General features: G+C 28.0%; 227 protein-coding genes, 2 tRNA genes, 1 other RNA gene, 2 pseudogenes and 3 riboswitches (1 of these 235 running past the window's edge). Of the genes and pseudogenes, 39 read left to right on the top strand and 193 right to left on the bottom strand.

The genetic code is table 11. From position 1 onward, the window contains the following. Nucleotides 1-175: 175 nt before the first annotated feature. From CNEONATNEC86_RS08570 to CNEONATNEC86_RS08495, 16 genes are all read right to left on the bottom strand, one after another. Nucleotides 176-472 (bottom strand): hypothetical protein, encoded by a 297-nt coding sequence (locus CNEONATNEC86_RS08570; protein ID WP_125148452.1) that lies wholly within the window; start codon nt 470-472, stop codon nt 176-178. A gap of 29 nt (nt 473-501) precedes the next feature. Continuing rightward, nucleotides 502-846, bottom strand: coding sequence for a hypothetical protein (locus CNEONATNEC86_RS08565; RefSeq protein WP_198157490.1), 345 nt, complete (start codon nt 844-846; stop codon nt 502-504). A 67-nt stretch (nt 847-913) separates the two neighbouring features. Continuing rightward, nucleotides 914-1,369: a GNAT family N-acetyltransferase gene (locus CNEONATNEC86_RS08560; protein ID WP_125148453.1), complete on the bottom strand. Its 456-nt coding sequence runs from the start codon at nt 1,367-1,369 to the stop codon at nt 914-916. A gap of 28 nt (nt 1,370-1,397) precedes the next feature. Beyond that, nucleotides 1,398-2,207: a pseudouridine synthase gene (locus CNEONATNEC86_RS08555; protein WP_125148454.1), complete on the bottom strand. Its 810-nt coding sequence runs from the start codon at nt 2,205-2,207 to the stop codon at nt 1,398-1,400. A gap of 197 nt (nt 2,208-2,404) precedes the next feature. After that, nucleotides 2,405-4,063: an alpha-amylase gene (locus CNEONATNEC86_RS08550; RefSeq protein ID WP_230132126.1), complete on the bottom strand. Its 1,659-nt coding sequence runs from the start codon at nt 4,061-4,063 to the stop codon at nt 2,405-2,407. A 464-nt stretch (nt 4,064-4,527) separates the two neighbouring features. Next, nucleotides 4,528-4,752, bottom strand: a complete 225-nt coding sequence (locus tag CNEONATNEC86_RS08545; RefSeq protein ID WP_058294822.1) for a hypothetical protein — start codon at nt 4,750-4,752, stop codon at nt 4,528-4,530. Between the two features lie 122 nt (nt 4,753-4,874). Next, nucleotides 4,875-6,227 (bottom strand): MATE family efflux transporter, encoded by a 1,353-nt coding sequence (locus CNEONATNEC86_RS08540; protein ID WP_159135837.1) that lies wholly within the window; start codon nt 6,225-6,227, stop codon nt 4,875-4,877. Between the two features lie 276 nt (nt 6,228-6,503). Next, complete coding sequence (locus CNEONATNEC86_RS08535) at nt 6,504-6,704, bottom strand: hypothetical protein (RefSeq protein ID WP_125148930.1); 201 nt, start codon at nt 6,702-6,704, stop codon at nt 6,504-6,506. Nucleotides 6,705-6,777: 73 nt separating this feature from the next. Further along, nucleotides 6,778-7,155, bottom strand: coding sequence for a zinc-ribbon domain-containing protein (locus CNEONATNEC86_RS08530; protein WP_058294818.1), 378 nt, complete (start codon nt 7,153-7,155; stop codon nt 6,778-6,780). A gap of 227 nt (nt 7,156-7,382) precedes the next feature. Continuing rightward, on the bottom strand, nt 7,383-7,844 hold the full coding sequence (locus CNEONATNEC86_RS08525; RefSeq protein WP_125148929.1) for a FecR family protein: 462 nt from the start codon (nt 7,842-7,844) through the stop codon (nt 7,383-7,385). 20 nt (nt 7,845-7,864) lie between these two features. After that, complete coding sequence (locus tag CNEONATNEC86_RS08520) at nt 7,865-8,485, bottom strand: alpha/beta family hydrolase (protein WP_125148928.1); 621 nt, start codon at nt 8,483-8,485, stop codon at nt 7,865-7,867. A 429-nt stretch (nt 8,486-8,914) separates the two neighbouring features. Then, the gene (locus CNEONATNEC86_RS08515) at nt 8,915-9,826 is read right to left on the bottom strand and encodes a DUF2935 domain-containing protein (RefSeq protein WP_058294815.1); all 912 of its coding nucleotides are present in this window, start codon (nt 9,824-9,826) and stop codon (nt 8,915-8,917) included. Between the two features lie 218 nt (nt 9,827-10,044). Continuing rightward, entirely contained in the window at nt 10,045-10,212 is a 168-nt protein-coding gene (locus CNEONATNEC86_RS08510; protein ID WP_125148927.1) for a Spo0E family sporulation regulatory protein-aspartic acid phosphatase, read from the bottom strand. A gap of 141 nt (nt 10,213-10,353) precedes the next feature. Continuing rightward, entirely contained in the window at nt 10,354-10,713 is a 360-nt protein-coding gene (locus tag CNEONATNEC86_RS08505; protein WP_058294814.1) for a phage holin family protein, read from the bottom strand. A gap of 293 nt (nt 10,714-11,006) precedes the next feature. Continuing rightward, complete coding sequence (locus CNEONATNEC86_RS08500) at nt 11,007-11,210, bottom strand: hypothetical protein (RefSeq protein ID WP_125148926.1); 204 nt, start codon at nt 11,208-11,210, stop codon at nt 11,007-11,009. A gap of 958 nt (nt 11,211-12,168) precedes the next feature. Then, nucleotides 12,169-13,725 (bottom strand): ABC-F family ATP-binding cassette domain-containing protein, encoded by a 1,557-nt coding sequence (locus CNEONATNEC86_RS08495; RefSeq protein WP_125148925.1) that lies wholly within the window; start codon nt 13,723-13,725, stop codon nt 12,169-12,171. Nucleotides 13,726-13,997: 272 nt separating this feature from the next. Between CNEONATNEC86_RS08495 and CNEONATNEC86_RS08490 the strand changes: the two genes are divergently transcribed. Further along, nucleotides 13,998-14,957 (top strand): calcium/sodium antiporter, encoded by a 960-nt coding sequence (locus CNEONATNEC86_RS08490; protein ID WP_125148924.1) that lies wholly within the window; start codon nt 13,998-14,000, stop codon nt 14,955-14,957. A 282-nt stretch (nt 14,958-15,239) separates the two neighbouring features. Continuing rightward, nucleotides 15,240-16,460, top strand: coding sequence for a threonine ammonia-lyase (ilvA, locus tag CNEONATNEC86_RS08485; RefSeq protein ID WP_159135836.1), 1,221 nt, complete (start codon nt 15,240-15,242; stop codon nt 16,458-16,460). 141 nt (nt 16,461-16,601) lie between these two features. On the opposite strand, the gene CNEONATNEC86_RS08480 is transcribed toward ilvA, so the two are convergent. The 4 genes from CNEONATNEC86_RS08480 to CNEONATNEC86_RS08465 form a co-directional block, all read right to left on the bottom strand. Continuing rightward, entirely contained in the window at nt 16,602-17,258 is a 657-nt protein-coding gene (locus CNEONATNEC86_RS08480) for an HAD family hydrolase (RefSeq protein WP_058294810.1), read from the bottom strand. A gap of 109 nt (nt 17,259-17,367) precedes the next feature. Further along, nucleotides 17,368-18,540 carry an AI-2E family transporter gene (locus CNEONATNEC86_RS08475; RefSeq protein ID WP_058294809.1) on the bottom strand — a complete coding sequence of 391 codons (1,173 nt, stop codon included), beginning with the start codon at nt 18,538-18,540 and terminating at the stop codon, nt 17,368-17,370. Nucleotides 18,541-18,730: 190 nt separating this feature from the next. Further along, nucleotides 18,731-19,351 carry a uridine kinase gene (gene udk, locus CNEONATNEC86_RS08470; protein WP_058294808.1) on the bottom strand — a complete coding sequence of 207 codons (621 nt, stop codon included), beginning with the start codon at nt 19,349-19,351 and terminating at the stop codon, nt 18,731-18,733. 194 nt (nt 19,352-19,545) lie between these two features. Then, nucleotides 19,546-20,388, bottom strand: a complete 843-nt coding sequence (locus CNEONATNEC86_RS08465) for a hypothetical protein (protein WP_058294807.1) — start codon at nt 20,386-20,388, stop codon at nt 19,546-19,548. Nucleotides 20,389-20,636: 248 nt separating this feature from the next. Here CNEONATNEC86_RS08465 and CNEONATNEC86_RS21240 point away from each other — a divergent pair, with 248 nt between their 5' ends. Next, nucleotides 20,637-20,789 (top strand): hypothetical protein, encoded by a 153-nt coding sequence (locus CNEONATNEC86_RS21240; RefSeq protein WP_172437796.1) that lies wholly within the window; start codon nt 20,637-20,639, stop codon nt 20,787-20,789. Between the two features lie 134 nt (nt 20,790-20,923). Here the strand turns inward: CNEONATNEC86_RS21240 and CNEONATNEC86_RS08460 are convergent, their stop codons facing one another. The 3 genes from CNEONATNEC86_RS08460 to CNEONATNEC86_RS08450 all read right to left on the bottom strand — a co-directional run bounded on the left by CNEONATNEC86_RS08460 (nt 20,924) and on the right by CNEONATNEC86_RS08450 (nt 23,977). After that, the gene (locus tag CNEONATNEC86_RS08460; protein ID WP_058294806.1) at nt 20,924-21,079 is read right to left on the bottom strand and encodes a zinc-ribbon domain-containing protein; all 156 of its coding nucleotides are present in this window, start codon (nt 21,077-21,079) and stop codon (nt 20,924-20,926) included. A 763-nt stretch (nt 21,080-21,842) separates the two neighbouring features. After that, nucleotides 21,843-23,138 (bottom strand): homoserine dehydrogenase, encoded by a 1,296-nt coding sequence (locus CNEONATNEC86_RS08455; RefSeq protein WP_125148923.1) that lies wholly within the window; start codon nt 23,136-23,138, stop codon nt 21,843-21,845. 149 nt (nt 23,139-23,287) lie between these two features. Beyond that, the gene (locus tag CNEONATNEC86_RS08450) at nt 23,288-23,977 is read right to left on the bottom strand and encodes a DUF554 domain-containing protein (RefSeq protein ID WP_058294804.1); all 690 of its coding nucleotides are present in this window, start codon (nt 23,975-23,977) and stop codon (nt 23,288-23,290) included. A 212-nt stretch (nt 23,978-24,189) separates the two neighbouring features. Here CNEONATNEC86_RS08450 and rpsD point away from each other — a divergent pair, with 212 nt between their 5' ends. From rpsD to CNEONATNEC86_RS08435, 3 genes are all read left to right on the top strand, one after another. Continuing rightward, nucleotides 24,190-24,780 (top strand): 30S ribosomal protein S4, encoded by a 591-nt coding sequence (rpsD, locus tag CNEONATNEC86_RS08445; RefSeq protein WP_125148922.1) that lies wholly within the window; start codon nt 24,190-24,192, stop codon nt 24,778-24,780. Between the two features lie 66 nt (nt 24,781-24,846). After that, entirely contained in the window at nt 24,847-25,545 is a 699-nt protein-coding gene (locus CNEONATNEC86_RS08440; protein WP_125148921.1) for a hypothetical protein, read from the top strand. A 125-nt stretch (nt 25,546-25,670) separates the two neighbouring features. Beyond that, nucleotides 25,671-26,606: a fused DSP-PTPase phosphatase/NAD kinase-like protein gene (locus CNEONATNEC86_RS08435; protein WP_125148920.1), complete on the top strand. Its 936-nt coding sequence runs from the start codon at nt 25,671-25,673 to the stop codon at nt 26,604-26,606. Nucleotides 26,607-26,727: 121 nt separating this feature from the next. On the opposite strand, the gene aspS is transcribed toward CNEONATNEC86_RS08435, so the two are convergent. The 19 genes and pseudogenes from aspS to CNEONATNEC86_RS08345 form a co-directional block, all read right to left on the bottom strand. Next, on the bottom strand, nt 26,728-28,527 hold the full coding sequence (gene aspS, locus CNEONATNEC86_RS08430) for an aspartate--tRNA ligase (RefSeq protein ID WP_125148919.1): 1,800 nt from the start codon (nt 28,525-28,527) through the stop codon (nt 26,728-26,730). Nucleotides 28,528-28,660: 133 nt separating this feature from the next. Beyond that, nucleotides 28,661-29,914, bottom strand: coding sequence for a histidine--tRNA ligase (gene hisS, locus CNEONATNEC86_RS08425; RefSeq protein ID WP_125148918.1), 1,254 nt, complete (start codon nt 29,912-29,914; stop codon nt 28,661-28,663). Nucleotides 29,915-30,110: 196 nt separating this feature from the next. Next, the gene (locus tag CNEONATNEC86_RS08420) at nt 30,111-31,538 is read right to left on the bottom strand and encodes a coproporphyrinogen III oxidase (protein ID WP_125148917.1); all 1,428 of its coding nucleotides are present in this window, start codon (nt 31,536-31,538) and stop codon (nt 30,111-30,113) included. A 77-nt stretch (nt 31,539-31,615) separates the two neighbouring features. Next, on the bottom strand, nt 31,616-32,215 hold the full coding sequence (locus CNEONATNEC86_RS08415; protein ID WP_125148916.1) for an MBL fold metallo-hydrolase: 600 nt from the start codon (nt 32,213-32,215) through the stop codon (nt 31,616-31,618). A gap of 30 nt (nt 32,216-32,245) precedes the next feature. Then, nucleotides 32,246-32,695, bottom strand: a complete 450-nt coding sequence (gene dtd / locus CNEONATNEC86_RS08410) for a D-aminoacyl-tRNA deacylase (protein WP_125148915.1) — start codon at nt 32,693-32,695, stop codon at nt 32,246-32,248. 36 nt (nt 32,696-32,731) lie between these two features. Continuing rightward, entirely contained in the window at nt 32,732-34,945 is a 2,214-nt protein-coding gene (locus CNEONATNEC86_RS08405) for a RelA/SpoT family protein (RefSeq protein WP_058294796.1), read from the bottom strand. A gap of 290 nt (nt 34,946-35,235) precedes the next feature. Then, nucleotides 35,236-35,754 (bottom strand): adenine phosphoribosyltransferase, encoded by a 519-nt coding sequence (locus CNEONATNEC86_RS08400; RefSeq protein ID WP_125148914.1) that lies wholly within the window; start codon nt 35,752-35,754, stop codon nt 35,236-35,238. A 61-nt stretch (nt 35,755-35,815) separates the two neighbouring features. Beyond that, on the bottom strand, nt 35,816-36,682 hold the full coding sequence (locus CNEONATNEC86_RS08395; protein WP_058294794.1) for a DHH family phosphoesterase: 867 nt from the start codon (nt 36,680-36,682) through the stop codon (nt 35,816-35,818). A 129-nt stretch (nt 36,683-36,811) separates the two neighbouring features. Beyond that, nucleotides 36,812-37,675 (bottom strand): annotated as a pseudogene (gene secF, locus CNEONATNEC86_RS21930) (protein translocase subunit SecF); the annotation flags it as partial. Nucleotides 37,676-37,699: 24 nt separating this feature from the next. Next, nucleotides 37,700-38,947: pseudogene (secD, locus tag CNEONATNEC86_RS21925) on the bottom strand (protein translocase subunit SecD); the annotation flags it as partial. 338 nt (nt 38,948-39,285) lie between these two features. Continuing rightward, on the bottom strand, nt 39,286-39,654 hold the full coding sequence (locus CNEONATNEC86_RS08385; RefSeq protein WP_058294792.1) for a TIGR04086 family membrane protein: 369 nt from the start codon (nt 39,652-39,654) through the stop codon (nt 39,286-39,288). A 61-nt stretch (nt 39,655-39,715) separates the two neighbouring features. Next, nucleotides 39,716-39,994: a preprotein translocase subunit YajC gene (gene yajC / locus CNEONATNEC86_RS08380; RefSeq protein WP_058294791.1), complete on the bottom strand. Its 279-nt coding sequence runs from the start codon at nt 39,992-39,994 to the stop codon at nt 39,716-39,718. A 282-nt stretch (nt 39,995-40,276) separates the two neighbouring features. Then, nucleotides 40,277-41,413 carry a tRNA guanosine(34) transglycosylase Tgt gene (gene tgt, locus CNEONATNEC86_RS08375; protein ID WP_125148912.1) on the bottom strand — a complete coding sequence of 379 codons (1,137 nt, stop codon included), beginning with the start codon at nt 41,411-41,413 and terminating at the stop codon, nt 40,277-40,279. A 329-nt stretch (nt 41,414-41,742) separates the two neighbouring features. Further along, complete coding sequence (gene queA, locus CNEONATNEC86_RS08370; RefSeq protein ID WP_125148911.1) at nt 41,743-42,768, bottom strand: tRNA preQ1(34) S-adenosylmethionine ribosyltransferase-isomerase QueA; 1,026 nt, start codon at nt 42,766-42,768, stop codon at nt 41,743-41,745. 127 nt (nt 42,769-42,895) lie between these two features. After that, a complete protein-coding gene (gene ruvB, locus CNEONATNEC86_RS08365; protein ID WP_058294788.1) occupies nt 42,896-43,933 on the bottom strand; it encodes a Holliday junction branch migration DNA helicase RuvB in 1,038 nt (345 codons plus the stop codon). 205 nt (nt 43,934-44,138) lie between these two features. Further along, the gene (gene ruvA, locus CNEONATNEC86_RS08360) at nt 44,139-44,735 is read right to left on the bottom strand and encodes a Holliday junction branch migration protein RuvA (protein WP_058294787.1); all 597 of its coding nucleotides are present in this window, start codon (nt 44,733-44,735) and stop codon (nt 44,139-44,141) included. A 339-nt stretch (nt 44,736-45,074) separates the two neighbouring features. After that, on the bottom strand, nt 45,075-45,644 hold the full coding sequence (locus CNEONATNEC86_RS08355; protein ID WP_058294786.1) for a hypothetical protein: 570 nt from the start codon (nt 45,642-45,644) through the stop codon (nt 45,075-45,077). Nucleotides 45,645-45,728: 84 nt separating this feature from the next. Beyond that, nucleotides 45,729-46,598 (bottom strand): radical SAM/SPASM domain-containing protein, encoded by an 870-nt coding sequence (locus CNEONATNEC86_RS08350; RefSeq protein ID WP_058294785.1) that lies wholly within the window; start codon nt 46,596-46,598, stop codon nt 45,729-45,731. Nucleotides 46,599-46,748: 150 nt separating this feature from the next. Then, nucleotides 46,749-46,925, bottom strand: a complete 177-nt coding sequence (locus tag CNEONATNEC86_RS08345; protein ID WP_157065772.1) for a hypothetical protein — start codon at nt 46,923-46,925, stop codon at nt 46,749-46,751. 164 nt (nt 46,926-47,089) lie between these two features. Between CNEONATNEC86_RS08345 and CNEONATNEC86_RS08340 the strand changes: the two genes are divergently transcribed. After that, entirely contained in the window at nt 47,090-47,575 is a 486-nt protein-coding gene (locus tag CNEONATNEC86_RS08340) for a hypothetical protein (protein ID WP_058294784.1), read from the top strand. Nucleotides 47,576-47,621: 46 nt separating this feature from the next. On the opposite strand, the gene CNEONATNEC86_RS08335 is transcribed toward CNEONATNEC86_RS08340, so the two are convergent. The 8 genes from CNEONATNEC86_RS08335 to CNEONATNEC86_RS08300 all read right to left on the bottom strand — a co-directional run bounded on the left by CNEONATNEC86_RS08335 (nt 47,622) and on the right by CNEONATNEC86_RS08300 (nt 54,894). Beyond that, nucleotides 47,622-48,800, bottom strand: coding sequence for a L,D-transpeptidase family protein (locus tag CNEONATNEC86_RS08335; RefSeq protein ID WP_058294783.1), 1,179 nt, complete (start codon nt 48,798-48,800; stop codon nt 47,622-47,624). Nucleotides 48,801-49,242: 442 nt separating this feature from the next. Continuing rightward, the gene (locus CNEONATNEC86_RS08330) at nt 49,243-49,854 is read right to left on the bottom strand and encodes a hypothetical protein (protein WP_058294782.1); all 612 of its coding nucleotides are present in this window, start codon (nt 49,852-49,854) and stop codon (nt 49,243-49,245) included. Between the two features lie 93 nt (nt 49,855-49,947). Then, entirely contained in the window at nt 49,948-50,142 is a 195-nt protein-coding gene (locus CNEONATNEC86_RS08325) for a hypothetical protein (RefSeq protein WP_058294781.1), read from the bottom strand. Between the two features lie 170 nt (nt 50,143-50,312). Continuing rightward, nucleotides 50,313-51,524, bottom strand: coding sequence for a flagellin lysine-N-methylase (gene fliB, locus CNEONATNEC86_RS08320; RefSeq protein WP_058294780.1), 1,212 nt, complete (start codon nt 51,522-51,524; stop codon nt 50,313-50,315). 108 nt (nt 51,525-51,632) lie between these two features. Then, entirely contained in the window at nt 51,633-52,148 is a 516-nt protein-coding gene (locus tag CNEONATNEC86_RS08315; protein ID WP_058294779.1) for a zf-HC2 domain-containing protein, read from the bottom strand. Further along, entirely contained in the window at nt 52,145-52,636 is a 492-nt protein-coding gene (locus tag CNEONATNEC86_RS08310) for an RNA polymerase sigma factor (protein ID WP_058294778.1), read from the bottom strand. Before CNEONATNEC86_RS08310 ends, CNEONATNEC86_RS08315 begins: the two co-directional genes overlap by 4 nt. Before the next feature lie 538 nt (nt 52,637-53,174). Then, on the bottom strand, nt 53,175-54,176 hold the full coding sequence (locus CNEONATNEC86_RS08305; protein WP_125148910.1) for a GGGtGRT protein: 1,002 nt from the start codon (nt 54,174-54,176) through the stop codon (nt 53,175-53,177). 25 nt (nt 54,177-54,201) lie between these two features. Next, a complete protein-coding gene (locus CNEONATNEC86_RS08300) occupies nt 54,202-54,894 on the bottom strand; it encodes an iron-sulfur cluster assembly scaffold protein (protein ID WP_058294776.1) in 693 nt (230 codons plus the stop codon). A 428-nt stretch (nt 54,895-55,322) separates the two neighbouring features. Between CNEONATNEC86_RS08300 and CNEONATNEC86_RS08295 the strand changes: the two genes are divergently transcribed. Then, nucleotides 55,323-55,409 (top strand) — tRNA-Leu (locus tag CNEONATNEC86_RS08295). A gap of 312 nt (nt 55,410-55,721) precedes the next feature. Here the strand turns inward: CNEONATNEC86_RS08295 and CNEONATNEC86_RS08290 are convergent. The 6 genes from CNEONATNEC86_RS08290 to CNEONATNEC86_RS08265 all read right to left on the bottom strand — a co-directional run bounded on the left by CNEONATNEC86_RS08290 (nt 55,722) and on the right by CNEONATNEC86_RS08265 (nt 60,007). Further along, entirely contained in the window at nt 55,722-55,880 is a 159-nt protein-coding gene (locus CNEONATNEC86_RS08290) for a hypothetical protein (RefSeq protein WP_157065771.1), read from the bottom strand. A 634-nt stretch (nt 55,881-56,514) separates the two neighbouring features. Next, on the bottom strand, nt 56,515-57,120 hold the full coding sequence (locus CNEONATNEC86_RS08285) for an ECF transporter S component (protein ID WP_159135835.1): 606 nt from the start codon (nt 57,118-57,120) through the stop codon (nt 56,515-56,517). A 95-nt stretch (nt 57,121-57,215) separates the two neighbouring features. After that, nucleotides 57,216-58,070, bottom strand: coding sequence for a phage replisome organizer N-terminal domain-containing protein (locus CNEONATNEC86_RS08280; RefSeq protein ID WP_159116038.1), 855 nt, complete (start codon nt 58,068-58,070; stop codon nt 57,216-57,218). A gap of 301 nt (nt 58,071-58,371) precedes the next feature. After that, nucleotides 58,372-58,524: a hypothetical protein gene (locus CNEONATNEC86_RS08275; RefSeq protein WP_157065770.1), complete on the bottom strand. Its 153-nt coding sequence runs from the start codon at nt 58,522-58,524 to the stop codon at nt 58,372-58,374. A 131-nt stretch (nt 58,525-58,655) separates the two neighbouring features. Further along, nucleotides 58,656-59,195 carry a DUF5662 family protein gene (locus CNEONATNEC86_RS08270; RefSeq protein WP_159135834.1) on the bottom strand — a complete coding sequence of 180 codons (540 nt, stop codon included), beginning with the start codon at nt 59,193-59,195 and terminating at the stop codon, nt 58,656-58,658. 167 nt (nt 59,196-59,362) lie between these two features. Beyond that, the gene (locus CNEONATNEC86_RS08265; RefSeq protein WP_159135833.1) at nt 59,363-60,007 is read right to left on the bottom strand and encodes a hypothetical protein; all 645 of its coding nucleotides are present in this window, start codon (nt 60,005-60,007) and stop codon (nt 59,363-59,365) included. A 143-nt stretch (nt 60,008-60,150) separates the two neighbouring features. Between CNEONATNEC86_RS08265 and CNEONATNEC86_RS08260 the strand changes: the two genes are divergently transcribed. Then, nucleotides 60,151-60,639 (top strand): prolyl-tRNA synthetase associated domain-containing protein, encoded by a 489-nt coding sequence (locus tag CNEONATNEC86_RS08260; RefSeq protein WP_125148907.1) that lies wholly within the window; start codon nt 60,151-60,153, stop codon nt 60,637-60,639. Between the two features lie 56 nt (nt 60,640-60,695). Here CNEONATNEC86_RS08260 and CNEONATNEC86_RS08255 read toward each other — a convergent pair whose 3' ends face one another. The 8 genes from CNEONATNEC86_RS08255 to CNEONATNEC86_RS08220 all read right to left on the bottom strand — a co-directional run bounded on the left by CNEONATNEC86_RS08255 (nt 60,696) and on the right by CNEONATNEC86_RS08220 (nt 69,605). Further along, nucleotides 60,696-60,920 (bottom strand): hypothetical protein, encoded by a 225-nt coding sequence (locus tag CNEONATNEC86_RS08255; protein WP_058294769.1) that lies wholly within the window; start codon nt 60,918-60,920, stop codon nt 60,696-60,698. 108 nt (nt 60,921-61,028) lie between these two features. Then, nucleotides 61,029-62,057 carry a threonine aldolase family protein gene (locus CNEONATNEC86_RS08250; RefSeq protein WP_058294768.1) on the bottom strand — a complete coding sequence of 343 codons (1,029 nt, stop codon included), beginning with the start codon at nt 62,055-62,057 and terminating at the stop codon, nt 61,029-61,031. A 156-nt stretch (nt 62,058-62,213) separates the two neighbouring features. Beyond that, nucleotides 62,214-63,716 carry an ABC transporter permease gene (locus CNEONATNEC86_RS08245; protein WP_125148906.1) on the bottom strand — a complete coding sequence of 501 codons (1,503 nt, stop codon included), beginning with the start codon at nt 63,714-63,716 and terminating at the stop codon, nt 62,214-62,216. Then, nucleotides 63,707-64,444, bottom strand: a complete 738-nt coding sequence (locus tag CNEONATNEC86_RS08240; RefSeq protein ID WP_058294766.1) for an ABC transporter ATP-binding protein — start codon at nt 64,442-64,444, stop codon at nt 63,707-63,709. Before CNEONATNEC86_RS08240 ends, CNEONATNEC86_RS08245 begins: the two co-directional genes overlap by 10 nt. A 5-nt stretch (nt 64,445-64,449) precedes the next feature. Beyond that, the gene (locus CNEONATNEC86_RS08235) at nt 64,450-65,967 is read right to left on the bottom strand and encodes an efflux RND transporter periplasmic adaptor subunit (protein ID WP_230132124.1); all 1,518 of its coding nucleotides are present in this window, start codon (nt 65,965-65,967) and stop codon (nt 64,450-64,452) included. A 1-nt stretch (nt 65,968) separates the two neighbouring features. Next, a complete protein-coding gene (locus tag CNEONATNEC86_RS08230; RefSeq protein ID WP_125148903.1) occupies nt 65,969-67,117 on the bottom strand; it encodes a TolC family protein in 1,149 nt (382 codons plus the stop codon). Between the two features lie 282 nt (nt 67,118-67,399). Next, a complete protein-coding gene (locus tag CNEONATNEC86_RS08225; protein WP_125148902.1) occupies nt 67,400-68,098 on the bottom strand; it encodes a response regulator transcription factor in 699 nt (232 codons plus the stop codon). Between the two features lie 52 nt (nt 68,099-68,150). After that, the gene (locus CNEONATNEC86_RS08220; protein WP_125148901.1) at nt 68,151-69,605 is read right to left on the bottom strand and encodes a sensor histidine kinase; all 1,455 of its coding nucleotides are present in this window, start codon (nt 69,603-69,605) and stop codon (nt 68,151-68,153) included. A 189-nt stretch (nt 69,606-69,794) separates the two neighbouring features. Here CNEONATNEC86_RS08220 and CNEONATNEC86_RS08215 point away from each other — a divergent pair, with 189 nt between their 5' ends. After that, complete coding sequence (locus CNEONATNEC86_RS08215) at nt 69,795-70,448, top strand: macro domain-containing protein (RefSeq protein ID WP_058294762.1); 654 nt, start codon at nt 69,795-69,797, stop codon at nt 70,446-70,448. Nucleotides 70,449-70,499: 51 nt separating this feature from the next. On the opposite strand, the gene CNEONATNEC86_RS08210 is transcribed toward CNEONATNEC86_RS08215, so the two are convergent. Next, entirely contained in the window at nt 70,500-71,042 is a 543-nt protein-coding gene (locus CNEONATNEC86_RS08210) for an NADH peroxidase (protein ID WP_058294761.1), read from the bottom strand. 548 nt (nt 71,043-71,590) lie between these two features. On the opposite strand from CNEONATNEC86_RS08210, the gene CNEONATNEC86_RS08205 reads away from it, so the two are divergent. The 3 genes from CNEONATNEC86_RS08205 to CNEONATNEC86_RS08195 all read left to right on the top strand — a co-directional run bounded on the left by CNEONATNEC86_RS08205 (nt 71,591) and on the right by CNEONATNEC86_RS08195 (nt 73,705). Next, nucleotides 71,591-72,496: a DUF5685 family protein gene (locus CNEONATNEC86_RS08205; RefSeq protein WP_058294760.1), complete on the top strand. Its 906-nt coding sequence runs from the start codon at nt 71,591-71,593 to the stop codon at nt 72,494-72,496. Next, entirely contained in the window at nt 72,497-73,123 is a 627-nt protein-coding gene (locus CNEONATNEC86_RS08200) for a J domain-containing protein (RefSeq protein WP_058294759.1), read from the top strand. Nucleotides 73,124-73,210: 87 nt separating this feature from the next. Next, nucleotides 73,211-73,705 carry a hypothetical protein gene (locus CNEONATNEC86_RS08195; protein WP_058294758.1) on the top strand — a complete coding sequence of 165 codons (495 nt, stop codon included), beginning with the start codon at nt 73,211-73,213 and terminating at the stop codon, nt 73,703-73,705. Nucleotides 73,706-73,811: 106 nt separating this feature from the next. Here the strand turns inward: CNEONATNEC86_RS08195 and CNEONATNEC86_RS08190 are convergent, their stop codons facing one another. Continuing rightward, the gene (locus CNEONATNEC86_RS08190; protein ID WP_058294757.1) at nt 73,812-74,828 is read right to left on the bottom strand and encodes a pyruvate kinase; all 1,017 of its coding nucleotides are present in this window, start codon (nt 74,826-74,828) and stop codon (nt 73,812-73,814) included. Nucleotides 74,829-74,970: 142 nt separating this feature from the next. On the opposite strand from CNEONATNEC86_RS08190, the gene CNEONATNEC86_RS08185 reads away from it, so the two are divergent. Both CNEONATNEC86_RS08185 and CNEONATNEC86_RS08180 read left to right on the top strand, forming a co-directional pair. Beyond that, the gene (locus CNEONATNEC86_RS08185) at nt 74,971-75,453 is read left to right on the top strand and encodes a DUF4883 family protein (RefSeq protein ID WP_230132123.1); all 483 of its coding nucleotides are present in this window, start codon (nt 74,971-74,973) and stop codon (nt 75,451-75,453) included. A 127-nt stretch (nt 75,454-75,580) separates the two neighbouring features. Then, nucleotides 75,581-76,414 (top strand): PHP domain-containing protein, encoded by an 834-nt coding sequence (locus tag CNEONATNEC86_RS08180; protein ID WP_125148900.1) that lies wholly within the window; start codon nt 75,581-75,583, stop codon nt 76,412-76,414. A gap of 53 nt (nt 76,415-76,467) precedes the next feature. Here the strand turns inward: CNEONATNEC86_RS08180 and CNEONATNEC86_RS08175 are convergent, their stop codons facing one another. The 3 genes from CNEONATNEC86_RS08175 to CNEONATNEC86_RS08165 form a co-directional block, all read right to left on the bottom strand. Continuing rightward, nucleotides 76,468-77,856 (bottom strand): aminopeptidase, encoded by a 1,389-nt coding sequence (locus CNEONATNEC86_RS08175; RefSeq protein ID WP_058294755.1) that lies wholly within the window; start codon nt 77,854-77,856, stop codon nt 76,468-76,470. Nucleotides 77,857-78,000: 144 nt separating this feature from the next. Continuing rightward, complete coding sequence (gene hprK / locus CNEONATNEC86_RS08170; RefSeq protein WP_097919324.1) at nt 78,001-78,912, bottom strand: HPr(Ser) kinase/phosphatase; 912 nt, start codon at nt 78,910-78,912, stop codon at nt 78,001-78,003. A gap of 15 nt (nt 78,913-78,927) precedes the next feature. Then, complete coding sequence (locus CNEONATNEC86_RS08165; protein WP_058294753.1) at nt 78,928-79,113, bottom strand: DUF896 domain-containing protein; 186 nt, start codon at nt 79,111-79,113, stop codon at nt 78,928-78,930. Between the two features lie 295 nt (nt 79,114-79,408). Here CNEONATNEC86_RS08165 and CNEONATNEC86_RS08160 point away from each other — a divergent pair, with 295 nt between their 5' ends. Then, nucleotides 79,409-79,639 carry a hypothetical protein gene (locus CNEONATNEC86_RS08160; protein WP_058294752.1) on the top strand — a complete coding sequence of 77 codons (231 nt, stop codon included), beginning with the start codon at nt 79,409-79,411 and terminating at the stop codon, nt 79,637-79,639. A gap of 132 nt (nt 79,640-79,771) precedes the next feature. On the opposite strand, the gene ssrS is transcribed toward CNEONATNEC86_RS08160, so the two are convergent. The 4 genes from ssrS to CNEONATNEC86_RS08140 form a co-directional block, all read right to left on the bottom strand. Continuing rightward, a non-coding RNA gene (gene ssrS / locus CNEONATNEC86_RS08155) (6S RNA) lies at nt 79,772-79,963 on the bottom strand. A 121-nt stretch (nt 79,964-80,084) separates the two neighbouring features. After that, complete coding sequence (locus CNEONATNEC86_RS08150) at nt 80,085-80,483, bottom strand: hypothetical protein (RefSeq protein ID WP_058294751.1); 399 nt, start codon at nt 80,481-80,483, stop codon at nt 80,085-80,087. Between the two features lie 21 nt (nt 80,484-80,504). Beyond that, nucleotides 80,505-80,750 carry a DUF1292 domain-containing protein gene (locus tag CNEONATNEC86_RS08145; RefSeq protein ID WP_058294750.1) on the bottom strand — a complete coding sequence of 82 codons (246 nt, stop codon included), beginning with the start codon at nt 80,748-80,750 and terminating at the stop codon, nt 80,505-80,507. Nucleotides 80,751-80,954: 204 nt separating this feature from the next. Next, a complete protein-coding gene (locus tag CNEONATNEC86_RS08140; protein WP_058294749.1) occupies nt 80,955-81,488 on the bottom strand; it encodes an ECF transporter S component in 534 nt (177 codons plus the stop codon). Nucleotides 81,489-81,675: 187 nt separating this feature from the next. On the opposite strand from CNEONATNEC86_RS08140, the gene CNEONATNEC86_RS08135 reads away from it, so the two are divergent. After that, nucleotides 81,676-82,479, top strand: coding sequence for an MBL fold metallo-hydrolase (locus CNEONATNEC86_RS08135; protein ID WP_058294748.1), 804 nt, complete (start codon nt 81,676-81,678; stop codon nt 82,477-82,479). Nucleotides 82,480-82,522: 43 nt separating this feature from the next. On the opposite strand, the gene CNEONATNEC86_RS08130 is transcribed toward CNEONATNEC86_RS08135, so the two are convergent. The 19 genes from CNEONATNEC86_RS08130 to CNEONATNEC86_RS08040 all read right to left on the bottom strand — a co-directional run bounded on the left by CNEONATNEC86_RS08130 (nt 82,523) and on the right by CNEONATNEC86_RS08040 (nt 102,631). Further along, nucleotides 82,523-82,738, bottom strand: coding sequence for a hypothetical protein (locus CNEONATNEC86_RS08130; RefSeq protein ID WP_058294747.1), 216 nt, complete (start codon nt 82,736-82,738; stop codon nt 82,523-82,525). Between the two features lie 9 nt (nt 82,739-82,747). Beyond that, nucleotides 82,748-83,047, bottom strand: a complete 300-nt coding sequence (locus CNEONATNEC86_RS08125; RefSeq protein ID WP_125148899.1) for a flavodoxin domain-containing protein — start codon at nt 83,045-83,047, stop codon at nt 82,748-82,750. Nucleotides 83,048-83,282: 235 nt separating this feature from the next. Continuing rightward, nucleotides 83,283-83,540, bottom strand: coding sequence for a hypothetical protein (locus CNEONATNEC86_RS08120; RefSeq protein WP_058294745.1), 258 nt, complete (start codon nt 83,538-83,540; stop codon nt 83,283-83,285). 120 nt (nt 83,541-83,660) lie between these two features. Further along, nucleotides 83,661-86,066 (bottom strand): homocysteine S-methyltransferase family protein, encoded by a 2,406-nt coding sequence (locus CNEONATNEC86_RS08115; RefSeq protein ID WP_125148952.1) that lies wholly within the window; start codon nt 86,064-86,066, stop codon nt 83,661-83,663. Then, nucleotides 86,056-86,739 carry a vitamin B12 dependent-methionine synthase activation domain-containing protein gene (locus tag CNEONATNEC86_RS08110; protein WP_058294743.1) on the bottom strand — a complete coding sequence of 228 codons (684 nt, stop codon included), beginning with the start codon at nt 86,737-86,739 and terminating at the stop codon, nt 86,056-86,058. The genes CNEONATNEC86_RS08115 and CNEONATNEC86_RS08110 overlap by 11 nt, the downstream gene beginning before the upstream one ends. Before the next feature lie 155 nt (nt 86,740-86,894). Next, nucleotides 86,895-87,003, bottom strand: a riboswitch (SAM riboswitch). A gap of 88 nt (nt 87,004-87,091) precedes the next feature. After that, complete coding sequence (locus tag CNEONATNEC86_RS08105) at nt 87,092-88,042, bottom strand: MraY family glycosyltransferase (protein WP_058294742.1); 951 nt, start codon at nt 88,040-88,042, stop codon at nt 87,092-87,094. Nucleotides 88,043-88,287: 245 nt separating this feature from the next. Beyond that, complete coding sequence (locus tag CNEONATNEC86_RS08100) at nt 88,288-90,057, bottom strand: 5'-nucleotidase C-terminal domain-containing protein (protein ID WP_159135832.1); 1,770 nt, start codon at nt 90,055-90,057, stop codon at nt 88,288-88,290. A 183-nt stretch (nt 90,058-90,240) separates the two neighbouring features. Next, nucleotides 90,241-90,882: a V-type ATP synthase subunit D gene (locus CNEONATNEC86_RS08095; protein WP_058294740.1), complete on the bottom strand. Its 642-nt coding sequence runs from the start codon at nt 90,880-90,882 to the stop codon at nt 90,241-90,243. A gap of 3 nt (nt 90,883-90,885) precedes the next feature. Beyond that, nucleotides 90,886-92,265: a V-type ATP synthase subunit B gene (locus CNEONATNEC86_RS08090; RefSeq protein WP_058294739.1), complete on the bottom strand. Its 1,380-nt coding sequence runs from the start codon at nt 92,263-92,265 to the stop codon at nt 90,886-90,888. Then, the gene (locus tag CNEONATNEC86_RS08085; protein WP_159135831.1) at nt 92,258-94,036 is read right to left on the bottom strand and encodes a V-type ATP synthase subunit A; all 1,779 of its coding nucleotides are present in this window, start codon (nt 94,034-94,036) and stop codon (nt 92,258-92,260) included. The genes CNEONATNEC86_RS08090 and CNEONATNEC86_RS08085 overlap by 8 nt, the downstream gene beginning before the upstream one ends. 18 nt (nt 94,037-94,054) lie before the next feature. Further along, nucleotides 94,055-94,366, bottom strand: a complete 312-nt coding sequence (locus tag CNEONATNEC86_RS08080) for a V-type ATP synthase subunit F (RefSeq protein WP_058296884.1) — start codon at nt 94,364-94,366, stop codon at nt 94,055-94,057. Further along, nucleotides 94,359-95,360: a V-type ATP synthase subunit C gene (locus CNEONATNEC86_RS08075; protein WP_058294737.1), complete on the bottom strand. Its 1,002-nt coding sequence runs from the start codon at nt 95,358-95,360 to the stop codon at nt 94,359-94,361. Before CNEONATNEC86_RS08075 ends, CNEONATNEC86_RS08080 begins: the two co-directional genes overlap by 8 nt. A gap of 12 nt (nt 95,361-95,372) precedes the next feature. Next, nucleotides 95,373-95,963, bottom strand: a complete 591-nt coding sequence (locus tag CNEONATNEC86_RS08070; RefSeq protein WP_058294736.1) for a V-type ATP synthase subunit E — start codon at nt 95,961-95,963, stop codon at nt 95,373-95,375. Nucleotides 95,964-95,996: 33 nt separating this feature from the next. Continuing rightward, nucleotides 95,997-96,482 (bottom strand): V-type ATP synthase subunit K, encoded by a 486-nt coding sequence (locus CNEONATNEC86_RS08065; RefSeq protein WP_058294735.1) that lies wholly within the window; start codon nt 96,480-96,482, stop codon nt 95,997-95,999. 13 nt (nt 96,483-96,495) lie between these two features. After that, entirely contained in the window at nt 96,496-98,448 is a 1,953-nt protein-coding gene (locus tag CNEONATNEC86_RS08060; protein ID WP_159135830.1) for a V-type ATP synthase subunit I, read from the bottom strand. After that, the gene (locus tag CNEONATNEC86_RS08055) at nt 98,435-98,761 is read right to left on the bottom strand and encodes a hypothetical protein (protein ID WP_058294733.1); all 327 of its coding nucleotides are present in this window, start codon (nt 98,759-98,761) and stop codon (nt 98,435-98,437) included. Before CNEONATNEC86_RS08055 ends, CNEONATNEC86_RS08060 begins: the two co-directional genes overlap by 14 nt. Nucleotides 98,762-98,927: 166 nt before the next feature. Then, nucleotides 98,928-100,601 carry a B12-binding domain-containing radical SAM protein gene (locus CNEONATNEC86_RS08050; RefSeq protein WP_159135829.1) on the bottom strand — a complete coding sequence of 558 codons (1,674 nt, stop codon included), beginning with the start codon at nt 100,599-100,601 and terminating at the stop codon, nt 98,928-98,930. Continuing rightward, nucleotides 100,576-101,130, bottom strand: a complete 555-nt coding sequence (locus tag CNEONATNEC86_RS08045; protein ID WP_058294731.1) for a hypothetical protein — start codon at nt 101,128-101,130, stop codon at nt 100,576-100,578. Before CNEONATNEC86_RS08045 ends, CNEONATNEC86_RS08050 begins: the two co-directional genes overlap by 26 nt. Nucleotides 101,131-101,332: 202 nt before the next feature. Beyond that, entirely contained in the window at nt 101,333-102,631 is a 1,299-nt protein-coding gene (locus CNEONATNEC86_RS08040) for a PQQ-dependent sugar dehydrogenase family protein (protein ID WP_159135828.1), read from the bottom strand. A 200-nt stretch (nt 102,632-102,831) separates the two neighbouring features. Between CNEONATNEC86_RS08040 and CNEONATNEC86_RS08035 the strand changes: the two genes are divergently transcribed. Beyond that, nucleotides 102,832-103,017 (top strand): YjfB family protein, encoded by a 186-nt coding sequence (locus CNEONATNEC86_RS08035; RefSeq protein ID WP_230132116.1) that lies wholly within the window; start codon nt 102,832-102,834, stop codon nt 103,015-103,017. Between the two features lie 984 nt (nt 103,018-104,001). Then, nucleotides 104,002-105,501, top strand: a complete 1,500-nt coding sequence (gene spoVB / locus CNEONATNEC86_RS08030; protein ID WP_058294729.1) for a stage V sporulation protein B — start codon at nt 104,002-104,004, stop codon at nt 105,499-105,501. Nucleotides 105,502-105,860: 359 nt separating this feature from the next. Here spoVB and CNEONATNEC86_RS08025 read toward each other — a convergent pair whose 3' ends face one another. The 4 genes from CNEONATNEC86_RS08025 to CNEONATNEC86_RS08010 all read right to left on the bottom strand — a co-directional run bounded on the left by CNEONATNEC86_RS08025 (nt 105,861) and on the right by CNEONATNEC86_RS08010 (nt 112,205). Further along, complete coding sequence (locus tag CNEONATNEC86_RS08025; RefSeq protein ID WP_159135827.1) at nt 105,861-107,471, bottom strand: putative polysaccharide biosynthesis protein; 1,611 nt, start codon at nt 107,469-107,471, stop codon at nt 105,861-105,863. A gap of 8 nt (nt 107,472-107,479) precedes the next feature. Further along, nucleotides 107,480-108,454: an RluA family pseudouridine synthase gene (locus tag CNEONATNEC86_RS08020; protein ID WP_058294727.1), complete on the bottom strand. Its 975-nt coding sequence runs from the start codon at nt 108,452-108,454 to the stop codon at nt 107,480-107,482. A 185-nt stretch (nt 108,455-108,639) separates the two neighbouring features. Then, nucleotides 108,640-109,821 carry a M20 metallopeptidase family protein gene (locus CNEONATNEC86_RS08015; protein WP_159135826.1) on the bottom strand — a complete coding sequence of 394 codons (1,182 nt, stop codon included), beginning with the start codon at nt 109,819-109,821 and terminating at the stop codon, nt 108,640-108,642. Nucleotides 109,822-110,024: 203 nt separating this feature from the next. Further along, on the bottom strand, nt 110,025-112,205 hold the full coding sequence (locus CNEONATNEC86_RS08010) for a cell division protein FtsA (protein WP_058294725.1): 2,181 nt from the start codon (nt 112,203-112,205) through the stop codon (nt 110,025-110,027). Between the two features lie 232 nt (nt 112,206-112,437). On the opposite strand from CNEONATNEC86_RS08010, the gene CNEONATNEC86_RS08005 reads away from it, so the two are divergent. Beyond that, complete coding sequence (locus tag CNEONATNEC86_RS08005; RefSeq protein ID WP_159135825.1) at nt 112,438-112,971, top strand: hypothetical protein; 534 nt, start codon at nt 112,438-112,440, stop codon at nt 112,969-112,971. A 408-nt stretch (nt 112,972-113,379) separates the two neighbouring features. On the opposite strand, the gene CNEONATNEC86_RS08000 is transcribed toward CNEONATNEC86_RS08005, so the two are convergent. After that, nucleotides 113,380-115,386 carry an ATP-dependent helicase gene (locus CNEONATNEC86_RS08000; protein WP_159136072.1) on the bottom strand — a complete coding sequence of 669 codons (2,007 nt, stop codon included), beginning with the start codon at nt 115,384-115,386 and terminating at the stop codon, nt 113,380-113,382. A gap of 255 nt (nt 115,387-115,641) precedes the next feature. Here CNEONATNEC86_RS08000 and CNEONATNEC86_RS07995 point away from each other — a divergent pair, with 255 nt between their 5' ends. Then, the gene (locus tag CNEONATNEC86_RS07995) at nt 115,642-117,126 is read left to right on the top strand and encodes a nicotinate phosphoribosyltransferase (RefSeq protein WP_058294722.1); all 1,485 of its coding nucleotides are present in this window, start codon (nt 115,642-115,644) and stop codon (nt 117,124-117,126) included. A gap of 62 nt (nt 117,127-117,188) precedes the next feature. Here CNEONATNEC86_RS07995 and CNEONATNEC86_RS07990 read toward each other — a convergent pair whose 3' ends face one another. Together CNEONATNEC86_RS07990 and CNEONATNEC86_RS07985 are read right to left on the bottom strand one after the other, a co-directional pair. Further along, complete coding sequence (locus tag CNEONATNEC86_RS07990; protein ID WP_230132113.1) at nt 117,189-117,413, bottom strand: hypothetical protein; 225 nt, start codon at nt 117,411-117,413, stop codon at nt 117,189-117,191. A 250-nt stretch (nt 117,414-117,663) separates the two neighbouring features. After that, entirely contained in the window at nt 117,664-117,996 is a 333-nt protein-coding gene (locus tag CNEONATNEC86_RS07985) for a hypothetical protein (RefSeq protein ID WP_058294720.1), read from the bottom strand. Nucleotides 117,997-118,400: 404 nt separating this feature from the next. Between CNEONATNEC86_RS07985 and perR the strand changes: the two genes are divergently transcribed. Further along, entirely contained in the window at nt 118,401-118,808 is a 408-nt protein-coding gene (gene perR, locus CNEONATNEC86_RS07980) for a transcriptional regulator PerR (RefSeq protein WP_058294719.1), read from the top strand. Between the two features lie 114 nt (nt 118,809-118,922). Then, the gene (locus tag CNEONATNEC86_RS07975) at nt 118,923-119,849 is read left to right on the top strand and encodes a hypothetical protein (protein WP_058294718.1); all 927 of its coding nucleotides are present in this window, start codon (nt 118,923-118,925) and stop codon (nt 119,847-119,849) included. A 198-nt stretch (nt 119,850-120,047) separates the two neighbouring features. Here the strand turns inward: CNEONATNEC86_RS07975 and CNEONATNEC86_RS07970 are convergent, their stop codons facing one another. The 32 genes from CNEONATNEC86_RS07970 to CNEONATNEC86_RS07825 form a co-directional block, all read right to left on the bottom strand. Beyond that, complete coding sequence (locus CNEONATNEC86_RS07970; RefSeq protein ID WP_058294717.1) at nt 120,048-120,644, bottom strand: hypothetical protein; 597 nt, start codon at nt 120,642-120,644, stop codon at nt 120,048-120,050. A 111-nt stretch (nt 120,645-120,755) separates the two neighbouring features. Next, nucleotides 120,756-121,049 (bottom strand): hypothetical protein, encoded by a 294-nt coding sequence (locus tag CNEONATNEC86_RS07965; RefSeq protein WP_058294716.1) that lies wholly within the window; start codon nt 121,047-121,049, stop codon nt 120,756-120,758. Between the two features lie 35 nt (nt 121,050-121,084). Then, complete coding sequence (locus CNEONATNEC86_RS07960) at nt 121,085-121,564, bottom strand: hypothetical protein (RefSeq protein ID WP_058294715.1); 480 nt, start codon at nt 121,562-121,564, stop codon at nt 121,085-121,087. A 297-nt stretch (nt 121,565-121,861) separates the two neighbouring features. After that, entirely contained in the window at nt 121,862-122,458 is a 597-nt protein-coding gene (gene yihA / locus CNEONATNEC86_RS07955) for a ribosome biogenesis GTP-binding protein YihA/YsxC (RefSeq protein ID WP_058294714.1), read from the bottom strand. Then, nucleotides 122,448-124,778 (bottom strand): endopeptidase La, encoded by a 2,331-nt coding sequence (lon, locus tag CNEONATNEC86_RS07950; protein ID WP_159135824.1) that lies wholly within the window; start codon nt 124,776-124,778, stop codon nt 122,448-122,450. Before lon ends, yihA begins: the two co-directional genes overlap by 11 nt. 218 nt (nt 124,779-124,996) lie before the next feature. Further along, on the bottom strand, nt 124,997-126,664 hold the full coding sequence (lonB, locus tag CNEONATNEC86_RS07945; RefSeq protein WP_058294712.1) for an ATP-dependent protease LonB: 1,668 nt from the start codon (nt 126,662-126,664) through the stop codon (nt 124,997-124,999). Between the two features lie 228 nt (nt 126,665-126,892). Beyond that, entirely contained in the window at nt 126,893-128,182 is a 1,290-nt protein-coding gene (gene clpX, locus CNEONATNEC86_RS07940) for an ATP-dependent Clp protease ATP-binding subunit ClpX (protein ID WP_058294711.1), read from the bottom strand. Between the two features lie 33 nt (nt 128,183-128,215). Continuing rightward, nucleotides 128,216-128,818, bottom strand: a complete 603-nt coding sequence (gene clpP, locus CNEONATNEC86_RS07935; protein ID WP_058294710.1) for an ATP-dependent Clp endopeptidase proteolytic subunit ClpP — start codon at nt 128,816-128,818, stop codon at nt 128,216-128,218. Between the two features lie 158 nt (nt 128,819-128,976). After that, nucleotides 128,977-130,263, bottom strand: a complete 1,287-nt coding sequence (gene tig, locus CNEONATNEC86_RS07930; RefSeq protein ID WP_058294709.1) for a trigger factor — start codon at nt 130,261-130,263, stop codon at nt 128,977-128,979. Between the two features lie 100 nt (nt 130,264-130,363). Further along, nucleotides 130,364-131,176 (bottom strand): hypothetical protein, encoded by an 813-nt coding sequence (locus tag CNEONATNEC86_RS07925; protein WP_159116016.1) that lies wholly within the window; start codon nt 131,174-131,176, stop codon nt 130,364-130,366. 103 nt (nt 131,177-131,279) lie between these two features. Further along, nucleotides 131,280-131,456, bottom strand: coding sequence for a hypothetical protein (locus tag CNEONATNEC86_RS21235; protein WP_200848512.1), 177 nt, complete (start codon nt 131,454-131,456; stop codon nt 131,280-131,282). 177 nt (nt 131,457-131,633) lie between these two features. Further along, a complete protein-coding gene (locus tag CNEONATNEC86_RS07920; RefSeq protein WP_159135823.1) occupies nt 131,634-134,810 on the bottom strand; it encodes a tetratricopeptide repeat-containing diguanylate cyclase in 3,177 nt (1,058 codons plus the stop codon). 158 nt (nt 134,811-134,968) lie between these two features. Then, entirely contained in the window at nt 134,969-135,298 is a 330-nt protein-coding gene (gene hisE, locus CNEONATNEC86_RS07915) for a phosphoribosyl-ATP diphosphatase (RefSeq protein WP_125148878.1), read from the bottom strand. 48 nt (nt 135,299-135,346) lie between these two features. Beyond that, on the bottom strand, nt 135,347-135,676 hold the full coding sequence (hisI, locus tag CNEONATNEC86_RS07910) for a phosphoribosyl-AMP cyclohydrolase (RefSeq protein ID WP_058294705.1): 330 nt from the start codon (nt 135,674-135,676) through the stop codon (nt 135,347-135,349). A 419-nt stretch (nt 135,677-136,095) separates the two neighbouring features. Continuing rightward, a complete protein-coding gene (gene hisF / locus CNEONATNEC86_RS07905; protein ID WP_125148877.1) occupies nt 136,096-136,857 on the bottom strand; it encodes an imidazole glycerol phosphate synthase subunit HisF in 762 nt (253 codons plus the stop codon). A gap of 16 nt (nt 136,858-136,873) precedes the next feature. Continuing rightward, complete coding sequence (gene hisA, locus CNEONATNEC86_RS07900; RefSeq protein WP_058294703.1) at nt 136,874-137,596, bottom strand: 1-(5-phosphoribosyl)-5-[(5-phosphoribosylamino)methylideneamino]imidazole-4-carboxamide isomerase; 723 nt, start codon at nt 137,594-137,596, stop codon at nt 136,874-136,876. Continuing rightward, on the bottom strand, nt 137,593-138,213 hold the full coding sequence (gene hisH, locus CNEONATNEC86_RS07895) for an imidazole glycerol phosphate synthase subunit HisH (RefSeq protein WP_159135822.1): 621 nt from the start codon (nt 138,211-138,213) through the stop codon (nt 137,593-137,595). The genes hisA and hisH overlap by 4 nt, the downstream gene beginning before the upstream one ends. Before the next feature lie 112 nt (nt 138,214-138,325). Then, complete coding sequence (gene hisB, locus CNEONATNEC86_RS07890) at nt 138,326-138,910, bottom strand: imidazoleglycerol-phosphate dehydratase HisB (protein ID WP_159135821.1); 585 nt, start codon at nt 138,908-138,910, stop codon at nt 138,326-138,328. A 20-nt stretch (nt 138,911-138,930) separates the two neighbouring features. Further along, nucleotides 138,931-139,968 (bottom strand): pyridoxal phosphate-dependent aminotransferase, encoded by a 1,038-nt coding sequence (locus CNEONATNEC86_RS07885; protein WP_159135820.1) that lies wholly within the window; start codon nt 139,966-139,968, stop codon nt 138,931-138,933. Next, nucleotides 139,968-141,254 (bottom strand): histidinol dehydrogenase, encoded by a 1,287-nt coding sequence (gene hisD, locus CNEONATNEC86_RS07880; protein WP_159135819.1) that lies wholly within the window; start codon nt 141,252-141,254, stop codon nt 139,968-139,970. The genes CNEONATNEC86_RS07885 and hisD overlap by 1 nt, the downstream gene beginning before the upstream one ends. A 144-nt stretch (nt 141,255-141,398) precedes the next feature. Then, nucleotides 141,399-142,028 carry an ATP phosphoribosyltransferase gene (gene hisG / locus CNEONATNEC86_RS07875; protein ID WP_125148871.1) on the bottom strand — a complete coding sequence of 210 codons (630 nt, stop codon included), beginning with the start codon at nt 142,026-142,028 and terminating at the stop codon, nt 141,399-141,401. A gap of 4 nt (nt 142,029-142,032) precedes the next feature. Beyond that, complete coding sequence (gene hisZ / locus CNEONATNEC86_RS07870) at nt 142,033-143,178, bottom strand: ATP phosphoribosyltransferase regulatory subunit (protein WP_159135818.1); 1,146 nt, start codon at nt 143,176-143,178, stop codon at nt 142,033-142,035. A gap of 220 nt (nt 143,179-143,398) precedes the next feature. Continuing rightward, nucleotides 143,399-143,533: a hypothetical protein gene (locus tag CNEONATNEC86_RS21805; RefSeq protein ID WP_276508213.1), complete on the bottom strand. Its 135-nt coding sequence runs from the start codon at nt 143,531-143,533 to the stop codon at nt 143,399-143,401. Nucleotides 143,534-143,782: 249 nt separating this feature from the next. Continuing rightward, entirely contained in the window at nt 143,783-144,940 is a 1,158-nt protein-coding gene (gene thiI, locus CNEONATNEC86_RS07865; RefSeq protein WP_058294696.1) for a tRNA uracil 4-sulfurtransferase ThiI, read from the bottom strand. A gap of 49 nt (nt 144,941-144,989) precedes the next feature. Beyond that, nucleotides 144,990-146,144 (bottom strand): cysteine desulfurase family protein, encoded by a 1,155-nt coding sequence (locus CNEONATNEC86_RS07860; RefSeq protein WP_159135817.1) that lies wholly within the window; start codon nt 146,142-146,144, stop codon nt 144,990-144,992. Nucleotides 146,145-146,427: 283 nt separating this feature from the next. Beyond that, nucleotides 146,428-146,907 carry a peptide-methionine (S)-S-oxide reductase MsrA gene (gene msrA / locus CNEONATNEC86_RS07855; RefSeq protein ID WP_058294694.1) on the bottom strand — a complete coding sequence of 160 codons (480 nt, stop codon included), beginning with the start codon at nt 146,905-146,907 and terminating at the stop codon, nt 146,428-146,430. A gap of 99 nt (nt 146,908-147,006) precedes the next feature. Beyond that, the gene (locus tag CNEONATNEC86_RS07850) at nt 147,007-147,915 is read right to left on the bottom strand and encodes an NAD(P)-dependent oxidoreductase (protein ID WP_159135816.1); all 909 of its coding nucleotides are present in this window, start codon (nt 147,913-147,915) and stop codon (nt 147,007-147,009) included. Nucleotides 147,916-148,076: 161 nt separating this feature from the next. Further along, nucleotides 148,077-149,093, bottom strand: a complete 1,017-nt coding sequence (locus CNEONATNEC86_RS07845) for a transcriptional regulator (RefSeq protein ID WP_159135815.1) — start codon at nt 149,091-149,093, stop codon at nt 148,077-148,079. 332 nt (nt 149,094-149,425) lie between these two features. Beyond that, on the bottom strand, nt 149,426-149,863 hold the full coding sequence (locus CNEONATNEC86_RS07840; RefSeq protein ID WP_097919311.1) for an ACT domain-containing protein: 438 nt from the start codon (nt 149,861-149,863) through the stop codon (nt 149,426-149,428). Then, nucleotides 149,863-150,762, bottom strand: a complete 900-nt coding sequence (gene thrB, locus CNEONATNEC86_RS07835) for a homoserine kinase (RefSeq protein ID WP_159135814.1) — start codon at nt 150,760-150,762, stop codon at nt 149,863-149,865. The genes CNEONATNEC86_RS07840 and thrB overlap by 1 nt, the downstream gene beginning before the upstream one ends. A 20-nt stretch (nt 150,763-150,782) precedes the next feature. Continuing rightward, a complete protein-coding gene (gene thrC, locus CNEONATNEC86_RS07830) occupies nt 150,783-152,237 on the bottom strand; it encodes a threonine synthase (protein ID WP_159135813.1) in 1,455 nt (484 codons plus the stop codon). A 266-nt stretch (nt 152,238-152,503) separates the two neighbouring features. Further along, complete coding sequence (locus CNEONATNEC86_RS07825) at nt 152,504-153,442, bottom strand: DUF6414 family protein (RefSeq protein ID WP_159135812.1); 939 nt, start codon at nt 153,440-153,442, stop codon at nt 152,504-152,506. Nucleotides 153,443-153,714: 272 nt separating this feature from the next. On the opposite strand from CNEONATNEC86_RS07825, the gene CNEONATNEC86_RS07820 reads away from it, so the two are divergent. The 3 genes from CNEONATNEC86_RS07820 (at nt 153,715) to CNEONATNEC86_RS07810 (ending at nt 158,464) form a co-directional block, all read left to right on the top strand. Continuing rightward, a complete protein-coding gene (locus tag CNEONATNEC86_RS07820) occupies nt 153,715-154,689 on the top strand; it encodes an alpha/beta hydrolase (RefSeq protein ID WP_058294687.1) in 975 nt (324 codons plus the stop codon). A gap of 727 nt (nt 154,690-155,416) precedes the next feature. Beyond that, on the top strand, nt 155,417-156,685 hold the full coding sequence (locus CNEONATNEC86_RS07815; protein ID WP_125147759.1) for an IS4 family transposase: 1,269 nt from the start codon (nt 155,417-155,419) through the stop codon (nt 156,683-156,685). 579 nt (nt 156,686-157,264) lie between these two features. Continuing rightward, nucleotides 157,265-158,464, top strand: a complete 1,200-nt coding sequence (locus tag CNEONATNEC86_RS07810) for an IS110 family RNA-guided transposase (protein ID WP_058293047.1) — start codon at nt 157,265-157,267, stop codon at nt 158,462-158,464. Between the two features lie 212 nt (nt 158,465-158,676). On the opposite strand, the gene CNEONATNEC86_RS07805 is transcribed toward CNEONATNEC86_RS07810, so the two are convergent. From CNEONATNEC86_RS07805 to CNEONATNEC86_RS07765, 9 genes are all read right to left on the bottom strand, one after another. Continuing rightward, complete coding sequence (locus CNEONATNEC86_RS07805; RefSeq protein WP_125148863.1) at nt 158,677-159,234, bottom strand: DUF3867 domain-containing protein; 558 nt, start codon at nt 159,232-159,234, stop codon at nt 158,677-158,679. Nucleotides 159,235-159,497: 263 nt separating this feature from the next. Continuing rightward, nucleotides 159,498-160,553 carry an ABC transporter substrate-binding protein gene (locus CNEONATNEC86_RS07800; protein WP_058294685.1) on the bottom strand — a complete coding sequence of 352 codons (1,056 nt, stop codon included), beginning with the start codon at nt 160,551-160,553 and terminating at the stop codon, nt 159,498-159,500. 149 nt (nt 160,554-160,702) lie between these two features. Next, a complete protein-coding gene (gene hemL, locus CNEONATNEC86_RS07795) occupies nt 160,703-161,992 on the bottom strand; it encodes a glutamate-1-semialdehyde 2,1-aminomutase (protein WP_159135811.1) in 1,290 nt (429 codons plus the stop codon). 98 nt (nt 161,993-162,090) lie between these two features. Further along, a complete protein-coding gene (hemB, locus tag CNEONATNEC86_RS07790; RefSeq protein WP_125148861.1) occupies nt 162,091-163,056 on the bottom strand; it encodes a porphobilinogen synthase in 966 nt (321 codons plus the stop codon). 351 nt (nt 163,057-163,407) lie between these two features. Further along, entirely contained in the window at nt 163,408-164,871 is a 1,464-nt protein-coding gene (gene cobA, locus CNEONATNEC86_RS07785; RefSeq protein WP_125148860.1) for a uroporphyrinogen-III C-methyltransferase, read from the bottom strand. Nucleotides 164,872-164,908: 37 nt separating this feature from the next. Beyond that, complete coding sequence (gene hemC, locus CNEONATNEC86_RS07780; protein ID WP_058294681.1) at nt 164,909-165,781, bottom strand: hydroxymethylbilane synthase; 873 nt, start codon at nt 165,779-165,781, stop codon at nt 164,909-164,911. A gap of 51 nt (nt 165,782-165,832) precedes the next feature. Further along, nucleotides 165,833-166,504: an NAD(P)-dependent oxidoreductase gene (locus CNEONATNEC86_RS07775; protein WP_125148859.1), complete on the bottom strand. Its 672-nt coding sequence runs from the start codon at nt 166,502-166,504 to the stop codon at nt 165,833-165,835. After that, complete coding sequence (gene hemA, locus CNEONATNEC86_RS07770) at nt 166,462-167,670, bottom strand: glutamyl-tRNA reductase (RefSeq protein ID WP_159135810.1); 1,209 nt, start codon at nt 167,668-167,670, stop codon at nt 166,462-166,464. Before hemA ends, CNEONATNEC86_RS07775 begins: the two co-directional genes overlap by 43 nt. A 160-nt stretch (nt 167,671-167,830) precedes the next feature. Further along, nucleotides 167,831-168,682 (bottom strand): 4Fe-4S binding protein, encoded by an 852-nt coding sequence (locus CNEONATNEC86_RS07765; protein WP_125148857.1) that lies wholly within the window; start codon nt 168,680-168,682, stop codon nt 167,831-167,833. 487 nt (nt 168,683-169,169) lie between these two features. Here CNEONATNEC86_RS07765 and CNEONATNEC86_RS07760 point away from each other — a divergent pair, with 487 nt between their 5' ends. Both CNEONATNEC86_RS07760 and CNEONATNEC86_RS07755 read left to right on the top strand, forming a co-directional pair. Continuing rightward, on the top strand, nt 169,170-169,811 hold the full coding sequence (locus CNEONATNEC86_RS07760; protein ID WP_125148950.1) for an undecaprenyl diphosphate synthase family protein: 642 nt from the start codon (nt 169,170-169,172) through the stop codon (nt 169,809-169,811). Between the two features lie 75 nt (nt 169,812-169,886). Next, nucleotides 169,887-170,150, top strand: a complete 264-nt coding sequence (locus CNEONATNEC86_RS07755; RefSeq protein ID WP_125148856.1) for a DUF1294 domain-containing protein — start codon at nt 169,887-169,889, stop codon at nt 170,148-170,150. Between the two features lie 668 nt (nt 170,151-170,818). Here the strand turns inward: CNEONATNEC86_RS07755 and metA are convergent. Further along, the gene (metA, locus tag CNEONATNEC86_RS07750; protein WP_125148855.1) at nt 170,819-171,733 is read right to left on the bottom strand and encodes a homoserine O-acetyltransferase MetA; all 915 of its coding nucleotides are present in this window, start codon (nt 171,731-171,733) and stop codon (nt 170,819-170,821) included. Nucleotides 171,734-172,104: 371 nt separating this feature from the next. On the opposite strand from metA, the gene CNEONATNEC86_RS07745 reads away from it, so the two are divergent. Then, a complete protein-coding gene (locus tag CNEONATNEC86_RS07745) occupies nt 172,105-173,163 on the top strand; it encodes a lactonase family protein (RefSeq protein WP_159135809.1) in 1,059 nt (352 codons plus the stop codon). Nucleotides 173,164-173,182: 19 nt separating this feature from the next. On the opposite strand, the gene CNEONATNEC86_RS07740 is transcribed toward CNEONATNEC86_RS07745, so the two are convergent. The 3 genes from CNEONATNEC86_RS07740 to CNEONATNEC86_RS07730 all read right to left on the bottom strand — a co-directional run bounded on the left by CNEONATNEC86_RS07740 (nt 173,183) and on the right by CNEONATNEC86_RS07730 (nt 177,427). Then, the gene (locus tag CNEONATNEC86_RS07740; RefSeq protein WP_058294674.1) at nt 173,183-174,295 is read right to left on the bottom strand and encodes an HD-GYP domain-containing protein; all 1,113 of its coding nucleotides are present in this window, start codon (nt 174,293-174,295) and stop codon (nt 173,183-173,185) included. Between the two features lie 261 nt (nt 174,296-174,556). After that, a complete protein-coding gene (locus tag CNEONATNEC86_RS07735; RefSeq protein ID WP_058294673.1) occupies nt 174,557-175,891 on the bottom strand; it encodes an FAD-dependent oxidoreductase in 1,335 nt (444 codons plus the stop codon). Nucleotides 175,892-176,371: 480 nt separating this feature from the next. Continuing rightward, on the bottom strand, nt 176,372-177,427 hold the full coding sequence (locus CNEONATNEC86_RS07730) for an FtsZ/tubulin family protein (RefSeq protein ID WP_159116001.1): 1,056 nt from the start codon (nt 177,425-177,427) through the stop codon (nt 176,372-176,374). Nucleotides 177,428-177,606: 179 nt separating this feature from the next. Between CNEONATNEC86_RS07730 and CNEONATNEC86_RS07725 the strand changes: the two genes are divergently transcribed. Continuing rightward, a complete protein-coding gene (locus tag CNEONATNEC86_RS07725) occupies nt 177,607-178,362 on the top strand; it encodes a helix-turn-helix domain-containing protein (protein WP_058294671.1) in 756 nt (251 codons plus the stop codon). A 59-nt stretch (nt 178,363-178,421) separates the two neighbouring features. Here the strand turns inward: CNEONATNEC86_RS07725 and yidA are convergent, their stop codons facing one another. Beyond that, nucleotides 178,422-179,225, bottom strand: coding sequence for a sugar-phosphatase (yidA, locus tag CNEONATNEC86_RS07720; RefSeq protein ID WP_058294670.1), 804 nt, complete (start codon nt 179,223-179,225; stop codon nt 178,422-178,424). A 189-nt stretch (nt 179,226-179,414) separates the two neighbouring features. Here yidA and ytaF point away from each other — a divergent pair, with 189 nt between their 5' ends. The 3 genes from ytaF (at nt 179,415) to CNEONATNEC86_RS07705 (ending at nt 182,331) form a co-directional block, all read left to right on the top strand. Next, complete coding sequence (gene ytaF / locus CNEONATNEC86_RS07715) at nt 179,415-180,038, top strand: sporulation membrane protein YtaF (protein ID WP_125148852.1); 624 nt, start codon at nt 179,415-179,417, stop codon at nt 180,036-180,038. Between the two features lie 186 nt (nt 180,039-180,224). Continuing rightward, nucleotides 180,225-181,274, top strand: a complete 1,050-nt coding sequence (locus CNEONATNEC86_RS07710; RefSeq protein WP_159135808.1) for an HD-GYP domain-containing protein — start codon at nt 180,225-180,227, stop codon at nt 181,272-181,274. Between the two features lie 13 nt (nt 181,275-181,287). Next, nucleotides 181,288-182,331 carry a response regulator gene (locus CNEONATNEC86_RS07705; RefSeq protein WP_125148850.1) on the top strand — a complete coding sequence of 348 codons (1,044 nt, stop codon included), beginning with the start codon at nt 181,288-181,290 and terminating at the stop codon, nt 182,329-182,331. 69 nt (nt 182,332-182,400) lie between these two features. Here CNEONATNEC86_RS07705 and CNEONATNEC86_RS07700 read toward each other — a convergent pair whose 3' ends face one another. The 27 genes from CNEONATNEC86_RS07700 to CNEONATNEC86_RS07570 form a co-directional block, all read right to left on the bottom strand. After that, nucleotides 182,401-182,913, bottom strand: coding sequence for a hypothetical protein (locus tag CNEONATNEC86_RS07700; protein WP_058294666.1), 513 nt, complete (start codon nt 182,911-182,913; stop codon nt 182,401-182,403). Nucleotides 182,914-182,926: 13 nt separating this feature from the next. Continuing rightward, a complete protein-coding gene (locus tag CNEONATNEC86_RS07695; RefSeq protein ID WP_125148849.1) occupies nt 182,927-184,429 on the bottom strand; it encodes a cobyric acid synthase in 1,503 nt (500 codons plus the stop codon). Between the two features lie 48 nt (nt 184,430-184,477). Further along, complete coding sequence (locus tag CNEONATNEC86_RS07690; protein ID WP_058294664.1) at nt 184,478-185,128, bottom strand: Dph6-related ATP pyrophosphatase; 651 nt, start codon at nt 185,126-185,128, stop codon at nt 184,478-184,480. A gap of 67 nt (nt 185,129-185,195) precedes the next feature. Further along, complete coding sequence (cobD, locus tag CNEONATNEC86_RS07685) at nt 185,196-186,263, bottom strand: threonine-phosphate decarboxylase CobD (protein WP_125148848.1); 1,068 nt, start codon at nt 186,261-186,263, stop codon at nt 185,196-185,198. A gap of 19 nt (nt 186,264-186,282) precedes the next feature. Then, nucleotides 186,283-187,233 (bottom strand): cobalamin biosynthesis protein, encoded by a 951-nt coding sequence (locus CNEONATNEC86_RS07680; RefSeq protein WP_125148847.1) that lies wholly within the window; start codon nt 187,231-187,233, stop codon nt 186,283-186,285. A gap of 22 nt (nt 187,234-187,255) precedes the next feature. Then, the gene (locus CNEONATNEC86_RS07675; RefSeq protein ID WP_125148846.1) at nt 187,256-187,858 is read right to left on the bottom strand and encodes a histidine phosphatase family protein; all 603 of its coding nucleotides are present in this window, start codon (nt 187,856-187,858) and stop codon (nt 187,256-187,258) included. Between the two features lie 118 nt (nt 187,859-187,976). Beyond that, nucleotides 187,977-188,369, bottom strand: coding sequence for a bifunctional adenosylcobinamide kinase/adenosylcobinamide-phosphate guanylyltransferase (locus CNEONATNEC86_RS07670; RefSeq protein WP_058294660.1), 393 nt, complete (start codon nt 188,367-188,369; stop codon nt 187,977-187,979). 12 nt (nt 188,370-188,381) lie between these two features. Then, a complete protein-coding gene (locus CNEONATNEC86_RS07665; protein ID WP_159135807.1) occupies nt 188,382-189,149 on the bottom strand; it encodes an adenosylcobinamide-GDP ribazoletransferase in 768 nt (255 codons plus the stop codon). A gap of 103 nt (nt 189,150-189,252) precedes the next feature. After that, nucleotides 189,253-189,780, bottom strand: a complete 528-nt coding sequence (locus tag CNEONATNEC86_RS07660; protein WP_058294658.1) for a bifunctional adenosylcobinamide kinase/adenosylcobinamide-phosphate guanylyltransferase — start codon at nt 189,778-189,780, stop codon at nt 189,253-189,255. 69 nt (nt 189,781-189,849) lie between these two features. Then, entirely contained in the window at nt 189,850-190,380 is a 531-nt protein-coding gene (locus tag CNEONATNEC86_RS07655; RefSeq protein WP_125148949.1) for a cob(I)yrinic acid a,c-diamide adenosyltransferase, read from the bottom strand. 171 nt (nt 190,381-190,551) lie between these two features. Beyond that, on the bottom strand, nt 190,552-191,610 hold the full coding sequence (gene cobT, locus CNEONATNEC86_RS07650; RefSeq protein ID WP_407712872.1) for a nicotinate-nucleotide--dimethylbenzimidazole phosphoribosyltransferase: 1,059 nt from the start codon (nt 191,608-191,610) through the stop codon (nt 190,552-190,554). A 148-nt stretch (nt 191,611-191,758) separates the two neighbouring features. Further along, nucleotides 191,759-192,535 carry a cobalt-precorrin-6A reductase gene (locus CNEONATNEC86_RS07645; RefSeq protein ID WP_125148843.1) on the bottom strand — a complete coding sequence of 259 codons (777 nt, stop codon included), beginning with the start codon at nt 192,533-192,535 and terminating at the stop codon, nt 191,759-191,761. 28 nt (nt 192,536-192,563) lie between these two features. After that, nucleotides 192,564-193,298, bottom strand: coding sequence for a precorrin-3B C(17)-methyltransferase (gene cobJ, locus CNEONATNEC86_RS07640; protein ID WP_058294654.1), 735 nt, complete (start codon nt 193,296-193,298; stop codon nt 192,564-192,566). Nucleotides 193,299-193,361: 63 nt separating this feature from the next. Continuing rightward, on the bottom strand, nt 193,362-193,706 hold the full coding sequence (locus tag CNEONATNEC86_RS07635) for a DsrE family protein (RefSeq protein ID WP_125148842.1): 345 nt from the start codon (nt 193,704-193,706) through the stop codon (nt 193,362-193,364). Beyond that, on the bottom strand, nt 193,706-194,776 hold the full coding sequence (cbiG, locus tag CNEONATNEC86_RS07630; protein ID WP_125148841.1) for a cobalt-precorrin 5A hydrolase: 1,071 nt from the start codon (nt 194,774-194,776) through the stop codon (nt 193,706-193,708). Before cbiG ends, CNEONATNEC86_RS07635 begins: the two co-directional genes overlap by 1 nt. Before the next feature lie 83 nt (nt 194,777-194,859). Then, nucleotides 194,860-195,627, bottom strand: coding sequence for a precorrin-4 C(11)-methyltransferase (cobM, locus tag CNEONATNEC86_RS07625; protein WP_058294651.1), 768 nt, complete (start codon nt 195,625-195,627; stop codon nt 194,860-194,862). A 216-nt stretch (nt 195,628-195,843) separates the two neighbouring features. After that, nucleotides 195,844-196,509: a cobalt-factor II C(20)-methyltransferase gene (locus tag CNEONATNEC86_RS07620; protein WP_058294650.1), complete on the bottom strand. Its 666-nt coding sequence runs from the start codon at nt 196,507-196,509 to the stop codon at nt 195,844-195,846. A 140-nt stretch (nt 196,510-196,649) separates the two neighbouring features. Then, entirely contained in the window at nt 196,650-197,231 is a 582-nt protein-coding gene (gene cbiT / locus CNEONATNEC86_RS07615; protein ID WP_058294649.1) for a precorrin-6Y C5,15-methyltransferase (decarboxylating) subunit CbiT, read from the bottom strand. A gap of 22 nt (nt 197,232-197,253) precedes the next feature. Continuing rightward, nucleotides 197,254-197,865 carry a precorrin-6y C5,15-methyltransferase (decarboxylating) subunit CbiE gene (cbiE, locus tag CNEONATNEC86_RS07610; protein ID WP_058296881.1) on the bottom strand — a complete coding sequence of 204 codons (612 nt, stop codon included), beginning with the start codon at nt 197,863-197,865 and terminating at the stop codon, nt 197,254-197,256. 72 nt (nt 197,866-197,937) lie between these two features. Then, nucleotides 197,938-199,080: a cobalt-precorrin-5B (C(1))-methyltransferase CbiD gene (gene cbiD / locus CNEONATNEC86_RS07605; protein WP_097919338.1), complete on the bottom strand. Its 1,143-nt coding sequence runs from the start codon at nt 199,078-199,080 to the stop codon at nt 197,938-197,940. Between the two features lie 356 nt (nt 199,081-199,436). Further along, nucleotides 199,437-200,063, bottom strand: coding sequence for a precorrin-8X methylmutase (locus CNEONATNEC86_RS07600; protein WP_159135805.1), 627 nt, complete (start codon nt 200,061-200,063; stop codon nt 199,437-199,439). A gap of 196 nt (nt 200,064-200,259) precedes the next feature. Beyond that, the gene (locus tag CNEONATNEC86_RS07595) at nt 200,260-201,579 is read right to left on the bottom strand and encodes a cobyrinic acid a,c-diamide synthase CobB (protein ID WP_159135804.1); all 1,320 of its coding nucleotides are present in this window, start codon (nt 201,577-201,579) and stop codon (nt 200,260-200,262) included. A gap of 86 nt (nt 201,580-201,665) precedes the next feature. Continuing rightward, nucleotides 201,666-202,499, bottom strand: a complete 834-nt coding sequence (locus CNEONATNEC86_RS07590; RefSeq protein ID WP_058294645.1) for a sirohydrochlorin cobaltochelatase — start codon at nt 202,497-202,499, stop codon at nt 201,666-201,668. Nucleotides 202,500-202,722: 223 nt separating this feature from the next. Next, a riboswitch (cobalamin riboswitch) is annotated at nt 202,723-202,918 on the bottom strand. Between the two features lie 47 nt (nt 202,919-202,965). Then, nucleotides 202,966-203,400 carry a hypothetical protein gene (locus tag CNEONATNEC86_RS07585; protein WP_159135803.1) on the bottom strand — a complete coding sequence of 145 codons (435 nt, stop codon included), beginning with the start codon at nt 203,398-203,400 and terminating at the stop codon, nt 202,966-202,968. A 22-nt stretch (nt 203,401-203,422) separates the two neighbouring features. Continuing rightward, nucleotides 203,423-204,388: a hypothetical protein gene (locus tag CNEONATNEC86_RS07580; protein WP_159135802.1), complete on the bottom strand. Its 966-nt coding sequence runs from the start codon at nt 204,386-204,388 to the stop codon at nt 203,423-203,425. 176 nt (nt 204,389-204,564) lie between these two features. Further along, nucleotides 204,565-204,816, bottom strand: a complete 252-nt coding sequence (locus CNEONATNEC86_RS07575) for a phage holin family protein (protein WP_058294642.1) — start codon at nt 204,814-204,816, stop codon at nt 204,565-204,567. 222 nt (nt 204,817-205,038) lie between these two features. Then, nucleotides 205,039-206,433 carry an NAD(P)/FAD-dependent oxidoreductase gene (locus CNEONATNEC86_RS07570; protein WP_125148835.1) on the bottom strand — a complete coding sequence of 465 codons (1,395 nt, stop codon included), beginning with the start codon at nt 206,431-206,433 and terminating at the stop codon, nt 205,039-205,041. A 28-nt stretch (nt 206,434-206,461) separates the two neighbouring features. Further along, a riboswitch (purine riboswitch) is annotated at nt 206,462-206,565 on the bottom strand. A 242-nt stretch (nt 206,566-206,807) separates the two neighbouring features. Here CNEONATNEC86_RS07570 and CNEONATNEC86_RS07565 point away from each other — a divergent pair. Beyond that, the gene (locus tag CNEONATNEC86_RS07565) at nt 206,808-207,224 is read left to right on the top strand and encodes a hypothetical protein (RefSeq protein WP_058294640.1); all 417 of its coding nucleotides are present in this window, start codon (nt 206,808-206,810) and stop codon (nt 207,222-207,224) included. A 394-nt stretch (nt 207,225-207,618) separates the two neighbouring features. On the opposite strand, the gene CNEONATNEC86_RS07560 is transcribed toward CNEONATNEC86_RS07565, so the two are convergent. The 6 genes from CNEONATNEC86_RS07560 to CNEONATNEC86_RS07535 all read right to left on the bottom strand — a co-directional run bounded on the left by CNEONATNEC86_RS07560 (nt 207,619) and on the right by CNEONATNEC86_RS07535 (nt 212,327). Continuing rightward, nucleotides 207,619-208,425 (bottom strand): energy-coupling factor ABC transporter ATP-binding protein, encoded by an 807-nt coding sequence (locus tag CNEONATNEC86_RS07560; RefSeq protein ID WP_159135801.1) that lies wholly within the window; start codon nt 208,423-208,425, stop codon nt 207,619-207,621. Next, nucleotides 208,426-209,280 (bottom strand): energy-coupling factor ABC transporter ATP-binding protein, encoded by an 855-nt coding sequence (locus CNEONATNEC86_RS07555; RefSeq protein WP_058294638.1) that lies wholly within the window; start codon nt 209,278-209,280, stop codon nt 208,426-208,428. Beyond that, nucleotides 209,268-210,044, bottom strand: a complete 777-nt coding sequence (locus CNEONATNEC86_RS07550) for an energy-coupling factor transporter transmembrane component T (protein WP_058294637.1) — start codon at nt 210,042-210,044, stop codon at nt 209,268-209,270. The genes CNEONATNEC86_RS07555 and CNEONATNEC86_RS07550 overlap by 13 nt, the downstream gene beginning before the upstream one ends. Nucleotides 210,045-210,122: 78 nt before the next feature. Beyond that, nucleotides 210,123-210,755, bottom strand: a complete 633-nt coding sequence (locus CNEONATNEC86_RS07545; RefSeq protein WP_125148833.1) for an ECF transporter S component — start codon at nt 210,753-210,755, stop codon at nt 210,123-210,125. 88 nt (nt 210,756-210,843) lie between these two features. Then, nucleotides 210,844-211,602: a nucleoside phosphorylase gene (locus CNEONATNEC86_RS07540; RefSeq protein ID WP_159135800.1), complete on the bottom strand. Its 759-nt coding sequence runs from the start codon at nt 211,600-211,602 to the stop codon at nt 210,844-210,846. A gap of 35 nt (nt 211,603-211,637) precedes the next feature. Further along, entirely contained in the window at nt 211,638-212,327 is a 690-nt protein-coding gene (locus CNEONATNEC86_RS07535; RefSeq protein WP_159115988.1) for a Crp/Fnr family transcriptional regulator, read from the bottom strand. A gap of 407 nt (nt 212,328-212,734) precedes the next feature. On the opposite strand from CNEONATNEC86_RS07535, the gene CNEONATNEC86_RS07530 reads away from it, so the two are divergent. Next, a tRNA-Glu gene (locus tag CNEONATNEC86_RS07530) sits at nt 212,735-212,809 on the top strand. Between the two features lie 78 nt (nt 212,810-212,887). Here the strand turns inward: CNEONATNEC86_RS07530 and CNEONATNEC86_RS07525 are convergent. The 11 genes from CNEONATNEC86_RS07525 to CNEONATNEC86_RS07480 form a co-directional block, all read right to left on the bottom strand. Beyond that, nucleotides 212,888-213,436, bottom strand: coding sequence for a nitroreductase family protein (locus tag CNEONATNEC86_RS07525; RefSeq protein WP_276508212.1), 549 nt, complete (start codon nt 213,434-213,436; stop codon nt 212,888-212,890). Between the two features lie 139 nt (nt 213,437-213,575). Next, entirely contained in the window at nt 213,576-214,154 is a 579-nt protein-coding gene (locus CNEONATNEC86_RS07520) for a type 1 glutamine amidotransferase family protein (protein WP_159135798.1), read from the bottom strand. Between the two features lie 48 nt (nt 214,155-214,202). Continuing rightward, nucleotides 214,203-215,147 carry a helix-turn-helix transcriptional regulator gene (locus CNEONATNEC86_RS07515; protein ID WP_159135797.1) on the bottom strand — a complete coding sequence of 315 codons (945 nt, stop codon included), beginning with the start codon at nt 215,145-215,147 and terminating at the stop codon, nt 214,203-214,205. Between the two features lie 237 nt (nt 215,148-215,384). Further along, a complete protein-coding gene (locus CNEONATNEC86_RS07510) occupies nt 215,385-216,038 on the bottom strand; it encodes a hypothetical protein (protein WP_159135796.1) in 654 nt (217 codons plus the stop codon). 57 nt (nt 216,039-216,095) lie between these two features. Next, the gene (locus CNEONATNEC86_RS07505; protein ID WP_159135795.1) at nt 216,096-216,629 is read right to left on the bottom strand and encodes a GNAT family N-acetyltransferase; all 534 of its coding nucleotides are present in this window, start codon (nt 216,627-216,629) and stop codon (nt 216,096-216,098) included. A gap of 310 nt (nt 216,630-216,939) precedes the next feature. Next, the gene (locus CNEONATNEC86_RS07500) at nt 216,940-217,770 is read right to left on the bottom strand and encodes a glycoside hydrolase family 19 protein (protein ID WP_159135794.1); all 831 of its coding nucleotides are present in this window, start codon (nt 217,768-217,770) and stop codon (nt 216,940-216,942) included. A gap of 319 nt (nt 217,771-218,089) precedes the next feature. After that, nucleotides 218,090-218,653: an MBL fold metallo-hydrolase gene (locus tag CNEONATNEC86_RS07495; RefSeq protein WP_276508211.1), complete on the bottom strand. Its 564-nt coding sequence runs from the start codon at nt 218,651-218,653 to the stop codon at nt 218,090-218,092. Nucleotides 218,654-218,671: 18 nt separating this feature from the next. Further along, nucleotides 218,672-218,794 carry a hypothetical protein gene (locus CNEONATNEC86_RS21800; RefSeq protein WP_276508210.1) on the bottom strand — a complete coding sequence of 41 codons (123 nt, stop codon included), beginning with the start codon at nt 218,792-218,794 and terminating at the stop codon, nt 218,672-218,674. A gap of 269 nt (nt 218,795-219,063) precedes the next feature. Continuing rightward, entirely contained in the window at nt 219,064-220,737 is a 1,674-nt protein-coding gene (hcp, locus tag CNEONATNEC86_RS07490) for a hydroxylamine reductase (protein WP_200848511.1), read from the bottom strand. 480 nt (nt 220,738-221,217) lie between these two features. Then, nucleotides 221,218-221,712: a peptidoglycan recognition protein family protein gene (locus CNEONATNEC86_RS07485; protein WP_058294624.1), complete on the bottom strand. Its 495-nt coding sequence runs from the start codon at nt 221,710-221,712 to the stop codon at nt 221,218-221,220. 678 nt (nt 221,713-222,390) lie between these two features. After that, complete coding sequence (locus tag CNEONATNEC86_RS07480; protein WP_058294623.1) at nt 222,391-222,579, bottom strand: hypothetical protein; 189 nt, start codon at nt 222,577-222,579, stop codon at nt 222,391-222,393. Nucleotides 222,580-222,735: 156 nt separating this feature from the next. Between CNEONATNEC86_RS07480 and CNEONATNEC86_RS07475 the strand changes: the two genes are divergently transcribed. Then, nucleotides 222,736-223,101, top strand: coding sequence for a MerR family transcriptional regulator (locus CNEONATNEC86_RS07475; RefSeq protein ID WP_125148797.1), 366 nt, complete (start codon nt 222,736-222,738; stop codon nt 223,099-223,101). A gap of 122 nt (nt 223,102-223,223) precedes the next feature. Here the strand turns inward: CNEONATNEC86_RS07475 and serS are convergent, their stop codons facing one another. Beyond that, on the bottom strand, nt 223,224-224,504 hold the full coding sequence (gene serS / locus CNEONATNEC86_RS07470) for a serine--tRNA ligase (RefSeq protein ID WP_058294620.1): 1,281 nt from the start codon (nt 224,502-224,504) through the stop codon (nt 223,224-223,226). A 591-nt stretch (nt 224,505-225,095) separates the two neighbouring features. Here serS and CNEONATNEC86_RS07465 point away from each other — a divergent pair. The 3 genes from CNEONATNEC86_RS07465 to CNEONATNEC86_RS07455 all read left to right on the top strand — a co-directional run bounded on the left by CNEONATNEC86_RS07465 (nt 225,096) and on the right by CNEONATNEC86_RS07455 (nt 228,116). Further along, entirely contained in the window at nt 225,096-225,722 is a 627-nt protein-coding gene (locus tag CNEONATNEC86_RS07465) for a DUF47 domain-containing protein (protein WP_058294619.1), read from the top strand. After that, entirely contained in the window at nt 225,715-226,713 is a 999-nt protein-coding gene (locus CNEONATNEC86_RS07460; RefSeq protein WP_125148795.1) for an inorganic phosphate transporter, read from the top strand. Before CNEONATNEC86_RS07465 ends, CNEONATNEC86_RS07460 begins: the two co-directional genes overlap by 8 nt. A 185-nt stretch (nt 226,714-226,898) precedes the next feature. Continuing rightward, nucleotides 226,899-228,116 (top strand): IS701 family transposase, encoded by a 1,218-nt coding sequence (locus tag CNEONATNEC86_RS07455; protein WP_159115980.1) that lies wholly within the window; start codon nt 226,899-226,901, stop codon nt 228,114-228,116. A gap of 198 nt (nt 228,117-228,314) precedes the next feature. On the opposite strand, the gene CNEONATNEC86_RS07450 is transcribed toward CNEONATNEC86_RS07455, so the two are convergent. The 3 genes in view from CNEONATNEC86_RS07450 to CNEONATNEC86_RS07440 are tightly spaced (at most 13 nt apart) and all read right to left on the bottom strand, a layout consistent with a single transcriptional unit that may run on beyond the window. Beyond that, complete coding sequence (locus CNEONATNEC86_RS07450; RefSeq protein ID WP_058294617.1) at nt 228,315-228,662, bottom strand: DUF1667 domain-containing protein; 348 nt, start codon at nt 228,660-228,662, stop codon at nt 228,315-228,317. A gap of 1 nt (nt 228,663) precedes the next feature. Next, complete coding sequence (locus CNEONATNEC86_RS07445) at nt 228,664-229,944, bottom strand: NAD(P)/FAD-dependent oxidoreductase (protein ID WP_125148794.1); 1,281 nt, start codon at nt 229,942-229,944, stop codon at nt 228,664-228,666. A 13-nt stretch (nt 229,945-229,957) separates the two neighbouring features. Further along, nucleotides 229,958-230,686, bottom strand: the 3' portion of a protein-coding gene (locus CNEONATNEC86_RS07440) for an NAD(P)/FAD-dependent oxidoreductase (protein WP_125148945.1). 699 nt of this gene lie beyond the right edge of the window; the window shows 729 of its 1,428 coding nt (coding positions 700-1,428); the start codon falls outside the window, past its right edge; it ends in the stop codon at nt 229,958-229,960.

Raw genomic sequence — 230,686 nt, 5'->3', positions numbered from 1 at the left:
AACTATAGAAAAAAAGATAAGTATTTATTTCAATTTCAAAATACTTATCTATTCTTTAAATGATTTATTATATAATTCTAAAATTCATATTTAAAAAAGCAAACATTAATATTACAAGGAAAGAAATATTATTTTTCAACTATCTATATTTTATATTATCATTTATATTCTAAATTTAATTTATCCATTCTTTCCCCAAAATATCTTCTATTAAAAAGGTTATTTCTGCGTGAAAAATATTTAATTCATTTAGCTCTCCACTTTGCATTTCTAAAATTTCTTCTGCAATAATAGAAACTCTTTTGGTAAATTCATCAAATTCATATTTATTTAGTGAACTTAATTTATCTAAAATAGGTTTTGGAAGATTATATTCATCATTTTCAATAGAATATATCTGTTTTTCTTTTAATGAAGTAACTTCTTCCATTACTATAGTTATTATATCATTAACAGTAAATATATTTTTCATAATATCTCCTCAATACTCAATAATTAAAATTATCTTACTTTAAATGGTACCTTAATTATTTGTTTATGAAATTCTTCTTCCCATGTTTTAAAATTATACAATGGCAAATTTCCCACTATCTGCAATCCTGCTGGCTCAAATGAAACATAAAGATAAATTTCATCTCCTTTATCTTTATCTCCATACCAACAGCATATGTTAGTTGGATCAAAAATAAATTCAGGTAATAATCTATATATTTTAGCAAGTTCCTCATACGTATCATCCGTAAATCTATATTCATCAACCATATATACTCTATCTATAAATAAAATTTTACCGTTTAATTTATAACTATTATCATAATAATGCCTATCTTTTTCAATTTTTCCCACACCCATATCTCCTAAATAAATAAATTCAAATTAATTATAACATAGATTATTAGTTATACTTTATATATTATAAAAACATTTCCATTCTTATATGTGGTAATCCTGTTTTTTTAGATGCGAAAATCTCTCCTTTAGATTTAAAGCCAAGATTATTATAGAAATTAACAGCATATATCCTTGCATCAAGCTCTACTTTCTTAACATTATTATCTTTTGCATATAATAAAAGTTTTTTCATAATTTCAGCACCTATATTCATTCCTCTATACTCTTTATGCACAACTACTTGTGTTATTTCTGCATTTTTTTCTTCATCTATAAACAAGCGTGCATTACCAATCACTTTATTATCTATACATGCAACAATACGAATACTTTTATCTTCAAACTCATCAAAGATACTTTCTCTTGTACGATTAAAATTTTTATAAAATTCATCATATCTTAGATCTATACTCTGCTCATATAAATGTGATTTGTTATCAATAAAAACATATTCTATTTTATCTTGTAATCTCTCCATGAATACTATCTCCTCCTCAGTACATATATCATAAAATACTTTTTAGATATATTATTTCATCATTTGTTATTTCTCTTAGAGATCCTTCTTTTAGATCACCTAATTTAATATTCATAATCCTTACTCTTTTTAGCTTAACTACTTTAAATCCAAAAGATGCGCACATTTTTCTAATTTGTCTATTTAAACCTTGAGTTAGTATTATTTTAAAAGTCTTCTCATCTATTCCTTCTATTTTACACGGCCTCGTTTTTACTATATTTTTTCTTTCTACTTTATTAATGGAGCTAAGTAATTCTTCTTTTTCAATTATTTCACCGTTGTCATTTATCCTTCTAACACCACTTGTATCTGATATTCTTTTAATTCCTGTGCCTTCCTTACAAGGAATCTCAACTCCTTCTTTCATCTTTTCAATAAAGTCATCTGTAAAATTTTCATTTAACGTTACTATATATTCTTTCTCATGATTATTTTCAGAATCCAAAATTTTATTTGCAATATCCCCATCATTAGTCATAATTATAAGTCCTTCTGAATCTTTATCTAGTCTTCCAATAGGAAATATATATTGAGGATAATTTATAAAATCTACTATATTATTTTTTGTATCTTTACATGTTGTGCATATTATTCCTTTTGGTTTATTAAATGCAAGATAAATCTTCTTCTTTTCTAAAATAGGAGCATTATCTAGTAGAATTTCATCTTCTTCTCTAATCCACTGACCTTGAGCACAATATTTACCATTAACTTTTATTCTTTTTTCTTCAATTAACTTATTGGTATCTTTTCGTGAACATATTCCCATATTACTAAAGAGCTTATTGATTCTCATATGTTCTATTCTCCTACACAGCCTCTATAAAATTTTGTTACTTAATTGTTATACTAAAAAAAGCACTTAAATTCAATAAATAATTATTTAAATGCTTTTAATATTATAAAAAATTATAAAATTCCTATATATTTGTGCTTATAATTTATAAATTACATATACCATCCTTTATTCCTTTATTAAATATTAATCATCAACTATTTTTTAATCCATATTGAGCAACTACCATCTTTAACTTTAAATTTTCCAATACCTTCACTATTTATTTTTATTTCTTCTTCAAAATTTTTTGTGATATCTACAAATACTTCACCTACAAATTTAGTTCCAACATACATATTTTTTTCTCCACCACATTCATCAGTTATAATAGCTGCTAACCCTGAATTTTTATGTTCCAAATCCCCTTCGCGAGTCCATCCTACTATATGATAATCATCAAAATAATCATGTTGGATTCCATAAGCGTAATTTTTTCTTACTTTTAATATTATGTCGAGTTCATCTTTAATCCCTTTATAATTATTATGAGGTATTCCATAATAATCTCCATAAAATATACAAGGATATCCTTCTTTTCTTGTTAAAATAAATGTATATGCAATTGGTTTAAACCAAGGTTCTACCCAGGATTGAAGCGATTGTCCTAATTGAGTATCATGGTTATCAACAAATGTGCATGTTCTATCTGGATTATCTTTTAAATAGCTTTTCTCAAGTAGTGTCCTCATATCAAAATATCCAAATGATTTACTTGCTTCATAAAAAGCAAAATGAAGTGGTACATCAAATAAATTCATAGAATTTCCGCTTTTCTTCATATAATATTTCAATTTTTGAGGATCATAGCTCCAATATTCTCCTACAGCAAACATATCTTTCTTTTTATATTTTCTCATTTCATCTAACCAAATTTTAAAAAAATCAAATTGTATATGTTTTACTGCATCTAATCTAAAACCATCTATATTTGTCTCATCAATAAACCACTTTCCCCATTTTATAAGTTCATTTTGTACATTTATATTATTAATATCAACATCAGCAAACATTAAATAATCATAATTTCCGTTTTCAGTATCTACATCAGTTGCCCATTCCTTATTGAAAAATTTATATATTCCATTTTCTTTAGTAAGATTATCATAATCAACGCCAGTAAAATCTTTATGATTCCACTTATAATCTGAATATTTATTATTTCTACTTAGGAAAGTAAATATTGTATGACTTTCAATTTCCTTTACTTCTCCAATTTCAATATTTCTATCATATTTTTTTACTTGAATTGCTTTAACTATTTCGGAGTCATCTGCACCTGCCTTATGATTAAAAACAACATCTGCATAAACCTCCATGTTATATTTATGCACTTCTTCTATAACCTGGATATACTCTTCTTTTGTGCCATATTTTGTTCTTATACTTCCTTTTTGATCAAATTCACCCAAATCATACAAATCATATATTCCATATCCAACATCATAAATTCCACCTACTGATTTACATGCTGGAGGCATCCATATTGTTGTAATTCCATTTTCACTTAAATCCTTAATGTCTTCTTTTATTTTTTTATACATTGTACCATCATTAGGTGAATACCATTCAAACATCTGCATCATTGTTTGATTTTTACTTACAACTCTATTTTTATCTAAATCTAAATCGTTTTTATCAGGTTCTATATTTTTTTCTATATTCTGTATGCTATCTTCATCATCTGAACATTCTATTTCTTTATTTATTAATTCTATTTCACCATCTTTTAATTCTGATTTTATTTGTCGTTTTAAGTATTGTCCAAATGCTATCATCCCAAGAATAACTACTAAAATTAAATATTCATCTCTCACTTTCAACACCTCACTAATCTAGCCTTAAAGAATGCCATATTTATATATTAATACACAATACTATACTAAAATTAATAAAAAAGTGGCTTTGCCATGCTTTATACGTAAAATATAAACCTTAACACTATAAAATAAGCAATTACAAACACTTTTTTAAATAAGAAGCCACTTTTTTACCCATGCAAAAGGTTACAAAAGTTGCTTTTTGGTTCTTTTACGGGACTATAATTTTTTTAACGTATTGGAGTATCTAAGTTACAGAATAGCTCTATTCTTAAGGCTTTTGTTATGATAAAAATTTTATACTTTCCTATACGTTAAAAAAGCAGTTTACAATCTATAAAATTGTCAACCGCTTAATTATACCATATTTTGTATATATTTTACATGGTTAATTGTCTACTTGTAAGTATATTTCTTTTAAAAATAGTTTTATTTAATATTCTCTTTACATAAGAAATTATTTACTTCATGTCATTTATGCGACTTTTCATTTCTTTAGCTTTTTCTTTAATTATCCCTGTAAATTCTTGAGTCTTTTCTTTTACCTCAGAAGTCATTTCGCTAGTTACTGCTTTCATATCTTTCCTCATATTATATGCACTTTCTTTTATTTCATCGCCAATCTCTCTTGCATTATTCTTTATATCGCTTGTCATATTCTTCATTGAATTTTTTAAATCATTCATAATTTCCACCCTTTCTTTATTTTATTAATTTATTTTTCTTATTTAGTTTGCACCATTATCTAAATAATATTAAAAAATAGATTGTACCAAAAAAATTCTTTAATTTTGATACAATCCATTTTTTATGAAACTATTGATTTATTTTTCCATTTACCACTTTTATAGCGTACTACTGATATCGTTGATGCTATAATCCACCCTAAAGGAACCGCATACCATATTCCCTTTTCTCCTATGCTATATGCAAAAAAGTATGCGAACATTACTCTTGAACCTAAATTAGATATAGTACTTATTATAAACATTTTTATATCGCCGCTACCTCTCAACACTCCATTTGTTGTTACCATTAATCCCATAAAGAAATAGAATACTGATACAATACGCAAATACTGAGTACCTATTTTTATTACATCCTGATTAGAATCAGAATTTATAAATAGCTCAATTAGATTTTGCCCAAAGACAAATAATAATATTGTTACGCTAATACTGAAAATAGCTATCATAATTAATGCTGATCTATATCCAGATTTAACACGCTCTATTTTCTTACCTCCTATATTTTGTGCTGTAAAATTTGAAACGGCATTACTTAAATTTGACATAGGAAGTATTGTTATTGAGTCAATCTTTGTTGCTGCAGTATATCCAGCAATAGTTACTACACCATAACTATTTACTAATGCCTGTACAAGTAAATTTCCAATTGATACTATTGACTGCTGCAATGTTGAAGGTATTGATATTTTGCACATGCATTTGAAAATTTCTAAATCAAATATTTTTATCTTACGTTCATGCATATCTATTACTTGTATGCTTTTTACTCTTTTTAATATAAATGTTAATGACAGCAACGCTGATATGCTTTGTACTATAAATGTTGCTATTGCTGCCCCCTTAACACCCATATTAAATTTTCCTACTAATAGTAAGTCTAAAAATACATTTATTATTGAAGAAAAAATCAAAAATGCAAGTGGTGTCTTGGAATCACCTAATGCATTAAAAGATGATGTTGATATGTTATATATAAATAAAAAAATAGTTCCTAAAAAATAAATATTCATATAAGCACTAGCATCATTAAGAATATTATCTTTTATCTGTAGTAATCTTAAAATATTTTCATTAAATACTAATCCCAAAAGCATCAATATAAGACCTAATATTCCTACTGATAATAATGCTGTATATATTGAAGATTTCATCTTATTAATATCTTTTGCTCCAAATAATTGCGAAATAACTACCGAGCATCCTATACTTGCACCATTAGCAACTGTAATCAATACAAATGTTATTGGATATGATGCTCCAACTGCTGCTAATGCGTTAATTCCAACAAAGTTTCCTACAATAATTGAATCAACAATATTGTAAAGCTGCTGAAATATATTTCCAACTACCATAGGTAATGCAAAGTAAAAAAGAATCTTCGAAGGACTTCCATTTGTCATGTCTTTTATCATAAAAAACCTTCTTTCATTAATAGCATTGTATTTATAATGCTATAATATTTAATTTATAATATTAAACATTATTTTGATACTTATAATTACTAAAAATCTCCAAAGTAATTATATTTATATCTAAGTTCTCATTCCTAAATAAAATTACTGCTACTCCATTTTTTACAATTCTACAAATAAAATGCAGAATAAAAATTCCAACACATCTGAAGTTATAGACAATAAAAAAATCAAGATTTATATCAATAATTATTATGGTATAAATCTCGATCTATATTATTTTTTCAACTCATTTTTTCTATTTTCACTTTCTGATGGATGTTTAAGCTCAACTTCTAATTCATTTGAAAAATCATCATTAATTCTTTCATGCTCTAAATCTTTTGGCATAGAACTAATTAAATCTGCATCAAAATTTTCTTCATGATCAATTGTAAATTTCATTTCATGAAATTTATTTTTATATTTTTCAGACATACTTATCACAACCTTATTTATCAATATAGTTCTTTTAATATTAGTATGTCGTAATAAGATTTATTTTATGTTTCTATTTAATTTTCTCGCCACAATATGGACAATAACTATATTGCCTATCCACTTCTCTTCCGCAATTTAAGCATTTACTATTATAATAAATATCATTAAAGGCGTCTTTTAAATCCCAATATGTCATTTGAACTTCTTCATTATTTTCAATAGCTCTTCCTTTTTCTTTTGAAATAGTATATATCGCATTACATCTTTCGCATTGAACATAGTATTCAACATTCCATTTAAATATTGGTATAAAGAAAAAATGAAAAAAATCAAATTTTTTAATTAATTTTGCATTTACTATCTGTTTGCATCTTTCACAGATTAAATTATTTAATATTTTTATTTCTGCACTTTTATTTTCTATCCCAAATATTCCTATAAAAAACATACATTTACCAACCTCTATTTTTTTACTTATATTAATGTTTATTATAATCCAAAATATTAATATAATAAATAAAGTTCTTGTAATTTATTCTTATCTATTTTACCAGAATCATTTATAGGCAATGAGTTTAAATATATTTATTTTTTATATACATCAATAGTTAAATAAAAAAATGCATCCTGCTATAATACTAACATCAACGCATTTTTAATATTAAAAAATTATTTCTAATATTCCATTTGAGTCTTATCTATATTTTTATTATCTACAACAGAAAAATCTGGTGATAAAATTTTATATGATGTATTGTTATATACATCTTCTCCCAATTCTGATTCTACTGATCCTTTAACTAAAGTAAGCTCAGCTTTTGTATCATTGCCACTCATTTTATTTACTATTATTTTTGTATTTCCTCGAAGCTTTACATACTCTTTTTGTGATATTTTCAACCTAGCATATCCACCATTCTCCACTTTTAATGTATCTCCAACATATATATACATATTATTATCAGCTTTGGTTATATCTCCTTCAAGGCTTTCTATGGATACATCACCATTTACTTCAACTATTTCTATATTACTAAATCCATCTTTAGTACTTATTTTATATATACATAACCCTGAAATCATACATATAATAAAGCAAATTATTATTAAACTAATTTTGTTACTAAGAAATTTCATCACTTTTTACCCCTAAATTCTTATTTAATAGAATTAAGATAATTTCTTTCAGCTTCAATAACTTTTTTTAATACATCTATACTCTTCATTGTATCATTTTTAATATTTAGAGAATGATCAGCACCTTCTATTTCTAAAAATTTCACATTACTCATCTCTCTTAATTTATGTAAAGCATCATTATTTATCATAGGATCATTATTTCCTGCAATAATTAACGAATTTTCCTTTATCCCCACCTTTATTGTTTCACTTACTGGAGTTAAATATATGTTAAACGTCTCATATTTAGCTAATTTTTCTTCTATGGATGTTTGTACCAAAGTTCCAATACTTTTACCTATAAATACTATTTTTCTGTATTTATCATTTAAAGCCTTCAATATAATCTCCCTAGTTTCTCTTATAACTATGCTGAATTCATCAGAGTGATTAAGTGATGTTCTTGCAACTTGAAATCCATATTCCATCGAAAGGACATCATATCTCATTTCTGAAGCTAATCTCTTAGAGTAATCCATCAGTGGTCTATCCCCTGTATATCCTATTCCTGGTAATAAAACCACTAATGTATCACTATAATTCTCTATTAAATTACAATCTAAATTTACTTTAAAATACGACAACATCTTTATATTCATATTTTCTCTCCTTCAATACCAATAGTTATTATATTTATCGCCATAAATATTCCATATTTTATATTATACACTATATTATTATATATGATATGAATATTCTCCAATATTTTGCTATCATATTTAAATTTAGTTCATATTAATCAATACCATTCATTAATTTAAGATATCATTTTCCATAAATTAGTTTTAATCAAACTTTTTACGAAATATAGCCCAACCAGTAACACTACATTTAAGGCTTGGCAATAAAAATACATATGCTTTAAATGTTTCGCTTTTCTTTAATTTACAAAATACAGCTTTCATACCACTTTTCCTTATATGTTAAAATCATTACATAATTATTTTAAATATAAATTATCTAAACATTCTTAAAAAGCTACTCAAAATAGAAATTTAATTTCTATTTTGGGTAGCTAGTACTATATATTATGCCTCATAACTTTTTAGTAATCTTATATAATGATTTGCTTCTCTTAGTACATGATCAGCAAGAAGTGGTAATATTATAGATTTTATCTCACAATCAACTATTCCCTTTGTGCCTGCCTTCTTAAAATCTCTTAATTTAATTACCTCTGTTAAAGTATCATTTGTAATACTAGACATAGTCATTTCAGTAATCTCATCTGCCTTTTTAATTAGTTCAGAAAACTCATTTGCAAATTTATTTGAAGTACTTATTAATTCAGCCTCACTAGGATCAAGCAATCCCCTGATAAATAGAGAATGTTCCATCATAATTTGATTCCAAAATAACTCGTTTTTCCTAATGTCGTCCTTATCTATATCATTATTGTTTTCAATTTGTTCTACATATAAACGATACAATTTCGCCTCTCGTATTATATGTTCAATAAGTAAAGGATAATTCACTGTAAAAAGTTTACAACACAACATATCATTTAAAATTTTTGTCTTAAACTCTATTAGTCCATCCAATAATTTTATAGCTCTGTTATTAAGACCTTTCACACAATTCATAATCTTGGTATCAGTACCTTTTGTAGGTCTGCATTCTAAGTCGTTCTCCATTAGTGTTATTTTAGAATTAATATCTATACCTGTATAGTATTTTGTTTTTGTTTCTGCATTTAAAGTATACTCGGTAAAAACTTCTCCTGAATCTATAACAGCTTGCCTAATTCTCCCGTTGCTAAGTTTAACTGTATCTAATAAAAGTTTTTCAAAATTTACTTTATAATTATCTGCTTCCTTAGAAAGCTTTGTGTTTTTAGGCGTGAATCCAGCTTCTAGAAAAAAGGAATGTTCCTTCATAATTCGCCCAAAAAATAGATGTAATTCTAAAGATAATGTAATATATTTTTCTCTGCTTAGCATAGTTTTCTCCCATATAATTTTTTAATATTATATTCTTCTTGGACTTTAATAGTTCCAAGAAGTTTTATTCTACATACAAAACAAAATAAAAATAGATTAAGCATAGTACTCAAGCTATTTTTATACAATGATTTTCCCCATTAATAGTTATTTTTACGCAAACATTTATTATGCTAATGTTGCAGATATTGTAATTAAGTAAAAGTGTTTTTACTTTATCATTCATGTTCCATCATAAAATACTCAAATTTTTTTATTGCTTCATTTAGTTTATTAGTTTCCTCTATTACTTTAGGATCTATTAAATTTGATTGTTCATGAGATATTTTTTCTAATTCTCTTCTGCATTTACATATTTCTTCAGCTATTTCTCTAAAACTTTTCATAACAATATTCCTTTCATAATTGTAGACTTTATGATTTAGTTTGCAATGAATTTTATATTTTATTCATAAAAACATTACAGTTTCTATAATTTACCTAAAATAAAAGAGCCCTATTTCTAGAGCTCTTATTAAAATAAGTTTTTACATTATTTTTTGTGGTATTACCATATCTAAAATTCCAATAACCAAAGCTGCTAATAATGCTCCGACTATAGATACTCCCATATTAGGAACAAAAAATTGTGTTAAATATATTATTACTGCTGCTATTATAAACCCCTTTATACCTTTTCCAATAGGTGATGCATCAAGTCCCATAAATCTTTCTACTATATAATCTAATGCAGTTATTACAACTGCGGCCAATAAAAATGACCATAATCCATTAATAGTAAATCCTGGTGTTAAAAATGATGTTATTCCTAAAATAATTGCAACTAATACTAGTCTAGTTATCCAACCCAAAATATTATTGTTTGAAGTTTTTCTTTTCTCTTCCATTTAATATTCCTCCTTATAAACATAATTTGCTTCGTATCTATTATGCCCATATAATTTAATAATAATTATAATTTTTTACTAAGAAAAATATTAAAACAAAAAATACTCCACAGTCCTACGTTAAACACTCAAATATCAACTTAAGTCTTCGGAACTTGTTTGTTAAAAATATGTTACTATGTGATAATAAATTTTTGTATATAATTAACATATTATGTCTATAATCTATACATACATAATATATCTAGCCCTCAGAAAAGGAGATAACTAAATTAATAGTTGTCTCCTTTTTATTAACTGAAAAATGCAATAAGAGGAAATATTATAAGTGGTATACATGACAATATGCAAAGTACTAGTAATACTATATGTATTATAATTTGAATTTTTACTAATGGAGTTTTTTCTAGATCTTTAAATTTATATTTAATTAATCTTATTAAATAACCTATTATTAGGATTGGTATTATCCCTACTACTAATTCAGCCAAATCCATTATCTAATCTCCTTTATCATAAATATATTAACATTGTATACTATTGGTAATATATGTCAATAATATACATGATAAAATTATTAATATTCATATAAAAAGGAGATAGCTTTCATATATATTATTACTGCTATCTCCTTATAAAATTTCTTATCCAATTACAAACCGTATTTATTATAGTTCCTGCTAATCTAGATTTAAATTGCCATGTTCTTTATTGTTTCACGTAATCCCTTTGTACTCAGAATTCACCTCAATGCTATTATACATTCAAAACATAAGAATTTAATAGCATCCTTATTTCTAATATAATCTATTTCTTAACATTTTCTAAACAGAATAAAAGCCAGCTAAAGAAATTAATCTTTAACCGGCTTCTATTGTTTTCTAATTATTTATAGATATATTAGATTTATGTATGGTATTACTATTTATAATCATATTATACCATATTTTTTACATAATAAAATAGTTTTTTATATTATTTAATAAGCTTTTAATTATTTAATGTATATTTACCAGTAAGAAATAGCTTAGCTTCTGTATTTCTTCTTTTAACCAATACTGGTTGCGTCGTCATCCATCCTTAACATGCATAAGAAAAGCATTAGTTATTTTAACAGCATTTCTATTTCTGACTTTAATTAATTGCCATAATGTACTGGTGCTTAACGATCCTAAGCCACAATTAAATGAATGCCTAGAATACCTTTTTAAAAAAGTGTGGTGTTAAGCACAAAATTTTCATCTACTCCGCCACACTTATTCAACATTAAAATTTTAAATGATGTTCTGTTACCTAAAAAACAATATCTATTTTATTAGCTCATTCAATCATAAGTATTACTGCTGATATTTATACTCATGTGTTAAAAAAAGAAAAATCAATGGATATAATTAATGTGTTAATCAGTTTTATTTCTATCATTTTAAACACTCATATCCATTGAATTTTCTAAGGTTATACTATTTTAGTAGTCCAATCTTCACAGTTCCAAATTTCAGTAACAATGTCTCTATAGAATTCTGGTTCATGTGATACCAAAAGAATTGTTCCTTTATATTCTTTTAATGCTCTTTTTAATTCATCTTTAGCATCTACATCCAAATGATTCGTAGGCTCATCAAGGATTAATATATTTGTTTCATTATTTATTATCTTGCAAAGTCTTACTTTAGCAGCTTCTCCTCCAGATAACACTCTGATTTGAGATTCAAGTTGCTTTGTTGTAAGTCCACATTTAGCAAGTGCTGCTCTTATTTGATATTGAGTATACCCTGGGAACTCTTGCCACACTTCTTCAATACAAGTATTGCTATTATCAGCTCTATCTTCTTGTTCGAAATATCCTATGTATTGATAATCACCTAAATGAACTTCTCCACTTATTGGCTTAATTTTTCCAAGTAAACTTTTTAGTAGTGTTGACTTACCAAGGCCATTTGCTCCAACTAAAGCTACTTTTTGACCTCTTTCCATTGAAATATTTAATGGTTTTGTAAGTGGAGAATCATATCCGATAACCAAATCCTTAGTTTCAAAAATCACTTTACCTGACGCTCTTGAAGGTTTAAAGTTAAATTCTGGCTTTGGCTTTTCTGCTGAAAGTTCAATCTTTTCCATTTTATCTAATTTCTTTTGTCTTGATTTTGCCATATTAGCTGTTGCAACATTAGCTTTATTTCTAGCCACAAAATCCTCAAGTCTCGCAATTTCTTTTTGTTGTTTTTCATATGCTGCTTCTAATTTCTTTTTGTTTTCAGCATATATTCTTTGGAATTCATCGTAATCTCCAACATATCTTGTAAGCTTTTTATCTTCTACATGATATATTAAATTAACTACTGAATTTAAAAATGGAATATCATGTGATATTAGGATAAAAGCATTTTCATATGCTTGTAAATATCTCTTAAGCCATTCTATATGTTCCTCATCAAGATAGTTTGTAGGCTCATCTAAAAGTAATATATCCGGATTTTCAAGTAATAGCTTACCTAAAAGAATCTTTGTTCTTTGGCCTCCCGATAAATCATCAACATCTCTATCAAGCCCTAAATCTAAAAGTCCAAGCCCCTTAGCAACTTCTTCAACTTTAGCATCAATTACATAAAATCCATTATTATCAAGTAAATCTTGAATTACTGCAGTTCTATCAAGCATTTTATTTAATTCATCCTCACTGCAGTCTCCCATTTTTTCATATAACAAATTCATTTCAGTTTCCATATCAAATAAATACTGAAACGCACCTCTTAATGCATCTCTTATACTTTGACCTTTTGTAAGTGCTACATGCTGATCCATATAGCCAACTCTCACGTTATTTGACCATTCAACTTTCCCTTCATCTGGTTGAAGTTTTCCAGTAACTATATTCATAAATGTTGATTTACCCTCGCCATTAGCTCCAATAAGCCCAACATGTTCACCCTTTAATAGTCTAAATGATACATCTTCAAAAATAGCCCTATCACCAAATCCATGGTTCATATCCTTAACTAGTAATACGCTCATTTATTTCCTCCCAATTTATATAGTTATTTTAGTTTTTAGTTCTTATGTTACAATTTAATGTCCAAAATTTATATACAGTAAATAGTTTAAAACATGTAAACCATTTATGTCAAAAGAATTTTATATCCTTGTATGCTTTAATTATATATTAGTTCGTTATTTCTTCCATAAAATATATCGGCTTTGGTATAATATATTGAATCTTGGAGATAAATCTATATATAATTTGAAGATTTGTTTTTATATAAAATATTGAAAGTAGGTGAAAATTTTTGAATTACATATTATTAATTATAGGATTTGTATTACTTATAAAAGGTGCTGACATATTTGTAGATGGTGCTTCTTCTATAGCTAAAAAAATTGGAATCCCATCAGTAATAGTTGGTCTTACTATAGTATCTCTTGGAACAAGTGCACCAGAACTTGCTGTAAGCTTAATTTCTGCAATAAACGGCAGTAATGAGATTGCCATTGGGAATGTTCTTGGTTCAAATTTATTTAATACTCTTATGGTATTAGGTGTAACTTCTATAGTTCTTCCATTAATGATTCAAAAAGAAAAGATTAAAATTGATTTTCTTGTTAATATTGCAGTTACAATATTATTATTATTTTTAACTTTTGACAGTATTTTAGGGAAAGACAGAAATTTAATTTCTAGATTCGATGGAATAATTTTAGTTATAGTTTGTATTGCTTATATTACATACCTCGTATTTAAGTCTATTAAAACAAATGTTGAACTACCGAGTGAAGAAGATAAAAATATAAATATATTCATTAAGATATTACTTATAATATTAGGTGCCTGTGCAATAATATTAGGTGGTGATTTTGTTGTAGATAGTGCTACTAATATAGCTTATAGATTTGGCATGAGCGAAAAACTTGTTGGTCTTACAATAGTAGCCATGGGAACTTCTCTTCCTGAACTTGTAACTTCAATTGTTGCAGCCTTAAAAGGTGAAAATGATATTGCTCTTGGTAATGTTCTAGGATCGAATATTTTCAATATATTACTTATAATAGGTTTTTCCTCAACAATAAGCCCTATTACAGTTGCTGCTAATTTAATGATTGATTTCCTATACTTATTAGCAATAACATTTTTTTTATTTGCATTAATATTCATAGGAAAAGGAAAAGAAAAAAAACTTACTCGATTTGAAGGATTAATTTTAGTAACTCTGTATATAGGATATATGATCTATATAATAATACGAAATTAAAAAGACTAAGTGTTTCCATATTATATACTTATAAATGGATCACTTAGTTTTTTATTATATTATCTGATTTATTTATACACATTCACAATACAATACCTTACCTTACATCAACACTCACTTCAACTATTTGACCTACTTTTCTTTTTTCTAAATAATATCAAAAATATATTTAATTTTATATTCTTTCACTTCAATAACATATATCTTGACAGAAAAACCTAAAATGATATCATTAGATTGTTAAGTTTAAAAAGCAATAATTAAATAAAGGGGTGACATATTATGATGACATTAGAAAAATTTGAACAAGCCTATGATGCCGTTCAAAAAGTAATTATAAAAACAAAGCTTGTGTATAGTGATTTTTATTCAGAATCAACTGGCAATAAGGTTTATTTAAAACCTGAGAATATGCAAAAAACAGGTGCTTATAAAATTAGAGGTGCTTACTATAAAATAAGTACTCTTACTGATGAAGAGAGAAATAGAGGATTAATTACTGCTTCTGCTGGTAATCATGCTCAAGGAGTTGCATATGCTGCAAAACTATATGGCATTAAAGCAACTATTGTTATGCCTACTACTACACCTCTTATGAAAGTTAATCGTACCAAAGCTTACGGGGCTGATGTAATTTTACATGGAGATGTATATGATGAAGCATGTGACTACGCATTAAAATTAGCTGAAGAAAACGGATATACTTTTATTCATCCATTTGATGATTTAGATGTTGCCACTGGACAAGGCTCAATAGCTATGGAAATTGTTAAAGAACTTCCAACTGTTGATGTTATATTAGTTCCAATCGGTGGAGGTGGACTTGCTACAGGAGTCTCTACATTAGCAAAATTACTTAATCCCAATATCAAAGTTATAGGAGTAGAACCTGCTGGCGCTAATTGTATGCAGGAATCTTTGAGAAAAGGTGAAGTTGTGACTTTACCTTTTGTTGATACCATAGCTGATGGCACAGCAGTAAAAACTCCTGGTTCCAAAATATTCCTTTATATTCAAGAAAATATAGACGATATAATCACAATAGAAGATCATGAATTAATTGGTGCGTTTTTAGACATGCTTGAAAATCATAAAATGCTGGCTGAAAATTCTGGTTTATTAACAGTTGCTGCTTTGAAGCATCTAGACTGTAAAAACAAAAAAGTTGTATCGATAATAAGCGGTGGTAATATGGATGTTATTACATTTGCTTCACTTGTTCAACACGGTTTAATTGAAAGAGAACGTATCTTTGCAGTTTCAGTTTTATTACCAGACAAGCCTGGCGAGCTTACAAATGTATCAAAAGTAATTGCTGAAGCGCAAGGTAATATAATTAAACTTGATCATAATCAATTTGTAAGTATAAACAGAAATAGTGCTGTTGAGCTTGATATAACAATGGAAACGTTCGGTCATGAACATAAACAAAAAATCATAAAAGCACTTAAGGCTAACGGATATTCTCCAAAGTTAATTAATCCAAAATGTGTTTATAACTAAAGCAAAAAGCTTCTAAAATAATTACATTATGTATTTATTTTAGAAGCTTTATTTTATAATATATGTATATTTTCTTTATCATACTTTTTAATTGTAAGTCTCGTAAATACTAACATATCACTTTTTATATACAAGTATATGTTATAGGGCCTCAAAGTAGTTCTTTACCTCAATTAAATCATCACATATCTTAAAAGCTAATCTTTTCATATTATCATCTGGCATTTTCATATCAGGCACATTAAATCCTTTCATATTAGCTGCATTTGCTGCTAATATTCCTGCTTCCGAATCTTCTATAACAGCGCATACTTCTGGTTCCACATCTAATACTTTAGCTGCTTTTAGAAATATCTCTGGATTCGGCTTAGAGTTTTGTACTTGATCTCCACAGATTATATAATCTACTTTATCTAATACATCTATCTCACTTAATAATTTATGTGCTCTTTCTTTTCTAGTAGAAGTAGCTACAGCTATCTTATATTTATTATCCTTTAGGTAATCTATAAGCTCATGAACCCCGCCCTTTACAATAACTCCATTTTTATCAACAGTCTCAGTTGCCAATTTAGATTTCTTTGGATATATTTCATCGAAAGGGAAATCATCCCCATATATTTCAATAAAAATAGATTTAATGCTCGGAATATTTCTTCCTAATAAAGTCAAATAAAATTCATGACTAATATCATAGTTATATTCTTTAAGTACTTTTTTATAGGACTCAAAAGATACTCTTTCTGTGTCCACAAGAACACCATCCATATCAAAAATTACCGCTTCAATTTTCTTCATTTTTATTCTCCTCATCACTTTTAGTACATAATATTAATTTTATCATATAAAATAAAAAATAGGGCCAATATATAATGAATATTAATTATATATTGATCCCATTAATTTGTTATTTCAAATAATCTTCAGTCTTATAATTCATATTTTTCTTTTTTAATTTTCCTTCTATAATCTCTTTAACAATTGCATAAATAACAGCAAATAATGGCACCCCAATAACCATACCTATAAGTCCTAAAAATTTTCCTGCCACAAGTATTGAGAATAAAATCCAAAACGCTGAAATTCCTATGGAATCTCCTAATATTTTAGGACCGATTATATTACCATCTAATTGTTGAATAATAAATATTATAACCAAGAACCAAAGTGCCTTAACAGGCGAAATAAATAAAATTATTATAAATGACGGAACAGCTCCTATAAAAGGTCCAAAAAAAGGAATTATATTAGTTATTCCAACAATTACAGATACTAGAATCGCATATGGCATTTTACATAAAGCTAAGATAAAAAACGTCAATACCCCTATAATAGCAGAATCTACTATCTTCCCGATTAAAAACTTTCCAAAAATAGAATTACTCATATAAGATACTTCTAATATTTTTTCTGAAGCCGATTTAGGAAATATTGCATATGTTATCTTTTTTATTAAAGCACAAAATTTTTCTTTATCTATTAGTAAATAGATTGATACTATTATTCCGAGTATTATATTCCATATACTAGATGCCACCGTTGTTAGCATCCCACCTAATAAAGGTAAAAAGTTTGTTGCAACTTTTATTATATAATTTACTAAGTCATTAAAATTTTCATTTATTATCCTTAAATATTGTTGATCAATATTTAGCTTTGCTAATGTACCATCAATAAATTTATTAGTTTCATTTATATATGATGGAATATCATTTATTAGTCCTGATATACTATCAACAACTTGAGGCAATACAAATTTAATAAACAAGAACACAACTACTAATGCAGTAGCGTATGTAAATAATATCCCAAAACTTCTTTTTGTTTTCTGCTTCAACTTAAGCTTTTTTATATTGCTATTTTCAAATATTTTTTTTTCATAAAACTTTAATATGAAATTTAATAAATATGCCATAGAAAAACCTATTATAAAAGGTTGTAATATGCCTATAGCTCCATGAATTTTACTTAACACAGCTCCTAATTGGGATATGCCTAGATAAAAAATAATTATAGAACATGCAACTATAAATACATATGTTGCTATTGTTGTATATTTAGTATTCCAATCTATTTTCATATTTTTCTCCTTTAGTGCATTGAATTTTTGCATAGTCTATATAGATTATACACCAATATATAATAAACTTATATTAATATTTTATTAACTTATAGATTTCTCCCTCTTAATATTCCTTTATAAAAAATATTTCAAAATCAAAAAATTGTATCAGAACTTTAATAGAAATTCTGATACAATTCATATTTTATTATTCTTCGTTTATGAAATTTTTAATTCTTTCAAGTAACATACTTAAAGCCACCATATTATCTCCACCTTCTGGTATTATAATATCAGCTCTTTTCTTGCTTGGATCAACAAATTCTTCATGCATAGGCTTTACTGTTCCTAAATATTGATTCACAACTGAATCTATATCTCTGCCTCTTTCTTTAACGTCTCTTAATAGTCTTCTTATTATTCTAACATCTGCATCTGTATCCACAAAAACTTTTATATCCATTAAATCACAAAGTTCTTTATTTTCAAAGATTAATATTCCTTCAACTACTATTACTTTTTTAGGCTTAACTTCAACAGTCTCTTTTAGTCTTGTGTGTTCTACAAAAGAATACACTGGATGTCTTATAATATCCCCATTCTTTAAAGTTTTAAGATGATCAATTAATAATTCAGTTTCAAATGAATTAGGATGATCATAATTTAATTTTTTTCTTTCTTCTAATGAAATATTATCATTTGATTTATAATAATAGTCATGGCAAAGAATAACAACTTCTTCTTCAAAATAATCTTTTATTTTTTGTGCTATTGTAGTCTTTCCAGAACCACTTCCACCAGCTATGCCTATAATCATTGTATTTCTCATATGTTCCTCCAATGCAATAAAGTATATTTAATTTTATTATATAATCTAAAAGTAAATCTATTAATGGTAGATTATTATTCTTATTTATAATTAACTATTAAATTTTATTACAAAAAAATAAAAAAAACAACTCTTATAATATTTAAAAAATAAATAAGAGTTAAAGAAAAAAATATATCTTTATAAATTAATAATCAAAGTGCATTTTTTTGAAAATTTGATTCCTTTTTATATAGATAAACAGTTAAATTTTTATTATTTTTTGAATTACTTTTTAATATTAAAGTATTTTTATATTCTTCGCTATTTTCATCTTCAAAAAACTCAATAGCTCTATTTACTTTCTTTGTTTCACCACTTTCATCCTTATAAATCATTGAAATACTATCCTCTGAATCTCTATAGTAATCACCAACAGTTTTAACTTCATAACTATTTTTTTGATTTTCTTCTTCCGCTTTTCTATAAGTAGAATGTTTTTCTATATAAGAAAATGATGGAATCTTGTATTTCTTTAATAATTCTTTTTCTTTATATGCTCGTTTGCTTTCTATTTCTAATCCTCTTATAATATACTCTAATTTCATAACGAATGATTCATAGCTATTTATAGTAATGACCAATTCTCTAAATTCTACGTTTTCATCACCATATCTATCTTTAAATTCTTGTAACATAAAACTTATTTTTTCCTTATCATAAATACCTTTAAAAGCTAGATCTTTTGATAGTTTTTTTACTATGTGAATTACACTACCATATTTTATATATTTAAGCATTAAAACAATAAAATAAATTGATAATAAGCAACATGGTATTGAAATTAACATGTAGTTATTAAGTAGAATTCCTATCGTTATCAATATAATAAATTTAATATTTGCATTATTATATTTTTTAATGCCCTCTGATAAAGTTGAACTATACGATAATATCTTATCTATCATTAATTTTCTATTTTTTATTAATGTAAATATATCATTTTTTTTGATTCTAATCTTCTTTATAAAATTAATTTTTGCTGATTGTGTCCCCATGCTCCTCTCCTCCTAATTGGTAATTATTTACTTAATATTACAACTTTTGTTAATTGTTTTCAAGAAAATATATTCTTTAAATACATTTCATTTATAACTTATTTTTATTTTTTATTATTATATTCATCATTTTCTTGTATCAGTTTTTGTAACATTAAGTCTATTTATCAATTAAATTTCATTATGAATAATAATAAAGCGCTTAGCTTAAACTATTTGTGAAACATTAAAAGAGAGGTGGAATATTTATGCCAAAAGATAGTCAGCCAGATAATAAGATAGCCAGAATGGAAAAATGTAATTATCAAACTCCACTAACAGAAGAAAATCATAATCACAACAAAAATAGAAAAAGGCACTCTGTAAAGCGTGAGGGTTTCAAAAGTGACCATATCAATTAGGTAAATATAAAACTTTTTATTTATGCTTAAATTTTTGAAAATAGAAATTAACTTTTTTATTTTTACGCACTTTAATTAACATTGTTTCAATAAAATCAAAAAGCCATAAGGAATATTCCTTATGGCTAAAATAACTATCTTCTATTATTTTGTTGCTTTCTAGCTCTTCTACAATCAGCACATCTTACTGGATCATTATCGAATCCTTTTTCTTTGTAGAATTCTTGTTCTCCAACTGTAAATACAAATTCGTTTCCACAATCTTTACATATTATTTTCTTATCTTCCATTTTACATTCCTCCATATTCAAAGACTTAGTTACTGATAGTTTCTCATAGGAGAAATGTTCATATAATAAATCTTTAAAAAAAAAAATTTCTGTTCTTATCGAACACTATTAGTATATCACCTATTATTAGTAATTGCAATGTTTAATTTGAATTTTTCTTCTATATAATATCTTGATCTTCATTTTATTCATTATTTAACCTAATTTTCTAATGTTCTTACTCTCTTCTTATTCTTTCTTTTGTTCTTCTACAATCCATAATACATATTAATAAGTTAATTATGAATATTAATTAGATATAAAAAAGTAGCTTCCACATCTATATTGATTTATATTTTGTAAATCAATATTAAATTTCCCCTGTATTTAAGCTGTAAAATACAGGGGATTCATATATTATTCAAAGGCAATATCTCTAAAAAATACAACATATAGCATGTGGAAGTTGTATTATAATGCATGATAAATAATGGCAAAGCAATCATTACACATCAGAAATACTCCTTTTTGGGGGCTTATTTAGAATCTATATTAAAATTTATAATATAAAAAGAAGCAATGAGTTTTTGAAACATCATTGCTTCTTTTTATATTATTATATTATCATAAAGATTCCAACTTTTCAATAAAATAATAAAATATATTGATTTTATCATTTTATTTTAAATTTTTGTTTATTTTTTTAAGTATAATAATATTGTGAATGCATAAAAAGAACTTACTGATAGCACCTTATTTGAATATAACTAATCTTACCCTATTGCTATTCTAAGTCTTCAATTCTAATTATATTATTAATCTTATAAACTGATTTTAATTCAGCTATTTCTTTGATTGAATTATTTAACTCTTTTTCATTAGTCTTATGTGTAACAAGAACTATTGTAACATTTCCATTCTCTTCATCGCCTTTCTGGATTACAGAACGTAAACTTACATTGTTCTTTCCAAGTATAGATGTTATTTTACTTAAAACACCAGGCTCATCTACTACTGTAGCACGCACATAATATTTACTCTCTATATCCTCCATTGATAAAATTTCTCTTTTCCATAAGTTATTCTTAACAACAGGATTGGAATTTTCTGCATCTACACCATTTCTTACTATAGTAACTATATCTCCAACCACAGCACTTCCTGTAGGTAAATCACCTGCTCCTCTTCCATAGAACATTAAGTCACCAACAGCATTACCTTTTATAAATACAGCATTGAATGAATCATAAATATTTGATAATGGGTGTTTTTTTGAAATCATAGTTGGATGAACTCTTAATTCTATCTTACCATTATTTTCTTTAGCAATAGCAAGAAGTTTTATTCCCATTTTAAATTCTTTAGCATACTTCATGTCTACAGCTTCAATTTTAGTAATTCCTTCTCTATATATATTATCAACATCTATCTTGCTACCAAATGCTAAAGATGCAAGTATTGCAAGTTTATATTGAGCATCAAACGCTTCTATATCAGATGTTGGATCTGCTTCTGCGTACCCTTTTTCTTGTGCTTCCTTTAACACATCGTCAAAATCTGCACCTTCAAGTTCCATTTTACTTAAAATATAATTTGTAGTACCATTTACTATTCCATAAAGTTTTTCTATTTTATTAGCAGTAAGACTTTCATTTATACCTTTAATAATAGGAATTCCTCCTGCTACACTAGCTTCATATTGGAACATTACGCCCATTTCATCTGCTTTTTCAAAAAGTTCATCTCCTGCATTTGCTATGAGCATTTTATTTGCAGTTACAATATGTTTTTTCTTATCCATACATCTTAGCATATAGCCTTTTGATGGCTCCATGCCACCCATTACTTCCACTACTATTTTGATGCTATCATCTTCTAGTATTTCATCAAAATCTGTAGTAATAATTTCATCTGGTACTTCTACTGACCTTTTTTTATTTTTATCTCTTACAAGGATTTTTGCGATTTCTACCTCATATCCAGATCTTTTCATTATTTCTTCTTTATTAGAATTCAAAATCATCCAAACACCACGACCAACATTCCCCAATCCTAGTAGTGCTATTTTTACTTTCTTCATTTTGTGTGCCCCCTTAAGTTTCTACTTACTATAATAAATATAGTATACTTATTTAATTATAATTGTTCTATTAAACTTTGGCTATATTTTTTACTGAATATTTTATATTTACCTGCATCTATTACTAATTTTTATGTAATATTTGTATTTTAAAATAAACCAAATATAATTGGAATAAATATTGAAGGCAGCAAATTAGCCACTTTTATTTTACTTGCACCCAACATATTCAATCCCAATCCTAATATTAAAAGACTTCCAACAGCAGACATATTGTTTATTACAATTTCTGTGAGAATTCCAGAAAGAACTCCAGCAAGTACTGTTATGCTTCCTTGATAAATCAGAATAGCTGCTGCTGAAAATATAACTCCAATACCGAGAGATGAAGTAAATATTATTGATGAAACCCCATCTAAAATAGATTTTGCAAAAAGTGTTGTATGATTTCCCTTCAATCCACTTTCTAATGATCCTACAACAGCCATAGCCCCAACGCAAAATAATAAACTAGATGTAACAAATCCTTCTGCTATAGAAACGGTTTCACTTGTAGCATCTTTGTTATTATTTACCTTATTTTCAATAAGTTGTCCTAATTTATTGAGTTTATCATCGATATCTATTATTTCTCCAATTAAAGCTCCAATTGCTATACATATAATCATCTGCAGAGTATCCTCACCTTTAAGCGTACCACTTATCCCTATATATATAACACATAATGCTAGCCCATTCATTATAGTATTACTGATTTTTTCATTTAATTTTCCCTTTACTATTAATCCAATTATACATCCACCTGCTACTGCTAACGCATTAACTATAGTACCTAACATTTTTAATCCCCCCATTTTTATGAATATTTTTATATTATACCATATTCCCAAATTCAAAAGTACTTAACCCCACATTATGAAATCATTAATATTAAAAATAAATTTTATAAATGATAATGATTTTCATTTACTTACTCCAAAATTTATGCTATATTATCTATGGGCTTAATTTTATCGCGGCAAATCTTTATTATACGGAGATGATAATTATTATGGCAAAACAACCAAGATTCAAATTATGTAGAAGGTTAGGACTTAATGTAATAGGACATCCTAAGGCAATGAAAAGAGCAAATAATGGTTCAGCTAGAGATGCTAAAAAACTTTCATCATATGGAATTCAACTTTTAGAAAAACAAAGACTCAGATCTTATTATGGAATAAGAGAAAGACAATTTTCTAATTACGTGAAAAAAGCACTTGCTGACAAAGAACTGACTGGCTATACATTAATAAAAAAATTAGAATGTAGACTTGATAATTTAGTATATAGGCTAGGATTTGCAAATTCAATTGCTCAAGCTCGCCAAATGGTAGTTCATGGTCATATTTTAGTAAATGGCCAAAAAGTAGATAGACCTTCTTATAATGTAAGTATTGGAGAAAGAATTTCTTTAAGTGAAAAATCTCAAAAGAATGAAATGTTTAAGGATAATTTCTTATCTTCTATCCTTAATACTTATCCATACTTAGAAAAAGATGAGAACTCTTTCTCAGGTAGTCTTACTAGAATGCCACTTAGAGAAGAAGTTCCAATACAAATCAACGATTCTTTAGTTGTAGAATTCTATTCTAAATTATAATTAGGGTTTTAACAACAATTTGTATTTTAGTTTTTATGTATTTCTAGAGAAAGGCTGTATGTTTATATGAACTTTAATAATAAAACGCTGCTTAAAAATTATTATAAAGATTATCATTATTGGGAAAATAAAATAATAAGTAATGATTCAGTACTAAGTGGATACTTCGAAAATAAAACTATAACAACTCATTCTAAGATTATATATACAGGCATATTAAATGCTGAAAAAAATATTATTGAGTGTGGATTTGTTTCGTATCCATCGATTTACTCAGCGCTAGGATTTATTCAAAATATATTTTTATCTACTTGCTTTTTTACATGGTTTGATTCATTTTCAAATGAATTTTCTATCCCTATGGCAACCTTTGATACAGTCATTGAAGAAGTTCTTAAACGCGAAAAAAATATTGATATAAATTCTGCTAACTTTATGGTAAATTCATATGAATATATTAATTCTTTATGGAATTCAGACGAAGCTACTTTAACAAAAAAATTGATAAATTTTACAGATAATTTCAACAATAAGTGGGATAATGATCCAGAAAAAAAATTATTCATAAAGATTTTTGATTCTCCAATGGAAATCTACCATTTTATAACGGCAACTATAGGATGGGACTTTGATGAATTTGTTGAAGAAGAAATCTCAATGAACCTTGAAACATTGCATAATACATGTAGCAGTGTTCTTACTGAACCTCTTATTAATAAAAGGTTCATAAACCTATTAAACATTAACACACCTATATTATTTTAATTTAAAAAAGCAAGATAATTTATAGTTAAATAAATTTATCTTGCTTTTTCTACTTTATTGTATAAACACTCTTTTATTATAGAAAGCTAGTAATACAAATATTTTTTAAGAGGGTGATTATTAATATGAACAAACTTAGTAAATTTTTTATATCTGCCTGCTTACTTTTTCTTTTTTCATTAGCTTTACTGCCAAAATGTGCCTATTCTTACTCTAATAAAGAAATTTCTAATAATTCCAATACAGTGAATCTTGTAATCGATAACTTAAGAATAAATGAGCTACCATCTCATTTTAGAAAAACTTCAGATCTATCCATACTTGATGAAAAAAATATCAATACATATAGCTTAGATACCTTAAACATATCCGGCAGCCAGCAATTCTCAAGAAACAATATAAGATTAATTATAAATAATATAAATACAAATTTTCCTTTTATAGTTATTGATTTAAGAGAAGAATCTCATGGATTTGTTAATGACATTCCTGTAAGTTATGAAAATAATCATAATAATGCAAATATGGGCTTATCAAGGAATAAAGTGCTACTTAAAGAAAAGGATGATTTAAGTAAAATAAAATTAAATTCTGAATTAAATTTTTATAATCATAAAGATTCAATAATTCCAAAATATGTAGGAAACGAAAGCAAAACGTGTCTTGATAATTCTTTAGGATATTTAAGAATAACTGCAACTGACGAAATTCCTCCATCTCCTGAAAATATAGACTTTTTTATAAATTCAGTTAATAAGCTTCCTAAAGATAAGTGGCTACACTTTCACTGCAAAGAAGGGATTGGTAGAACAAGTACATTCATGATTTTTTATGATATGATGAATAATTATGATAAAGTTGGTTCTGAAGATATTATAAATAGACAAATTGAACTAGTCAGTGATTATACAGAAAAAGATATTAAAGATATAACTAGTAAAAGACGTATTACACTTTATAATTTGTTTTATGAATATTGCACTAAATACGGAAAAGATTTTAATGTTTCTTTTAGTGAGTATCTGAAAATGAGTAATTTATCTTATGAATCTTATTTATAATAAAGTCAAATTAATAATATTAGATTATTTTATCATTAAAGATTTTATTATATCTTCTAGAATAAAAATGACTTTAACAAAATGATTTAAGATAATCACTTTGTTAAAGTCTACTAATTTCTTATTCTTCGTCTTTTTTATTTTCTTTTGGAAGTATTGCTATTCCAAGTTCAGCTAATTGCTTTTCATCAGCTATGTTTGGAGCTTCACTTAAATAACAATATGCATTTTGATTTTTAGGGAATGCAATAACATCTTTTATGTTTTCAGTTCCTGCAAGGAACATTACCATTCTATCTAACCCATATGCCAAACCACCGTGTGGTGGTGCTCCAAATTTAAGTGCTTGTAATAAGAATCCAAAACTCTCCCATGCTCTTTCATGCGTAAATCCTAATGCCTTAAGCATTCTTTCCTGAACAGCTGTATCATGAATTCTTATTGAACCTCCACCAAGTTCTTCACCATTTAATACTAAATCATAAGCTTTAGATCTTACTCTTCCTGGATCAGATTCAACGTACTCTAAGTCTTCATCCATTGGAGCTGTGAATGGGTGATGACATGCCATATATCTTCCTTCTTCTTCACTATATTCAAATAATGGGAATTCAGTAATCCATGTAAAGTTAAACTCATTTTTATCTTTAATTAAATCAAATTCTTTAGCTAAGTGCAATCTTAATGCTCCAAGGCTTTGGAATACTACTGAATTTTTATCTGCAACAATAAGTACGGCATCTCCATTTTCAGCATTCATAGTTTCTTTTATAGATTCTGTTACTTCATCAGTTAAAAATTTTGAAATTGAAGATTTAATTCCATCTTCCTTAAATTGAATCCATGCAAGACCTTTTGCTTTATATGTCTTAACAAATTCACCTAACTTATCAAGTGGCTTTCTACCTAAATCTGCTCCACCTTTTAAGCATAACCCCCTAACAGATCCACCTGCTTCAATTGCTGACTTAAATACTACAAAATCCATATCTTTAACATCTGCAGTAATATCTGTTATTTCCATACCAAATCTTAAATCCGGTTTGTCTGATCCGTATTTTTCCATTGCATCTTTATATGTCATTCTCTTTATTGGAAGCTTAACATCAACGCCTGCAACTTCTTTAAATACATGTGCAATTAACCCTTCATTAAATTCCATAACATCATCTTCTTCAACGAAGCTTAATTCCATATCAACTTGAGTAAATTCAGGTTGTCTGTTAGCTCTTAAATCTTCATCTCTAAAACATTTAGCAATTTGATAGTATTTATCAAATCCAGACATCATTAACAATTGTTTAAATAATTGTGGTGACTGTGGTAAAGCATAAAACATACCATTATAATTTCTTGAAGGCACTAAGTAATCTCTTGCTCCTTCTGGTGTACTTTTTCCAAGTACCGGTGTTTCTACATCCAAGAAACCATGATTATCTAAGTAAGAACGAATAGCTGCTGTTGTTTTACTTCTAGTTTCAAAAATCTTGAACATATCTGGTCTTCTTAAATCTAAATATCTATATTTTAATCTTATATCTTCAGCTGTATCTAAATTTTCTTTTATTATTATTGGTGGCGTTTCTGATTCTGAAAGTATCTTTATAGATTCACATTTTAATTCAACAAAACCAGTTGGCATGTTTTCATTAACACTTTCTCTCTTAACAACTTCTCCAGTTACTGCTATGCAGTATTCTGGCTTAACACTTTTAGCTTTTTCAAAAGCTTCAGCATTAATTTCTTCACCAAATACAACTTGCATTATACCAGTTCTATCTCTTAAATCAATAAAATCTAGTCCTCCAAGTTTCCTATTTCTTTGAACCCATCCCATTAAAGTAATCTTTTGCCCAACATGAGCTTCTCTAGGTTCGCCACACATCATTGTACGCTTTAATCCATTTAAAGCTTCACCCATTATAATTTCCTCCTTATAGCAGTTTAAAGTTTATACTTCATTTTCTATACATTATGAATATATAAACTTAAAACAACATTTGTTCTTAAAAGTATAAATACAATACATATAATTATAACATATAATATTCTATCTATTTAACTGTTTTTGCAATTTCTTCACAGTTATCCAAAGAAACTTCAAAAATTTCTCCATCACTCATTCTCTTAAGATTTATTTTCTTATTATTAAGTTCATCTTCACCTAAAATAGTAGTAAATGATGCACCTAATTTATTAGCATATTTCATTTCAGCTTTTACGCTTCTACCCATATGATTAATTTCACACTTAACTCCAAGCACTCTTAAATCACTTGCAAGCTTAAATGCAACTTTTCTTTCCTCATCACCTCTTGCACCAATGTACAAGTCAAATAAGTTTTCCTTTGGTATTTCTATATTTTCATTGTCTAATGTCATTATAAGTCTTTCTTCACCCATACCAAAACCAACTGCCGGCATATCAGGTCCACCTAATTCTTCTATGAGTTTATCGTATCTGCCTCCACCGCATACAGTAAAATCTGCATTTATAATTTCAAATATAGTTTTTGTATAATAATCTAATCCTCTTACTATACCTGGGTCTATTTCATATGGTATTTCTAATACATCTAAATATTCCTTTACTTTATTAAAGTGAGTTTCACATTCTTCACAAACATAATCTAATATTATAGGTGCATTCTTTGTGATTTCTTTACATTTTTTTTCTTTACAGTCTAATATTCTCATTGGATTCTTTTCAAAACGAGTCTTACACGTTTCACAAAGAGTATCATAGTTTTCTTTTAAGAATGCTTTTAATGCATCATTGTATTTTGCTCTACACGTAGGACATCCTAAGTTATTTATATGAAGGCTTAAGCTTTTTAAGCCTAATTTATTCAAGGTGTCCATTGCAACTTTAATTACTTCAACGTCCATTGAAGGTTCTTTAGATCCAAACATTTCAAGACCACATTGGTGGAATTGTCTAAGCCTTCCCTTTTGAACATTTTCATATCTAAAAGCTGGTGTTATATAATATAACTTTGTTGGCTGAGCTTCATTAAATAATCTATTTTCTATAAATGCTCTAACAGCAGGTGCAGTACCTTCTGGTTTTAATGTTACACTTCTATTCCCTTTATCATTAAAAGTATACATTTCTTTTTGTACTATATCTGTTGTGTCTCCAACACCTCGCAAAAATAATTCTGTATATTCAAACACTGGAGTTCTGATTTCTCTTATTCCATAAGTTTTTGCTACTTCTCTAAATGTACTTTCTACATACTGCCATTTATATGCATCTTCTGGTAACATATCCTTAGTACCTTTTGGTGCTTGCAATTCCATTGCCATATCTAAATTCCTCCAAATCTATTTCTTACTACATGATAATATTAATATAAACAAAAAATTATTTCAATTCACAATTGATTATTAAAAGTGTATAGCCTTAAATTAAAATTCTTATACAACTTTTAAAAATCATATTTATTTAATAAGAATTTACTTTTCTATATTAATTATTAATCATAATTTTTAAAGTACCTTATCAATTATATAAAGTATCAAGAAGTCCTTTTTTACGCTTAATCATTTCATCAATTCTTCTGATATATTCATGTAAATCCTTCAAATTAGGAAATCTTTCAAGTCTATCTTCTTCTAAAAATACAACCTTGCTTACAGCTGCTGCACCAAGTGCGATTATTGTTTGCTTTTCTTCTATCATTTGAATATTATAAATGCACTCTTTTCCTTTTTTAGCATAACCTAAGTTTTCCATATTACCAACCATATTCTTTTGTCTATACATATAATATGGTGAAAGCCCTAAACTATCACCTAAATTCTTAGTTTCTGCATACATTTTTATTATTTCATCCTGCAATGTTACCTCTATCCCTTTTTTAAGAACAAAGTTTTCATACATGGCTGATCCTCTTTTTAATGCTAGACCATGAATGGTTATGCTATCTGGTTTTAATTTTATTATTTCGTTTTTAGTATTAAGGAATTCCTCATATCCTTCACCTGGAAGACCTATAATCAAATCCATATTTATATGTTCAAATCCAAGATTCCTTGCCATATTAAACTTTTCTATTATGTCTTCTGATGTATGATTTCTCCCTATAAGTTTTAATGTTTTATCGTTCATGGTTTGAGGATTTATACTTATTCTGTTTACTTTATAATCCTTCATAGTTTGAAGCTTATTTTTATTTATACTATCTGGTCTTCCACATTCAACCGTAAACTCTTTAACATTATTATCTTTAATGAAATTATCATATATTTCTTTCATAACCATAGCAAATTCTTCATCATTAACTGACGTAGGCGTTCCTCCACCAAAATATACTGACTCAATATTTAGGTTCTTTTCTTTTATATAACTGCTCATTCCATTAATTTCTTTTATAAGAGCTTCAATATATGGCATAACCATTTTTTTATGAGCTGCTATTGGATTTGCAGTAAATGAACAATATACGCATCGTGTTGGACAGAACGCCATTCCAATATATACTGCTATATTGTTCTTATCTTTATTTACAATTCTTTCTTCCGCCCTTGCCACATCTATACAAAGCTTAGCCTTATCTTCATGTGCTAAATATCTTTCTTTAAATATATTTATTACTTCTTCTTCAGTATTTCCTTCTTTTAATAATTTTAATGCTATTTTAGAAGGTCGTATTCCTATGAGTATCCCCCATGGATATATATCATTTGTTAATTCTCTAAGGCAAATAAATATAAATCTTCTAATTGAATGTTTCTTTTCCTCTGATATTTTTTCTTTCCTTTGATAATCTTTATATATAAATTTTAATGTTTCATCATCAATATATACTTTATAATCACTTTTATCTTCTTCAACAAAATCAATATTGCTCATTGAAAAATAAACATTAAACAACTGATATACTTCATATCTATATTTTAAGTCATTTAAATAAATTTTTACTTCCATTATTTCTCCTCACGCAAAGGAAGTCTGCCTAGAGTATAAAAATCACTTTATTTAGACAGACTTCTCAATTTATATTTTTATAAAAACGGATTGTATTTCTTTTCATGTTCTATTGTTGTCATATCTCCATGTCCTGGATAGACATCAACTCTGTCACCTAATGGAAGTAATTTTTCTTTTATACTATTAATAATTTCACTCATACTTCCTCCTATAAAATCAGTTCTACCTATAGATCCATTAAAAAGAGTATCTCCTGTAAATACTTTATCATTATTTAATAAGAAACAAAGTCCGCCTTTTGTATGTCCTGGAGTTTCCAAAACTTTAATGATTTCATCACCTAATTTTAAGATATCATTTTCTTTTAAATATCCAGAAGCTTTAGGTAATGTTCCAAATACAAAATCATCCTTTTCCATATATTCTTCATCAGCCTTACTAATATAAAATGGAATATTATATTTCTTTACTAAATCTATAACACCACCAACATGATCCATATGTCCATGAGTAAGTAAAATAAACTTAGGCTTTGCATTTAACTTATCTATTTGTGATATTAGTCTTTCTGAATCTCCACCTGGATCTATAATCCCACATTCTTTTGTATTTTCTTCTACTAATATATAACAGTTTGCATCATATATTCCTGCTGGAATTGCCTCAATTATCAAAACTTTCACCCTTTTCTTTAATAATATTATTTAAAACTGTCTTTTACTATCAAGTAATATAGTTACTGGTCCATCATTATTTATTTGAACTTTCATATCTGCACCAAATTCTCCTGTTTCCACTTTAAGGCCAGATCTTTTTATAATATCAACAAATTTTTCATAAAGAACTTTTGCTTCTTCTCCGCCTTTGGCCTGCATAAAATTAGGTCTTCTTCCTTTTCTACAGTCTCCGTATAATGTGAATTGTGATATTATCAAAAGCTCTCCTTTAACATCTTGAATACATAAGTTCATTTTATCATTTTCATCATGAAAAATTCTTAAGTTGATTATTTTATCTGCTACATACTGTAAATCTTCAATAGTATCATCATTACATATTCCAATGAGAACATTAAGGCCATTCTTTATTTCTCCTATGATCTTATTATCCACAGTAACGCTTGAAGATGTTACCCTTTGAATAACTGCACGCATAATTCTACTCCTCATTATTCTGATTAAGATTAAAATCTAACTATTCATTCTGTATACATCTAATACGCCTTTTAATCTTTTTATTTTTTTCATTAAATCTTGTAAACTATCTATTGATGTTATTTTTACCTTAACATTTATATATGCATAGCCTTCTTTTGCTAAATTTGCATTTACAGCACTTAATTGAAGCTTAAGATCTGTAATTACGCTCATTATATCAGCAAGAAGTCCTTCTCTATCTTCTGCTTTTACTTGAATTTCGGCAAAATAAGCAGTGCCCTTAGGTTCTCCCCAGTTTACCTCAACAACTCTATCTTTATCTGTATTAATTAGATTTTGCAAATTAATACAATCTTTTCTATGAACAGATACCCCTCTACCTTTGGTTATATATCCTAAGATATCATCACCTGGAACCGGACTACAGCATTTTGCAAATCTAATCATAAGATTACTTTCACCTTTTACTGTAATTCCTTGACTACTTGGCTGTTGTCTCAAAGATTTTGCAATCTGTTCTTCTATTGATTTATTTAAAATTTCTGTATTTTCCTTTTCTTTCGAAGTTTTATCTACACCAATTCCATTATCTTCTTTAAGCCTTGAAACAAAAGTAGATACTGCTAAGCCACCTATACCAAATAATGCATGAAAGTCTTCAATATTATGAATATTATACCTTTTAACCATTTTTTCATAAATATCACCTTTAGCTATATCTGCATAACTTACACCTTGCTTTTTAAGTTCTTTATCAAGTAATTCCTTACCTTTTAAAATATTTTCTTCCTTTTTAGCTTTTTTAAACCATAATTTAATTTTACTTTTTGATTGATTACTTTTTGCAATATTAAGCCAATCCATATTAGGACCTTTTGAATTAGGTGATGTTAATATCTCAACGATTTCTCCTGTTTTTAGAGTATAATCTAAAGGAACTATTTTCCCATTTACTTTAGCACCTACACATTTATTCCCTACATCTGTATGTATTCTATACGCAAAGTCAATAGGTGTCGCTGCCCTACATAAATTAATTACAGTACCTTTTGGTGTAAATACAAAAACTTCATCTGAAAATAAATCTATTTTAAATCCTTCAATAAATTCTTCTGCATCAGAAGTTTCTTTCTGCCATTCAAGCATATCTCTAAGCCATACAAGCTTCTTTTCAAAATCTTTTTCTTTTTCCTGTTCTGAAGTACCAGTATCACCTTCTTTATACTTCCAGTGAGCAGCTATACCATATTCTGCTGTTTTGTGCATTTCAAAAGTTCTTATTTGTATTTCAAATGTTTTACCTTGGGGTCCTATTACAGTTGTATGTAAAGATTGATACATGTTAGGTTTCGGCATAGCAATGTAATCTTTAAATCTTCCTGGTATTGGTTTATAAATTGTATGAACTATTCCAAGAACTGCATAACAATCTTTAACTGAATTAACAAGTATTCTTATAGCTGTTAAGTCAAATATCTGCTCTAAGCTCTTATTTTTTGTAACCATTTTTCTATATATACTATAGAAATGTTTTGGTCTACCATCTATATCTGCATCAATTCCTGAAGATTCAAGTTTTTCATAGAGGTCTTTTATTATATCTTTTATGTACGTTTCTCTTTCAACTCTTTTTTCTGCTATGTCTCTTACTAAATCATAATATTCTTTTTCATGCAAATATCTAAAGCATAAATCTTCAAGTTCCCATTTTATCTTAGACATGCCTAATCTATGTGCAAGCGGAGCATATATATCTAATGTTTCCTTTGCCTTATTTTTCTGCTTATTGACAGGCATATATTTAAGAGTTCTCATATTATGTAATCTATCTGCAAGCTTTATTATGATAACTCTTATATCTTTAGCCATAGCAAGAAGCATCTTTCTTACATTATCAGCTTGTTGCTCTTCTTTTGTTTTATATTCCATTTCACCTAATTTGGTAAGCTTAGTTACACCTTCAACAAGATTGGCAATTTCTTCATTAAAAAGTTTTACTGTATCTTCATAAGAACATTCAGTATCCTCTATAACATCATGTAACAATCCTGCTACAATCGTATTTGTATCCATGCCCATATCAGCTAAAATTTCAGCTACTGCTAATGGATGTATTATATAAGGTTCACCTGATTCTCTTTTTTGTTCTTTATGAGCATTTTCTGCAAAATAGTATGCTTTTTTAACCATTTCAATGTCAACATTATGACAATTCTTCTGGATTTTTTCTAATAATTCATCAATCATAAGGATTTGCTCTCCTTCTACAAATTATAAATATATAAGTAAATCAAAGGCTGGTATGTAAAACCAGCCCTACCATTCTAATAATTAATAATTATATATTATTTTCGAATTATTTTCAATAATGTAATCAATCATAGGTATTTAAATTTATTCAACTTATTTTTCTTTTATATTTTATCATTTTATAAAATAGTATATTGATATATTATTTTATCATTATATAGATTTATAAATAAAATAAGTTACTTAAAAATAGAAATTGGTATTCTACTTTTAAATAACTTATTTTATTAAAATTCATATTTAGTTAATGAATATACATCATATCCTTCTAATTTCTTTTTACCTTCTAATCCTGTAAGCTCTATAACAAAATCTAATGAAACTACTACTCCCCCTGCACTTTCAACAAGATCAGCAACCGCTTTTATAGTTCCACCAGTAGCTAATAAGTCATCAACTATTGCAACTCTTTGTCCTGGCTTTATTGCATCCTTATGTATTTGTAATTCATCTTGACCATATTCCAAATCATATTTCATTGATATAGTTTCATAAGGTAATTTCCCTGGTTTTCTTACTGGAACAAAACCTACACCTAATGCATAAGCAACTGGAACTCCAAAAATAAAACCTCTAGCTTCTGGTCCAACCACAAGGTCTATTTCCTTATCTTTTAAATAAGTAACTATTTCATCAATTGAAGCCTTTAATCCATCTCCATCCCCAATTAATGTAGTTATATCTTTAAAACTTATACCTTCTTTAGGGAAATTTTCAATCACTCTTATTTTTTCTTTAAAATCCATGTTAATTCCTCCACAACCTGCATTTTAACAAGATTAATATAATAATATTAGCAAACTTTTGCTAATTGCTTAAAACTTTGTTCTTTTTCAATCTGTATAAGTATTTAACAATTTGATTTGATCTATCTTTATCATTTGTTGTTAAAAGTTCTAATACTATTCTAGCATTATCAGTCACTCCAACAGCTCCTATTGGTGGCACTAGAAAATCTATTATCGTATCAACGCCATCATTATCAAATTCCTCTATTTTGTTAAATTCTATTATTGATCTTAACCCATTATTATTAGTATTTACTAAAAACTTATTTCCCTCTTTAATAAACACTTCATTTTCACCTTTAGATGTTACATTAGACCATTTTACCCCTATAAGTATTAGATCTAAATATTTATTAATACTTTTCATATTATAATATATAGAAATAGCTTGCATTAATTTAAATGCCAATCCACTTGTTGATAAATTTTTATATTTGTACTGACACCCTTTTTGATTAGGATTAATATATATGTAGTCATCTACGAGATCACTTACTTCATTTTCAAGAATAATTAAATCTATACCAAGCTTTTTACATAGTTCAACTTCATCTTTTGATTTTAATCCTACACCCAAAGTAATAAGGAGCTCAGCACCTAAAAAATCTACATTTTCTTTAATATCTTTTGAATTTATTCTAGCATCATTATCTTGTCTATCATATATTAAATACTCAACATCTGCATTTAAATATCTCAGCAAAAGAATCAGTGATGATACTGCACAAATTCCATCAACATTATATGTACCATAAATGACAATTTTTTGTCTATTATTAATAGCTAAAGCTAATCTATTAATTGCTCTCTTCATACCTTTAAGTTCAAACGGGTCATATCCAGTAATATAATTTGGACAATATATACTTTCCCAGAATTTACGCACGGCTTCTTCCTCCATAAAATTAGAAAACAAATATATTATATATGATTCTAACCATTTTTACAATTACTTTATTAAAAAATTAAAAACCTCCAATAATAATGCTAGAGGTTTTTAATATTCTACCAGTAATTATATACCTTGCAACTTTTTCTTAGGGGATTTATTAAATTTTTCTTTCAATAATACCCATATTGGTGAAGCTATGAATATTGAAGAATATGCCCCTGCTGCTATACCTACTATAAGAGGTGTAGAGAATTCTCTAACTGTTGGCACAAATATATTAACTGCAGTTATTGTTATAAGCGTTGACGCAGATGTATATATTGATCTCTTTAATGTATCATTTATTCCTTTATTCGCTATTTCAGTTGGAACAGCTCTTCTCATCTTCCTAGAATCTTCTCTTATTCTATCAAATATTACTATTGTGTCATTAATTGAGTAGCCAATAACTGTTAAGATAGCTGCAATAAACGGAGTATTAACAGGCACCCTAAAAATAGCATAAAAACTAATTGTAAGTAAAACATCATGTATTACAGCAATTACAGCTGCACTACCAAATTTAAACTCAAATCTTATTCCAACATATATAAGTATCATTAAAAATGCTGCGAGTACTGCCAATACAGAACTTCTTGTTAATTCTTTTCCTATAGATGCACCTATTTCGTCTTGAGATACTAAAGCACTATCCTCTAAATTATACTTTTCTTTTAAATCATTCATTATTTTAGATACTTTAGAACTATCTAAATCCTTTGATTTTATTTCGTATTCATTTTTATCGGATATACTTGTTACTGCATCTTTAGCATATGATTTAACTATTGAATCCAACTCTTCCTTGTTTGCATTGTCATTAACTTGTATTGTTACCTCAGTTCCACCAAGAAAATCTAAACCATAGTTTAATCCTTTAAAACACATAGTTCCAAGCCCAATAACTATTATAATTGCTGACATGCAAATCCATATTTTTGATTTTCCAATTATATCAAAGACTACTCTCTTCTTTTCTTTTTGGCTTACTCCAAAATGTGATAATTTTTTCAATATTCCCATTTCAACAGCTAAATTAGTAAGCACTTTTGTTACTACTAATGCAGTAAATAAACTTACTAAAATACCTATCATAAGAGTAATAGCAAACCCTTTTACTGATCCTGACCCTATAAAATATAAGATCAAAGCAGAAAGAATAGTTGTTACATTCGAATCTACTATTGAAGAAAGTGCATGTTCTGATCCTGCCTTAACAGCTGATCTTACTGATAATCCCTTTCTCAATTCATCTTTAGTTCTTTCATAGATTAATATATTAGCATCAACTGCCATACCAATGGTTAGCAGCAATGCGGCTATTCCCGGAAGGGTTAATGTCACTCCTATTTCTGCAAAAATGAATAATATTAACAATATATATAATGTTAATGCTATGTCTGCTATAATACCTTGAACTCTATAAATTGCTATCATTAAAACAAAAATTAGTCCAACACCAACAACAGCAGCTTTCATAGCATTAGGAAGAGCTTCTTGTCCAAGTTGTGCTCCAACATTCTTAACAGAAACAGCTTTCACTGTAACTGGAAGAGCTCCTGAGTTGATTATTCCTGCAAGTTTTTTATTTTCTTCTAATGTCTTTGTTCCTGTTATACTAGCTCTGCCATCTGTAATTTGAGTTTGTACTGTTGGAGATATTAAAAGTTCATCATCCATATAAATTGAAATCGCTTGGCCTATATATTTTTTAGTTGCTTCTGCAAATTTCTTTTGCCCTTCGGCATTTAGTTCCAGTCCGACTTCTGAACCACCATTATTTTGATTTAATTGTGCTGTTGCATTTTTTATGTCTTTACCTGTTAATATTTCTTCTCCATCAGGTCCTTTAAATACTAAATTACCTGATTTTCCCAAGCTTTCTACAAGACCATTTGAATCACTATATCCAGGGATGTCAACTCTTATTCTCTTATCCCCTTCTGTAGTAACTACTGTTTCAGCAACTCCAAGAGAATTGACTCTAAGTTCAAGATGCTGCTTAGTATTTTCCAGCTGCTCTCTAGTTACATTATCTTGTTGTATTTCCATTAATACAGAAACACCACCTTGTAAGTCAAGACCTTTTGTTATCACTTTATCAAAAGATTTAAATTCATATCCACCTAGAATAAAACCTTTAAATCCTGCAAAAGCTAAAAATCCAATTACAGCTACTATCAAAACAAATAGTACTGAACTTTTGCTTTTTTTCTTCATGTTGATCCCCTCCACGTATTATGTCTTTGCTTCACTAGTAAACTTAATACTATTTGTTTTGAAGCTTTCGTTCATTTATTAACATTTTATATTGTTATGTAACCAAAACAATATTTAAAATTAAGAAATATAAAAATATATTGCAACTTTTATAATTCTTAATTTTAAACTTTTTTTATCATACAATCAATACATTGTTCATTATAGCACACTATAATTTCTTAATAAAGTATTTATTATCCTTATAATATATAATTATAAATTCTTACCAAATCGTTTTTCTTTGATATTAAGCTTATGTAAATATGTTATAAATTTCAAATGTTATCTTATCACTTTTATAAATTTATACCTAGCATTCCTGCTAATGTTCCAATAGTCATTGCAATTGCTAATTTTGCTAATTCAAATAATTTAAATGATAATTCTCCACTTAATAAACATGACAAAATGAATAACACTAAATAATAGCCTATTGCTACTCCAAATCCTACAAGCCATCCTTTTGATTCATTTTTCTTTGCTCCAATTATAGCGCCTATGCTTAAAGCAATTAATGAAATGATTACATATAACATATTAAATATACTTTCACTGAACACAAACTTCGTCATTATGGCCGAAAGAATTACTACACCTACAAGACTAAGTAATATTGATCCAACAGTTCCTTTACACACTGATTTTAAATATTTATTTTTTTCCATAAAAATAACACCTCCTAGTATATCATTTTATGAAATATAGAGAGGTATTATGATAATTTTATTATTCGTTTGTTGCTTTATAAGCTATTCCACTTTTATCTAACTTAATCTTTGTTTTAGCAGAACTTGTTTCAATTGTAACACTTTTATCATCTATATGAGATATCTTACCTATAATTCCACCTCTAGTTACAATTTCATCATTTACTTTTAATTCATCAACCATAGATTGATATTTTTTCTTTCTTTTCTTTTCTGGAACAATTAATAAGAAATAGAAAATTATAAACATTAATATGATAGGTCCAATGTTTATAAGTAATGTCATAAAATTATTCATTTTGCACCTCCAAGGTTATTCTTATTGGATTCTTAGTTTCCATGATAAATAGTTTATAGGTATTATGAACTAATATCAACATTATTTAACCACTGTTAACTATTTGTTCATATATTTATTATATACTACCAAAAATAGTTTTTAAATTCCATTGTAATTAATCACAAATAAATTATCATTACATTTATAATATATTAGCCATTAATATATATTTTATACAAAAGATGTATTGGAACAATTTAATTCTAATACATCTTTTTATTATATCATTAGCAAAAAATATTATTTATTTCCCCATGATTTTAATTTTTCTTCTTTAAATTCTTCAAAGCATCCATCATCAATAGCATCTCTTATTTCAGCCATTAATTTATTATAGAAGTATAAATTATGTAATACACAAAGTCTCATTGCAAGCATTTCTTTTGCTTTAAATAAATGTCTTATATATGCTCTTGTATAATGCTTACAAGCAGGACATTCGCAGCCTTCTTCTATAGGTTTTTTATCAAGTTCATATTTTGCATTCATTAAATTAAGCTTTCCTTCTTTTGTATACACATTACCATGCCTTCCATTTCTGGCTGGAAGTACACAATCAAAGAAATCTACGCCTCGAGACACAGCCTCTAAAATATTCTCAGGTGTTCCAACTCCCATTAAATATATCGGTTTATCTTCTGGAAGATGTGGTACAACTGCATCTATTATTCTATACATATCCTCATGACTTTCTCCAACTGCAAGGCCTCCAATAGCATATCCATCCAAGTCCAATTTTGTTATTTCCTTAGCATGTGCTATTCTAATATCTTCATAAGTCCCACCTTGGTTTATACCAAATAACATTTGCTCTTTATTTATAGTATCCGGCATTGAATTTAATCTATCCATCTCTTTTTTACATCTTTCAAGCCATCTTGTTGTTCTTGCTACAGAATTTTCTACATATTCTCTAGTTGATGGATTTGGAATGCATTCGTCAAATGCCATTGCAATAGTAGAAGCAAGATTACTTTGAATTTGCATAGATTCCTCTGGTCCCATAAATATTTTCTTACCATCTATGTGAGAATTAAAGTAAACACCTTCTTCTTTTATCTTTCTCATTGCTGAAAGTGAAAACACTTGGAATCCACCTGAATCTGTAAGAATTGGTCTATCCCAATTCATAAATTCATGCAATCCACCTAATTCCCTAACAACTTTATCAGTAGGCCTTAAGTGAAGATGGTATGTATTAGATAGTTCAACTTGACATCCAATTTCTTTTAAATCCATACTTGATACAGCACCTTTTATAGCTGCCAATGTACCAACATTCATAAATACAGGGGTTTGTATTGTACCATGAGGAGTTTCAAACTGCCCTCTTCTTGCCTTTCCATCTTTTTTTAACAGTGTATATCTTTTGCTCATAAGCGACACCTCTTATTCTTAGTATTTTATATAAACGGTTAATGTCACCTCACCGATTTTTTTCAATTCACAATGCACAATGCACGATTCACAATTAATGATGAAACGCATTGCCTTTCTTTAAATATATTTTGGTTCATCCTGAAATTTTGCCATAAATAATACTCTACATCACTTATATGCCTATTTACTTGGTTTTGAATAAAGAATTGATGTTGAAAAATCACCTTTCACAAAATTCTGTGATGAACCTATATTTTTTTAAAAATTCCTCTAAGGAATTTCATCCTGAATTGTGAATTTTGAATTGTGAACTGTGAATTGTTGAATTATTTTATAAACATAGCATCTCCAAATGAGAAGAATCTATATTTTTCTTTTACTGCTTCTTCATACGCTTTCATTGTATGCTCTTTACCTGCAAGTGTAGAAACAAGCATAATTAAAGTTGATTCTGGCAAATGGAAATTTGTTATTAGTCTATCTACTACCTTAAACTTATATCCAGGATAGATAAATATATTAGTCCATCCACTTTGTTCTTTTACAAAGCCATTTTCATCTCCAATAGTTTCAAGTGTTCTTGTAGATGTTGTACCAACAGAAATTACTTTATTTCCTCTTTTTTTAGTTTCATTTATTATATCTGCACTTTCTTTAGATAGAATATAAAACTCTGAATGCATTTCATGTTCTTCTATCTTTTCAACTTTTACTGGTCTAAATGTTCCAAGACCTACATGTAAAGTCAAATAAACAATCTTTACACCTTTTTCTTTTATTTGCTCTAATAATTCTTTTGTAAAGTGCAGTCCTGCTGTTGGTGCTGCTGCTGATCCATTTTCTTTTGAATAAACAGTTTGATATCTTTCTTTATCTTCAAGTTTTTCATGAATATATGGTGGAAGCGGCATTTCCCCCAATGAATCTAATACTTCTTCAAATATTCCCTTATAATAAAATTCTACAATTCTATTTCCATTTTCCAAAACTTCTACTACTTCTGCCTTAAGCTTACCTTCACCAAATGAAAACCTTCTGCCTTCTCTAGCTGACTTTCCTGGCTTAGCTAAGCATTCCCACTTATCTCCTTCTATTCTCTTAAGTAAAAGGAATTCTATTTTTCCTCCAGTCTTTTCCTTTTCACCAATAAGTCTTGCAGGCATTACTCTAGTATTATTTAACACTAGAGTATCACCTTTATTTAAATACTCTATGATATCATGAAAAGTTCTATGAGTAATTTCTCCACTTTCTTTGTCTAGCACCATAAGTCTTGAAGTATCTCTTTTTTCTAATGGGTGCTGGGCTATTAGTTCCTCTGGTAAATAAAAATAAAAATCTTTTACGTCCATAATATATTATCTCCTTTTTTAATGGGCAATAAACAATCTACATTTAACATTCGTTAATACTTCAATAACACAAAGTTATTGCTTATACTATAATTGTCACCTGTCAACTGTCAACTGTCACCTGTAATCATTCCTCATCAAACAAATTAACTTGTATATTATTTTTTTTCTTAGACGGATTAACACGTCCTAAATGTTCATACGCTTTGTCACTTGCAATTCTTCCTCTTGGCGTTCTAATTATAAAACCTTGCTGAAGCAAATATGGTTCATATACATCTTCTATAGTTCCAAGTTCTTCTCCAATAAAGTATGATAGAGTTTCTATACCAACTGGTCCTCCATTAAAGTTATCTACAATTGCTTCCAATATCTTATTATCAACTTTATCAAAGCCTTGATTATCAACTTCTAATAATTCTAGTGCATTTCTAGCCTCTTTTAATGAAATTAATTTGTTAGCTTTTACTTCTGAATAATCCCTAACTCTTTTTAATAGTCTATTAGCAATCCTCGGAGTTCCTCGTGATCTTCTTGCAATTTCAAGTGCACCTTCTTCAGTAATATCACATCCAAATACAGCAGCACTTCTTACTACAATTTCTCTAAGTTCTTCATTTGTATAATATTCCATTGCACATAATACACCAAATCTATCTCTAAGTGGTGCTGTAAGCATTCCAATTCTCGTTGTTGCTCCTATAAGTGTAAACTTAGGGAGATCAATTCTTATAGACTTTGCTGCTGCACCTTTTCCTATGACGATATCCAGTGAGTAATCTTCCATGGCCGGATATAATATTTCTTCAACACTTCTATTTAATCTATGAATTTCATCTATAAATAAAACATCATAATCTTTTAATGATGTTAATATTGCAGCTAAATCTCCTGCTCTCTCAATTGCAGGTCCTGATGTTATTTTTAAATCTCCATTCATTTCCTTAGCTATAATATTAGCTAAAGTTGTTTTTCCAAGTCCTGGAGGTCCATATAATAAAACATGATCTAAGGCTTCTTTTCTATTTTGAGCTGCTTTTATAAATATCTCAAGCCTTTCTTTAACTTTTTCTTGACCTATGTACTCACTTATCTTTTGTGGCCTTAAACTTAATTCCGAATTATTATCTTCAAGCATTTCATTTGGAGTAACTATTCGTTCCATTTCTTATTCCACCCCACTTTTTCAGTTAAGAGTTAACAGTGTACAGTTGAATATAAAACCTAATAAAATTCATGCTACTTTCTATTAATTTTATCATTTAACTCAAGAGAATTCTTTTCTATATTTTAATATTATTTTACAAATTCTAATAAAGAATCTCTTTTTTAACTGTTACTTGTCAGCTCTCAACTGTTAACTTTCTTAATTACATCATTAATTGTTTTAATGAATTTTTAATTATATTTTCAACAGTATCATTTTTATCCACATTCTTTAATGCATTTTCTGCTTCTTTTTCACTATATCCTAATGCTATTAAAGCACTTAATGCTTCTGATGAGGCCATTATATTACTCTCATCTCCTGAAACACCACCTACTGAAGAATCAAGTAATTCATCTGGCTTTAGCTTATCTTTAAGTTCAAGTATAATTCTTGCTGCTGTCTTTTTACCAATTCCAACACCTCTACATAGATGTTTTTCATCACCTGTCATAATAGCATATTTTAAATTGTTTACTCTGCTTATTGATAATAATGATAATGCTGCCTTTGCACCAACACCATTTATTGTTAATAATAATTTGAACATTTCAAGTTCTTCACTTGAATCAAAGCCATATAATCCTATAAAATCTTCTCTTACTATTTGCTCTAAATAAAGCTGAACTTCTTCTCCATTTTTAGGCATAGAAGACATAGTAGCCCCTGAGGTAAAGATTTTATATCCTATCCCATTATTCTCTACTATTATATAGTCCTTATTTATTCCTATATATATTCCTTTTATGTATTCATACATAATTGTTTCTCCTCATAATAAATACTCTTACACTAAAATGATAAAGTATAATTTAGATTTAATCTAAATTATACTTTATCATTTTACAATAAATCTTTCAACTCATAAACTCTTATCTTAATATTGTTAATATAAATTTCTTATTAAGGCTTCATAATTTATCCTTTATTTTTATTAACAATTTGTCCAAATTCAGTTTATCTATTATCATCTTCTGAAAAATATTAAACTTAAAACAAAGATGTACTTAACCCAAATTCATATATTATTTTTTAACAAATTTATAATTTGCTTTTAAAACTATATTTGAATTGTTTTAAATACATCTTCACTATTATTTTAAGACAAAAATTCTGACAATCCTTCTTCAGCTTCTTCTTTACTATTATACATAAATTCAAAATTTCTTATTTTTTCTTTATCTATTTGACCCAAACTATCAACTGTCTTAAAGTCTGAATACACATCGGCTGAATTTTCAATTTTTAAATTTCCATCTTTATCAGTTTTATATATTGCTAAATATCCGTCTTTATCACCAATATAATATTTATTAGCTTCTAATGTTTTTGTTGCATCCTTTTTGAACATAAATTCGTTATTAGCATTAACATCAAGTACATAGCCTTGTTTTTCTAACAATTTAATGAGTTCACTTTCTGTCAAATTCTCTGTTATATTTAGTTTGCTTTTTAGATCAGCAAGTGAATACTCCTGTTCTTTTTTATCTCCAGCAAATAAGATTATTTTTGTCTTATCATCCAATCCTTCTTTTTCTTTTACTGCGTTTTGAGTTGCAATGTTTGGCTCTTTGCTATAATAATTATCCATACATATATAAGTAAGTGAAAATATAATTGCTAAAGCTATACTCATGCTTAAAAATAATTTTATTTTATTATTTACCATTAATAATCCCTCCTTACTAGGGATTATTGACATATAGTAAAATTTATATACAACTTATATTATAACTTTTATAGTTTTAGTTTTTTATCTTACTCTGCTTATAAATCCACATTTTCTACATAATTCTTCTACTGCTGTTTTATTTGAAAATCCATCATATATTTTTTTAGCCCTATCACAATTTATGATTTCTTCTAAATCATTTTCAAATATGTTTCCAAGAGGTATACTCCCCTCACTATCTAAACAGCATGGCACTACGGTTCCATCAACTAATATTCCAATATGGTCTCTTAATCCATAACAAAAAACTCTTTCATCCATTTCCTCCTCTTTTAAGGATGGCCATTTAAATTTTTCTCCCATATTTATATAAACATTATTTCTTAACTTAAAACTGTTTTTTTCCTTTAATTTTTCTTTCAAATCACAATCTAAATCAAATTTCTCTTCTAATAAATTTAATATATTTTTATTCATATTATTGCTTGCTTTATATTTCGCATCTAAATTCCATAATCTTAAAACAGAAATTATATCGGTTTCTTTACTAGATATTTTTATAAAATTAAGAATTCCATCAACATACTCTTCAAATGTCACTTTATGTTCATTTGCTTCAAAACTATGTAGTGAAAAATTCACCTGCCTAACTGATTTTGAATTTAATAAAATTTCTTTTACATTATTTATTAATGTTCCATTTGTAGTTATATTAACTTTTATTAAGTTCTCTTCACATATATTTAAAAAATCACTAAAATTACTATTTAAAAATGGTTCTCCCATAAGATGCAGATATACATGATTTGTATAAGGTGCAATTTTATTTATGATTTTTGAAAAAGAATCTACACTCATAAATTCTAATTTTCTTGATATTTGGGGACAAAAATTACATTTTAAATTACATATATTTGTTGTTTCTATATAAATTTTTTTAAACTTCTTCACTGTTTTTCTCCAATTCCAAATAGTTTTTGATATTTCATTTACAACTATACACAATAAATTTTAAAAATGCAAAGACATTACTTTATTAAGTACATATTATTTATAGTATTCAAAATAATAAACACTTTTAAAATAATCTCTGCATTACTCTTAATCTTTTTTATTTTTTTCTTTGCTTTTGACTTCAATCAACTTTTTTTCTTCATCTCTTTTTTCTCTTGAATCAAAAAAAACTAAAACATAATATATTAAATGCACTATCAAAAGAATTATACCAATAACAATTAATACAATAGTAAAAGCATGGATTGAATCTGGTACATTCATAACGTTTCCTCTATCATTTTGTATTTATTAATTAATATAAATATATGCACTTTACCATATATAATTTACTTATACAATCAAATTAGCCACTATTATGTAAAATACTTATAATATGCTATAATATTATTATAAATGTAAAACTTAAAATAAGAGTGGAGGTATATATGATTTTAAGTGCTCTTTCTGTATCTAGTCCTTATCAATATCAGCCTTATAATTTTCAATCAACTCCAGCAGCTGAAGCATCTACCTCAAAGTCATCTGAAATCTCTACAGAAGCAAACCTTTCATCTAAAGAAATTCAATCAGGTGAAATCTGTCAAACCTGTAAAGAGAGAAAATATCAAGATGGTTCAGACGATCCTAGTGTATCTTTCAAAGCTGCTGGACATATTGATCCTGAAAATTCCGCCGCTGTAGTTAAAAGCCACGAAATGGAACATGTAGCAAATGAACAAGCTAGTACTAAGTCTAAAGATAAGGACGTTATATCTCAAAGTGTATCTTTACAAACTTCTGTCTGTCCTGAATGCGGCAGGACATATGTTTCAGGTGGTACTACAAAAACTACAACAAAATCCGAAACTACTTTACCTTTTAATTTTGATAAATCAAATCTAAAAGGTAACAACGTAAATGAACTTGTATAAAATATAGCCAAACTCTTTCTTAATAGAGTTTGGCTATATTTTCAATTTACTCTGTATAACATATTATGGGTGTTCCTTCTTCTATATTATCAAATATTTTTTTCGCCAAATAACTAGGTAAATTTACACAGCCATGAGTCCCATCATTTTTATAAACGTTTCCTCCAAAAGCACCTCTCCAGCTTGCATCATGAAGTCCTATATTTCCATTAAACGGCATCCAATATTTAACTTTAGATGCATAGTTATCACCTCTAAGTACTGCATCTTTTTGCTTATAATTTAATACATAAGTCCCATTGGGAGTTTTCCATCCTCTTTCCACATTACCCGTTACAACACTTCCTCGAGTTACAAGTTCTCCATCTTTATAAAACCATAATTGCTGTCTTGTAATATTTACTTCAACATAAGTTTTTCCAATATCATTATCCCCTCTATTTTTTGCCTTCTGAATATATACCGGCTCTTTAACTATACTTTGACCACTTTCTATCGCATTTATTAACTCTGTATACTCTTTATCTTTATCAATTCTAAATCCATAGTTTCCACCTTTAACTTCAACCTCTTTACCCACTGAAGTAGCAAATATTCTAGTTTTTCCATAAGTATCATATTTTCGCGATAACTCTTGTACATATTCTTTTATCTTTTCTTTATCAATTCTAGCATTTAGATTTTCATCTATAGTAATCCAACTACTAATAACTCCTCTATCAACTGTTTCTGTTGCTTCATCAAAAGTATATACAATCTTAGATGATACATATTTATCACATATTTTTTTTGCTTCAATAAGCTCTAATGAATTTGAAGTATATATAGGTTTTTCATAACAATTAACTTCTCCAATGTTTACTTTTACTTTTCCATATTGAATAGCTTCTTCAATTTTATTAAATAATTCATCTTTTTTTACCTTATCTCCATATACTTCATCTATAATCTCATATTTAATACCATTAAATTTTAAACTTGCACTTTTAGGTTCTATTGTTTTTTCATCATTTAAGCAATTTAATTTTTCAAAGCTTTCTTTTAATAAATCAATATCATAATTGAAAAATTTATCATGAACATAATTCTTCCTTTTAAAAATTTCATATATCCATATTGAACTTTTTTGTTTATTAATAATGTTATCCAAAATTTCATTTTTATTATATTTTAAATCAATTTCTTTTCCTTTAATATCTTCTACTATGCTATTTCGTTCTTCCAAAGAAATAGTATAGGTTTCTATCTTTCTATTTATCTTTTTTTCTGCTTGTTCAACTGTCTTTCCTGAAATATTTATTCCATTAACGATTGTTCCAAAATAAAAATGACTCTTAAAAAATAATGAAATACATATATAAGTAGTAATAATAGCAGTAGCTACAATTATTTTCTTAATTTCTTGTTTATTTATATCTAAAATAACAATTCCTCCCCCATAACATTTAAATACATATTAAAAGCTGTAAATTTAAATTGTATATTATAATATTATGTAGTTAGGATTCTCTTTATTATTAATAAACCTTTTTTACATAAATAAAATCCAACTTTTTCTGAAATCAGCTTAAAGTTGGATTTTGTATTTATTAATATTATAACTATTGCATATGATATATCACCAATAAAATATATTTTACTCTGAGTTTTAAATCTCATAAAAATATCTATTGTTCTTGCATTCTTTTCACTTTATATTTATCTTTTTCTTTAACTATTTTTATGTTTAAAATGTTATTTAATATTTCTAAACTTCTGACATCATTAATATATTTTATATCATTTTTACTTATTAATTTTTCAATCATTTCTATTATATCATTTATTTCGTCATCATCTAAAATAAAGCCTTCTAAACATTCCCTATTTATATAAGTTAAAGTATGCCATATTTGTTCTTCTGATATGTTATTTATATCTATAAGAACCCAAGTAAAATCTTTTCTTCTTTCACCCTTTGGATATGCTTCTTTGAAAAATTCCAAGAATGTACTTTGTATCTTAGGATCCTTTACTGAAACGTATTTTCCAAGTTGTGCTTTTAACTTATTTTGAAGAAACATAATAGTATTAGGTTTCACTTTATCAGACATCTTATCTATACTTCTATAAATAAAATTATATGTAGATTCTATTTGGTATACTTCCACCTGTTCTTTTATAAGAATTCTAGTCATCTCTATATATTCTAGAATATTCTTCTTACAAGTAAGCTCTTTATTATAAAGTTTTTCCCAAATCTCTTCTCCACTTAAGTTTTCAAAATTAATCTTATCCATATTGTCTTCTTCCTTCTTACATTAATATTTTGCTAATAATATATTGGTTTATTAAATTATATACTTATGTAATAAGGAATTACAATAAATACTTTATCTGTCCACTTTTTCAATCGATGATATATGTTGCGGGCTTATTGTTATTGATTGGTTTGGTATCTTAACTAATCCTGTTCTAAGCTTCATCTCAGAGAACCCTAATCCAGATGAATTCTCATATAAAATTCTTTCTATATTTTCCTCTTCAACATTATACTCTTTTCCGCTATCCATAATAATTTTAACCATTGCTACACCTCATTCTACATTTAATACATCACATTTTAACAAATTAATACATAAATCATTAATATTATACAATTAATGAAATAATATGTCTAACTTATTAATTACTTTATAACAATGATAAAACTAGGATTTAAGTCAAATATTTCTTCCATGCTTTTATATCCTTTATATTATAAAATCATACTTGCAAATTCCATATTATCAAACTCATTTTCCTTTATATATTCTAATATTTCCTCTAAATAATTTTTATCATGTTCTATTGCTTTAGCAAATACCTGAATAAATTTGATTATATTTTCTCTTGAATCTATTTGGTTATCTAAATGCATACCTATTAAATAAAATCTCATTAGAGAATATCTTATTAATAGCATAATATACGCGTCAAACATATATTCACCTTCTGAAAAAGGAAATAAATTATTATACATAAAATTAACTAAGTAATTTTCAAAAATATAGTCATTTTCATTTACATACTTTTCAATATAATACTCAAATTCATATATATATTTATCTGCATTTTTTTCTATATCATAATTATCCTTAGCATTTATTCCATTCAAAACTTGTCTTGTATATCTTTTAAATGTTTCACTATCAATTTCATTAACAATATCTAGAGATTTAATCATATTATTTAGAAATGATACTTGGAAAATATAATTAAGATTATCTTTTTTATATGAATTCCTTGCTAAAGCCACATCATATTCCTTTATAAATTCATTCACATCATCAGTTTCATAATCAACATACTCTAAATTTTCTATAAAATCACCTAATATATAAAGCCTTTCACTTAAAGTAAAATTTCTATCTTTTATTATTTTAATACTGAATCCTCTAATTTCTTTGAAGTAATTTAGCCATGATTCTTCGTCTAAATTTGTTTCTATTTCATCATTTATAATATATTTATTAAATATTTTTTCACTTTCAGCAAGCTCTAATCCTTCCTCCTTTGAAAGAATAAGTCTAGCTGCTTCTGGACACGCTACATCAAGAGACATTTCATATTGATCATCTATTTTATTAATTATTCTTGGAAAAGATGTACACACTTTAGAAAGGTAATTTTCTCCTAATTTACATTGTATATTACAATAATTTTTATCATTTAGGAAGGGGCATCTCTTTTCCTTATTTAATTTAACTTTACCATAATCAGCATTCTCGTTTGTACAATTTCTATTTTCAAAAACATTATCTTTAATAACTACTTTTATTTCATTATCATCAATTTCACTATATTGCTTAAAAGTAATTTTATCTATGTCCACATCCCATCCAACACAGCAGTTATCTTCACATTCTCCACCTATACATTTAAATTCATCAAGATAACTTGGATGTAACAGCTTAATTATTTTTTTCATATTTCTCTTCCTTTTTAAACTTATATTTTTAACTCACTCTTTTAATTCTATCAAAAAAGAAACAATGTTCCTATAAAGAAATGCATTGTTCCTATAGAAATAACTTCCTTACGAATTAAAATATGAAATTAAAATAGGTATAGCTTTAAATAAGATAGGTATTATTATTGGAATTAACCAGAAAAGCCCTTGAGTAAAAAAAGATCCATTTCCAGAATTAATATTTCTTTCTTCTCTTTCATAAAAGCTTTTCTTTGTATCATCTATATCAAAGTCAAAATCTAATACTGGTGCCTGCCACAGTGCAAAACCTGTTATTAATAATGCCGTTATTAGAAATTCTAATGAACCTTCTTCTCTAAACTGTAATGTTGCACCATAAAACATTGGCCAAAATAAATACCATAAAAATTTAAATCTCATTCCCTTAATTATCTTTTTATCATCTGTATTTGGTTTCTCTACCGGTATCTTAAGTTCAGTTTTATAACTTTCACACAATTTTCTACATTCACCACATGATTTTAAGTGGTCTACTATTAAATCATTGGTTTCTTCACATGTAAGACCTTCTATATAGTTAGGAAGCAAGTCACGTATTACATAGCATTCTAATTCTTTCATTCTAATTCCTCCTTCAAATCTTCTAGAAGTTTATGTTTATCCCTCATAAAAGTAACTCTTGCCCAGCTCTCTGTCTTACCAAGTATAATTGCAATTTCTCTAAATGTAAGATCATTTATTAATCTAAAAACCATCAAAGATCTATGCGGCTCTTCTAAATTATCTATATATTTAAGAATCTTGCTTACCTGTTCACGCTTTTCATAGCTATCTATCATTTTATCATGAAGTGGAACTTCTTCATCTAACTGTAACATCGGTGGATTCTTTTTAGTCCAATGAAAATATTCATGTCTGGCAATTGTAAAAATCCATGTCTTCAGTGAGCATCTTCCTCTGAATGTAGCTATGCCATTCATAACTTGTAAAAAAGTAGCTTGAAGCATATCTTCTGCAATAACTTCATTACGTGTCATTGAAAGTAGATAATAATAAACATCATCTGAATATGTATAATAAATCTCTTCTACTTCATCATGCCTCCTCATTCCATATCCCCCTTCCTATTAAATTAGAGTATAGAAAAATAATTTTGTTACAAAAAAAGTCTATAAAATAATATATAATTTCTTTATTTTTATCCTATTTTATATATGAATAAATTTCAAGATAATAGTCTATAATTGTGATATCATAATAAATACCACCTAAAAGGGAGATAACTAAATTAATAGTTGTCTCCCTTAATCCAATTAATATAATTCCAAACTTTTATTCTTTATTCTAACTACAGTATAAAACTACGTCTAATATTATTTCTTCTATACGTTCTATCGAATAATCTATAACTGAAATTAACATAAAAAACAATTCAAATATTACTAATTTAACAGTTATATTTAAACAGTGTATAATTTGTTTTTTAAATCATATTCTTAATTTATGCTACAAAAACTAAAAATGCTAATAATAAATAAAAAATAGCACACGTCATATATAAAATAAAATTTATCTTAAAATATGATGTGTGCTATGTGAAAATTTAATTATTTATTTATTAAAAATCTGTAAAGCTAGAAGTTTAGCCTATTTAGACATTGCTTCTTCTACAGCAACAGCAACAGCAACAGTAGCTCCTACCATTGGGTTGTTACCCATTCCAATAAGCCCCATCATTTCAACGTGAGCTGGAACTGATGAAGAACCTGCGAATTGTGCATCTGAGTGCATTCTTCCCATAGTATCTGTCATACCGTAAGAAGCTGGACCTGCTGCCATGTTATCTGGGTGAAGAGTTCTTCCTGTACCACCACCAGATGCTACTGAGAAGTATTTCTTACCTTGTTCAACACATTCTTTCTTGTATGTTCCTGCAACTGGATGTTGGAATCTTGTTGGGTTAGTTGAGTTACCAGTGATTGATACATCAACACCTTCCATATGCATGATAGCAACACCTTCTCTAACGTCGTCAGCACCGTAACATCTTACTTTAGCTCTTTCTCCGTTTGAGTATGCTTTTTCTTTAACTACTTTAACTTCTCCAGTGTAGTAGTCAAATTGAGTTTGAACGTAAGTAAATCCGTTGATTCTTGAGATTATGAATGCAGCATCTTTACCTAAACCATTTAATATAACTCTTAATGGTTCTTTTCTGACTCTGTTAGCTTTTTCAGCTATTTTAATAGCACCTTCAGCAGCAGCGAAAGATTCGTGTCCTGCTAAGAATGCGAAACATTTAGTTTCTTCTCTTAAAAGCATAGCTCCTAAGTTTCCGTGTCCTAAACCAACTTTTCTATCATCAGCAACTGATCCTGGGATACAGAATGCTTGTAATCCTTCTCCGATTGCTTCAGCAGCATCTGCAGCCTTTGTGCAACCTTTCTTTATAGCTATAGCAGCACCTAAAGTGTAAGCCCATCCAGCATTTTCAAATGCGATTGGTTGAGTTTCTTTAGCGATTGTGTAAGGATCAACACCTTTTTCAGCACAAACTGCCTTTGCATCTTCTAGAGTCTTCATCCCGTATTTTTCTAATACAGGAGTGATTTGATTAATTCTTCTTTCATAACTTTCAAATAATGCCATTTTAAAATTCCTCCTTTACAAATAATTATTTATGTCTTGGATCGATTAATTCAGCAGCGTCAGCAACTCTTCCGTATTGACCTCTAGCAGCTTCTAATGCTTCGTTAGCATCTACACCTTTAGCAATGCTTTCCATCATTTTTCCTAAGTTAACGAATTTGTAACCTATTATTTCTTTATCTTCATCTAAAGCTACATCTGTAACATAACCTTCAGCCATTTCTAAGTATCTAGGTCCTTTAGCTAAAGTTCCGTACATAGTACCAACTTGAGATCTTAATCCTTTTCCTAAATCTTCAAGACCTGCTCCTATTGGTAATCCACCTTCAGAGAACGCTGTTTGAGTTCTTCCATAAACTATTTGTAAGAATAATTCTCTCATAGCAGTGTTTATAGCATCACAAACTAAGTCTGTGTTTAATGCTTCTAAGATAGTCTTTCCTGGTAATATTTCTGAAGCCATAGCAGCTGAATGAGTCATTCCTGAACATCCAATTGTTTCAACTAATGCTTCTTGGATTATACCTTCTTTAACGTTTAATGTTAATTTACAAGCTCCTTGTTGTGGTGCACACCAACCTATACCATGTGTTAAACCTGATATATCAGTTACTTCTTTTGATTGTACCCATTTTCCTTCTGCAGGAATTGGTGCTGGTCCATGATTAGGACCTTTAGCAACTACGCACATTTCTTCAACTTCTTTTGAATACATCATATAATTTGCTCCTCCCTAATTAATAGATGATAATAACTATTGAACTGCACAACCTGTTTAATAGTTATATACTATTGGGCATAATCCGACCCGCTAGGGTCGTTCCCCCTATTTCTATAATAGCAAATCATTTTGCTTGTCACAACCTTTAATTTTAAAAATGTACTCAAAAAGTGAAATTAATATAAATTTTTAATCCAATTTGAGATTTTCTTTAAATTCTCGCATAATATTTTCTGATTAATTAGTAAAATATATAAACCTAGTTAGATTTTTTATTTCTTTTAATGCATAAGATGGGTTATTACATGTAAATTTATTCAATAATTTATCTCTAAATTTTTCTATTTATAAATAAATTATAAAAAAAATAATTTTATGCTTGAATTATTTTTTTATTCATGCTAGAATATTTTTTGTTGGTGCATGCCGGTGTGATGGAATTGGCAGACGTGCTGGACTCAAAATCCAGTGGTAGCGATACCGTACCGGTTCGACCCCGGTCACCGGCACCATTATTTTTATCAAATCGCTGTATTGCTTGGGTGTAGCCCCTTGTAGTACGGCTTTTTTATTTTGTTTGCAATAACTAGAATTAATATTTATTTTCCAACAAATCAACTAATTATTCCATGGTCTATAAATAATTTATTTTAATAAATACAATAAAAAATCTATAAATTATTTATAATCTCTATGCTTAAACTTCTTTAATATATAAATTACAATATCAAGTCCCAAACTAACTAATTTTTAAAAATAATCTATGCACTTATATAAAAAAGGTATATTAAAATAATTAATTATTATTTTAATATACCTTATATTTAGGCCTTTATTTTATCTTTTAATTCTTTTTTCTCATTATTCAGTACATCAATTAAATAATTATCAGTATATATTTTTCCTAATCTTAATTGCCTATTAATTTCTCTTATTCTTTCCTTATATTCTTCTAAGAGTTCATCACTTATGTTTTCTTGCATTTCCTCACCCTACTTATTTTTCTATCATAATTTATACTTTAAGAAGTTTATCATATATATTTTTTTTCGACAACTTTAAATTATAAAAAAAATATAATTATTTTAAAATATTATTGTATTAAGCAAGTTTATGGAATATAATTACAGTAGAGATATGTATTATATAAATCCTATTATCTTGAAAGGGGTTAGTAAAATGTTTATCTAAGAATAAATAACTCAAATACAATTAAGAATGTAAAGCATTTAATGAAAAATTAAGGGGGATTTCATATGTATGCGCTCTCAGAATTTTGTTGCTTCTTGCTTAAGAAATTATATAAGTTTTTAAAAATCACAGGATTAATTGTACCAACGGTAGTTATTTCATTAGTCATATCAATAGATGAATTATTTTTAAATTTCAATTCTCATTCTATAAATATTATTAAAGAATCTGAATTTATATTAATTGATTTTTCTATAATAATATTTCTATGTATAGTTATTAAAAAATTTAAACTAGTATACAAAAACTTCATATCTAATATAACACGAATTAAATGTAAACGTATAACTAATCATTGAAAATATATTTCTAAATAGAGAGTATTCCAATAGTATTAGAATACTCTCTTTGATTTATACTAAAATCTTATTCATTCGTTTTTCCAACTGGTAATAATAATCCCGAATTTTTTAATATGGGTCTTAAAACATTATATATAAATGTCACCAATATTACAGACACTACTGAATTAACAAAAGTAGTTACAGTACTAAGCTTTGCTAATATAGAAGCTGCTTCCTGCGGCTGTCCTAAAATATATTGTTTATAAAAGTATCCTACAACTGGATCTGCAACTACATTAAATGCTAAGCCACCAACTGCTGCAATTATACTCCATTTAAATATATACTTTTTATCATTGCTTTCACTTATTTTAGCATAATTATGTGCTATAAGTCCTGTAATTAATCCAATACATAGCTTTAATAAAAATGTTTTTGGTGCAACAATAATATATACTGGATCTAATATATCTGCTATAGTCATTCCTATTGCACCAGCTAGTCCACCATACAAGCCTCCGAGTAAAAGTGATGCTAACACACAAAACGCATTTCCTATATGCAGTGATGATGCATCTCCTCCTGGTAATGGAATTTTAATTTGAAGAAATGTAAATGATACAAAACACAATGCAGCAAGTAATGCAGTCTGAATTAATTTTTTAGTTCTAATATTTTTATTTTCCATATAATATAGCCCCCTTATAACTTTTAATTGTATATAAAAATATTATGGTCATTATATCACTGCAAAAAATTTATAGCAATTGTACCCATACGATATTACGTAAGATCAAAAACTTTTACAACCCTGCTTTCACCAATAAAAAGCTCATCCTGATCTTCTGCAAATATAGAAATCACTTCTTCCGTTCCGAATACCTCCTTAATTTGCTCTGCAGTCATTTTTTTATTAATATTTTTATCATCTTTTTTTAAAGATACTCCTTTTTCCTCTGTACCTATTTTATCTTTTGCTTTTTTATTACTTCTATCTGTGTTTTTTATTTTAGGATTACAATTTATAGTCATTTTATTTGAATTCTCTATATTCTCATTATTACTTAAATTACTTTTCATAAAATATGTTGCGTTATTATTATCTTTTTGATCATTAGTCTTATTAATAATATTAATTGGCTCAGATTCTTTCTCATAATGTGTCGTTTCATTATTTTTTGTGATTTCATCTATGACATCATTCCTAACTTCAACTTCTATAATATTATTTTTATTATCTCTATCTTTTACTAATATATTATTCTGGAACTTTTCATCTTCCTTGTGATCATCTTTTATTATTTCTTTTCTTCTGCAATTATTTTGGTGCTTGGCCCAATTTTTCACCTTAAAAGTATTTTCTTCTGATATATGAATAATTTCTAATTCATTTAAAACACCTATAGCATATTCAACTTCTTCATAACTTCTGTTAAATTCTATTCCTAAAGTTTCTATTGTATAAGGCATATTTTTTGTAATATATAACTCTCCATCTAAATCTACTTTTCCAGCTAATACTATTAATCTAGCTAAAACGTAATGTATAAGATCCCTTCTAGCCATTGTATCAATTATCTTACACTTGATATCATCATACATATCCACTCTAAACCTAACATGAGTTCTCTTTTTCATAATTTATCACTCCTATAAATAATTTTTTCCTTCATAAAAGATATACGCGCGAGATTAAAAAAACACATATAATTTTTAGTTTTTTTGATCTTATTTTTTATAAAAAATTCTCTTATATAATAGATATATGGTTTAGTACTAAAAATCTATATGTTTTTTATAAATTTTTTATATTTTTCGTTCGACAAAATATTATTATAAATAAAAAATCGTCAATATAATTTTCTAAAGAATTAAAAAGCATTTGTATTGATTAGTTTCATCATAATCAATACAAATGCTTTTTAAGTAACAAAATCAATTAATTTTTAAATACAATAACAGCTTCAGTAGCACTTAAAATTTTTACATCCAGAATATCCTTTCCACTATACCTAAGTAGCTCTTTATTCAGCTTGTTACTTAAGTCGTCTAAATTCTCACCTCTTAATACCATTGTAGATACTACGTTCATCTCTTCCCCCCCCATAAACTCTATTAAAATTAATATATTAATTAACACGCTACCATATTAAACCTTTTCATAGCATGTCTTATTTAATTTATAATCTACTTATGATCATAAATTAAATAATATGTAATTACTTATTTAATAATATTATTTTTTATATACTTTAAAGTATTCTCTTCACCTTCATCACATAATTTATTAAGTAAAAATTCCAAAAGTTCTCTACTTTCAGGATGCAGTATATAATAATGCTTTCTTGCTTCATAATACTCCAGTGCACTTCTTTGAGTATATTTTTCCTTTAAATAATTTTTTGAAGCACTCATCCTATCTATAAACATTTCCACAACATATTTAGTCGGCATATTCATCCCTTTTAGTCCTTCACTTTCTTTAATACCATAATCAATCCAATACTCAAAATGATGTTTATTTCTTCCTTTATGATGCAGCCATGCCTCTGAAAGTCCTTCTTGTTTCTTTTGAATGCCATTTGGACTAATACTACCGTTATAGTACTTAATTCCAGCAAAAAATTCCACTGGATTATATTTCGATAAATCATGTAATAGTCCCTGTTTATATAAACCGACTTTAAAGCAAGATTTCATTACTAGCAATTTGTGATTTGTTATTGTTATAAAGTGTCCTAATGCATTATTAATTTTACTCATTTTTATTATATGTCACCTTACTTTAATATTAATACAGTTTTTAATACATTATAATATAATTCTTAATTACATTATACATTAAATGTTTTGATATTTTAACCCTATATAATCTTTAATTAAGATTTTTTACAAAATAATTAAGCATAAGTTACATTTCAAAAGAGACCTTATGCTTGATTATTCTTAATATTATTTATTTCTTCTTTTATATCTTGGATTTGAGATAATAAATCTTCCATTTTATTTTTAAGTACTCTAATATCATCATTTTTCTTATTCTTTTTTGAATATTTTTTAGATGATCCACTGCCTTTCTCTTCACTTGATTCCCCTTCTGATTTTGATACACCATAAGAGGTCATATTCTCTTCTGCAGAGCTCGTTGAGGTCTGATTACAGAAAGGATTACTTACATTATAATACATGGGATTAAAATATCTTCCTGGTCCACCTTGAAAATACTGTTGTTGTGAATTATAAGTCAATATAACTTGCCCTACGAGTTCAAGCCAATTTCCTACTGCATTTTGAACATTAAATGGCATATTTCCAGCCATTACATTTCCGAGTATTTCTGCAACTACTATAAAAAGTTCTGGATTTACATTTTGGAAACCTCCCGGAATATCATTGCATCCAAAATTAAATCCACCTCCTGTATCTTGTGCATTACCATCACTTGTAGTTTTATCTCTAAACTTTTCTTCATTGGATTTATTATCTTTACTATTTTTTAAATCATCCATATTTATGTTTCCAAGTCCACAAGCTCTAAAAATATCTTCAAAATTACCGAATCCATTGCTATCCATATTTTCTCCTAAAAAGAGCTTTCATTTATTATATTAAATCTTTTTAATACATGTGACTCATATCCTAAAGATATATCTTGTATGTGTTATAATATAATTGTTTCATAAAATATACATAATTTAGTCTAAAAGGAGTTATTTATATGCGTACTGAAAGCCTTGTTTACAAAACATTAGCTGATTTGAACATAAAATATGATATAACAAAACATCCTGCCGTTTTTACTGTAGAAGAAGCAATTGCTATTGATGAACTCAATATAGGATATGGATGTAAAAATTTATTTTTAAAAGATAGAAAAGGTTCTAAATTCTTTTTAGTTGTCCTTTCACAAAACAAACGTGTTAATTTAAAAGATCTTCAAAAAAAACTATCTTCTTCTCCTTTAAGTTTTGCTTCTGAAGAAAAACTTTATCATTACCTCAAGTTAACCAAAGGATCAGTAACTCCTTTTGGAATTTTGAATGATATTAATCATGAGGTTGAGCTTGTTTTTGATAAAAATATTATAAATGAAAACTACCTTGGCTTTCATCCAAATGTGAATACTGCAACCGTCTGGATATCCTTTAAAGATTTAGAAAAGGTCATTGAAAAATGTGGAAATAAAGTTCATATAATAGAAATCTGATATATGGAAAAAGGTTGTCCTAATAATTAGACAACCTTCTCTTATTAATTATATAATTATTGAGCTGTAACATTAAAAAATAATGCCCTTCCCACTTCAGTAGCTTTTATAGCTGCTTTTATTTCTTTTGCTGCTGCTTGACTATCTGCAACATCTGCATCAAAATATAATTGAATACCTTGTTTTTTATTTAATTTAAATGGCTTTTTTCCTTCAAATTCTACAGCTTCAACTATTGCAACAATATCATCTTGTCTTAATGCACAATTTACTAATATCATTTTTTATTCCCCTCTCTTACTTTTCAGAAATTGTATTTTATAAAAATGCTATAACAAATATAACATAATTACATATTTTTTTCAAATCAACACTCTTCAAAATTATTACTATTTATCAAATTTTTTTATTATTTTAATAAATTCATATACAATATTTTCATCTGTAGCCCAAGAGGTTACAATTCTTATAGAACTATTTTTATCATCTACACGAATTATATCTCCAAGAGAAAATTTTTCTTCGAGTTCACTTATTAAATCATTAGGTAAAATAGGAAACTGTTGATTAGTTGATGAATCTGATTTAAACTTATATCCTTTCTCAGAGATTGCATTTTTAATTAATATAGCCATCTTATTGGCATGTCTAGCCAGTTCAAAATATAAATCATCTTTAAATAGTTCCTCAAATTGAATTCCCAGAAGTCTTCCTTTAGCTAACATTGCACCCTTCTGCTTTATTAAAAATCTAAAATCTTCATTTAAAGAATTATTACATATCACAAGTGCTTCTCCAAATAATGCTCCATTTTTTGTACCTCCTATATAAAAAGCATCACAAAGCTTTGGCAAATCACTTAATTTAACATCACTTTCTTTTGATGTAAGACCTACACCTAAACGTGCTCCATCTAGAAATAAAAGTAAATTATTCTTATTGCAGCATTCCTTTATGGCCTTTATTTCATCTAATTTGTATATTGTCCCAATCTCTGTTGAGTTTGATATGTATACCAATTTTGGTTGCACCATATGTTCATCAGTATGTTCATTGACTATTTTTTGAATCATCTCTGGCTTTAATTTACCATCCTCACTTTGTGCAGTCAAAACTTTATGTCCTGTAGCTTCAATTGCTCCAGTTTCATGAACATTAATATGTGCAGTATCTACTCCAATTGCAGCCTGATGTGGTCTTAAAAAAGACGAAATTGCAATTGCATTTGTCTGAGTTCCACCAACAAGTATATGTATGTTAACATCGTCACAATCAATTGCCTTTTTTATAAGTCTCTTAGCATTTTCAGTATGATAATCTGTGCTATATCCACTTGTTTGTTCCAAATTTGTTTTCACCATAGCTTCCATTATTCTTGGATGAGCTCCTTCACTATAGTCGTTTACAAAACTGTACATTAACTCTTTCCTCCAATTTTTAATATATTATGTGATTTTTACAATTTAATTCACATATATCTATATTTTTATTAACAAAGGAGCTTGTACTCGACAAAGCTCCTTTGTTATTCTACTACTAAATTATATCATTATATGCAATAAAATCAATATATTCTATTCGTATCTTAATGCCTCAATAGGATCAAGAGATGCTGCTTTTTTAGCTGGATAATAGCCAAAGAAAACTCCAATAGCCATAGAAAATGTGAAGCTTCCTAATATTACTACAGGAGATATAACAACTGCATATCCCATTAAGTTAGAAGCAACTGCACCGCATACAATGCCTAGAATTATTCCTATAATTCCTCCCATTGCACATATAATCATAGATTCTATAATAAATTGCATCTTAATATGACTACCTTTAGCACCTAATGCCTTTCTTGTACCAATTTCTCTTGTTCTTTCAGTAACTGATACAAGCATTATATTCATTACACCAATCCCACCAACTACAAGTGATATTCCTGCTATGGCTGATATAGCAAGAGCTATTGTACTCATCATTGATGTCATTGATTCAAGCATACTTTCCATATTGCTTACACTAGCTTCCCATTCAGTATTTCTAGCATATATTTGATCAAAGTATGATTGAACTTCGTCAGTAAAATCCTGTATATCAACATCATCATTTGCTCTTATTGTAAGTGATTGATAATTTTTATCTGTTGAAGATGTTTTAACAGCAGTTACAGGTATATATAAATCTGTAGTTAATTTTTCTTCTGAGGCTGTTGTAACTGTTCCTGTAGACTTATATTCATAAATGCCTATTATTGTATATGAGTAAATTGCATCTGATGTATATATTTTAACCTGCTCTCCTATTGGATCTGCTCCTTCTCCAAAAATTTTAGTAACTAACTTATCTGACACAACAGCAACCTTTTTTGCACTATCCATATCTTTGTCAGAAATATATCTTCCATCAATAAGCTCTATGTTCTCAACATCTGCATAACCAGGATTAGTACCTTTTATGCTTACATTGGCATATGCTGTCCCATCTTTAGCTTTTCCTGAATCTTTAGTTTCTGAAACACTAACAGCTTTAATTTTATCACTGAAAGTTTCTTCTAGATCCTTAATAGTATCCATTGTTATAAGGTCTTTATCATCTGGTGTAGAAGCATCTGAGCCAAACATTCCTGGACGACCTCCGCCGCCTCCGCCACCTGGCATTCCACCACCACCAGATGGAGCACCACCTCCGCCACCTGGCATTCCGCCTCCACCAGATGGAGCACCGCCTCCGCCGCCTGGCATTCCGCCTCCACCGGCTTGTGGGCCACCACCGCCCGGCATATTACCACCTTGTGGATCACCATCTGCCATTTCGCTATCTTTACCATCTCCACCATTATTACCATCTTGAGATTGTGGTGTATCTGTGGTAGTTGTGGTGCTCTTTTCAGTTACATTTACCATAATATTACTTGTTCCCATATCTGCCATTGAACTAGTTACAGAAGAAGTCATTGCATTTCCTACTGAAACAATACTTATTACCGATGCTATACCTATAATTATACCAAGCATAGTAAGTATTGCACGCATTTTATTAGATTTAAGTCCTGCTAAAGCTAATGCTATATTTTCTTTTATAAACATGATACTTCACCATTTCCAAATCTTTTAAAATATCTTTTATTATCTTCTTCTGATATGATGTTACCATCTTTTAATGTTATTATTCTCTCTGTCTCATCTGCTAGTTCATTATTATGTGTTATAAACACTATGGTTTTTCCCTGTTCTTCATGCACTTTATGAAACAAGTCCATTACTAATCTTCCTGTTGCTGAATCGAGTGCTCCTGTAGGTTCATCGGCAAGTATTATGCTTGGATTTGTAGCTAAGGCCCTGGCAATTGCTACTCTTTGTTTCTGTCCACCTGATAATTCATTTGGCTGGTGACTCATTCTATCTTTCATTCCTACCAGCTCTAAAAAGCTTTCTGCTCTTTCTTTTCTTTCTTTTCTGTCCATTCCAGCATAAAGAAGTGGTAATTCAACGTTTTTTAGTGCTGAACTTCTAGGTATTAGATTATAAGTTTGAAACACAAAACCTATTTTTTTGTTTCTTATTTCTGATAATCCGTTATCTGATATATCCTGAATATTAGTTCCATCTAAAATATATGAGCCAGAAGTTGCCCTATCAAGCGCTCCTATTATGTTCATAAGTGTACTTTTACCAGAACCAGAACTACCAACAATAGATACAAATTCTCCTTCTTCTACTGTTATATTAATTCCTTTTAAAATGTTTAACTGATTAGGAGTTCCTATATAGAAACTTTTTACTATATCTTTCATTTCTATTATTTTTTTATTCACGATAATCACTCCTCACCATCTTTTTTAGGTTCAGTAATATTAGTCACATCTTGTGAATTCCCTTCTTTATTTGCCTGTAGAGGCTTTTGAGGTAACTTTATGTCAACCTCATCTCCTACCTTGTAACTTGATGGGTCATTTAAAATAATTAAGCCATCACTTAAATTTGTTCCACTTACTTCAGTATAAATATCAGATTCTAATCCTGTTGTTATTGGTATTGACTCTACTACATACTTTCCACTTTTTTCTTTAGCTGCATAAACAACAGATTGTCCATTTTCATTTTTAATCGCTTCATATGGTACTGCATAAACATCATTTACTTCATTTGTAATAATATTAACAACTGCATTCATTCCTACTTTAACAAGTTCATTATAATCATTTATTTGAACCTTAGCAGTAAATGTTACGTCACTGCTTGTTGAATTTGATGTGCCACTTCCTGATGAAGAAGATCCACTACTACTTGAAGAACTGCTTGAAGTACTAGCTACTGCACTAGAAATTGGATCAACACTTACAATCTCACCATTTAATATTTGATTTTCTGATGCATCTGTTGTAACTTGTACCTTTTGTCCAACTTTTACATTTGCTATTTCAGTTTCATCAACGTCAACATCTACTATTAAATCTTTTAAATCTTGTATTACAAAAAATGCACCTGAACCACATTTATCTCCTACAGCAACATTAACTGCTGTAATAGTCCCATCAACAGGTGCTATTACCTTACTATCTTCAAGCTTTGCTTTTTTAGTTTCAAGCTGCAATCTGTCACTATTATCATTATAGCTTGCAAGAGCACTTTCATAATCAGTTTGTGCATTTTTTAAACTCTGCTCAGCAGAAACCTTAGCAGATTTTAATGCTACTTCTGCTTTAGTATAATCATTTTTTGCGTTTTCAAAATCTATCTCTTTTGATTTAAGATCATTTTCTGAAATATCTCCATTTTCATTAAGCATTTTATTATATTCATAAACTCTTTGAGCATTTTCAAGTGAAAGCTTAGCTGATTCAAGAGTTGCATTTGCATTAACTACAGAAGAATTTAAATCATTATCATATAAATTTTTTTCATCTTCATATGCTTTTTTCGCTTTTTCTAATGTTAATTTTGCTTTTGTTTCATTAGCAGTTACAGTTGCTTCTAGTTGTTCAATTTCCTTTTCAAAGTCACTTGTATCAATTACAGCTAAAACATCTCCTGCTTTTACCTCATCACCAACTTCAACATTCACTTCTTTTAAAGTATAATTATCATCAAAATTTGAATACACATTGGTAGATGTTCCACTTTTTATTGCTCCTGATGAGCTTACAGTAGTCATTACATTTGTTTTATTTAATATTGTATATTTCACCTTTGTTTGTGAATCTTTATTAGATTTTGATTTTTTTATAGTTATGCCTATTGCCGCTGTAGTAACAACTAATACTATAGCAATTGTTGAAATAATAACTTTTTTATTTAAAAACTTTTTTATTTCTATATCTTTAAAATTAAAGCTCAATTTAATAGCCCTCCTTCATTTGCAAATAATTCAAATATGTTAATAAAAAATTATTTTTGTCACTAACAAAACTTGAAGTTTTATTATCTAACTCTAATTTTTTATCACTTAGTTCTTTATCAGATGCAAATCCAGATAGATTTTTTTGTTTCATAAGGTTATAGTCAATTTGACTTTGATTTAATTCATCATAAGTTGTCTTAAGTTTATTATATGAACTTATTAATGTGTTGTATTGCTCCTTAAATTCTAATTCAGCATTTGTTTTTGTTGATTCTAAATTTAAATCTGCATTATCAACATCATAATCATAAACTTCATCACTATCATATGAATCTTCACTATCATCAAGTTTATCTATTTCTATTTCCTGTAATTTTATATCATAATTATTACTTAGCATTTCTTGTAAATCTTCATCATAATTAATATCAAGTACATCGTTAAATGTATCTTCTATGTTTGTATCGAAAACAACATCACTATTAATATCTAATCCTAATGTAAAACATAAATTATTGCGTGCTAATTCAACATCCTTCTTTTTTGATTCATAATCATTATTAGAAGTAGTATTAGTAATACTATAAGAGTCATATTCTTTTTTAGATATAAATCCATACTCATATTTTTTCTTATATAATTCTAAATCTTTTTGATCTGATTTAAGTTGATCTTCCATAAGTTGTAAATCTGATACAGCACTTAAATAAGCTACATATTCTTTTTTAGCTGAATACACCTTATTTTCTACTGTAGTTCTATAATTTATTTTTGCAGATTTTACTGTGTATTTATAACTTTCTTCCTCATCTTCTTTAGAACTTAATTGGCTCTTTAAATTGCTCAATTTAGTATTATATGATTCATATTCACTATCATACGTATCAGATCCAGTATCTGAAGGTGCTTTTAATGAAGATATTTCATCTTCTAAATCATCAACAGCATCTTTTATATCTTCATACTTCTGTAGCGTCTGCTTATAATTATTTTCTGCAATCTTCATCTCTATGCTGTTATCAAGCATTACCTCTTTTATGTTTTCTAATGAAATTGCAGTTTGTCCACTATCACTTGATGCAAATACTGGAACTGTATTTAAGATTAATAATGACGTAATCAAAAAACATAGTATTTTTCTTTTCAAATTTATTGCCTCCTTTAATAAGTTACTTCTTTAAAAAATAGTTAAACAAGTGTTTTTTGAATAAAATAATTTTTTACAGATTAATTATAGAGATAAAATATAACTTTCCTCTAAAACAAATCTAAACAATTTATAAACAAAATGAATAACATGAACTTTAACTTATATTTTAATTTACTTTTCTTAACGGTAGCTTAATAAATTTTTCTTTACATAGTAAAAACCAGATGTAAATGTATCTTTATCCATCTGGTTTTCATATTTTATATTTTAACTTTTTATTTAAATATTAAATCTATATCCAGCTCCCCATATGGTTTCTATATATTGAGGATCACTGCTATCTATTTCTATTTTTTCTCTTATTCTATTAATATGTACAGTAACTGTAGATGTATCTCCTAATGATTCTTCTCCCCAAATTCTATCTAATAATTTATCTTTAGAAAAAACTATGTTAGGATTCATTGCTAAAAACTGAAGAAGTTCAAATTCTTTATTGGCTAATCTAATTTCATTATCTCCTACATATACACGTCTTGCATCACACATAAGTTTTAATCTTCCAAGATCAATTATATTATCTTTTTCTCTGCTTCTTTTATCAATATTAGTCAATCTTTCATATCTTTTTATATGAGCAGTTACCCTTGCAACCAACTCACTTGGACTAAATGGCTTAACAATATAATCATCAGCACCAATGCCAAGTCCTTTTATCTTATATATATCATCCTCTTTAGCTGTTACCATAATTATAGGAATTTCTTTATACTTTCGCACCTCTCTGCATATTTCAAAACCATCTTTTCCTGGTAACATTACATCAAGCAAAATTAAATCAAAATCTTTATTTAATGCTAATTCTAACCCTTGATATCCAGTAGCTGCAATTTCTGTTCCAAAATTATTAATTTCAAGATAATCCTGCTCTAATTCAGCAATACTTTTATCATCTTCAATTATTAGTATTTTTTTCAACTTTTCCACCGCCATCGTTAGTATATATTTCCTATCTAAATTTTAAACTTACTTAATCTGATAATATTTTAGGAATTAATATTTCTATTACCAGTCCATTATTGCTATACGCTCTAATTTTCCCTTTATGATTATCTATAATTTGTTTCGCAATAGCAAGTCCAAGTCCACTGCCTTCATTGGTTTTTGTACGTGATGGATCACACCTATAAAAACTTATAAATATTTTTTCAAGTTCTTCTTCACTTACACCTTTTCCATTATCACTAATTTTGATAACAATATCATTTTCTTTTTCATACATATTTATTTTACAGGTTCCAATACTATCTTTTTTATATTTATAACTATTTTCTATAATATTTAAAAGAACTCTATCCATCTGTTTGCAATCTATATTTACTTTATCTTTTTCATTGCAATCATTGGCCAAGAAAATTTCAAGTCCTTTATTTAAAAATTCTTCTTTTATTTTTAAATAGAAATTATTAATATAATCATTTATTTTAATTATATCAAATTTAAATGGGAACTTACCAGTATCTAATTTAGAAAACAGGAATAACTCTTCAACTAGTCTATCCATATCACAAGCTTTATAATAAATTGTATTTAAATATTTCTTTTGTTTTTCTGGTGTATTAGCCACATTATCTCTTAAACCTTCTACATACCCTTTTATTGCTGTTAATGGAGTTCGTAAATCATGTGATATTCCCGCCATAAGCTCTTTTCTATTTTCTTCATATTTTATTCTAGTATCAATACTTTCTTTTAATCGTATCCTCATCTCATCAAAGTCACTACAAACCTTTTTAAATTCATCATCCTTACTATAGTTAACTTCAAAATCAAGATTCCCTTTTTTTATTTGATCTGCCCAATATCTTAATAAATCTAAAGGTCTAATAATGCTTCTTGCAATTCTATTTGATAAGATTCCATTGGTTAAAGTTATTACTAGTATTGATATTAAGCCAACTAAACTAATATATGTAAGAAAATATGCTCTCATATGTTTTCCCATATCAAATTTTGCAGGTTCATACGAAGAGTTTATAGTAACTATTTCTACAACCTTTCCTTTATGAAAAAAATTTGTTTTAACCAGTGATATATGATTAACTTCAAGTACTAATGAATTTGATTGTTCTAACAGCTCACTTCCTATTGTAGAAATAGATTTCTTATCATTTTCTGTAATGTTAGAAAAAAGTATTTCATTACCATATTTTATAAATAAATTATATCCTTCTGGTTTTAACATTTCTTCTAGTTCAAAAGGCAATCGTTTGAAATATTCTTCATCTTCTAATTTTTTGAAATCAAGCCTTAGTCTATCTTGAACAAAGTAAGCTCCTGGCGTATTTAGTTCATAGTCATTCATTTTTGATTCAACTAATCTTAAGAAAGGTTCTTTAATTATTGTTGATATACTTATTATTGATACAACCGGTATTAAAAGCATTAATATATTAGATATTACAATACTTTTTTTTATTGTCATATTTTCTTCTCCTTAACATATTATTAATTACTTTTTATTTTAAGTGTTTACAGATAATTTAGTAAAGTATTTTTAATGCTATTTCTATATTATATTTTCATTTCTATATTATCCAATAATTTCTTTTTATTTTCTATTCTTTGGTGTAAACTATAATTAATTAGAATTTATATTATTGAGGGGATATATATGACAAAAGTTAAGATAATATTAGACGATATAACAAAAGTTAAATATGATGCAATTGTTAACGCTGCAAATGCCTCTCTTCTTGGTGGTGGTGGCGTTGATGGTGCTATTCATAAGGCCTGTGGTGAACAATTGCTAGAAGAGTGTAAATTTTTACAAGGGTGCCTTACAGGAAGTTCAAAGATTACTCGATCATATAATTTAACTACACAAGGTATTTTCTGGATAATCCATACTGTTGGACCTATTTACAGACATAATGGACACGAAAATAAATATTTAAGAAATTGCTATCGTTCAGTTCTAAATGTAGCTGTTAACTATGCCTCTTATTATTCTGAGCAATGCATTAGAATTATAAATGATCATCTTTACTTATTTAATAGCTCAAGAAAAAAAGAATCAACTGTTGATCAATTTAACAAATATATCAGTACTTATCCAATAAAAACACTTGCTTTTTCTTCTATAAGTACTGGAGCTTATGGGTTTCCAATTAAAGAAGCAAGTAAAATTGCATTAGAAGAAATATTTAATTTCATAAAAAATACGCCTAATAAATTAGATGAAATTGCAATGGTATGTTTTGATAAAAAAACTTTTGATGTTTACGAATCTACTTATAATGATTTAGTTTTAAAATTAGGAGAATAAAAAAATAAGATAAGAGTACAAAAGTACTCTTATCTTATTTTTTTTTATTTATTAACCGAAATATCTTTCTAATAATCCTTTGAAAGCTTTTCCGTGTCTAGCTTCATCTCTTGCCATTTCATGAACTGTATCATGTATAGCATCTAAGTTAGCAGCTTTAGCTCTCTTAGCTAAATCGAACTTACCTTCAGTTGCTCCATTTTCAGCAGCTACTCTTAATTCTAGGTTCTTCTTAGTTGAATCAGTTATAACTTCTCCTAATAATTCGGCAAATTTAGATGCATGTTCAGCTTCTTCCCAAGCTGCTTTTTCATAATATAAACCAATTTCTGGATAACCTTCTCTATGTGCAACTCTAGCCATTGCTAAATACATACCTACTTCGCAGCATTCTCCTTCAAAGTTAGCTCTTAAGTCAGCCATGATATCTTCTGATGAACCTTGAGCTACTCCTACAACATGTTCTGCTGCCCAAGTCATATCTCCAGCTTGTTCTTTAAACTTATCAGCACCTACACCACACACTGGGCACTTTTCTGGAGCTGTTTCTCCTTCATAAACATAACCACACACTGTACAAACAAATTTTTTCATAATAAACTCCTCCTAAAATATCTATAATTATTTTTAATTTATTATCTTTTGTTTTTGTCTCTTTCAGATATTATTATATAATAATAATTATCCGTTGTAAATAGCTTTTAGAAAAATTATTTATTTATTTTCTATATTATTCATAAATAATAAATATTTAATACACTTTGTCCATTTTAATATTATATTCCAATAAAACTATTTTATGAGTTAATTATATCTCTTCCAAGATAAAAAGCAACTGTGCTTTAATTAAAAGCGTGTACTAATTGTAAAAAAAAGTATTGTTATGTAAATCTTTATAGATTATCACTCATTAATTATAGTACTTAATATCATTTTTTATCATATTTTTTCTTAAAACATTTTCAATACTTTGTCGAATTAGATCTTTATTTAATTTTTATTATATAATCCTATTCCCCTATAAATAATTATTAATAATATATTAACTTTTTCTTATTAATCTTCTATACTGTTGTTTGAATTATATTAATTACTGTATAATATAATAAGTTTATAATGAATTAAATTAAGGAGTGTTGACCTTGTTTGGATATGTTACTCCATTAAAAGCTGAAATGAAAGTCAAAGATTACGAAAGATTTAAATGTTATTACTGTGGTCTTTGTTGTCATATAAAGAACAATTTTGGTAATGTTCCTAGAGCATTCTTAAACTATGATATGACTTTTTTAGGTTTGTTATTAGATGGTCTAAGTGCTGATGAAATAAAAGTAAAAAAGCATTTATGTGCGCTTCATCCATCAATGAAAAAAATAATAATTGATGATAATGAGGCATTATCTTACGCTGCTGCAATAAATATTGCATTAGTATATTATAAGTTTATAGACGATGTTAATGATGATGATAATTTAAAAAGTAAATTTAAAGCTGCTCTATTATCACCTTACCAAAAAAAGTTTTCTACTTCCATTATAGAAATAAATAATAAGATACGTAAATGCTTAAATGATCTTTCTCTATTAGAAAAGAATAAAAATTTTACTTGTATAGATGAAATTTGTGAGCCATTTAGCAAATTAGTTGGAATAGTTTTAAAAGAATATCCTTTCAATCTAAAAGATGATTCTAATGAACTAAGAGAAACACTATATCAATTAGGATATTCTATTGGAAAATGGATATATTTAATAGATGCTTTAGATGATTTAAAGTCTGATATAGAAAAAAATAAATTTAATCCATTGAATTATTTATATAATAAAGATAATTTAGATTATAATAGATTTATGGAATCAATAAAACAAAGAGTTCAGTTCACAATATTAAATTGCGGCTATACTTGCATGGAAAATTTAAACAAACTTAATCTAACTCGAAATAAAGATATAATTTTTAATATAATTGAACTTGGATTAATGGATAAATATTTAAAGGTAATTGAAAATGAAGATAAAATTAACAAAAGCAAGAGGAGTGACTTATAAATGAACCCATATGAAGTATTAGGATTAAAACAGGGAGCAAGTCAAGATGAAATAAAAAGTGCATATAGAAAACTTATAAAACAATATCATCCAGATCAATATATTGATAACCCACTTAAAGATTTAGCAGAACAAAAGATGAGGGAAATAAATGAAGCATATGATACATTAACTAAAAATAATGGTAACTATGGAAGTTCAAATAATTATTCTAATTCTACCAATTCTTCAACTAGTTATAGTAATACATCTTCTAATAACTCATTTAATCTACAAGAAATAAGAAGATATATAAATAGCAGAAACTTTACTGCTGCTGAACAAAGCTTAAATTCTATTCCAAATAGAAATGCTGAATGGCACTTTTTATATGGAGTTGTTATGCTTAACAAAGGTTGGTATGATTCTGCTTATGAACATGTTAGCACTGCTACCCGTATGGATCCAAACAATTTTGAATATAGACAGGTTTTAAATTCTCTAAATCAAAGAACTACAAACTATTCTAATCCATATTATAGAACAACAAGAGGCGGTTCCCAAGATCCATGTGATTGCTGTATGCAGTTATGGTGTTTAGACACCTTATGTGAATGTTTTGGTGGAGATATTATTAGTTGTTGTTAATTTACATATTTTGTTAGTGTTTTAGAAATTGAGTCTAAATATATGACTTAATTTCTTTCTTTATATTAATTTATAGGAAGTGATACAATGAAATCTAAACATATTGCTGAAAGCGGAATTTTAATAGCTCTTACTTTAGTAGTTCTTTATGCTACCTCTTTGTTGCCAATAAGTACTTTATCCGTTCTCACCATATCATCATGCTTAATTCCTATCTGTATTATTAGAACTAGTATAAAAAATGCTTTTCTAGTATACGCTTGTAGCAGTATACTTAGCTTAATGATAATACCTATTAACATTTCACTAGCATATATATTGTTTTTCGGAATTTACGGAATAATAAAGCATTATATTGAAAAGATTCATAAGCTAACTTATGAAATATTATTAAAATTACTTACATTTAATGTGCTACTCTTAATTATATATTTCATAATGACTGCTTTCATTGGAAATATTGTTTTACCATATTCATTATATATAGTATTTATTTTAGCTCAAATTATGTTTCTAGTTTATGATTATGCTTTAACACTTATAATAACTATCTATTTTAATAAAATTCATAAACTTTTATAAATGGAAACTTCACAAAATAAAAATAATATGACTAATTTTATCGTTCTATTTTGTGAAGTTTTATCATGACTTTATATGAATGTAAATGACATAAGATTAAATAAATTTAATTTATATATTTATCAATGAGTGATTTCAAAAATTTCACTGTTTTTAACGGTGTCTTTCCTATTGATGTTTCTCCTGCTAATAAAAATCCTGTAACCCCTGCTTTAATAAAATTATATACACATTCTACTTCAGCTATTGATGCACGTTTTCCATTTTTCATGCTATTAAAAATATGTGTAGCTATAATTAGATCTTTATTGCCTTCTTTTAAAACTTCATCCATAACAATCTGCTCATAAATAGGTGTATCTTCAATTGATGTTTCTGGTATTAAATCTCCTCTTCCAATAACAATTCCATCAACTTCCTTTATTATACCTTTTATATTGTTTACTCCTTTCAAAGTTTCTATTTTCCCCCAAATAGTTGGCTTATATTCTGTAATTGAATTTTTAGATAAAAATTCCTTTATCTTTTTTATATCATTTATTTCTTCCACAAATGACTGACATATTATATCAACCTGATTTTCTATTCCCCATAAGATTGCTTTTTTATCATTTTCACTTAAATCAAATTTACTTCTGTCGAGATTCTTTATATTACAACCTTTTCCCTTTCTTATTATTCCACCTTTTATAGTTATAGTTTTTATTGCGCTATCTTTTTTTCCTATTATTCTAAAATTCATTGTATTATCTTTAATTGATATTTCTTTATATTTTTTCAAATGCAATAATTCATCTTTTATATTTAATGGTATAAGTTTCTTATTGTTAAAACTGCTTTTTATGCTTTCATATTTATCCTCTCCGCAAAAATATACTTCTTCTCTCTCATAAATCTTGTATATATAATCAAACCTATTAGATACCCTAATTTTTGTACCTGAAAGATCTAATACTATTTTAACATTTTTATCAATATCTTTTGTAAACTTTAAGAATTCTAAAAATTCGTCTTCACTTCCATGTGCAAAATTAAACCTTAAGACATTTACTCCATTATCAATAATTCCCTTTATTGAAGACTTTTCTTTTATATTAGGTCCTGCTGTTCCTATTATATACATGGTGCCCTCCAAATTATTCTTACCTTGTATTTTTATTAAACAAAATACCTAATTATCACTTATATCTGAACTTTAACAAGTTCTAAAAAAATCTCTTTTGAATAAATTAAAATAAGTATTACTTTTATGGGAGGAAATTCGTTTGAAAAAATTCTTATTTTTTGCAGTTAGCACACTTCTTTCACTAATGCTATGTAGTTGTACTATTCAAGATCCAAAATACATAAGTCTATCTAAAAAACCTAATAATCATTATTATACAAGTGAGATTAAAAAGAAGCTTCTTGAGAATGATCCTTTTACTTTATACGTTTTTGATACTAATCTTTATAAGGAGATTAAAGTATCTTCTGATGAAGATGATATAATCGAAAATTTTATAGGTTCATTAACTGAAACAAATTATTTAGATAATTATATTGTAGAAAAAGAGCCTTTTAGAATAAAAATAGTATTCGATGATACTAGTAAATATCTAATCAAGGTTTTTAGCTCTTCAAATATTTCTATATCACCATGGGATGGCACTTTTGAAGAAGACTCTATATCTATGGAAAATGTACCATTAGGTTATAACTTATTTGAATTTTGCAGCCATATACAAAATACACCTACGTCTAATTAAATAACTTCTTAATTTACAGTATTTTTTATAAAACTATTTCAAATAACTATTATTATGATATTATATTATAAATAAGAATTTCTTTTTAATTATTAAAATCACTGTAAATTTGGAGGTTAATACAAAAATGATCAAAGCTGATTTTCATGTTCATACTTCATCTTCTGATGGAGTTTTATCACCCAAAGAAGTTGTCTTCAAGGCTTACAAGAATAATGTAAAATATCTTTCAATTACTGATCATGATACTGTTTCCGGCTTAGATGAAGCCCTGGTAGAAAGTCAAAAATATGATATTTCATTTATTCCTGGAATAGAATTATCTACTCAATATAACAATGAAAGCATACATATATTAGGTTACTTTAAAGACAAAAGCTATAATAATCAAAACTTCATACAAGAGCTAGACAAAATAAAAAATCATAGAATTATAAGAGCTCAAAAAATAACTAAAAAATTAGATGATGAATTTAACATAAAAATAAGTTTTGAAAAAATATTAAAAGAATCAAAAGATACAATTGCTAGACCTCACATTGCTAAAGCTATAATAGATGCTGGATATGATTATAGTCACGATGAAATATTTGATAAATTTATAGGAAAAGATTCTAAGGCTTATGTTCCTACATTAAAGCTATCTACAGAGTATGGAATAAATCTTTTAAAGAAATATAATGCTTTAGTTTTTTTGGCACACCCAAAATTAATAAAAAATACTCCTATAGAGGAATTTATTAAAATGAATATAGATGGTATAGAATCAATTTATTATCAAAATACAACTGAAGAAACTAATTATTATTTAAATTTAGCTAAAGAATATAATTTGTTAAACTCTTGTGGTTCTGATTTTCACGGCATACAAAATGATACTAGACACGGAGATATAGGTTCTATGGAGATCTCATCTGAAAATTTATCAAACTTATTAGAAAAATTACAAATTAAGTTATAATATGAAAAGAACCTAGAAGATTTAATATTCTTTTAGGTTCTTTTCATATTATTTTATGCTTCTTTTAAGAATGCTCTATATCCCTTCATTGTTTCATAAACATCTACTTTACTAACAATTTCCCATGGAGAATGCATGTTTTGAACTGCTACACCAGAATCTATAACTTCCATATTATAATTTGCTAGAATATATGCAATAGTTCCACCACCACCAGCATCTACTTTACCTAATTCAGCAGTTTGGAAGCTTACATCATGTTTTTCCATTATACTTCTAAGCTCTGCCATATATTCAGCATTAGCATCATTACATCCTGATTTTCCTCTCGCACCAGTATACTTGTTAAATACAATTCCATGACCAAAATATGCACTATTCTTCTTTTCCATTACACTTGGATAGTTTGGATCAAAGGCAGCACTTACATCAGATGAAAGCATTTTAGAATTTGTAAGACATCTTCTTAATTTTAAGTCATTATATCCTTCTACTCTATCTATTAATTCAGCAACTATGTTTTCAAAGAATTTTGAATGCATACCAGTTGCTCCATTACTTCCAACTTCTTCTTTATCAACTAAAAGAGTACAACAAGTCTTATCAACATTTTCAATATCTAACATGGCAGCAAGAGATGTGTAAGCACATACTCTATCATCATGACCATATCCCATGATCATACTTCTATCTAATCCATAATCTCTAGCCTTACCTGCTGGAACTATTTCTATTTCAGCTGATAAAAAGTCTTCTTCTTCAAAATCATACTTTTCTTTTAATATTTTTAATATATTTGCTTTTACAGCTTCTTTTTCATCTTCTTTTAATGGAATACTTCCAACAAGCACATTTAAATCTTCACCTTCAACAACTTTATCAGCCTTTTTTCCCATTTGCTCTCCTGCTAAATGCACTAAAAGATCTGATATTCCAACTACAGGATCATTTTCATCTTCTCCTATACATATATCTATTAAAGTGCCATCCTTTTTAGCAACAACCCCATGAAGTGCTAATGGAAGTGTAACCCATTGATATTTCTTTATTCCGCCATAATAATGAGTATCTAATAATGCCAACTCTCCTTCTTCATATAAAGGATTTTGTTTTAAATCTAATCTTGGAGAATCTATATGTGCTCCTAATATTTTTAATCCTTTTTCTATTGGTTCGCTTCCAATAACAAATAAGGCAATATTTTTATCTTTATTATTTGCATATACCTTATCTCCACATTTTAAAGTCTCATTATTTTTAATTATATCTTCTAAATTTCTATATCCAACACTTTCTGCAAGCCTTATTGACTCCTTAACACATTCTCTTTCTGTTTTACATGTAGAAATAAAAGATTTATATTTATCACTAAAGCTAAATATTTCTTTCACTTTCTCATCATCATACTTAACCCATGCATTCTTTTTTGATTTGTTATTCATAACTTATGTCAACTCCTTATAATATTAGTTTAATATATATGTTCTAATTAAGATCTTCATTAAAATCTGCCCTAAATCAAAAGGATACATGTTCATATGAAGTAACTTTATTGGAACTTATATACTTATATATTTATTATACTACTATAAATCACTAATAGTATTCATTCTATTTTCAATAACATCTACTGGTGTAATTTGAGACATTAGTGAATATCTATAGTTAACTGCTGCTGCTTCAATGATAACTGCAATATTTCTACCTGGTCTTACTGGAACAATAAGTTTTTTAACCTTTACTCCTAATATATCCATATAATTTTCATCTATACCCAATCTGTCATAATCATTATCATCTCTCCAATGTTCAAAATGCATAACTAATTTTATTTCCTTCTTTTGAACAACTGAGCTTAATCCATATAATTGAGTCACATCTATTATCCCTATTCCCCTTACTTCTAACATACCCACTGTAATCTTAGGTGATGTGCCAATTAAATCACCATCAATCTCTTTTATATCAACAGCATCATCTGTAACAAGTCTATGCCCTCTTTTTATTAGTTCTAATGCCGTTTCACTCTTTCCAATTCCACTTTCTCCAGTAATTAATATCCCAATTCCTGAAACATCTACAAGGACTCCATGTAAACGTGTCTCTGGAGCAAGCTTATCAGAAAGGTAAATTGTAGTCTTACTAATGAAATTAGTAGTTACAAGCTTACTTCTAAGTACCCATATTTTATGCTTCTTTGCTTCACTAATAAATTCAGGATGCGGTTCTAATCCCCTTGTTATTATTAAACAGCTTATATCAAAGCTAAAATATTTTTTTACTCTTTTCTTTCTTACCTCAATTTGCATATCATCTAGAAAGCTCCACTCAGCTTTACCTATAACTTGAATTCTTTCTGGTGCAAAATAGTTATAAAACCCTGCTAATTGTAATCCTGGTCTGTTTATATCGTTTACCGATATTTCAATATCTTCTTTTCCCTCTGCCAAGACTTCTAACTCAAGGTCATCAATTAGTTTTTTTACTGAAACTGCCAAAATATCATCACCCTTTTACTTTTTTAATTCTATGTTTTCTAATTGTGCTCTGAAATTTCTTTTAACATTATTTATATATCTTTGTCTTAATTGTCCTTGTATTTCTTTTTCTTCTTGTGTTAATTCCCTTTCTTGACTAATTCTATACAGTGAATTAATCTTTTCAACAACCTCTTCAATCTTCATATTATTTATATCCATATGATTTCATCCTTTCAGTTTATCTATCATTAATTTTAGCATTTTAATTATTACTTTTGAAATAATTTTTTTCGACAAATTAGATTTTTTATTGTAACATATAGTCGAACGCTTTAATTGTAATTAAATGTAAATATTGTAATTTGTTAGCGTGAAATAGGCTTTTATATATGTTTTTTGATATTATTTAGTATGTTCTTAGTTTTTAATGTCAATATTTGTATAACGAATTCTTTTTACAAATATTTCTCTTTTTATTATAATTAACCTATAAAGTTCGCAAGGGGGGGTAATTATGAAAGCAATATATAATTTATTAATTGGATACAGAATTTTTATTAGGAAAAACCTATTAAATTTTTTACTTTTATTTTTTTCTCCTAGAAAGAAGTTTATGATTTATCTTTCTCAAAATTTAGACAAGTATATAGTTCTACGTCAAAAGATGATATCTGATAAATACTTTCAAGAGGATAAAAAAACATCATGTAAAAAAACATCATGTAAAAAAACCTTAATTGCCTAGCTATTCTAAGCTTCTTCTAAAATTAAAAAATTCTTATTTAAAAAAATAATATATTTGCTTAAAATTACATTTATAATAATATAATTTTCTAAAATAAAAACACCTCATTAACTGAGGTGTTAATTACATTCTATGATTCCCAACATGCCGTTTACTTATATATTCAATACCTGCTCCTCGCAGGTGGGTTAAGCTCAACTTCTTCCTGTCATCTTCTGTCACATTAAGTGAATAAATGAAGTCCGACATTTCAAAGCATTTTGCAAATCCCGATAATGTCATGTAGGTTGAATATGATAAGTTTTACGCACATCTCAGGAATTCCATGAGTTAATTATATCATACTAGTATATTATTTCAAGTGTATATTAATGTCATATTATAAACAACTATAACTAAATATGAATTTAATAATAAATTGTATTAAATTCGTATTATTTAATTATTAATCACGGTATTCATTTAATATATCTTCTAACTCTGAGTCTTCTAAAACCTCTGAAATTATAGCAATAAATTCAAAGTATTCTCCATTTCCTTTTTGTATTCCTACATTTTTACATTTGCATCCCACTTCATATTCATCAATCATATCTTCACATATTCCTTCAACATTATCAATAGCGATATCCTTCAAGTAAGGAATATAGTATTCACTATACCATTCATCACTTTCTGCTTCAAAGTCGCTTTCATCATTAGCATAACTTCTCGCAGCCGCTAACTCATCATTATCAAAATCATAATAAAACTTTATTATTACTGCACCCTTAACCTTTTTTATTTCTTCAACTTCGCCTAATCCATTTTCCTCTAAATAAGTTATTATTTCAGTAATATCCATTAAAATTCCACCTCTTTGTATCTAATATAATAACTTTTTATATTCCTTTTTAACAGCTTCAAATTCTTTATTATCTTCAACAAAATTCAATTCTTCTTTGCCATCTTCATTAATATCTATTCTAAATGCAAACATATCGTCATTACCTTCTTCAAGTGGAGATAATAATAAATATCCTTGTTCATCTAAATATATTTTAGCTATAGCTTCAAAATCGACTTTATTTCCTTCTTCATCTCTAAAAGACATTATTTCTTTTTCTTCCATCAATTTCACCTCATATTTTTACTGTTTCTAAACTTATTATATGATATATATTTATTTTGTCTATATATTTGTTAAATAATTTACTTTTTAACTTAAATCTATATTTAATGTTATCTATCTTTATAAAAAAGAATACCTTATAAAATAGACTTATTCTTTATTATCTACTTTATAAGGCTTATTCGTTCTCAAAAATTCCATATTTTATGCTGTCTTAGACACATTAAATTGTCCAAAAACATTATATATATCTTTTTTCTTAGATTTTGCAACTGCTTTAACTATTCCATAAGCAATTATACTATCAACACAATGATGTAAAAATCCACCTACAGCTGTAACAATTAATAACTGATATAAGTTAAAACCAACAAAAGGAATTACAACTACAGCTTCTAAAATTCCATGTATCGGTGCAGTTATCGCCGCTGCTTTAACATAGCTTTTATTTTGCATTATTATTTTTGCTCCAATATATCCCACAACAATATGTGTTGCTGCCCTAGCTACTACTGGCATTGGCATCCCTGATATAAGAAAACCTAGGGTTGAACCAATTCCAACTACAATGGCTGCAAATGGTGAAATAAACATAGAAAGCATCATTGGTACATGCGCAGTTAATGTTGCTGAAAATGGTGGAATATAAATTTTCAAAAATCCAAATTGAATAGGAATAATAATTGCAAGTGCAGTGAGTAACCCTGCATAAGTCATTTCTTTAATTCTATTATTCATTTTTTATCCTCCTTAAGAATAGTGTATATACACTAGTATAATACATTATTATTCACCAGTAAATATAAGTAAACGATTCTATAAAAAATAAATTTATATTAGCTTGTTTTACTATTATTTATATTGTTATAATATAAATAATTTTAAATTATTTATATTATAAACACATTTATACAAGGAGGACTTTATGGAAGCATTAACAATACTCGGTACCGGCTCTGCAATGGTAACAAAATGTTATAATACATGCTTTACAATTTCTAATGATGATGAACATTTTCTTATAGATGCAGGCGGTGGAAATACAATACTAACTAATTTAGAAAAATCAAACATAAAAATAAATCAAATACATAATATGTTTATTTCACATAATCATAATGATCATATATTAGGTAGTGTTTGGATTATTAGAGCTGTAGCTCAACATATTTTAAATAATAACTATACAGGAAACTTAAATATTTATTGTCATAAAAAATCTATTGAGGCAATTCAATCTATATGTTCTTTTGTTCTTCAAAAAAAGTTTTTAAAACTTTTTAATGACAAAATTATTTTTAACGAAATAGAAGATAGTTATGAAACATATATTCTTGGAAGAAAGACAACATTCTTCGATATACATAGCACCAAAGAACTTCAACATGGCTTTACAACAATCTTAGAAAATGGTAAAACTTTAACCTTTCTAGGCGATGAGCCCTATAGAGAAGAATTGAGAGGATATTCAGAAAATGTAGATTATTTATTTCATGAAGCTTTCTGTCTTTATTCTCAAAAAGATGTATTTAAACCATATGAAAAACATCATGCAACTGCAAAAGATGCTTGTAAGAATGCGTCTGATTTACATGTGAAAAATGTTATCTTATATCATACTGAAGATAAAAATTTAGATATGAGAAAAGAGCTTTATATTAAAGAAGGACAAGAAGAATTTTCTGGTAAGATCTATGTTCCAGATGATTTAGATGTAATAGAACTATAAATATTTAAGGTACAGGAAAAGTAGCTTCCTGTACCTTAAATATTTATTTTACCTTCATTTCATTTATTGAATCACAAAATTCTTTAATATTATTATCATTTATCATATTGCTATTATTCTTTCCATCAATCTTATTGCTTGAATTATCTTTCATATTAATTGATTTAGTTATTTTCTTTATTATAAATTTTTCAAAAAAATTCATTTTATCAAAATTAAACATTCCACCAACATCTTTTATAATAACAGCTTTAGACATCACTTCTGCTTAAAAAGCACTTGTTACATACTTTATCAAATCGCTTCCATTCATGCAGCTTATGAAAATTCCAAATACTTTAGATTTTAATATCTCTTCATTTTTTGAACAAAAATCTTTTATTCTTTTATCAATATTACCTGCATATACTGATGTTCCAATAACTATTTTATCATATTCCCCTAAATTAATATTATTATTTTCTTTAATATTTACTATTTCACTTTCACCTTTTATATTATCCGAAATTTTCTTAGCACATACTTCTGTTGCACCATATTTTGAGCTATATATTACTGCTATCTTCATACTTATACCCCTTTTCTATTAATTTATTTATATAATCTAAATTTGAATCAAGTTTTAAAAAACATCTATAAACAACTTCTATTTCTTCTTTTGTAATTCCATTGTACATATGTTTAAAAAAAATTTCTTGCTGTTGACTTTTTTCATCTAAAATTTTTTTTGCTTTTTCAGTTGTTTTTAATCGTATAATTCTGTTATCCTCAGCATCCTTTAATATTTCTATAAAATCTTTTTGTTATAATTTTAAAACCAACTGTTTTATATTTTGTCTAGAAGTACCTATTAACTCTGCTGTTTCCGTAAGTGTTGGATATGATTCTTTAAATTGAATTATCATTATTAGGAGCAACCATTGCTTAAAAGTAATTGTTTCATCCCATCTATCTCCAACAGTTTGTAGTTTATTAGCAAGTAAAAATAAACTAGCAAAAATGAACTTTCTATTTTCTACGGTTATAACACTCTCTTTTAAATTTTTATTTTTCTCTATCATAACTTTCCTTTCATATAGGTAATATATTGCCTATAGCAGTATTTGTCAATATACCCAAATATATTTATATATAAAATAAGCGAAACTCTAACATTAAAGTCAAAGATTTCGCTTATTTTATTATCCTAATATCTTTTTCGCAATTTCAACTGATTCTTTAGCATCCTTTGCATAAAAATCCGCCCCTATTTGCTCTGCGTAATCCGGAGTAAGAACTGCTCCTCCAACAAATACCTTTCCATCATATCCATCGTCTTTTAATGCTTTGATAGTTTCTTCCATGCTCCTTAATGTGGTTGTCATAAGAGCACTTAATCCAACTAGTTTTACATTATGCTTTCTTGCTTCTTCTACAACAGTTTCAATAGGAACATCTTTACCTAAGTCAATCATTTCATATCCATAATTTTCTAAAATAACTTTTACAATATTTTTTCCTATATCATGAATATCACCTTTAACTGTTGCAACTATTATTTTACCTTTCGATATATTTTCTGTGTTGCTCTTTGCTATTTCAGCTTTCAACACAGTAAATGAATTCTTAACTGTTTCAGCTGCTTGAATCAATTGTGGTAGGAATAGCTCACCTTTTTCATATTTTTCACCTACTTCATCTAATGCTGGGATCAGATATTCATTAACAACTTCAAGTGGTTTAAGCGTATTTAAAAGTTCAACAGTCGCGTTTTTAGCTTCTTCTTTTAGCCCTTTTATCACTATCCCTTTCAAATTACGTATTTCATTCTTATCACTTATTTTATTGTTATCTTTTGAATCATTCAATGATGTAGTTGTACTTATTTTTACATTAGCATACTTATCTATATACTTCTCTGAACCTTTATCATAATTATATAAAACATTGTATGTATCAACTATTCTCATCATTCCAGTTTCATTAGGATTCATTATAGGCAAATCTAGTCCATTTCCTAAAGCCAACGCTAAGAATGTTTCATTTATAAATTGTCTATTAGGGAGTCCAAAAGATATATTTGAAACTCCTAGAAGTGTTTTAACGCCTAATCTTTCTTTAACCATTCTTACAGCTTTTAAGGTTTCTTGAACCTCTTCCTGTTGTGCTGACACCGTTAAAACTAAGCAGTCGATAAATACATCTTCTTTTCTTATTCCATACTCTATAGCCTTATTAACTATTTTTTCTGCGATCTTAAATCTATTTTCTGCTTTTGGCGGTATTCCTTTTTCATCAAGAGTTAAACCTACAACATTAGCACCATATTTTTTTACAAGTGGTAATATTCTTTCTAAGACCTTATCTTCCCCATTAACTGAATTTAATATTGGCTTACCATTATAATATCTAAGTCCAGTTTCAATTGCATTTACGTCTGATGAATCTATTTGAAGAGGAATATCTAATATTCCTTGTATTTCCTTCACAACCTTATGCATCATATTAGGCTCATCAATCTCTGGTAATCCAACATTAACATCTAGAATATGTGCACCACCTTCAACCTGTGCAACAGCTGTATTTAAAATATAATCTAAATCATCATTAATGAGTGCTTGTTTAAATAACTTCTTTCCTGTCGGATTTATTCTTTCCCCAACAATTCTAATTCTATCTATACGAACTACTTTTGATGGTGTACAAACTGCCGAATAATAGTTTATTTCTTTATTTTTTAATTCTATATTTCTAGTTCTAATACATAATTCTCTTATATATTCTGGAGTAGTTCCACAACATCCTCCAATGATTCTTACTCCTTTATCAACAAAACCACATAAAGTTTCAGCAAACTCTTCCTTGGTTACATCATATTTAGTTTCATTGCCTATTGATAATGTAGGAAGTCCTGCATTTGGCTGAACCATTACTGGAATATTAGATAAGCTACATATTTCTTCAATAACAGGTTTAAGCTGCTTAGGTCCAAGTGAACAGTTTACACCAAGAGCATCTACCCCTAATCCTTCAAGTACCAATACCATTGATTCGGGTGAACATCCTGTAAATGTTCTTCCATTTTCCTCAAAAGTCATAGTTGCAAATATAGGTAAATCACTATTTTCCTTTGCAGCAAGTATAGCTGCTTTAAGCTCATAAAGGTCTGTCATAGTTTCTAAAAGTATTATATCTACTCCACATTTTACCCCCTCAACTATTTGCCTTTTGAATATTTCATAGGCTCTATCAAAGCTTAATGTTCCCATAGGCTCCAATAATTCTCCTATTGGTCCTATATCTAAAGCTATATAGGCAGCACTATTCCCTTTAGCTTTTTTTGCAATATTAACTGCTGCACTTACTGCTTCTTCTACTTCCATATTACAAAGTTTAAGTTTTAGTTCATTTGCACCAAATGTATTAGTAGTTATTACATTTGCACCATTTTCTATATATTCTCTATGTATATCTTCTATTATAGATGGTGATGTTATATTTAAAAGTTCAGGATTCTCACCTAACTTTAATCCCTTTTTTTGAAGCATTGTTCCCATAGCCCCATCAAATATTAAAATATTATTTTTTATAAATTCTTTAAGCCCCACAACTTTCGCCCTCTCTTCTAAAACTACAGTTTTCATAATTACTACATTCTTTGCAGCTCTTTTTTTTCTTACTAACTCCTTTTTCAATAATGCCAATTATCGCTGTTACAGATTTTCTTGGAAACAATAGGTTGTTTTCTGATGCTATAAGTCCTATTCTTTTTTGAGCATCCAATGTTCTTAAAAAACTATTTTGCACATCTAATGGTAAATCACCATATCCAGGACTATATCTAAAAGTTATATCCATATTATCATTTTCTGCTTTTTTTCTTACTTCCTCTTCAACTATGTCGCACACTTCTTCAACTGCTGTTGTAGCACAAGAATCTAGTATTAAAGCTTTAGTTAAATTAGTTTTCTCATATAATCTAGTCTTTCTTTCAATATCATTTCCAATTGTTACTGCCATAAGTACACATTTGTTTGAATTAAAAAGATGATTTTTTATATCTTTTCCTGTTAATTGTAGATTAGTACCTAATATTTCTACACCTTCGTCTATAATTTTAATATCTTTGTATTCATATATTACTCTTGGAGTTATTATTTCTTTAACTTCCTTTATGCATTCATCGATAGTATTCATTATCTTTTCATCTATAATTTGGTCTTTATACCCGAGATATCTTAATACTTCTTCTTTATTTATACTAATATTAAATTCATTCATATTATTCCCCATAAACATTTAAATTTTATTTTATAATAATTAATAAAAACTTTCTACGCTTTTACTACTCATTTCAAATTCCTCCTAATACTATTCCATAATTATATAAAAAAAAGTCTAAAGGCATTCCTCTAGACTTAACTTTCTATTAAAATACCTTATCTATCAGTTTAATACTGCAGGATTTAGCACCACATATAGTATATGAACCATATTGGTTGCTGGGTTTCATTGGGCCAGTCCCTCCACCTCTCTTGATAAGTTAATATTCATTTTTTAATAATTATATACTATCTGCTTAAATTTGTAAAGTTAGTATTTAAACATTTTACCAGTATATTGTATAACAAGTTTATTGTTTAAATAATAACAAAAAAATAGAAATTGAGCTACAAAGTATACTTACTATCATTATATACTTAACAACCTGCTTAGGAGTAAAACCTTTCGCTTCTAGTCTAAAATGTATTTGACTTCTATCTGCTTGATATACAGGTTTACCTTCTGAAAATCTTTTAAAAATAACAAATAAATTATCAAATATAGGTACTGCAAGTGCAAATATTGGGATAAAAAGACTCATTACCGTAGCAGATTTAAAAGCTCCATCTAATGCAGTTATACTTAATAAAAATCCTAAAAGATTAGCTCCGGAATCTCCCATAAATACTTTTGCCGGATATTTATTATAATATAAAAATCCTGCAATACTTCCAACTAATCCAATAGAAATTAGAGCCGAAACATTCCGCCCTAATATTATTGCTGCCACAAAAAATGTAATAGATGATATTAAAGATATACCACCAGCTAATCCATCCATACCATCAGACCAGTTTATAACAGTAGTTACTCCAAAAATCCATGTTATTGTTAATATAAACTGTAACGTCGGATTTAATAGTATGAATTCTGATGTAAATGGATTTGTAAAGCCTTTAAAAATTATACCAGCTTTAAACACAAGAATAGCTGATAAAAGCTGAATTATTAATCTTGGCAAAATAGGAAACTCTTTTCCCTTAGTCTTATAATAATCATCAACAAGTCCTATTAATACTATAAATGTAGCACCAATAAATATCATTATTTGCTGCTTTGCTTCATCTCCTACAAATAATAAATATGAAACAAAGAATCCTATGTATAGTGCTATTCCTCCACATAAAGGAGTTGGTGATTTATGTTTTTTTCTCTTATTAGGTTTATCTGTAAATCCAATCTTTTCAGATAATTTCATAAGAAGTGGCATTATGGCAAATGACACTATAAATGCAACCACCATTGCTATTATGTAATTCATTGTATCTACTCCTTAGTAAAATTATATATAAATACTTATTATATATAAATACTTATTATATATCCATTTTAATTACCTATTAGATTATACTATTAAAGGGACTTATTATCAATTACAAAATTATTAAGCTTTATCCTTTTACATGGTAAATTATATTATAAAAAACAAGATGAGTATTCAAAAATTAAAATATTATTTTTAAACACTCTCTGTTCATCAACTTATTTATACTATTTAACCATATATCATGTTAGTAATTTAATTTTTTCTCCTGAATAAATTAAATTAGGATTCTTCAAATTATTATATTTTGCAATTTCTTGCCATGTCTTATTATTTTCACTTGCTATTTTAGTTAGATTATCACCAGATTTCACTACATATACAATTTCCTTTGAAGTAGTAGCGATAACTTTAACATTACTTTCAGTTTTCACAACTTCATATTGTTCATTTTCTCTATTTTTTAAGCTTTCATTTGAAGCTATAGAGTTTCCTTTAACCTGTATTCTTCCACTAACTTCACAGCCTTTTGTTCCATTATTGTTTAAATAGTTTGCAAATATTTCTTCATATGTTCCAAATTCAGCCACTACCTTAGTTTTAAATACGCCATAGCCATCTCCACCTTCTGATAAGAAATCATTTATGGCTACTGTGTATTCTTTAGTGCCATCAATTAAGTTATTATTTACCTTCACATCATATACTCTGCTGCCAACAGGTTTAGATTGATCAAAGACAAATGTTATTCCACTTACTTGTAAGAAACCTCCTTGTGTTTCTGGGTATCCACTTACAGATACTTCTAACGCTTTCTTTACATCTCTTCCATTTAGTTTTATAACCTGAATTGTATTTCCAAATGGAAATAATTCTGCTATTTTACCTTTTGTAACACGACCTGCTGGTATAGACGTTCTTATATTACCTCCATTTACAAATGCTATATCTGATTTAGTTTCTGCTCTTATTGCATCCGCTGATAAATTTCCAAGATTAGTTTCTTTTCTTCTAACATTTTCTCTTTCACCATCAAGATCTATATTTGAATTTGCTACAACTTCTGAGAATACAATATCATTTTTTGCTTTAATTTCATTTATTAAAGAACTAACATCTTTATCTTCTTCTAAACTTGCATAATCAGATGCTTTCAATAATTTAGCATTCTTGTTTTTTACTTTATTATCTTTAACTTCAATTTCTACTATTCCTAAATTATTACCATATTCACCTGTTTGAGCAATTAATGTATTGTTAACAACAAGACCATTCTCTAATTCTGTATGGCTATGCCCATCTATTATTACATCTATCCCATAAACTTTTTCTGCTATTTCTTTAGATGTAATGATGGAACTTTCATCAAGTCCTATATGCGCTAACCCTATTATTATATCAGTTTTATCATCTAACTGATCTACAATTCTTCTAGAAACTTCTATTGGATCATTAAATTTTACTACTTCTACATTAGATGGACTTGTTTTATATACTGTTTCTGGTGTACATAATCCAAAAATTCCTATTTTAACCCCACCCATTTCTACTATTTCATATGGTGGAAAAATTTCAGTTCCATTGTCATAAGTAAAATTTGCACCTAGCATTTTAAATTTTGCTAATTTACTTAGTTCTATAAGTCTACTTATTCCATAATTAAAATCATGATTTCCTGGAACCATAAAGTCATACCCTGCTGCATTTAATATTTTAACTGCATTCTCACCTTTGCTTACATTTATAATTGGTTTTCCATGTAATGTATCACCAGCATCAACTACTAAAGTATTGGGATTTTCTGATTTAGTTTTCTTAATTAATGTTGCTATTTTTCCAAAACCTAGGCCTCCATCTTCTGCTAATACTCTTGAATGTGTATCATTGGTATGTATTATTGTTATTTTTGTTATCTCTTTAGCATCTTCTGTTTGATCTGCAAGTGCAAAAGTAGCACTACTGAAAAGTAAAGTTATTGATACTATCAAACTTAACATTACTTGTTTTTTCAATATACTTCCTCCCTTTTAATTAGGTTGTATTTATATTGTATCCAATTATCTTCTAATAAACCAAGTCCTCTTTTGTTAATTTTAAAAATTTTATTTTATAGTATAGTTAATTTTTTTAACATATCTATGTATTTTTAATATGTAATAAAAAAAGGATGCTATTTCTAGCATCCTTTTATAATATTAACCTCTTTGCTCAATCATACTCTTAACTTTCATTAATCTAGTTGTAGCAGATCTTTCATTTTCATCAAGTCTCATTCTAATATATTTGATTGTTTCTTGAAGTTGAGGTATAGTCATATATTCAAGAGCATTAACTCTTCTTCTTGTACTTTCAATTTCGTTAGCCATAAGCTGACATGACTTTTCTACTTCTGCAAGTTCAAGTAATTGTGGAAGTATTCCATAAAGTTTAGCTAATGCATCGTCGAGTTCTGATGAAGTATTTGCAAATCCATATGGGTATATGCTTCCCTCATCTCCTTCAAGCTGTCTCTTGAAGTTCATTACAGGAACAGATACACTCATAACATTCTTTTCACCAACTTCAACTGAAATATGTTCTTTAGGATAAACAATAGCTTCTTCTAAAAATTCTGAACTCATTACGGCTCTAGCCATAACAAAGTCTTTTAAAGAGCCTTGAAGATTATCTTCAACTTCTTTTCTTAGCTTATTGTTATATTTAACCAAGTTAATGAATTGTCTCATTAATTCATCTTGTTTATCTTTCAAAAGCTTATGACTTCTTGTTGATGTAGCTAATCTTTTTTTTAGCTTAGAGAGTTCCATTCTAGTAGGATTGACATTTAACTTTGCCATAGACTATTCTTCCTCTCTTGGCATATATTTTTCAAGGTATTCATCTCTAATTCTCTTAAGCTCTGTTCTAGGAAGCATCTTTAATAATTTCCATCCTAGGTTAAGAGTTTCTTCAATTGTTCTATTTGTAGTTAAGCCTTGAGATACGTATTCTTCCTCAAAAGCTTCTGCGAATTTAGCTAGCTTCTTATCAGTTTCAGATAATGCTGATTCTCCTAAGATTGCTGATAATTCTTTTGCTTGCTTACCTTGAGAATATGCTGAGAATAATTGGTTCATAGTATCTGCATGATCTTCTCTTGTCTTTCCTTTTCCAATACCTTTATCTTTAAGTCTTGAAAGTGATGGCAATACATCGATAGGTGGCATTACACCTCTCTTATATAATTCTCTTGAAAGGATAATTTGACCTTCTGTAATATATCCAGTTAAGTCTGGAATTGGGTGAGTCTTATCCTCTTCTGGCATTGTAAGTATTGGAATTTGAGTGATTGAACCCTCCACTCCTCTAAGTCTTCCTGCTCTTTCGTATAATGTAGAAAGGTCAGTATATAAGTAACCTGGGTATCCTCTTCTACCTGGAACTTCTTTTCTAGCTGCTGAAATTTCTCTTAATGCTTCAGCATAGTTTGTTATATCTGTCATAATAACAAGAACGTGCATTCCTTTTTCATATGCTAAGTATTCAGCACAAGTAAGGGCCATTCTTGGAGTAGATATTCTTTCGATAGCTGGGTCAGATGCTAAATTCATAAATAGAACTGATCTGTCAATAGCTCCTGTTGATTTAAATTCATCAACGAAGAATTGAGCCTCTTCGAAAGTTATACCTATAGCTGCAAATACAACGGCGAATTTAGAATCTGAATTTAAAACCTTCGCTTGTCTTGCAATTTGTGCAGCTAGTTCTGCATGAGGAAGTCCTGATGCAGAGAACACTGGTAACTTTTGTCCTCTAACTAAAGTGTTAAGACCATCAATAGCTGAAACCCCAGTTTGAATAAATTCTGATGGGAAATCTCTAGCCATTGGGTTAATAGCTTCACCATTGATATCTACTCTTTTTTCTGGTATTATTTCTGGACCATTATCGTTTGGTCTACCCATACCATCAAATACTCTACCTAACATATCTTCAGATACGCCAAGTTCAAGTGGTCTACCTAAGAACTTAGCTTTAGTACCTTTTAAGTTTATTCCTGAAGATCCTTCAAATATTTGAACCATTGCTTTTGATCCATTTATTTCAAGAACCTTTCCTCTTCTCTTTTCACCAGTATGAAGTTCAATTTCAACTAATTCATCAAACTTAACACCTTCAACACCTTCAACAACCATCAAAGGGCCAACAACTTCAGTAACTGTTCTGTATTCCTTAAGCATTTGCTACCCCTCCTTTGCTTATTAGGTCATCAATTGCTACTTTTAAATCTTCAAAGATCTTATCTATTGCATCTAAGTCTTTTTCAGCTATATATTTACTTCTAGCAATTCTGTCTTTTAAATCTTCCATTGCTAATATATCATTTAAATAAACTCCTGCATCTAAAGCTCTTTCTGCTTCTCTCTTATATCCCATAACAAGACTTAACATCTTGTATTGCTTCTTAAGTGAAGTATATGTATCTACTTCATGGAAAGAGTTTTGTTGCAGATAGTCTTCTCTTATTGATTTAGCTACATCTAATTTTAATCTGTCTTTTTCAGATAATGCATCTATACCAACAAGTCTTACGATTTCTTGTAAGCTTGATTCTTCTTGAAGAATAGTCATTGCTTCAAGTCTTAGTTTTCCCCAGTCTTCAGCTACATTTTCATTCATCCACTTATCAATTGTATCAGCATACAATGAATATGAAGTCAACCAGTTAATTGATGGGAAATGTCTTTGATATGCAAGTTGAGCATCAAGTCCCCAGAATACTTTAACTATTCTAAGTGTTGATTGTGATACTGGCTCTGAAATATCTCCTCCTGGAGGTGATACTGCACCTATTGCAGTTATAGAACCTATTCTTCCATCATTACCTAAACATTCAACTTTACCTGCTCTTTCATAATAGTCTGCAAGTCTTGAACCAAGGTATGCTGGATAACCTTCGTCACCAGGCATTTCTTCAAGTCTACCAGACATTTCTCTTAAAGCTTCTGCCCATCTTGAAGTAGAATCAGCCATTATTGATACAGAGTATCCCATGTCTCTAAAGTATTCAGCGATTGTGATACCTGTATATATTGATGCTTCTCTAGCAGCAACCGGCATATTTGAAGTATTAGCTATAAGAACTGTTCTTTTCATTAAACTTTCACCAGTCTTAGGGTCAATAAGTTCTGGAAATTCGTTAAGAACGTCTGTCATTTCGTTACCACGTTCTCCGCATCCAACATAAACAACTATTTCCGCATCTCCCCATTTAGCAATTTGGTGCTGAGTAACTGTTTTACCAGCTCCGAATGGACCTGGAATTGCAGCTGCTCCACCTTTAGCAACAGGGAAGAATGTATCTATAACTCTTTGACCTGTAAGCATTGGTTCAACAGGGTTGATCTTAGCTTTATATGGTCTTCCTTTTCTTACTGGCCATTTTTGCATCATCATAACTTCTTTATCACCAGTTGCAGTTTCAACTACTGCAACTGTATCAGTTACTGTAAATTCTCCAGCTTTTATATCCTTAATTGTACCTTCAACACCTACTGGCACCATAATTCTTTGTTCAACAACGGGTGTTTCTTGAACAGTACCAATAACATATCCTGGTTCTACTTTATCTCCAATTTTAACAGTAGGTTTAAATTCCCATTTCTTTTCTCTATTTAGTGATGGAACAGATACACCTTTTGTTAAGAAGTTAGACTGTGCAGCCTCCATAAATGCATCTAGCGGTCTTTGTATTCCATCAAACATTGATTCAATAAGTCCTGGGCCAAGTTCAACACTTAATGGTTCTCCTGTAGTTACAACTGGATCTGCAGGTCCTATTCCTGAGGTTTCTTCGTAAACTTGGATTGATGCCTTATCACCTCTCATTTCGATGATTTCACCGACAAGTCCTTTTTGTCCAACCTTACATACGTCATATATATTAGCTTCATCCATACCTTCAGCAACTACTAAAGGTCCTGAAACTTTAATTATCTTTCCGGTCTTCACCCTTATCAACCTACCTTTCTATAAAATATTAACGCCTACAGCTTTTTCAACGTTATCGCTTATTCTTTGCATACCTATATTTAATGTTCCTTGATTGCTTGGAATTAATATTACAGCAGGAAGCACTTCTTTATTGTATCTTTCAATTGTCTCTTCAATTCCTTGAGCGACTTGTTCAGTTACAAAGATAACTGCGTAATTATCTCTTGCTAATCTATCAACAGTTCTTCTAGCTTCATCATGTTCAACCACTGGAAAAACATCAATACCTAGAGCTTTAAATGCTAAAACCGAATCCTTATCACCAACTACACCTATTTTTTTAAACATAAATATCACGCAGCCTTTCTCTTATTACTTCCGCAGCAATATTATTGAGTTTGCCAACCATTATAATTCTTATTATCTTTATTTCTGTTTCTTTAGCATAAATATAAGCAATTACAGGTTCCACACCAAATGGTATTATTTTAGCATCTCTCATCATGTTCATAATATAGTTATCAATTAACTTTTCAAGCATACTAACTGAATCTGTTTTAGTATAGTATTCAATACCAACTCTAATAAATTCAGCATAATCAGTAAATGCAAGCTTTGAAGTTATATTCTCAACTGAATCATTTAACATGCCAAGTAATTTATCTTTATCTAAAGATCCACCTTCAATAATAACTGAATTAAAGAATTCTCTACTTTTATTTTGCTTCTTAACTCTTAATAAAGTCTTTATATTAGTAGAATCTATAAGACATTTTACATATTTATCAACAAAAGTATCATTTATTTCACTCTTAATATGTACTAATTGTTTAAACATGTATTTATCTAAAATAATATCAAGTAGTTGAGGATCTTTACTTTCCTCAAATTTCAAGATAGTTTCTTCAATTGCTTCTCTCATAATTGGAGATAAATCTCTTATATCATTATTTTCAATTAAGTTCTTTAATTTTAAAGAATCAATTGTTCCAACGTTAACTAAAAGATATGATAAATCCTCTTTAAGAAACATTCCTTTTAAAATCACTTTTATATTTTGATAATCATATTTAATACTCATTAAGTCTATAAGTGATTTTTCAGGACTTATATCATACATAAGTTCAAATAATCTTTTCAATTCTTCACTTAATATAAGTTCGTAATCCTCTGGTCTCTTAACATTTGTCATAACATTGGCATACTCTGTTTCTTGAAGCACTTTAAGTGCTTCACTTGCTGAATGAGAATCTATCATTCTGTCAAGCTTTGATTTATCAAGGAGTTTTGTCTCGTATACTCTAAGTCTGGGTATAACTTGACTAAATTTCATTACATCCATTATTTATCCTCCTTAATTAAATAATACTTGTGCAACTTTAAGACTTAAGTCATCTTTAATAGAGCTTACTAAAGCCTCATATGTATTATTTATTTCTATGCCATCCTTTTCTAATATAAATCCACCCTTAAAGTTTCTTTTTTCACTACTTAAAGTTATTGTAGCCTTTGAATTAAGCTTATTATTTATTTCGTTTAAAACTTCAGTAGTTATAACTTTTGCACCCTCTTCATTTAATATTAAATTTTGGTTTCCTTCTATACCACTATTTAATATTGAATCAGTAACAAAATCCTTTAATTCTTCATTTGAAAGATTGCAAAGTGCTTCTACACTACTTTCAAATACCGAATTTATAACTTTTTGCTTAGCAGCAAGTTTTTCATTTCTTGAATTCAATTCTGCACCTGAAATTATTCTTTCTTTTCTAGCTGCTGCATCTCTTTCTGCTCTTTCTAAAATTAACTTTTCTTCTGCAGATGCTTCTTCTTCTTTTTTAGCTATGATTTTATCTCTTTGTTCATTAGCATCATTTAATATAGAAGTTTTTTTATCTTCTGCATCTTCAAGAATTTTAGAAGTTAAATTACTTATGTTAGACATTTCCTCACATCCTCATCCTTAAATTCTGACTAATTAAAATACGCCATTTACTAATAAGAATGATACAACGAATCCTAATAATGCATATGTTTCAACCATGGCAGCTAATACTATACCTTTAGTAGTGTGATCTGGGTTTTTAGCTAATATTTGAATACCAGCAGCTGCTGCTTTACCTTGAGCAATACCTGACCATAAACCACATATAGCTATTGGTAATGCTGCGAATAATAAATATAAACCTTGTGATAATGTTGTTTCTGGTGATAATTTAAAGAATATTAATAATCCTATAACGAATCCATAAAGGCCTTGTGTACCTGGTAATAATTGAAGAACTAACGCTTTACCAAATTTTTCCGGTTGTTCTGATAAAAGTCCTGCTGCCGCTTGACCTACTATACCAACACCTTTAGATGATCCTATACCTGACATACCTACTGCTAATGCAACTCCTAATGCTCCCATTACGAATCCACCGTAATTTTCCGTAAAAAATTTAATCCAAGTCATATCCATTTTAAATATCCTCCTAATTTCTTCTTAAATTTATATATTTACTATTTGATTTAAATGGCTTAAAGGCTCTGCCTCCACCATCATAGAATTTACCAAAATATTCAACATAAGTTAATCTTAATGAATGAACGTAACCACCTAGTAACGATAATCCTAGATTTACTGTTTGGAATATTACAAATATTAATGGTCCAAATAAAAATGCGCCAAGTGGTCCTGGTATCATATCCATAATAAGATTAATAGCTCCTGCTATTGATCCACCAGATAAACCAAGTGCCATAAGTCTTGTATAAGAAACTAAGTCTCCTACATAACCTGTAATACCATATAATTCATATAGTCCTGAAGCTACCTTTCCACCTGTTGTCTTAGCTGACCTTCCTTGAGTAATTACAATTAATACAGAACCTGCTATAGCTCCAATTTTACCTATTGTTCCAAGCATCGGTATATTCCCCATCATACCACCTGCAAGTAACCCTAATGATATTAATGTAATTGCCCATGATCCTGCATCCATAAAAGCTTCTAATGGTTTTCCAGCTCTTATTAATACATAAGCCTTAACACCTAATGCAAAGAATATTTGAATAGCACCAAAAACTACTGATAAGACTAATATAGTCATAACATCTGCAGTAGTATCAATTAGTTTTGGCAAAGGAATCAAATCTCCAAAAAATGATCCGTAAATAGCACCAAATGCTATTGTTGGATAACTTAAATAATGGAAGAATTTTATCATCTTTTTCATTCCATCATCAAACTTTAGATACTTAAGTGCTATAATTGTACCTATAAGCATTAATAGACCATATCCCATATCCGCTACCATCATTCCAAAGAAAACTAAATAGAATGGTGTTACTATCGGTGTAGGATCAATCTCGTCATATTTAGGTAATGCATACATTTCTGTTATTGACATAAACGAATCATTCAAATCATTATTTTCCAACTTGATTGGAACATCATCAATTTCTTCGTCTTTAACATCTTCAAAATTTAAATAATAGTCCTCACCTAAAATATCTTTTACTATTGCAGTAAGCTTTTCATTAAACTTGGTTGGAACCCAACCTTGAATTAATGTAGTGCTTTCAGTTCTTAAGAAATTTGTACTTACACTCTTTCTTGAAACAAGATTGCTATAGTATTCATAAGCTAACTGCAATTTCTTCATTCCTTCTTCAAAACCTGATAACTCTTCTTTTATAATGAATTTATCGGATTCAATCAGTCCAATTCTATCATTATATTCATGAATTAATTTTAGAGGAGTTTCTTCCTCATCAGTTTTAAACGGAGTAAACCCAAATCCTCTAAGTGCCTCTTCAACACTGTCTTTGTTTGCTTTGTTACATAAAGCAATAAAATAAGTATCTTGATTAGTCTTTGATATAATCTCGACATAACAATCATTTAGTTCACTAATTAATGATTCTTCATATTGATTAGCTACACTACCTAAGAAATAAGAAGTTTCTTTAAGTTCTTTTAAGAAACTTAAAGGTGCATCGAAAGCTTCATAAGGTGTTAAACTTGATACTGCAGTTTGAAGCTTAGTTTTCTCATTATCAAGTCTTGCAATCCCTTCTTCTTTTTCCTTAACTTTTTCATAAACAGATTCCCAATTACTACTTTCAACTTTTTCTTTAAGCTCATCCATCGTTAATGAGAGTTTTTCTGTTCTTAAAGTTTTCACTAATGATTGTTTAGGCACATAGTCTTTTAAAAATTGTAGGGCAAACTTAACCTTTGATAATTGCTCTTCCCACTTTGCTATATCAGAATCAATTATATCCTTTTCCAATTCTGAAAGGATTTCATTTTGTTCTAAAAGATTTTCATCTTGTAGATTAATGAACTCAGCATTTGAAAATTCTTGTAATTTTTCAAGCAATGCTTCTTTCTTTGATTCAAAGGCTAACAAAGTGAACTTATTCATCTTAACTATTGCCATGAATTTTCACTATCCTCTCAACCACTAATTTTACAGCATTATTTTTCTTTTCTTCAGATATATTTTCTATGTCTGAAGCTTCACTTTTACCTTTAGCTAATATAGGCTCTGCTTCTTTATTTCCTGCGCTAATCGCTTCATTCATTAAAACATTAGCTTTTTCTTTTGCTTTAGCTAGCACATCATCATATTTTGCTTGTGCTTCTGCACTCGCTTTTTGAACTATTTCTTTCGCTTGTAAAGTAGCATTTTTTACTAGTTCTTCTGCTTCTGCTTCTGCTTTTTTAATTTTTTCAATTGCTTCTAATGCCAAAATATCACCACCTTTTATGCCTTAATACAAAGAAAAATAATATATATTAATACTTTATATAGTATTAATTACTTTGTCATCGTCTCATTATACAATGCCTCTGCATAATTTTCAACACATTTGAAATTTTATTAACAGAAAGTTATTATTTCATAATGCATCTACACTATAAATCACTGAATTTTTCAATAAATAAATATTCATTATTATTGTTAAATAGACAGTAGAAGTCTTCTTCTATAAGTTCGCCATTTTTAACATATTTTTCTAAGTTAATATCAAATTTTTCTAAAAAATATTCCTTAAATGAGTATTTTTCTCTCAACTTATCCTTATATTGCTTTTCTTCTTCCTTAGAAATATTTATTTTTAAGAAATCAGGCAAACCTCTCCTTTTATTATATAGTAAATAGTTAAATTTAACTATATTATCTAGGTATTTATTATCACTTTTTAGTATTTTTTTGTTAAATTCTAAAAAGACTTTATAATATTCTATGTTTCCAATATTTCGATTAAAATATCCATTCTCTTCAAAAAACTTTCCTAAAGCATAATAAAATTCAAATGGTGTATTAAATTTTTTTTCAAAAAATTTAATTATATAATTAAATTTTTGTGAGTTATAATACTTATCGACTATTTCTTCTACTTTCTTAAGTTTTATCATTTCCTCATATGATACTAAATTAGTTTTTAGTATTTCATATGGTGGATATGGTGAATATTCCATCCCATACATTTTCGCTTCTTCTCTCATTGATGATCCCTTTAATAACTTTAAAAAACCTAATTGTATTTCTTCTGGATGTATAGAATATACATCATTAAATGATTTTACAAATGAATTATAATCTTCACCTGGAAGCCCTGCTATTAAGTCTAAGTGCTGTTTTATATTCTTTATGGACATTAATTCTAATACTTTCTCTTTAATATCGCTAAAGTTAACAAATCTATTTATATTTCTTAAAACATCATCATTAGTAGTTTGAACACCTACCTCAAATTGAAACCTCCCTTCTGGAGCTTTTGATAATAATTTTATTTCCTCATCTTTTAAGATATCTGCCGATATTTCGAAATGGAATGATGTTTCTGTATTTGCATTAATTAAAAAATTCCATATTGCCATAGAAAATTTGTGATTACAATTAAATGTTCTATCAACAAATTTAACTAGTTTAACTTTCTTTTTAATAAAATAATTTAATTCTTCCAATACTCTTTCTATATCTAAAAATCTGACACCATGACTTGTTGATGATAAACAATATTTGCAATTAAAAGGACATCCTCTTGATGCTTCATAATATACTATTTTATTGCTTAAATCTTCATCTTCTTCATATGGAAATACAATCTCATCCATAGACATGAGCGGTCTTTTTTCATTTGAATATACATCTCCTGAATTTTTATAATGTAACCCTCTTACTTTATCAATATCTAATTCTCCCAATTTATATAAAACAAAGTCCCTATAAGTTTTTTCCCCTTCACCTTCAATTACATACTCTCCAATATTATTTCTTAAAAACTGGACTGAATCAAAAGATACTTCAGGCCCACCATATAAAATTTCTATATTAGAATTTACTTTTTTGATGAGATTAGCTAATCTCTCAATTAATTCAACATTCCATATATAGGTGGAAAATGCAACTACATCTGGATCTTCTTTTATGATTTCTTCTAATATTCTTTCTTCCCTATCGTTAATAGTAAATTCTCGTATTTTTCCTTCATATGGCAGATCATTAGTGAAACTTTTTAAATATCTAACTGCCAAATTACTGTGGATAAATTTTGAGTTAATAGCTGTAAGTAATATTTTCATTTATTGTGTTCTCCTCTACTTCTTCTTTTAATGTTAATTTTTTTCCTCTTATGAAAAAAACATCCTCATAAACTTTAGTTTCTTCTATTTCAAAGTATTTTTCAAGGATTTTTTTTATTTCATCTACACTGTTATTTGATAATATATTTAAATTTTTAAATGTAAATTCTCTAAGTTTTTCTTTTGGTAATATAACTTTTATCTTATTATTAAACACTTTTCCCCTTTGTTTATTTATATCCCATATTAGTATTTCACCATTATTCTTTAGATATTTAGAAACGTTTTTTATTAATCTTTCTTTCTCAAGACTAGTCCACATCTTATTTAGATCAAAAAAGAAAGTACATGCATCATATTTTCTACTTTGTAATTTGCACTTTGTCTCTTCATTCACATAATCAATGCTAATTTCCTCTAAGACCTCTTTAGATATATTATATATTATACCAAGATTATTCTCTCCAACATCTAATATATCTCCTTGTATATTTACATCTTCTAGATTTATTACTAATGTTTTTCCCATTTCCAATCACCCTTCCTTAATATTTCATACTATTATTTTAACATTTTTTTACATATTAATAAAATACAACTTAACAAAATATATATCCAATAAAATATTTTAGTATATTTAATTTAATCAAAAAAGATGTTTAGATTTTGATATGCTACCTGATAATTAATCAGATAACTGCTCAATTGTTAACTTCTAAACATCTTTTTCTTTATTTTAAAGATTTTTTATTATTTAATTTTAGAATAAATAAACATACTATAACAAATAAAAGTATCAAGATAAATATACGTACTTCTTTAGGTAAATTAAATACTACTCCATCATTCTTAGACTGTAATTTATAAACACATCCAGTTCCACTATCCAATATATATGCCGATCCATTCTTAGTACGTATTCCTCTAATTATACTTTCATCTTTAAGTTTTAAAAGCTTATGTTTTACTCCATTTTCGTTAATGGAATATATCATATTATCCTTTTTATCATAATATACACAACTGTCCTTTTCTAAAATTGCTCCTTCTTTATCTATTCCTAGATATTTTATATTATCAACATCTGAAAATTGATATATTGGTGCAGCAACTGTTTTATTAGGTGGATTTAAAATAATCCTAGATACTTTTTGTTCTCCTTTAAATCTAGGTGAAGTTATTAAATCTCCTCCACTATAATCTGGCCATCCATACCATTTTCCTTTTTCTATTTCATATAAATAATCAAAATCTCTATTTATAGGTCTATCTCCAATATTCTCCATACCACCTACAACACATATTAAATTATTATTACTATCTAAATCCCATCCTGTTATATTTCTTATTCCACATGCATAAAGGGATATCTTATTATTCGATAAATTCACTTCAACTATAGATGCATTGCCTAGCTTCTCTCCCTCTATCTTTTGTCCTTCAACACTAGAGTTTCCATAGGGCATAAATGCGCCAGTTTTACTCTCACCATAATTTTTTCCATTCAATGATATATTTATTGGACTTTTATCATATGGAATGTTATTTATATCATAAGTTCCATCATTGTCTGCAATCCCAGAATTAGTAGCACTGCCTATTGCAATTAATAACTTGTTATCCTTTATTATAATTTTTCTGTCTAAATATTTCCCAACAGAAGGTATATTACTTACCATTACATTTAATTCAGATGTAGATAAATCATAATTATATAATTTATCACCTGAAATAATATATAATTTTCCATCATAAAACAGAATATCTTCTATTTTTAAAGCTTCATCTGAAAAAAGTATTTCTTCTCTTCCTTCATCTTTTAAAACCTTCACATAATTTTCATAGGCTACATATGTATTTTTTCCGTCTTTATCAAAACTTACAGCATTTCTACAATTTTTAGCCTCTATACTCCAATTTATATTACTTTTTAGAATATTTATTTTATACTTGCTTGATAATTCAAATAATCCCAAAGATGCTGCTACAATTATAATTGAAATTAACAAGAATTTAAAAAAACGCCTCACTTTTCTCCCTCCACCACTTTTTAATATTATATTCTTATCTTACATATATTCGTAACACTTCTACTAAATAATATACTTCATTACTAAATTTATATTTCCATAATATTAAAATAAGACCTTCATTTTATAATAAAGGTATCATTTTATTAACCGATAATTATTGTAAGAATTAAATACATAAAGTTAAGGATGTGATTTATATGGAAATGAGCATTGCAGATCTTTCAATGGGAATGAGTCAAGCTTCTCTTCAAAATGCAGTTTCTATCTCTGTTTTAAATATGACTATGGATACTGCTGCTAATCAACTTACAGCAATGACTGAAGTTTTAGATAATCTAGCTGTTGATCCAAATTTAGGTTCAAATATTGACGTAACTGTATAGATCTATATATCGTCACATAAAATAAGGGACGTAGAATCAGAGTTTAGTGGATAACAACCGAAATTCAATATATGATATGCTCGTATTGTAGGAAAATTTGAGTTAAAAATTTTACAGACAGAGGCTGTGCCCAAAAATGTTTGCTCCAACAACAAGTGTTGAACAAACAATCGTGGAACAGTCTCTGTCTAAGAATTTAATAACTAAAATTTTCAATACAATACTATGCATATTCATATATTGAATTTCTTTGTTTTTCTCTAAACTTATTCTCAATGTAATTTATGATTTTAGAATATCCCCTGTCTAAAAATATAGTTTTCAATCAATGTAATATAATGCTTGGTGAGGTACAAACCTGGCAGTATAGCCATCTTCATTCAATGCTGAAGATGTTTCCTTATTAAAAAAATCCCATCTGATACTCAATAAATAAGAAAAGATCCAAATTGCAGCATAGCTACTCTTTTTATAAGTGCACATTCTTAAGCAGAGAACCCAAATCTGTGATTTGGTGTGAATCTCTTATACCTACGAATGTATATGAGTAGATATTCCCTTAAACAGAGAAAATATATGAATAAGTACATCTTTATTTCCATAGAACCCGCATAAAATAAGCAAATTCTTAAGAATTTATATTCTGATATTTATAAATTGATATCCTTTAAAAAATAATAAAATATTAACTTTTTAAATCTTTAACATGTATAAATAACTATTCCTTAATTTAAAAATGTGTTTATTTAGAGCAATAATGTTGATACTATGAGTCTAGATGAAACAAAGAAATAAAACTCTTATGTTCGGCGGTGTCTTGCATTCAAAAAGGAAGCCACACATAAGAGCTTTATTTCGGTTATTTCACTTTAAACTTTCTACGCCCTTTATTTGTATTGATCATGTATCTTTCTTATTTTTCTTCAGGAATATTACGTAAAATATATGAATATTATTTAGAGTAATCTAAAGGAGTGATAACTTTTGGCAAAAGATAATTTTTTAAAGAATTCTTTTTTACTTACCGCATCAAATGTTACTACTGGAATATTAGGCTTTATATTCAATATATATTTATCCAATCTTCTTGGTCCTGAAGGTATGGGGCTTTATAATTTAGTTATGCCTATTTATAATTTGTTTATATGCCTTATGTCTGCTGGTATTGTTTCCTCAATGTCAAAAATAGTTGCAGTTTATGATCAAAAAGGCGAGCAAAATAATATTACTAAAACAATACGAGTTGTAGCAATGTTTAATATAATTTGGGCAATCATTATCGGTATACTAGTTTTTGTAGCTGCTCCTTTAATTGGAAAATATGGTGTTAGTGATACAAGAACAATAAGCGCTATAAGAGTTATTTGCCCTGCTATGGTGTTTATTGCAATTTCGAATATCTTTAAAGGATATTTTTATGGAACATCAAAAATAAAGATACCTGCTTTACTAGATATATTAGAAAAGGCTATGAGAATAATAACCGTCAGCCTTTTAATTTTATTTTTTAATGCGGATTCAATTGAAAAAATGGTAACACTTGCTACTATTGCTTTATGTATTGGAGAACTTCAAAGTTTAATAGGCTTATATATATATTATAAATACTGCATTGCTAAAACACCACATTCTTGTGAAGTTCCTGAAAGTAGATTCCAGCTCTTATTTGATGTTATTATAATAACTATACCACTTTGTATGAATGGATTTTTAACAAATATATTAGGAACTATGGCTACTCTTATTGTTCCAAGACGGCTTTTAGTTGCAGGTTTTAATCATATAGAAGCATTAAGTCTTATTGGTAAATTTACTGGAATGGCAATGACTTTGCTCACTATTCCACTTATTGTGGTATCCACAATTAATACATTACTTATACCTGATCTCTCACAAACTTTAAGTCAGGGAAAAAAATATGAAGCTTCATGCAGAATTAGAAAAGTTATAAAACTTGCATTTTTACTTGGACTTTCCACAACAATAATATGCAATATAATACCAGATAATCTCGGAAAAATGTTTTATGGACGTGATGATTTAGGTACTTATATTAGATTTGCTTCCTTTGGGGCACCTATTTTATTTACTTCCAGTACAATGTTTGGTATTTTAAACGGACTTAATAAACAAGGTATTATATTAAGAAATTCTTTAATTGAAGCAATTATTGAATTAATCGGTTTATATATATTTACTGCTATTCCTTCAATAAATATTCTAGGATATAGCATAACAATGATAATTGCTACAGGTACTAGCTTTTTACTTAACATACATGAAGTAAAAAAACATATAGATATTAATATAAATTCATATAATATATTTATTTATATCTTGCTTGCATTACTTGTATTTTTAATTATAAAAATATTAGCCACTCATTTCTTGGCACATTCTCTTATTATAAATAATTTTATGGTCATAGGCTTGACATTTTTTATATTTGCATATCTTGGAGGCTTTGGCGAAAGTGATTCATAACAATTTTTTATAAATTCACTTTACAATTTCTTCTTTTTAAAATTATATATAATAAAAATTACGGAATGCTAAAATACATTCCGTAATTTTTATTTTATATTTTTATTATGTATATTTCTTATATTTATTCCATAAGCTTTGCTTGTCAATAATTTTATATGTGATTCTTATGATTTTTTAACTATAAAAAATGTAATTGATACTTCTTTGCGTATTAAATTCTTTAATAGATACTTTATATTATTTTTAGAGGCGAAAAGATCCGTATTGCAGCATAGCTGCTCTTTTTATTTAAGATCCTAATTGCAGCATAGCTGCTCTTTTTATTTAAGATCCTAATTGCAGCATAGCTGCTCTTTTTATAAGTGCATATTTTCTCTCATTAACCTTGGGAGCATTTTGTATATTCTTCCTGAAATACTGTCTAGATCTCTCTTCCTTAACCCACCGAGCAATATTATTAAATATAAGTAAACAAAACCTCCAATAGCTATTAGTAAAAATGTTGAAACAGCATATAAAATCATATTTTTATTAGTAAGTTCTAACATTATACTTATTGGAATCCTAGTCCAATATATTACAAGTGCCATTACTGCTGATGCAATCAATGGTTTTACTATATTTCTGATCATATGTATTTTTACTCTTAAAGCTTTTTTAAGTGCTCTTTGATTTAATATACATGGAATAAAAAACCACAAGAAATTACCAACCACTACTCCCATTATATTTATATCTTTCATTCCAACTAAGATATAATTAGCTATTATCTTAAATGTAAGTCCAATTATAAATGTACCAAGGACATAATATAGCTTATTCATACTTTGAAGTAATACAGTTTGTATCTGTGCTACAGCCATAAAAATAAGTACAACTGATCCAACCATCATAAGTTCATACCCTTGTTCACTACCATATAGTATTGTAAAAACTTCTCTTGATAAACAAGACAAGCCAACTGCTGATGGTATTGTAATTAAAAATACCATTCTAAAAGCAAATGAAGTTTTATTTCTAACTTCTTTTTTATCTTTCACCGCCATTGCCGCTGATACTGCTGGAAGCACTGTAGTTCCAAGCGCTGTTATTATTATAAGTGGTACAGATAATAATGTTTTATATCGACCAAGAACTCCATATAATTCTTGAGCCTTTTCCATTGAAAAACCAGCAAAAGCTAATCTTGCATTAACATTAACCATATCTACAAGACTACCAAAGTTTTGTAGACCGGAACTTAATGTTATTGGTAATCCATACTTTACAAGTTTCCTAATTATACTCTTAGGTTTTATTCTTTTTGCATCACCTTGTGCTATATAAGCTTCTTCTTCAAAATCTTTCTTTTTATATACACACATCATATACCCAAGAGCAATTAATGCACCAACTGAAGTACCTATTGTTCCTCCTGCTGCTCCATATGGGATACTTATTTTCATAAGTAAATATGCACATAATAAACTTACTGCTATATTTATAACCTGCTCAATAACCTGAGATATTGCAATAGCTGTCATGCTGCTTTTCCCTTGGAAGAATCCTCTATAAGCTGATAATATTGTAGTTACAAATATACTAGGTGCAAGCATTAAAATTCCATAAGAAGCATCTGGATTCTTAATTCCATTTCCAAGTGCAAATGCGCCAATCATTAATAAAAGTGAAATAACTCCACTAATTAATGCCAATATACTTCTTGATATTTTAAGAGTTCGTACTGCATCATCTGGCTTATCTACTGCACTCAATTCTGCAACTACTTTTGCAATTGCAGGTTGTGTTCCAAGATTAGTAACTGCATATGCAAACAAAAAAACTTCATAGCAATTTTGATATATTCCATATCCAGAAAGTCCTATTATTCTTTGAAGCATAGGAATATAGAAAACTGAAATTATTTTTGTTAGAATACCAGCTACTGAAAGTATTAAAAACCCTCTGTTAGATGATTTCTCCTCCATAACTCCTCCTATCTAAGTGAAAACTTAAATACATCTTGTTTTATCTTTTTAAATAAAGGAGGCAGAGCTACAGCTACAGTCTTATTCTTTAAATAGCTAAGCTTTCCTTTAATTTCTCTAAAGTTTAATTTATAAGCATATAAAAATTGATAATTAAGTCCGTACTTATTCTCAAAGAATGAATTTAATTTCTTATCTCCATATTTATTATCACCAATTATTGGATTTCCTAAATATGATAGATGTGCTCTTATTTGATGGCTTCTTCCTGTAATCAAATTTATTTCAAGAAGTGAATACGCTCCATTAGTTTCTACAGTGTTTACTTCTGTAATAATCTTTTTAGAACCTTCAACTTCATTTTCATAAATTTTTGAAAGGTTATTATCTGAATTTTTTAATATATAACCTTCATATCTTCCATTTTTTATCTTTCCTTTTACAAGAGCATAATAATATTTTTTGATTTCATCTTCTCTAATTGCTTCATTTATGCATTTTAGTCCTTCAAAAGTTTTACCAAAAATAACCATGCCAGATGTATTTCTATCTAATCTATTACATGCTGCTGGTGTAAATGTAAGTTCATTTTCTGGAACATATGCTCCCTTTGCATCTAGATATGAAAGGGTATAATCTGTAAGTGTTGCTTCTTTTCCATCAGCACTATCAGAATGTACTAAAATTCCTGGCCATTTCTCAACTACTACTAAATTATCATCTTCAAAACAAATCTTCATTCGTTTTGAATCAACTTTCATAAATTTATTGCTTTTATCTTCTTTTTTACTTTGTATGTATTTAATCTCTACTATGTCGCCTTCCTCTAAAAAATATTTTTCATTTTGTTTCTTCCCATTAACTCTTATGTCCTTTTTTCTTAACGCCTTAAATATAGCGCTTAATGGTACATCTTTTAATAACTTTCTTAGGAATTTATCTAATCTCTGTCCTGCTTCGTTTGGTCCAATTTCTATTTTCAAATATTATCACTCCGTTTTCCTTTAGTAAAACATTTTTTACTTATAAATTATATGATAAAAAATGTTATATTACAAACTAATAAATAAAATGTTTAATTACAGTATATAAATAACCATCCTATATGTCTATATAAACATTAAAGTTTAAGACTTAACACAGGATGGTTATACTAATTATTCTTACTTTACTTTGTTAAGAAATTAAATGCTGCCGCTACCTGAATAGCAACTCCGATCGGTAAACAATCTTCATCTATATTAAATAAATCACTATGTGCTGGCTGTGTTGTATTTTTTTCTTTATTTCCTGATCCTAAGAAATAAAATGCTGATGGTCTTTCATTAGCAAAATATGCAAAGCTCTCAACACCCATTTTAGGTGCTTTTTGCTCTAATACATTTTCTTTTCCTATAACACTACTTGCACTTTCCATTAATAAGTCTACACAATCATCATCATTATATAGACAAGGATAACTTTCAAAAACTTCGACTTCAGCTTTGGCTCTAGACATTTCAGCAATTCCATTTACAATTTCATTTAATCTTCTAACTGCAAATTTCCTATCTTCTTTTGTCATAGTTCTAATCATTCCACTAAGCTTTGCTTCTCCTGGAATAATATTTTGTCCTGTTCCAGCATGAAGCATGCCTACTGTTACTACAGCTGGATTTACTGGAGCTATTTCTCTACTTACTATAGTTTGAAGTGCAAGTACTATATGGCTTGCAATTACAACTGGATCTACCGTTGTATGTGGTGATGCCCCATGACCACCTTGACCAGTTATTTTTATATTATAAGGATTTGATGCAGCATTAACTACACCTTTTTTTATCTTTATTGTTCCACATTCTGTCTCTTCATCTACATGAAGTCCAAATATACAATCAACCCTTGGATTTTCTAGTACCCCCTGTGTTATCATATGTGGTGCTCCACCTGTAGTTTCTTCTGCGGGCTCAAATAATAACTTAACTGTTCCAGAAAATTTATCTTTATATTTATTTAAAATTTTAGCTGCTCCCATAAGGATTGTTGTATGTGAATCATGTCCGCATGCATGCATTCTCCCAGGAATCTGAGATTTATATTCACAAGATTTCATATCTTGAATTGGAAGTGCATCAATATCGCCTCTTAATGCTACAGCTTTACCTTCACCATCCTTAGTTCCTGTGATTATTCCACAAACTCCAGTTTTTGCAACTTCGATATATGGAATATTATTTTCCTTTAAGAATTCTTTTATAACTCCTGAAGTTCTTACTTCTTCAAACCCAAGTTCTGGATGCATGTGTAGATCTCTTCTTATGGCTATTAGTTCATCTTTGATTTCATTTGCTTCTTTATTAAAATTAATCATGTATATTCCTCTCTCTCTTTTTATACTTCCGTTTTCACATATTCCAATATAAAAATGTCATATTATTTTCCATTCTTAATGTTCATAGTCATTTCGCCTATTCCATATTCAGTAGTCATTTTTAATGCAATATCCGTTGGGTGAGATATGTCATTTTAAGTTCCAGTGGAAATTTTAGATTTAAAATCGCTTTATTATATGAATTACGACCAGAATACTTCTATAACATCTCCATCTTTAATACTCGCAGTATAAGGAGTATTTTCTCCATTTAAAGTTATATTTATTGAACCTTTTGGTACTGTTAAATCAAAATCTATATAATCAAAAATATCAACTACTACATATTGTGCTTTTTCTTTCATTTTGATTTCTTCATTATTGACAATAACAGTTATTCCTCTATTTTCACTTATTTTATTTTTTAATTCTTCTAATTTTAATTTATCATCTTCATTATGATCTTCGTTCTTTTTTACTTCTTTCTCTTCAATATTAATATCATTTTTTACAACGTCATAAGAAGCTAATTCATTATCAATCACTTTGTTGACGTCATTTAATGAATCTTCTGGTAAAATTTCAGTCTCAGCTACTTTTTCATCTATTTCTATATTCACATCTCCCACATTATTAACTTCTTCAGTATTTTTTTTGAATATCTTATCCCCTTCTTTAATATCATACTCTTCTGGCAATAGATTTCCTTCTTCATTTAACAATTCTACATCTTCTCTGATAACATATTTCTTAAACTCTTTCAATCTAGAAGGTAAAAATACTTTTACATCATCATTATTTTTAATTATATATTCTAAATCTATTTCACAATCATTTACCATAATTACAGGTTCTACATTAATTATATCTCCATTTAAATATATACTCATAGAATCGATATCTCTTATATTATCAGCTAATTTAGGTTGTGCATCCTTACCATTTTGAGCATATTCAATATTAATCTTATCATTAATTCTAATTTCACTTTCTAATGCTGCTACTTCACCATTAATCTTAATAACTGCATTTTTCCCATAATCACCAAAAGCAATTCTTTTGCATCCATTATAAGTAAATCTAACGCTTTTACCATTTTTACTTATAAATAAGCTTGGATTGATTCCTGCTTGCAATACTACATCCATAACAGTATGATTGTGTGAATTAAATAAACTTATAGGTTCATCATTTAACATTACATCTATAAAATCATTTCCAAGACTTTTTATTGCAGTTAAAGCTATTCCAAGAACAGTTACACCTGCTGAGCCTAAACTATTATCAGATATACATTCAGTAACTGTACTTCTATCTTTTATACCTATTCTTTGAGGCGGTAAATTAAGTTTTTCAGACATCTGTTCAACTAAACCTGGAGTATGTGCTCCACCTCCAACTAAAAATACAGCACTAGGTGATTTATCACCATTTAACTCTACTATCTTTTTACATATTTCATCTGCTAATTTTTTTACTACAGTATATATTGATTTTAAAACTGATTCACTAGATACAGTATTCTCTAATCCCATTATATCCACATATGTTATTTCTTCATTATCCTTAATTGATCTTTTTATTCTTTCTGCAGTATTAAAGTCTACCAAATATTCCTGTACTATTGCTTCTGTTATTTCATCACCTGCAATTGGTACCATTCCATATGCTGAAATGGTTTCTTTTGAACTTATAGCTATATCTGAAGTTCCTGCCCCTATATCTACTAATCCTATATTTAACAGCCTCAAATTTTTAGGAACTGCTGCTTCCATTGCAGCTATTGGTTCTAATGTTAAATTGCTCACTTTTAAATTTATTTTATTCATTACTGAATAAAGTGAATCAATTACAGATCTAGGTAAAAATGTTGCTATTACTTCTGTTCCAATATTTTCACCCTTTTGGCCAATTAAGTTTGCTATTAAGTAGCCATTTAAATAATAATTTTTAACTGAATACCCAACACAATATAATTTTCCTTCTGATGTCTTATTAATTTCTTCTTCTGCTTTTTTTACAGCACTTAATTCAAGAGTTCTAACTATCTCTTTATTAACTTCATTTTCATCATCACTTATGTCAAGTTCAGCATTACTATTAATTGTTCTTAAAAATCTACCTGCTGCAGCAATTGAAACTTCTGTAAGCTTAATGCCTATTTCTTTCTCAATGGCATCTTTTACTTTCAATGCTACTTGTGCTACTAAATTTACATCATGAATTTGACCATCCACCATAGCCCTTTCTTCATGCTCTAAATATTTTTCACAAACTACTTGAAATTTTTTATCTTTAATTATCCCTACTGTTCCTATAATAGAACGAGTACCTATATCCAAAGAGAAAATTATATCTTTTTCATTAAAATTACTTAAATTCATAAAACTCTCCCTACTTCTATAATATATAAACCTTATTATAAATTATATATTATAAGACATTTACATACAATGATTTAGAAAATTACTTTAGTTTTTTTATCTATATTTAATGCAAAAATATAGTTACTTTTTATTTATTAAGAATTTATTATATTTTTCATAAAGCAATTTTAAATTGCTTTTATTTATTGTAAAATATTTATATAAAGCATTTGTTCAGGAGGTGTTGAAAATGTTTACCAAAATATCTAATATTGAATGGATTAATTATATTGAATCAAATAAAGATGATATTATATCATTTGACTATTCTACATTAAGAAAAGACATTCCTGATGGCTTAATTAAAGGTACTGCTAATTTTAAATTTTCTCGTAAAATGTTATTAGAAGGTTTGAAAAATTTAAAATCATATAAAAAAATAATCAATTCATCACCTGGAAAATATGAATTTATAAATGATAATATCTCCAGTGATAATACTTATAAAATACTCTATCTCCAAATTCATAACGTGTTAGCTAGAAATAAAAAAACTAAGCTTTTTAGCACAGAAACTTGGAAGTTACTTATAATATCTCATGATTTTTTAGTCAATCAGTATTACACTGCACGTGAAAGAGAATGTTTAGAAATGCTACTATATGATAATCCTATGCTTGATAAGGATTGTCTAATTGCATTATTTAATAGTATAAAGAATAGTTATGATGTAAGAAAGAATAATATCACACTTGAAGAAACAATAAAAAAACATCTATATTAACATAAATAAAAATAGGACAAATATTAGATTGTCCTATTTTTGTTTTACTAATTTTTTAGCTTCATCTAGTTTTTTCACATAATACTCATTACTTTTTAATGCTTCAACTGAAATATCTTCTACCTTCTTCAAAATATCACCTTACTTTACATTTTTATAATATGATATTTTATCATCATATAGATTGTTAAATCAATAGCAATATATTCTATATAAGCTTTCTTAATTTTAAATATACTTGCATTAATAAAATTTTAATTTTATTGACATAATACTGTAACACTAGATAGATAAAATAGTTCTTGTAAAGTTGTTACAGAACAATTTTATGTTTTCATTATTGTCCCTATAATAAATCAGTATTCAGAGTAACTTATATCCCCTAAATTAAGTTACTCTTTTAATTTTTTATACCTTATTAACTAATCCATTATCAACTAGTACCTTTAAAGAAAAACTTCTAACTTCTCCATCATCAAATCTTATAGTAGCCTTATCTTTTTCAAGTTCTTCAATAATTCCAGTTCCATAAGTTTTATGAGTTATTCTTCTTCCTATTTCATATCCATAAGTATCTACTGGCAAATCATTAAATCCACCTTCTATTATAAATCTCGAAATATCTTTAAACTGACCTTTTCTATTTCTTGGTGAGAATAAATAAAGCTCATCTATTGCACGGGTAATTCCAACATAGAATAATCTTCTCTCTTCTTCTATGTTTGTATCCTTGCTTGATGAATGTGGGATAGTATCTTCACAGCAGTTTATTATATAAACATTTTTAAATTCCATTCCTTTTACGCCATGAATTGTGCTTAATATAACCCCTTCCCTATCTTTTTTCTTTTTACTTTCCTCAATACTTTCTTTAACTTCATCTACATGTGCTAAAAATTCAAATATAGTTTTATAACCTTCCGCTGCTACTTTAAATTCTTCAATAATATCCTCTAGATCATCCAAACTCTGTCCAAATTTTTGTGAATATTCTCTTAAGTGGTCAATATATCCTAAATCCATAACAATATATGAAATAGCTGATGATAACGAAATTTTATTAAGATAATTTATATCTTTTCTAAGCTCATCTATTTTTTTCTTTTGAAATGGCGGCGTATCTTCTTTATCTATTATAATATCAAAAGGACTTTCTTCTTTAAAATAATTATTTAAATAGGCTATATTTGATTTACTCATATATCTAAATGGTTTATTTATTATTTGAATAAAACTCTTTTTATCAAAATTGTTTACACTTAACTTTAAGTAAGCTATTATATCTTTACATATAAAATGTTCAAAAAAATTATATTCACGATCCAATAAAGTAAATGGAATCCTTCTTCTTGTCAATACATCAATAGCATTCATAGATTCCATATTGGTTCTATATAAAATTGCATTTTTCTCATATGGTATTCCTAGCTTTTTATTTTCTTCTATAATATCAGCCAGCTTTTCAGCCTGCATTTTTTCATTATACGTATTAAACCATTTTATAATTCCTAACTCTTCTCTATTAAAATAAATTTCTTTATTATTTCTTGCTTTATTAAATTTTATTAATTTTTTAGAGCTTTCAACTATATTTTGCTTACTTCTATAATTAACTGATAAATAGTATTTCTTTGCATCGCCAAATATCTCATCAAAAGATACCATATATTCTGGCTTAGATCCCCTAAATGAATAAATGCATTGATCTTCATCCCCTACCGCAAAAAGAGAATTCTCATGGCCTTCATTTATTATTTTTAAAAATTCTATTTGCATCTCATCACAATCTTGAAACTCATCTACTAGTATATATTTAAATAATTTTTGGTATGCTGAGCATAGATTCTTATTGCTTTTCAAAAGTTCTAAGACTTTAATGCATAAATCATCAAAATCATACTTATTATTTTCTTTCTTATATCCTTCATATGTTTCTAAAATTTCCTCAAATATTTCTTTTGAAATAGAAGCTTTAAATTCATTTAACGGTAATCTTGATGTTTTATATAAGGAAATATTATTTATTGCTTCTTTTACTTTATCCTCACTTACTTCATCAAAATATTTATTCAAAATATTACTTACTATTTTATGTACAATACCTCCATCTATAATATCTATATTACCTCCTGTTTTTAAGAGCATCTTATAAAACAGTCCATGAAACGTTCCAAAGAATGGTGCTGTCGTTGTATTAAATTTATCAAAGTAACGTTTTTTCATATTTAATGCTGCAGCTTTAGTAAAAGTTATTACTATAATATTTTTATCCAATATATTTTTTTGTTTAACTAAATAATTAACTCTATTTATTATTACTGTTGTTTTTCCAGAACCCGGTGCTGCAACTATTAAAGCATTTTTTTCTTCTGCTTTTACAGAACTTTCTTGATATTCATCAAGATTATACCCCATCATCATTCCTCTTTTCTCTTTGAGTTTATCTATTATACATTAAATTATTAAAATTTATTTCCACTATTGCAATTAGCTATACTAAAATTCATTATATTCATTTATTTCACCTAGCCTTTAGCAACTCTATTGTAATGTAAGTGTTATAGTTGTACAATAGTTTTGTGTATTTTATATACAGATATAAATATTATGATTGCTAGAATAATGAGATTTAATTTTATGATTTCTTGTAATTTAAAAAGGAGCTTATTTATGAATAATTCAAAATTTGATGTAAAAAACGAAAGAAATTTAACAATGTTAGTTGATTTTTATGAATTAACAATGGGAAATGGTTATTATAATAAAGGTTTAAAAGATAAAATAGCTTACTTTGATATGTTCTTTAGAAGAGTTCCAGATGGCGGTGGATACTGCATAATGGCTGGTGTTGAACAATTAATTGAATACTTAAAGAGCCTTGAATTTACTGATGAGGATATAAATTATTTAAGAAATAAAAATCTTTTTTCAGAAGACTTTCTTGATTATTTAAAAGATTTTAAATTTAGCTGTGATGTCTGGGCTGTTCCAGAAGGATATCCTGTATTTCCAAATGAACCACTTGTAACAGTTAGAGGTCCTGTAATTCAAGCTCAATTTATTGAAACAATGATTCTTTTAACTATAAACCATCAAACTTTGATTGCTACTAAAGCCCATAGAATATGCAGAGCTGCAGAAGGTCGTCCTGTAATGGAATTTGGATCAAGACGTGCTCAAGGATATGATGGTGCTATTTATGGAGCAAGAGCTGCCATAATAGGTGGATGTAATTCAACTGCATGTACATTATCTGACAGAATGTTTAATATTCCTGCAGTTGGTACAATGGCTCATAGCTGGGTTCAGCTATTTGATACTGAATATGAAGCATTTAAAACATGGTCAGAAATTTATCCTGATGAGTGTGTACTTCTTATTGATACATATAACGTAATAAAATCTGGTTTACCTAATGCAATAAAAGTATTTGACGAAGTATTAAAGCCTCTTGGAAAAAGACCTAAGGGAATTAGGATTGATTCAGGAGATATAACTTATTTAACAAAAAAATGTAGATCTATTCTTGATGAAGCTGGATATGAAGATTGTAAAATTATAATTTCTAACTCTCTTGATGAACACATAATAAAAGATGTCCTAGATCAAGGCGCATGCATAGATTCATTTGGTGTTGGTGAAAGATTAATAACAGCTAAATCAGAACCTGTTTTCGGCGGAGTTTATAAACTAGTTGCATTAGATGAAGCTAACGAAATAGTACCAAAGATTAAAATAAGTGAAAATGATGAGAAAATAACTAATCCAGGATTTAAAAAGATTGTGAGAATTTTCGACAAAAAATCAAATAAAGCTCTTGCCGATTTAATTGCATTAAGAGATGAAAAAATTGATGAAAATAAGCCACTAACTCTATTTAACCCTATTCATACTTGGAAGAGAAAGACATTAAAAAATTACTACATTAAAGATCTCCAAGTACAAATATTCGAGCAAGGCAAATGTGTTTATGAATCTCCTAGTGTATTAGACATAAAAGAATTTTCTAAAAAAGAAACTGACAGATTATGGTCAGAAGTTTTAAGATTTGAAAATCCTCATACTTATTATGTCGATTTATCTCAAAATTTATGGACATTAAAACAATCATTGCTTCATAAATATACAAGTACATTTGAAAATCAAGAAGAATAAATATTAGTATAAAAAAGCCTCTCTGAAACCACATAACAGAGAGGTTTTTTTAATTAAGTTCTTTAATATCCTACTTTTAAATTTCTTTCATCTTCATATATGGATATGTTCATGAAATCATATTCGTTTTTCATTATTCCTTTTATATCAATATTATTATCAAATGAACATTCACAGAAAATACAGCGTTCATCAGAATCCATATTTGAATTCTTATTAATCATCGGACATTCTGAATTGCATTCTACTTTTTCCTTTTGTGTAGACCAAAATGGACATTTTCTCATATACCCCACCCTTTTCATTTATTCATGTGAAAATTATGGTTACATTATATTACATTTGTTTATATTTGTAAAGGTTTCATATCAAATTTTACTAAATCTTTTATATTTTTTAATAATTATTTAATTTTTTACATAAAATAATTTTTATCACCTAGAATCTAATTATAAAAAATTTATCTAATCAAATATACTCAAATATAATATTATATACATGTCCATAAAAGGTAGAGTTCTTGAATATTTTAAATAATCACTTTTTCGATTCACCATTATTTTTTACTACTGATATATTTATTATTTCATTTTGAAAAGCTCTTAACAATGCTTTTTCTAGGACTTTTTCTTTATCAAAGTTTTCTATATCTCTACATTCTGAAAATACCTTGTTTTTTTCACCTTTAAAATTCTTATAAGTTAATGTTATATATGGCTTATCATACTCTACATTAAGTATCTTTATTCCCCATGAAATCTTAGCAAAATCCCCCTCAACAGATAGTTTTGTTAATTCTTTTAGCCTTTTATTATCCTTACTAGGATCATTAACTATTATTAATTCATCTCCGACTTTATATTTACTCATTAAAAACGCCTCCCAATATAAATTTTAGGTATAAACTAAAGTTGATTGCAATTTATAATACCGCATATAATAAGAAAAAAATAAATTATGACAATGAACCTTTTTCTTATTATATATATATTATATTTCATTTTTTCTGTTTTGTTAATAAATTAACAACTTTTAAATAAAATTTTTAAGGTTATTTGTGAAAAATCTTATCTAGTATCTAATACATTTTTATATATTTTACAATATTTTATAAATAATAATAATGCAATATATTAATAAATAGTTATTATTATTTAATATTTTAATAAATAATAATAACTATTTATTAATATAACTAATTATTTTTATTGACTATACTTATATATTTATATTATAATTTATTATATAAATATAATTATAGTGAGGTGATGAGAATGGATACTATAGCTTCTATTTTCAAAGAAAAAAAGCTAAAATTGACCCCACAAAGACTTTCTGTATATAAGTATCTAATTGGTACCAATTCACACCCATCTGCAGATAAAATATATACAGATATGCATGAGCAATACCCAACTATGAGCTTAGCTACAGTCTATAAGTCTTTGAAAACACTAGCTGATGTTGGTTTAATACAAGAAATAAATGTTGGTGAAGGCAACTTTAGATATGATGCAAATGTACATCCACATCCACATTTACAATGTTTAGGATGTAGTAAAGTTGAAGATTTTAAAAATTTATCTCTTGATAATCTTAATGAATTAGCCGAAACCAATAGTGATTATAAAATAATGTCAAATCAAGTTTATTTTTATGGATACTGCAAGGAGTGCCAATAATATCTTTATAGGGACTATAACTTTAGTAAAATTTATTTATTGAAGCTATAGTTCTTTTCTTTTTACTTCTATGTATCACATATATCATCATATAATTTAATGAGGTGATACATAATGAAAATACTAATTATTAAAAAGAAATTTGCTATTAATATAATTTTTACTTTATTTTTAATTATTTTATCTATAGTAATATTTACTCTTACATCAGAAAAATTTGAAACAACGCAAACCATTTATCCATTAGATATAAATGAAAATTCTAAGTATGATTTAACTGGTGATGGAAAAGAAGATACACTTCAAATGATAAATGGACAAAATAAAATTGATTACAATATAAAATCTTATGGAGATGATTATTTTCTTTCAAAAAAAGTTCCTGATAAACTACTCTTTACCACTAATAATCATTGGAAACCAACTGTATTCATTCATGATTTATCAAGAGATAAAATACCTGAAATACTTCTTCAGGGCTCAAAAAATAACAAAAGCATTTCTTATTTATTTCATTGGAATGGAGAAGATTTTTCTCTAGTTACATCAACTGAAAAAAACATTTTAGGCATACTTGATTCTAAGAACAGTAAAACTCCACAACTTTACTCAATTGATTCTAAAAATGGTATATCTTCATTAGAAAGTTCCATGGTTATTAATAATGATATACTAAATACTTCCAAAGATAACAATAATATTCCTAGCCTTGATAGTGTAATTAAATTTATAAATCTAGTTGAATATAATTATGTTGTTGATGAGTTACCCGATATATTCACGAGTGGAATTAATAGTAACGAATTATCTTTATTATGGAACTTGGATAAAGATAATTATTCATATGCATTTCAAAATGCATTCTTTTATGATTATAAATGGGATGCCAATGGCGATCCAACTAATATAAAATGGAGGCTATCTTTTGAAAAAAATGCTTTAAAGGGAAGTGAAGGCAATAAAGATGAGATTATAATTTTTCTTGATGTAAAAAAAGATTCTTCTTTGTATAAGATAACTAGCATAAAAAAATCAAAATAATTAATAATAAATAAGGCCGCAAAATGCGGCCTAAAAGGGGGATGGGGGGGTTGCTTAATTAAATAAGCTGTAAATTATACTTCTTATTTAAATTCAGCATGTAGGAGAGTACTTTCTCCGTTACATTAATAGTATTGACAATTTCTTTATTTATATACATTAAAAAATATTTTTATTTATATATTAATTTATTTTATATTAAATATCGTTAAATCCTCCATTCATGTATAATTCTATCATTTTATCTATAAGCTTTACTCTTTCTGGGTGAACACAATTTCTTAGATGATGCAAAAACTCTAAATTTTCATCATCTCTATTATTGCTTTTATCCCTATGTTTCTTACTACTTCTCTTTCCCGATTCCTTTTTTTCAGTTGTCATAGCACTCATATCCTCAATATCTTCTTCATTTTCAGCACCGTTTTCCATATCCATATCATTAATATTATCTAAACTTCCTACTTCATTCATCATATTAATATTATTCATACCATTTCCACTACCTGCTGGATTCATATTACCGATTCCATTATTATTTCCAAAATTTAATCCTGCCATCTTAGCTAATGGTTCCAAGTTTCCCAAATTAAAACCATTAGTATTCATTGAAGATAACATATTTCCTATATTCCTCATATCAACATTTCCGCCAAGCAATCCCATTAATTGAAAAGGATCTATTCCAAAAGGATTATTATTCATATTATTTATATTATTCATATTGTTATTATTATTCATATTATTTCTATTCTCTGGTGAAGGTTCCCGATTCCTATGTTTATGTTTAGCCATTAAAAATCCTCCCATTTATAACTTACCTATTTCTAGTATATGCATATGTACTTAAAAGTGTTATAAAATTGGATATTTTTTTGGAGGACCATCGGTCCTCCACCTATTATTTTAGCAGCAACAGCTATTTCCTGCTCCATTGCATCCTGCATTAAAGAAGCATCCACCAAATAATATAAATAGTAAGATAATTAAATAAGATGAACCACAATTTAATAATCCTGATCCACAAGCTATTAATAAGAATATAATTGGTGCTAAACCGCCACCACCACAGCCGCCTAATAATCCTCCAGTTCCTCCATAGGAGTTGTTGTTATTACAACAGCAAGGTGTTTCACAGCAGCAGCTATCACACATTTTCTCACAGCAGCAGTCATTACATTTTCTCTTCTTTTTAGACATATTTATCTCTCCTTCCTAAAAATTCAGAATATTAATTAAGCTAAACCTGTACCTGCAAAATTACCTAATCCACCGCATCCGCCGCCGAAGCCGCCGAAGCCGCCAAAACTACCATTGCAAAGGAATAAGATTACTAATAAGAATAAATAAGCACTACAGTTTCCTAATAATCCACCGCCCCACCATGAGCCATTATTATTGTTATATCCTGAGTTGTTATTACAGCAGCAGCAGTCTTTCTTACAGCATGAGTCACATGAGTTACAGCAGCAATTATTGTTTCTATTATTGTTGTATCCTCCACCTAGAAACCCATTTCCACATCCACAATAGAATAATATTAATAAAATCCAAATCCAAGCATTAAATCCGCATCCACCGCCTATTACAGGTGGAAATCCTGTGTTAGCATTATTAGTGCTTCCGCTAAAGCAGCAACAATCACTAGTTGAAGTTGATTCACTTGAAGTATCATCGCATGAATTTAAACCATTTAGGATATCATTCATCTCCATATTTGTTCCTCCTTGGAAATATTTTTGTTTTTATACTATATACTATTCTTCAGCTGATTTTTTGACACATTTTTTTATTTTTTTAATAGCTTATTGTTTTTAGTACATAGCCTAATATTATAGTATTATTTTCTGTCTTTTTAGTTCTTATCTGATATGAAAAAAGCAAAAAAATTTTCAGCATTTTTATATGACGAATTATCGAGCTAAGTGTTGCAATTAGCTTGACATTTTCTCATATAATAAAAAGACTGAGATTTTAAAATCTCAGTCTTTTCCTTTAATTCCTCAATGTATTTAGTCTATATTTGTTGCATATTCTAAGAAAAGATTATCAATTAAAGTTTCAGTTCCTTTCTTTGTTAAAGAAGAAAAGAAGTACAACTTATCTTCTACTCTTAACTTTAATGTATCTCTAATTACTTTTTCATTCTTTTTAAATTCAGAATTTTTAAGTTTATCACTTTTTGTAGCTACAACTACACAATCATATCCAAAATGCTTTATCCAATCATACATCATTATATCATCTTCAGTAGGTTTATGTCTTGAATCCACCAATAATACAATTCTTTTTAACTGCTCTCTATCGCTTAGATAAGTCTCTATAACTTTTCCCCATGATTCTTTCTCACTTTTTGAAACTTTCGCATATCCATATCCAGGTAAATCAACCAAATAAAAATCATTATTGATTAAAAAGAAATTTACTAATCTTGTTTTTCCAGGAGTTTGACTAACTTTTGCTAATTTCTTTCTATTAGTTAGCGAATTTATTATTGAGCTTTTACCTACATTTGATCTTCCAACAAAAGCTATTTCATTTCTATTATCTTCTGGATATTGACTTCTTTTTACTGCTGAGGTTATAAATTCTGATTGTTTAATTCTCATTATTATCCTCTCCAATTAATGCATTATTTAATACCTCATTTACTTCTTCTGCAGGTATGATGTTTAAGCTGCTTCTAATTGAATGTGGTATCTTATCTATATCTTTCTCATTTTCTTTAGGAATTATTATTGTATCTAAGCCAGCTCTATAAGCTGCTAATGATTTTTCCTTTAATCCACCAATAGGGAGAACTCTTCCCGTTAATGTAACTTCACCTGTCATAGCAACATTATGTCTAACCTTCTTACCTGACAATGCAGATACAAGTGCAGTTACCATAGTAACCCCAGCTGATGGCCCATCTTTTGGAACAGCTCCTTCTGGAGCATGAATGTGTATATCTTTATCTTTATAGAAATTATCTTTTATTCCAAATTTATTAGCATTTGCTCTCACATAGCTATATGCTGTTTTAGCTGATTCCTGCATTACTTCTCCAAGCTTCCCAGTTAGTTCAAGCTTTCCATTTCCAGACATAACCATTGCTTCTATAGGCAATGTATCTCCACCATAAGCAGTCCATGCCATTCCATTTACAACTCCAATTTTATCTAACTTATCAATCTTATCAAAGTCAAACAATCTTTTTCCTAATAGCTCTTCAACTTTTTTCTTATTTATAGATATTTTTTCTTTATTTGATTTTAATATTTCAGCTAATGCTTTTCTTATAAGTGAACTTAGCTTTCTTTCAAGTCCACGCACACCTGATTCTCTAGTATATCCTTCAATAACTTCTTTTATTGCAGAATCCTTAATATCAATTAACTTTCTATCTATATCTAAATCATCTAGAATTTTATTTATTAGATGGTTTTTAGCAATATTAAATTTTTCTTCATATGTGTATCCTGTTACTTCGATTACTTCCATTCTATCTAAAAGCGGCCTTGGTATAGTATCTAATGTATTAGCTGTTGCTATAAACATAGCTCTTGATAAATTCATAGGTATTTCTAGGTACGAATCTCTAAAATCCTTATTTTGTTCATTATCCAATATTTCTAATAATGCATCAGAAGGATCACCTTTATAGTCAGAGTTTATTTTATCTATTTCATCAAATAAAATTAATGGATTCATTGTTTTTGACTCTTTTAATGCATAAGCTATTCTTCCTGGAATAGCTCCAACATAAGTTTTTCTATGCCCTCTAATTTCCGCTTCGTCTCTCATTCCGCCAAGAGATATTCTTGAATATTTTCTGTTAATAGCTTTTGCTATTGATCTTGCTATAGATGTCTTACCTACTCCTGGAGGACCAACAAGACATAATATAGGTCCTTTTTGAGATTTACTAAATTTCTTTACGGCTAAGTATTCTATAACTCTATCTTTAACATCATCTAATCCATAATGTTCATTATCTAAGACCTCTCTTGCTTTAACAACATCTATAGATTCTTTACTATATTTTCCCCATGGAATATCAAGCACCCAGTCAAGGTATGTTCTTATAACATTAGCTTCTGATGAAGATGAGCTCATATTTTTAAGTCTTAAAAGTTCATTGCTTAGCTTTTCCTTACCTTCTTTTGTAAGCTTACTCTTATCAATTCTTTCTTTATATTTTTCTAGCTGATTTTGTTCTGTTTCATCTTCTCCAAGTTCCTCTTGAATTGCTTTCAATTGCTCTCTTAGATAATATTCTTTTTGTTCTTTACTGACTTTATTTTTAACTTTTCCTTCAAGCTTCTTTTGAAGCGCTGCTATAGATATTTCTATCTTTAGTCTTTCCAGTATCTTTTCAATTCTAGTCTTTATATCTAAAATTTCAAGAATTTCCTGTTTAACTTTTTCATCAGTAAGAGCATATGAAGCTATCATATCAACAAATTCTTCTGGCTTTTCTAAAGGTTCAATTGCTTTCAATGCTTCTAAATAGCTTTCATTAGTAAGCTTTACAAGCTTTATAAATTCTTTATCTAAATACTTTATATAAGCTTCTAATTTTTCATCTTTAACTATTTCTACATTTATTTCCTCTACAGAAACTTTAATATAATCTTTCTCTTCATCTATATATTCAGTAATCTTACCTCTTACTTTTCCCTCTACAAGAACTCTTATAGAATTATCATTCATTTTGAGTATTTGTTTTATTTTACATATAGTTCCTATAGTATATATATCATCTTTACTTGGATCTTCAATGGCTGAATCTTTTTGTGCTGCAAGAAATACTTCCTGCTCTTCTAACATGGCTTGTTCAATAGCCGCTATTGATTTTTCTCTTCCAACATCAAAATGTACTACTACACTAGGAAAAACAGTTAACCCTCTTAGAGGAATTAAAGGAATTGTATATAACTTTTTCATCTTACTATTTCCCCCCATTCATTATTTCCTTAATTATTCGGACCTATCTAGTATACACATATTAATAACTTTTTTCAATAATACCAAAGAATAAAAACTTACTATTTTAGTATGATTTTTCAATATGCGTGTCTATGGCGTTTTTTAGCATTTATTTCTAATAAGAGGTTAGTTTATAAAATAAACTAACCTCTTATTTATATTTTACTACAATATTATTAATTCTCCAAATTATTATTGCCTTCTGCAAGTAATATTTCTCTATTAACAGTATTTAAATCTTCTTTTAGCGAATACCTAATAACATCTGTAAAATATGATACTGGAATTATTTCAATATCACCAATGTCATGTAATGATTCATCATAATTTTCTTTTGGAATTATTACTCTTTTTACACCAGCTTTTAATGCAGCAGATATCTTAGCTTTTACTCCTCCAATTGCTTTAACTGATCCTAATATTCCTATTTCTCCTGTCATTGCAACAAATCTATCAACTTTTGATCTTGTTATTGCACTATATATTGCTGTTGCAATACTTATTCCAGCTGATGGTCCATCTATAGGCATTCCGCCTGAAATATTTACATGAATATCATACTTTTCAGTACACAATCCAAATAAGTTATCTAATACAGTAAGAACATTTTGGACAGATGAATATGCTGTACTTTTCATTTTTATCTTTTTATTATTATTTGTTATTTCTTCTTCTTCAACAATACCTGTTATTTTTATTTCTCCTCTTCTATTTTTAACCTCTTTTACACTAACCTCAAGAGGCATTAAAATACCAATATTAGCCCCATATACAGCTAACCCATTAACAACACCTACTTTAGAGTTATTTGGAATGCTATTACATACTATTTTATTGTATTGGCCATTTTCTAATACCCACTTTACATCAACCAATTGTATTTCCTGCCTATCTTCATTTATAGCCACACCTGATGCAAGTTGAATTAAATTTATTACTTCTCTTCCATTAGTGCAGTATTTACTTACTTCTCTTACACCTTCGTCACTTATATTTAATCCAACTTTTTTTACAGAATTTATAGCAATCTTTTCTATTTCTTCTGGAAGTAATGCTCTAAAAAATATTTCTACACACCTTGATCTAATAGCAGGTATTATTTCTTCTGGCGATCTTGTTGTTGCACCTATTAATCTAAAATCAGCTGGTAATCCATTATCAAATACTTCTTTTATGTATTTGGGCATATTAGGATCATCAGCATTATAGTATGCACTGTCTAAAAAGACTTTTCTATCTTCTAGAACTTTTAGTAGCTTATTTAATTCAATTGGATGTAGTTCACCTATTTCATCAAGAAATAATACGCCTCCATGTGCCTTTGTCACAGCTCCTGGCTTTGGTTGAGGTATCCCAGCAACACCAAGTGAACCTGCACCTTGATAAATAGGATCATGTACTGATCCTATTAACGGATCCGCTATACCCCTTTCATCAAATCGTAGTGTTGTTGCATCTATCTCAATAAACTTTGATGTAGCTGTAAAAGGTGATACTTTATTCTTTTTTGCTTCTTCTAATACCAATCTAGCGGCAGCGGTTTTCCCCACTCCTGGAGGCCCATATATTATAACATGCTGAGGATTTGGCCCACAAAGTGCAGCTTTTAATGCTTTAATACCTTTTTCTTGACCTATTACTTCATCAAAACTGGTTGGTCTGCTTTTTTCTGTAAGCGGTTCAGTTAATTTTATTTTTCTCATTTTATTTAAATTATCTAATTCTTTATTCTTACTATCAATATATGTAGATGTTTTGTTCACCTTAGGTTTACTTGAGTTATTTATTACACATATCATTACTATAATAAGAACAAATTGAAAAATTAATACTACTTCATTCATTATTGCTTAAGTATACTTTTTAAGCATACTTTTCCTCCCTTCCAAAAATCATCTTGAAAGTAGTATGTGTATATATATTGATAAATATTCCTTAAATTATATATAATTCTATGAAGGTATAATTTTTCTTTTATATTTTTTCAAATGATTAAATAGAATTCTACAACAATGTAATTTACCAAATAATAAAATCTCCAAAGATTAATAAAATCTTTGGAGATTAAAAAACTAAGCAGTTTCAACTTCTTTTTTTGATCTTGGCTTAACTAATGAAGGTCTAGTTTTACCTTCTTCTAGTCTTTCTATTTCTGGTTCCTTTTTATCTTTAATAGCTTCTTTATTTATTGTAACTTTAGTTATCGTTTTATCAGAAGGTATCTCATACATTATCTCATTCATTATATCTTCAATTATAGCTCTTAACCCTCTGGCACCTGTTTGCCTGCTGATAGCTTCAGCTGCAATAGCTTCTAAAGATTCATCATTAAACTCAAGCTTAACATCATCAAGTTCAAACAACTTTTTGTATTGCTTAACAAGAGCGTTCTTAGGCTTAGTTAATATTTCAATTAATGCAGCTTTATCTAATGATTCCAATGTTACAAGTATTGGAAGTCTTCCAACAAATTCAGGAATCAATCCAAATTTCAATAAATCAGCTGGCATAATTTCTTTTAAAAGACTTCCAACATCTTTTTCATGTTTACCTTGGATTTCTGCACCAAATCCCATAGAACTTTTTCTTGTTCTATTTTCGATTATTTTATCTACTCCATCAAATGCACCACCACAAATAAATAATATATTAGATGTATTTATTTGAATGAATTCTTGATGAGGATGCTTTCTTCCGCCTTGAGGTGGAACAGATGCAACAGTACCTTCTAGTATTTTTAATAAAGCTTGTTGTACACCTTCTCCAGATACATCTCTTGTTATAGATGGATTTTCAGATTTTCTTGCAATCTTATCTATTTCATCTATATATATTATTCCTCTTTCAGCTTTTTCAACATCATAATCTGCACTTTGAATTAATTTTAAAAGTATATTTTCAACATCTTCTCCAACATAACCTGCTTCAGTTAAAGTTGTAGCATCTGCAATTGCAAATGGTACATTTAAAAATTTAGCTAATGTTTGAGCTAGTAATGTTTTACCTGAACCTGTTGGACCAAGTAATAAAATATTACTTTTTGATAATTCTACATCACCATCATCTTTATTAGTATTTATTCTCTTATAATGATTATAAACAGCTACTGCTAAAGATTTTTTAGCTCTATCTTGACCTACTACATAAGAATCTAAGTATTCCTTAATCTCATATGGTTTTGGTAAACTCTTTGGATCAAAGTCCGGAGCTTCTTGGAATTCATCTGCTATTATTTCTGAACATAAATCAATACATTCATCACAGATGTATACTCCTGGTCCTGCTATTAACCTTTTTACTTGTTCTTGTGTCTTACCACAAAAAGAACATTTTAGTTGTTTTTTATCGTCATATTTAGCCATAAACTCACCTCACTTAATCTAAGTAATGAAATACTAATCTTCCTTCTTTTCTACTTTATGACTAGTTATAATCTCATCTATTAATCCATATTCCTTTGCTTCATCAGCACTCATGAAATTATCTCTTTCAACATCAGCATTTATTACTTCTAAAGGCTTACCAGTATTTTCACTATATATTTTGTTTAATTTTTCTTTCATTTTTATAATTCTCTTAGCATGTATTTCAAAATCAGTTGCTTGACCTTGGAATCCACCTAATGGTTGATGTATCATAACTTCCGCATTTGGAGTAGCATATCTTTTCCCTTTAGCTCCACTCATAAGAAGGAATGATCCCATTGATGCAGCCATACCAATACATATAGTTGATACGTCACACTTTATATATTGCATAGTATCATATATTGCCATCCCTGCTGTGATTGATCCACCCGGACTGTTTATATATAAATATATATCTTTATCAGGATCTTCACTTTCTAAAAATAATAGCTGTGCCACAATTAAGTTAGCGCTATCATCATTTACTTCTCCACTTAACATTATTATTCTTTCTTTTAATAATCTTGAAAAAATATCGTAAGAACGTTCACCTCTGCTGGTTTGTTCTACTACCATAGGTACTAAACTCATTTAAATCCTCCCTTTTTTCACCTCAATAATTTTAAATTCATTTTACTTATAATTATATAGGTTTTTAGTTTATTTGTTAATGCTTATTTGAAATAATTGCCAGAAAAATTTTTCTGGCAATTATTAAAGCATTTTTCTATTTTAATGTATACTACTTACTATTTACAAGCATCTTTAATGAATTTTAAAGTGTTTTCAATAACAAGATCTTTTTCTATCATAGGTTTTTGAGCTTTAACTAAAATGTCTGCCATTTTTTCTGGATCTTTTGGTCCATACATTTTACCAAGTTCTAATGCTCTTTCTTTAACTTCTTCATCTGTTGCCTTTATTTCTTCAGCATTTGCTATAGCTTCAAGAACTAAATCAGCTTTAACTTTTCTTTCAGCATTTTCTTTCATAAAATCTCTCATTTTATCAACAGTGTTACCTGTGAATTCCATGTATTGATCTAAACTTAAACCTTGATATTTTAATCTTCCTTCTAAGTCTTTCATCATAGCATCAATTTCTTTTGAAATCATAGCTTCTGGAACATCCATCTTTGAGTTTTCAATTATTGCTGTTATTACAGCTTCTTCAAATTCTCTTTCAGCTTTATCATTATTGCTCTTTTCTAAGTTTTTCTTTATGTTTTCTTTTAATTCAGCTAAGCTTTCAACAGCTGATACATCTTTAGCAAATTCATCATCTAATTCTGGTAATTCTTTAACTTTTATTCCTTTAACTTCAACTTCGAATTTTGCTGGCTTTCCGTTTAATTCATCTCTTCCATAGTTTTCTGGGAAGCTAACATTAACATCTTTCTTATCTCCAACTTTTAAACCTATAAGTTGATCTTCAAAGTTATCTATGAAAGTACCTGAACCTATTTCTAAAGAATAATCATTTCCTTCTCCACCGTCAAATGCAACATCATCTATAAATCCTTTGAAATCTATAACTGCTATGTCACCTTTTTCTATAGTAGCTCCTTCAGCTTTTTCTTCAACTCTTGCATTCTTTTCTCTCATGTCATTTATTTGTTTTTCAACTTCAGCTTCTTCAACTTCATAAACTGGTTTCTTTATATCTAAACCTTTATATTCACCTAATTCGATTTCAGGATAAACAGTAACTGTTGCAGTGTAAACAAACTCTTTTCCTTCACCTAATTCCACTATATCTATCTTTGGATAATCTACTGGTCTTATATTCTCAGTAGTTAAAGCTTCTCCATATGATTCATCAATTGCAAAGTTAATAGCATCATCATAGAATACTTCTACTCCATAGAACTTTTTAACCATTGCCATTGGAACTTTACCTTTTCTAAACCCTGGTATATTATATCTTGTTTTATTCTTATTATATGCTTTTGTTAATGCTGCGTTAAATTTTTCTGCTTCCACAGTTATTTCTAACTTTACAACATTTGTTTCTATTTTTTCCACTTTAGCTTTCATTTTATTCTTTCCTCCTAAAATAGTATGCATCTAATTTAACTAGGTTATTATACCATAAACCTTTAAATTTTATCAAATAATTTATTTTTCCTCTATATAATTAGTGATTATAATTTCCATCTTTATCTATATAATATGTTACCCCATCTACATCAACTTGTAAACCAAGTTCGTTCATTGTAGAAATTTGAATACTATTAGCTGCTAAATCCCAAAGTACTGTATCTGCGCCAGATTGAATATCAGTTATCCAAAGATATTGCTTTAAAACATTATTCCCGAAATAAGGTCTATTAGTTATAAAGATTATTTTTTCATCACTTATAAATTTTCCACCATAATTCCATAAATAATTAGGATTATTAGCAAGAGTGTCTTCTTTTCTAAAAACACTTCCTCTAGTTGATGTATACTCATTTTTTGAAACAATCGAACTGCTTCCATCAATACTATATACAATCATATCTCCATTTACATCATTAATTAATACTTGTTTTTTAGATGGACTTATATCATAACTAACATTTTCGTCTAAATCTTTCACTTCTGTAAATGTACTTTCTTCATTTGAGTCTTTAGAATATACTGCTTTTGCAACATTCCCACTGCTAAGTGGAATATCTATAGTCTGTTCTACTGGTTCCTTGGGTGTTTCAGCAATTTCTTCTTTATTTACACTTTCCTCATTTTCTTTATTCTCGTCTTGTGCCTGTTCTTTATTATCTAATGTATCACTATCTATCCAAGCTTGAAGATCCTGTTTTACTTTTGAAAAATCAATTGGATTGTAAACAAATTTAACAGCTATAGCAGATACTATTAAAATCATCACTAGAGAGAAAATAATTATGTTACGTTTTCTTTTCTTCATTTTCTTTTCATATTCTCTGCTAAAAATACTTGGCTTACCCAAAAAACTTCCCTCCAAATCACATATTTTTTACTCAAACAAATTCATTATATCTTATTATTATTGTTAAATCTACAGCATTAATATATATTTTTTACAACAACTACTATTTTTTATCACAAGAACTGCATTTAACTTTACTGCAACTGCATCCTGAGCAGCCCCCACACTTTATCAAACCTTCCTCTCTTAATTCTTCTATTGATAAAGAACATATATTTTCTGAATAATCTTCATAATCGACAGAATCTTTTAGTAAGTCTTCTTTTTTTATTTCAATCATAAATCTATTCCTTTCTTCTTATTATTAATTAACTAAAACAAATCATTTAATACACTTTATATAAAATATTGCTTTAAATTCTAAAATTACTCTTACAAATAAAAAAGCTATATTGATTTATTATTATAATACATCAATATAACTTTTTATACATTATACTTTATAAAATTGTAATAATTATTTAAAAACTATATACCTGCCTTTACCAGAATTTTTAGCTTTGTACAAACATTTATCAGCTTCTTCAATTAATTTATTATAATTTGTAGAAGAATTTAATTTTCTGTAGGATATTCCCATTGAACATGATAATAATTTTTCTTTTGGAATATTTATATTTTTATTTAAAAGTGCTTTTATATTATCCTCGTATCCTCTACATCGTTTTATTTCTTCATATAACTTTTCTGCTAACACTTCTCCATCTCCAAATTCTGCTTGTTCCAGTAATACTATAAATTCATCTCCACCATATCTAATAACATCTACACTCTTTAATTCTTCACATATAGAACTTAATGAATTAGCAAAAAAACTCAAAATATAATCACCTATAGAGTGTCCAAATGTATCATTATAATATTTAAAATTATCCAAATCAATATATAATAAACAAGCATTTATATTTTTCTTACCATTATTTTTCACAAGTGTAGATAATTTATCAAAGAAATAACACCTATTATTTAGACCAGTAAGTGCATCTTTTAATGCACTTTCCATTAATTTTTCCTGCCATTTTATTTTTTGAAGTGTTTCATTAAATTCTTTTATAGATATATTTATTATTCCTAAATTAGAACTATCTAATATTATATTATTTCTTATAGGATCATCTCCAAACTTAGTTGCACATATAAATATTAATTTTAAATTCTCATCTTTTATAATAGGCACATAAATTAATGAACGAACCTTTTCATTTATAGTTCTCTCAATCCAATTACTTAAGTCAATATCATCGCTTGTTACAAATGGTGACGTATATTCAGTTATTATAGCATTTAATTCTTTTATATAATTATCACTTAAAATTTCTCTATCAGTCGTATAAAGTATTTCTGTGGTTTCTCCTTCATAAAAAATCAATAATGAATAGTCAATAGAAAATTTATTTTCTATCAGAGTCATTGAATTATTTATAATGGTATTCTTATCATCTATTGATGTTAAAATTTCTTGAAAGCTATTTATGAAATGTATTTCTTCAACTTTATCATTAAGAGAATTAATTGTAGCTTCTTGTTTAGCTGCTTCAATAATCCAACTTAAGTCTTTTAAATCACTCTCAAAAGTATAATTATTGTTTACTGTAACTCCATCAATTAGATTTATATAGTAATTTATATTATGTTCTTTACAATATTTTATTGCTTCTTTCCTTACAGAGTCTGCATTATTATTTTCTTCAGATATTTCCAATATTCTAAAATATTCATACATAAACTTAGGATACATACATTTTAATGAACCTTTAGCTTTTATTAAATTCTTATATGATTTTCTAAATAGTTTTAGAGCTTCGTCTAAATCTCCTCGCTTTTTGGCTAATAGAGCTTCAGTAAAATTCTTAAGAAAATATTCTTCATCATCTTCATAAAATCTATTACTAATATCTACAGTTTGAATTTTAGATAAAAACGAATAACTTTTATATAGATTTCCTAAATAGCAATGATTTAATGCTGCTATTCCATATATTCTACTAACAGTAGTAAGTCTTAATCTTCCTAGCTTTAATGTCTTAATTACATTTAGAAGTATCTCTAATTGTTTGTTTGCTGTCTCATAATCGCATACAAATAGTGAAGTAAGACTTTTATTTATTAAAGCCATGCAGATTTCATCAAAATTCCATTCAAGTCTTAAATAACTTAATGATTTATTATAGTAATCATTTGCCTTTATATAATCGCCTTCAATTAAGCAATAATAACCCATTCCATTATATGTCTGTGCCAATCTAAAATTGTCATGCATATCAATAAGTATTTTTTCTACTTTCTTGTAGTATTCCTGGCTAATATCATGATCTCCATTAACTGCATATACTAGTGCAGTTTTTAAATCAGCTGATAAAATACAATTTATATTCTTTAATTTTTCTGCTAATTCAAGCCCTTCCATATAATAGTCTTCTCTTTGATCTTTAGGTCCAACAAAAGATATAAGATTAAAATTATGTGTCAAAAAATATGCAAGTATATTTCTTTGGTTATATTTTCTTGCCAATTTAATAAATTCTTCATCAAAATTTAGTTCTTCTATGGTTGTCCTATACTTTCCTTTTTCATTAATCCAGAATAATAGTTCATAAGATTTTAGTTTAAAATAATCATTATTAATTTCAACAGCTAATTTATAACTATTTTTCGCAAGGGTTTCTGCCTCATTAAACTTTAAGCGTACTATATTTAACATAGACAATTTTTGAAGTGCCAATGTTTTTAATCGTTTATCGTTTACATCAATTGCAAAATTTAGTAACAAATCATAATACTTATAACTATTTCCATAATCTTTTTTTATTAAATATATATCACCCAATCTTAGTAGTACTCGTTTTAATTCATAAATATCATTTGAATCAATCATACTCTTATATTTTCTACAAAAGCATATTAAAGCTTCATCTATTGCAAAAAAGTTATACAAATTCTCACCATGAATAATTAGATCTTTTTCTACTTTTTTAGGCTTTTTATTATCTCCGTTGCTTTTTTCTTTAATACTAAGTCGTAATAATGAATGCTTTGCTTCTATAGAATCAATTAGATTTTCAAATTCATCTTGATAATCACAATCAAAATACTTGTCATCTGAAAAAGTTAATATAATTTTAAAATTATATTCTTCATTATTCATCACTATATATTTTAGCCAATTGAGAGTTGAGAGTGACATATAATTTATGTTTTCTAATAAAATAAATACATTGTCTCCAAATTTATTTATAATATTCATCAATGATTCATAAATTTTATTTTTTTCATACTCATAATCAAAAAATATTAATTCTTCATCTCTTTCAGCTTTTCCACATTTTAAATAACTTAAAAATAATGATTTATGCAGCGGATAAATATTAATATCTTCTAAAAATTTTTCTACTTCAATATTTGCTATATTAATTTCTTCCTCTATGAAAGTTAAAAACGGAAAATACGGTTCTAATTCTCCATTATTATGTTTTTCTAAAACTCTATAAAAACATTTTTTTCCTAGATTTATTAAGGTTTTATTTATATCTCCTAATGATAAATTTTTAGTATCTTTAATTAAAATAACCTTATTATCTTTTTCATTAATTGCAGTAACCAAAATAGATAATAAATTCTTTGATATACTTTCCATACTAAAACACCTCTCACTTTAAGAAAAAGTGTATTTCTTATATAATATAATTAATATTCTTATCAATTATATTATATCATCAAATATATTATTCTTACATAAAGAATACAATAAAATAAAGCCTATTAAAATAATAGACTTTAAATAATCTGTAATTATTAAACATTTGTTATTTCTTTTCTTTCGCCTTTAAAATTATTTATCTTTTCTCTTCTTTTGCCTAATTCCACCTTGATTTCATCCATAGATATTCCTAGTTCAGCCATTAATACAAGTAAATGATATGCTAAATCACATATTTCACATATCTGTTCTTCCTTATTATCATTTTTACTGGCAATAACAACTTCTGTACATTCTTCACCAACTTTTTTTAATATCTTATCTAGACCTTTTTCAAATAAATAATTTGTATATGATCCTTCACTACAATTATTTTTTCTATCTAAAACAACTTTATATAAAGCTTCTAAATCTTCCTTTTCCATAATCTTCTCCTTATATTTTAAGAATTATTTTTTTGCTCTTTAATATACTTATAAATCTCTATAGAAACATGTTTTATTTCCGGTATGACATGCAGCTCCAACTTGTTCAACTAAAATTAAGATTGTGTCATTATCACAATCTATTTTAATTTCTTTAACATATTGAAAATGTCCTGATGTAGCGCCTTTATTCCATAATTCATTTCTACTTCTGCTATAAAACCACGTTGTATCACCTTCTAATGTTTTTTTTAAACTTTCTTTATTCATATATGCAAGCATTAAAACTTCTTTGGTTTTATGATCTTGTACAATTGTTGGAACAAGACCATTTCCTTTTTCGAAATTAACGTTTTCTAATCTTTCTAAAATTTCCATATGCGTACTCCTCTCTTATAAATAGAGAAATTCAGAATATATTTATTAGTAAAATATCTAATACCATAATAAAATAAGAAAAGTTCCTTATTTTAAGATAACTACTCTTTTTATTTAAGATCCGTATTGCAGCATAGCTGCACTTTTTATATGTGCATACTCTTAAGCAGAGAGCCCAAATCTTGCATTTGGTGCGAATCGCTTACACCTACAAATGAATATGAGTAGGTGTTTCATTAAAAATTTTCTTCTAACCCGCATAAAATAAGCAAATTCTTAAGAATATATATTCTTAAATTCTTAAATTCTTAAATTCTTAAATTCTTAAATTCTTAAATTCTGGCTATTTTTTCATTCTTCAAATATTTACGTAATAAATTTTTTTTATAAGAATCCCTTTTAATCCGCATAAAATTAATTTATCTTCTTACTGATATATTACGTTCACTCAAATAATTTTTTACTTCATCAACTGTCAATTCTCCATAGTGGAAAAGTGATGCTGCAAGTGCTGCATCTGCTATATTAGTTTTAAAGACATCATAAAAATCTTCTAGACATCCACATCCACCTGATGCAATAACAGGAACATTTGTTATATCACTTACAGCTTTAGTAAGTTCTAAATCAAATCCTTTTTTAGTTCCATCTGCATCCATAGATGTTAAAAGAATTTCTCCTGCACCAAGCTTTGTTGCTTCTTCAATCCACTTTAACAAATCAATTCCTGTATCTATCCTTCCTCCATTTATAACGACATTCCAGCCTGTATTATCTGCTCTCTTCTTAGCATCAGCAGCTAAAACTATACATTGATTTCCAAAATAGAATGCACCTTCTTTAATAAGATTTTTATCTCTTACAGCTGCTGAATTTAAACTTACTTTATCAGCTCCAGCCCTTAATATGGCTTTTATATCTTCTATAGTTTTTAATCCACCACCTACAGTAAACGGAATAAATATCTTTTCTGCTACGCTTTCAACTACCTTTTCCATTATCCCACGTTTCTCATGAGTTGCTGTTATATCTAAAAAAACCAACTCATCTGCACCTTGTTTATTATAGTATTCAGCTAATGCCACTGGATCTCCAACATCAACTAATCCTTCAAAATTTATTCCTTTAACAACTCTTCCTTCTTTAACATCAAGACAAGGTATTATTCTTTTAGTATGCATATAAATTCCCCCTTTACTATCTGTTTTCTTTTGATATTCTTATTGCCTCTTCTAATGATAATGTTTCAGCATATATTGCTTTACCAGTTATAGCCCCATATAAATCAATTTCCATTAACTCTTTAATATTATCTAAATCCCGAACGCCTCCAGACGCTGTAATATCAATATCAACAGTTGATTTTAACTTCTTAAGCATTTCAACATTAGCCCCTTGTAATGTTCCATCTTTGCTTATATCTGTTACTATAATATTTTTGACACCTATATTCTCCATTTTTTTAGCGAAATCTAAATAATCTAAATTACTTCCTTCAAGCCAGCCTCTACCATAAACTTTACCATCCTTGCAATCTATACCAACAGCTATTTTTTCACCATATGTATCTACTGCAGTTTTAAGTAAATTTTCATCTTCTATTGCTATTGTCCCTAAAATAACTCTAGAGACACCATTTTCAAGCAGGTGCTTAATTGTATCCAACGATCTTATTCCGCCACCCAATTCTACTGGAATATTAAGTTCTTTAGCAATCCTTATTACTAATTCATGATTTTCATTGCCACCACTTTTTGCTCCATCTAAATCTACTAAATGTATATAGTCGGCTCCTACTCTTTCAAATGATTTAGCTGTCTCAAATATATCATCTGCAACTATTTCTTTCTTATTATAATCTCCTTGATATAATCTAACTGGCTTTCCATCAATAATATCAATAGCTGGTAAAATTATCATTTAATCAACTCCCCAAAATTTCTTAAAATATTAACGCCAACATCTCCACTCTTTTCTGGATGGAATTGTGCACCAATTACATTTTTGCATCTAACAACACCCGGAATTTTATTTGATCCATATTCACTATATGCCACCAAATCATCTTCATCATAATCTTGAGCATAAAACGAATGTACATAATATACATATTTTCCTTCGTCTATACCTTTAAATAATTCATCCTCTTTATTGTAGATAAGATTATTCCAGCCTATATGTGGTATTTTTATATTATTAACCTTGTCTTCATTCATCCTAACTATATTTCCTTTTATAAGCCCCAAACCTTTTTTTTCTACACCTTCATATCCTTTATCAAATAAAAGCTGCATACCTAAGCATATTCCAAGAAGTGGTTTTCCTTTCTTTACTTCTGCTTTTATCATCTTATCCAAGCCAAGCTTCTCTATAGTTTCCATAGCATCCGGAAAAGCTCCAACACCCGGCAATATAAGTGCATCTGCATTGTTTATGTCTTCTTCTTTAGATGAAATCTTATTTTCAAGTCCTAGAAAATTCAAAGCATTTCTAACACTTTTTAAATTTCCCATGCCATAATCTATAATAACTATCATATATACACCCCATTTTACAATTCACATTTCACAATTCAAAATGCACAATTATTCAAACTCATTAATGATTTCATCATTAATTGTGAATTGTGCATTATGAATTGTACATTGCTTAAAGTTTTCCTTTAGTTGATGGTAGTCCATTCTCAGGATTAATTAATTTTGCTTCTTTAATTGCTCTTCCTAAAGCTTTAAATAATGCTTCTATTTTATGATGATCATTTTCGCCATAAATCACTTTTAAATGCAAAGTTACACCAGCATTAAATGCAAATGCTCTAAAAAATTCTCCAACCATTTCTGTAGCCATTTCCCCAACTTTTTCTCTTTTAAAATCACAGTCAAATACTAAATAAGGTCTATTACTTATATCAATTGAAGCTAAAGCTAATGTTTCATCCATTGGGATATAAAATGTTCCATATCTATTTATCCCATTCTTATCTCCAATGGATTTTTTAAATGCTTCACCTAAAGCAATACCAACATCTTCTACAGTGTGGTGATCACATACATTTAAGTCACCTTTAGCTTTTATATTTAAATCCATTTTCCCATGAAATGCAAATAGAGTCAGCATATGATCAAAAAAACCAACTCCAGTATCAATTTCGCTATTGCCCTCGCCATCCAGTTCCAGTTCTAATGTTATATTAGTTTCTTTTGTATTTCTATCTATTTTAGAATATCTAGACATCTACTCACCCCTTAATTTATTTAATATCCAAATATATTTTTTATAGATTCTACAACCTTCCTATTTTCCATAGGTGAACCAACTGTAATTCTAAAAACATCCCCATTGAAATACCTAATTGAGATTCCATCTTTTATCAGACCTTTTTCAAGTGCCTCTTTATGACTAGTTTTCCCATAAATGAAATTTCCCTTTGATGGATAAAACTCAATATGCATTGCTGCATTTTTTTGTATTTTATTAAGTTCACTAAAAAGTAATTCCCTTTGTTCTACTACTTTTTTTGCATTTTCAATTACTCTATCTGGATATCTTAGAACTACTGAAGCTAAATTTTGTGAATATGAGCTTATTGTATATGGTACTTTGAATTTTAATAGCTCCTTTACATTTTCTTCATTAGTTATTAAAAATCCCAGTCTAAGTGCTGCAAGCCCCCATGCTTTTGAAAGAGTTCTTGTTATATATAAATTTTTGTATTCATTTATATATGAAATTACTGTTTCTCCATAAAATTCGTAGTATGCTTCATCAACAACTACAGGCTTATCCTTAAATACTTCTAGAACCTTTAATATATCTTCTACTTTAATGCCTATTCCTGTTGGATTATTAGGATTAGAAAATATAATCATATCTATATCTTCGTTTTTACCCATTTCTATAAATTCATCTACATTAAACTTCATAGACTCACCTATATTATAGGTTTTAATTTCTCCACCAAATCGTGTTACATAAAAATCATACATTACAAAATCAGGATTTAAACTCAATACTTTTTTTCCTTGTCTAATAACTGAACTTATTACAAGATCAATAGCTTCATCTGATCCATTACCAACAATAATATTTTTAGGATCTGTATCTGCGTACTTAGCATATAATTTTTTTATTTCCTGCATATCATTTGTTGGATATCTATGCAAATCAATTTGTGTTAGACAGGATTTCATTTTCATGAGTATATTTTCATTAATATTAAGATAAATTTCATTGCTATCAAGATTTATCTTGTATTCTTTTTCTATATTTATATACTCATTAATAACACTCATCACTTTAACCTCACTTTAACTGAGTTTGCATGGGCTGTTAATCCTTCTTTGTTTGCAAGAGTTATTATCTTATTGCCATTTTCTAGAATAGCTTCTTTTGAATAATGTATAAATGATGATTTTTTTACAAAACTGTCAACAGATAAAGGTGAAAAAAATCTTGCTGTACCACTTGTAGGTAAAACATGATTTGTGCCTCCAAAATAATCCCCTATTGGCTCTGGGCAATATCTTCCTAAAAATACTGATCCAGCATGTTTAACTAATCCTAAATACGACATTGGTTCATCAACCATAAGCTCTAGATGCTCTGGTGCAATGCAATTTGATATTTCAATACATTCTTCTAGTGTTTTACAAATTATAGCTTTTCCAAAATCTTTTAAAGATGTTCTTATTATTTCTTCTCTTTCTAATGTTTTAGCCTGTTTATCGAGTTCCGCCTCAACTTCTTCATACAATTTTTTAGATGTTGTTATAAGTATAGATGATGCTAACTTATCATGTTCTGCTTGTGACATTAAATCCGCTGCAACATGAACTGGATTTGATTTTTCATCAGCAATAACAAGAATTTCACTTGGTCCTGCAATCATGTCTATATCTACTTGTCCAAAAACTAATTTTTTAGCAGTCGCTACAAATATATTTCCTGGTCCAACTATCTTGTCAACTCTTGGTATACTTTCTGTTCCATATGCTAAAGCTGCAACAGCTTGTGCTCCACCGACTTTATATATCTTATTTATACCAGCAATTTTAGCTGCTACACCTATATATGGATTAATTCCTCCATCCTTATCTGGTGGTGTAACCATTATCATTTCTTCTACTCCCGCAACCTTTGCGGGTATTACGTTCATTAAAACAGAAGATGGATAAGCCGCAGTTCCCCCTGGTACATAAACCCCAACTTTCTCAAGTGGGAGAACCCTTTGCCCTAAATAAATTCCATTTTCTTCTGTCATAATATAGCCAGTTTTCTTTTGTTTCATATGATAATTTTCAATGTTAATTTTTGCTTCTTTTAAGGCTTCAATAAACTCATCTTCTACCTTATCAAAGCACCTTTCAATTTCATCTGATGAAATTTGCAAATTAGTAAGTTCAACTTTGTCAAAAGTTTTTGTTAATTCAAATAAAGCTTCATCCCCGTCACTCTTAACTTTTGATAAAATGTTTCTTACACTTTCAATTACACTGCTATCTGCGTCTTCCACTCTTTCTTTTAATTCATTAATCAATTTTTCTTTATTGCTTTCATTAATTTCCATTAAGCTTAGCATTTAGTAGTAGCCCCCTCTAACATAAATTTACATATTAACTGATTATTAAATATATACACACATTAGTATTAATATATCAACTTATTTGAGCAAAATCAATTAATATATTAATTATAATTATGAATACTCTGCGAATTTTGTCAATTACTTATCAATAACTTTTTTAATTTTTTCTATAAATTCCCCAATTTCTTTTTGCTTCATTTTAAAACTTGCTTTATTAATTATCATTCTTGCACTTATATCACAAATTCTATCTAGTACTATTAAGCCATTTTCTCTAAGCGTTGTACCAGTCTCCATTATATCTACTATTCCATCACACAAGCCAAGTATTGGTGCTAACTCCACTGAGCCTTCAATTTTAATAACTTCAACATCCATGCCTTTGTCTTTAAAATAATCTTTTGCAACTTTAGGATATTTACTTCCAATCTTAACATGTCCAACTTTTTTATAAATATCGTTTTCTGGGAGAGATGCTACAATAAAGCCACACTTTCCAAATCCCAAATCTAATACCTCATAGCAATTAGTATCACTTTCTAATATTGTATCCTTACCTACAACTCCAATATCAGCAACCCCATGTTCAACGTAAGTTATTGAATCAGCTGCTTTAACCAAGAAATAGTTAATATCTGCGCTCTTATCTTTAAATACAAGCTTTCTTCCTTTATTCTTTAATTCTGATGGGTCATAATGTGCTTTATCTAATAACTTAATGCTTTCCTCTTCCAATCTGCCCTTAGTAAGTGCTATACTTATACTCATAATACTATTTGCCCCCTTCCTTAATTATCTTAACTTCTTCTAGATCTTCTTTTGGCATTAATTCTACTATATATCCTTGATTTCTGAGTTCCTGGCTTTTTTTAATTGCTTCTATTTTATTTTTTTCACTATAAAATATTTTATAAGCTTCATACTCATATTTAAAAATATCATTTACATCTACAATTGGTATAACTGAATTTATATCAATAGAAAATCCTACCGCTGGTAAATAATCTTTATGTGGTTTTATTAAATTATTATATCTACCGCCTCTTAGTACAGTAGTACCAACACCATCAACATACCCTTTAAAAATAATTCCAGTATAATAATTAAGCCTTGGTATCATTCCTAAATCAAAAGTTACATTATCTCCATAACCTAATTTTTCTAGATCTAAATATATTCTTTCTAAATAATCTAAATTTTCTTTTATAGAATCATTAAATGCTAATTCTTTCGCTTTTTCTAATATTGATTTATCTCCAAACATCCATGGAAGCTTATTGAAAAATACTTTATATTCATTTTCAATATTTAAATCTTCTAAGTATTCCTCTAAACTTTTTAAATTCTTCTCATCAATAAATTTAGCTATTTTACTTTTGCACTCTTCATCTATATCTGTATTAACAAATGCACCATTAAAAAAACCTATATTACCAATTTCAAGTTTAAAATCTTTTAATCCTAATTTCTTTAATCCCTCTAATGCTAAAACAAGTATTTCTAAGTCGGATTCTTTTTCACTAAGTCCTATGAGTTCTACCCCAATATCCGTATATTCATTTCTTTTTCCCCCAAGGCTTTTATGAACTCTAAATATATTAGAATTATATCTAAGCTTTATTGGTAAGTCTGTATCTTTAAGTTTAGTCTCTACAACTCTTGCTATTGGAACTGTCATATCAGGTCTAAGAACTAAAATACGCCCCTTATTATCAAAGAACTTATACATATCTTCTTCTCTAAGGGTATTAGAATTATGATTGAAAGTTTCATAATATTCTACAGTAGGAGTAATAACTTCTTTATATCCCCACTTATTAAAAAGTTCATCTATATCTCTTTCTAATTGTTTTTTAACAATACATTCATTTAATATTAAATCTCTTGTTCCTTCTGGAAGAACATTTCTTTGCCCCATTGTTACCCCACCTATAATCATTTATTAATTTATCAATTTAGCGCGCTAAATTGATGCTATAATAATAATATCTTATTCTAGCAATATTGTCAATCACTTCAAAATATTTTCTTATTATTTCATTTTCTAACTTCTAAATATATAATCTGTTCAAAAGTAATTCATTTAAAAAAGGAGTGGTGTATGATTAATATAAACTTTCATACATTACTCCTTATAATTATTTAACTTCATCTTCATTGAGTCTTTCTATTCCTTCTTTATCTAATCTATGAATAACCCACTTTTTTTGAATCTTTTCTCCTAAGCTACTATAGAAATTAAGAGAAGATTTATTCCAATCTAGGCATACCACTCAAATCTTTCACATTTTTCATATGTAGCCAACTCTTTAATTAACTCTAAAATTATTTTTGCATCTTCTTTTGTTGTTTTTTAAATCTTACATTCTTAATATTAGTATCAATATAATTTATTTTATTTCTCCTTTAATTTTATAATTATTCTTTTAATTAACATTCTTTACAATATATTTTAATATACCTTACAATACATAGAAAAGACTGTTTATAATGATTTAATATTCATTATAAACAGTCTCATTTTAATATGTTACAATTTCCATATTATCAATTGCAACATTAACTAATTCATCTATATCTAAATTTTCTTCTTGCTTTATGATCGGCTCAAGTTTTGGATTAGTTTTAGGATGTTTTGGAACAAATATAGTACAACAATCCTCATAAGGTAAAATAGATGTTTCATATGTTCCTATTTTTCTCGATATATCCATTATATCAGTTTTATCCATTGCAATAAGTGGTCTAAATGCCGGTCTATCTGCACAATTGTCACTTACTATAAGACCATCCATAGTTTGACTTGCAACTTGACCTATACTTTCTCCTGTAGTTACTGAATCTATATTATATTTTTCAGCTAATTTACAAGCTACTCTCATCATGAATCTTCTCATTATAATTGTTAATTCATCTTCTCTACAATTTTTTATTATACTCATTTGAATATCTGTAAATGGCACAATATATAAATTAATTCTTTCAGTATATGTAGATAATATCTTAGCTAAATCTTTAACCTTATCTTTTGCTCTTTCTGAAGTATAAGGATGACTATGGTAATAAACGCAGCTTACTTCAACACCTCTTCTTGCCATAAGATATCCAGCTACAGGTGAATCAATTCCTCCAGAAAGCATTAGCATTGTACTTCCATTCATTCCATATGGCAATCCAGCTGCACCTTCTGTTATATCTGAATTTGACCATATATATGCATAATTGTTTCTTATCTCAATATTAATTAAAATATCTGGATTTTTAACATCAACGTTTAAATCTTTTTCATAATTTGCTAATATATATCCGCCAACCGTTCTAGAAACTTCCATAGAATTCATTTCAAAGTTTTTATTTGCTCTATTAGTTTTTACTTTAAATGTTTTTCCTTCACATTTCTTTATTTTATCTAATGAAACTGCCTTTATCTCATCTAAATCTATGCTTACTTCTTTAACAACACATACTTCTAAAATACCAAATACTTTCGATATTCTCTTTACACTTTCTTCAATTTCATCTGTTTTGATAAAGTATCTTCCACTATCATGAATAAATTCAACTTTTATATTTTCAAGCTTCTTGCATATATTATCTCTTAATTTCTTTTCAAATTTACCTCTATTTAATCCTTTTAAAAATATTTCAGGTGCATATTTTACTAATATTAATTCTTTCATATTTTCCTCCTAAATTCATTTAGTTATAAATATTTTACTTCCAAATGATTTACCTTATTTTATTAAGCATTCTTAAGAACACCAAACCATTTTTTAATTCTTCAATAACATAGTCAACTTCTTCTATATTATTATCATCTGAAAAAGAAAATCTAATTCCACCAAGTATTTCATCTCTATCTAAATTAATAGATTTTAATACATAGCTTCCCCCTATTTTTTCACGTTCTTTTGATGAACATGCTGATCCAGTTGATATATAAATTCCTTTTTCCTCTAAAAAGTGAAGTAAAACTTCTCCTTTGATACCTTTAAAAGAAACATTTAATATATATGGTGAAAAGTAATCATTATTTAAGCTATTTATAGTTATATCTTCTATATCATTAAGCTTTTCTATAAATCTTTGTTTAATGTCAAATACTTTTTGATAGTTATTTTTCATATTTTTATTAACTATTTCTGCTGCTTTAGCCATTCCCATTATAGCAGCAATATTTTGTGTTCCTGCTCTAAATCCAAATTCTTGTGATCCTCCATTAATTAGAGGGTTTATATTATTTGTTTTTTTTATATATGTAAATCCGCATCCTTTAGGACCATGAAATTTATGTGCACTTGCACTTAAAAAGTCGATATTCATCTTTTTAACATCAATTTTTAATTTTCCAAAGCTTTGTACAGCATCTACATGGAACCTTGCTCTGCTGCTGTTACTTTTTATTATATTCCCAATGGACTCTATATCCTGAATAGTTCCTATTTCATTGTTTACATGCATAATTGATACAAGTGCCGTGTCTTTTGTTATAGATTCTTTAAGATGTTCTAAATCAACTCTTCCATCTTTGTCAATTTTTAAAAATGTAATTTTAACATTATCTTCTTCTAGCTTTTTTAATGTATTTAAAATAGAAGCATGCTCAAATGGAGTTGTTATAAGGTGACTTCCAGATTTTAATACACCTTTAAGTATTAAATTATTTCCTTCGCTTCCACCCGAATTAAAATGGACCTCATTTGCTTCAGCATTTATTATCTCTGAAATTACACTTCTACACTCTTTTAATTTTCTTTCACTCTTTAATCCTAAGTTATGAAGTGATGAAGGATTTCCATAATACTCTTTCATACCTGTTACTACTTCTTCTATAACATTATCATACATTTTTGTAGTAGAACTATTATCAAAATAAACTTCCATATTATCCTTCTTTCTAATTGATATTGTACCTAAACTGCTAATATATATATTATTCTTATAAACTTACTATGCTTTAGCATTTTTTATTATAGCAAAAAAAGAATTATACTTAAAGTACTTTTTATTATAATCACCCACCACAAAAAAATACTATGCTTTGAAAAAATCAATAACATAGTATTTAATACTTTTCATTTTATGAAATTTTTAACTAATAATTAAATTTATTTCACTTAATAGTATTTAACTGTAAGTAAAAAAGCGATGCTAACTTTTTATTCTTCTATTTAATATAATCAGGTATATGGCAATATCCATTTGGATTTTTCTTTAAATACTTCTGATGATATTCTTCCGCTTTATAATAGTTCTTTACTGGCTTCACTTCTGTCACCACTAAATTTTTATAAAATGAATCCATTTTTCTTTTACTTATTATAATATCCTTTAAATCTTCTTCATCAAAATAATAAATTCCACTTCTATATTGTGTTCCAACATCATTTCCCTGTTTATTAATAATTGTAGGATCTATTATTTTCCAAAATTTATCTAATAGTTCTGTTAGTGATATTACTTTTTCATCAAATTTTACTAAGCATATTTCTACGAAATCAGTATTTCCTGTGCATACCATCTCATATGTTGGACTTTCTATATTTCCATTTACATATCCTACTTCAGTTTCTACAACTCCAGGTATTTTAGAAAAAAACTTTTCCACACCCCAGAAGCATCCTCCCCCTAAAGCTATTTTTTTCATATATTCACATCCTTTGAACATATTATTAATAAATACATACTCTTTTAATTATTCCTTATTTCTATTTTTATAATCATACATTAGTATGATTTATCATTCCTATAAATAGTATTTAAGAAGTGCCTGTGTGCCAAGGTCATCCATCCCATCTTCACTTAGCTGCTCATACATCTTCAATACTATATCAAGCATTTCCAGCTTACTTCTATTTTTATTATTTTCAAATACATCACTACATATCTCTTTTGCTATGTGTGCAGATTCATATTCCTCTTTTGCAATGTGCATATCTTTTATAAAATGCTTTATATAAAACCCTGGATTAAAGTCTCCTTCTAACATACGTGGACCCATATTCTTCATTTGCCAGCTTCCTGCAGCACCTTCAGAAATACTATCTAACATTAATTTAGTATCTAATCCTTGAGCTTTCCCATATGCTATTGCTTCACACACACCTGACACAGCACCTGCTATTGCTATTTGGTTTGCCATTTTAGTATGTTGCCCACTGCCTGCTTTTCCTTCATATATTATATTTGTTCCCATAGATTCAAATATACTTTTATTTTCTTCAAATACCTCTTTATCACCACCAACCATAATTGATAATGTACCATTTTTAGCACCAACATCGCCACCAGATACTGGAGCATCCAATGCATATATTTTTCTCTTCTTAGCTTCTTCGTATATTTTTATTGAAAGAGTAGGACTTGTTGTTGTCATATCTATAACAACAGTTCCTTCTTTTATATTTTCTAAAATTCCTTCACTTCCAAAATAAACTTCCTCTACATCTTTAGGGTATCCAATAATTGTTATTATGATATCAGTATCTTTTACACACTCTTTTATACTATCTTTCCATAATGCTCCCATTTCAATCAACTCTAAGGCCTTATCTTTCGTTCTATTATATATAGTAACATCATATCCATCTTTGATAAGATTTTTTATCATAGACCTTCCCATGACCCCTGTACCTATAAATGATATTTTTTTCATCTTTATTCCTCCGTTTATTTGAATATCTTATTTTTTGTTTTTATTAACACTTAATTTTAGTATAAGCATTTTTTCACAAATTTAAAATAGATATTTTATAATTGACTTCTATAAAAAAGATAGCCCGGAATCATCTTAAATCCAAGCTATCTAGATAGAAATTAATTCTTTGCATTAACTAAAACCTGTTTTTCAATTCCTTTAATCTTAACATCAACTTGCGAAAGAATATCAAATATTATACTTTCACTCTTTCTATTAATTATAGCAGTCTGTAACTGTTGCTTTAATATGTTTATTTCTTCTGTTAACTCAACAATTTCCTTATCTCTCTCTACTATGTTTCTATTTTTTAATGATAATTCATATTTCAATTTTTCTGATTCCTTAGTGTATTTATCCAATGCATTTTGAATATATTTCTGGGTATTATCATTTAATAAATCAATTTCTTCTCTATATATTTTTTCCTTGATTATGTTTAATATTTTATTCATATAATCATATTCAATATAAAAATTGTACTCATCTTTTGAGCCTAATATGCTTAAAAGTAAATTATTTATTGTATCTGAAACTTCTAATGCATATTTATACTCTTTATTATACACTTCACAAATCATAAATTTGTTAATTTTTTTATTTATATCTTCATGCATATAAAAATTAGTTTTTCTTTCATTATATATGTTAAAAAACTTTTGTGGCATAATATAGTCTTTTTCATCATGCCTGCTTTGTACTATAATCCCTCCGCATTTTGCTTTTTTAGTAATAATGAAGGAATAAAATCTTTTTATTAAATTGTTAACAGCCAATTCATATAAATCCTTTGACCGAAATCTATCCTGCTTTATAGAAGTTGATACAATTGAGAACTTTAAATTCTTTAAAAATTTTGGTAATACTGATATTGTCTTACCTAATATTTCACTAGCCTCGGTTAAGAAAACGTTTTCTGTTTCTGTTATGTTATTTATTCTTATGTCATTAGCCCCATCCTTATTTATTATTTGCTTCTTAAACCCTTTTAGCTTATCGGCAAGCTCACTATCTACAGCAGATAAATTAGTGCAATAATCACGTTCAAATATTACTCCCACCATAGAAAAATTATTTCCGTCACTATTACTATAGCATCCTCTCTCGTCAATAAACATTAAATACTCTTTACTCATATAACCCTCTCCTCCATAATACTATATTATTCTAAATACTATGCATATATATGTTTTATTATTATAAACATTTTTGCATTTAGATATAATAATATATTAATAACTATAATAGCTTATAAAAAATACCCACTTTAAAAGCTATATAATAATTATTTCCATTAGTTTCTAATGACCACTTTCTTAAGCCCTTTAATAATATATTCAACATCGGTACTACTATTTCCTTTTTTTCAAAAAGAAAATCTTATTACAAATTAATATATGATTATATCTCTTTATATAGAACTAAAAGCACTTAAGAAATATTATTTATATTTCTTAAGTGCTTTTAGTTATTCCATTCCTATAAACTCTACTTTTTCAACATTACGTATTTTTGTGAGCCCATCTGTTAATGTCTTTATATCTCCATTTAAAGTTGATAAATCTATGGTTATGCTTAAATTAGCATAACCATTTAGAGGAATACCTTGATTTATTGTTAAAATATCTCCTCCTGTTTCAGATATGTAATTACTTATAGCCGATAACATACCTCTTTCATTTTTCAAAATGAGGTTATATGTAATCTTTCTTCCTTCTGATGTTTCTGAAAAATCAAATACAAAATCTTTGTATTTGTAATATACACTTCTACTTATCCCTGCAATTTTAACAGCTTCCGTAATTTCTTTAACTTTTCCATCCTTTAAAAGTTTTTTTGCAAAAAGAACTTTTTCATAGACATCTGGTAAAACTCTTTTGTCTATAACTAAGTAACTTCCATTCATTAGTAATCACCTTCTATAATGGTTGCCCCTTCATTATCTAAAGATAATTCTAATATATCCCATTGTAAATTTTCATGATTTAAAAATTCTCTAAGCTTATTGCTAAAACGCACATCCCTATCCTCGATAAGAGTCATGATTGTTGGACCTGCTCCGCTTAAATAGCAGCCTAACGCTCCAAGCTCATAGCTCTTATTATACACCTTTTCAAAACCAGGAATCAACTTACTCCTGTAATTTTGATGAAAGGCATCTTTACATGCAGTTCTTATTACTTCAAATTTTCCACTGCTTAAACAAGCAACCATTAGTGCTGCTCTTGAAACATTGTATACACCATCTTTCATAGTAAGCTCTTTTGGTAATACACTTCTTGCCTTTTCTGTAGATAACCTAAAGTTTGGAACTATAGTTATAAATTTTAAGCCTTCATGTACTTTAATTTTATCAAAAAAAGTTTTCTTGTCTTCAGTTGCTGCAACTACCATGCCCCCAAGTAGTGCTGGTGCAACATTGTCAGGATGCCCTTCAATCTCTGTTGCCATATCTAATAATTCATCTTTTGAAAACTTATTACCAAGTATTGCATTAGCTCCAACTAGTCCCCCAACTATACATGTAGAGCTGCTTCCAAGGCCTCTTGCCACTGGTACATCTTGCTTAATTTCACTAATTTCTAATCCTTTTATTTTATATCCAGCTTTATCAAAACAAAATTTCATTGCTTTATAAATTATGTTATCTTCATTACAGAACTCTTCTGGCATTCCTTTAAATTTTAAGCCATTTTCAATTTCATTAAATTCAAATTCATTATATAAATTTAACGCAATTCCTAATGAATCAAATCCCGGTCCCATATTAGCTGATGTAGCTGGTACTCTTACTCTAATACTCATAAAGCTTATCCCCTTTTGCCTTATTTCAAGAAAGATAATAGAGCATCTTTCATCTGGCTCTTATCCCATAATTCATCATGTAGAACTTTGGCATTTTCTAAGTTTGCTAAGTTCTTTGGAATATCAGTCTTAGTTTCTTCATGTAATTTTGTTAATACTTTAAAATCATCTATATCTTTAACATCAATATTTAATGCATTACAAATACTTCTTGGGAATTTGTATGGACTTGCTGTTGAAAGAACTAAAGCTGGTTTATCATCTCCAGTTTCTTTAACATATTTGTTCTTAACTACATGTGCTACAGCTGTATGTGTATCCATAACATAATTTTGTTTTTCGTATTCTTCTTTTATTGCTGCATAAACCTCATCAGTTGTAGCAAAGTTTCCATAAAATTCTTTTATAAATGATTTTACTTTATCATTTACTTCATATACTCCTTTAGCATTTAGTGAATTCATTAATTCGCTAACTATTTCAGGATTTCTTCCACTTGCTTCATATAATAATCTTTCTAGATTTGATGAAACAAGTATGTCCATTGATGGTGATTCAGTTAAAATCAGTTCTCTCTTCTTATCATATACCCCTGTTTCAAAGAAGTCTGTAAGAACTTTATTTTCATTTGAAGCACATATAAATTTATCTATTGGTAATCCCATTTGCTTTGCATAATATCCTGCTAGTATATTACCAAAATTACCAGTTGGAACTACAACATTTATTTTATCATCTAATTTAATTACCCCTTGATTAACTAAATTGAAGTATCCATAAAAATAATATACTATTTGAGGTACTAATCTTCCAATATTGATTGAATTAGCCGAAGATAATATATATCCTTTTTGCGCTAATTTTGCTTTAAAATCATCATCTCCAAAAATTTGTTTTACACCTGTTTGAGCATCATCGAAATTCCCCTTAATTCCGATTACTTTAACATTATCCCCTTCTTGACTTGACATTTGTCTTTCTTGAATGGCACTTACTCCATTCTTAGGATAATACACAACTACTTTAAAGCCATCCACTCCTGCAAAACCTTCTAGTGCAGCTTTACCAGTATCTCCAGATGTAGCTGTAAGAATAGTAACTTCCTCTTTAATTCCTTGATTTTTTTTTGCTCTTTTCATTATTTGTGGTAAAAATAATAGTGCTGCATCTTTAAATGCACAAGTTGGTCCATGGTATAATTCTAAAAAGTTATTTTTTACTTTTACATCAAATCTATTGTTATATGCATCATTTATTGCCCCCATTAATTCTGCATCATCAATATCTGTAAAATATTCGTTAATAACTTTAAATGCTAATTCTTCATATTTTATATTTGTATTTTCTTTTAGCTTGTCATATACTTTTGGAAATTCATCTGGTACGTATAATCCACCATCTTTTGCAATACCATTAATTATTGCCTCTGCAGATGGTATTTCTTTTTCCAATCCCCTAGTACTTCTAAACTTCATTTTATCACCTCAAATAATATATTCAGACATTATTATACATATATAGATTGTCGACAATTATCAATATATAAATATATTCCATCTGTAGTATATATTATCATGTATCTTATTGATAAACAAGTGTTTTTCCTTTAAACACACAAATAAAATAAAATTTTTTCATATTTTATAAAAATTTTTCATATTTATTTTTAATGATATATTAAAACTAAACGTATTCTTATAATAATTTCTTAAAAACTACACTTTTATATGACTATTATTGCTCACATATATATATTTATCGGCATAACTTGAATTGCACATTTTTCCATCCTTAAATTAGGACATTGGGGAACAAAAATATCATTGTCTTCTAAGCATTTAATAAGACACTGAGATTTTTCAAAAAATTTTTCGTAAAATTCTTCTTGACCTGTTTTTCTTAACAAACTTATTGAATCGCAATCCTCGCTACACGTCTTTACTACTTTACCAACAATTTTACAATGACAGTTTATTTTATCAAATACACTACATTTATTATTCATGAAATTATCTGTACTTACAGTTAAAATTACAGTTCCATTACCAGACTTCATTATTACATCTTGTGTATTATTACAGCATAAGACTTTTTGCAGGTATGTTAACATTTTGTAAAACCTTGTGAACGTCAAATTACAACTACAATTTTTTGTAAGAGTATCTAAATAATCACATCCAAATACATCCATAAGATTTATTAATGTGTCTACATAAGATACGAGACTATTATTAGTAATTGTACCTTCCAATTCAATTATATCCCCAACCTCTATATTGTCATTTTCTATATCATCTTCATTTTTTTTATGAAGTTTTTCATTTTCATTGAAATAATCAATTAGATTTCTATTTAGCACAAAAGTAGTAAAGGTAGTTTGAACTTTTTTCTCTTCCCTTACACACCTTCTTGCATCCAATGCCCTGTCATAATGGTAATGCTCAAAATCATTATTGGAATCAAGTTTATTTTTATCTTTGAAGCCTTCTCTTTCTATTCTTGTAATACTGTCTTGACTAGTATTTTCACTTCTATGACCTTCCTGCATTCCTGCTGATAATGTATTGTCAAATGATTGTGTAAGTGTTACTGTTTCTATAAACCCTGTTAGAACTAGTGATGATAGATTTTTAACCAATATTTCATCTAAATATACAAGCACATCAAAAGGATTATTCATACTTTCTCCTTTCTATAATGTTAATGTATTTATGTATTTTCTCTCATATAATATATTCTAATAAATTGAAAATATTATTAAATTTATTTTACTCAGCAAATTTTATTCCATATTTAAAATAATTAATAATTCTATTCTAAATTTTTTTAAATATAATATAAGTATATTTCAACATTTTTTTTATAGAAATTAACTATGTTATAATTAAACTGACATTATAGAAGGGAGGAAATCTAATTATGCTTTGTAATAATTAGATTAAATTAAGACTTATGAAAAAATTTATTAAAAATATTCTTATTTTATTCTTAGTTGTAGTTTGTATCTTTTCAATTATTTTTCATAAGAGAATAATTTTATGTTATGGATTAATTGATAAATTCCTTTCTTTTAAAGATAATATTGCAGTTGCACAAGAAATTGATATTAATACATCTTCTACTGCTATGGACTGCCGTGATGTTCTTTATAAAAGCACTAATGGTGTACAACTTCATTTGGATATCTATAGTCCAATAAATCAAGTTTATAAATCTTCACCAGTTTTAATGTATGTGCATGGTGGAGCTTGGGCTTATGGTGATAAATCAATTCCTGATGTCTTAACACCAATTTTAAACTCTTTTAGAGAAGAAGGTTACACTATAATTAGTGTTGAATATGAACTTATGCATGATACTGAAAAATTTGATAAACAAGTATCTGATGTAAAAGATGCAATTAGATGGATCTATAAAAATAAAAATGTCTACAACCTTGACACTAATGAAATAGGACTAATCGGTGTTTCTTCTGGAGCGCATATCTCCATGCTTGCTGCATATAGTGATGAAAATTCATTTGAAGATGAGCCAGGTCTTATAGGCTATCCATCAAAAGTAAAATATTTAGTAGATTGTTTTGGTCCTACAGATTTGAGCTTATTAAATACTTCCGATTTAAATTATGATTTATCAAACATATTTTCATCTATTGATGATATAGATAAAACTAAGAAAATGTATAATCCTATTAATTATGTCAATAAAGACATTCCAAATACGCTTATAATTCATGGAAAAGCTGATGAACTTGTTCCTTATGAAAGTTCTGTGATGCTTTATGATAAATGCCAAAAAGAAAATGCCAAAAGTGAATTAATATTACTTGATTTTTCATCACACGATTTTTCTGGAATAAGTAAAGACGATATTATAAGTTTTTCTACTGGACTATTAAAATTTATAATATTAAATTCACCACTTTAAATACGGGACGTAGAAAGTTTAGAGTGAAATAACCGAAATAAAACTCTCAAATTGGGCTCGCTTGCTACAAAAATGAAGCTAAAAATTTAAACATCAATGATTGTGCCCAAAAACGTTTGCTCCAATAACAAGTATTAGACAAACAATTTTGGAACAATCATTGATGTAAAAATTTTAAAGCTTCATTTTTGAATGCAAGTCTCCGCCCAATATGAGAGCTTTATTTCTTTGATCCATATAAATTCAGAGTTTCAGATTATTGTTGTTATACATAAATACACTTTTAAATTGAGAAACAATTAATTGACCAAGTTAAAAATTTAAAAAGATATAAATTTATAAATACCAGAATATATATTCTTGTGAATCCCATTATTTATTTAGAAATATATCGAACTCTATAAATAAAGGGAGCATCTTTATAAGTAGCTGAAGATGGTCTATACTGCTATGCTCATGCCTCACCAAGAATTATATGTCATTTATTTAAAACTATATTTTAGGCATTAAATATTTATAAAAATGTAAATTATAACATCAAAGAAGTTGGATATCTATGATTTTAGAGAAAAACAAAGAAATTCAATATATGAATGCTCGACTCACATTCGTTCGCTCAATGTCGTCAACTTAAGAAAATATAGAAAATTTAATAAAAAACACTTGACAATAGGTAAAAAAATGCAGCCTCGCTATAGATATTAAATTTATAGCGAGGTTTGATTTTATGAAAAATATTAAATTACTATCACAAATTTTAAAACGAACAAATAAATTAATTGTTTCAGATGAATATAAGCAGTCATATAGTTTAGGAAATTCTTTTTCAAGGAAAAGAAAACTATCGTTTTCTAATGTAGTTTATTTAATTTGTTCTGTATTACGAAAGTCTATACCTTTAGAAATAGATAATTTTATTGAAAATCATACATGTTTAAACTTTCCTAATATATCAAAGCAAGCATTTTCTAAAGCAAGACAAAATATTTCACCTGAAGCCTTTAAAGAACTATGTAGATTATTTGTTGATTCTTTTTATAATTCAAAAAAGAAATTGAATAAATGGCATGGATTTAATATTCTTGCAGTTGATGGAACATCTATACAAGTTCCTGATACTATTGAATGTGGTAAATACTTTGGAGTAAGTAAAAATCAAAATAAAACTCAAACAGCAGTTGCGACGGCATCAGCCTTATATGATATATTAAATGATATTATAATTGATGCTTCAATAACTAAATTTAAAACTAGTGAAAGAGAATTAGCAAAACAACATCTAGATCAAATCAACAATGAAAAATTATCAAAAAACAGTATTGTAATATTTGATAGAGGATACCCTTCTTATGAGATGTTTGACTATTTAGATACTAAAAATATGCTTTTCTTAATGAGAGTACCATCATCATTTAAAACAGTACAAAATATTGATTCCAATGATTGTATTTTGGAATATAAAATAAAGAGAAAATACAGAAAATTGCGTGTTATAAAAATAGAGCTTTCAAACAACATTACAGAAATATTAGTCACTAATATTTTTGATGAAAACATTAAATATGATGAATTTAAAGAGTTGTATTTCCTTAGATGGGGAGTCGAAAGTAAATACAAAGAGTTAAAAAGTAGTATTCAGATAGAAGAATTTTCGGGAACAAAACCAATTTCTATAGAACAAGACTTTTTTGTTTCTATTTATTTATCAATGGTTGTAGCTCTTATAAAAGATGAGGCCGATGCTGCGATAGCAGATGAAATTAAAGATAAGAATTTAAAATCAATGTATCAAGCAAATCGAAATTTTATACTTGGGCAAGTTTTTAATAGAATTATTAATTTATTAGTTAATGCTAAATTAACAAGAAAAATTTTAGAAATAATATTAGAAAAATCTAAAAAAATTCGCTCACAAATACGTCCCAATCGTTCTCGTGAGCGAAAAAACAAACATCCAAGGAAAAAGCATCATCACAATAAAAAATCATGCATTTAAATTACAAATAATTGCATATTTCAAAATTCACTTTAACCAGTGGATTTATTTAGTGTACCATTTTTTAGAAGAAATTTAAATATATCATCTAAAAATAATCGTGATTTATATTTACAAATTACTTAAGTTGACGACATTGTTCGTTCGCTGAGTAAGCGATTCACACCAAATGCAAGATTTGGGTTCTCTGCTTATGCGTAGTATTGTATTGAAAATTTTAGTTATTAAATTCTTAGACAGAGGCTGTTCCAAAATTATTTCTCCAACACTTGCTGTTGGAGAAAATTGTTTTGGGCACAGCCTTTGTCTTTAGAAGTTTGGTACTCTATAAGTGTAGATACAAATCATAAATATATGATTTAACATCTGCACTTATTTTAATTTATAATAAAGGGAGTAATTTGGTATGACGACTTTAGAATTGGGTTTTAACATCCGTAGCTAAAACTGTCAGCCATCCCTTATTATAAAGATTCGATTAAGCAGGTTGAAACCGTACGGCTTTCGTGTAACTAACCAAAATGAATTGTAATAAGTGTGGGTGGATTAAAATTACAATAATTTTTTAGGAGGATTAACATGATTAGTGTTGGAATTGATGTTTCAAAAGGAAAAAGTACAGTATGTATATTGAAAGAATATGGTGAGGTTATTAGTGAACCACATGAAATAAATCATACTGAAGCTGATTTAAAAGCATTAGTTGAATCTATTTCTGAATTAAATGAAGAAACTAGAGTTGTTATGGAAGCGACCGGTGCATACCATTTGCCACTACTTACTTATCTTAAAAATCATGGTATATTTGTAGCCGTAATAAATCCATTAATTATGAAAAAATATTCTGCTATAGGATTAAGGAAAGGTAAAACTGATAAATTAGATTCTATCAAAATAGCTAATTATGGAATTGATAATTGGTTTAAATTAACTGACTATGAAGCAACAGATGAGGTGTATTCTGAATTAAAATTATTAGGTAGGCAATATTCTCATTATATAGCTATGAGAATAGAGAGCAAACTTGTACTAAGTAATCTATTAGATAGAACAATGCCAGGAATTAAAAATCTATTAAAAAATAGATCCGATAAGCCAGAGAAAGATAAATTAAATGATTTTGTTAAAGAATACTGGCATTACGATAATATTACCAAGAAAAATGAAAAGCAATTTATAAATAGTTATTTTAAATGGGCAAAAAATAAAGGATACCATCAAAGTGAAACAAAAGCAAAACAGATATATGCTTTAGCACAAGAAGGCATCCCTACACTATCTTCTAGTACCCCATCAACCAAAATGTTAGTATTAGAAGCTGTTCGAGTTCTTAGCGAAATAGATAGAACTCTATCTATGATATTATCACAAATGCAAGAATTAGCAAGTAGTTTAAAGGAATACAATGTTGTTAGAAATATGCCTGGAGTTGGAGATACATTGGCTCCACGCTTAATTGCTGAAATCGGTGATTTAAAACGCTTTTATAATAAAAAGGCTTTGATAGCTTATACGGGTATTGATTCACCTCCTTTTGAGTCGGGACAGTTTGTTGCAAACAAACGTCGTATTTCTAAAAGAGGTTCTGCATTATTACGAAAAACTGGATATGAAATTATGAAATGTATCAAAAGTGCCAAACCAAAGGATGATCCTATATTTTTATATATGTTAAAAAAAGAAGCAGAAGGAAAACCTAAAAAAGTTGCTAAAATTGCTGCATTAAATAAGTTTCTAAGAATATACTACGCTAGAGTAAAAGAAGTCTATAATACTTAAATTTAGATAGTATCTATATCTAAATTAAACAGAATTTCTGTTTAATTTATTTGTCATGCAAAAAATATATAAAAAACCTGCTAAAAAAAACTTGATTTTTCTTAGCAGGTTTTAGCTTAAATTTCCCTACAATCGAGCCTATCATATATTGAATTTCGGTTGTTATCCACTAAACTCTGATACTACTCAATATATTTATGTTGTGCAACATTCTAATAATTATAATTTTTACTATTTTCGCAGATTGAAATATCAAGTGCTTTATCATCAACAACTTTTTTGTATGAACATAAAAATTCATTTAATTCATTATCATTTAAATCAATACTTTTTTCGCTTATTAAAATTACTTTTTCATTTTCAAGCAATACTTTTACATCATTTTTATCATTTTTTATAAAGTATTCTGATATTGATCTAACAGAAATTCTATCTTTGTATTTTTCTTGAAAGCCCATTGTCTTTTTCACATTATCATAATTTAATCCAAGTCCTGAAAGATCAAATCCTGACATATTGAACTGATTTTCTAAAATTGAAGGATCGAATCCATATCTCTCTAAAAATTTCTTTTGAATATTCATTAATTTATCTTGAGATATATTGTTTTCTTCCATATATTTCATTATATTTTTTGAAAAGTCTGCCATATTTAATTTACCTTCAGCCATTTGATAATACATTGAGTATATGTATTCCTCAAATTTATCTACATCCTTATCTTTGGCTTTATTCTTTATTTCATTAAAATCTATAATTCTGTCAGACATATTAATCACTCCTTAATTACATTATATATAGTATTGCTTCTTTTGTTAATTATGATTACTATACTATATAAAAAATATAGTATCAATAATATTTATCATACTTTTACAATTTGTTAAATTATATTTTTATTATATCCTAAACATACTTCTTAAAACAAGAAAATGCTCTTAAATCAAATAATAAGGGCTATATCAAAATGAATATTCAACTTTGATATAACCCTTCATATAATTTTTAATTATAATACATCTTCAGTATTTTTCTATTGATAATCTTTAAATTGAGTCCATGCATCTTCATATAATCTTAAGTTATCACCAAGATAATTATAGCTTTCACATTTCTTAAGTAATTCATCATCCATATATGCATTAGGATTATTTTTCACATTATCATCTTGTTCTTCTCTAGCTTCTTTTTGTGGTGTAGTGTATCCAATTTCATCAGCTGTTCTAAATGATGGATCTTTTTCACATAAATAGCTTATAAAAAGTTCTGCATTTTCTTTATTTTTAGTTCCTTTTGGAATGCATAAAGAATCAATCCAGAAATTTGCACCTTCTTTAGGCACTACAAACTTTAAATTATCGTGTTCAGCTTCAAGATTTAAGCCTTCACCTGACCAAAGAATAGAAATTGCTGCTTCTCCTCTAGCCATTTTATCCGTATTATCATCAGCTCCAATTGCTAATAAATTACCGTTCTTTTTAAGTTCTATTAGCTTTTCCTTTGCTTCATTGATTTCATCTGGATTTGTTGTATTTAATGAATATCCAAGCATTTTTAATGTTGCACCCAATGTATCACGTACACCATCTAATAAAATTACATTTTTATTGTATTTAGTATCCCAAAGTGCAGTCCAGCTGTCTATTGGTTCATCTACATAATCTGTATTATAAACAAGTCCTATTGTACCAGACATATATGGTACTGAATATTCATTGCTTGGATCAAATGTTTTTCCTAAATGATCATCTGCTATCTTACTCATATTAGGTACATTACCAAAATTAATCTTTTCTAATTTATCTTCTTGTATCATTCTTTGTACTAAATAATCTATTGATACAATAACATCATATTGAGCTGCTCCTGATGCTATCTTTTGATACATTTCTTCCGGTGTATCATATACATCCTGGTTTACATGTATTCCATATTTCTCTTCAAATTCTTCTAAAATTCCTTCTCCAATGTTTTCTCCATAATTAAAGAAATTTATTGTTGGTTTTTCTTCTTTATTACAGCCAGCAAACATCATTGCCATCATGAATACTGCAACTAGCAAAGACAATGATTTTAATTTTCTTTTCATAAAAAAATTAATCCTCCTAAAAATAAGCTCTTTTAAAAACTGCATATTTTTATAAACTTACAATACAGTCTTTATAAAACATCTATATAAATAATAAACTTCTATTTGTTTATTAATTGATTGCTTTAGATTTAGTGGTTAACAATCTGTTATTTAGTTTCATTAATTGCAAACTCTTCAAATGCTTTTAAGTAATCTAAAACATGACTTTCTTCATGCTTTACACTTAAAAATACTGCTTCAAATTGTGATGGTGCAAAATTAAATCCACTTTTTATCATATGTTTAAAATATCTATTGAATCTTTCAATATTACAAGTTTTAACATCTTCATATGTCTTAACTTCTTTTAATTCTGTAAAGAATATAGTAAACATTCCACCAACTCTATTAATTACTAATGGTAATTTATACTTTGAAGATATACTAACTATACCTTCTTCTAACTTTTTACCAATAGATTCAATTTGCTCATAATATTCTTTCATATTATCTTTTAGTTTATTTAAAGTAGCAAGACCTGCTGCCATTACTATTGGATTACCTGACATAGTTCCAGCCTGATATACTCCTCCAAGCGGAGATAAGTTTTCCATAATTTCTTTTCTTCCACCATATGCACCACAAGGAAGTCCACCTCCCATGATTTTAGCATATGTAACAAGATCTGGCTTTATATTAAATAAGCTTTGTGCACCTTTGAAAGCTACTCTAAATCCAGTCATAACTTCATCAAATATTAAAAGTGCTCCATACTCGCTGCAAAGATTTCTAAGAGTTATCATAAAATCATCTTCAGCTTTTATAACTCCCATATTTCCTGCTACTGGTTCAATAATAACCCCTGCTATTTCTCTGCCATACTTTTTAAATAGCTCTGTAATTTGCGCTTTATCATTATATACACCAATTAAAGTATTTGCAATACTTTCATTTGGCACTCCAAGTGAATCAGGTACTCCTGCTGTCATAAGACCTGAACCTGCTTCAACTAAAAAGCCATCGAAATGTCCATGATAACACCCTGCAAACTTAACTATCTTATCTCTTTTTGTGTATCCTCTTGCAAGCTTTATGGCACTCATTGTAGCTTCTGTACCTGAGTTTACCATTCTTATCTTATCTATATTATCAAGATTTTCACACATAAACTTTGCAAGGTCTAATTCAAGCTTTGTTGGTGCTCCAAAAGCTAATGCTTTTTCACTTGTTTCTTTCACTGCCTTTACAACATCTGGATCACAATGTCCAAGTAGCATTGGTCCCCATGCTAAAACAAAATCTATATATTCATTATCTTCTTCATCTTTTATTATTACGCCATCACCTGACTTTATTATTGGCGGATTCATATCCATTCCTTTATAACATCTAACTGGGCTGTTTACTCCCCCAGGCATATACTCTTTTGATTCTTCAAATATTTCATTATTATTCATAACTTTTCCTCATTTCATAATGGTTTATAAGTTCTAAATTATATAATAACCACTCTTTTTATAAACACATATTCTTAGCATTACTTCTTCAATAATTTCTACTTATTTAAAAGTTTAGCTGCGTCTAATGCATGATAAGTTATTATTATATCTGCTCCTGCTCTTTTTATTGAAGTTAAAATTTCCATCATTACTCTTTCTTCATCTATAAGTCCTTGCTTTCCTGCTGCTTTTACCATTGAATATTCTCCACTTACATTATATGCAGCAAGAGGTAAATTAAAGTTATCTCTACATTCTCTAATTACATCTAAATAAGAAAGCGCTGGCTTAACCATTATAAAATCTGCACCTTCTTCTATGTCCATTTCTGTTTCTCTAAGTGCTTCCATTCTATTTGCTGGATCCATTTGATAAGTCTTTCTATCACCAAACTTAGGTGCTGAATCTGCTGCATCTCTAAATGGTCCATAAAAAGCTGAACAGTATTTAGCTGAATAACTCATAATGCTTACATTTTTGAATCCATTAGTATCTAAAGCATTCCTTATAAAACCTATTCTTCCATCCATCATGTCAGAAGGTGCAATAATATCTGCTCCTGCTTTTGCATGAGATACTGCTATTTTACCTAAATATTCTAAAGTTTCATCATTGTCTACATAGTCCCCATGTAAAATTCCACAATGTCCATGTGAAGTATATTCACACATACATACATCAGTAATTACAAGAATATCATTATTTATTTCTTTTATCTTCCTTACAGCTTTTTGAACTATTCCATCTTCTGCAAAGCTCTCTGATCCGCATACATCTTTATGTTTTGGAATGCCAAATAGAAGCACACCTCCTACTTTTGCTTCTTCAACTTCTTTTATTACTTCATGCAATCTATCTATTGAAAAATGATAAATTCCTGGCATTGAAGATATTTCATTTTTAATATTTTCTCCTTCAACCACAAAAATAGGATAAATAAAATTCTTTGAATTTAGTGTAGTTTCTCTTACCATATCTCTTATGGCAGAATTTAATCTCAATCTTCTTCCTCTTTTAATCATTTAATTTCTTGGCCTTCCTTCTAAAAATAATTTTATGTATAATTCATATAAAAATATTATAATACTACCAAAAGAATATAAATTCTAAAATTCTTAAGTTTTAAAATTCTTAAGCAGAAAACTCAAATCTTAATTAGAGAATCCAAATCTTGCATTTGTTACGAATTATTTATACCTACCAATGCATATGAGAAGATGTTTTCTAAAATGGTAGGCTAAATATACTTAGCAAACCTTTAAAGTAGAGTTTTCTTAATCAGATATCCAAACCTAATATTTCGTGCATATCATGTCCCTAGATATCAATCTAAGTCAAATTTACTATATATAGTTAGTAATTATTTAAAATAATTACCTCAGTAAATCTATAATTTCATTCAAAAAGCCTTCTTCTGAATGCTCTCTGCATACATCTGCTATAATTCCATTTTCTCTTAGTGGTTTATTGGTTTTAGGTCCTATAGCTATAACATGTTTCTCTTTAATTGCATCAATACCAACTGCATCAATCATATTATAGACAGTTGATGGACTTGTAAAAAATACTACATCAACTTCTTCAAATGGTCTTGTATCTCTTATCTTTCCGCAGACAGTATCATAAATAAATACTCTGTCTACCTGTGTATTTTCATTTAAAAGCTGATTATATAAATCAGGTTTACTTAATGATGAACATGGAATTAGTATTTTTTGATTTTCCTCTAAATATGGTTTTAATTCTTTAAAAAGTCCTATACCCATAAATTCTCTGGCTTTACAAAAGCATACTATTCCTCTTCTATTAAGAGCCTGCCATGTAGCTTTACCGACAGCCGAAATTTTTGCCTTTATATTTCTTATATCATATTCTTTTTCAATTAGATAATCAAAAAATATATTAACTGCATTTACAGATGTGAACAAAATATGATCATACTTATGTAATTTTTCTAAATACATATCTAATTTTTCTACTGTGCTTTTTATTTCTATTGCATGAAAAGATGTTACTTCTGCACCCAAATCTTTTAATTTTTCTCTTAAGGATGCTCCTTGCTTTTCTGATCTTGTTACACAAATATTTTTTCCAAATAAAGGTTTATTTTCATACCAGCTTAATTCTTCATTTAAATTAACAACATCACCAACAACAATGATGCACGGCGACTTTAATTCAGCTTTTCGTGCTACCTCAACTATGTTTTCTAATGTTCCAACAACTTTTCGTTGCTTGCTGCATGTTCCTCTCATAACAACAGCACAAGGTGTAGCTCTATCTTTTCCATTAGTAATTAAGTTTTCTACTATATTTTCAAGATTGCTAAAACCCATCATAAAAACAAGAGTTCCTTGTTCTTTTGCTAAAGCTTCAAAATTCACATTAAGATCATTTGCAGACATTCCAGTTACTACATGAAAGCTTTGGGCTATACCCCTATGTGTTATTGGAATTCCAGCATAATTTAAAACTGCAATAGGTGAAGTAACACCTGGAATAACTTCAAATTCTATATTTTCTTTTTTTAAAGCTAAAACCTCTTCTCCACCTCTTCCAAAAACATATGGATCGCCGCCTTTTATTCTGCCTACTATATGTCCTTTTTTAGCAAGCTCAACCAATAAAGCATTTATTTCTTCTTGTGTCTTATAATGAGTACCTGGCTCTTTTCCGCAATAGTATATTTCACATTCATCATTTAAATAATTTAATATATTATTTGAGACTAATCTATCATATAAAACTGCTGTACATTTTTTTAAACACTTAACAGCTTTTAATGTTAAAAGCTCCTCATCTCCTGGTCCTGTACCAATTATATAAACTTTACTCATAAAGAATATCTCCTTTAAACAATTATATAGTATTTTGTTATTCTAATATTTTTTTAGCTAACTCATTTCCTAGGATTACATTATCATTTTTGCTTCCAAGAATATCTTTCTTTATAAGTTTTCCATTAACTTCAAACATACCTATCATATATAAATCATTATTTTGTATTTCTGAATATACTCCTATTGCACTATGACAATCTCCATTTAAAGCCCTCATAAAGCTTCTTTCAGCTTCAACAGTTAATCTTGCATTTTTATCCTCTAATGCTTCAAAATACCCCTTTGCTTCACTAATCTTTAAGCATTCAACACCTAAAGCACCTTGTGCTACAGCTGGCAGTACAATTTTAGGATCAAAATATTCTGTTATTATATTTTCATTATTTAACCTTTTAAGTCCAGCAGCTGCAAGGATAATTCCATCAAGTTTTTGTTCTTCCATCTTCGCTAATCTTGTTTGTACATTCCCTCTGATTGGTACTATTTCAATATCACTTCTTATTTCTTTAAGTTCAAGAGCTCTTCTTAAACTGCTTGTTCCGATCTTAGCTCCAGAGTTAAGTTCTTTAAAAAGCATTCCTTTTCTTGATATGAATACATCTCTTATATCTTCACGTTCAGTTACAGCTGCTATTTCAAATTCTTCTGGTAATTCATGTGGTACATCCTTCATGCTATGTACTGCTCCATGTGCATGATTATTTAAAAGAGCTAATTCTATATCTTTAACAAAAAGACCTTTCCCTCCAATCTTATTTAAAGAAATATCTAACTTTTTATCTCCTTCTGTAACTATTAAAAGTTTCTCACTATCTATATTGCACTTCTCTTTAAGCTTTTTCATAACAATTTCTGTTTGCATTTGTGCGAGCTTGCTTTTTCGCGTAGCTATTATTAAATTTTTCATCAATTATCCTCCAAAAATGTTAACTATGACTGTTATCTTACCATTAAAATATTATTTCATTATATAATCCACAATCTCATCTGGGAATCTTCTTCTTAAAAACTCTTCATGATTATTTTCTTTATATAGCATTTCAAATTCTTCTGTTCCTATTACTTCTACAATATCTTTTTTATACTCTAATAATTCCTTTGAATTATTTCTAAGCTTTGAAGTAAATTCTATAAACTCATCATATTCATCTATAATATTTTTAATCTTTTTAGATATTAGTACTGCACCTTTTGGATTTCCTATTTTAGTATTTAAAGCAACCATTATATTTTTGCTTTGCCTCTCTACTGGCACAACTCCCATTCCATCTTTAAAATTTGATGAATCTATATATATTTTATAATTACTGTCACAGTATTCTCTTATTTGCTTTTTTAAATCATTATCATCTACAGCTATTATTATTATGTGCTTATCTTTTAAAAAATCTATTGTAAACTCTTCGTTTATAAGTATTAAATTGCATTCACTTGAAATATCAATTACTTCTTTGCTAAACTCTTTTGCCATTATTTCAACATAACATCCATTCAAAGCAAAGTGCTTTGCTTTTATAAATCCAGCTCTTCCAGCACCTATTATTCCTATTCTAGTTTTACTTGACATTAGCCCAATATATGAATAATCTATTCCTTCATTTTGAATATCTTTTCGATTATCCTTAGACATTCATCACCACAACCTTTTAAAGTTTCTTCTTTTAACACATCTATTGCATTATTAATATAAAAATTTGATGTACTTTCAACAAGCTTATTTACAAGCATTATATGATCTTTGCTATTACTCTTATTTACAAATGTTTTTATTCTTTTTTCATTTACATCATGCCCCACTGATTTTAAATCTTGTATATATGGAACAATCTCTCTTAATTTAAGCCATTCTTCATATTCATTTAGATACTCTGTTAAGATATATTTATGTTCTTCCATTTTTTTAATACGTAATTTTTTATTTTCATCATTCATATGACTTATTTCATCAATATTATAAACTTCTGTTCTGCTAAGATATGATATTTCTTCTTCAAAATCTCTTGGAACAGCTAGGTCATACATATATAATTTTTTGCCTTTTTCACTTATATCTCTGTTTTTCACTATAACATGTGGTGCAGAAGTACATCCTATAACACAGTCTACATCATTAATATATTTATTTTTATCATCAAAAGAAATCACTTCTATTCTATCATCTTCTATTTCATTTACTATATTCATATTTCTAACTACTAAATATATTTTTGAAATCTTATGACATAAAAGATACTTAACTGCTAATTTTCCTACATCACCATATCCTAAAATCATATATGTACTACAAGCTTTATTTATACTTTCCTTTACAGCTATAGATACAGATGAAACTGGTATTTCATATAATCTTGATGTACTTTTAAACTTTTTTCCAAATGAAAGTGCTTGCTGAAATAATCTTTGAAGTTCACATGTAACGCCTTTTCTTTTTAATGCTTCTTCATAAGCGCTTTTTACCTGTCCAAGAATCTGATCCTCTCCAACAATCTTCGAATGAAATCCTGAACACACTTCAAATAAGTGAGTATATGCACGTTTATTTTCTGATATAAAAATATACTCTTTATAATTAGTATTCCAATTGAATACTTCAAAAATCTTTTTTAATATTTCTTCATTATCCATGTCAAAAACATTAAAATAGATTTCTGTTCTATTACAAGTAGCTAGTATCACTACTTCTTTAAAAGATTTTAGTAATTTATCTATATATAAATCATGATTTTTACAAGTAACTATAAGCTTTTCCCTAACTTCTAATGGTGTATTTCTCTTTACCCCAAGCAAGCCTATCATATGTTTCACCTCAAATATTAATTGCATTATTATTATCATATATTACAATTTCTAATTATATATCATTAATTCTATAGTATATATTATCCTTAATAAAAAAAATAGTAAATGATGAAATATTAATAATATTTCATCATTTAGTATATCATATATGTTATTTCTATTCTAAAACTGCTTTTATAAATTCATCTTTTCCTATTCTATCCATAACATGAGATATTCTTTCACCTTTTATACCTACTTCTTTATAGTAATCCATAATCTTATCTATCATAGGTACAATTTCTTCTTCTTTAAAGATTTTTCCAAGCGAATCTCCAATTCTCATTGCTCTTCCAAATCTTCCGCCAACAAATATTTCAGCACCTTTTTCTTTTGCTACAGCTCCCTTAGTTCTACATAATCTTACACACTCACCGCAGCTAACACATAAATATTTATTATAAACAATCTTTCTATCTACTACTTTTAATGCTTTTTGTCTGCATCCTTTGACACATAATCCACATCCAACACACTTATCTAAATCAAATTTAGGAACTGTTCTTCCAAGTACTCCAATATCATTTATATTAGCTTTTGCACAGTTGTTTGCACACCCAACTATACCTATTTTACATTTATGAGGTGTATCAGTTCCAAAATACTTATCCTCTAATTGTCTGCATATTTCTTGAGTATCAATGTTACCATGTAAACACACTGTTCCCTTGCAGGCTACAAGAGGTCTTATTTTTTGACCTGTTCCACCATGTCTTAAGCCTATTTTTTTAGCTTCTTCTACAACATTTTCAACATCCTCGTCTTTTATCCAAGGTACTTCTATTTGAAGTCTTGTTGTCATTCCACAGTAACCTCTTCCATATTTCTCAGCAATATAATTAATATTTTTCAATTCTTCTGCTGTGAAGTTACCTGCTCGTCCTAAAAATCTTACTGCAAAATGTTCATGATCATTTTGTAATAAAAATCCTAAAGCTTTTAATTCTTTTTGTCTTTTCGCATTAACCATATATTTTTGCTCCTTTTTATCTAAATATAGTTTAATTTTAACTAAAATAGTATTAAACTTAAACCCTTTTATGGTTTTTACTTTTATAATAAATATTTATTATAGCATAACAAATATTTATGGTCTTTTTATATTATAAATAAGCTGTTTTCTATATCATAGTTTCATTTGATATGTCAAGAAAATAATTTAATATTAATATTTTTTAACATTCTTGTCATCATTTTGACACATACGAATAATATAATTTAAATCGTAAAGTAGTTAAACAATAATATTTACCCCTTATTAAATATTAAAAACATCTTATCCAAGATGTATCCCCTTTTATATTAAGTACTGAAACCCCTACTCAGTACTAATAAAGCCTCAGCTTATGCTGGGGTTTATTTTTTTGTTTATTGGTTAATAATATTATTTAGTTCTAATTATTAATATGGAGGTGAACTTGTTAATTCAGTTTAATATGAATTTAACAACTATATTTATGAGAAAACCAAATCATGTAGCAATAATTCCTGATGGAAATAGAAGATATGCCCTTTCTCTTGGATTAACTAAAGATAAAGGATATGATTACGGAATAGATCCAGGATTAGAAGTTTTTAAGCTTTGCCAAAAAGAAAATATAAGTGAAGTAACTTTTTATGGGTTTACCATAGATAATACTAAAAGACCATCTGAACAAAAAATGGCTTTTACAGATGCATGTATAAAATCAGTAATGCTGCTTACAAAAGAAAATTGTGAAATACTTGTCTTAGGTGATACTACTTCTAAAAATTTTCCTAAAGAATTATTGCCTTTTACAAAAAGAGAAAAATACGGGAGTGGAGGAACAAAAGTTAATTTTTTAATAAATTACGGGTGGCAATGGGACTTAAATGGCTTAAAATCATGCAATAATGATAATCATGATATTATACATAATATTAATTCTTCAGATATTTCTAGAATAGATCTTGTCATAAGATGGGGTGGACGAAGACGTTTAAGTGGTTTACTTCCTGTTCAATCTGTTTATGCTGATTTTTATGTTATAAATAATTACTGGCCAGACTTTAAAACCAAAGATTTTTTTGATGCTCTTAATTGGTATAATGACCAAGATGTAACTTTAGGTGGCTAATCTTTTTTAAAGAAAACCTCCATTTTTATTTATGATATAATATACATAAATAAAAATGGAGGTTTTAAGTAATTTATGAAAAATATCATATTTATATTTTTAACTATTATAAATTTATTAGGCTTTATTTTAATGTATATAGATAAAAAACGTGCTATAAAACACGAGTGGAGAATATCTGAAAACACACTTATGGCTGTAGCAACAATTGGCGGTTCTATTGGTTCCCTTTTAGGAATGTATTGTTTTAGACATAAAACAAAGCATCTTAAGTTTACTTTTGGAATTCCAGCTATTTTAATAATAGAAATTATATTATTTCTTATCTATATAAATTGAATATCGAATCATAGATAAAAATAATAATTTTTCATAACATAAATAAGGGACGTACAAAGTTTAGTGGATAACAACCGAAATAAAGCATTTATGTGGGCTCGCTTGCTGCAAAAATGAAGCTTTAAAATTTAAGCATCAACGATTGTTCCAAAAACGTTTGCTCCGATGCAAGATCGGACAAACAATTTTGGAACAATCATTGATGAAAAATTTTAAAGCTTCATTTTTTGATGCAAGACACCGCCCACACAAATGCTTTATTTCTTTGTTTAATCTAAATTCAGAGTAGTGGTATTATTGTTGCTATACATAAATACATTTTTAAATTAAGGAATAGTTATTTATATATGTTAAAGATTTAAAAGGTTAATATTTTATCATTTTTAAAAAGATATAGATTTATAAATATCAGAATATATATTCTTACGAATTTGCTTATTCTATGCTGGTTAATGTGATTTTTATAGTAACTTCATAAGTTACATCCATTGATTGGAATATATACTTTAAGTCATAGAATATAAAAAACATTAATCATAATTAAAATAAATTGAGTATATATGATTTTAGAGAAAAACAAAGAAATTCAATATATGAATATGCGTAGTATTGTATTAGAAATTTCGGTTATTTCCCACTAAATTCTGATTCTACACAATATATTTAAATTATAAATCATTAAGATTATATGGTGTATTTTGGTATACACAGTAATTTAGCCAGTTACCAAAAACGATATTCGCACTGCCCCTCCATGTTTGTAGTGGCATACTATTTGGATCATCATTTCTAAAATAATTTTTAGGTATCTGTATCTCCATACCTTTTTCCTTATCACGTACATATTCTTCTTTTAGTGTTCCCCTATCATATTCAAGATGACCAGTTATAAATACTTTTCTTCTATCCTTTGTAGATACAATAAACACTCCTGCTTCATCAGATTCTGATAATATTTCAAGTTCTTTAACTTTATCTATATCTTCTCTTCTGACTTCTGTATGTCTAGAATGTGGTGCATAAAAGATATCACTTAATCCTCTTGTTAAGTCTGCTTTTTCATCTATAACATTATGTGAAAATATTCCAAACATTTTTTCTTTCAAATCATATTTAGGAACATTGAAATGATAATATAGCCCTGCTTGTGATGCCCAACAAATGTGCAATGTTGAAAATACGTTCTTTTCACTCCACTTCATAATTTCCGAAAGCTCGTCCCAATATGCTACATCTTCAAACTCCATTGTTTCAACTGGAGCTCCAGTTATGATTAATCCATCAAATTTTTCATGCTTTATATCATCAAAATATCCATAAAATTTCTTAAGATGCTCCTCTGGAGTGTTTTTGCATGTATATGTTTTAGGCTGAATTAAACTTATTTCAACTTGCAGAGGTGTATTTGATAGATATCTTAAAAGCTGATTTTCTGTAACTATTTTTTTAGGCATTAAATTAAGAATAACTATTTTTAAAGGCCTTATGTCTTGTGACATAGCTCTTTCATCATTCATTATAAATATATTTTCATTTGACAAAACTTTAAATGCTGGTAATTCTTTAGGAATTTTTATTGGCATTTATATCCCCCCTAGTGTGCTTATTGCTATATTTTTTTACAATTCTTTATGTTTATAACCTATTAAGTAAATATTATCACAGATACATATCTTTTATCAACTTTCAAAAGAAATAACAATTAAATTAGAAATTTGAAGTCCACAATAATTTGTATACACATCTTATTTATATTTATTCATAATTTTTTTTCAAAATATTATTATAATTTAATATTTTTGCACCTATATATCTATGAATTAATTGTTTTTTTATTAATCATTTAATTAAATAAATATTTTTCTATTAAACAGCTATACGCCATATATTTCTCGTAAAACTATTTATGGTATACTTTTTATATTATATATGAATCAAAAAGGGGGCATATCAAATGTTATTACATAAAAATATAATAGCAGGATTCATTGGAAGTTATACAGATAACGAAAGTGAAGGAATCTATAGGTTTAACTTAAATACTGACTCTGGGGAAATTGAAGAGTTGCATTTAGCATATAAGATTGATAATCCTACTTATCTATGTTTAGATAAAGAAAATCATATAATATATTCTTCATGCAAGATTAATAAAAAATGTGGGGTAGCATCATTTAAATATTATAAAGAAACTAATAATCTACACTTAATTAATTACAATCTTTCAGAAGACAAGCAACCTTGTCATGTAAGTATCGATTCTAACAACTCTTTACTTTTGTCTTCTAATTATCACGAAAATAAAATGATTGTATATAACACATTATGCGGCATTATCCTTAATTATCCTTTTATTGATAAGCATAGTGGCTCAAGTATAAATCCTGAAAGACAAGAAAAACCACATATACATTGTTCTATTATGACAAATGATAATAAATATATTATTTCTGTGGACCTTGGAATTGATAAGCTAATAATATCTGAAATTCAAAATAATAAATTAATTCAAAGAAATGATCTTAATATTTCTTTTCCTGGCGGAACTGGTCCAAGACATATAACTTATTGCAAATCTAAACCATTTTATTATGTATTGAGTGAGTTAACTTCTGAAGTCTTTGCATTTAAATACAATCCAGATTCAGATATAATCTTAGAAAATATTCAAACAATAAGTAACCTTTCTGAAGATTATGAGGGTAACAAATCAGGAGCTGCCATTCATATTCATAATAATGATAAATTTTTATATACATCAGATAGAGGGAATAACTCTTTGAATTTATTCTATATTGATTCTAATACTGGATTATTAAAATATATAAATAGTTTTGATTGTTGTGGAGATTCTCCAAGAGATTTTAGAATTGACCCATCTGGTAAATACATAATTTGTGCGAATGAAAAATCAAATAATTTATCTGTTTTTTCTATAAATCAATCTAATGGAGATTTAGCATTGTTAAATTCATTTACTGCTCCATCACCTACATGTATAGTGTTTGACTAAAAAATATGACATAGATTTTCTAAAAATCTATGTCATATACTATTTTTACAATAACTATAGACAGTTCTGTAATTAAATCTATTATCATATTTTCTCTGCTGGATCTTTTACTATTAATTATCTTTACTATTGGCCTTAATGGGAAGTTAGGTATTGTTTTTTCAACAACAGCTATTTCCCCTGTACTGAGTTCTACAAGGGTTCCCCTTGGAAATGGTATTACAATTCTACAAAACACATTCACCATATTATAATCAAACTTTCTTTCTGCATTACTCATTAAATATTCTAAAATATCACTTGGAAACATTGCTTCTCTTCCATTTGTATTAGTTGATAAATTATCATAAACATTTGCAATACTAACAATAGCGCTTAAATCCATAATTTTATCTCTTTTAAGACAATCTGGATATCCAGTTCCATCAACATTTTCATGATGCTGAAGAACTATTATTTTACTTAATGCACTGACATTATATGTACTTGATAAATATTTATATCCAAGCCTTGGGTGGGCATTCATTATATTTTGCTCAGTTTCTGTAAGCTTTCCCTTTTTATTTATTATTTCTTTTGGCAAATATGCTTTACCAATATCATGTAGTAATGCACCTATACAAAGCGCTTCTAATCTTTTTTTAGGCAATTTGAATGCTATACCAATCATAAGAGAAATAACTGCAACATTAACCGAATGAGCATAGATATAGTCATTATTGCTTCTTATATCTACTAATGCAAGAACTAGTTCTTCTTTTCTTAATATGTCCGTCATAATATCTTCTACCATTTTTCCAATATTATAAAAATAACTTTCTTCTTGCCATGTATAATCATTTTCTTCATTTTTAATTTTATTTTCAGGCTCTAATCTCTGGATTGTTGAAAAAGCTTCCTTAACTAAGGTTATGGTTTTTTGTCTTATCTCTGGTTTTATTACATCCTCAATTTCTTCTCGGCTGTATTTATCTACTATGTAAATTGAACTTATACCAATTTCTCTTATCTTATTTATAGTATTTTGTTTTAGCACTACACCAGCTCTTAATAATACTTTTCCACCCCAGTCATATACAGTTTTCCCCAAAACTGTATTAGGCCTTACTCTATCAATAGGGATCAGCCTCATTTATTTTCCCCCTTTAACATCCTTGTTCAATTTTCTTTTGTATGGCTCTACATAATTTCTACTAATCTAAACTAACTTTTATTGTCTACAAAGTCTATAAAATTATATTATAAAATAATTGTCGTTAACTATTACTTTAAGTTTATATTTTATTTATATTTTGTTTATATTTCGCTTTTAGGATGCCATATCATATAAAAGGGAAAATAAAAAAATCTCTCAATAATATTAGTATTCTAACTGAGAGATTTTTATCTTAAACTATTTTATTGCTTCTAGTGCTACTAAATTTAATAAGCTCCATGGTTTATTGAAATGTGGCTGGAAGAAGAAATCTGTCATAGCAAGTTCCTCCACAGTCATATTATTTTGAATTACTACTGATAGTGTATTCATAAATTGAGTTAGATCTAGATTAGAAAGTATCTGCCCTCCTATAATTCTTCGTGAATCTCTATCGTAAACAATCTTTACAGTAGCTTCATCATATGTAGGCATAAATTCTGGTCTGTAGTTATCAACTATACTTACAGCTTCAACATTATAATCTGTAGTCTTTCTTGCCATTTCTTCAGTAAGTCCTGTTGATGCTATGCATTTTTCATATATCTTAATTCCTGATGTACCTTGAGTACCTATATATTTAAGTGTTGGTTTCTCTATATTTTTCGCTACAAGAGTTCCCATTCTTACTGCATTAGTAGCAAGAGGAATATATCTTACATCACCTACAGGATTATATATTACAGAACAACAGTCACCTGCTGCAAATACATCTTCTTTGCTTGTTCTCATGTATTCATCTATAATTATTGCACCATTTTTTAATGTATCAAGCTTATCCTTTATAATTTTAGTATTAGGTGCAAATCCTATGCATAATATAACTAAATCAGCTTCGTAACTATTCTTTTCTGTTATTACTTTTGTGACTTTATTATTTTCCCCTTCAAATCTTTGAACCATCTCGCCTAAAGCAAGTTTTACTCCATGTTTTCTGAATTCTTCTTCAGCTACATTAGTTAACTCAGGATCTAAATATTTTGCCATAATTCTATCTTCTGCATCAATTAGCGTAACATTTTTGCCTTGAACTTCAAATGCTTCTGCAAGCTCTACTCCTATATATCCAGCACCTATTACAACTATATTTTTAGCACTTTTTTCTTTTTCTTGAATCACTTTTGCATGATCATAATTTTTACATAATAAAATATTATCTAAATTTATGCCTTCAAGTCTAGGAACAATTGGCCAAGATCCTAATGTTAATACTAATTTATCATAGTTATCTTCTATAACCTTATCTTCAGATAAATTTTTTACTTTTATTTTCTTATTATCAAAATCAATATCTAAAACTTCAAATCCCATCTTCATAGCTATTCCCATAGATTCTAGATTGCTTGGAGAATTATAAAATAACTTTTCTGTTTCTGTTACTACTCCACCAATACTTAATGCTATACCGCATGATAAGAAAGATACATTATCATTTTTTTCATAGACTACTATCTCAGCATCCTTATGTTCTTCTTTTAAATTTACTACAGCAGCAGTTCCTGCATGTGTACATCCAACTACAATAATTTTCATTTATTTTCCTCCTTGAATTGTCTGACTTTTATTTATATTATTTATTATACATTTGCAGACAATTTCTATACTCTCATATTAAAAATTTGAAATATTAACATATTGTTTCTTTTAATATTTATAATTATTATAGAATAATAAATATTAATTATCAATGATTATTATTTATATTTTGCTATTTTTTTAACATTCAATATATCTAATTCTTCATTGTTATTATCACCAGGTCACCTAAAATCGCCATTTTATCATATAAAAATTTATTTTTATATACACAAAAATTAATTAGTTATCAATAATTAGTTATTTTTTAAACAAAGAGCTTCTAGTAGAAAATATATGTAAACCAATTTCTACTAGAAGCTCGTATTAATTTATAATATGAATTTTTCTATTATTTTTTTATATTATATCTTCGTAAATGTCCCATATTATTCCAATCCACTTAGATAATTATAAATAAACGCCATCTTAATAAATTTATATATCTAGTATATCTGAAATAGAGTCACTAAATATATCTATTTCTTTATTATCTTCTTTTACAACATCCAAACTAACATTTTCATCAATATCTATCATTACACTTCTTTTTCTTTTTCTTTGGGATTTTCTTTTGTTCTTTTCATCTAATGACATCTTTATTAACTTAATTGCTTCTATAGGTGTCTCACATCCTCCAAGTACAACTGTATTAAATTTATCATTGTAAGTTACATATGTACTTTTATAAACTTCGAAACATTTAGCAATTTCATTTGGATTATATCCGCCCTCTTTTAAATTAATTCCCAAGTAATCACAATCGTATATATCAGGCTGTACAAATACACTATTTTTTATAGCTAAATCAATTGCTGTCTTTTCATCCTTTAAGCTGTCATAAAGCTTTAAGACTATTCCAGTACCTTCAGCTGTATTTATTCTAAATGAATCTTTATTATCTATGTTTCCATCTGGATGAATTCCTATAATGTTATAGGTTAAATCTAAGCTTTCAATTAATTCATTGTTAATTTCTTTATATGTATTCCTTTTATTATTATCAACAAATTTTACATCACTGATTACATCCATCATACTATTTATATCATTCCAACATTCAATAGTGTTTTTAAATGATAGTTCATCTTCATGAAGACTCGGAAGTATTGCTACAATATTTATTTTTGTATTTGGTATTGAAGCTTTAGCTATTTGTATAAAAGTTTTTATTGCTCCTGAGCCTGTCCCTCCTCCCATTGTTGTAAATACAACCATAGTTTCAGTTTGAGGATATTTTCTAAGTAAAGCTCCTATTGCATTTGCATTATCTCTTATCATTTCCTCAGATTTAGCTCTATCTCTACCTGATCCATCCATTCCAGGATATAAATATACATTTTTTTCGATATATGCATTTTTTAAAGGCTTAATGTCAAATAAACTACTATTTAAGAATAACCCTTTATACCTTTTGTCTTTGCTTAATAATCCATCAACTACATTTCCTGCACCTTGTCCTAATGCTACAAACAGCATTTTGCTCTTTTCCATAATACAACCTCCACTGGTAATAATTTCAAAAATATACTTTATAAAGTCTAAATTTTTATATTTAAATCATTTCATATTATACACTTTTGTGATATTATAATTCTATAATATATCCCACATACTTCCACGTCAATATGTAATTCTATTTTATAGATATTTAAGGATGGTGTAAAACTAATATGGAAAATAAGACTCAGTACATTAGTATACAAAATAATGATACAGTAACTCTTCAAGAAAAAAAAAGAAGTGGCATATTATCTTACTCGATTAATCAAGTTGCTGCATTATTAGGGGAAAGTGATAGCAAAATAAGATACTATACCAACATTTTTGATAATTTATTAAAAATTCAGGTTTCAAATAAAGAACTTATTTATACTGATAAAGATATAGATAAATTAGAATTTCTTATTCGCTTAAAAAATAAAGGTTTAACAATTAAGGAAATTCAATCATATTGTGAAGAACTTCCACTAGATGATAATGATATATCTAGGGAGACAAACACCTTATCTGTTTCTGATTTAATTTCATTGATTTCTCAATCACAAATTGATGAAATTTCAAAATTGAAATCTGAATTATTTAATTACATAGATCAAATGAAAGAGAATTTAACTAAAGATATAAAAGATTACATATGTACTGAATTATCTGAACACACTAAAAATTCTCAAACAATGAATGACGATATGGTTTCTAAAGTTCAAGATTTAATAACAGATAAACTTGAATATGAGAGTTCAAGAATGGAAGAAAACTTATCTGATTTATCTAACAATATTGAATCAAAATCCATAGAATTAAGTGATCAAGTAATCTATAGGATTAAAAAGTTTGAAAATGTGGTTGAAAAAGCTTATACAATTGAACATGAAATCGCATCTCAAAAAAGTCCAAGCCTTATAGCCAGATTATTTGGTGCTAAGTAAAAAACTTCTCGTAGAAACTGAACACAAAACCATTTCTACGAGAAGTTTTTTTATTTACTTTATAATATGAATTTTTCTATTACTTTCGCTATTCCATCTTCATCATTTGATAATGTTATGTAATTAGCAATTTCTTTAACATCATTAGTTGCATTCCCCATTGCTACTCCCATTCCAGCGTACTTAACCATAGATAAGTCATTACCTGCATCTCCGCATGCAATCATTTCATCCTTAGCTATTCCAAGATATTCTCCTAATTTTTTAAGACCTAGTCCCTTATCTACTTCTTTATTTGTAAATTCTAAGAAAAACTCTGCACTTTTGAATACACTATATTTTTCGTAAAGATCTTTTGGTAGCTTTTCTATAGCAGGATCCAGTATTTCTGCCGGATCAATCATCATAACTTTTATTATTTCCTCATTATCATCAATTTCATTAAAATCTTTTATTGTGATTTCAATTCCATTCATATCAGCTTCATATTGAGTATACTTACTAATTTTAGGTGTAATTAAACCTTCTGTGGCAGAAAATGCATGTATATTTACATTTAATTTCTTACTTATATCATATAATAATTTTAAATCTGATCCTTTTAATACTGCTTTTGATACAATCTCTTTAGTGTGTGTATTTTGAACTATTCCACCATTATAGCTAAGTACATAATCATCTTTCTTTAATAAGTTAAGCTCTTCTAAATATCTTGTTATTCCATCTATTGGTCTGCCTGATGCTAGAACTACTTTTACGCCTTTTTCTTCTGCTTTCTCTAAAGCTATTTTAGTACTTTCAGCGATTTTCTTCTCACTAGTTAAAAGCGTTCCATCCATATCTAATGCTATTAGTTTGTACATATATTTCCTCCTAATGCTATACTATATATTCTATTATGATCTTTTCTTAATTTATCACACTAACTTTATTATAATTTGAAATCTATGTTTATTCAATAAAATAAACATATTGTAAAAGTGGTTTTTTGTAACTAATGCCATCTTTTCATCATATTATGTTTGTAAATAAAAATGTCTGAGGTAAATTTTATGCTTGAATCGTTAGTATTAGTTTGTTCTTTATGTATTGATTCATTTGTTGCAAGCGTAGCATATGGTACTTCAAAAATTCATATACCAAAGCTTTCAACAATAATAATAAATTTAGTCTGCACTGGAACTTTGGCTTTTTCGTTGTTTTTAGGATCGATTGTTAAAAACTTTTTACCTGATAAAATTCCAAGTTTACTAGGTTTTACTTTGCTTATAATATTAGGTTTTTATAGGATATTTGAATATGTCTTTAAGTCATATATCTCTAAAAATCTATTACTTGATCAGCCTTTAAAATTTAAATTATTCGATTTTAATTTTGTTTTAAAAGTTTATACTGATGAAGTTAAAGCAGATTTTGATAAATCTAAATCATTAAGTCCAAAAGAAGCATTTTACTTGGCACTTGCTTTATCGCTAGATAGCATTGCTGTTGGATTTAGTTCTAGCTTATGCAACATTAACTATATTGAGGTACTAATCCTTTGTATCGTCATTGGCTTTTTAGCAATTTCAGCTGGTGTTTTTATTGGTAAAAAATTTGCTGATAAAGTTCACTTTGAACTTTCATGGCTTTCTGGAGTATTATTAATCATTTTAGCCTTTTTAAGAATTTTATAACGATCATTTACAAAATAATTCCTTATTTGTATAAATCTTTTTACTTAGTATATTTTTTTTGTTAAAATAATATTAAGGGTATGAATTTAAATAAAATGTATTTTAACACTATAACAAATTCGTCATATCCTCTGGTTATGACGAATTTTATTTATATGATTATGGTATACTGTGGGGGGAATAATTATGAAACATATATTAGTAGTAGATGATGATATTACAAATCTTAAATTTGTTGAACAATCCTTAAAACCGCATTTTAAAGTGACACTATTAACGTCAGCTGTACAAACTATGAAATTTTTACTAACACATACTCCTGATTTAATATTACTAGATATTAATATGCCTAGAGTTGATGGATTCGAAGTATTTGGTACAATTAAATCTATAGATAAATTCAAAAATGTTCCTGTAATCTTTCTGACTGTCCAAAATGATGTTAAGAGTGAACTTAAAGCTCTGAAACTAGGAGCTGTTGATTTTATATTCAAGCCTTTTATCCCTGAAATTATGATAAGCAGAATTAATACTCAATTAGAACTTGCAAGCTATAGAAATGAACTTGAATCATTAGTCTCAGAAAAGACGGCTACCATTGAAAATCTACAGGATACTATGGTTATAGGACTTGCTGAACTTGTTGAATGCAGAGACGGAGAAACTGGCGGTCATATAAATAGAACTGCAAAATATCTACAGATTTTAGTAGAAGCAGTCTGCATGAATAAATTATATACAGATATTTTGACTGATGAATATATTAATAATATGATTAGATCTGCTCCTCTTCATGATATAGGTAAAATAGGAATTTCAGATAATATATTATTGAAAAATGGCACATTTGATGATAATGAGCGTGAATATATGAAGCAGCATACCATCTTAGGTGGAAGAGCTCTTCAAAAGCTTATTGATGCTACTGATGGGGAAAGCTTCCTATACATAGCAAAAGATATGGCACTTTCACATCATGAGAAATGGAATGGCACCGGATATCCATATGGGCTCTCTGGTACAAACATCCCTTTATCTGCAAGGATTATGGCTATTGCTGATGTATATGATGCTTTAACTTCTAAACGTCCTTATAAACAAGCTCTTTCTCATTCTAAAGCTGCAGAAATAATTATAGAATCAAGTTGTACTCATTTTGACCCTAATATTGTTGGAGTTTTTAAAAGTATACATCCTAAATTTGAGCAAGTATATAAAATATATACTCAAGAATAGGAGGCAAAATATAATGTATAATTTTATTGCCCCAAAAGCAAAGGTTTTAATAGTTGATGATAATATGGTCACACTGAATTTTGAAAAAGAACTTTTTCAGAAATATAAAATGAATATTTCAATTGCAAAAAATGGTTTTGAATGTTTAGAACTTATTAAGAAAGAAAAATTTGATATAATTTTTCTAGATCATATAATGCCTGATATAGACGGAATATCAACAGCCAATAATATTAGAAACATTCCTGATGACTATTATAAAAACTTAACACTTATAGCCCTAACTTGTAATGATTCTCCAAATATACTTTCAAATTATATTAAAAATGGCTTTAATGATTTTATAAAGAAACCAATTAACAATAAGATTTTAAGCTGTGTGTTAAAGACTTATCTTCCTAGAAGTGTTATAGAAGATTGTAATATATTTAATAAAGAAATAACTAAATCTTATGACTTAAATATTCCTAATATTGATTTAAAAAACGCTTTTATTTACTTCGAAAATGATATTAATAAATATTTGTCACTTTTAACTGTAGCTTATGATGATGGCATAAATAGATGTTCACTTATTAAAAAATATGCTTTGAATAGAGATATAAAAAATTATATGATTGAGGTACACTCTTTAAAATCAGTCTGTGCCATTATTGGAGATTATAATTTATCTGATTTAGCAAGCCAACATGAGGAAGAAGCCTTAAACGGTAACTTAGAATTTGTAATAAAAAATCACGAGAATATTATTATGAAATATGAAGCTTTTTTAAGCAATATTAGACCTTTTATCATTCCTTCAAAGATTCCACATTTAAATGTTTTAAAGAAATTTAATAAAACCAAAGTACTAGATTTAATAAAGTCTCTTATAAATTCTATTGATGATTTTGATTTAGATGAATCTTTTAAATGTTTGGATGAATTATCAAGATATAATTTCAAAAAAATTCAAATAGAACTTTTAAGTAAAATTAAAGAATGTCTTAATATATTTGACTACGACTCCGCTTATACTCTTGCTTTAACATTAAATAAAGAATTTATTACTTCATAACAAAAGAGAGAGGAAAAACTCATATTCCTCTCTCTTTTGTTATGAAGTAATAAATAATATTTAATTTAACTAATCCATAAATCTTTTAAACTGAGCATCTAATTCCTCAACATTAGATTCAAGATATCTCTGAAATGATTCTTGGTCTATTGTATATGAAAAAACTTGTGATTCTAAGCTTCCTAAATATCTTCCTATAAGAGGCATAATCTCATCTTCTTCAACATTATAGACCTCTCTTAGTGCATCTATAAAAGTGCCACCTGCAAATTTTTTAAATCTTATTCTTGCTGTCGATTCTACTCTAGAAGCTTTATCGCCACCAAAAATGTCTATCTGCTCTTCTATTGATGCATACCCTTTTTTTAACATGTCAATATATTCATCAACTATTGCATCTGGAGAATTTCTTATTGTTTTTCTACCTAAAATATTTTTTAATACTTCATATGCTTTGTCTTTGCTCATCCAAAAAGCTTCTTCTAATACATCAGTTGTGGTAAAAAAGTTCTTTCCCCTTATATTATGCCTAGCTCTTTGTTCTATATATTCAAGATTTCTTTCCTCGGTAGCTGTTAGCATAAACATCACTCCCTTATATCCCTATTATCTTTCTCAATTTATTTATATCGATATTATCTTTAAAAACTTGAGCGAGTCTGTCATATTCTTTATCTTTTTTATCAATTATAATATTATCACAAGCCTCATAATCATCACTATGAATATTGCTATTTTCTCTTAAGGAGCTAATAAATGCTTTTAAAAATTCTTCTGAATCAAATATTCCATGAAGATATGTTCCAGAAACTAATCCACTTTCATCACAAACTCCAAGTATATTTTCATCTGCATCCTTTATAAATGGAATTGTATTTTTTCCAATTTTACTTATTCCATTGTGTATTTCATACCCTGAAACATCTTTTCCACGTATATCTTTTATTTTTTCTAAGTCACATACTATTTTTGCATTTGTTTGCTTTGTTATCTTTCTCTCATTAAATCTTGTCTTTATATCTAAAAAACCAAAACCTTCTTCTTCGCATATTTCTCCTTCAACACCCAATTTATCCAATATAAATTTACCAAGCATTTGATATCCGCCACATATTCCAAAAATAGGAGTTCCTTTTTCTTTTAATTCCTTTATTTTTTCAAATAAATTCTTTTCTTTTAGAAGTCTTAAATCTTCTATGGTATTTTTAGTTCCAGGAATTATTATTAGATCTGGGCTTTTTAACTTTTTAACATCATCAACATACCTTACATTCACAAATCCCACGTTTTCAAGTACATTAAAATCTGTAAAATTAGACATATGAGAAAGTCTTATTATTGCAATATCAATAGTGCCTTCTTTTTTTTCATTTTTAATTTTTTCTGTTACACTATCTTCATCTTCAATATTAAACATTTCATATGGCATAACTCCAATTACTGGTATATTAATAATACTTTCAAGCTCTTTTATTCCATCTTTAAAAAACTCTTTATTACCTCTGAATTTATTTATTATTACACCCTTAACTAATTTTTTTTCATCAGGTTTTAATAATTGAAGCGTTCCAACAATTGAAGCAAATACTCCACCTCTATCAATATCTGCAACTAAAATTACTGGTGCATTAACCCTTTTAGCCATATACATATTAGCTATATCACTATCTCTTAAATTAATCTCAGCACAACTTCCTGATCCTTCTAAAACGATAATATCGTGTTTTCTTTTTAATTTATCATAAGCTTGCTTTACTTTAACTTTTAATTCTTCATTTAGTTCTTTATATTTATATGGCTCAATATTTTTATAAACCTTACCTTCTACTATAACTTGTGTTACATTTCCGCCTGGCTTTAATAAAACTGGATTCATAATAGCCTTAGGCTCGATCTTACAAGCTTCTGCTTGAACCACTTGCGCTCTTCCCATTTCCAAATTTTCTTTTGTAACAAACGAATTTAATGAAATATTTAACGCTTTAAAAGGAGATACATTAAAACCATCATTAACTAAATATCTACATAACGCTGCTGCTAAAGTACTTTTCCCAACCGAAGATGCTGTACCCAAAAACATAATGTTTTTTTTATTCATGATATACTCCTTTCAGTATGTAACAAATATTTGATAGTATCATATAGTCTATGATACTATCAAATATCCATATTCACCTACTATTTCTTTACCTATTATATTCATTTCTATTTTTTTACTGAATATCGGTCCATCGATAACAAGTGTATGATATTCTCCGTTTTCTCCACATGGATCACATCCTAGATTTTTTATATCATCAACTAAATCATTAGTTAAAGTTTTTCCAAGATAATTTTCACTAAGTTTTTTTAAATCAACTTTTTTGATTATGGCATTAAATCCAGAATCTATAAATTCATGGGTTAATTTTTCTCTATCTTCCTGCCATAAAGGAAAATACGCCTCAACTTCTGCATTTTTGCATCTATCAATCCCCCATTTTTTATGGTGTTCTATATCTATATCACCAAATACACAAATATCTGCACCATTATTTTTTGCTTTCTTTAATGTCTTTTCGAATTCTTTTTCGTAAATCTTTTCATTACTGCATTCAATTTTGTACAAATCTATTTGTAGTGATTTAGATATATATTCAAAAATTTTCTCTGGTATTTTGTGAAAGCATGAATTATTATTTTCATCAAAAGTAACTAAAAGACCTATTATTTCATATCCTTGTTTTATCATTCTATACAATGATAATGTACTATCTTTTCCACCACTAAATGATATAACCACTTTCTTATTTTCCATCTCTTTATACCTCTACTATAATATAAATTTAACATTAAAATAACCCTTGACTTTTATAAAAATGGTGCTATGTTAATATTTCCTGTAAACTTTCTATTAACTTAATATTTTCTTCATGTGTTCTAACTGCAAATCTGTAATATTTATTATTAAGACCATTATAATTACTGCAGCTGCGAATTAATATTTTAAATTTTAATAGCTCTTCCTTGAGGTCTAAATCTCCTTTTACTTTTATAAAAATAAAATTAACACTTGGCTTAAATACCTTTAATCTTTTTATTTTTGTAAGTTCTTCATATAAATAATCTTTTTCTTTATCTATAAATTCTTTTGTATTCTTTATGTATCTTGTATCTATTAATGCACTTTTTGTAGCAATTTCAGCTAATATATTTATATTCCACGCTGGAGATACTTCAAATATCTTTTCTTTTAACATTTTATTCGATGTAAGTGCATAACCAATTCTTAATCCTGGAAGTGCAAAAAATTTAGTTAATGACTTAACTATTATTAAATTATCATATTCATTTATGTAATTTATCATTGTAAGTTTTTCTTCTATAAAATCCAAAAACGATTCATCTATTAAAAGCTTAACATTATGTTCTTTTGCTTTTATTAATATCTTAAAAAGCAGTTCTTTATCTGTTAAAACTCCAGTTGGATTATTAGGATTGCATATAAATATTAAATCTAGTGTATTATCTATAAATTCTAGAATGTCATCTTGTATCTTAAATGCGTATTCTTCTTTTAAATAATAATACCTTATACTTCCTCCTACTGAATTAACAGCTTCTTCGTATTCTGAGAAAGTTGGCGCCATTATTAATGATTTATTTGGATTTATGGCTCTGACTATAGAAAATAAAACTTCTGATGCCCCATTTCCAAGTAATATATTTTCTTTCCTTATATCTTCAACCTTACTTATGCATTCTTTTAATTCAAAGTAACTTATGTCTGGATATTTTTCAATTAATCTTATATTTTCTACTATTGCACTTCGTACGCTATCTGGAATACCAAGAGGATTTATATTTGCAGAAAAATCTATTATTTCTTTAAAATCTATGTTCTTTTCTCTGCTTATGATTTTTGCATTTCCACCATGACCAAAACTTGCCACATCAACTTCCTCCACATCTCTATCTTAAAATAAATTGTACTACAAAATTTATTAATAGTGATAATAAAAATCCTATAAATGATGATAAATAAAGAACTTTTTTTGTACGATTTACATCTTCTATTTCAATTACTTTTATTTTATCTCCAATCGTTGGCTTAACTACAAGCTTTCCAAAATAATAGTTTGCTCCACCAAGCTGAATATCTAAGGCACCTGCCATAGCTGCTTCTGGATGTGCACTATTAGGGCTTGTATGATTATATCTATCTCTCTTATAGATTTTATAACTATTTCTATAATTATATTTTAATACAAATGCCGATATAACAATTAAAATTCCTGTAAGTCTTGCTGGTATATAATTAAATACATCATCTAATTTAGCTGGAAAATATCCAAAGTCCATGTATTTATCATTTTTATATCCAAACATTGAGTCCATTGTATTAACAGCTTTATACGCCATTGCAAGTGGTGCTCCAAATATTCCTGCATAAAATAGTGGTGCTATAACTCCATCTGACATATTTTCAGCTATTGTTTCAATAACAGCTCTTATTATTCCTTCTTTGTCTAAACTTTTTGTATCACGCCCTACTATATATGACAATTGATGTCTTGCTTTTTCCACATCATCTTTTATTAAATAATTTATAACTTTAAAACCTTCCACTATCAACCCCTTGCTTGATATGCAGAAATATATTAATATTCCCTCAATTATAACGCCTAAGTATATATTAACCTTATTGAATATGTATACTAACATATATGTCGTAAAGAATGTAATTGCTACTGTAATTATCCATACAATAAATCCAGCTGTTTTTAAGTTGCTTTTTAATAGCTTTCTAAATATATTTTCTAAGCTGCTGCAAATCTTTCCTATTATTCTTACTGGATGAACTGGATTGTTTGGATCACCTATAAATAAATCTAAAATAAATCCTAATGTTAATTGTATCATTTCTTTTCTCCGTATTTTTATACTATTCTATTGGTCTTATGGAGTATATCTTATAATCATTATTATCTAAGATATCTACTATTATCTCATAACCATAACCATTTTTAGGCTGCCACTCATAAAATTTTTTACTGTCATCGTATTTGATTTCTAAAATTATGCCTATAGCTCCACCATGAATGACCCCTAAACTTGTCTCTTTATTTTCTTTAAACATATATTTTATAAGCTTATCAAAAGCTTTTTCAATTCTATTTCTAAATTCAAGTTTGCTCTCTCCATTTGGACAACATACATTTTGAGTTTCATCAATTATCCAATCTTGATATTCTTTCAAATCCTTTAAATCTTCATAAGATTTTAATTCAAAATCACCAAAGTTATATTCAGAAAATTCATTTATAACTGTATACTTCTTATCTGGACAGATAATCTCCAAAGTTGAATTTGCTCTTTTAAGTCCACTTGTAAAATAAAAATCACATTTAGGATATATATTTATATCCCTTGATTCAAGCTCTTTTCTGCCAGATTCACTTAAATCAATATCAGTCTTGCCGCAATATAGTTGTTTTTCATTACAATACGTTTTCCCATGCCTTATTAAATATATCTTCTTTTTCATAAACTTCTTATATGGCACTGTCGCATTATTTACTTCTTACTTATTCTCTTTTTAATTAAAATTTGTAAATACCACAGTATCCCATATTATCCTCCTTAAGAAAAATTTAAAAGTTATACTATTTAAGCTTTTCTGGTATTCCAAAAAATACTCTGTATACTTCCTCAGAGTGTTTACTTAAAAATTGAAGTGACTGTCCACATTCTTCTCGCCACATTCTATCTTCTTTTTTCATTGGAACAATACCACTATTTATTTCATCACAAATAATTATCTTATCATTTAAATTATCTGCATTATTCTTTATTATATCTAATGCACTAATATTATTTTTAACACATTCTTTCACAAAAATATGTAAACCACATATTACTTTTTTGTTAAAATTTAATTTTTCTATATTATCTTTATTATCTTTCCCACAAAAAAAGATTTCATCATCTTTTACCATATATTTTTCTTTGCAGAAATTAAGTTTTCCATTATATGATCCTCCAAATATTAAAATCATATTACCTCCAAATTACATAATTCCTAAAGTTATCAGACCTGCAGCTTCGCCAATAATCAAAGCAAAGCCTGCCACATCACCAGAAACCCCACCAAATTCTTTAATACATTTTCTAACTCCTACTGTTACTATAGCAGTCATAGTAAGTGGTATTATAGAATATTTTAATCCACTATTTATGAAAATACATATTGTACTTAAAATTATTACACCTATCATTATTATTATATCAACTTTATTAGTACCTTTTTTAAAATATGTCCCAAGTGAACTTTCCTTAATTGTAATTTTGCTTAGTAAAAAATACCCTGCAAGACTCCTGCTTATTACTGGAATCAATATCAATAAACAAATGATATCTCTAATGTCAATATTTTTTTCTAAAAACGAATATACTCCTGAAAATTGCAAAAAGAATAATATTATAAGACTTATTACTGCAAACGCTCCAATATGCGAATCTTTTAATATTCTAAGCTTTTCTTCTTTTTCACGTCTTGAAAGAATAGCATCACATACATCACAATATCCATCTAAATGAAGCATACCAGTTATTATAAATGGTATAATCATTATTACTGTAGTTTTAATCATAATAGGACAATTTATAATACTTAAAATTGCATAAATGAGACTCCATATGGCACCTACAATCAATCCGATAACTGGATAAAATTTCATCATATTTTTGCTGCTTTCATCATCCCATTCAATATATGGCATAGGTATTATTGTAAACATACTTAACGCCATTATAAAGCTATTGTATATTTTTCTCATTAAATTATTTCCCCCATACTTTCTTCTTGAAAAATCCATTAATATTTATATATATTACATCTATTATCATTAACAAGACTTTATTAATCTGCATATGTGAGATTTAATTCCCACCTTTATGATACTTTATATTTCCAAATGAACATTCAATTACATTTTCACATATTCGCGCTAAGTGCCTGTTTATAATCCCCAGTTCTTTTTTATAAATTTCTGTTATATCATCATATTCCATAGAATCATTAAATATGAAATCTGATACTATTATTGTATTTTCTGCTTTATTCATAATAAGATCTAATGATGTTAGGATCTTTATAGATGGATCTGTTACTATTTCATTTCCTGCAAACATCTCATTAGTTAAAAGTGATGTTATGCTATCTAAAAGAACTGTGTCATTTTCTTTTATTTCATTTACTATTTCATGTAAGCTTAGTTGCTTTTCTATTGTTATAAAATTTAAACCTTCTCTGGCCTTAATGTGATTTTTTATTCTTTCTTCATCTTCTATGTCAAATGGCTTCATAGTTGCAATATATACAGCCTTATCTTTATTTAAGCTTAAGGCTATTTGTTCACTTATGTGTGATTTTCCACTTTTAGAACCACCAATGATTAAATAATTCATAATGAATCAAATCCTATCTTTTATTATTACAATTATTTTTATCTTCATATTTTCAGTATATAATACTAATTATTTTTCTATTCCTATTCTTGATGATATTCCTCTTTCATACGGATGTTTAACTGCTTTTATTTCTGAAACATAATCTGCAAGTTCAACTAATTTTTCATCTGGTCCCCTACCTGTTAATACAACTTCTAAAGTTTTAGGCTTATTTTTTAGAAATTCCACAACTTCATCTAATGATATTAAACCTAGATTTATTGATGCAATTATTTCATCCATTATAAGAAGATCAAAATTTTCATCTATTGCTTTTTCAGTTACCTTTTTAAACCTCTCTTCATGTTCCTTTTTAGTTATTGCCTGCTCTTCTGGGCTCATAAATTTAAAAAACTTTTTTACTGGATCACCTTTAAATAAAAATATATTATCTTCTAATTTTTCTAAAGAATTTAATTCTCCACTTTCATTATCTTTTAAAAATTGAGTTAATAATACTTTTTTATCTCTTCCTGCTGCACGCACGGCAAGGCCCATTGATGCAGTTGTTTTTCCTTTTCCATCACCACAATATATATGAATAAGTCCAAGTTCCATAAAAACACTTTCCTTTCGCATTACTATATAATCAATTAATAACTATTATTCTCCTATTTTTTCACAAATATTTATTGTATTTGTACATTCTTGTATATCATTTTGCTATATACTCTTTTTTATATTTCAAAATAGCAAATACGTTTATATTAAACCTATTTGAATTGAAGCCTATATTTTCTTTTTTAGTTTATCTAAATAACTATCATCTATTTCAGCTTCTGCAAATGTAGCCATATTATTCATAACTGCACATGCTGTATCAATTACTGAAAATGCTACAGGACATCCACTTCCTTCTCCAAGTCCCATATTTAAATCTAGAATCGAACTTAAGTTTAGTTCTTTCATACCTAAAATAAACCCTATTTCTTTTGAACAATGTGATGTAAACATATAATCACGGCATTTGTTATTAAGCCTGTATGCTATTAGAGCTGCAACAACAGATATAAATCCATCAATTACTACTGGTATTTTGTATCTTGCTGCACCTAAAAATACTCCTGCCATTGCTGCAATATCAAATCCACCTAATTTTGATAAAACATCTATTGGATCTTCTTTATTAGGCCTATTTATTTCTATTGCTTTTTTAACAACACTAACCTTCTTTTTAAGTCCTTCATCTGTAAGGCCTGCACCTCTGCCCACTACGTCTTCTACCCTTGTGCCTGTTAATGCTGATATAACTGCGCTACTTGTTGTTGTATTTCCCACTCCCATTTCACCAACTCCAAGTATTTCATAGCCTTCACTTTTAGCATCACATACAGCTTCAATTCCTATTAAAATTCCCTTAACTGCTTCTTCATAAGTCATAGCAGAGCCTTTTGCAATATTACTAGTAGATTTTCTTATTTTTCTATCTATAACTTCAGAATGACTGAAATCACAGTTTATTCCAACATCTAATATCTTTAAATCTGTATTATTAGCCTTTGCAATTACTGCAACTCCTGTAAGTCCTTTAGTAAAATTTATTGTCTGTGCAAGTGTTACAGATTGTGGTGAAGAAGCAACTCCTTCTTCAACAACTCCATTATCAGAACACATTATTATAACAAGCTTCTTATTTATTGTATTTTTTACTTTTCCAGTTATTCCAGCTAATTTGATAGATATATCTTCTAACTTTCCTAAGCTATTTGGTGGCTTTGCTAGAGATATCATTCTTTTTTCAGCTTCAATAATGATCTCTTTATTTACATCATCTATTTCATTTATTATTTCTTTTAATTTTATTAATTCATTTTCCACTTCATAAGCCCCCTAAAATATGAAGCCATCTAGATAGTTACCTAAAAAGATGGTTTTATGATACTTTAACTTAATTTACATTTTATTAAATGTAATATACTTTTTTCCCAAATGTGGTTTAGCGTTGCGTAAAGTTTTCATGTACCACTAAAAAATCCACCAAACTTTCTTCATCATTAAATTCTAGCTCATAGTCAAATTTAGTTTTTTCAATTACTATTATTTTTATATTACTATCTCTTGCTGCTTTAAATTTATCAAGTACTCCCCCTTGAACACCACTGTCTTTAGTTAAAATAGCCTTAACATCAAACTGTTTAATAAAAGCTTTTTCGAGATCATATGTTATTGGTCCTTGAATTGCAATAATATCTATTATTTTTATTCCTGCATCAACTATTTTGCTTAAAACAGACGGTGAAGGTAAAATCCTATGAATTACTCTGTAATTAAAATCTATATTTATAAATTTAGTTACATTATTTCCGCCTGTAGTATTTAATACATTTCCATTTAAAGTTTTTATATATTCTATAGCTTCATCATAGTCTTTTACTCTTATTATATTGTCACAACTTATTTGCTCTAAAGCACCTAACCTTTCATATCTCACATATTTAATGTTAAGCTCTTTAGAGCACTCAATTGCATTCTTAGTTACTTCAGCTGCATATGGATGAGATCCATCAACTAAAATATTTAATTTATTATTTTGAATCCACAATTTCATTTCTTCTTTATTTAGCGGTTTTGTATTCAAATCTTTAATCTTATATTCTTTAAGTAACTGCCCACCATAAGAAGTTGCTGTACTAACTGCAATTTCATCTGTATATTTATTTATTAATGATAATATCTTCTTACCTTCTGATGTTCCTAAAATGAATCCTATCACTTTATTTTCCTCTATTTAATACTTTCTATTATTTCTTATCTCTCTTTTTATCGGAATAGCCCCTTGGTGTTATAAACTTTCCATCCTTATAGAAACTCTTAGAATTACCTATTGTAACTATAGACATCATATCTACTATTTCATCATTAAACTTACCAAGAGTTGATAATGTAATGCTTTCTCCATCTCTAAGTGCATGCTTTACAACTGCAACTGGAGTTTCATCATTTCTAAATTTTCTTATTATTTCAATACATTCCCTCAAATAATGTGGTCTGCCTTTACTTCTTGGATTATATAAAGATATTATAAAATCACCTTCTGCTGCTAACTTTACTCTCTTTTTTATATCTTCATAAGGTGTCATCAAATCGCTTAAACTTATATTACAGTTATCATGCATAAGTGGCGCTCCAACTACTGAACCTGCTGAACTTGATGCTGTTATTCCAGGAATTATTTCTACTTCTTCATCACTTTTCATTTCTAAAATAAGTCCTGCCATTCCATAAATTCCAGAATCACCTGTACTTATTATTGCAACATCTTTTTCTCTAGATATATCAAGTGCCTGTCTGCATCTAGCTTCTTCACCCATCATTCCTGTTGAGTATAGTTCTTTACCTTCTAGTAATTCTTTTATCATATCTATGTATTTAGAATATCCAACAATTACTTCACTTTCTTCAATGGCCTTTAAAGCCCTAAGTGTCATATTTTCTATACTTCCTGGTCCTATTCCAATCACTCTTAACTTTCCCATTCTATTCTCCAATCACTATAATCATGTTTTTTATCTATATAAATTTGTTTAATCATAATCTTTTTAAGGTTTTATATATGCATATCCTTCATGTTGTTTATCAACAAGCTCTAAAACGCCCGCTGGCACAACTTCTACAAATTCAATTAGTTTATCTTTTGCTAATCCATTACTCATTAATGCATTATTACAAGCTACAAATTTAACGCCTCTGTGGTGTAATGCTTTCATATTAGCATATCTTTTTTCCATATTTTTCTCGTAGTATTGTACAGCTTCACCATTAGCTAAAATTTCAATTTTTATATTTTCTCCATCTACTGAATTTAATAAATTATCTGCATTTTTTAAAACCATATTCCATTTATTCATTTCATCTATATGAAATATAACTCTTCTCTCTAACATTAATTCACCACTCCAATTGCCAACGTCATTCCTTCATGCTTAATTTTACTTATTATTACTTTAGCACTTGCAAGATCAACACATGGCTCACATACCCCTGTTACCCCTAGTGTTTTTAATACAAATTCACTTCTTTCATATTTATCCTGTACAGTTTTAATTTTTTCTCTTTCAAATGTTCTAAAAGGACATTTAAGCTTTTTAGCAGCTTCCATTATCCCCTGCTCATCTTTTTTAACATCTACAGAAACAATTTCTTTCACTGATTTTATATCAAAATTATATTTCTTTAAGCTATCTTCTATAAATTTTATTATTTTTTCATAAGGAGTATTACGTCTGCATCCTATGCCTAGGACTAAATCCTTTTTTATAAGTTTTAATATCTTTGAATAATCTAAGTTCTCTTTTTCTAAATAAGCAATTTTATTAGTCACCCAAATAGAATCTTCATTTAGTTCCTCTATTCTTTCATATCCTTTACTTATTTCTATTAAATTATATTCATCTTTAATTCCAACAGTCTTATTATCAACTAATAAAGCTGCAATATACTTCGCACTTTTTAAATTATCTATTATCAAATCATATTTTTTAGCCAAAATATCAGGGCCTATTATTCCCATAGTGTCAGTTGCTGTTGTTATAACTGGCTCTGCATTTAATATTTCCGAAACCTTTAAAGTCATCTCATTTCCTCCACCTAAATGTCCGCTTACAAGACTTACAGCATATTTTGAAGATAAATCTACTACAACTACACCTGGATCTTTATCCTTTCCCTGTAAAAGTGGTGCTATGGCTCTTACTGCAATGCCTGTTGAGGATATGAATATAATCTTAGACGAGGTATCAAAAGCTTCTTTTGTAACCTTACTCAAGTTAAATTCTTTTCCATATACTTTTATTTTCTCATTCTTATTTCCTAAGAAATCACTAATATATCCATCTGATGCATCTTTAATATAAAGAGTGCAAGCCAGTTCATTTTGAAGCTTTATTCCTAAATTTAGGCCTTTAGGTGATGGACAAATTATACTTATACTTTCTTTTTCATCACTTAACAACATTTTCTTTCACCACATTTCCCAGGAAATTATCTTGTATTAATTTCAATTTAACTTTTTAATTAAAACTTTTATGATTGTAATTATTAGTCGTTCATATCTTTTTGTCCTTCTCTAAACATATGAGAAAAACTCTTATCATATAAAAGACTCTTTTCAAAATCACTATCAATAAAATCTCCAACTAATATTTGAGCACATTTAGTTATATTTGCTTCTTTAACTTTATCAGCAATATTCTCTAAAGTTCCTATTATTATTCTTTCATCTGGCCATGTGGCTCTTTCTACGACTGCTATTGGTACGTCGTTTCTCTTATATCCTTTTTTAAGCTTATCAACCACTTTATCAATCATTGAAATTGATAAAAATATAGCCATTGATGCACCCACAGAAGCTAATATTTCTAAATCTTCTGTTTTTGGTACTGGAGTTCTTCCTTCTACTCTTGTTAATATTACCGTCTGAGTAACTCCTGGCAGCGTAAATTCTCTATTTATTGCAGCGGCTGCACCTGTAAATGAACTTACTCCTGGAACTACTTCATAAGGAATACTAACCCTATCAAGCTCTACCATTTGCTCTCTTATTGCGCCATATATAGATGGATCACCAGTATGTAATCTTACAACTAATTTTCCCATACGTTCTTCCATAGTCATTATTTCCATGACATCTTCAAGTGTCATATGCGCTGAATTATAAATTTGAGCATCCGGTCTACAATATTCTAAATGATCTTTAGAAACAAGCGACCCTGCATATATTACGACATCAGCTCTTTCAAGTAAATCTCTACCTCTTACAGTAATTAAATCTGCCGCTCCTGGACCTGCACCTATAAAATAAATCATAATTAACACCCCTTTTTTCAATTCACTATTCACGATTCAAAATTCACAATTTTAATCAATTCACTATTCACAGTTCACAATTTTAATCAATTTAGAATTCACAATGCACAATTCATGACGAAAGGCGCGCCTTTCTATAAATTATATTATTTTCAGAAATTCCTGTAAGGAATTTCCTCCTTAATTGTGCATTGTCAACCGTGAATTGTTAATTGCCTAACTTCTGCTTGCTATTATTAAAGACATATAATCTCTTACTTTAAGTATTTCTTCTCTATCAGTAAGTACTATCTGACCTTCACGTCCAACTCTGCTTGCATATATATAATCAAAACCTTTTTCTTCTAAAGTATTTAAAACTTCTTCTTCATGTTTGTAAACCTTCATTACAACTATGAACTTTTCATCAGTAATTTCTTTTACTTTTGTAGCTGGCATAACCACAAGATTTTCATTTCCAACAACTAATGTTCTGTCAACTAAACTTGCTGCTGCACAAAATGAAGTTATTCCCGGTATTGTTTCTACTTGAAATCCATCATCTCTCATATGTTTTAACATATGACTATATGTGCTATAAACATATGGATCGCCTATTGTTAAGAATGCAACATTCTTTCCTTCTCTAAGCTTTGATTCTATAAACTCATAAGCTTCCAAAGCTTTTAGTACTCTATCTTTCTTTCCCATTGGAAAATGTTTTATTACTATTTCTGAATCTTCTCTTATATATTCTCTAGCCGTCTCAAGTGCTATACTTTCTCCACCATAAGTAGCACTTGGGGCAACAATTACATCACAGCTTTGAATTATTCTTACCGCCTTAACTGTTAGTAATTCTTTATCACCTGGTCCTACACCTATTCCATATAAAGTTGCCATTTTCTAATTTCTCTCCTCACTAAACCACGTTATATTCTTCTATATATTTTAGTAATAAACTTTTCTTTCAATCTTATTAGAATATAACATTATTCTTTTATTTATCCTAAATATCTATTATTCATGTTAACTTCTAACTCTTAATCCTTAACTGACTTAAAACATTGTATAACATATATAGGGTTAAGAGCCATCATCATTAGACTATTCCCACGATTCTTACTTATGCTTACCAATGATACATCTACCTTGTAGTCTAAATTTTTCATTATTTCTATTCCTTTATAAGCATTATCCAAAGTTATAAAATTCATAACAATAACACCATCATTTTTTAAAGCCGCATTACACTTTAAAAGTATTTCTTCTAAATGACCACTACTTCCCCCTACAAATATAGAATCAAACTTAATATTGTTATCTAAAAGTTCATCTAAGCAACTGCTTCCTTCTTTTTTAATAATTTCTACATTATCACAATTAAACTTTTCAATGTTCTTTTGAGTAATTTCAAAAGCTTCATCTTCTTTTTCAATTGCTATAACTTTCCCCTTCTTAGCTATTAATGCAGCTTGAACTGTTATACTTCCTGTACCACATCCAACGTCTAATACTAAAGAATCTTCACTTATATTCATTTTTCCTATAGAAAGCATTCTTATTTCTTCTTTTGTCATTGGACACTTTCCTCTGATGAATTCCTCATCTTTTATAAACTTCATTATTATCCTCCATAATATGTCTTTATTCTTGTATAACAATAAATATATTTAAAGGTTCAAAATTTCCATTTATGAACTCTTTCGGTTTTCCTATACTTATAACCTCATCATCATATGATAAATTTTCACCTATTATCACAGTGCAGTCTACATTGTTTTTGTGTAGTATTTTACATAACTCACATGGATTGTTTTCCTTATCTGTAAGCCAAATTGTCATATTATTTTCATTAACTTTTTTTAAAAACTCATCTTTTCTTCCATGTAAACTGCCTAAAACAGCATTATTCCAAGGAAGTTTAACTTTTGAAGTTAAGTATTGAAATGAACTTATTCCTGGTATTATTTCAAATTCCATAGTTGTTTTATTTTTTATATAATTAGTTATTCCATAAAATGTCGGATCACCTGATGCTACTATACATATGATTTTATTCTCATACTCACTTTTATCTATTATAAACTTATCTAAATCACTTAATTTTTTCATATATACTTTTTCTCCATATATAAAATCAAGTGATTTAAGTGCTCTTTCAAATCCCAAAATATAATCTGCTTCTTTTAATATGTCTGTTGCTCTTTTTAATATATAATCTGTATTACCTGGTCCAAGACCTACAATATAAATCAATTTATCACCATCCATTACTCGATTTATGCCCTTTAGGGTACCCAGTAGAGCAATTCACAACTTAAAATTTCATTAATCATCAAAGGATTTCCAAAGTAAAATCGGATTACTTGCACCATAATAAGTAACAACTTCCACATCCATTTCATTATAAACATACTCTTTAATTTTATTTAAAATCTTAGTGCCTATATTTTTATATAATTCATCATAGCCATCACCAAGTAACTTTACTGCCCCTTCTGTTGTCTTTTGATTTAAGACTTCATTAACAAGTGAAATATCATATCCAAGAAGAGCAAGTTCAAGTGCAAATACTTCTAATCTTACCCCATTAATTCTACTGTGAGTATTAAAGCAACCATAAGCTATCTTGCTCATTTTTCCTATATGCCCTACTACAACAACAGATTTTATTTTGTATGAAACACATATATCTAATGCAAATCCTATATAATTAGAGCAGATTACTATTTCACTACTATTAAACCCTAGCTTCTTACAATAATTCTCGCCTAAATTTCCAAAAGTTAAAACTAATCTTTCATTGTTTAATGCCTTTTGTGTAATTTCTAATTTTATAGAAGCTTTAAGTGCATCTTCTGACATTGGATAAACTATTCCACTTGTTCCAAGTATTGATATTCCACCTTGGATCCCAAGCCTTGGATTAAAAGTTTTCTTTGCTATTTCTTCACCTTGCGGCACAGATATTGTAACCTCAACTCTCTGTCCATTCTTAAGAGCACTCATTACTTCCTGCTTTATCATTTTCCTTGGCACAGGATTTATTGCCGGCTCTCCTTTTTTAACAAACAAACCTTCTTTTGTTACAGTTCCAACACCTATCCCACCTTTCAAAACAACTACTTCCACATCTTCAATTTCATTGAATTCTTCAGATAAATTCTTAGTTTCTTCTTCATCACTTATCTTTCTTACTTTTGCCCTTATTTCTATTCCATTTGTAATATCAGGATCATCACCACTGAATTTTAATATTGTACATTCAACATAGTCTTCACCTTTTTCAATTTTTTCGATAGGCATATTTATTTTTATATTTTTAGGAGATAATATTTCTATTTCTGAAATCTCTTTTTCTTTATTAAAAAGCATTATTGTTGCAGCTTTTGCAGCTCCTGCACTACAAGATCCTGTAGTATAGCCACATCTTAATTTTTTCCCATCACTTTCTACATACATCTCAAACAAAATATCACCTCCTGAACTTTTTTAGTTTTTTCATTATATTACTGAAATTATTTCTAACTATTCACTTTTTAAAGGAAACTCACTATTCACATTCGTTCATAGGAGTGCACTCTATGTAAGTTCAAAGGCATATAATGCTTGGTGAGGTACAAGCCTAGCATTATAGCCCATCTTCATCTACCGATGAAGATGTTTCCTTAAATAATTCCTTCTAATCCCCATAAAATAAGCAAATTCTTAAATTCTTAAATTCTTAAATTCTTAAATTCTTAAATTCTTAAATTCTTAAATTCTTAAATTCTTAAATTCTGTGCATTTTATCATTCTTTAAATATTTGTGCAAACATTTTTTAATATTAATTTCGCTCAACCACCATATACATAAGTGCATTAACAATTGCTGCTGCTACAGTGCTTCCACCTTTTCTCCCTTTTACTCTTATATATGGAATGCTAAGCTCATCCATGTTTTCTTTACTTTCTGCTGCACCTACAAACCCAACTGGTACAGCTATTATAAGCTTTGGATTTGCTTTTCCTTCTTTTATTAATTCTTTAAGTCTAAAAAGTGCTGTTGGTGCATTTCCAAAAACAAATATATCTACATTGTCACTGCAGGCTTTTTCTACAGCCGCCATACTTCTTGTAATGCCTTTTTCTTTAGCTTCCTTATGAACTACTTCTTCATTTACATAACAGATAACCTTGCTGTTTGTTTTAGCTAAAGCCATTTTATTTATTCCATTAAGAGCCATATTAGTATCTGTATATATTGTAGCACCTTTTTTAAATAATTCTTTTGCAGTTTCTATTGCATCTTTACTTATATCAACTAACTCTTTATATTCAAAATCAGCTGTTGTATGTATAGTTCTTTTAACTATCATAAGCTCCTCATCATTAAATGAATGAGTTCCCATTTCTTCGCCAATTATTTCAAAACTTCTTTCTTCTATTCCCATAGGATTTTTTAAATAACTCATATCTTAAAATTCCTTCTTAATTCAATTATTTTTATGGTATGTAATGCTTGGTGAGGTACTAGCCTAGCAGTATAGCCAATCTTCATCTAGCGATGAAGATGTTTCCTTAGGCATATAATGCTTAGTGAGGTACGAACTTAGCAGTATAGCCCATCTTCATCTAATGATGAAGATGTTTCCTTATAAATTTATATTCTTATTTCATCAATTCCTTAAAAAAATCTAAATTTCCAAGAAAATTAATATGTGCATATCCAGCTAAAGTATTCTTTTTTAAATAGCCACACTTCCATTTTAAAACTTCCCCATCATATTGAGTTTTTTCCACTTCATAGATAGGTTCTTCATTTAATTCAACATCAGACTTATGAAATTCATGTGCATTTATTTTTATATTATTAGTAAAATATTCATTTTTTATATTAACTGTGCAATAACCAAAACGTGTAAGTCTTTTAGTCATAAAGCTTTTTCCCTCTAAAAAGCCTACCATTTTACATCCATCAATTTCATCTGTTAAGTACATAAGTCCACCACACTCAGCATAGCACCTAAGACCATTATCCAAAGCTTCTTTTATACTATTCCTCATTGAAACATTACTTTCAAGTTCTTCTTTAAATACTTCTGGATAACCTCCTCCGATATATAAAAAGTCCAAGTTTTTTGGAAGCTTTTCATCATTTATTGGACTAAAGTAAACAACGTCACCAACTTCTTCTAAAAGCTCTATGTTATTCTTATAATAAAAACTGAATGCTTTATCTAAAGCAACTCCAATTCTTATATGTTTTCTTTTTAATTCTTTTATGCTTTTACCACATATATTTTCATTATTATCTTTAAATGCTTCCATTAAATCTAATATTCCATCTATATCAACATGCTTTTTAATTAAATCTGCACATATGTCTAGCTTTTCTTTAAGATCTAAAACTTCCATACTTTGAACAAGGCCTAGATGTCTGCTGCTTAAAGATACTTTTTCTTCCTTTGGGACATATCCAAGTACTTTGACATCACAGTTGCTTTCTATTGAATACTTTAATAATTTATAGTATTTTTCACTAACAGAATTTAAAATAACACCTACTATATTAGCATTCTTAAAGCTTTTTAATCCATTTATCTCAGCACATAAAGTTGTACTTTGCCCCTTTGGAGACATTACTAAAACTATTGGCATATTATCAAGGATTCTTGAAACATCATATGTTGATGCCTCATATGAAACACCAATACCATCATATAAGCCCATTACTCCTTCAAGTATTCCAACATCTCCGCACCCTTTTGAGTAATTATACTTTAAACCTTCTTCTCCCATTAAATATACATCTAGATTTCTTGAGGCCTTACCTGTAACTTCTTTATGAAAAGCCGGGTCTATATAATCTGGGCCTACTTTATATCCTTGAACGTCTAAATTTCTATCCTTAAGAGCTTTCATAAGACCTAAAGTAAATGTGGTTTTACCACCACCACTATGACTAGAGGCTATTATTATAGACTTCATGTTATAAACTCCTTATTTTTAATTATTACAAATAAGTTATATATATTAATTATTTTCATACTTAAGAAAACTTAACCTATAACAACCTATTTTCTTTTTCTAAGCTTTTTTGTCTTTCCTGCATCTAAATATCTCTCTTCAATTAAATCATGAATTCTATTTATGTATAGATGTCCAAATTTATCAAATTCACCTAGTCCATGCATATGTAAGCGTACTTCTATTCCTTCTCTTTCTAACATGCTTTTTAATGAATCATCTTCATCTGATGCCATATCATTTTTAGCATGATCTCCTGCTACTAATAATAATGGTACTAGCTTAGTTTTCTTTATATTTTTCTTTTTCATTCTTTTAATGCAGCTTTCTATACTTGGATAACCTTCAACTGTTGCAACAAATACATTATCATAATCTTCATCCACTAAAACTGTCTGCAGCATTCCATATACTGCATTACCATAATGTGCAGTTCCGTGGCCAAATAGTACTACACTTTCTTCATTTTCTAAGACTTCTTTTATACTTTCAATAAACAAAGAATAATCCTTAGGAAGTCCTTCCATACCTTGATAATAGAAAATTGGACGTCCAATCTTAATACTTTTAAAATCATCCTTATGTATTTTTACTATACCTTTTATATAATCAAATTCTTCTCCTGGTATTATATGAAGTGGTTGAACAAGGACTTCTTCATATCCCTTTTCTCTTAACTCCTCTAAAGCTTCTTCTGGCGTAGGAATATTAATGCCATCTCTATTTTTTATTTTCTTTATTATCATGTGAGCTGTAAATGCTCTATAAACATCATATTCTTTAAATTCTTCCTTTATTTTATTTTCAATCTTTTCAATGGAATTTTTTAAAGCATCCATATGACTTGTTCCAAAACTTACAACTAAAATTGCCTTTTTCATTCTTTCTCCTCCAAATAAAATAACTTGTCGGTTGAAGCAAGCATTTATATATTAACAAGATGCTTATTTTTTAAACTTTTCTGCATCTTTAGGATAGTTCTTATATAATACGCTAAGTAAAAAACCCCAAATTACCTATTCAAAGATAATAAGGGATAATATAACAAAACAAGAATATATATAATTTACTCTTACGTTGCTATTATCCTTCCCACCGAAAGCAATAGTAATTCTTTCCAAGGCAGGTCTCCTGACTTTGGTATCTTCCTTAAAGTTCTACCTTCCCAAGATATAAATCTCAGTGGTTTACTAGATCTTAAGTCCTCCATTACAGTAGCGGGGGCTGTAGCAGCTTTTCACTGCTTTCCCTTTTAATTTAATTACATAAAATAATTAAAACCTTGAAATCATTATTTAAAATTATAGATTACAACTGTGTTTTATTCAATAGAATAAAACATTCTTTTTATGTGAGTTTTTGAATTATAAATATAATTGCAGATAAAATAATAAGTATTGCAATTATAATATTGTAAAATTTTCCTATCAAGCTTCCAAATTCTGTTAGTTTAACCTTTATGTCTTCTATCTTTGTTTTTACAACTAGCTTTCCATTCTCTTTATATAAATTTAATATTATTGTCTTATTAGTATTTCTTATAAGTTTATCATATACAACCATATCTTCTGTATCTTCATAAGAGAGTATTAAATCAGTTTGCTTATTTAAATTATCTGCTACAAGAACTTTAGTTTCTTGTTTTCCTGGATAAATCTTAGAAATCTTTAAAGGACTCTTTTCTATTCCAGTATAAGAAAATTTTAAATTAGTCAAAATTTCATCTGTGCAATTTCTAACAACCAGCCTTGGATTAATACTATACATATCAGATAAATTCATTTTTTTCATCCCTTCATAGTATTTATGAGTTTTTCATAAACTCAACCACACTTTCCATATTTTCATTATGTCCAGAATTATTTATTTCATTATCTAAAGATTCATTATTTTTGAATTCTTTGCCCTCTTGAAAATATATACTGGCCACATGTATTTCTTTAGAAAAGTCTTCATTACTTAAGAACTTACCTATTATTAATATATCTTTCAAATTATCTCCATTAAAATCCATAAAAGCTACACAGTTAACTTCTTCAAATCTACCTTTATTATTTCCATAGAATGCTGGTAGCTTATATAATATATTATTATTTCTATCTGCTATATAAAAAACAGCAATATCATTTCCATCTTCTCTTTTTAACCCAGAAATAAATTTTATATCACCATAGTTATCAATTTTTGTATCAAAAGATTGATTTTCTTGAGCCACAAAACCACCATCTTTGATATCATTTAAAGTTCTTTTGACAAGTGTTGTGTCATTAATTAATGGAAATGCACCTTCACCAATTCCCCAAAGATTATTTTCACTGCTCTTTTCATTATATTTAATATTTAAAACTATAGAGTTTTCTTTAAATTCTATTTCTATATTACCACTATGTTCCCAGCCATCTTCATCAAAATCATAAGATAATTTATTATTTTCTATTTGCCCATTTATATCTACTTGTGCAATATGTGCTAAATTTTCTGTTGCTGAATATACACTTCCATTGACATACCCTTTCTCATCAACATCAAGGTCAACAGTTGTACCATATTTAAAATCTTGAATCAAAAGTTTTTCATTAACCCAGTGTCCAGTATATGCTGAATAATCTATTTTTTTCTCTTCACTTACTCCACTATTAATTTCTTTCTCATCCTTTTCTTCAACTACAGCTTTATTGTTGTTTTCATTTTCTTTCTTTTCTTCTTTACTACATCCTATACTTGAAAAGCATAATGTAATTATCAATATATAAGTATAAAATTTTTTCATAATTCTACCCCATCAATTTATTTACTTCAATTATAAATTATACCACCTGCTATATAGTAATGTATATTATAAAAAATCATCAAAGCTATTGTATATTAATTTCTAAATTCCAAATTATATAGAATACAATAAGAATAACAAAAAGTAGAGGATTTATCCTCTACTAGATATATTTTTTATTCTTTCTTTTCACTTTGCTTTATTAACTGATTAGTGTAAACTGTTGCGCCTGTAACTAATATTCCTTGAATAATTGAATCAACTGAAACTCCTAAAATTCCAATAGCTCCAGCAACTCCAAATATTAATAAAGTAATAGGAATATATTTATCTGATATCTTTTGAGTGCTCTTTAATATCATTCCTAAAATATATAGGGCTGGTATTAAAATTAAAGCATTCTGTACTATATAATTTGCAACTTCCATCTCTGTTCCCCCCTTAATTTACATATACATTATTTTATATTGAAAGTTTCTCATCATTATTCATAATATGTAAATTAATTAAAAATAGTTATATAATTTAAATTAATAAGACAGATGGAAATATGATAACTTCCATCTGTCTTATTAATTTAAATATATAGTTTTTTATATATTATTTATTTTATAATTATAGTAATCATTTTAATTCAAGTTATCTTCATGCTATAATTTTCTTCCCATCATAACCCCCATTGCTGAGGCCATCATTAATCCTCTTGTCCAGCCGCTTGAATCACCTAAACAATAGAGACCTTTAATATTTGTCTCAAAATCTTTATCGATGACTATTTTATTACTGTAGAATTTTATTTCTGGTCCATAAAGTAAAGTCTCTGGACTTGCAAATCCTGGAACTACTGTATCCATTGCCTGAATAAAATTAAGTATATTTGTCATTGTTCTGTATGGAATTGCAGAAGTTAAATCACCTGCAACTGCATCTGGAAGAGTATGTCTTACATTTGATTGAGAAAGTTCTTTTTCCCAAGTTCTCTTACCATCTAAAATATCTCCATATCTTTGAACTAAAATGCTGCCATTTCCAAGCATATTAACAAGTTCTGCAACTTTTTTGCCATATTCAATGGGTTCATTGAATGGCTTTGAAAAATTATGTGAACTCAAAATTGCAAGGTTTGTGTTATTTGACTTTTTATCCTTATATGAATGACCATTAACTATAGCAAGATCATTATCATAGTTTTCCTGACTAACAAATCCACCCGGATTTTGACAGAAAGTTCTTACTTTATTTTTAAATGGAGCTGGATACCCAATAAGCTTTGATTCATAAAGAACATCATTTATACTTTCCATAATTTCATTTCTAAGCTCTACTCTAACTCCAATATCAACTGTTCCTGCACAATGTTCAATATTGTGATCTACACACATATCTTTAAGCCAGTCTGCACCTTTTCTTCCTGCCGCAACAACTACCTTATTACATAATATTCTTTGATCTTTTGTCTTAGTTAATGAATCACTTATAAGTACACCGTTAATCAAATTATCTTTTATTATAAGATCTTTCACAACAGTATCAAATTTAATTTCAATACCTTCTTCTATAAGATATTCTTGAATTTTCAAATATATTTCATGAGCCTTTTCTGTACCTAAATGTCTAATAGGACAATCAACTAGCTTTAAACCTGCTTGTATCGCTTTTTTTCTTATTTCTTTAACTGCTTCATCATTGCCTACACCTTCTACATGTGTATCTGCGCCAAAACTCAAGTATATTGAATCTGTATAATCTATATATTCCTGTGCAACATCTGCTCCAATAAGCTCTGGCAAATCTCCTCCTACTTCATAACTTAAAGATAATTTTCCATCTGAAAATGCTCCTGCACCTGAAAAACCAGAAGTAATATGACAGTATGGCTTACAAGATACACATTTTTTTAATTTAGCCTTTGGACACTGTCTTTTATCTATACTTCTTCCCTCTTCTATTAATAGAATGTTATAATTTGGTTTTTGGTTTTTAAGTTCATAAGCAGTAAATATCCCAGCTGGGCCCGCACCTACTATTATTACATCATAATTCATGATTTACATCTCCCTTTCAATTAAAGTCAAATGCTTAGTAGACACTTATAGCCACGAGCAATTTACGGTAGCTCGGTAGAAACATTCCACCCTTATTGCAGAATTTATACAAGTGAATATTAATATGTTTTTTATATTTATTATTCTTATTTATAGATATATTCTAGCGTATTTCATTATATTTGACAATATTTTTTGCAAAAAATTAATATTCAAAAGCAAAAACACGAATGTTGTTATATTTTTATTTGTTTTTTATCTTACTGTATTTTTCTATTTTGAAATAATTGATTTACTTTCTCATTTATACATGTATAATTTAAGTTATAGTAGAAATATTATAATAATACTTATTAAATTTAAGGAGAAAGCATATGGCAATATATAACATTACATATTTTATAAGCGATACAACTGGAGGATGTGGCTGTGGAGATCATGACCATGAACATGAACATAATCATTCACATAATGATTCATGTAATTGTGGACATGATCATAGTCACAATGATGAAAAAACTTCATGTGGATGTAATCACGATCATGAACATCATCATGATGAAGAAGAAATTGATAGCGAATTAAAAATAACAGCTAAAATAAGATCTTTTGGAGCATGGGCTCAAGTTATGCCTGAATCATTTGTTGTTAAAAGCGATTTATCGGCAAAAGAAATGTATGAAGAACTAAAAAGTGTAAGCAATGCTGGTGATATATTATTAGTAACAAAAATAGATCCATCTGAAGTTGCTTATGAAAATGAAGCTCTAGTAGAATGGTTAAATAAATAAAGGACGTACTGAGTTTAGTGTGAATAACCGAAATAAAGCTCTTATGTGGTGCTCGCTTGCTACAAAAATGAAGCTAAGAATTCAAACATGCAGACTTGCACCCACAAATGTTTGCTCCAAGGCATATAATGCTTAGTGAGTTACAAACTTAGCAGTATAGCCTATCTTCATCTACCGATGAAGATGTTTCCTTTAATATGCCTTGGACAAACAATTGTGGAACAAGTCTACATGAAGAATTCTAAAGCTCAATTTTTGAATGCAAGACACCGCACACATAAGAGCTTTATTTCTTTGTTTCATCTAACTTCAGAGCATCGGTATTATTGTCACTATACATAAATATATTTTTAAATTAAGGAATAGTTATTTATAGATGTTAAAGATTTAAAAATTATAAATTTATATTTTTTCTATATTGAATAAATTCCTCAGCGTTTAAAAATGTTTTATCATAGCCTAATTCATAACATAGCTTTGTAATATGAGGCTGTTCTAGATATGCTTTTTCTAAAATCTCCTTTTGAGAAAAAACTTCTCTAGTATCTGAATCTAACAGTATTTTTCCTTTTGCGAAAACCACTGTTCTCTCAAAGTTTTCTGCTACAAAATCCATATCATGAATAATTGTTATTACTATTTTATCATTTTCTCTTAGATGTTTTATTATAGATTTTATTTTTTCTTTTCCATAGTAATCTTGAGCTATTGTTGGCTCATCAAATATAACAACTTCAGTATCCATTGCTAAAACAGAAGCTATTGTAATTAATTTTCTGTCTGAAATTCCTAAATCATAAGGATTGCTTTCTAATTTCTCACTTAATCCAACCATTTCTAAGGCATCTTTAGAAAACTTTAATGCCTTTTCATGCGGCATTCCTATATTTAGCGGTCCGAACATTACCTCATCAATCACTTTGTTCTTAAATATCTGATCATTAGGATTTTGAAATACCATCCCAACATGTTTTGCTATTTGTGCCACTGTCATTTCTTTTATACTTTTATCATTTAAAAGTATGTCCCCTTGTGTTGGCTTTAATAAACCTTTTAATAATTTAACAAAAGTTGTTTTTCCTGCACCATTTTGCCCAACTATTGCTGTGCTTCTTTTATCAATTATCAAAGATATATCTTTTAAAATCTGTTCATCCTTTGTGTATGAGAATGATAAGTTTTTTATATCAATTTTATTCATCTATAGTTCCTCCATTTTCTTACATGAAAGAATTTTTTCTGCTTGCTTTAGAGTTACTGGATATAGATTTGTTTCCTTATCATAAAAACCAAGTTCTCTGCAGACTTCTGTAAATATCGGAGGCTTTATTCCATATTCCATAAGGTTATCCATTGAGAATATCTTTTCTGGAATATCAAAATCTATTAGTTTTCCATCATTAAGTAATAAAACTTTATCACTGTATTCTGCAATTTTTTCTATTTTATGTTCTACCATAATTATTGATATTCCTTTTTTGCTTAAAGCTTGAACTGCTCTAAACACTTCTTCACTTCCTTGTGGATCAAGTTGTGAAGTTGGTTCATCCAAAATAATAATTTCTGGTTTCATTGCAATAATACTTGCTATAGCCATCCTTTGCATTTGACCACCTGATAAATCAAATGGATTTCTATCTTTATATTTACTAATATCCAAAAGTTCCATTGCTTCATCAATGCGTTCTATCATCTCATCTCTCTTTATCCCTAAATTTTCAAGACCAAAAGCTATTTCTTCATACACAGTCATTTTTGAACCAGTTACTTGATTAAATGGATTTTGAAACACAATTCCAACCTTTTTACACATTTCAGAAGTATCACTTTTAGCTACCTCAATATCATCAATAATTACCTTTCCACCATATGCCCCTTTATAAAAATTAGGTACAAGACCAACTAAAGCTTGGCATAATGTACTCTTACCAGAATTATTTCTTCCTATAATACCTATAAATTCTCCTGGATTTACTTCAAAAGATACATTATCAAGAACTAATTTTTCTGAAAGAGGATACTTATATTTCAAATTTTCTACAACTATTTTAGCCATAAATATCCCCTCCAAATAATTGATATTATAATTGTTAATATTAAAATTATTTTTATAAAAATATCACCTTTTGTTTTAACTTCTTCATTTAAAAATGTCTTCTTTTCTTTTGCGTTAAATCCCCTTACTTCAAGTGCTATTGCACGCTCTTTTGTATTTATTAAAGAACTCATTACGACAGGAGATATTAGAGGAAAAAATGCTTTTACACGTGTAATAAGATTTCCATCCGTTTCCATCCCCCTGCTGCGTTGAGCATCTGTGATAGTCGCCATTGTTTCTGTCATTTGTGGTATTATTTGAAATACAGAAATAAATACATATCCTATTCTTGGTGATAAACCTATTCTAACAAATGACTCTATTAAATCTGATGGATTTGTTGTAAGAACTAATATACAAAAGCTTAATAAAATGTTTAATATATTTATCCCTATGTCAAGTGCAAATATTAATCCTTCTTTATAAAATACTGCTGGTCCTATTGCGAATAAAGGATTTACATTGCCTGAGCGAAATAAACCTTGAATAATAAATACTGATAAAACTACAATAGATGAGAATCCTAATATAGGTACTACTTTCTTTAGTACTTTGCCTATCAATAATATAATTATACTCATTCCTATAAAAATTACACTGGCTATTTTAGAGCCAATAAAAAATGGTACTATAAGTGCTGTTATAATATATATAATTTTACTCATAGGATCTAGTATATTTATGATTGACTTTTTATCTTCATATAAGCTTATGCTTTTCACTTATGCTTACTCTCCTTCCATAGAGAAGTTTTTTAATTTTTACATATATTCAAAAGATAATATGTAAAAAATCTATGATTACATATTTTCTAAATGATTTTCTTCTTCATCTAAACTTTCAATCTCTTCGCTATTTTTATAAAGTGAAGTTAGAGTTTTTGGAAGTCCTTTGTATATAACAAAAACTATCAATAATGTAGCTATTTTATCTGGTAAATCTACTATGATTTCATCTATTGCTGATGCTAAAAATGCTGGTAAGTTATTTGCTATTCCCCATGCATATGCTGCATCTCCCCATACATTTCCTGTTGTTCCACCCCAGAAAATCATATTTAGAGGTGTAGATATAACAACTGCAACAAGTCCTGCAATGAGTCCTGTTATTATTGCACCCTTAATATTTTTCATGTTTCCTTTATAAGCACATACACCAACTGCTACACCTATAAATGCACTAGTTAATGCATAAACTGTAGATATTGGATCCATAGTAAGCCCGTAAATAATATTATTTACAGCACCACAAATTGCTCCTGCTATTGGTCCTGCTAAGACTGCAGCAAGGCATGTACCAATTGAATCCAGCCATAGTGGTAATTTTAATAACCCTGCAAAAAGTTTTCCTAAATAATTGATACCTACAGCAGCTGGAATAAGAACCAATGCAGCTGTATTAAGCTTAAATGACCACATACTATTTTTTTTCATAATTTTATTCCTCCATTTTAATATTAAATTATATTGTGTTTACTCCTGTATATACAGGATATATCAAAACCCTTATTATGTAAAGTTATTACTTTAAAAACTTATTATTTAATTTTACTATAGCTTCAAGTGCTACAATTATTTCTCTCTTTTCTCCATCAATAGCTAAATTTTCACCTTCAACATAATTATTGACTTCATCTTTCAAATCTTTTTTATATTCTGAAACATTATTTAAAATAGAAGCTGTTTTTCCCCCTCTTAAAGCACCTATTGTAAATAATGCTGCTGTTTCCATATCAGCTCCTAATATTCCTTTTGATGACCAATATTCATCAATTGTTTCTTCTTCATCTGTATAAAAACTATCATGACTTCGTGCTTTTCCAATAAAATATCTATACTTCTTCTCCTTGGCTGCTTCACAGGTACTAAGCAGTACGTCAAAGTCTGGAATGGCTGGATATATGGATTCTATATAAGCTTTTGATGCCCCTTCATCTCTTACTGCACCATTAACGAGAATAATGTCTCCTAAGTTAATATTTGAGTCTAATGCACCACAGCTCCCTATTCTTATCATGACTTCAACCCCTATATTGTATAATTCTTCAACTACAATTCCAGTTGAAGCTCCACCCATTCCTGTGGATACTGCTATTATCTTTATTCCTTTATAGTATCCAGAAATACTTCTGTGCTCATGATTATAAGAAATCTCCTTTGTATCTGTTAAAAATTCTTTAATTCTATCAATACGTTTAGGATCTCCAGGCAAAAGTGCATATTTTGCACTGTCTTTTATGCCACAACGTATATGTGGTTGTAATAAGTTATTTTCTTTCATTTTTATCTCAGCTCCTCTTCAAGCTTGTACATGCTTTATAAATCTCTTTGGTTAATTAATAATTCATAATCTTTTACTATAACATTTGAGTTTTGAATATCTATAACTCTATTTTCTTTTAATTGCTTTAACACTCTGTTTATGCTTCTCTGAGTCACCCCCATTTTATCTCCCAAATTATCAGTTTTAATTTTTATGCAAAATTCATCTGATTCACATGATTTATTTATACTGTCTATTAAATATTGGCATATCCTTTGTTTTAATGTATATAATGTATTATTGCTAGTATTCTCACACAAAACATACGTGCTTTTACATAGTGTACGCATTAAATATTGACTAAAATTTTTATCTATATCTATCCATTTTAAAAAATCATTTCTTTTAATCTCAATTAATTTTGAACTGCTTCTTGCTTTAACACTAGATACATATGGCTTATTATCAAAAATTTCTAGCTCACCAATATAATCCCCATTAGTATATGTTTGAATTAAATATTTCTTCCCTGATTCAGAAACTGTATAAATATCAAATATCCCCTCAACTATTATGTAAAATGATTCTTGCTTATCTCCTTGTTCTAGTACAAACTCCTCTTCTTTATATTCTTTTACAGAAATATTTTTTAAAATTTCATATGGACATTGTTTAATCATCTCATATATTATGGGATTTGCTTCTAATATATTAAATAGCTCAATAATACATTCATTTTTCATAAATTATGTCTACCTTCTAATTTATTATTTTATATATGGCAAAAAGATATAGAATAAGATTCCATATCTTCCTGTTCATTATAGGGTTTTGAATTTTTAAGTTGTTAGTTTATTCTTACTTTAATATATTTGCTTCACTATTATTATATTATATATCTCAATATAAGTATAGGAATTTTGTCCTTAAATTACAATTTATTCATAATTATTTAATTTTTTCTTTAATAATTTGAGACATTTGTCTATAATTTGCTTTTTTGTATTATAAATATAGTATATTTTTACTTATATAACAAAATAACATTATACACCTATTAATACATAATTTTAATATTATCCTATCTAATAATATATGAAGAATAATTTGACATTGATAAAAAATAAGAGTATACTATTAAATGTTCTGAGGCCCATTGGTCAAGCGGTCAAGACGCCACCCTCTCACGGTGGAATCATGGGTTCGATTCCCGTATGGGTCACCATTATAGAAAACATGAGCATTTACGTATGTAAATTGCTCATGTTTTTTTATTTTTCACACAATAGCTTTTGATGGCATTTTATAAATTTCCTTCTTTGCTATCTTTATTAAATTCATTAAACCAGGCTCTTTTTCTACCCACTTTCTTACTCAAGTTAGTAAGAGGTTCTGATGCAACTCCAACAGGCAAAAAGCAAACTAATTCATTTTCATCTGGTACACTCACAATCTTTGCCATTTGTCTTCTGATATTATCTGAATCAGTTATAATTCCTTCAATCCAACAGCTCTGATCCCCTAGCTCAACACATGCAAGTAGCATATTTTCAATCGCGGCTGAATAATCTTGAATATTATAACATTTACCTCTATATGAACATATTCTTTTTGTTAATACACAAATCATTGCATGAGCGGTTTCACATATAGATGAATTTACTACACTATGTAATTTATTTAAAATTTGTACATCATCAATTGCAATTAGACTTGTTGTTTGTTTATTACATCCAGAAGGTGCAGCTAACCCTACTTCCATAATCTTTTTCAAATCATTCCTGGGAACTATAGTATCCATATATTTTCCCCTGTAGCTAGACCTCGTTAATATTGCATTAATAATATCCAAATAAATCTCCCCCTATTCCCTCTAGCCTACATAATCATAAATAAAAAGCAAATTTCTAATTGTCTGTACTATAACTAGCAATATAGTCAACATTATCACAATAAATTTAATCAAATAGATATTATTCACCCTAAATGCTTTACTTTTTATAAAAGCCTAATTTATTAAATTCATACCATTCATTGATCTTATCTACGGGTTTAGCTTTCAGATATAACATAATTTCTTTAGCAAATTCTAATGTTGCTGTTCCATTGGCAGTAATAACATTACAATCACTCACTGCTTGTTTTTCAACATAATTATTCTCACCTTTATAATGAGGAGATTGCGACTTCAAAAACTCTAATGTATTGCTTGTATGTTTTCTATTATCCAAATAACCATTTTCGCCCATAAAAAAGGTTGCACCGCAAATTGCTGCTACTGGAATATTATGGTCAACTGCATAATCAACTATAGGTTTAATATCATTATTTTTATTTTCTATCCATGCATAGCCCCCAATTAATATGAGTATTGCAAAATCCTTATGATAATCATTTATAGAATAATCAGGAATAGTGTGAAAACCTCCCATTGATATCTTAGGTTCTTTATCAAAACTTAAAGTTTTAACAACATAATCTGTTTCTGCTGCATTAAGTTCAGAGCATATATAAGCACTCTCCCAGTCAGCATATCCATCAAAAATAAATGTAAGTATTTCTTTTTTCATTATTCAGCACATCCTTTCTTAAATATTGTATATAAAAAAAGATGACACCTATATGTCATCTTTATAAATTTCATTCATATTTTTTATTCGTAATTTTACTTTTTCTTTTAATTGTAGTGGCGATATAACTTTAACTTTATCCTGCATGGTTATAACCAAATCTGCTGTCCAATCTAAATCACTTACTTGAAATATTATGAACCCATTTTCTTCATTGCTATTCCTATGAAAAAATTTCGCATCAATTTTATCTGTTAAAAAAAACTCATTAATAACGTCATACTCTAAAGCAACATTATATAATATTCTTGAATCTTCTGGATGAAATAAATCAGCACCAAAATCATTCCTAAAGTCAATTTTTTCAATTGACTTGTAATTAAAATTTATATTTAAAATTTTATATGAAACAATTCTATTGACCTTAAACAAACGAAATTCATTATTTTCCTCACAAAAGCCATATAAATACCAATATGATTGCTTAAAAACAAGTTTATATGGATGAACAATTCTCATTTTTCTAGAGTTTTTAGAAATATATTCAATACAAGTACATTTGTGATTTTCTATTGCTTCATGCAAATGTAAAACCTTTTCCTGTGTAATACTATCTTTAAACCATGATGATAAATCAATTAAATAGTCACTTTCTGAAAATATAGTCTTTGTTTCTTCTGGTATTATCTTTGCCATAAGATTTATTAAGTCATTATTTTTATTAATGCTCATCAATCCAGAAAGTGCAGTAAAAATATTTTTTATATCATTCCTAGAAAAAATGCTTTTTTTATATTTATATCCTTCAACAACTGATACTCCTCCACCAATACCTGAATATGTAACTATAGGAATTCCAGCTTTATTTAATGTATCTAAATCACGAAAAATTGTACGCTTAGAAACTTCAAATCTTTCTGCCAGCTCTTTTATTGTAATTCTATCTGTATTAACTAGTATATTTAATATTCCTAACAACCTATCAATCTTCATAGCAGTACACTTTCTATCAATTATTTATTAAAAATTAAAAACAATTTATATTTATAATTATATATCATAAATACTTTATATTAGTATCCAAAACTCCATTTCAGTATTTTTGATAAATTTATTTCCACCTTATTCTCTAAGGTGTGGTGATATAAAAAAACTATACCACCACTTTCAGAGGCATATACTATATCTGAGCGACAAATCGAGATTTGTATGTTAGTAAACTAAATCTTTCTATACTAATTTAAAGTGTTTAATAATTTGATTATATCTATCTTCTAAATTGCTATTTTCTTTTCTAATAAAACATTTAAATCCACTATTCAAAAAATCATTATAGTGCTCTAAACTATTTACTTTTTTAATGCATTTCTTAAAATTCTCTAAATTTAGTTCTGGATTTTCTGTTTTCATTATTTGATCAAGAATAAATAATTTGTCTGGATCTTTTCTATTAAAAAATTCATCTACAGACATACACTGTGGTGATAATAAGATACCCACATGATTATAATCTGATATTTTATGTAAAATATCCACTGGAATATTAGTATCAACAACAACCTTCTGATTTTTTGATAATTCTATTAAATCTTCAATTTCAAAAGGAGTAATTTCAACTTGTCCACCTGCAATCCATGCATCATACTCTTCTGGTGTTCGAGATACATATTCCTCCCAACTTTTCATAGTTTTAAAATAACATAAATTGGGGTATTCTTTAGGTTTTACTTTTCTTAGAACTTTATCAAGATTATAATTTTCACCACAAAAATAAAGACCTAATCTATCTGATATCATTTTTACAATAGTTGATTTACCAGCATAAGCAGTACCATTGATAAAATAAACATTATTTAATTTATATTTTATTTCTTCATAATTCATAAATCACTCTCCAATTCAAATTACAACTTTTCAATCTACTTCACTTATTGAAATTTATCAATCACATTCCGATTCTTCACATGAATTTAATATTGCATATACATAAGTATCCCAGTATATAGGATGTCCATTAGCATCTTTATGAAAAGAAACGTTTTTTCTAAAATATGCTTCACGATTCATACCAATTTTCTCCATAACCTTCCATGAAGGTATGTTTTGAGGAGCACATTCTGCATAAATACGATGAATACCTTTATTAAACATATATTCTATTACCGCTTTGCTGGCCTCACTTCCATATCCCTTATTCTGATAGTTCTCATTTAAAACATATCCAAGTTCTCTTGCCTTAAAATCCCTTTTTCCTAAATAAATATTTCCAATAACCTTATGTTCTTTTTTCAACTCAATTGCATAGAATTCATCGCTTTGTGATCTGAATTCTATCTCTTTTTTCTCCTTCTCTAAAGTAAAATCTGGATATGACTCAAATTCTGCATTAACTCGCTGCATCATATATTCGCATAAATCCTTCTCGTCACTCAATTCAAAATTACGAATAATCAAATCCTTTATCTCAATTTTCATTTATATATTCTCCCTTATCAGTTAAATTTGCGTTTCAATTTAAAATTAACATTTCTAACAAATTACATAATTACATTATAATTCTATTAAAGTGTGTTGTACATCATTATATAAATGAGAAAGTTAATGTACCTTTTACTTTCCTCTAATAAAAATATGGTCTTCTTCATAATAAACATTTTTATTATTTTAAATGTCCATTATAAAGAAGACCACATCAAACTACATACTGCTTCTAGTTGTTTTCTAAATTTTATAGTTCATATTAATTTGCATATACTCTTTCTAGCTATAAATATTATAACAGATTCTATTTAAATATATTGCAGCATAAGTCATAATAACGTTGCCTGTCAGCCAATCCATTAGTCCCGCCATTAACTTTTTTAGTTATGGTTATGCAGTCTGCTCCTTTATCACATACAGTATTCATGTTGTTTTTATACCACCAAAACCCTGCACTAGTCCATGGATAATTATCAGCAACATAGTCTACACCTTTCATAACAAATTGGTCTGGTAAATAGTTTGCTAGAGCTTGATAATTAGAACGTCCAGTTAACTGTAAATAGCCTGCACCTTTATACTTTTTTCCATCACCTGTTTGTGCATTTCCTAAATCTCTTCTTCCTTCATAAGCCTGTCCCGAAGCTAATTCTTTCGTATAAATTCCACAAGCACTCTCATGGCTGCACTGACTTATAAAATGTCTTATCCTTTCTGGTGTATTAATATTAAATTTTTGTAGACAGTTATTTAAATCTTTCACTACAAAATCACTTACATTTTTCCATCCAACAGCATTTAATTGCTCCTTAGTAACTAAGCTATCTTTTATCCATACACCATTTGAATTGAATTTATAGGACTTGCCATCTATTATATAAGCACCATCTACATACATTTCTCCCTGATGCCCATTAGATTTCTCCTCAAGATAATACCATTCTCCTTTATCCTGTAACCAGCCTTTCTGCATTACACCATCTTTATTTAAATAAAACCATCTACTTTCTACTTGAGCCCATCCTATAGCCATAGTTCCATTAGGATATAAATAGTACCAATTATTCTCTACTTGCTGCCATCCTTTTAACAGTTTTCCATCTTCCTCTAAGCACCATTTCCATACTTTAGACATAACTCTCTCCTCCTTGTTACATAATATGAAAAATATATTAATTATGTTCTTTAAAACAAAGATAAGCAGCCACTAAAGCTACAATAATTGATGTTTATCAACTATATCTTTACTAAAAAAGAATACTGTAATCATTATGTAAATTTCGAGATAGCTCATATCTAATGCTACAAATAATATAGTTTGTATTAGGATGATGCTTTTACATTTTCAATTAGAGATCGTGTATAAGTTCTTCTAGTGCTGATGTTCCGTCAGATATAATAGAATTAGTCTGTAAATCTATCTTATTAATTGGAATTCACCTCTTTAAAATTAATCAAACTAAAATATGTGGAACATTAAACCCTTCATTTTCAGCTACTTCAATGAAATTTTCCCCATCAATATGTATGCAATAAACATTTTTCCTTAGTTCTCTTGGAACCTTTTCACATAATACCCTTAGTGAAGTATGAACATTACCTTCACAATCATTTAAGCATGTATCATGATATACTATATTACCGTCTTTTAAAAATGGTACAATATCAAAATTTGTTTCATATGTATCACTACTATAAAAAATATCATTACCTTCATCAAATTTTAGTGTATAAGAATAGGTGTTAATTCTTTTATTATGTTTAGTTAGTGATGCTGAAAATTCTAGCCCTAATTTATCTATTTTGACATTTTTACAATCATCAATTATAAAGCTTTCTCCTTCACACATAGATGTTAATTCTAAGAACTGTTTTAAAACACTTTTCTCATGGAAATATATTTTACTGCATATATGATATTTCCAAAAACAAAATCCAACAAAACTGCTTAGTGATCCCACATGATCACCATGCATATGAGTAATAAGTATGCGTATTTCCTTTATGCCATCAATCAAGTTAGTTTCAATAATTCTTTAAAAAACGCCCTCTCCGCAATCAATTAAAAGAAGAACTTCATTCTTTATAATGTATGCACTTGTATTTCCTTCTTTCACATTATATCCAGAGCCTCTTCCTATAAATTTCAGTTTGTTCATTTCTAATACTCCTTTCTATTACATATGCTATTTAATTAAAATACTTCATTTAATTAATTTATAAACGTATATTCTATATAATTATCGTTGTATTATACCATTTCACTTTAATTTTTCAGATAATATTTAATTTTAGTTATATATTATATTTTAACTAAGTTTATATGAATAAAATCTTTTGTTTTACTCTTTCGTTTATTAACTTTTAGTATAAAAAAGCATTATCAGATATTTTTATTTATCTAATAATGCTATTATTCTTCATTATTTTAAATTTCTTGTTTTAGACATGATTTTAAATCATCATCTGGTATACTTATTGGCTTTAAGTCAAATGTATCAACTAAATATTGAAGAACATTTGGACTAAAGAATGCTGGAAGTGATGGTCCTATATACATCCCCTTTATTCCTAAGGATAATAGTGCAAGCAAATCTGCAACAGCTTTTTGTTCATACCATGATAATATTATAGAAAGTGGTAAGCTGTTTACATCAGTTTCAAATGCATCTGCAAGTACTGTTGCTATTCTCACTGCAGAATATACATCATTACATTGACCAACATCAAGAAGTCTTGGAAGCCCTGCAACTTCCCCAAAATTAATCTTATTAAATCTATATTTGCCACATGCAAGTGTTAAGATAATACAGTCTTCTGGAACCTTAGTAGCAAATTCAGTATAATAATTTCTTCCTGGCCTAGCACCATCACATCCACCTATTACAAAGAAGTGCCTTATTTTGCCGTCTTTAACTGCACTAACAATTTCTTCTGCATGACTTAATGTTGCATGATGACCAAAACCTACAAGTATTTCATGTGGCTCTTGATCTTCCTTAAATCCTCCAAGTTCTAAAGCTTTTTCTATTATTGGAGTAAAATCTTTCTGACCATTTTCATTTTTGCCTATAAATTGCACTCCGTCCCATCCCACTACATTGGTGGTAAATATTCTATCTTTGTAAGAATCTCTTGGCTTCATCAGACAGTTTGTAGTCATTAAAATACATCCTGGAATGTTGTCAAATTCTTTCTGTTGGTCCTGCCATGCTCCTCCATAGTTTCCTACAAGATGCTTATATTTTTTTAGTTCAGGATATCCATGACAAGGTAACATTTCTCCATGAGTATATATATTTATGCCCTTACCTTCTGTCTGCTCAAGAATCATCTCCAAATCCTTCAAATCATGTCCTGAGACTATTATAAAAGGACCTTTTTTAATATGTACATTAACCTTATGAGGTTCTGGATTTTTATAAACAGTAGTATTAGCTTCATCTAATTTTTTCATTACAGCAATGCTCATTTCACCTGTTCTCATAGTCCATCTTATAAGGTCTTCAACAGTTAAATTGTCATCACATACTGCTTCAAGAGCCCTCACATAAAAGTTATCAACTTCATCATCATAATATCCAAGTTCCCTTGCCTGATGTCCATATGCACTTATTCCTTTTAATCCATATACTATAGTCTGCCTTAGTGAACGTATGTCAGGGTCTAACTCTTTATCATACATAATTCCTGCTATTTTTGAATCCTTAAGCATCTCAGACTTGCTGTCGCTTAGGGTATATGTAACATGCGCAGTATCATTTTTAATTTTTCCAACTTTCTTTTTTAATTCATCTTTTATTTTTTGAGACTGTTTGAGCATTTCAACATGAACATCAGCATCAAAATTGACATTTGTAAGTGTTGTAAATAAGCTGTTTTCAATAAAACTAACTATTGATTTATCTACATTTTCACCTTTATTAATTATTTCATTTGCATAGCAACTTATTCCTTTTATCTGAAATATCAATAAATCCTGAAGGTTTGCAACTTCTGGTGTTTTGCCGCATACGCCAAGCTTAGTGCACCCTTTTCCCCCTGCTGTTTGCTCACACTGATAACAAAACATTGGATATTCAATATCCATATTATTTCCCATAACTATTTCCACTCCTATCTTTATTTTTATGTTCTTCTTTATTAAAGCATTAGAAATCACCAACATAGCCTAATACCATAATTAATAATTATTATAACTAATTGTTTAGGCTATTAATTCAGATATATAAATTCTTTTGCTATTTCTATATTTCCTTAATTTAATTCAGTTTATTCAATATTTTAATTGGTTAAAGAACTCTAATTAATAAGTTTTGTTTTAACTAGAGTATGTGAATTATCAGTCTCATAAGTACATGTAATTAATTTCATTATCTTGTCACCCTTATTAAGATTAACATCTCTTTTGAATACTGAACGTGCTTCACATACTTTTATATAATCTAACAATTTTTCACATGCGTAATGATTAATGTCTATTGTCTTGGCATCGCATCAACTACATAAATAGATGGATTATTATTTGCATAGCTATGGAGATAATATTTATTATAAGAATGTTGTGTTATAGAATAATTTATTATACTGTTATCAAAGCCTTTATCATTTTATGAAAAGTACTAGATAAACTTTCTCTAAATTTATTCATATCAAAATTGTATCCTGGGCAACTTTTATTTACGCCTTCAACTTCCCTATGACCTATAACTTTATCTATTGGTATACTATATTTATTCATAAATATTTTACATAGTCTATACAAGGATTTTCTTTGTTCTTCTGAAGGATAATTCAAATCAAAATTTCCTGACATACAAATTCCTATTGATATATTATTCAGCCCTTTAGTATGAGCTCCTACATGCATTCCTCTTCCTTCTATTATTCGTCCATCCTCTTCTATAAAATAGTTATATCCAATCCCTTTCCATCCCAAGGATTTATGGTATTCATGAGTTTTATAAACATCCCATCCTATTTCTCCAGTATGATGAATAACTATATAGCTTGGATTTTTTAAGATTTCAAGGTCGCCATCAAATTTAAGCATAGCTTTTTTAATATATTTCTTCATTAAGCCTCCATACACCATATTTAAATACTTTATAAATATATTATGCTTGCTAAGATAATTTGGAGTTGATTTTTTATCAATTTTCCCTAACTATAGTTTTTCCATTGCCCCCTCTTGTTTCTGCTATAAGATCAACAACATACGCTATTTGCCATTGGAGGTTTAAAAAATGTGGATAAATATATAATAATTGGATACCCCCCCCTAATTAGGGTGAGTATGCTACAAGCCTATAATCCTCTTATCTTGCTCATCATGAATATAGTTCCATGTTTTATGAGTGAAAGTCAATGTTGATGCATCAGTATATTCTGCTTCAATAAAAGCTGAAATTATAACATATTTCTTAGAATTAATTTCAGCATAACTAGTGTTATATTGTTAATTTGAATATCACTTGAATTTCTATTTCAAAATCGCATTTATTTTTATTCTCTTTTTTTAATCTCATTTTCAATATTATTGCCATAGGTATAAACAGTAGTAATGATAAAGCATTTATATTTGCTGATCATTTTTAAATTAGGATAAAAAAAGATATGTAATGCAAGCCCGTTATGCATTACGTATCTTTTTATTTTAATATCTCACTTAATTTCAGCTAAATAAGTAAATTCTTAAGAATATGAATTCTAAAATTCTTAAAAATTTAGGAATTTTAGAATTTTTATACTTTAATTAATTATTACCATTAGATACCCAATTATGATTTTGCCTATAATTAACTACAACTGCTTTTTTCATATGTTCATTTAATTTTCTCATATACACAATTAATGTACAAATCTCACTAATCATTGCTAATAAAAGAGAAATACCTGTGATACATATTAATTTAAATATTGTTATATAAAGCTCATTTACCATGACTAACCCTCCAAAATAATGTCTTTATTAAATCTATTTCCAAAACATTATTTTCTAATCACTTTATAATAACTTTCACCTATTTATTTTCAATTTCAATGCCAGCTAGCTTCATTAAATACACAACATTTTTTGTATTTGAAACTCAAGTTTTCAATGACTTATTCAATTGGTGAATTTTCAAAACTAACAAATTTAAGCATTTATACATTACGCTATTATGAACAAGAACAATTAATAACTCCTAATCGAAAAAGTAATGAAAGAAGATATTATACTGAGGATAATCTAAGATGGATAGAATTCATTCACCGATTAAAAGATACTGGCATGCCTATAAAAGATATTCAGCAATATGCAAAATTACGTGCCATTGGCAAATCTACTATGAAAACTCAAATGAACATGTTAATAGAACACAAATCTTTTCTTGAATCTCAAATTAATACTCTTAATAACCACATGAAAAAGCTAAATGATAAAATAGATTACTATGCATCTGAAATAAATAATAATGAATAAACTATTTTTTCTTTCTAAAAAAGGAACCATATCAGATTAGAATTTGCATATTCCTCTGATATGGTTCCTAATTTAATGTACAAATGCCATTAAAAACGAAATGTCTAAATTTTATTTTCTTCTTACTTTAAAATACTTTTTCCACCCATATATGGTCTTAATGCTTCTGGAATATTTACAGTTCCATCTTCATTTAAGTTATTTTCTAAAAATGCTATAAGCATTCTTGGTGGTGCTACTACTGTATTATTTAATGTATGAGGGAAATATTTCTTTCCATCTTCACCATTTATACGTATTTTAAGTCTTCTAGCTTGAGCATCTGAAAGATTTGAACAGCTTCCAACTTCAAAATATTTCTTTTGTCTTGGTGACCATGCTTCAACGTCAATTGACTTAACCTTTAAATCTGCTAAGTCACCAGAACAACATTCAAGTGTTCTTACTGGTATATCTAATGAACGGAATAAATCAACAGTGTTCTTCCAAAGTTTTTCAAACCATTCTTTGCTTTCTTCTGGCTTACATACAACTATCATTTCTTGCTTTTCAAATTGATGTATTCTATAAACTCCTCTTTCTTCGATTCCATGAGCACCTTTTTCTTTTCTAAAGCAAGGTGAATAACTTGTTAAAGTTTGAGGAAGAGTTTTTTCATCAAGAATTGTATCTATAAATTTACCTATCATTGAGTGTTCACTTGTTCCAATTAAGTATAAATCTTCACCTTCAATTTTGTACATCATTGAATCCATTTCTTCAAAGCTCATAACGCCAGTAACTACGCTACTTCTTATCATAAATGGAGGTACACAGTATGTAAATCCTCTATCTATCATAAAGTCTCTTGCATATGAAATTACAGCCGAATGAAGTCTTGCTATGTCTCCCATTAAATAATAGAATCCATTACCTGCAACTTTTCTTGCACTATCAAGATCTATTCCATTGAATTTTTCCATAATTTCTGTATGATATGGTACTTCAAAGTCAGGAACTTTAGGTTCCCCAAATTTTTCAACTTCAACATTTTCACTATCATCTTTACCTATTGGAACTGAAGGATCGATGATGTTTGGTATCTTCATCATTCTTTCTTTTACTTCTTCTTGAAGTCTGCTTTCATCTGCTTCAAGTTTTGCTAATGTTTCTGCATCTTTATTTACTTGTTCTTTAAGTTTTTCAGCTTCATCTTTTTTACCTTGAGCCATTAATGCACCGATTTGCTTAGATACTGTTTTTCTGTTTGATCTTAATTTATCTGCTTCTGTTTGCGCTTCTCTAGATTTCTTATCAAGCTCAATTATTTCATCTACAAGTGGTAACTTATAATCTTGAAATTTATTTTTAATATTTTGTTTTACAATTTCAGGATTTTCTCTAACAAATTTTAAATCTAACATAATTCCCTCCAAAATTTCATCTTAAATTCTATTGATTATTTTAGTTTATATAAAAAACGTCCTATTTATAGCTTAAAAGTTATAAATAGGACGAAAAAATCCGCGTTGCCACCTAAATTGCCAGCATATAATATATACCGACCTCTTCAATATGCTATAAAGGGCATAACCCTCTGACTCATCACCAGCAGCTCTAAAAGTGGAAAGACTTACAATAATCACTGATTTGCACCATCCATCAGCTCTCTGAAGACATTAATAAGTCGTAGCTTTTATAAAAACGCCTTATAAAAATATTATATATTAAGTAGTATAGAACTAAATAAAATTTTTTACAAGTACTTTTTTAATTTATTATTTATAAAAGTAAATGTAACAAATACATACCCGAAAAATAGTTTACCTAAACTTAAAAAAATATAATAACTACTAAATCCATATTATTTTCTTCTTAACATGTTCTTAATAATAAAATATTAATCTTAACAACGATTTAATATTTGTAAATAAAGTTGTATAATTTACTAATGAGTAAAAATTTTTTCTATTTTGACATATTTATAAAAATAATAACACCAAAGGAGTGGAATAATGTTTAAATTCAATAATAAGGAAGATAAATTTTACGATATGTTGTCAGAATCTGCTAATACAGTTCATGAATCTGCTAAAATTTTGAGAAGTAGCTTAGATTGTCTTGATAAAAAAGAAGAGCAATTAAAAAAAACAACTGCACTTGAAGATGCAGGTGATGCTTTAGTCCTTACCTTAACCAAGGAATTGGACGAGGCGTTTATTACCCCAATTGACAGAGAAGACATATACGAAATAGTAAAAGAAATGGATAATATACTTGACTGTATTAATTCTATAATGCACCGTTTTATAATGTTTGACATAACAAATGCTACTTCTGAAATCATACAAGCCTCTGATTTTTTGTTAAATATCACCGAAAGTCTTTGTGATTTAATGAATGAAATAAGATTAAATGGATGCAAATCAAAAAATCTTCTTGATAAAATCAGGTATATTTCTTCAATAGAATATGAAGCGGATAAACTCTTCAGAAACGCTGTTGCACTATTATTCAGATACGAAAAAGATCCTATTACTATTATGAAGTTAAAAGAAATATATCAAATTACAGAGAACACAATTGATAATTGTGAAAAAGTCGCCAATATTATAGAGGGAGTTGTGATTAAAAATGCATAGTTCTCTTATGCTTGTTATATTAATAGTTATTTTTGCAGTTATCTTTGATTTTATAAATGGTTTTCATGATACAGCTACTGCAGTAGCTACTTCAATTACAACAAGAGCACTTACTCCTAAAAATGCTATAATCATCTGCTGTATTTTTAATTTTCTTGGTGCTTTTACAGGAACTGCTGTTGCAAAAACTGTAGGTGATAATATTGTAAGTCATACAGTTACCCCTCAGTGGGTTATTATGTGTGTATTAATAGTATCTATAGTATGGAATATACTCACATGGTATTTTGCAGTTCCAAGCAGTTCTTCTCATGCACTTATTGGATCACTTTTAGGCGGTGGAATTGCATATAATAATTCTTTTAGTGTAATAAACTGGTATAACCTCTTTCATAGTGTTGTATTATGGCTTTTTCTTTCACCTGTAATTGGCTTTTTTGTTGGATATATAATAATGAATATATTAAATTTCATTTTAAAAAATTGTAAAAGACACCTCGTTAATAAAATCTTTTTAAAACTGCAAATTTTAGCAGGTGCATTTATGGCTTTTAATCATGGTGGAAATGATGCTCAAAAATCAATGGGAATAATAACAATGTCACTCTTAAGTGGAGGACTAATAAGTTCATTTAAAGTTCCTGTATGGGTAGTATTTTTATGTGCATTATCTTTAGCACTTGGTACTTCCATTGGTGGAAAGAAAATAATCAAAACTATGGGAAGTGGTATGACAAAGCTTACTCCTGTAAATGGCTTTGCTGCACAAACTGGTGCATCACTGGTGATTTTATGTGCGACATTTTTTAAGGCACCTGTAAGTACAACTCATATAATAACTACTACTATTATGGGAGTTGGAGCCTCTAAAAGATTAAAAAGTGTAAAATGGGGAGTAGCCAAAAGCATTGTATGGGCATGGATATTAACTATTCCAATCACTGCAATTTTTTCTGCATTATTCATTTATGCTGTAAAATTATTTCTCTAAATTAATAAAAATCCCATCTTCATTTAACCTTATAAATAAATAACTTGACTTGTGCATTAATTTAAGAAAATTTACCATTGGATTTTTATTGATATTTTACCAGTATAATTTTAAATAAAAAAGTAGCATATAAACCTCAAACATGCTAGATTTATTGTTGCGAAACCAAATCTAAGGAGATTTATATGCTGACAACAATATTAAACCAAAATGAAACAATTATCAACTATATTTCAGAGTTAAATCTGCCATATTCTTCTGCGATAAAGAATCATATGGTAAATATAGTATCTGGAATTATTGTAACAGAAGGAAGCAAAACTATTTCATCTGTTCATAATAAAATTACATGCAATAGAGATCGAAGTACTGGTTCAAGGTTCCTAAGTTCATATTCATGGAATCATGAATATGTTACGCAAGAACGCATATTTCATGCAATATCTGAAATTTCCAACACTTGTGAAGATAGTGATGTTGGATTCCTAATCATTGATGATACCTTAACTAAGAAAAATACTTCAACTAAAAAAATTGAAGGCTTAGATTTTCACAATTCACATGCTGATGGCAATAAACCTAAATGGTCACACTGCTTAGTTACATCGCATTATAAGATTAATGATTATTCTATACCTTTAGATTTTAGACAATATCACCGAAAGGAATCGAGTAAAAAACTATCTAAAAAATTTCTAGATAAAAATGAACTTGCGATGGAACTGATTAATGAATTCACTCCTGTAACTAAAAACAATTATTTACTAGTTGATTCATGGTATACTTCAGCAAAAATTTTGCTTCACGGTTTAATAAATGGTTGTCACACTATAGGGAGAATAAAATCTAACAGAGTAATATATCCGGCTGGCATTAAAACAAATGTCAAAAAGTTTTCTTCATACATTAGGACTAATGAGACTAGCTTAGTTACCGCTAGTAATAACAAGTACTATGTTTATAGATATGAAGGAAAACTTAATGATATTGAGAATGTAGTTGTACTTATAAGCTGGACTAAAAACGATTTATCTGATAATCCAGCATTCATTATAAGTACGGATGTTTCACTCGATAATAAAACCATAATTTCATATTACGAAAAGCGTTGGGATATTGAAGTAAGTTATAGATATCATAAAACAGCTCTTGGTTTTGATGAATTTCAAATTCAATCTTTAAAATCAATACATAGATATTGGAGCATGATATTTTTAACGTATACTTTTCTTGAGATTTTCAGAGTCAAATGTGGAAAATTATATAAATTTAAAAATATTGGAGATGTAATATTACACTTCCGAAACAACTATTTGGTAAAAATGGTTTCTTTTGCACATGAATGTGCAGATAACGGGATTGATTTACAGTCTACTATTGCCAAATTAGGACTAGTAGCTTAAATTTTTCCTATTTACTGCACAAGTCTAGTAAATAATAATAGAGCATAAAACACTAGTCATTTAATCATAACTGGTATTTTATGCTCTATTATTTAATTCAAATTTTTCTGTTGGAATTTCTCTTTTATTAAATAAATCTATTACTCATATTATCCTCTTCTTAAAAACACTTCATCTGAATCAAGAAATCTTATAAGCCTATTTTACATTTTTAGTAGCAACTATATCTACACCTGTCCCAAGTACATTTTCAATTATAACTTGCCCAATTTTAACTGGTGCTTTAACTGTGCATTTATTTATTTCTTCCATGCACTTAAAGTTAAGTGCTTTTGGAATTGGGTTTTTAGTCTTTACTGGAACTACAGGCGAGTCTCCATTTTCAACTTTTACAGTAGAAGTAATAACTCTAACTGGATTAGTAACTTCATTTATTCCATATTCAGCTCCTCTTTCACAGCTATTACCACTAACCTTATTTTCATCTGCATTTACTTTTAAATGACATCCTTTTGGACAACATATACAAATTATTTCCTTTTCCATTTTATTCACCATCCTCTAAAGATATTGTCATATCGCCTTTTACTTTATTTAATAAAACTTTTGGTAGAGTCACTTTTTCCATTTCTGATGGTGCTAAATGTTCTCTTTTGAATTTAGCTATAACTTCGCCGTTGCATTTTACAGTTAAAACTTTATTATGATAAATATTATTTACTCTCATAAATACTGTTAATTTATCATCTACAGCCTCAATATCAACTTTTTGTGGTACTGTATAATTAATATTTTGACCGTTTATTATATTAACATAGCTTTCTTTTTTAAGTTTCCCTTTAATATATTTTGCTGCACAAGCTCCTGCATGTTTAGATTCTTGAGTTACAAAGTCAACTAAATCATGTACATGTACAACATTTCCACAAGCAAATACGCCTTCTAAAGAAGTTTCCATACTTTCTGTAACTTCTAATCCATTAGTTCTTCTATCCCCTTTAATCCCAGCATTACTCGATAGTTCATTTTCTGGAATTAATCCTACTGAAAGAAGTAATGTATCTGCATCAAATTCTATTTCTGTTCCTTTTATAGGTTGTTTATTGCTATCAACTTCAGCTATAATAACTTTTTTTAATCTAGTTTTTCCAACTAAATCTACAACTGTATGAGATAAGTATAATGGAATATCATAGTCATTCAAGCATTGAACAATATTTCTGTTTAATCCATTAGAATATGGGCAAAGCTCAACTACTGCTTTAACTTTAGCACCTTCAAGTGTCATTCTTCTTGCCATTATAAGTCCTATATCACCTGATCCTAATATAACAACTTCCTTGCCTGGCATATAGCCTTCTACATTAATATATCTTTGAGCTGCTCCTGCATTAAATATACCTGAAGGTCTTGCACCAGGAATATTTATAGCTCCTCTTGTTCTTTCTCTACATCCCATTGCAAGTATTAATGCCTTACATGTTAATTCCATATATCCTTCTTCACTATTAATAACATGAACTACCTTATATTTTTCATTAGATTTTTCGTCTATTCCTTCACTTATATCTAGTACCATTGTATCTAATTTTACTTTAATTTCAGTCTCTTCTACTAAATCTATAAATCTAGCTGCATATTCAGGACCTGTAAGCTCTTCTTTAAAAGTATGCAGACCAAATCCATTATGAATACATTGATTTAATATTCCGCCAAGTTCTTTGTCTCTTTCTAAAATCAATATGTTCTTTATTCCATTATTATATGCCTCATATGCTGCAGCAAGTCCTGCTGGTCCTCCACCTACTACTATTAATTCATAATCCATAACCGTACGCCTCCTACTTTGTTTTTCCTAATAAGATATATGAACCATTCTTTTCTTGAACTATATCTTCAAGAGGTACATTACATTCTCTTGATATTATTTCTTGTACCCTAGGTCCACAAAATCCTCCTTGGCATCTACCCATACCAGGTCTGCATCTTCTCTTAATTCCATCTAAAGAAGGTACTCCAAAACATCTATTTATTGCATCGATTATTTCACCTTCAGTTATGCTCTCACATCTACAAATCATTCTTCCATAGTGTGGATTTTTCTTTATTAATTCTGCCTTTTCTTCTGGTGAAAGGTCCATGAAGTGAATTTGTTCTCTTTTTCCTATGAAATTTTCTTTTTTCTTCAATTCACACCCGCTATTTTTTAGAATTTCAACTACATCAACTGCTATAGCTGGTGCTGATGTAAGTCCTGGGGACTTCATTCCTACAACGTCAATGAATCCTTTAACTTCATCATTTTCTTCTACAATGAAATCGTTGCGATCTGAATTTGCTCTAAGTCCTGCAAAGTTTCTTATACTATCTCTAAAGTTAATCTTTTCTGTAGTAAGACCTGATGTTTCTCTCACAAAATTTAAGCCATCACTAGTAGTATTTAAATCTTCTTTATCAGAAATATCCCTTGCATCTGGTCCAACTAATAAGTTTCCATGAACAGTTGGGGTAACTAAAATACCTTTCCCCATTTTTGATGGACATTGAAAAATTGTATGGCTTACTAGATC

This window comes from Clostridium neonatale (assembly GCF_900465025.1).
In the GTDB taxonomy this organism is placed as follows: Bacteria; Bacillota; Clostridia; order Clostridiales; family Clostridiaceae; genus Clostridium; species Clostridium neonatale.
This window is presented reverse-complemented; position numbering and strand designations above follow the sequence as displayed.

Coding starts and splice junctions, on each gene's coding strand:
- CNEONATNEC86_RS08570 (WP_125148452.1), bottom strand. CDS start 472: ATGAAAAATATATTTACTGTTAATGATATAATAACTATAGTAATGGAA.
- CNEONATNEC86_RS08560 (WP_125148453.1), bottom strand. CDS start 1,369: ATGGAGAGATTACAAGATAAAATAGAATATGTTTTTATTGATAACAAA.
- CNEONATNEC86_RS08555 (WP_125148454.1), bottom strand. CDS start 2,207: ATGAGAATCAATAAGCTCTTTAGTAATATGGGAATATGTTCACGAAAA.
- CNEONATNEC86_RS08545 (WP_058294822.1), bottom strand. CDS start 4,752: ATGAATGATTTAAAAAATTCAATGAAGAATATGACAAGCGATATAAAG.
- CNEONATNEC86_RS08540 (WP_159135837.1), bottom strand. CDS start 6,227: ATGATAAAAGACATGACAAATGGAAGTCCTTCGAAGATTCTTTTTTAC.
- CNEONATNEC86_RS08535 (WP_125148930.1), bottom strand. CDS start 6,704: ATGTCTGAAAAATATAAAAATAAATTTCATGAAATGAAATTTACAATT.
- CNEONATNEC86_RS08530 (WP_058294818.1), bottom strand. CDS start 7,155: ATGTTTTTTATAGGAATATTTGGGATAGAAAATAAAAGTGCAGAAATA.
- CNEONATNEC86_RS08525 (WP_125148929.1), bottom strand. CDS start 7,844: ATGAAATTTCTTAGTAACAAAATTAGTTTAATAATAATTTGCTTTATT.
- CNEONATNEC86_RS08520 (WP_125148928.1), bottom strand. CDS start 8,485: ATGAATATAAAGATGTTGTCGTATTTTAAAGTAAATTTAGATTGTAAT.
- CNEONATNEC86_RS08515 (WP_058294815.1), bottom strand. CDS start 9,826: ATGCTAAGCAGAGAAAAATATATTACATTATCTTTAGAATTACATCTA.
- CNEONATNEC86_RS08510 (WP_125148927.1), bottom strand. CDS start 10,212: ATGAAAAGTTTTAGAGAAATAGCTGAAGAAATATGTAAATGCAGAAGA.
- CNEONATNEC86_RS08505 (WP_058294814.1), bottom strand. CDS start 10,713: ATGGAAGAGAAAAGAAAAACTTCAAACAATAATATTTTGGGTTGGATA.
- CNEONATNEC86_RS08500 (WP_125148926.1), bottom strand. CDS start 11,210: ATGGATTTGGCTGAATTAGTAGTAGGGATAATACCAATCCTAATAATA.
- CNEONATNEC86_RS08495 (WP_125148925.1), bottom strand. CDS start 13,725: ATGAGCGTATTACTAGTTAAGGATATGAACCATGGATTTGGTGATAGG.
- ilvA (WP_159135836.1), top strand. CDS start 15,240: ATGATGACATTAGAAAAATTTGAACAAGCCTATGATGCCGTTCAAAAA.
- CNEONATNEC86_RS08480 (WP_058294810.1), bottom strand. CDS start 17,258: ATGAAGAAAATTGAAGCGGTAATTTTTGATATGGATGGTGTTCTTGTG.
- CNEONATNEC86_RS08475 (WP_058294809.1), bottom strand. CDS start 18,540: ATGAAAATAGATTGGAATACTAAATATACAACAATAGCAACATATGTA.
- udk (WP_058294808.1), bottom strand. CDS start 19,351: ATGAGAAATACAATGATTATAGGCATAGCTGGTGGAAGTGGTTCTGGA.
- CNEONATNEC86_RS08465 (WP_058294807.1), bottom strand. CDS start 20,388: ATGGGGACACAATCAGCAAAAATTAATTTTATAAAGAAGATTAGAATC.
- CNEONATNEC86_RS21240 (WP_172437796.1), top strand. CDS start 20,637: ATGCCAAAAGATAGTCAGCCAGATAATAAGATAGCCAGAATGGAAAAA.
- CNEONATNEC86_RS08460 (WP_058294806.1), bottom strand. CDS start 21,079: ATGGAAGATAAGAAAATAATATGTAAAGATTGTGGAAACGAATTTGTA.
- CNEONATNEC86_RS08455 (WP_125148923.1), bottom strand. CDS start 23,138: ATGAAGAAAGTAAAAATAGCACTACTAGGATTGGGGAATGTTGGTCGT.
- CNEONATNEC86_RS08450 (WP_058294804.1), bottom strand. CDS start 23,977: ATGTTAGGTACTATAGTTAATGCGTTAGCAGTAGCAGGTGGATGTATA.
- rpsD (WP_125148922.1), top strand. CDS start 24,190: ATGGCAAAACAACCAAGATTCAAATTATGTAGAAGGTTAGGACTTAAT.
- CNEONATNEC86_RS08440 (WP_125148921.1), top strand. CDS start 24,847: ATGAACTTTAATAATAAAACGCTGCTTAAAAATTATTATAAAGATTAT.
- CNEONATNEC86_RS08435 (WP_125148920.1), top strand. CDS start 25,671: ATGAACAAACTTAGTAAATTTTTTATATCTGCCTGCTTACTTTTTCTT.
- aspS (WP_125148919.1), bottom strand. CDS start 28,527: ATGGGTGAAGCTTTAAATGGATTAAAGCGTACAATGATGTGTGGCGAA.
- hisS (WP_125148918.1), bottom strand. CDS start 29,914: ATGGCAATGGAATTGCAAGCACCAAAAGGTACTAAGGATATGTTACCA.
- CNEONATNEC86_RS08420 (WP_125148917.1), bottom strand. CDS start 31,538: ATGGAAGTAAAAATTTATTTAAATGACTTAAAATATAGATATGAAGTA.
- dtd (WP_125148915.1), bottom strand. CDS start 32,695: ATGCGTGCAGTTATTCAAAGGGTAACATCTTCAAGCGTTACTGTGGAT.
- CNEONATNEC86_RS08405 (WP_058294796.1), bottom strand. CDS start 34,945: ATGATTGATGAATTATTAGAAAAAATCCAGAAGAATTGTCATAATGTT.
- CNEONATNEC86_RS08400 (WP_125148914.1), bottom strand. CDS start 35,754: ATGGATTTTAAAGAAAAAATAAGAGTGATTGAAAATTTCCCTAAAGAA.
- CNEONATNEC86_RS08385 (WP_058294792.1), bottom strand. CDS start 39,654: ATGGAAAAAAATAAATATTTAAAATCAGTGTGTAAAGGAACTGTTGGA.
- yajC (WP_058294791.1), bottom strand. CDS start 39,994: ATGAATAATTTTATGACATTACTTATAAACATTGGACCTATCATATTA.
- tgt (WP_125148912.1), bottom strand. CDS start 41,413: ATGAGCAAAAGATATACACTGTTAAAAAAAGATGGAAAGGCAAGAAGA.
- queA (WP_125148911.1), bottom strand. CDS start 42,768: ATGGACGTAAAAGATTTTTATTTTTATTTACCAGAGGAACTAATAGCC.
- ruvB (WP_058294788.1), bottom strand. CDS start 43,933: ATGGAACGAATAGTTACTCCAAATGAAATGCTTGAAGATAATAATTCG.
- ruvA (WP_058294787.1), bottom strand. CDS start 44,735: ATGTATGAATACATAAAAGGAATATATATAGGAATAAATAAGGACTAT.
- CNEONATNEC86_RS08355 (WP_058294786.1), bottom strand. CDS start 45,644: ATGGTAAATAATAAAATAAAATTATTTTTAAGCATGAGTATAGCTTTA.
- CNEONATNEC86_RS08345 (WP_157065772.1), bottom strand. CDS start 46,925: ATGAATGTACCAGATTCAATCCATGCTTTTACTATTGTATTAATTGTT.
- CNEONATNEC86_RS08340 (WP_058294784.1), top strand. CDS start 47,090: ATGATTTTAAGTGCTCTTTCTGTATCTAGTCCTTATCAATATCAGCCT.
- CNEONATNEC86_RS08330 (WP_058294782.1), bottom strand. CDS start 49,854: ATGGATAAGATTAATTTTGAAAACTTAAGTGGAGAAGAGATTTGGGAA.
- CNEONATNEC86_RS08325 (WP_058294781.1), bottom strand. CDS start 50,142: ATGGTTAAAATTATTATGGATAGCGGAAAAGAGTATAATGTTGAAGAG.
- fliB (WP_058294780.1), bottom strand. CDS start 51,524: ATGAAAAAAATAATTAAGCTGTTACATCCAAGTTATCTTGATGAATTT.
- CNEONATNEC86_RS08315 (WP_058294779.1), bottom strand. CDS start 52,148: ATGAAAGAATTAGAATGCTATGTAATACGTGACTTGCTTCCTAACTAT.
- CNEONATNEC86_RS08310 (WP_058294778.1), bottom strand. CDS start 52,636: ATGAGGAGGCATGATGAAGTAGAAGAGATTTATTATACATATTCAGAT.
- CNEONATNEC86_RS08305 (WP_125148910.1), bottom strand. CDS start 54,176: ATGGCATTATTTGAAAGTTATGAAAGAAGAATTAATCAAATCACTCCT.
- CNEONATNEC86_RS08300 (WP_058294776.1), bottom strand. CDS start 54,894: ATGATGTATTCAAAAGAAGTTGAAGAAATGTGCGTAGTTGCTAAAGGT.
- CNEONATNEC86_RS08290 (WP_157065771.1), bottom strand. CDS start 55,880: ATGCAAGAAAACATAAGTGATGAACTCTTAGAAGAATATAAGGAAAGA.
- CNEONATNEC86_RS08285 (WP_159135835.1), bottom strand. CDS start 57,120: ATGGAAAATAAAAATATTAGAACTAAAAAATTAATTCAGACTGCATTA.
- CNEONATNEC86_RS08280 (WP_159116038.1), bottom strand. CDS start 58,070: ATGAAAAAGAGAACTCATGTTAGGTTTAGAGTGGATATGTATGATGAT.
- CNEONATNEC86_RS08275 (WP_157065770.1), bottom strand. CDS start 58,524: ATGAACGTAGTATCTACAATGGTATTAAGAGGTGAGAATTTAGACGAC.
- CNEONATNEC86_RS08270 (WP_159135834.1), bottom strand. CDS start 59,195: ATGAGTAAAATTAATAATGCATTAGGACACTTTATAACAATAACAAAT.
- CNEONATNEC86_RS08265 (WP_159135833.1), bottom strand. CDS start 60,007: ATGGATAGCAATGGATTCGGTAATTTTGAAGATATTTTTAGAGCTTGT.
- CNEONATNEC86_RS08260 (WP_125148907.1), top strand. CDS start 60,151: ATGCGTACTGAAAGCCTTGTTTACAAAACATTAGCTGATTTGAACATA.
- CNEONATNEC86_RS08255 (WP_058294769.1), bottom strand. CDS start 60,920: ATGATATTAGTAAATTGTGCATTAAGACAAGATGATATTGTTGCAATA.
- CNEONATNEC86_RS08250 (WP_058294768.1), bottom strand. CDS start 62,057: ATGTACAGTTTTGTAAACGACTATAGTGAAGGAGCTCATCCAAGAATA.
- CNEONATNEC86_RS08245 (WP_125148906.1), bottom strand. CDS start 63,716: ATGTTTATAAAAGAAAATATAGCATTAGCTTTAGCAGGACTTAAATCT.
- CNEONATNEC86_RS08220 (WP_125148901.1), bottom strand. CDS start 69,605: ATGACAATAAAAAAAAGTATTGTAATATCTAATATATTAATGCTTTTA.
- CNEONATNEC86_RS08215 (WP_058294762.1), top strand. CDS start 69,795: ATGACAAAAGTTAAGATAATATTAGACGATATAACAAAAGTTAAATAT.
- CNEONATNEC86_RS08210 (WP_058294761.1), bottom strand. CDS start 71,042: ATGAAAAAATTTGTTTGTACAGTGTGTGGTTATGTTTATGAAGGAGAA.
- CNEONATNEC86_RS08200 (WP_058294759.1), top strand. CDS start 72,497: ATGAACCCATATGAAGTATTAGGATTAAAACAGGGAGCAAGTCAAGAT.
- CNEONATNEC86_RS08195 (WP_058294758.1), top strand. CDS start 73,211: ATGAAATCTAAACATATTGCTGAAAGCGGAATTTTAATAGCTCTTACT.
- CNEONATNEC86_RS08190 (WP_058294757.1), bottom strand. CDS start 74,828: ATGTATATAATAGGAACAGCAGGACCTAATATAAAAGAAAAGTCTTCA.
- CNEONATNEC86_RS08180 (WP_125148900.1), top strand. CDS start 75,581: ATGATCAAAGCTGATTTTCATGTTCATACTTCATCTTCTGATGGAGTT.
- CNEONATNEC86_RS08175 (WP_058294755.1), bottom strand. CDS start 77,856: ATGAATAACAAATCAAAAAAGAATGCATGGGTTAAGTATGATGATGAG.
- CNEONATNEC86_RS08165 (WP_058294753.1), bottom strand. CDS start 79,113: ATGGATATAAATAATATGAAGATTGAAGAGGTTGTTGAAAAGATTAAT.
- CNEONATNEC86_RS08160 (WP_058294752.1), top strand. CDS start 79,409: ATGAAAGCAATATATAATTTATTAATTGGATACAGAATTTTTATTAGG.
- CNEONATNEC86_RS08150 (WP_058294751.1), bottom strand. CDS start 80,483: ATGGATATTACTGAAATAATAACTTATTTAGAGGAAAATGGATTAGGC.
- CNEONATNEC86_RS08145 (WP_058294750.1), bottom strand. CDS start 80,750: ATGGAAGAAAAAGAAATAATGTCTTTTAGAGATGAAGAAGGAAATAAA.
- CNEONATNEC86_RS08140 (WP_058294749.1), bottom strand. CDS start 81,488: ATGAATAATAGAATTAAAGAAATGACTTATGCAGGGTTACTCACTGCA.
- CNEONATNEC86_RS08135 (WP_058294748.1), top strand. CDS start 81,676: ATGGAAGCATTAACAATACTCGGTACCGGCTCTGCAATGGTAACAAAA.
- CNEONATNEC86_RS08130 (WP_058294747.1), bottom strand. CDS start 82,738: ATGTCTAAAGCTGTTATTATAAAAGATGTTGGTGGAATGTTTAATTTT.
- CNEONATNEC86_RS08125 (WP_125148899.1), bottom strand. CDS start 83,047: ATGAAGATAGCAGTAATATATAGCTCAAAATATGGTGCAACAGAAGTA.
- CNEONATNEC86_RS08120 (WP_058294745.1), bottom strand. CDS start 83,540: ATGATAGAGAAAAATAAAAATTTAAAAGAGAGTGTTATAACCGTAGAA.
- CNEONATNEC86_RS08110 (WP_058294743.1), bottom strand. CDS start 86,739: ATGAATGAATTTAATATTAGTATAAATAAAGAAGAAGTATTAAGATAT.
- CNEONATNEC86_RS08105 (WP_058294742.1), bottom strand. CDS start 88,042: ATGAATTACATAATAGCAATGGTGGTTGCATTTATAGTGTCATTTGCC.
- CNEONATNEC86_RS08095 (WP_058294740.1), bottom strand. CDS start 90,882: ATGGCAAAGTTAAATGTCAATCCTACTAGAATGGAACTCTCTAAGCTA.
- CNEONATNEC86_RS08090 (WP_058294739.1), bottom strand. CDS start 92,265: ATGCTTAAGGAATACAGAACAGTTACTGAAGTTGTTGGCCCTTTGATG.
- CNEONATNEC86_RS08080 (WP_058296884.1), bottom strand. CDS start 94,366: ATGTTTAAAAAAATAGGTGTAGTTGGTGATAAGGATTCGGTTTTAGCA.
- CNEONATNEC86_RS08075 (WP_058294737.1), bottom strand. CDS start 95,360: ATGGATGTAATGAAATTTAGTCAAGTTATACCCAGACTTAGAGTATAC.
- CNEONATNEC86_RS08070 (WP_058294736.1), bottom strand. CDS start 95,963: ATGTCTAACATAAGTAATTTAACTTCTAAAATTCTTGAAGATGCAGAA.
- CNEONATNEC86_RS08065 (WP_058294735.1), bottom strand. CDS start 96,482: ATGGATATGACTTGGATTAAATTTTTTACGGAAAATTACGGTGGATTC.
- CNEONATNEC86_RS08060 (WP_159135830.1), bottom strand. CDS start 98,448: ATGGCAATAGTTAAGATGAATAAGTTCACTTTGTTAGCCTTTGAATCA.
- CNEONATNEC86_RS08050 (WP_159135829.1), bottom strand. CDS start 100,601: ATGAAAATATTACTTACAGCTATTAACTCAAAATTTATCCACAGTAAT.
- CNEONATNEC86_RS08045 (WP_058294731.1), bottom strand. CDS start 101,130: ATGGGAAAAACATTAGTAATAAATCTAGAAGATGTAAATATACAAGGA.
- CNEONATNEC86_RS08035 (WP_230132116.1), top strand. CDS start 102,832: ATGGAAATGAGCATTGCAGATCTTTCAATGGGAATGAGTCAAGCTTCT.
- CNEONATNEC86_RS08025 (WP_159135827.1), bottom strand. CDS start 107,471: ATGGAGGAGAAATCATCTAACAGAGGGTTTTTAATACTTTCAGTAGCT.
- CNEONATNEC86_RS08015 (WP_159135826.1), bottom strand. CDS start 109,821: ATGATTAATTTTAATAAAGAAGCAAATGAAATCAAAGATGAACTAATA.
- CNEONATNEC86_RS08010 (WP_058294725.1), bottom strand. CDS start 112,205: ATGAATTTAAGTAATTTTAATGAAAAAGATATAATTTTCTCTTTGGAT.
- CNEONATNEC86_RS08005 (WP_159135825.1), top strand. CDS start 112,438: ATGTTTACCAAAATATCTAATATTGAATGGATTAATTATATTGAATCA.
- CNEONATNEC86_RS08000 (WP_159136072.1), bottom strand. CDS start 115,386: ATGGGGTATAATCTTGATGAATATCAAGAAAGTTCTGTAAAAGCAGAA.
- CNEONATNEC86_RS07995 (WP_058294722.1), top strand. CDS start 115,642: ATGAATAATTCAAAATTTGATGTAAAAAACGAAAGAAATTTAACAATG.
- CNEONATNEC86_RS07990 (WP_230132113.1), bottom strand. CDS start 117,413: ATGAGAAAATGTCCATTTTGGTCTACACAAAAGGAAAAAGTAGAATGC.
- CNEONATNEC86_RS07985 (WP_058294720.1), bottom strand. CDS start 117,996: ATGAGTAAATATAAAGTCGGAGATGAATTAATAATAGTTAATGATCCT.
- perR (WP_058294719.1), top strand. CDS start 118,401: ATGGATACTATAGCTTCTATTTTCAAAGAAAAAAAGCTAAAATTGACC.
- CNEONATNEC86_RS07975 (WP_058294718.1), top strand. CDS start 118,923: ATGAAAATACTAATTATTAAAAAGAAATTTGCTATTAATATAATTTTT.
- CNEONATNEC86_RS07970 (WP_058294717.1), bottom strand. CDS start 120,644: ATGGCTAAACATAAACATAGGAATCGGGAACCTTCACCAGAGAATAGA.
- CNEONATNEC86_RS07965 (WP_058294716.1), bottom strand. CDS start 121,049: ATGTCTAAAAAGAAGAGAAAATGTAATGACTGCTGCTGTGAGAAAATG.
- CNEONATNEC86_RS07960 (WP_058294715.1), bottom strand. CDS start 121,564: ATGGAGATGAATGATATCCTAAATGGTTTAAATTCATGCGATGATACT.
- yihA (WP_058294714.1), bottom strand. CDS start 122,458: ATGAGAATTAAACAATCAGAATTTATAACCTCAGCAGTAAAAAGAAGT.
- lon (WP_159135824.1), bottom strand. CDS start 124,778: ATGAAAAAGTTATATACAATTCCTTTAATTCCTCTAAGAGGGTTAACT.
- lonB (WP_058294712.1), bottom strand. CDS start 126,664: ATGAATGAAGTAGTATTAATTTTTCAATTTGTTCTTATTATAGTAATG.
- clpX (WP_058294711.1), bottom strand. CDS start 128,182: ATGGCTAAATATGACGATAAAAAACAACTAAAATGTTCTTTTTGTGGT.
- clpP (WP_058294710.1), bottom strand. CDS start 128,818: ATGAGTTTAGTACCTATGGTAGTAGAACAAACCAGCAGAGGTGAACGT.
- tig (WP_058294709.1), bottom strand. CDS start 130,263: ATGAAAGCTAAAGTGGAAAAAATAGAAACAAATGTTGTAAAGTTAGAA.
- CNEONATNEC86_RS21235 (WP_200848512.1), bottom strand. CDS start 131,456: ATGATTGAAATAAAAAAAGAAGACTTACTAAAAGATTCTGTCGATTAT.
- CNEONATNEC86_RS07920 (WP_159135823.1), bottom strand. CDS start 134,810: ATGGAAAGTATATCAAAGAATTTATTATCTATTTTGGTTACTGCAATT.
- hisE (WP_125148878.1), bottom strand. CDS start 135,298: ATGGAAAAGGAAGATTTAGAAGCTTTATATAAAGTTGTTTTAGATAGA.
- hisI (WP_058294705.1), bottom strand. CDS start 135,676: ATGGAAATTTTAGAAAGATTAGAAAACGTTAATTTCGAAAAAGGAAAT.
- hisF (WP_125148877.1), bottom strand. CDS start 136,857: ATGCATACTAAAAGAATAATACCTTGTCTTGATGTTAAAGAAGGAAGA.
- hisA (WP_058294703.1), bottom strand. CDS start 137,596: ATGATAATTTTACCAGCTATTGATATTATTGATGGAAAGCCAGTTAGA.
- hisH (WP_159135822.1), bottom strand. CDS start 138,213: ATGATAGTTATTATAGATTATGGCATGGGAAATTTAAAAAGTGTTAGA.
- hisB (WP_159135821.1), bottom strand. CDS start 138,910: ATGTCTAGATATTCTAAAATAGATAGAAATACAAAAGAAACTAATATA.
- CNEONATNEC86_RS07885 (WP_159135820.1), bottom strand. CDS start 139,968: ATGAGTGTTATTAATGAGTATATAAATATAGAAAAAGAATACAAGATA.
- hisD (WP_159135819.1), bottom strand. CDS start 141,254: ATGCTAAGCTTAATGGAAATTAATGAAAGCAATAAAGAAAAATTGATT.
- hisG (WP_125148871.1), bottom strand. CDS start 142,028: ATGAGTATAAGTATAGCACTTACTAAGGGCAGATTGGAAGAGGAAAGC.
- hisZ (WP_159135818.1), bottom strand. CDS start 143,178: ATGGGGCAAAGAAATGTTCTTCCAGAAGGAACAAGAGATTTAATATTA.
- thiI (WP_058294696.1), bottom strand. CDS start 144,940: ATGAAAGAATTAATATTAGTAAAATATGCACCTGAAATATTTTTAAAA.
- CNEONATNEC86_RS07860 (WP_159135817.1), bottom strand. CDS start 146,144: ATGGAAGTTTATTTTGATAATAGTTCTACTACAAAAATGTATGATAAT.
- msrA (WP_058294694.1), bottom strand. CDS start 146,907: ATGAAAAAAATAGCTTTAGGGGGAGGATGCTTCTGGGGTGTGGAAAAG.
- CNEONATNEC86_RS07850 (WP_159135816.1), bottom strand. CDS start 147,915: ATGAAAAAAATATCATTTATAGGTACAGGGGTCATGGGAAGGTCTATG.
- CNEONATNEC86_RS07845 (WP_159135815.1), bottom strand. CDS start 149,093: ATGAGTAAAGAGTATTTAATGTTTATTGACGAGAGAGGATGCTATAGT.
- CNEONATNEC86_RS07840 (WP_097919311.1), bottom strand. CDS start 149,863: ATGAATGGAAGTTACTTAGTTATAGACAAAAGAGTTTTACCAGATGTC.
- thrB (WP_159135814.1), bottom strand. CDS start 150,762: ATGAGTATTAGAGTAAGAGTACCAGCTACATCAGCTAATATGGGACCG.
- thrC (WP_159135813.1), bottom strand. CDS start 152,237: ATGAAGTTTAGAAGTACTAGGGGATTGGAAAAAGAAATACCATCTGCA.
- CNEONATNEC86_RS07825 (WP_159135812.1), bottom strand. CDS start 153,442: ATGAATAATCCTTTTGATGTGCTTGTATATTTAGATGAAATATTGGTT.
- CNEONATNEC86_RS07820 (WP_058294687.1), top strand. CDS start 153,715: ATGAAAAAATTTATTAAAAATATTCTTATTTTATTCTTAGTTGTAGTT.
- CNEONATNEC86_RS07815 (WP_125147759.1), top strand. CDS start 155,417: ATGAAAAATATTAAATTACTATCACAAATTTTAAAACGAACAAATAAA.
- CNEONATNEC86_RS07810 (WP_058293047.1), top strand. CDS start 157,265: ATGATTAGTGTTGGAATTGATGTTTCAAAAGGAAAAAGTACAGTATGT.
- CNEONATNEC86_RS07805 (WP_125148863.1), bottom strand. CDS start 159,234: ATGTCTGACAGAATTATAGATTTTAATGAAATAAAGAATAAAGCCAAA.
- CNEONATNEC86_RS07800 (WP_058294685.1), bottom strand. CDS start 160,553: ATGAAAAGAAAATTAAAATCATTGTCTTTGCTAGTTGCAGTATTCATG.
- hemL (WP_159135811.1), bottom strand. CDS start 161,992: ATGAATAATAATGAAATATTTGAAGAATCAAAAGAGTATATGCCTGGG.
- hemB (WP_125148861.1), bottom strand. CDS start 163,056: ATGATTAAAAGAGGAAGAAGATTGAGATTAAATTCTGCCATAAGAGAT.
- cobA (WP_125148860.1), bottom strand. CDS start 164,871: ATGAGTAAAGTTTATATAATTGGTACAGGACCAGGAGATGAGGAGCTT.
- hemC (WP_058294681.1), bottom strand. CDS start 165,781: ATGAAAAATTTAATAATAGCTACGCGAAAAAGCAAGCTCGCACAAATG.
- CNEONATNEC86_RS07775 (WP_125148859.1), bottom strand. CDS start 166,504: ATGTCTAAGGATAATCGAAAAGATATTCAAAATGAAGGAATAGATTAT.
- hemA (WP_159135810.1), bottom strand. CDS start 167,670: ATGATAGGCTTGCTTGGGGTAAAGAGAAATACACCATTAGAAGTTAGG.
- CNEONATNEC86_RS07765 (WP_125148857.1), bottom strand. CDS start 168,682: ATGGTTAATGCGAAAAGACAAAAAGAATTAAAAGCTTTAGGATTTTTA.
- CNEONATNEC86_RS07760 (WP_125148950.1), top strand. CDS start 169,170: ATGAGAAAACCAAATCATGTAGCAATAATTCCTGATGGAAATAGAAGA.
- CNEONATNEC86_RS07755 (WP_125148856.1), top strand. CDS start 169,887: ATGAAAAATATCATATTTATATTTTTAACTATTATAAATTTATTAGGC.
- metA (WP_125148855.1), bottom strand. CDS start 171,733: ATGCCAATAAAAATTCCTAAAGAATTACCAGCATTTAAAGTTTTGTCA.
- CNEONATNEC86_RS07745 (WP_159135809.1), top strand. CDS start 172,105: ATGTTATTACATAAAAATATAATAGCAGGATTCATTGGAAGTTATACA.
- CNEONATNEC86_RS07740 (WP_058294674.1), bottom strand. CDS start 174,295: ATGAGGCTGATCCCTATTGATAGAGTAAGGCCTAATACAGTTTTGGGG.
- CNEONATNEC86_RS07735 (WP_058294673.1), bottom strand. CDS start 175,891: ATGAAAATTATTGTAGTTGGATGTACACATGCAGGAACTGCTGCTGTA.
- CNEONATNEC86_RS07730 (WP_159116001.1), bottom strand. CDS start 177,427: ATGGAAAAGAGCAAAATGCTGTTTGTAGCATTAGGACAAGGTGCAGGA.
- CNEONATNEC86_RS07725 (WP_058294671.1), top strand. CDS start 177,607: ATGGAAAATAAGACTCAGTACATTAGTATACAAAATAATGATACAGTA.
- yidA (WP_058294670.1), bottom strand. CDS start 179,225: ATGTACAAACTAATAGCATTAGATATGGATGGAACGCTTTTAACTAGT.
- ytaF (WP_125148852.1), top strand. CDS start 179,415: ATGCTTGAATCGTTAGTATTAGTTTGTTCTTTATGTATTGATTCATTT.
- CNEONATNEC86_RS07710 (WP_159135808.1), top strand. CDS start 180,225: ATGAAACATATATTAGTAGTAGATGATGATATTACAAATCTTAAATTT.
- CNEONATNEC86_RS07705 (WP_125148850.1), top strand. CDS start 181,288: ATGTATAATTTTATTGCCCCAAAAGCAAAGGTTTTAATAGTTGATGAT.
- CNEONATNEC86_RS07700 (WP_058294666.1), bottom strand. CDS start 182,913: ATGCTAACAGCTACCGAGGAAAGAAATCTTGAATATATAGAACAAAGA.
- CNEONATNEC86_RS07695 (WP_125148849.1), bottom strand. CDS start 184,429: ATGAATAAAAAAAACATTATGTTTTTGGGTACAGCATCTTCGGTTGGG.
- CNEONATNEC86_RS07690 (WP_058294664.1), bottom strand. CDS start 185,128: ATGGAAAATAAGAAAGTGGTTATATCATTTAGTGGTGGAAAAGATAGT.
- CNEONATNEC86_RS07680 (WP_125148847.1), bottom strand. CDS start 187,233: ATGATACAATTAACATTAGGATTTATTTTAGATTTATTTATAGGTGAT.
- CNEONATNEC86_RS07675 (WP_125148846.1), bottom strand. CDS start 187,858: ATGAAAAAGAAGATATATTTAATAAGGCATGGGAAAACGTATTGTAAT.
- CNEONATNEC86_RS07670 (WP_058294660.1), bottom strand. CDS start 188,369: ATGATTTTAATATTTGGAGGATCATATAATGGAAAACTTAATTTCTGC.
- CNEONATNEC86_RS07665 (WP_159135807.1), bottom strand. CDS start 189,149: ATGAGAAAAATATACAATAGCTTTATAATGGCGTTAAGTATGTTTACA.
- CNEONATNEC86_RS07660 (WP_058294658.1), bottom strand. CDS start 189,780: ATGAATTATTTAATCATTGGTGGTTCTAAAAGTGGAAAATCACACATA.
- CNEONATNEC86_RS07655 (WP_125148949.1), bottom strand. CDS start 190,380: ATGGAACTTGGACTTATTCATATATATTGTGGTGATGGAAAAGGAAAA.
- cobJ (WP_058294654.1), bottom strand. CDS start 193,298: ATGGGAAAGTTAAGAGTGATTGGAATAGGACCAGGAAGTATAGAAAAT.
- CNEONATNEC86_RS07635 (WP_125148842.1), bottom strand. CDS start 193,706: ATGTTAGAGAGAAGAGTTATATTTCATATAGATGAAATGAATAAATGG.
- cbiG (WP_125148841.1), bottom strand. CDS start 194,776: ATGTTGTTAAGTGATGAAAAAGAAAGTATAAGTATAATTTGTCCATCA.
- cobM (WP_058294651.1), bottom strand. CDS start 195,627: ATGATTTATTTTATAGGTGCAGGTCCAGGAGCGGCAGATTTAATTACT.
- CNEONATNEC86_RS07620 (WP_058294650.1), bottom strand. CDS start 196,509: ATGGCAACTTTATATGGAATAGGTGTAGGACCAGGTGATAAAGAATTA.
- cbiT (WP_058294649.1), bottom strand. CDS start 197,231: ATGAAGTTTATAAAAGATGAGGAATTCATCAGAGGAAAGTGTCCAATG.
- CNEONATNEC86_RS07600 (WP_159135805.1), bottom strand. CDS start 200,063: ATGAGTTATTTAAAAAATCCTATGGGAATAGAAGAAAGAAGTTTTGAA.
- CNEONATNEC86_RS07595 (WP_159135804.1), bottom strand. CDS start 201,579: ATGAAGTCTATAATAATAGCCTCTAGTCATAGTGGTGGTGGTAAAACC.
- CNEONATNEC86_RS07590 (WP_058294645.1), bottom strand. CDS start 202,499: ATGAAAAAGGCAATTTTAGTTGTAAGTTTTGGAACAAGTCATATGGAT.
- CNEONATNEC86_RS07585 (WP_159135803.1), bottom strand. CDS start 203,400: ATGAATTTATCTGATATGTATAGTATTAATCCAAGGCTGGTTGTTAGA.
- CNEONATNEC86_RS07580 (WP_159135802.1), bottom strand. CDS start 204,388: ATGAAAAAATTTTATACTTATATATTGATAATTACATTATGCTTTTCA.
- CNEONATNEC86_RS07575 (WP_058294642.1), bottom strand. CDS start 204,816: ATGGAAGTTGCAAATTATATAGTACAGAATGCTTTAATTTTAATACCA.
- CNEONATNEC86_RS07570 (WP_125148835.1), bottom strand. CDS start 206,433: ATGAATTATGATGTAATAATAGTAGGTGCGGGCCCAGCTGGGATATTT.
- CNEONATNEC86_RS07565 (WP_058294640.1), top strand. CDS start 206,808: ATGGCAATATATAACATTACATATTTTATAAGCGATACAACTGGAGGA.
- CNEONATNEC86_RS07560 (WP_159135801.1), bottom strand. CDS start 208,425: ATGAATAAAATTGATATAAAAAACTTATCATTCTCATACACAAAGGAT.
- CNEONATNEC86_RS07555 (WP_058294638.1), bottom strand. CDS start 209,280: ATGGCTAAAATAGTTGTAGAAAATTTGAAATATAAGTATCCTCTTTCA.
- CNEONATNEC86_RS07545 (WP_125148833.1), bottom strand. CDS start 210,755: ATGAAAAAAAATAGTATGTGGTCATTTAAGCTTAATACAGCTGCATTG.
- CNEONATNEC86_RS07540 (WP_159135800.1), bottom strand. CDS start 211,602: ATGAAAGAAAATAACTTATTACAACCACATATACGTTGTGGCATAAAA.
- CNEONATNEC86_RS07535 (WP_159115988.1), bottom strand. CDS start 212,327: ATGAAAAATGAATGTATTATTGAGCTATTTAATATATTAGAAGCAAAT.
- CNEONATNEC86_RS07520 (WP_159135798.1), bottom strand. CDS start 214,154: ATGAAAAAAGAAATACTTACATTTATTTTTGATGGATATGCTGACTGG.
- CNEONATNEC86_RS07515 (WP_159135797.1), bottom strand. CDS start 215,147: ATGAAGATTGATAGGTTGTTAGGAATATTAAATATACTAGTTAATACA.
- CNEONATNEC86_RS07510 (WP_159135796.1), bottom strand. CDS start 216,038: ATGAATTATGAAGAAATAAAATATAAATTAAATAATGTTTATTTTATC.
- CNEONATNEC86_RS07505 (WP_159135795.1), bottom strand. CDS start 216,629: ATGAAAATTGAGATAAAGGATTTGATTATTCGTAATTTTGAATTGAGT.
- CNEONATNEC86_RS07500 (WP_159135794.1), bottom strand. CDS start 217,770: ATGTCTAAAGTATGGAAATGGTGCTTAGAGGAAGATGGAAAACTGTTA.
- CNEONATNEC86_RS21800 (WP_276508210.1), bottom strand. CDS start 218,794: ATGAACAAACTGAAATTTATAGGAAGAGGCTCTGGATATAATGTGAAA.
- hcp (WP_200848511.1), bottom strand. CDS start 220,737: ATGGGAAATAATATGGATATTGAATATCCAATGTTTTGTTATCAGTGT.
- CNEONATNEC86_RS07485 (WP_058294624.1), bottom strand. CDS start 221,712: ATGAAGAAATATATTAAAAAAGCTATGCTTAAATTTGATGGCGACCTT.
- CNEONATNEC86_RS07480 (WP_058294623.1), bottom strand. CDS start 222,579: ATGGTAAATGAGCTTTATATAACAATATTTAAATTAATATGTATCACA.
- CNEONATNEC86_RS07475 (WP_125148797.1), top strand. CDS start 222,736: ATGACTTATTCAATTGGTGAATTTTCAAAACTAACAAATTTAAGCATT.
- serS (WP_058294620.1), bottom strand. CDS start 224,504: ATGTTAGATTTAAAATTTGTTAGAGAAAATCCTGAAATTGTAAAACAA.
- CNEONATNEC86_RS07465 (WP_058294619.1), top strand. CDS start 225,096: ATGTTTAAATTCAATAATAAGGAAGATAAATTTTACGATATGTTGTCA.
- CNEONATNEC86_RS07460 (WP_125148795.1), top strand. CDS start 225,715: ATGCATAGTTCTCTTATGCTTGTTATATTAATAGTTATTTTTGCAGTT.
- CNEONATNEC86_RS07455 (WP_159115980.1), top strand. CDS start 226,899: ATGCTGACAACAATATTAAACCAAAATGAAACAATTATCAACTATATT.
- CNEONATNEC86_RS07450 (WP_058294617.1), bottom strand. CDS start 228,662: ATGGAAAAGGAAATAATTTGTATATGTTGTCCAAAAGGATGTCATTTA.
- CNEONATNEC86_RS07445 (WP_125148794.1), bottom strand. CDS start 229,944: ATGGATTATGAATTAATAGTAGTAGGTGGAGGACCAGCAGGACTTGCT.